At 61.2% G+C, this 230,686-nt stretch carries 198 protein-coding genes, 2 tRNA genes, 1 pseudogene and 1 riboswitch (1 of these 202 cut by a window edge); of the genes and pseudogenes, 70 read left to right on the top strand and 131 right to left on the bottom strand.

Annotated features, from left to right (window positions below; genetic code table 11):
• From ACIOTL_RS11230 to tpx, 6 genes are all read right to left on the bottom strand, one after another.
• Positions 1–1,060 carry the 5' portion of an extracellular solute-binding protein gene (locus tag ACIOTL_RS11230; protein ID WP_105657188.1) on the bottom strand. 194 nt of this gene lie to the left of the window's left edge, so only the first 1,060 of its 1,254 coding nucleotides appear in the window; the start codon lies at positions 1,058–1,060; its stop codon lies beyond the left edge, outside the window.
• A 207-nt stretch (positions 1,061–1,267) separates the two neighbouring features.
• On the bottom strand, positions 1,268–2,110 hold the full coding sequence (locus ACIOTL_RS11225) for a ketose-bisphosphate aldolase (RefSeq protein WP_400342691.1): 843 nt from the start codon (positions 2,108–2,110) through the stop codon (positions 1,268–1,270).
• 11 nt (positions 2,111–2,121) lie between these two features.
• Positions 2,122–3,024 carry a 1-phosphofructokinase family hexose kinase gene (locus ACIOTL_RS11220; RefSeq protein ID WP_400342689.1) on the bottom strand — a complete coding sequence of 301 codons (903 nt, stop codon included), beginning with the start codon at positions 3,022–3,024 and terminating at the stop codon, positions 2,122–2,124.
• Positions 3,025–3,050: 26 nt separating this feature from the next.
• Positions 3,051–3,989, bottom strand: coding sequence for an ROK family protein (locus ACIOTL_RS11215; protein WP_400342688.1), 939 nt, complete (start codon positions 3,987–3,989; stop codon positions 3,051–3,053).
• A 10-nt stretch (positions 3,990–3,999) separates the two neighbouring features.
• On the bottom strand, positions 4,000–4,902 hold the full coding sequence (locus ACIOTL_RS11210) for an SIS domain-containing protein (protein WP_105657184.1): 903 nt from the start codon (positions 4,900–4,902) through the stop codon (positions 4,000–4,002).
• 427 nt (positions 4,903–5,329) lie between these two features.
• Positions 5,330–5,827, bottom strand: coding sequence for a thiol peroxidase (gene tpx / locus ACIOTL_RS11205; RefSeq protein ID WP_105661770.1), 498 nt, complete (start codon positions 5,825–5,827; stop codon positions 5,330–5,332).
• A 98-nt stretch (positions 5,828–5,925) separates the two neighbouring features.
• On the opposite strand from tpx, the gene ACIOTL_RS11200 reads away from it, so the two are divergent.
• Positions 5,926–6,552, top strand: coding sequence for a class I SAM-dependent methyltransferase (locus ACIOTL_RS11200; protein WP_400342687.1), 627 nt, complete (start codon positions 5,926–5,928; stop codon positions 6,550–6,552).
• A 572-nt stretch (positions 6,553–7,124) separates the two neighbouring features.
• Here ACIOTL_RS11200 and hutI read toward each other — a convergent pair.
• From hutI to tdh, 7 genes are all read right to left on the bottom strand, one after another.
• Positions 7,125–8,312: an imidazolonepropionase gene (gene hutI / locus ACIOTL_RS11195; protein ID WP_400342685.1), complete on the bottom strand. Its 1,188-nt coding sequence runs from the start codon at positions 8,310–8,312 to the stop codon at positions 7,125–7,127.
• A gap of 136 nt (positions 8,313–8,448) precedes the next feature.
• Positions 8,449–9,396 carry a carbohydrate ABC transporter permease gene (locus ACIOTL_RS11190; RefSeq protein ID WP_400342683.1) on the bottom strand — a complete coding sequence of 316 codons (948 nt, stop codon included), beginning with the start codon at positions 9,394–9,396 and terminating at the stop codon, positions 8,449–8,451.
• Positions 9,393–10,532 (bottom strand): carbohydrate ABC transporter permease, encoded by a 1,140-nt coding sequence (locus ACIOTL_RS11185; RefSeq protein WP_400342681.1) that lies wholly within the window; start codon positions 10,530–10,532, stop codon positions 9,393–9,395. The genes ACIOTL_RS11190 and ACIOTL_RS11185 overlap by 4 nt, the downstream gene beginning before the upstream one ends.
• A gap of 68 nt (positions 10,533–10,600) precedes the next feature.
• Entirely contained in the window at positions 10,601–11,959 is a 1,359-nt protein-coding gene (locus ACIOTL_RS11180; RefSeq protein WP_400342679.1) for an ABC transporter substrate-binding protein, read from the bottom strand.
• Positions 11,960–12,093: 134 nt separating this feature from the next.
• Entirely contained in the window at positions 12,094–13,110 is a 1,017-nt protein-coding gene (locus tag ACIOTL_RS11175) for a LacI family DNA-binding transcriptional regulator (protein ID WP_400342677.1), read from the bottom strand.
• 71 nt (positions 13,111–13,181) lie between these two features.
• Positions 13,182–14,381 carry a glycine C-acetyltransferase gene (locus tag ACIOTL_RS11170; protein ID WP_332727803.1) on the bottom strand — a complete coding sequence of 400 codons (1,200 nt, stop codon included), beginning with the start codon at positions 14,379–14,381 and terminating at the stop codon, positions 13,182–13,184.
• A 31-nt stretch (positions 14,382–14,412) separates the two neighbouring features.
• A complete protein-coding gene (gene tdh, locus ACIOTL_RS11165; protein ID WP_400342675.1) occupies positions 14,413–15,465 on the bottom strand; it encodes an L-threonine 3-dehydrogenase in 1,053 nt (350 codons plus the stop codon).
• A 135-nt stretch (positions 15,466–15,600) separates the two neighbouring features.
• On the opposite strand from tdh, the gene ACIOTL_RS11160 reads away from it, so the two are divergent.
• Together ACIOTL_RS11160 and ACIOTL_RS11155 are read left to right on the top strand one after the other, a co-directional pair.
• Complete coding sequence (locus tag ACIOTL_RS11160) at positions 15,601–16,506, top strand: LysR family transcriptional regulator (protein WP_388024056.1); 906 nt, start codon at positions 15,601–15,603, stop codon at positions 16,504–16,506.
• 796 nt (positions 16,507–17,302) lie between these two features.
• Positions 17,303–17,767 (top strand): NUDIX domain-containing protein, encoded by a 465-nt coding sequence (locus ACIOTL_RS11155; RefSeq protein WP_400342673.1) that lies wholly within the window; start codon positions 17,303–17,305, stop codon positions 17,765–17,767.
• 383 nt (positions 17,768–18,150) lie between these two features.
• On the opposite strand, the gene ACIOTL_RS11150 is transcribed toward ACIOTL_RS11155, so the two are convergent.
• The 3 genes from ACIOTL_RS11150 to ACIOTL_RS11140 form a co-directional block, all read right to left on the bottom strand.
• A complete protein-coding gene (locus ACIOTL_RS11150) occupies positions 18,151–18,738 on the bottom strand; it encodes a hypothetical protein (RefSeq protein ID WP_400342672.1) in 588 nt (195 codons plus the stop codon).
• A gap of 364 nt (positions 18,739–19,102) precedes the next feature.
• Complete coding sequence (locus tag ACIOTL_RS11145; RefSeq protein WP_400342670.1) at positions 19,103–19,948, bottom strand: hypothetical protein; 846 nt, start codon at positions 19,946–19,948, stop codon at positions 19,103–19,105.
• Between the two features lie 5 nt (positions 19,949–19,953).
• Positions 19,954–20,505, bottom strand: a complete 552-nt coding sequence (locus ACIOTL_RS11140; protein ID WP_400342668.1) for an RNA polymerase sigma factor — start codon at positions 20,503–20,505, stop codon at positions 19,954–19,956.
• 434 nt (positions 20,506–20,939) lie between these two features.
• Here ACIOTL_RS11140 and ACIOTL_RS11135 point away from each other — a divergent pair, with 434 nt between their 5' ends.
• The 3 genes from ACIOTL_RS11135 (at position 20,940) to ACIOTL_RS11125 (ending at position 23,423) form a co-directional block, all read left to right on the top strand.
• Positions 20,940–22,148 (top strand): MFS transporter, encoded by a 1,209-nt coding sequence (locus ACIOTL_RS11135; protein WP_400342666.1) that lies wholly within the window; start codon positions 20,940–20,942, stop codon positions 22,146–22,148.
• Between the two features lie 107 nt (positions 22,149–22,255).
• Positions 22,256–23,002, top strand: a complete 747-nt coding sequence (locus tag ACIOTL_RS11130) for a formylglycine-generating enzyme family protein (protein WP_400342665.1) — start codon at positions 22,256–22,258, stop codon at positions 23,000–23,002.
• A gap of 118 nt (positions 23,003–23,120) precedes the next feature.
• Positions 23,121–23,423, top strand: coding sequence for a hypothetical protein (locus ACIOTL_RS11125; RefSeq protein ID WP_400342663.1), 303 nt, complete (start codon positions 23,121–23,123; stop codon positions 23,421–23,423).
• A 389-nt stretch (positions 23,424–23,812) separates the two neighbouring features.
• On the opposite strand, the gene ACIOTL_RS11120 is transcribed toward ACIOTL_RS11125, so the two are convergent.
• Both ACIOTL_RS11120 and ACIOTL_RS11115 read right to left on the bottom strand, forming a co-directional pair.
• Complete coding sequence (locus ACIOTL_RS11120) at positions 23,813–24,643, bottom strand: aldo/keto reductase (protein WP_400342661.1); 831 nt, start codon at positions 24,641–24,643, stop codon at positions 23,813–23,815.
• Between the two features lie 44 nt (positions 24,644–24,687).
• On the bottom strand, positions 24,688–25,869 hold the full coding sequence (locus ACIOTL_RS11115; protein WP_400342659.1) for an MFS transporter: 1,182 nt from the start codon (positions 25,867–25,869) through the stop codon (positions 24,688–24,690).
• 114 nt (positions 25,870–25,983) lie between these two features.
• On the opposite strand from ACIOTL_RS11115, the gene ACIOTL_RS11110 reads away from it, so the two are divergent.
• Both ACIOTL_RS11110 and ACIOTL_RS11105 read left to right on the top strand, forming a co-directional pair.
• Positions 25,984–26,430, top strand: a complete 447-nt coding sequence (locus ACIOTL_RS11110) for a MarR family winged helix-turn-helix transcriptional regulator (RefSeq protein WP_400342657.1) — start codon at positions 25,984–25,986, stop codon at positions 26,428–26,430.
• A 55-nt stretch (positions 26,431–26,485) separates the two neighbouring features.
• On the top strand, positions 26,486–27,139 hold the full coding sequence (locus ACIOTL_RS11105; protein ID WP_332487757.1) for an HAD family phosphatase: 654 nt from the start codon (positions 26,486–26,488) through the stop codon (positions 27,137–27,139).
• A gap of 26 nt (positions 27,140–27,165) precedes the next feature.
• Here ACIOTL_RS11105 and ACIOTL_RS11100 read toward each other — a convergent pair whose 3' ends face one another.
• The 10 genes from ACIOTL_RS11100 to ACIOTL_RS11055 form a co-directional block, all read right to left on the bottom strand.
• Positions 27,166–28,440 carry a low temperature requirement protein A gene (locus ACIOTL_RS11100; RefSeq protein WP_400342655.1) on the bottom strand — a complete coding sequence of 425 codons (1,275 nt, stop codon included), beginning with the start codon at positions 28,438–28,440 and terminating at the stop codon, positions 27,166–27,168.
• A 97-nt stretch (positions 28,441–28,537) separates the two neighbouring features.
• Complete coding sequence (locus ACIOTL_RS11095) at positions 28,538–29,182, bottom strand: isochorismatase family protein (RefSeq protein ID WP_332727898.1); 645 nt, start codon at positions 29,180–29,182, stop codon at positions 28,538–28,540.
• Between the two features lie 314 nt (positions 29,183–29,496).
• A complete protein-coding gene (locus ACIOTL_RS11090; RefSeq protein WP_400342653.1) occupies positions 29,497–30,678 on the bottom strand; it encodes a Gfo/Idh/MocA family protein in 1,182 nt (393 codons plus the stop codon).
• Positions 30,679–30,751: 73 nt separating this feature from the next.
• Positions 30,752–31,789 carry an ABC transporter ATP-binding protein gene (locus ACIOTL_RS11085; protein WP_400342651.1) on the bottom strand — a complete coding sequence of 346 codons (1,038 nt, stop codon included), beginning with the start codon at positions 31,787–31,789 and terminating at the stop codon, positions 30,752–30,754.
• A complete protein-coding gene (locus ACIOTL_RS11080; RefSeq protein WP_400342650.1) occupies positions 31,770–32,786 on the bottom strand; it encodes an ABC transporter ATP-binding protein in 1,017 nt (338 codons plus the stop codon). Before ACIOTL_RS11080 ends, ACIOTL_RS11085 begins: the two co-directional genes overlap by 20 nt.
• Positions 32,786–33,694 (bottom strand): ABC transporter permease, encoded by a 909-nt coding sequence (locus ACIOTL_RS11075; protein WP_400342648.1) that lies wholly within the window; start codon positions 33,692–33,694, stop codon positions 32,786–32,788. The genes ACIOTL_RS11080 and ACIOTL_RS11075 overlap by 1 nt, the downstream gene beginning before the upstream one ends.
• Positions 33,691–34,614, bottom strand: a complete 924-nt coding sequence (locus ACIOTL_RS11070; RefSeq protein WP_400342646.1) for an ABC transporter permease — start codon at positions 34,612–34,614, stop codon at positions 33,691–33,693. The genes ACIOTL_RS11075 and ACIOTL_RS11070 overlap by 4 nt, the downstream gene beginning before the upstream one ends.
• A 79-nt stretch (positions 34,615–34,693) precedes the next feature.
• A complete protein-coding gene (locus ACIOTL_RS11065) occupies positions 34,694–36,085 on the bottom strand; it encodes an ABC transporter substrate-binding protein (RefSeq protein ID WP_400342645.1) in 1,392 nt (463 codons plus the stop codon).
• A 330-nt stretch (positions 36,086–36,415) separates the two neighbouring features.
• Positions 36,416–37,603, bottom strand: a complete 1,188-nt coding sequence (locus tag ACIOTL_RS11060) for an ROK family protein (RefSeq protein WP_400342644.1) — start codon at positions 37,601–37,603, stop codon at positions 36,416–36,418.
• Between the two features lie 101 nt (positions 37,604–37,704).
• On the bottom strand, positions 37,705–38,613 hold the full coding sequence (locus tag ACIOTL_RS11055) for an aminoglycoside phosphotransferase family protein (protein WP_400342642.1): 909 nt from the start codon (positions 38,611–38,613) through the stop codon (positions 37,705–37,707).
• 630 nt (positions 38,614–39,243) lie between these two features.
• Here ACIOTL_RS11055 and ACIOTL_RS11050 point away from each other — a divergent pair.
• Positions 39,244–39,717: a DUF664 domain-containing protein gene (locus tag ACIOTL_RS11050; protein WP_400342640.1), complete on the top strand. Its 474-nt coding sequence runs from the start codon at positions 39,244–39,246 to the stop codon at positions 39,715–39,717.
• Positions 39,718–40,301: 584 nt separating this feature from the next.
• On the opposite strand, the gene gatB is transcribed toward ACIOTL_RS11050, so the two are convergent.
• From gatB to ACIOTL_RS11030, 4 genes are all read right to left on the bottom strand, one after another.
• Complete coding sequence (gene gatB / locus ACIOTL_RS11045) at positions 40,302–41,810, bottom strand: Asp-tRNA(Asn)/Glu-tRNA(Gln) amidotransferase subunit GatB (protein ID WP_400342639.1); 1,509 nt, start codon at positions 41,808–41,810, stop codon at positions 40,302–40,304.
• Between the two features lie 5 nt (positions 41,811–41,815).
• Positions 41,816–43,354: an Asp-tRNA(Asn)/Glu-tRNA(Gln) amidotransferase subunit GatA gene (gene gatA / locus ACIOTL_RS11040; RefSeq protein ID WP_400342637.1), complete on the bottom strand. Its 1,539-nt coding sequence runs from the start codon at positions 43,352–43,354 to the stop codon at positions 41,816–41,818.
• A 5-nt stretch (positions 43,355–43,359) separates the two neighbouring features.
• Complete coding sequence (gatC, locus tag ACIOTL_RS11035) at positions 43,360–43,656, bottom strand: Asp-tRNA(Asn)/Glu-tRNA(Gln) amidotransferase subunit GatC (protein WP_038989805.1); 297 nt, start codon at positions 43,654–43,656, stop codon at positions 43,360–43,362.
• Positions 43,657–43,740: 84 nt separating this feature from the next.
• Positions 43,741–44,292 (bottom strand): hypothetical protein, encoded by a 552-nt coding sequence (locus tag ACIOTL_RS11030; protein ID WP_400342635.1) that lies wholly within the window; start codon positions 44,290–44,292, stop codon positions 43,741–43,743.
• 85 nt (positions 44,293–44,377) lie between these two features.
• On the opposite strand from ACIOTL_RS11030, the gene ACIOTL_RS11025 reads away from it, so the two are divergent.
• Positions 44,378–44,977 carry a GNAT family N-acetyltransferase gene (locus tag ACIOTL_RS11025; RefSeq protein ID WP_166650655.1) on the top strand — a complete coding sequence of 200 codons (600 nt, stop codon included), beginning with the start codon at positions 44,378–44,380 and terminating at the stop codon, positions 44,975–44,977.
• A 16-nt stretch (positions 44,978–44,993) separates the two neighbouring features.
• Here the strand turns inward: ACIOTL_RS11025 and ACIOTL_RS11020 are convergent, their stop codons facing one another.
• A complete protein-coding gene (locus ACIOTL_RS11020; protein ID WP_400342633.1) occupies positions 44,994–46,907 on the bottom strand; it encodes a penicillin-binding transpeptidase domain-containing protein in 1,914 nt (637 codons plus the stop codon).
• Positions 46,908–46,970: 63 nt separating this feature from the next.
• A complete protein-coding gene (locus tag ACIOTL_RS11015) occupies positions 46,971–47,453 on the bottom strand; it encodes a GNAT family N-acetyltransferase (protein ID WP_400342632.1) in 483 nt (160 codons plus the stop codon).
• A 271-nt stretch (positions 47,454–47,724) separates the two neighbouring features.
• Here ACIOTL_RS11015 and ACIOTL_RS11010 point away from each other — a divergent pair, with 271 nt between their 5' ends.
• The 3 genes from ACIOTL_RS11010 to ACIOTL_RS11000 all read left to right on the top strand — a co-directional run bounded on the left by ACIOTL_RS11010 (position 47,725) and on the right by ACIOTL_RS11000 (position 50,209).
• A complete protein-coding gene (locus ACIOTL_RS11010; protein WP_400342631.1) occupies positions 47,725–48,855 on the top strand; it encodes an ROK family transcriptional regulator in 1,131 nt (376 codons plus the stop codon).
• Between the two features lie 69 nt (positions 48,856–48,924).
• Positions 48,925–49,731 (top strand): glucosamine-6-phosphate deaminase, encoded by an 807-nt coding sequence (locus tag ACIOTL_RS11005; protein ID WP_332487858.1) that lies wholly within the window; start codon positions 48,925–48,927, stop codon positions 49,729–49,731.
• A gap of 28 nt (positions 49,732–49,759) precedes the next feature.
• The gene (locus ACIOTL_RS11000; protein ID WP_332503376.1) at positions 49,760–50,209 is read left to right on the top strand and encodes an SRPBCC family protein; all 450 of its coding nucleotides are present in this window, start codon (positions 49,760–49,762) and stop codon (positions 50,207–50,209) included.
• Positions 50,210–50,218: 9 nt separating this feature from the next.
• Here ACIOTL_RS11000 and ACIOTL_RS10995 read toward each other — a convergent pair whose 3' ends face one another.
• The gene (locus ACIOTL_RS10995; RefSeq protein WP_332594781.1) at positions 50,219–50,491 is read right to left on the bottom strand and encodes a hypothetical protein; all 273 of its coding nucleotides are present in this window, start codon (positions 50,489–50,491) and stop codon (positions 50,219–50,221) included.
• A 157-nt stretch (positions 50,492–50,648) separates the two neighbouring features.
• Between ACIOTL_RS10995 and ACIOTL_RS10990 the strand changes: the two genes are divergently transcribed.
• Positions 50,649–51,206: a hypothetical protein gene (locus ACIOTL_RS10990; RefSeq protein WP_332487793.1), complete on the top strand. Its 558-nt coding sequence runs from the start codon at positions 50,649–50,651 to the stop codon at positions 51,204–51,206.
• Here ACIOTL_RS10990 and ACIOTL_RS10985 read toward each other — a convergent pair.
• The 7 genes from ACIOTL_RS10985 to ACIOTL_RS10955 form a co-directional block, all read right to left on the bottom strand.
• Positions 51,203–51,991: an inositol monophosphatase family protein gene (locus ACIOTL_RS10985; protein ID WP_400342629.1), complete on the bottom strand. Its 789-nt coding sequence runs from the start codon at positions 51,989–51,991 to the stop codon at positions 51,203–51,205. The two genes, ACIOTL_RS10990 and ACIOTL_RS10985, sit on opposite strands and share 4 nt — an antisense overlap.
• Positions 51,992–52,005: 14 nt before the next feature.
• Entirely contained in the window at positions 52,006–54,282 is a 2,277-nt protein-coding gene (gene ligA, locus ACIOTL_RS10980) for an NAD-dependent DNA ligase LigA (RefSeq protein WP_400342627.1), read from the bottom strand.
• A gap of 47 nt (positions 54,283–54,329) precedes the next feature.
• Entirely contained in the window at positions 54,330–55,286 is a 957-nt protein-coding gene (locus ACIOTL_RS10975; RefSeq protein WP_400342625.1) for a PP2C family protein-serine/threonine phosphatase, read from the bottom strand.
• Positions 55,286–56,497 carry an adenylate/guanylate cyclase domain-containing protein gene (locus ACIOTL_RS10970; protein ID WP_105657141.1) on the bottom strand — a complete coding sequence of 404 codons (1,212 nt, stop codon included), beginning with the start codon at positions 56,495–56,497 and terminating at the stop codon, positions 55,286–55,288. Before ACIOTL_RS10970 ends, ACIOTL_RS10975 begins: the two co-directional genes overlap by 1 nt.
• The gene (locus tag ACIOTL_RS10965) at positions 56,494–57,042 is read right to left on the bottom strand and encodes a hypothetical protein (RefSeq protein WP_133833027.1); all 549 of its coding nucleotides are present in this window, start codon (positions 57,040–57,042) and stop codon (positions 56,494–56,496) included. The genes ACIOTL_RS10970 and ACIOTL_RS10965 overlap by 4 nt, the downstream gene beginning before the upstream one ends.
• Before the next feature lie 86 nt (positions 57,043–57,128).
• Positions 57,129–57,995, bottom strand: a complete 867-nt coding sequence (locus ACIOTL_RS10960; protein WP_332498394.1) for a biotin--[acetyl-CoA-carboxylase] ligase — start codon at positions 57,993–57,995, stop codon at positions 57,129–57,131.
• A 57-nt stretch (positions 57,996–58,052) separates the two neighbouring features.
• Positions 58,053–58,910 carry an SDR family oxidoreductase gene (locus ACIOTL_RS10955; protein ID WP_400342622.1) on the bottom strand — a complete coding sequence of 286 codons (858 nt, stop codon included), beginning with the start codon at positions 58,908–58,910 and terminating at the stop codon, positions 58,053–58,055.
• 195 nt (positions 58,911–59,105) lie between these two features.
• Between ACIOTL_RS10955 and ACIOTL_RS10950 the strand changes: the two genes are divergently transcribed.
• Positions 59,106–60,716 (top strand): acyl-CoA carboxylase subunit beta, encoded by a 1,611-nt coding sequence (locus ACIOTL_RS10950; protein WP_105657137.1) that lies wholly within the window; start codon positions 59,106–59,108, stop codon positions 60,714–60,716.
• Positions 60,717–60,768: 52 nt separating this feature from the next.
• Positions 60,769–60,987, top strand: a complete 219-nt coding sequence (locus ACIOTL_RS10945; protein WP_105657136.1) for an acyl-CoA carboxylase subunit epsilon — start codon at positions 60,769–60,771, stop codon at positions 60,985–60,987.
• 79 nt (positions 60,988–61,066) lie between these two features.
• Here the strand turns inward: ACIOTL_RS10945 and ACIOTL_RS10940 are convergent, their stop codons facing one another.
• From ACIOTL_RS10940 to ACIOTL_RS10900, 9 genes are read right to left on the bottom strand one after another with little or no spacing between them, the layout of a single operon-like run.
• Entirely contained in the window at positions 61,067–61,768 is a 702-nt protein-coding gene (locus ACIOTL_RS10940; RefSeq protein ID WP_400342620.1) for a hypothetical protein, read from the bottom strand.
• A gap of 9 nt (positions 61,769–61,777) precedes the next feature.
• Positions 61,778–63,337 (bottom strand): serine/threonine-protein kinase, encoded by a 1,560-nt coding sequence (locus ACIOTL_RS10935; protein ID WP_400342619.1) that lies wholly within the window; start codon positions 63,335–63,337, stop codon positions 61,778–61,780.
• A complete protein-coding gene (locus ACIOTL_RS10930; RefSeq protein ID WP_400342617.1) occupies positions 63,334–65,232 on the bottom strand; it encodes an FHA domain-containing protein in 1,899 nt (632 codons plus the stop codon). Before ACIOTL_RS10930 ends, ACIOTL_RS10935 begins: the two co-directional genes overlap by 4 nt.
• Positions 65,229–66,053, bottom strand: coding sequence for a protein phosphatase 2C domain-containing protein (locus ACIOTL_RS10925; RefSeq protein ID WP_332487810.1), 825 nt, complete (start codon positions 66,051–66,053; stop codon positions 65,229–65,231). Before ACIOTL_RS10925 ends, ACIOTL_RS10930 begins: the two co-directional genes overlap by 4 nt.
• On the bottom strand, positions 66,050–67,147 hold the full coding sequence (locus ACIOTL_RS10920; protein WP_400342615.1) for an RDD family protein: 1,098 nt from the start codon (positions 67,145–67,147) through the stop codon (positions 66,050–66,052). The genes ACIOTL_RS10925 and ACIOTL_RS10920 overlap by 4 nt, the downstream gene beginning before the upstream one ends.
• Entirely contained in the window at positions 67,138–69,492 is a 2,355-nt protein-coding gene (locus ACIOTL_RS10915; RefSeq protein ID WP_400342613.1) for a DUF4129 domain-containing transglutaminase family protein, read from the bottom strand. The genes ACIOTL_RS10920 and ACIOTL_RS10915 overlap by 10 nt, the downstream gene beginning before the upstream one ends.
• Positions 69,489–70,808 carry a DUF58 domain-containing protein gene (locus ACIOTL_RS10910; RefSeq protein WP_105661753.1) on the bottom strand — a complete coding sequence of 440 codons (1,320 nt, stop codon included), beginning with the start codon at positions 70,806–70,808 and terminating at the stop codon, positions 69,489–69,491. The genes ACIOTL_RS10915 and ACIOTL_RS10910 overlap by 4 nt, the downstream gene beginning before the upstream one ends.
• Complete coding sequence (locus ACIOTL_RS10905; protein WP_400342611.1) at positions 70,808–71,818, bottom strand: AAA family ATPase; 1,011 nt, start codon at positions 71,816–71,818, stop codon at positions 70,808–70,810. Before ACIOTL_RS10905 ends, ACIOTL_RS10910 begins: the two co-directional genes overlap by 1 nt.
• 49 nt (positions 71,819–71,867) lie before the next feature.
• Entirely contained in the window at positions 71,868–78,062 is a 6,195-nt protein-coding gene (locus ACIOTL_RS10900) for an Ig-like domain-containing protein (protein ID WP_400342610.1), read from the bottom strand.
• Positions 78,063–78,413: 351 nt separating this feature from the next.
• On the opposite strand from ACIOTL_RS10900, the gene ACIOTL_RS10895 reads away from it, so the two are divergent.
• On the top strand, positions 78,414–80,081 hold the full coding sequence (locus ACIOTL_RS10895) for a DUF885 domain-containing protein (RefSeq protein ID WP_400342608.1): 1,668 nt from the start codon (positions 78,414–78,416) through the stop codon (positions 80,079–80,081).
• A 53-nt stretch (positions 80,082–80,134) separates the two neighbouring features.
• On the opposite strand, the gene ACIOTL_RS10890 is transcribed toward ACIOTL_RS10895, so the two are convergent.
• A complete protein-coding gene (locus tag ACIOTL_RS10890) occupies positions 80,135–80,524 on the bottom strand; it encodes a VOC family protein (RefSeq protein WP_400342606.1) in 390 nt (129 codons plus the stop codon).
• 190 nt (positions 80,525–80,714) lie between these two features.
• Here ACIOTL_RS10890 and ACIOTL_RS10885 point away from each other — a divergent pair, with 190 nt between their 5' ends.
• From ACIOTL_RS10885 to ACIOTL_RS10865, 5 genes are all read left to right on the top strand, one after another.
• Positions 80,715–81,179 (top strand): DUF2975 domain-containing protein, encoded by a 465-nt coding sequence (locus tag ACIOTL_RS10885; protein WP_400342604.1) that lies wholly within the window; start codon positions 80,715–80,717, stop codon positions 81,177–81,179.
• Positions 81,180–81,414: 235 nt separating this feature from the next.
• Positions 81,415–82,791, top strand: coding sequence for a dicarboxylate/amino acid:cation symporter (locus ACIOTL_RS10880; protein ID WP_400342602.1), 1,377 nt, complete (start codon positions 81,415–81,417; stop codon positions 82,789–82,791).
• Between the two features lie 114 nt (positions 82,792–82,905).
• A complete protein-coding gene (locus ACIOTL_RS10875) occupies positions 82,906–83,577 on the top strand; it encodes a TetR/AcrR family transcriptional regulator (protein WP_400342600.1) in 672 nt (223 codons plus the stop codon).
• 4 nt (positions 83,578–83,581) lie between these two features.
• The gene (locus ACIOTL_RS10870; RefSeq protein ID WP_400342598.1) at positions 83,582–87,085 is read left to right on the top strand and encodes an MMPL family transporter; all 3,504 of its coding nucleotides are present in this window, start codon (positions 83,582–83,584) and stop codon (positions 87,083–87,085) included.
• Positions 87,082–87,723 (top strand): Maf family protein, encoded by a 642-nt coding sequence (locus ACIOTL_RS10865; protein WP_400342596.1) that lies wholly within the window; start codon positions 87,082–87,084, stop codon positions 87,721–87,723. The genes ACIOTL_RS10870 and ACIOTL_RS10865 overlap by 4 nt, the downstream gene beginning before the upstream one ends.
• A 54-nt stretch (positions 87,724–87,777) precedes the next feature.
• Here the strand turns inward: ACIOTL_RS10865 and ACIOTL_RS10860 are convergent, their stop codons facing one another.
• Positions 87,778–87,981, bottom strand: a complete 204-nt coding sequence (locus tag ACIOTL_RS10860) for a hypothetical protein (RefSeq protein ID WP_332594794.1) — start codon at positions 87,979–87,981, stop codon at positions 87,778–87,780.
• A gap of 25 nt (positions 87,982–88,006) precedes the next feature.
• On the opposite strand from ACIOTL_RS10860, the gene ACIOTL_RS10855 reads away from it, so the two are divergent.
• Complete coding sequence (locus tag ACIOTL_RS10855; RefSeq protein ID WP_105661743.1) at positions 88,007–88,525, top strand: CGNR zinc finger domain-containing protein; 519 nt, start codon at positions 88,007–88,009, stop codon at positions 88,523–88,525.
• A gap of 191 nt (positions 88,526–88,716) precedes the next feature.
• Here the strand turns inward: ACIOTL_RS10855 and ACIOTL_RS10850 are convergent, their stop codons facing one another.
• On the bottom strand, positions 88,717–89,139 hold the full coding sequence (locus ACIOTL_RS10850; RefSeq protein ID WP_400342594.1) for a hypothetical protein: 423 nt from the start codon (positions 89,137–89,139) through the stop codon (positions 88,717–88,719).
• 302 nt (positions 89,140–89,441) lie between these two features.
• On the opposite strand from ACIOTL_RS10850, the gene ACIOTL_RS10845 reads away from it, so the two are divergent.
• Entirely contained in the window at positions 89,442–91,223 is a 1,782-nt protein-coding gene (locus ACIOTL_RS10845) for a biotin carboxylase N-terminal domain-containing protein (RefSeq protein ID WP_041649369.1), read from the top strand.
• A gap of 71 nt (positions 91,224–91,294) precedes the next feature.
• Here ACIOTL_RS10845 and ACIOTL_RS10840 read toward each other — a convergent pair whose 3' ends face one another.
• The 4 genes from ACIOTL_RS10840 to ACIOTL_RS10825 all read right to left on the bottom strand — a co-directional run bounded on the left by ACIOTL_RS10840 (position 91,295) and on the right by ACIOTL_RS10825 (position 95,910).
• Positions 91,295–91,750, bottom strand: a complete 456-nt coding sequence (locus ACIOTL_RS10840) for a DUF6176 family protein (RefSeq protein WP_332594796.1) — start codon at positions 91,748–91,750, stop codon at positions 91,295–91,297.
• Positions 91,751–91,852: 102 nt separating this feature from the next.
• Complete coding sequence (locus ACIOTL_RS10835) at positions 91,853–92,593, bottom strand: SDR family oxidoreductase (RefSeq protein WP_400342592.1); 741 nt, start codon at positions 92,591–92,593, stop codon at positions 91,853–91,855.
• A 183-nt stretch (positions 92,594–92,776) separates the two neighbouring features.
• Complete coding sequence (locus ACIOTL_RS10830) at positions 92,777–94,165, bottom strand: MFS transporter (protein WP_102598219.1); 1,389 nt, start codon at positions 94,163–94,165, stop codon at positions 92,777–92,779.
• A 335-nt stretch (positions 94,166–94,500) separates the two neighbouring features.
• Positions 94,501–95,910 (bottom strand): NAD(P)H-quinone dehydrogenase, encoded by a 1,410-nt coding sequence (locus ACIOTL_RS10825; protein ID WP_181148819.1) that lies wholly within the window; start codon positions 95,908–95,910, stop codon positions 94,501–94,503.
• 126 nt (positions 95,911–96,036) lie between these two features.
• On the opposite strand from ACIOTL_RS10825, the gene ACIOTL_RS10820 reads away from it, so the two are divergent.
• The 5 genes from ACIOTL_RS10820 (at position 96,037) to ACIOTL_RS10800 (ending at position 100,238) form a co-directional block, all read left to right on the top strand.
• The gene (locus ACIOTL_RS10820; protein WP_400342895.1) at positions 96,037–96,837 is read left to right on the top strand and encodes a purine-nucleoside phosphorylase; all 801 of its coding nucleotides are present in this window, start codon (positions 96,037–96,039) and stop codon (positions 96,835–96,837) included.
• A 52-nt stretch (positions 96,838–96,889) separates the two neighbouring features.
• Positions 96,890–98,620, top strand: a complete 1,731-nt coding sequence (locus ACIOTL_RS10815; protein ID WP_400342589.1) for a phospho-sugar mutase — start codon at positions 96,890–96,892, stop codon at positions 98,618–98,620.
• A gap of 59 nt (positions 98,621–98,679) precedes the next feature.
• Positions 98,680–99,366: a deoxyribose-phosphate aldolase gene (deoC, locus tag ACIOTL_RS10810; RefSeq protein WP_400342588.1), complete on the top strand. Its 687-nt coding sequence runs from the start codon at positions 98,680–98,682 to the stop codon at positions 99,364–99,366.
• 35 nt (positions 99,367–99,401) lie between these two features.
• On the top strand, positions 99,402–99,659 hold the full coding sequence (locus tag ACIOTL_RS10805) for a hypothetical protein (protein WP_105657110.1): 258 nt from the start codon (positions 99,402–99,404) through the stop codon (positions 99,657–99,659).
• 84 nt (positions 99,660–99,743) lie between these two features.
• The gene (locus ACIOTL_RS10800; RefSeq protein ID WP_133833050.1) at positions 99,744–100,238 is read left to right on the top strand and encodes a tetratricopeptide repeat protein; all 495 of its coding nucleotides are present in this window, start codon (positions 99,744–99,746) and stop codon (positions 100,236–100,238) included.
• 60 nt (positions 100,239–100,298) lie between these two features.
• Here ACIOTL_RS10800 and mfd read toward each other — a convergent pair whose 3' ends face one another.
• The gene (gene mfd, locus ACIOTL_RS10795) at positions 100,299–103,913 is read right to left on the bottom strand and encodes a transcription-repair coupling factor (protein ID WP_105661736.1); all 3,615 of its coding nucleotides are present in this window, start codon (positions 103,911–103,913) and stop codon (positions 100,299–100,301) included.
• Between the two features lie 240 nt (positions 103,914–104,153).
• On the opposite strand from mfd, the gene ACIOTL_RS10790 reads away from it, so the two are divergent.
• The gene (locus ACIOTL_RS10790) at positions 104,154–104,648 is read left to right on the top strand and encodes a DUF2505 domain-containing protein (protein ID WP_105657107.1); all 495 of its coding nucleotides are present in this window, start codon (positions 104,154–104,156) and stop codon (positions 104,646–104,648) included.
• Positions 104,649–104,818: 170 nt separating this feature from the next.
• Positions 104,819–106,168: a Na+/H+ antiporter NhaA gene (gene nhaA / locus ACIOTL_RS10785; RefSeq protein ID WP_400342587.1), complete on the top strand. Its 1,350-nt coding sequence runs from the start codon at positions 104,819–104,821 to the stop codon at positions 106,166–106,168.
• A gap of 80 nt (positions 106,169–106,248) precedes the next feature.
• On the opposite strand, the gene sufU is transcribed toward nhaA, so the two are convergent.
• From sufU to ACIOTL_RS10760, 5 genes and pseudogenes are all read right to left on the bottom strand, one after another.
• On the bottom strand, positions 106,249–106,701 hold the full coding sequence (sufU, locus tag ACIOTL_RS10780; RefSeq protein ID WP_105657105.1) for a Fe-S cluster assembly sulfur transfer protein SufU: 453 nt from the start codon (positions 106,699–106,701) through the stop codon (positions 106,249–106,251).
• A complete protein-coding gene (locus ACIOTL_RS10775) occupies positions 106,702–107,994 on the bottom strand; it encodes a SufS family cysteine desulfurase (RefSeq protein ID WP_133833245.1) in 1,293 nt (430 codons plus the stop codon).
• Positions 107,995–108,251: 257 nt separating this feature from the next.
• On the bottom strand, positions 108,252–108,833 hold the full coding sequence (gene pth, locus ACIOTL_RS10770) for an aminoacyl-tRNA hydrolase (protein WP_105657104.1): 582 nt from the start codon (positions 108,831–108,833) through the stop codon (positions 108,252–108,254).
• Positions 108,834–108,875: 42 nt separating this feature from the next.
• Positions 108,876–109,148: pseudogene (locus tag ACIOTL_RS10765) on the bottom strand (50S ribosomal protein L25); the annotation flags it as partial.
• Positions 109,149–109,362: 214 nt separating this feature from the next.
• A complete protein-coding gene (locus ACIOTL_RS10760; protein ID WP_133833054.1) occupies positions 109,363–109,659 on the bottom strand; it encodes a hypothetical protein in 297 nt (98 codons plus the stop codon).
• Between the two features lie 823 nt (positions 109,660–110,482).
• Between ACIOTL_RS10760 and ACIOTL_RS10755 the strand changes: the two genes are divergently transcribed.
• Positions 110,483–110,965: a hypothetical protein gene (locus ACIOTL_RS10755; RefSeq protein ID WP_133833055.1), complete on the top strand. Its 483-nt coding sequence runs from the start codon at positions 110,483–110,485 to the stop codon at positions 110,963–110,965.
• 164 nt (positions 110,966–111,129) lie between these two features.
• Here the strand turns inward: ACIOTL_RS10755 and ACIOTL_RS10750 are convergent, their stop codons facing one another.
• From ACIOTL_RS10750 to ACIOTL_RS10740, 3 genes are all read right to left on the bottom strand, one after another.
• On the bottom strand, positions 111,130–112,110 hold the full coding sequence (locus ACIOTL_RS10750) for a ribose-phosphate diphosphokinase (protein ID WP_105657098.1): 981 nt from the start codon (positions 112,108–112,110) through the stop codon (positions 111,130–111,132).
• A 72-nt stretch (positions 112,111–112,182) separates the two neighbouring features.
• The gene (gene glmU / locus ACIOTL_RS10745) at positions 112,183–113,634 is read right to left on the bottom strand and encodes a bifunctional N-acetylglucosamine-1-phosphate uridyltransferase/glucosamine-1-phosphate acetyltransferase (RefSeq protein WP_400342585.1); all 1,452 of its coding nucleotides are present in this window, start codon (positions 113,632–113,634) and stop codon (positions 112,183–112,185) included.
• A 133-nt stretch (positions 113,635–113,767) separates the two neighbouring features.
• Positions 113,768–113,842 (bottom strand) — tRNA-Gln (locus ACIOTL_RS10740).
• A 197-nt stretch (positions 113,843–114,039) separates the two neighbouring features.
• Between ACIOTL_RS10740 and ACIOTL_RS10735 the strand changes: the two genes are divergently transcribed.
• Positions 114,040–115,830, top strand: a complete 1,791-nt coding sequence (locus tag ACIOTL_RS10735) for an ABC-F family ATP-binding cassette domain-containing protein (protein WP_105661906.1) — start codon at positions 114,040–114,042, stop codon at positions 115,828–115,830.
• A gap of 110 nt (positions 115,831–115,940) precedes the next feature.
• Positions 115,941–116,219: an antibiotic biosynthesis monooxygenase gene (locus ACIOTL_RS10730; protein WP_332503802.1), complete on the top strand. Its 279-nt coding sequence runs from the start codon at positions 115,941–115,943 to the stop codon at positions 116,217–116,219.
• Here the strand turns inward: ACIOTL_RS10730 and ACIOTL_RS10725 are convergent.
• The 7 genes from ACIOTL_RS10725 to ACIOTL_RS10695 all read right to left on the bottom strand — a co-directional run bounded on the left by ACIOTL_RS10725 (position 116,206) and on the right by ACIOTL_RS10695 (position 122,760).
• A complete protein-coding gene (locus tag ACIOTL_RS10725; RefSeq protein WP_400342583.1) occupies positions 116,206–116,706 on the bottom strand; it encodes a GNAT family N-acetyltransferase in 501 nt (166 codons plus the stop codon). The two genes, ACIOTL_RS10730 and ACIOTL_RS10725, sit on opposite strands and share 14 nt — an antisense overlap.
• 16 nt (positions 116,707–116,722) lie before the next feature.
• Positions 116,723–116,902, bottom strand: a complete 180-nt coding sequence (locus ACIOTL_RS10720) for a hypothetical protein (RefSeq protein ID WP_332727321.1) — start codon at positions 116,900–116,902, stop codon at positions 116,723–116,725.
• 31 nt (positions 116,903–116,933) lie between these two features.
• Complete coding sequence (locus tag ACIOTL_RS10715; protein WP_400342581.1) at positions 116,934–118,304, bottom strand: NAD(P)/FAD-dependent oxidoreductase; 1,371 nt, start codon at positions 118,302–118,304, stop codon at positions 116,934–116,936.
• Positions 118,305–118,458: 154 nt separating this feature from the next.
• Positions 118,459–119,391, bottom strand: coding sequence for a 4-(cytidine 5'-diphospho)-2-C-methyl-D-erythritol kinase (locus ACIOTL_RS10710; RefSeq protein WP_400342580.1), 933 nt, complete (start codon positions 119,389–119,391; stop codon positions 118,459–118,461).
• A gap of 2 nt (positions 119,392–119,393) precedes the next feature.
• A complete protein-coding gene (gene rsmA, locus ACIOTL_RS10705) occupies positions 119,394–120,278 on the bottom strand; it encodes a 16S rRNA (adenine(1518)-N(6)/adenine(1519)-N(6))-dimethyltransferase RsmA (RefSeq protein ID WP_105657482.1) in 885 nt (294 codons plus the stop codon).
• A gap of 100 nt (positions 120,279–120,378) precedes the next feature.
• Positions 120,379–121,545 (bottom strand): transglycosylase family protein, encoded by a 1,167-nt coding sequence (locus tag ACIOTL_RS10700; protein WP_400342578.1) that lies wholly within the window; start codon positions 121,543–121,545, stop codon positions 120,379–120,381.
• A 258-nt stretch (positions 121,546–121,803) separates the two neighbouring features.
• Entirely contained in the window at positions 121,804–122,760 is a 957-nt protein-coding gene (locus tag ACIOTL_RS10695) for a TatD family hydrolase (RefSeq protein ID WP_400342576.1), read from the bottom strand.
• 209 nt (positions 122,761–122,969) lie between these two features.
• Between ACIOTL_RS10695 and ACIOTL_RS10690 the strand changes: the two genes are divergently transcribed.
• The 3 genes from ACIOTL_RS10690 to ACIOTL_RS10680 all read left to right on the top strand — a co-directional run bounded on the left by ACIOTL_RS10690 (position 122,970) and on the right by ACIOTL_RS10680 (position 127,684).
• Positions 122,970–123,932 (top strand): MoxR family ATPase, encoded by a 963-nt coding sequence (locus ACIOTL_RS10690; RefSeq protein ID WP_105657479.1) that lies wholly within the window; start codon positions 122,970–122,972, stop codon positions 123,930–123,932.
• Positions 123,933–123,941: 9 nt separating this feature from the next.
• Positions 123,942–125,258, top strand: coding sequence for a DUF58 domain-containing protein (locus tag ACIOTL_RS10685; RefSeq protein WP_400342574.1), 1,317 nt, complete (start codon positions 123,942–123,944; stop codon positions 125,256–125,258).
• Between the two features lie 80 nt (positions 125,259–125,338).
• Positions 125,339–127,684, top strand: coding sequence for a transglutaminaseTgpA domain-containing protein (locus ACIOTL_RS10680; RefSeq protein WP_400342572.1), 2,346 nt, complete (start codon positions 125,339–125,341; stop codon positions 127,682–127,684).
• Between the two features lie 67 nt (positions 127,685–127,751).
• Here ACIOTL_RS10680 and ACIOTL_RS10675 read toward each other — a convergent pair whose 3' ends face one another.
• The gene (locus ACIOTL_RS10675; RefSeq protein WP_105657476.1) at positions 127,752–129,239 is read right to left on the bottom strand and encodes an NAD-dependent succinate-semialdehyde dehydrogenase; all 1,488 of its coding nucleotides are present in this window, start codon (positions 129,237–129,239) and stop codon (positions 127,752–127,754) included.
• Between the two features lie 138 nt (positions 129,240–129,377).
• Positions 129,378–130,238 carry a 16S rRNA (cytidine(1402)-2'-O)-methyltransferase gene (gene rsmI, locus ACIOTL_RS10670; protein ID WP_400290151.1) on the bottom strand — a complete coding sequence of 287 codons (861 nt, stop codon included), beginning with the start codon at positions 130,236–130,238 and terminating at the stop codon, positions 129,378–129,380.
• 68 nt (positions 130,239–130,306) lie between these two features.
• Here rsmI and ACIOTL_RS10665 point away from each other — a divergent pair, with 68 nt between their 5' ends.
• Both ACIOTL_RS10665 and ACIOTL_RS10660 read left to right on the top strand, forming a co-directional pair.
• Positions 130,307–131,917, top strand: coding sequence for a phospholipid carrier-dependent glycosyltransferase (locus ACIOTL_RS10665; protein ID WP_332488484.1), 1,611 nt, complete (start codon positions 130,307–130,309; stop codon positions 131,915–131,917).
• 78 nt (positions 131,918–131,995) lie between these two features.
• Positions 131,996–133,837 carry an AMP-dependent synthetase/ligase gene (locus tag ACIOTL_RS10660; protein ID WP_400342570.1) on the top strand — a complete coding sequence of 614 codons (1,842 nt, stop codon included), beginning with the start codon at positions 131,996–131,998 and terminating at the stop codon, positions 133,835–133,837.
• Positions 133,838–133,909: 72 nt separating this feature from the next.
• On the opposite strand, the gene ACIOTL_RS10655 is transcribed toward ACIOTL_RS10660, so the two are convergent.
• Both ACIOTL_RS10655 and ACIOTL_RS10650 read right to left on the bottom strand, forming a co-directional pair.
• Positions 133,910–135,376, bottom strand: coding sequence for a TIGR01906 family membrane protein (locus ACIOTL_RS10655; protein WP_400342568.1), 1,467 nt, complete (start codon positions 135,374–135,376; stop codon positions 133,910–133,912).
• Positions 135,377–135,660: 284 nt separating this feature from the next.
• On the bottom strand, positions 135,661–136,062 hold the full coding sequence (locus tag ACIOTL_RS10650; protein ID WP_208294212.1) for a DUF3499 domain-containing protein: 402 nt from the start codon (positions 136,060–136,062) through the stop codon (positions 135,661–135,663).
• 91 nt (positions 136,063–136,153) lie between these two features.
• On the opposite strand from ACIOTL_RS10650, the gene ACIOTL_RS10645 reads away from it, so the two are divergent.
• Positions 136,154–136,612, top strand: a complete 459-nt coding sequence (locus tag ACIOTL_RS10645; RefSeq protein WP_105657471.1) for a metallopeptidase family protein — start codon at positions 136,154–136,156, stop codon at positions 136,610–136,612.
• An 11-nt stretch (positions 136,613–136,623) separates the two neighbouring features.
• Here the strand turns inward: ACIOTL_RS10645 and ACIOTL_RS10640 are convergent, their stop codons facing one another.
• The 4 genes from ACIOTL_RS10640 to ACIOTL_RS10625 are packed head-to-tail and all read right to left on the bottom strand — an operon-like array spanning position 136,624 to position 144,195.
• Positions 136,624–137,553, bottom strand: coding sequence for a heme A synthase (locus tag ACIOTL_RS10640; RefSeq protein ID WP_400342567.1), 930 nt, complete (start codon positions 137,551–137,553; stop codon positions 136,624–136,626).
• 26 nt (positions 137,554–137,579) lie between these two features.
• Positions 137,580–140,201, bottom strand: a complete 2,622-nt coding sequence (locus ACIOTL_RS10635) for a DUF5719 family protein (protein ID WP_400342565.1) — start codon at positions 140,199–140,201, stop codon at positions 137,580–137,582.
• Positions 140,201–143,659: a glycosyltransferase family 2 protein gene (locus ACIOTL_RS10630; protein WP_400342893.1), complete on the bottom strand. Its 3,459-nt coding sequence runs from the start codon at positions 143,657–143,659 to the stop codon at positions 140,201–140,203. Before ACIOTL_RS10630 ends, ACIOTL_RS10635 begins: the two co-directional genes overlap by 1 nt.
• Positions 143,660–143,670: 11 nt before the next feature.
• Positions 143,671–144,195: a WhiB family transcriptional regulator gene (locus ACIOTL_RS10625; RefSeq protein ID WP_400342891.1), complete on the bottom strand. Its 525-nt coding sequence runs from the start codon at positions 144,193–144,195 to the stop codon at positions 143,671–143,673.
• Positions 144,196–144,483: 288 nt separating this feature from the next.
• On the opposite strand from ACIOTL_RS10625, the gene ACIOTL_RS10620 reads away from it, so the two are divergent.
• Complete coding sequence (locus ACIOTL_RS10620) at positions 144,484–145,212, top strand: TIGR03089 family protein (protein ID WP_400342564.1); 729 nt, start codon at positions 144,484–144,486, stop codon at positions 145,210–145,212.
• On the opposite strand, the gene ACIOTL_RS10615 is transcribed toward ACIOTL_RS10620, so the two are convergent.
• Positions 145,209–145,778 (bottom strand): GtrA family protein, encoded by a 570-nt coding sequence (locus ACIOTL_RS10615; RefSeq protein WP_105657466.1) that lies wholly within the window; start codon positions 145,776–145,778, stop codon positions 145,209–145,211. The two genes, ACIOTL_RS10620 and ACIOTL_RS10615, sit on opposite strands and share 4 nt — an antisense overlap.
• A 176-nt stretch (positions 145,779–145,954) precedes the next feature.
• Here ACIOTL_RS10615 and ACIOTL_RS10610 point away from each other — a divergent pair, with 176 nt between their 5' ends.
• From ACIOTL_RS10610 to manA, 4 genes are all read left to right on the top strand, one after another.
• On the top strand, positions 145,955–147,115 hold the full coding sequence (locus ACIOTL_RS10610) for a 5-(carboxyamino)imidazole ribonucleotide synthase (RefSeq protein ID WP_105661717.1): 1,161 nt from the start codon (positions 145,955–145,957) through the stop codon (positions 147,113–147,115).
• Between the two features lie 74 nt (positions 147,116–147,189).
• The gene (gene purE / locus ACIOTL_RS10605) at positions 147,190–147,720 is read left to right on the top strand and encodes a 5-(carboxyamino)imidazole ribonucleotide mutase (RefSeq protein ID WP_105657464.1); all 531 of its coding nucleotides are present in this window, start codon (positions 147,190–147,192) and stop codon (positions 147,718–147,720) included.
• A gap of 17 nt (positions 147,721–147,737) precedes the next feature.
• The gene (locus ACIOTL_RS10600) at positions 147,738–149,363 is read left to right on the top strand and encodes an LCP family protein (protein ID WP_105661716.1); all 1,626 of its coding nucleotides are present in this window, start codon (positions 147,738–147,740) and stop codon (positions 149,361–149,363) included.
• Between the two features lie 66 nt (positions 149,364–149,429).
• Positions 149,430–150,638 carry a mannose-6-phosphate isomerase, class I gene (gene manA, locus ACIOTL_RS10595; protein ID WP_400342562.1) on the top strand — a complete coding sequence of 403 codons (1,209 nt, stop codon included), beginning with the start codon at positions 149,430–149,432 and terminating at the stop codon, positions 150,636–150,638.
• Between the two features lie 107 nt (positions 150,639–150,745).
• On the opposite strand, the gene glpX is transcribed toward manA, so the two are convergent.
• Complete coding sequence (glpX, locus tag ACIOTL_RS10590) at positions 150,746–151,780, bottom strand: class II fructose-bisphosphatase (protein WP_105657461.1); 1,035 nt, start codon at positions 151,778–151,780, stop codon at positions 150,746–150,748.
• A 156-nt stretch (positions 151,781–151,936) separates the two neighbouring features.
• Between glpX and ACIOTL_RS10585 the strand changes: the two genes are divergently transcribed.
• The 4 genes from ACIOTL_RS10585 to ACIOTL_RS10570 all read left to right on the top strand — a co-directional run bounded on the left by ACIOTL_RS10585 (position 151,937) and on the right by ACIOTL_RS10570 (position 156,161).
• Complete coding sequence (locus ACIOTL_RS10585; RefSeq protein ID WP_400342560.1) at positions 151,937–152,611, top strand: DUF4245 domain-containing protein; 675 nt, start codon at positions 151,937–151,939, stop codon at positions 152,609–152,611.
• A gap of 66 nt (positions 152,612–152,677) precedes the next feature.
• Positions 152,678–153,307, top strand: coding sequence for a carbonic anhydrase (locus ACIOTL_RS10580; protein ID WP_400342558.1), 630 nt, complete (start codon positions 152,678–152,680; stop codon positions 153,305–153,307).
• 129 nt (positions 153,308–153,436) lie between these two features.
• Complete coding sequence (locus ACIOTL_RS10575; RefSeq protein WP_400342557.1) at positions 153,437–154,849, top strand: class II fumarate hydratase; 1,413 nt, start codon at positions 153,437–153,439, stop codon at positions 154,847–154,849.
• 121 nt (positions 154,850–154,970) lie between these two features.
• On the top strand, positions 154,971–156,161 hold the full coding sequence (locus tag ACIOTL_RS10570; RefSeq protein ID WP_400342556.1) for a dipeptidase: 1,191 nt from the start codon (positions 154,971–154,973) through the stop codon (positions 156,159–156,161).
• Here the strand turns inward: ACIOTL_RS10570 and ACIOTL_RS10565 are convergent.
• From ACIOTL_RS10565 to ACIOTL_RS10555, 3 genes are all read right to left on the bottom strand, one after another.
• Complete coding sequence (locus tag ACIOTL_RS10565; RefSeq protein WP_400342554.1) at positions 156,158–156,688, bottom strand: GNAT family N-acetyltransferase; 531 nt, start codon at positions 156,686–156,688, stop codon at positions 156,158–156,160. The genes ACIOTL_RS10570 and ACIOTL_RS10565 overlap by 4 nt on opposite strands.
• A 106-nt stretch (positions 156,689–156,794) precedes the next feature.
• Positions 156,795–157,262 carry an NUDIX hydrolase gene (locus ACIOTL_RS10560; protein WP_400342552.1) on the bottom strand — a complete coding sequence of 156 codons (468 nt, stop codon included), beginning with the start codon at positions 157,260–157,262 and terminating at the stop codon, positions 156,795–156,797.
• Between the two features lie 4 nt (positions 157,263–157,266).
• A complete protein-coding gene (locus ACIOTL_RS10555; protein WP_400342550.1) occupies positions 157,267–157,770 on the bottom strand; it encodes a prepilin peptidase in 504 nt (167 codons plus the stop codon).
• Between the two features lie 83 nt (positions 157,771–157,853).
• Here ACIOTL_RS10555 and ACIOTL_RS10550 point away from each other — a divergent pair, with 83 nt between their 5' ends.
• Positions 157,854–158,672: a hypothetical protein gene (locus ACIOTL_RS10550; protein ID WP_400342548.1), complete on the top strand. Its 819-nt coding sequence runs from the start codon at positions 157,854–157,856 to the stop codon at positions 158,670–158,672.
• On the opposite strand, the gene ACIOTL_RS10545 is transcribed toward ACIOTL_RS10550, so the two are convergent.
• The 5 genes from ACIOTL_RS10545 to mca form a co-directional block, all read right to left on the bottom strand.
• Positions 158,669–159,985: a PhoH family protein gene (locus tag ACIOTL_RS10545; protein ID WP_105657452.1), complete on the bottom strand. Its 1,317-nt coding sequence runs from the start codon at positions 159,983–159,985 to the stop codon at positions 158,669–158,671. The two genes, ACIOTL_RS10550 and ACIOTL_RS10545, sit on opposite strands and share 4 nt — an antisense overlap.
• Before the next feature lie 256 nt (positions 159,986–160,241).
• Complete coding sequence (locus ACIOTL_RS10540) at positions 160,242–161,003, bottom strand: isoprenyl transferase (RefSeq protein WP_105661709.1); 762 nt, start codon at positions 161,001–161,003, stop codon at positions 160,242–160,244.
• A gap of 119 nt (positions 161,004–161,122) precedes the next feature.
• Positions 161,123–163,237: a thioredoxin domain-containing protein gene (locus tag ACIOTL_RS10535; protein WP_400342546.1), complete on the bottom strand. Its 2,115-nt coding sequence runs from the start codon at positions 163,235–163,237 to the stop codon at positions 161,123–161,125.
• Between the two features lie 32 nt (positions 163,238–163,269).
• Entirely contained in the window at positions 163,270–163,551 is a 282-nt protein-coding gene (locus ACIOTL_RS10530) for a hypothetical protein (RefSeq protein WP_105657449.1), read from the bottom strand.
• 43 nt (positions 163,552–163,594) lie between these two features.
• The gene (gene mca, locus ACIOTL_RS10525) at positions 163,595–164,461 is read right to left on the bottom strand and encodes a mycothiol conjugate amidase Mca (RefSeq protein WP_105657493.1); all 867 of its coding nucleotides are present in this window, start codon (positions 164,459–164,461) and stop codon (positions 163,595–163,597) included.
• A gap of 239 nt (positions 164,462–164,700) precedes the next feature.
• Here mca and ACIOTL_RS10520 point away from each other — a divergent pair, with 239 nt between their 5' ends.
• Together ACIOTL_RS10520 and greA are read left to right on the top strand one after the other, a co-directional pair.
• A complete protein-coding gene (locus ACIOTL_RS10520) occupies positions 164,701–165,120 on the top strand; it encodes a DUF4307 domain-containing protein (RefSeq protein WP_133833085.1) in 420 nt (139 codons plus the stop codon).
• Between the two features lie 289 nt (positions 165,121–165,409).
• Positions 165,410–165,904 (top strand): transcription elongation factor GreA, encoded by a 495-nt coding sequence (gene greA / locus ACIOTL_RS10515; protein ID WP_105657447.1) that lies wholly within the window; start codon positions 165,410–165,412, stop codon positions 165,902–165,904.
• 77 nt (positions 165,905–165,981) lie between these two features.
• Here the strand turns inward: greA and ilvA are convergent, their stop codons facing one another.
• The 12 genes from ilvA to ACIOTL_RS10455 form a co-directional block, all read right to left on the bottom strand.
• On the bottom strand, positions 165,982–167,253 hold the full coding sequence (gene ilvA / locus ACIOTL_RS10510) for a threonine ammonia-lyase (protein WP_105657446.1): 1,272 nt from the start codon (positions 167,251–167,253) through the stop codon (positions 165,982–165,984).
• 3 nt (positions 167,254–167,256) lie between these two features.
• The gene (locus tag ACIOTL_RS10505; protein ID WP_286134180.1) at positions 167,257–168,447 is read right to left on the bottom strand and encodes an AI-2E family transporter; all 1,191 of its coding nucleotides are present in this window, start codon (positions 168,445–168,447) and stop codon (positions 167,257–167,259) included.
• Positions 168,448–168,785: 338 nt separating this feature from the next.
• Positions 168,786–170,225, bottom strand: coding sequence for an APC family permease (locus tag ACIOTL_RS10500; protein ID WP_400342544.1), 1,440 nt, complete (start codon positions 170,223–170,225; stop codon positions 168,786–168,788).
• A 213-nt stretch (positions 170,226–170,438) separates the two neighbouring features.
• Positions 170,439–171,155: a Bax inhibitor-1/YccA family protein gene (locus tag ACIOTL_RS10495; RefSeq protein ID WP_332489193.1), complete on the bottom strand. Its 717-nt coding sequence runs from the start codon at positions 171,153–171,155 to the stop codon at positions 170,439–170,441.
• Positions 171,156–171,544: 389 nt separating this feature from the next.
• A tRNA-Leu gene (locus ACIOTL_RS10490) sits at positions 171,545–171,626 on the bottom strand.
• A gap of 117 nt (positions 171,627–171,743) precedes the next feature.
• Positions 171,744–173,111: an NAD(P)/FAD-dependent oxidoreductase gene (locus tag ACIOTL_RS10485; protein WP_105657442.1), complete on the bottom strand. Its 1,368-nt coding sequence runs from the start codon at positions 173,109–173,111 to the stop codon at positions 171,744–171,746.
• 190 nt (positions 173,112–173,301) lie between these two features.
• The gene (locus ACIOTL_RS10480; RefSeq protein ID WP_105657441.1) at positions 173,302–174,807 is read right to left on the bottom strand and encodes a S8 family serine peptidase; all 1,506 of its coding nucleotides are present in this window, start codon (positions 174,805–174,807) and stop codon (positions 173,302–173,304) included.
• A 34-nt stretch (positions 174,808–174,841) separates the two neighbouring features.
• The gene (locus tag ACIOTL_RS10475) at positions 174,842–175,768 is read right to left on the bottom strand and encodes an exopolyphosphatase (protein ID WP_400290112.1); all 927 of its coding nucleotides are present in this window, start codon (positions 175,766–175,768) and stop codon (positions 174,842–174,844) included.
• Entirely contained in the window at positions 175,768–176,469 is a 702-nt protein-coding gene (locus ACIOTL_RS10470; RefSeq protein WP_400342542.1) for a DUF501 domain-containing protein, read from the bottom strand. The genes ACIOTL_RS10475 and ACIOTL_RS10470 overlap by 1 nt, the downstream gene beginning before the upstream one ends.
• 29 nt (positions 176,470–176,498) lie before the next feature.
• Positions 176,499–177,338 carry a septum formation initiator family protein gene (locus tag ACIOTL_RS10465; protein WP_400342541.1) on the bottom strand — a complete coding sequence of 280 codons (840 nt, stop codon included), beginning with the start codon at positions 177,336–177,338 and terminating at the stop codon, positions 176,499–176,501.
• 124 nt (positions 177,339–177,462) lie between these two features.
• Positions 177,463–178,743 (bottom strand): phosphopyruvate hydratase, encoded by a 1,281-nt coding sequence (eno, locus tag ACIOTL_RS10460; protein WP_105661703.1) that lies wholly within the window; start codon positions 178,741–178,743, stop codon positions 177,463–177,465.
• A gap of 92 nt (positions 178,744–178,835) precedes the next feature.
• Entirely contained in the window at positions 178,836–179,534 is a 699-nt protein-coding gene (locus ACIOTL_RS10455) for a MazG nucleotide pyrophosphohydrolase domain-containing protein (protein ID WP_105661702.1), read from the bottom strand.
• A 110-nt stretch (positions 179,535–179,644) separates the two neighbouring features.
• On the opposite strand from ACIOTL_RS10455, the gene ACIOTL_RS10450 reads away from it, so the two are divergent.
• Positions 179,645–181,135, top strand: coding sequence for an aldehyde dehydrogenase family protein (locus ACIOTL_RS10450; RefSeq protein WP_400342539.1), 1,491 nt, complete (start codon positions 179,645–179,647; stop codon positions 181,133–181,135).
• Between the two features lie 87 nt (positions 181,136–181,222).
• Here the strand turns inward: ACIOTL_RS10450 and ACIOTL_RS10445 are convergent, their stop codons facing one another.
• From ACIOTL_RS10445 to ACIOTL_RS10400, 10 genes are all read right to left on the bottom strand, one after another.
• Positions 181,223–182,404, bottom strand: coding sequence for an adenosine deaminase (locus ACIOTL_RS10445; protein ID WP_400342889.1), 1,182 nt, complete (start codon positions 182,402–182,404; stop codon positions 181,223–181,225).
• Between the two features lie 103 nt (positions 182,405–182,507).
• Positions 182,508–183,182, bottom strand: coding sequence for a DedA family protein (locus ACIOTL_RS10440; protein WP_105657434.1), 675 nt, complete (start codon positions 183,180–183,182; stop codon positions 182,508–182,510).
• A gap of 456 nt (positions 183,183–183,638) precedes the next feature.
• A complete protein-coding gene (locus tag ACIOTL_RS10435) occupies positions 183,639–184,952 on the bottom strand; it encodes a thymidine phosphorylase (RefSeq protein ID WP_400342537.1) in 1,314 nt (437 codons plus the stop codon).
• 43 nt (positions 184,953–184,995) lie between these two features.
• Positions 184,996–185,406, bottom strand: coding sequence for a cytidine deaminase (locus ACIOTL_RS10430; RefSeq protein WP_400342535.1), 411 nt, complete (start codon positions 185,404–185,406; stop codon positions 184,996–184,998).
• Positions 185,407–185,415: 9 nt separating this feature from the next.
• On the bottom strand, positions 185,416–186,687 hold the full coding sequence (locus tag ACIOTL_RS10425) for an ABC transporter permease (RefSeq protein ID WP_332489199.1): 1,272 nt from the start codon (positions 186,685–186,687) through the stop codon (positions 185,416–185,418).
• Positions 186,684–187,889 (bottom strand): ABC transporter permease, encoded by a 1,206-nt coding sequence (locus ACIOTL_RS10420; RefSeq protein WP_105661697.1) that lies wholly within the window; start codon positions 187,887–187,889, stop codon positions 186,684–186,686. The genes ACIOTL_RS10425 and ACIOTL_RS10420 overlap by 4 nt, the downstream gene beginning before the upstream one ends.
• The gene (locus ACIOTL_RS10415) at positions 187,886–189,484 is read right to left on the bottom strand and encodes an ABC transporter ATP-binding protein (RefSeq protein ID WP_105657429.1); all 1,599 of its coding nucleotides are present in this window, start codon (positions 189,482–189,484) and stop codon (positions 187,886–187,888) included. Before ACIOTL_RS10415 ends, ACIOTL_RS10420 begins: the two co-directional genes overlap by 4 nt.
• Positions 189,485–189,625: 141 nt before the next feature.
• Positions 189,626–190,714 carry a BMP family protein gene (locus ACIOTL_RS10410; RefSeq protein ID WP_105657428.1) on the bottom strand — a complete coding sequence of 363 codons (1,089 nt, stop codon included), beginning with the start codon at positions 190,712–190,714 and terminating at the stop codon, positions 189,626–189,628.
• Between the two features lie 287 nt (positions 190,715–191,001).
• On the bottom strand, positions 191,002–192,198 hold the full coding sequence (locus ACIOTL_RS10405) for an amidohydrolase (RefSeq protein ID WP_400342533.1): 1,197 nt from the start codon (positions 192,196–192,198) through the stop codon (positions 191,002–191,004).
• Between the two features lie 146 nt (positions 192,199–192,344).
• Positions 192,345–193,460: a mannose-1-phosphate guanylyltransferase gene (locus ACIOTL_RS10400; protein WP_105661696.1), complete on the bottom strand. Its 1,116-nt coding sequence runs from the start codon at positions 193,458–193,460 to the stop codon at positions 192,345–192,347.
• 246 nt (positions 193,461–193,706) lie between these two features.
• Between ACIOTL_RS10400 and sdhC the strand changes: the two genes are divergently transcribed.
• The 5 genes from sdhC to ACIOTL_RS10375 all read left to right on the top strand — a co-directional run bounded on the left by sdhC (position 193,707) and on the right by ACIOTL_RS10375 (position 198,783).
• Positions 193,707–194,120 (top strand): succinate dehydrogenase, cytochrome b556 subunit, encoded by a 414-nt coding sequence (sdhC, locus tag ACIOTL_RS10395; protein WP_388025151.1) that lies wholly within the window; start codon positions 193,707–193,709, stop codon positions 194,118–194,120.
• A gap of 3 nt (positions 194,121–194,123) precedes the next feature.
• A complete protein-coding gene (locus ACIOTL_RS10390; RefSeq protein WP_105661695.1) occupies positions 194,124–194,567 on the top strand; it encodes a succinate dehydrogenase hydrophobic membrane anchor subunit in 444 nt (147 codons plus the stop codon).
• 61 nt (positions 194,568–194,628) lie between these two features.
• A complete protein-coding gene (sdhA, locus tag ACIOTL_RS10385; RefSeq protein ID WP_105661694.1) occupies positions 194,629–196,416 on the top strand; it encodes a succinate dehydrogenase flavoprotein subunit in 1,788 nt (595 codons plus the stop codon).
• Positions 196,416–197,198 carry a succinate dehydrogenase iron-sulfur subunit gene (locus tag ACIOTL_RS10380; RefSeq protein WP_105661693.1) on the top strand — a complete coding sequence of 261 codons (783 nt, stop codon included), beginning with the start codon at positions 196,416–196,418 and terminating at the stop codon, positions 197,196–197,198. Before sdhA ends, ACIOTL_RS10380 begins: the two co-directional genes overlap by 1 nt.
• A gap of 130 nt (positions 197,199–197,328) precedes the next feature.
• Positions 197,329–198,783: a catalase gene (locus tag ACIOTL_RS10375; protein ID WP_400342531.1), complete on the top strand. Its 1,455-nt coding sequence runs from the start codon at positions 197,329–197,331 to the stop codon at positions 198,781–198,783.
• A gap of 57 nt (positions 198,784–198,840) precedes the next feature.
• Here ACIOTL_RS10375 and ACIOTL_RS10370 read toward each other — a convergent pair whose 3' ends face one another.
• From ACIOTL_RS10370 to ACIOTL_RS10350, 5 genes are all read right to left on the bottom strand, one after another.
• The gene (locus ACIOTL_RS10370) at positions 198,841–199,362 is read right to left on the bottom strand and encodes a 2'-5' RNA ligase family protein (protein WP_400342530.1); all 522 of its coding nucleotides are present in this window, start codon (positions 199,360–199,362) and stop codon (positions 198,841–198,843) included.
• 6 nt (positions 199,363–199,368) lie between these two features.
• Positions 199,369–200,385 carry a tryptophan--tRNA ligase gene (gene trpS / locus ACIOTL_RS10365; protein ID WP_400342528.1) on the bottom strand — a complete coding sequence of 339 codons (1,017 nt, stop codon included), beginning with the start codon at positions 200,383–200,385 and terminating at the stop codon, positions 199,369–199,371.
• Between the two features lie 8 nt (positions 200,386–200,393).
• Positions 200,394–201,230, bottom strand: a complete 837-nt coding sequence (locus tag ACIOTL_RS10360) for an exodeoxyribonuclease III (protein ID WP_400342526.1) — start codon at positions 201,228–201,230, stop codon at positions 200,394–200,396.
• Positions 201,231–201,332: 102 nt separating this feature from the next.
• Positions 201,333–201,830, bottom strand: a complete 498-nt coding sequence (locus tag ACIOTL_RS10355; RefSeq protein ID WP_105661688.1) for a hypothetical protein — start codon at positions 201,828–201,830, stop codon at positions 201,333–201,335.
• 69 nt (positions 201,831–201,899) lie between these two features.
• Positions 201,900–202,676: a GAP family protein gene (locus ACIOTL_RS10350; protein WP_400342525.1), complete on the bottom strand. Its 777-nt coding sequence runs from the start codon at positions 202,674–202,676 to the stop codon at positions 201,900–201,902.
• Positions 202,677–202,785: 109 nt separating this feature from the next.
• Here ACIOTL_RS10350 and ACIOTL_RS10345 point away from each other — a divergent pair, with 109 nt between their 5' ends.
• Together ACIOTL_RS10345 and ACIOTL_RS10340 are read left to right on the top strand one after the other, a co-directional pair.
• A complete protein-coding gene (locus ACIOTL_RS10345) occupies positions 202,786–203,949 on the top strand; it encodes a sensor histidine kinase (protein WP_400342524.1) in 1,164 nt (387 codons plus the stop codon).
• The gene (locus tag ACIOTL_RS10340) at positions 203,946–204,608 is read left to right on the top strand and encodes a response regulator (protein ID WP_388025132.1); all 663 of its coding nucleotides are present in this window, start codon (positions 203,946–203,948) and stop codon (positions 204,606–204,608) included. The genes ACIOTL_RS10345 and ACIOTL_RS10340 overlap by 4 nt, the downstream gene beginning before the upstream one ends.
• Here the strand turns inward: ACIOTL_RS10340 and ACIOTL_RS10335 are convergent.
• Positions 204,556–204,912, bottom strand: a complete 357-nt coding sequence (locus tag ACIOTL_RS10335) for a VOC family protein (RefSeq protein WP_105657413.1) — start codon at positions 204,910–204,912, stop codon at positions 204,556–204,558. The two genes, ACIOTL_RS10340 and ACIOTL_RS10335, sit on opposite strands and share 53 nt — an antisense overlap.
• Before the next feature lie 32 nt (positions 204,913–204,944).
• Complete coding sequence (locus ACIOTL_RS10330; RefSeq protein WP_105657412.1) at positions 204,945–205,844, bottom strand: LysR family transcriptional regulator; 900 nt, start codon at positions 205,842–205,844, stop codon at positions 204,945–204,947.
• A gap of 127 nt (positions 205,845–205,971) precedes the next feature.
• On the opposite strand from ACIOTL_RS10330, the gene ACIOTL_RS10325 reads away from it, so the two are divergent.
• Positions 205,972–207,357: an MFS transporter gene (locus ACIOTL_RS10325; protein ID WP_400342522.1), complete on the top strand. Its 1,386-nt coding sequence runs from the start codon at positions 205,972–205,974 to the stop codon at positions 207,355–207,357.
• A gap of 446 nt (positions 207,358–207,803) precedes the next feature.
• Here the strand turns inward: ACIOTL_RS10325 and ACIOTL_RS10320 are convergent, their stop codons facing one another.
• Positions 207,804–208,715, bottom strand: coding sequence for a LysR substrate-binding domain-containing protein (locus ACIOTL_RS10320; protein WP_181148837.1), 912 nt, complete (start codon positions 208,713–208,715; stop codon positions 207,804–207,806).
• A gap of 105 nt (positions 208,716–208,820) precedes the next feature.
• Here ACIOTL_RS10320 and ACIOTL_RS10315 point away from each other — a divergent pair, with 105 nt between their 5' ends.
• The 4 genes from ACIOTL_RS10315 to ACIOTL_RS10300 are packed head-to-tail and all read left to right on the top strand — an operon-like array spanning position 208,821 to position 213,071.
• A complete protein-coding gene (locus ACIOTL_RS10315) occupies positions 208,821–210,086 on the top strand; it encodes a cytochrome P450 (RefSeq protein ID WP_105657409.1) in 1,266 nt (421 codons plus the stop codon).
• 15 nt (positions 210,087–210,101) lie between these two features.
• Complete coding sequence (locus tag ACIOTL_RS10310) at positions 210,102–210,425, top strand: 2Fe-2S iron-sulfur cluster-binding protein (RefSeq protein ID WP_105657408.1); 324 nt, start codon at positions 210,102–210,104, stop codon at positions 210,423–210,425.
• A gap of 1 nt (position 210,426) precedes the next feature.
• On the top strand, positions 210,427–211,647 hold the full coding sequence (locus ACIOTL_RS10305; protein WP_105657407.1) for an NAD(P)/FAD-dependent oxidoreductase: 1,221 nt from the start codon (positions 210,427–210,429) through the stop codon (positions 211,645–211,647).
• Positions 211,648–211,679: 32 nt separating this feature from the next.
• Positions 211,680–213,071, top strand: coding sequence for an MFS transporter (locus tag ACIOTL_RS10300; protein WP_105657406.1), 1,392 nt, complete (start codon positions 211,680–211,682; stop codon positions 213,069–213,071).
• Between the two features lie 204 nt (positions 213,072–213,275).
• Here the strand turns inward: ACIOTL_RS10300 and ACIOTL_RS10295 are convergent, their stop codons facing one another.
• A complete protein-coding gene (locus tag ACIOTL_RS10295) occupies positions 213,276–214,898 on the bottom strand; it encodes an AAA family ATPase (protein ID WP_400342519.1) in 1,623 nt (540 codons plus the stop codon).
• Positions 214,899–215,164: 266 nt separating this feature from the next.
• Entirely contained in the window at positions 215,165–216,031 is an 867-nt protein-coding gene (locus tag ACIOTL_RS10290) for a bifunctional methylenetetrahydrofolate dehydrogenase/methenyltetrahydrofolate cyclohydrolase (protein WP_400342517.1), read from the bottom strand.
• A gap of 170 nt (positions 216,032–216,201) precedes the next feature.
• Here ACIOTL_RS10290 and ACIOTL_RS10285 point away from each other — a divergent pair, with 170 nt between their 5' ends.
• On the top strand, positions 216,202–217,236 hold the full coding sequence (locus ACIOTL_RS10285) for a flavin-containing monooxygenase (RefSeq protein WP_400342516.1): 1,035 nt from the start codon (positions 216,202–216,204) through the stop codon (positions 217,234–217,236).
• Between the two features lie 9 nt (positions 217,237–217,245).
• Here ACIOTL_RS10285 and ACIOTL_RS10280 read toward each other — a convergent pair whose 3' ends face one another.
• Positions 217,246–218,991 (bottom strand): hypothetical protein, encoded by a 1,746-nt coding sequence (locus ACIOTL_RS10280; protein WP_400342514.1) that lies wholly within the window; start codon positions 218,989–218,991, stop codon positions 217,246–217,248.
• Positions 218,992–219,317: 326 nt separating this feature from the next.
• On the opposite strand from ACIOTL_RS10280, the gene purU reads away from it, so the two are divergent.
• Both purU and ACIOTL_RS10270 read left to right on the top strand, forming a co-directional pair.
• Positions 219,318–220,160, top strand: coding sequence for a formyltetrahydrofolate deformylase (gene purU / locus ACIOTL_RS10275; RefSeq protein WP_400342512.1), 843 nt, complete (start codon positions 219,318–219,320; stop codon positions 220,158–220,160).
• A gap of 37 nt (positions 220,161–220,197) precedes the next feature.
• Positions 220,198–220,716 carry a gamma carbonic anhydrase family protein gene (locus ACIOTL_RS10270; protein ID WP_400342510.1) on the top strand — a complete coding sequence of 173 codons (519 nt, stop codon included), beginning with the start codon at positions 220,198–220,200 and terminating at the stop codon, positions 220,714–220,716.
• Between the two features lie 65 nt (positions 220,717–220,781).
• Here ACIOTL_RS10270 and ACIOTL_RS10265 read toward each other — a convergent pair whose 3' ends face one another.
• The 5 genes from ACIOTL_RS10265 to ACIOTL_RS10245 form a co-directional block, all read right to left on the bottom strand.
• Positions 220,782–222,491, bottom strand: coding sequence for a DUF222 domain-containing protein (locus ACIOTL_RS10265; RefSeq protein ID WP_400342508.1), 1,710 nt, complete (start codon positions 222,489–222,491; stop codon positions 220,782–220,784).
• A gap of 62 nt (positions 222,492–222,553) precedes the next feature.
• On the bottom strand, positions 222,554–223,423 hold the full coding sequence (locus ACIOTL_RS10260) for a GyrI-like domain-containing protein (RefSeq protein ID WP_400342506.1): 870 nt from the start codon (positions 223,421–223,423) through the stop codon (positions 222,554–222,556).
• Positions 223,424–223,494: 71 nt separating this feature from the next.
• Positions 223,495–224,715 carry a cystathionine gamma-synthase gene (locus ACIOTL_RS10255; RefSeq protein WP_400342504.1) on the bottom strand — a complete coding sequence of 407 codons (1,221 nt, stop codon included), beginning with the start codon at positions 224,713–224,715 and terminating at the stop codon, positions 223,495–223,497.
• Entirely contained in the window at positions 224,712–226,025 is a 1,314-nt protein-coding gene (locus ACIOTL_RS10250) for an O-acetylhomoserine aminocarboxypropyltransferase/cysteine synthase family protein (protein WP_400342502.1), read from the bottom strand. Before ACIOTL_RS10250 ends, ACIOTL_RS10255 begins: the two co-directional genes overlap by 4 nt.
• Before the next feature lie 84 nt (positions 226,026–226,109).
• Positions 226,110–226,200, bottom strand: a riboswitch (SAM riboswitch).
• 229 nt (positions 226,201–226,429) lie between these two features.
• Positions 226,430–227,371 carry a LysR family transcriptional regulator gene (locus ACIOTL_RS10245; protein ID WP_400342500.1) on the bottom strand — a complete coding sequence of 314 codons (942 nt, stop codon included), beginning with the start codon at positions 227,369–227,371 and terminating at the stop codon, positions 226,430–226,432.
• Positions 227,372–227,494: 123 nt separating this feature from the next.
• Here ACIOTL_RS10245 and ACIOTL_RS10240 point away from each other — a divergent pair, with 123 nt between their 5' ends.
• Both ACIOTL_RS10240 and ACIOTL_RS10235 read left to right on the top strand, forming a co-directional pair.
• A complete protein-coding gene (locus tag ACIOTL_RS10240) occupies positions 227,495–228,487 on the top strand; it encodes a DUF1852 domain-containing protein (RefSeq protein WP_400342498.1) in 993 nt (330 codons plus the stop codon).
• 31 nt (positions 228,488–228,518) lie between these two features.
• The gene (locus ACIOTL_RS10235) at positions 228,519–229,559 is read left to right on the top strand and encodes a methionine synthase (protein WP_400342496.1); all 1,041 of its coding nucleotides are present in this window, start codon (positions 228,519–228,521) and stop codon (positions 229,557–229,559) included.
• A 767-nt stretch (positions 229,560–230,326) separates the two neighbouring features.
• Here the strand turns inward: ACIOTL_RS10235 and ACIOTL_RS10230 are convergent.
• On the bottom strand, positions 230,327–230,686 hold a 360-nt coding region (locus ACIOTL_RS10230), incomplete at its 5' end, for a hypothetical protein (RefSeq protein ID WP_400342494.1).

The raw sequence follows: 230,686 nt of genomic DNA, 5'->3' as shown, positions 1-230,686 counted from the left end.
CGGAGCCGGACTTCGTCGTTGGCAAGAATCCTTCGGTGCTCACCCAATCGGTGTAGACGTCAGCGGAGAAGAAGTAGTCCATGAATTCTTTGACGGCAGCAGACTTGCTGCCGTCATTCCTGAAGGACATCAAGCGATCGGCAACACCCAGCGTTGCAGGCTCACCGGATTTCGTCGGCACGGCAGCCACACCGTAGTCCAGCTTCGGGTTCTCGTCCTCAATCTGCCCGATTGTCTGCGGCAGCGCGTAGGCGAAGCCGAGCTTGCCTTGGACGAACGTGTTGAGCATCGGGGTACGCTGTGTGGCACCGGGATCATTCTGGGTGACACCGTCGTCTACCATCTTCTTCATGAACTCGGCCGCTTCGAGGTTTTGCGGCGTATTCACCGAGATCTTCTGCGAGTCTCCGAAACTGCCACCGTTTCCGGCGAACCAGATCAGCGATTCGCCCTGGGCTTCCTCGCTGCCCAGGGGCATCCCGTAACCATCGGCCTTGGTTTTCTCGCTGATCAGCTTCGATGCATCATGGAGTTCTTCCCAGGTGGTAGGAACGGCATCAACGCCGGCTTCTTCCATCAGGGCCTTGTTGTAGAACAAAGCCCGGGCCGAAGCGATCAATGGCAAACCGAATTGGGTGCCTTCGAACTTCTCCGCGTCCGCAAAAGTCGTTTGGAAATCATCGATGGTTTCCTGCGAGGCAATGTCACTTGCCGGTGCAAGCAGGCCCTCGGCAGCGAACTCCGCGAAGGCTCCGCCGTTGTAGATGTCAGGAGCTTGTCCACCCTGCAACTTGGTTTTCAGCACACCCTCGATGTTTTCCCAAGACTGGACTTCGAGGTTGACGTCAATGTTCTCGTGCTCGGCTTCGAAGTCAGCGATTACGCCTTCCCAGAGGCCCTTGGTCCCATCCGAGTAAGTCGGTACGAGCATGTTCAAGGTCGTAGTGCCACCTGAAGCATCCGCGGATCCGCCACCATTATCAGAAAAACCGCAACTGGTCAGTAGCAATGCCGCGGCTGTTGAAAGGGCGAGAACCCCGGTTCGCGTCGTACGTTTCATGGTTGCTCCTCATCGCTGTGATGCTTTTGCATCGATGCAAGTGTGAATAATTCGTGACTTTTCTTGCCGATATAAATCAAGAAAAGTCAGATTCACTAAAAAGTATGAAGTGTTACGGATCACAGGTCAAGAGAATTTTGATATTTAGAGATTTAAATTGTTCGAAAAAGCTCATAAGTAATCATTAATGCATGCTTCTTTGCCAGTTTAGTGCTCAAGCAAGGCAAAGAGGCGGAGCAGGCGGGCCGCTTCTGAGGCCAAGGCTGCGCGGCCAGCGCCGACATATTTGCGTGAGTCAACGGCACCAGGATTAGCTTCGAGCCAATCACGCACGGCACGGGTAAAGAATCCATTCAGGTGCGTGGAAACATTAATCTTGCGCATGCCGGAGTTAATCGCCTCGACCAGCGTAGTGTCGGGGACCCCGGATGACCCGTGGAGCACCACTGGTATGGCCAGCGTTGACGAAAGCTGCTCAATCAGTGGCAAGTCCAGGCTGGCAGATCGCTCAAGCATGGCGTGCGAGGAACCGACGGCCACGGCGAGGGCATCAACCTCTGTCAGAGAATGAAAATGCCGTGCTTCGACAGGGTCGGTGCGTACCCCAGGAGCGTGGGCACCGTCCTTTCCGCCAATTTCTCCAAGTTCTGCCTCGACGTAGACCCCTTGGCGATGGGCGGCTTCCACTACTCGTATGGTGGCTGCAACGTTCTGCTCAAAGGGCAGTTTGGCGCCGTCGAACATGACCGATCCAAATCCCAGATCCATTGCCTGGTATACCAGCGATTCATCCTCGGCATGATCCAAATGCACAGCCACCGGGACTTCGGCAGATTTGGCCAATGCCAGTGTTGCAGCGGCAATCGCGTGGAGTCCACCGTGGTATTTCACGCAATTCTCGCTAATCTGCAAGATCACCGGCAACCCGACCTGCTCAGCACCACCGATTATGGCTTGGGCGGTCTCGAGGTGAATAACATTAAAAGCTCCTTGGCCTCGGCGTTGCTTTACTGCCTGATCCATAATTTGGCTGGTGGGAACCAATGGCATGGTCGTGCTCCTTAGATTTGTTCGTTCGCAGGGATAATGCGGTAGTTGGTGTCTCTAGCCAGCTCGATGTGCTGGGGTGACAGGCTCCCTGCAGTTGGCATGAGTACCGTAGCCGCGGACCAGGCGACAGCCCGTCGCAAGATCGCTTCCCGGTTCAGCAGCTGCACAAACCCCGAGGCGATAGCGGCCACGGCCGAATCCCCTGCCCCAGTTGGGTTCCCGGACAGCGTTCGGTTGAGTTTGGCATGGGCGACCAGCGGTGTTTCCCTGGTGAAGTGGTACAGCCCTTGGGCCCCGGCACTGACATAGACTTCCGGGGCGCCAAGACGCAGCAATTCCCGCGCTCCCCCACCTATGCTGGCGCAACCGGTGGCCTCGCGCAGCTCATGATCGTTGGGCTTGAGAACTGCCCCGCATTTGGCAGCGAGCAGCAGGTTTGGCCCGCTGGTATCCACCACAGTCCACAGTCCTTGGCCGGTGGCGTGGCCAATGATCCTGCTGATTGTTTCCTTGGGAGTTCCCGGTGGCCAGGATCCGCAGATGGCCACCGCGCTCGCTGTCGATAGCAAGGCCTGGAACTCGTCTTCTATACGCGACCATTCGGCAGTTGCCAGCGCGGTACCTGTTTCGTTGAAGATGCTCGTCATGTCGGACTCCGCGTCATGGAAAGCCATGGAGCGGCGGGTGGGGACAGAAGTGCGAACCGGATTGATCGCAATGCCCTGCTGTCCTAATTCGACAGCGAATTGCTCTCCAAGGCTGCCACCCAGCGGACATATGACTTCGACGTCAATGCCCTGGGAGTGCAGTACATTGGCTACGTTGATCCCCTTGCCACCTGCTTGGCGATGCTGCAGCGTGACCCTGTGGCTGGAGTCCAGCTTCAAATTCGGGGTCAAGTAGGTTTCGTCCATGGCCGGATTCGGCGTGAAGCTAAGAATCATGGGTGGCGCCCTGCCCCGGGACGTGTTGACTGGCGGGCGAGCAGCAAGGCACCTTGCAACCCTGCCTCCGCGCCAAGCCGCGCCGGAACAATCCGTGGTCTGCGTTGGAAAGATAATCGCCGTTCTAGCGATTGTTCTATCTCAGCAAAGAACGATGGCCCGGCTTGAGCCAAACCTCCGCCAATGATGATTCCTTCTGGCGCGGTTGATGAGCATAGTTGAGCCAGCGTGAAGCTCAGAGCCTCAATGGCCTCCGCGATGATCGTTGCCGCTTTGGCGTCTCCAGCGGCCCGGGCGGCGAAGATTTCTTTGGCACCGGCCGATGTTCCCGTGGCTTGTTCGTATCTTCGTGCGATGGCACCGGCCGAGGCGAGGGTTTCCAGGCAGCCTGTGGCACCGCAAGCACAGAGCAGGCCTCCGGGGACCGGCGCATGCCCCAGTTCCCCTGCGTACCCGCCAGCTTCCAAGAGACGGCCGTCGACCACCAAGGCCGACGCAATCCCGGTTCCTATGATCAAAATGGCGCTGTTGCGCCGCAGTGCGTCGTCGTGTGCGCCGCTTCCTAACTCCAGTTCTGCACGGGCAGCCGAAGCCACATCATGCCCGAAGCCCACAGGCAGTCCGAGCGCGTCAGAGACCAGCCGCTTCATCGGAACATCGCGCCAGCCGAGGTTCGCTGAGAACACTGCCATTTCGGCAACCAGGTCTACCAATCCGCAGACCACCAGGCCCGCTGCCGCCGGCTGCTGGTCATTCGCTTCACGGAGCTTGGCTGCGAGCCCGAGCAACTGGTCAACGAGTACCTGGGCGGCAAGCTGCGGGGATGCCTTGCGCGTAGGTTCTCGCAGTACCCGGAGAATTTCACCTTCTTCTGTGGCCAGCCCGGCTTTAACGTCGGTGCCGCCGACATCGAAGAGCAGATATCGTTTTAACATGGCTGAGTACTCAGCCTTCCAGAATCACCGAGCGCGTGAGGTTGCGCGGGTGGTCCGGGTCCATCCCCCGGGCACGCGCCCGGTCCAGGGTGACCCTGTGAATGTAGGCAAGCTCGGCCAACGGGTGACGGTCTTCATTGATGTAGATGGCGCCAGTGCTGCGCACCTGGATATCCAGGTCCTCGGGCTGTTCGCCGAGCATCCACGTCACTCGGTTGGGCGCGGCAATGGCGATCGGCCCGTGACGGTAGTCCATTGCAGGGTAGGCTTCGGTCCACCCTTGGACAGCCTCTCTCATTTTCAAGGCGGCTTCATGGGCCAGGCCCACGGAGAATCCCCGTCCAAGGAAGGTGAATTGTTCTGCGTCCACTAGTTCTTGTGGTGTTGGCGAGTTCACCAGCGCTTCGGCTTGGGTCATTGCGTGATCCAGCTTTTCCCCCACGCTGGAGAGCAAATAAGCCAGGGCAGTGGTAGCAAAACGCGTCTGGACGACGGACTGCTCATCGGCATAAGGCAGCTGAATCACGGCATCGACCCTGTCCACTATGGGCGAGGCCACGTCCCCGATGATGCCTACGGTGTGGATGCTGTCATCGAGTTCGGCCAGCAGTTGGAGCACTTCAGAGGTGGTGCCCGAACGAGTAATCGCAACCACGGCATCGTAGTCACGCGTAGCGATACGCGCTTCAGATGCGGCGAAGGCATCAGTCACACCGTGGCCTGCTGCTTCTCTCGCCGCGGCATAGGCTTCAGCCATGAACCATGATGTCCCGCATCCCACTACGGCAACCTTCGCGCCCTTGGCCGGCAACAGGTTTTCGCGCTGTTGCTGCGCTACTGCACGACGCCACATCTCTGGTTGCGAGACCAGCTCTTCTTCCATATGTGCGCCTAGCACGGTTCGCTCGCTCATGCGTTTGCTCCTTTTGGCATGCAGTGCCCGACAGATCAGGATTGATGTTTTATGATTATTTTTAGATGATAACAGTCAGAAACAATCTATTTCGAGTATAGGGTGAGAAACCCGTCTTGAGAATGCCTGCCCAGAAATTCTCCAATTACCGCCAGTGGCAGACCGCTCCCAAAAGTGCGGCAGCAATCGACTATTGATGGGAATTAACTAGTCAGCGAGGAAATTACCGCGTTGTTCCAGGCATGCAGATTCTGCTCGTCCGATAGCCGGTCCACTGATGATCAACCTCGGCGAAATGTGTTCCCACCACAAGCCACGTGAGATTTGGCTTGATCGACCGATGGGATTACCGGCTTGGGCATAAAGAAAGCCCGCCTGAAAAATTTTCAAGCGGGCTTTCATGCACCGTTTCCGGTGCAAACAATATCTAGTTCAGTGCTGAGATGGCTGCATCGTAGTCCGGCTCGGTGGTGATCTCCGGGACGATTTGGCTGTAAACAACCTTGCCGTCTTCATCCAGGACAACAACCGAACGGGCCAGCAAGCCACCCAGTGGACCGTCAACCTGGGTCACACCGTAGTCCGAACCGAAGTCGGAACGGAAGACCGAAGCAGCGGTAACGTTCTCGATGTCTTCGGCACCGCAGAAGCGTCCCAGTGCGAATGGCAAGTCAGCAGAAACGCACACCACGGTCGTGTTCTCCAGGCCGGCAGCCAATTCGTTGAAGCGACGCACGCTGGCAGCGCAAACGCCGGTATCAACCGACGGGAAGATGTTCAGGACAACGCGACGGCCAGCCAGCGATTCGCTGGTGACATCTGCAAGGCCGGTGTCGGTGAGAGTGAAAGCTGGAGCCTGCGAGCCAACGGCCGGCAGATCACCAATAGTCTGTACAGGGGTTCCCTTGAAAGCAGTATTAGCCATAGGTCCTGTTTATCATGAATGCCTAATCCGGAGCTATATTTTCTGCCTACTAGCGCAAACAAGTCGCTCACCTCTCGTTCCCATGCAAAACTGTGGACATGGGCCCCGACTACGATTCATACGCAGCGAAGATGCGTGCTCAGACCCTTGACGGCACTGATTTGGAAGTAGTTGCCCGTTTCACCGACATGCTCTGCCGCCGCAATTCACGAATTCTCGATATCGGTTGCGGGGTAGGCAACACCGTCAACGCCTTGCGCCACTTGGGACACCGTGGCTACGGCATAGATCCCACTCCCCAAGTGCTGGATGTAGCTGCAGAGCTATTCGACGGCAGCTGGTTCCGGCAGCTATCGGCGAACCAGCTGGCCGTGGGCTCATTGGACGAGCATGACCTGCCAAGGACGTACGACGCCATATTGTTGACCGGTAATGTGCCTGCTTTCATTTCTCGCGATGAACTGCGAGGCGTTTTCAACTTAGCCGATCAGGTGCTCAGCGTCTCTGGCGTACTCGTTGTCGGAACCACCCGCCATGCCAACGGCGGACCGGAAGACCAGGACGAACTTCGCGAAGGGACCTCGCTGCAGCTCGTGCAGCGATTCGCCGACTGGCATTTAGCTCCCTACCGTTCTGGCTCCCAATGGTCGGTGAGCGTGTACGCGCGCACCGGTCAGCGTTCAGGATTCGAGAGCCCAGATGGAATATTCATTCTGCCCTCCTAGCCTCGTGGCTATTTGCGAAACGCCGCCAGGTATTCAACAGGCGGCAAGCTTTTCAAGGCCTGGAATCGCTGCCTAAATGCGACCGCTGTTTCGTAGCCAACTGACCTCGCAAGAGAAGCTGCGGTTTCATCGGTTACCACGAGCCGCCGGCAAGCTCTTTTATTCTCAGTGACATTGGGACCGTGGGCATCCCCATGCAGAACTGTGCTGAGCCAAGCGGGGAGAATTGCCCATGGTCCGGGCACGAGACGCTCATTTCCCAGCGCTAGGAAGCTACCGGTCTGGGAAGGCACGGAGGCGTGCCTCGATCTCACCAGAAGCCGCCACCAGTCGTCGGGAATTGGGAGTAGCGGACCTGCGTGGCCAGCAGGGGCAGGCATTGAAGGCTTCTCATCGCTTCGATCTACCGGGCGGACAGAATGCAGAGTCCTAGTTTTGCTTACGGCTTGGACTGCTTCAATCCGCAGCACGGCCCGGGGCCGAAGAATCCTTGCGGCCGGATCCCTGCCGCCCCTATCCCCCTTCCCTGGGCGCGCGATCCAGACAAATTTTGGATGGGCTCCTGCAAAGATCTAGATCGCTTTGCCGGCCCGATACACGCTGTGGGTCAGGTTCATCCCGGGACGGTACGCCAGATGCGCAGCAACTGGAGCGTCAAGAACATGCAGATCCGCGCGCTTGCCGATCTCAATGGATCCCACTTGGTCGGCAACCCCCAGCGCGAGCGCCCCGCCGTAGGTTGCCGCCTCGATGGCTTCAGCCAGGGTCAGGTCCATTTGGAGCACAGCAGTAGCCACGCAGAAGTTCATGTTGCTCGTGTAGCTGGTACCCGGATTGCAGTTGCTTGCCAGTGCGATTCGCACGCCTGCATCGAGCAGTGCACGGCCCGGTGCCAACGGTTGCCGTGTCGACAGGTCGCAGGCGGGCAAGCAGGTGGCGACGGTGCCCGCAGTCCCTGTTCTTGTTGCCGTGTCCCAGCCAGCCCAGCTTCCGGCGAGCGCCTGGAGGTCCTGTTCGTCCAGGTAATTCACGTGGTCTACCGAGTGGCTGCCGAACTCTACGGCCAGCTTCACGCCCGGCCCTGGACCCAGCTGGTTTCCGTGGACCTTGGTTGCCAGTCCCTTGTTCCTTGCGGCGTCCAGGACCCGGCGCGACTGTTCTTCGGTGAATGCGCCGCGTTCGCAGAAGACATCCACGAAGTCGACGTAGGCCGCCACGGCATCCAGCATCGGTCCGGTGACCAAATCGGTGTAGTCATCGGCATCCCATCCTGCCGGGACCAGGTGTGCGCCCAGGAAAGTCAGGGAATCGACCAGCGGCTTGCCCAGCACCGAATGCCGGGTCTCTTCTTCCAGTGCCAGTCCGTAGCCGGTCTTGGTTTCCATCCAGGTGGTGCCCATCGCAAGAGCTTCACGGCGGCGATCAGCCACGAGGTCGGCCAGCGCCTTGTCCGAGAGCTGCCCGGTGGCCGATGTGGTGACCGCGATGCCTCCAGCGGCATAGGACTGGCCTGCCATGCGGGCTACGAACTCCTCGGCGCGGTCGCCGCCGAAAATCAAGTGGCTGTGGGAATCAACCCAACCGGGCAGCACCGCACGGCCGCCCAAATCGATCTCGTGTCCTGCAGCAGGTGCATGCGCCATGTTGCCGATCCATGCAACCAGTCCGTCCTCGATCAGCACCGCCGCGTCTTCCAGCACGCGGCCCTTCGCGTCAACCGTAGTCAGCTGTCCAATGTTGGTAAGCAACAAGGTTGCCATGAGCGCTCCGCCTTCGTGGTATTTCCAATCCTTTAGCCAAGAGCCTACCCATGGCTTGTTGCCTGTGGGGCAGAACAACAGGGTGCCCGTCTGGGATTTCAGACTGGCACCCTTTTGTTCCCACTTCAGGCCAGGGTTACCCCTTGGTGGCACCTGCCAGCAATCCCCGCACGAAGAACCGTTGCAGGGCGAAGAAGACCGCCAGCGGAATGATCATCGAGATGAAAGCGCCTGCGGTGAGCAGCTCCCAGGATTGCCCGTAGGTACCCGAGAGGTCTTGGAGCGCTTTCGTGATCGGCAAGCCTCCACCCGAGGTGAAGACCGTCGCCACCAAGAGGTCATTCCACACCCAGAGGAACTGGAAGATTCCGAAGGACGCAATAGCCGGCATCGACAGGGGCAGGACGATCTTCGAGAAGATCTTCCCGTGCCCGGCTCCGTCAACACGAGCAGCCTCGATGACCTCATCGGGGATCTCCGAAATGAAGTTGTGCAGCATGAAGATCGCCAACGGCAAGGCGAAGATCGTGTGGGCAATCCAGACCTTGGCGTAGGCGCCATCCAACCCGTTGACTCCCAAGCCCGGCAGGATATACAGCCCACCGATCTTCACTCCGTCCGAGAACAGCTGGAGCAGCGGAACCAGCGCCATCTGGATCGGAACGATCTGCAGGGCGAAAATGAGAACGAAGAGCGTATTGCGCCCCTTGAAGTTGATCCACGCGAAAGCGTAGGCAGCCAAGCTGGCGACAAGGATCGGCACGATCGCCGCCGGAATGGTGATGACCAGCGAATTCAGGAACGCCTTGGAGAGCGGAAGGCTGTCGCCGGAGGCAAAGGCCTGCGCATAGTTATCGAGCGTGAATGAAGGGTTGGACAGGGCCGTCCACCAGCCCGAGGTCTTGATGTCATCAGCCTGCCTGAAGGAGGAGACAAACAGGCCGAAGGTGGGGATGCTCCACACCGCGGCAATGATGAACGCCGCAATGGTGGCTGCGCGGGAGGTGGTGGCTTTGCGCAGTTTCCCACTGGTTTTCTCGGTAGCCGCCAAGAGGCGTCGAGAGGATTCGCTGACGGTGCTCATCGGATTCCCCTTTGCTTCTTATGCTGGCGGACGTTGTAGATGATGATCGGCAGTACCAGGATGAACAGGATGACGGCCAGGGCCGAGCTGTAGCCGGTGCGTGCCCCGAGCTGGAACTGGCGCACCATTTCGAATGCCAGCACCGTTGTATCCGAGCGTCCGCCGGTCATCGAAGAGACGATGTCGAAGACCTTGAGCGAGGCGATGGAAATGGTGGTCAATACGACGATGACTGTGGAACGGATCCCCGGCAGCGTGACATTGGCGAAGCGCTGCCATGGGCTGGCCCCGTCCAGGGAGGCTGCTTCGATTTGCTCTGCGGGCACGCCCTTGATGGCCGCGGACAGGATGACCATGGCGAATCCCGCCTGTGTCCAGATCAGGATGACCACCAGGAACAACGTGTTCCACGGTTCGAGCCCGAGCCAGTCGACCGGCGTGGCCCCGAATGCCGTGATGATCGCGTTGAGCACGCCTATTTGCTCGCCCTGGCGGATGTCGTAGAAGAACTTGAAGATGATCGATGCGCCAACGAAGGAAATCGCCATGGGCATGAACACCAGCAGCTTGAAGAACTTCTCGCCACGGCTCTTGTCGATGAATACCGCGTAGGCCAATCCGATGATAGTGGAGACCACGGGCGCCACCAGAACCCACACCAGGGTATTGAGCAGGGCGGTTAGGCCATCGGGGCTGGTGAAGACCCAGCGGAAATTCCCCAGGCCGACGAAGCCGGATCCGTCGTTGGCCATGAAGGCGCTGAGCGCGGTGCGGACCGTGGGGTAGATCAAGCCGATTGCGAGCAGCAGCATGGCCGGAGCCAGGAAACCGGACAGCTGCAGCAGCGCGCCGGCGCCGGATCGCGAGCGCCGGTCCAGGATAAACAGCACCGCGCCGAGCACCGCGGCCAGCGCGGCCACCCACATCACGGAGTTGTACAGGCCCAGGACCAGCAGGATCGCCACCGGGACCAAGACCGCGGCGGCAAAGCGCACGACGGCGAAAACCCGTCCGCCCTTGGTCGCTATCTCGACAAAGGCGAGGATCGCTGCGATCAAGACCGCGAAGGCAACCAGGACGATCGGCACTTGGACTAGCGGCGGAACGCCAGCCAGCCACTGGAAGAATTCAGACATGCGCTCAGGCTCCTACAATCCCGCCAACGGCCGGGACTCCCGGCCGTTGGCGATGGACCAGATGGCGACTAGGAGTCATAGCCGGACTGGATATTTTCAAGCACTTCCTTGGTCGGCTTGCCATCGACCCAGTCCACCAGGCCCTTCCAGAAGGAGTCGGAGCCGACGCTCTTGGGCATCAGATCAGACCCGTCGAAGCGGAAGGTGGTGTTCGGATCCTGCAGCAATTCAACAGCGGAGCGCAGCAGATCGCTGCTGGCGTTCTTCGGATCAAGCCCGGAGTTCGCCGAGATCACGCCGCCGAGTCCAACGCGGCTATTGGCCCAATCCGCGCTGGCCAGGTATTCCTGGACCTTGGCGGTATCCTCATCATTGGAGAAGGCGGCAACGAATTCACCGCCGCCTACAACAGATACGGGGTCATCGGCTTTGGCTGGCGGGGCAACGAAAGCCCAGACATCCCCGTCAGGCGCCACGGTAGCCTTCTCGCCATCGGCGTTCTTGGAATCCAGGACGTATCCTTCCAGGAAGGATGCCTGGTGGGTCAGCGGGCAGGTTCCCTTGGCCACGGCCGTGCCAACATCGCCGAAGGCGGTGGCGTTGATCGACTTCACGTCGCCATATCCGGCGTTGACTTGCTCTGGGTCCAGCAGGATCTTTCCAACGGAATCGAAGGCGCTGGTGATTTCTGGCGAAGTGAATTCCAGATCTCCCGAAACCCACTTGTCGTAGGCTTCGGTTCCGGACTGGCGCAGGACCGCGTCTTCAATCCAGTCGGTGCCCGGCCATCCCGATGCCTCGCCCGAAGCGAATCCGGCACACCAGGCCGGTTCATTGGTCTGCTTCGAGATTTCGGTGCCCAGGGTGGTCATTTCATCCCAGGTTTCCGGGACGCTCAAGCCCCACTGCTCGAACTGCTTGGGCGAGTACCAGATGTAGCCTTTCACGCTGGCCATCAGCGGCACCCCGTACTGCACCCCATCGACCTTGCCGTAGTTCTGCCAGTCTTCGGACCAGTTGCTCTGCAGCTGGGACTGCACTGCCTCGGGAAGTTGCTGCACCTTGCCCTGGGCCACGGTGGCCTGCAGCAAGCCCGGTTGCGGGAAGACGGCCAGGTCCGGGGTGTCGCCGCCTTGGACCTTGATTCCGATTTGGGATTCGAAGTTCTTGTCGCCGGTGTAGCGGATCTTGATGCCGTTCTCCTCGGACCACTTGGCCCAGGATTCTTCCAGCAGTTCCGCTTCAATGCCGGTGACCGGGCCGTAGATGTCGACGACTCCGTCGGCTTGGCCCACTTGCGCTTCGCCGCCGCCGGAGGCGTTGGGGTCATTGGGGTCTGCTCCGCCCGAGCAACCGGCCAGGAGCAGGCCGATTGCTGCCACCGAGATAACCGGCGCGAACTTCAGCCCGCGTTTTGCTTTAGTCATGATGCCCTCCACGTTGGGTAATGCCCTGCCGGATGAGGCGGCCTGGCACGAGTGATCCCCTCAATAGTGACGCAGGTCATCGACGCGCGTCAACAGTTATGGGAGAACACCGTGGAGAAATTGGCGCGGGCAGGTCATTGCGGTGCCGGGCCCGAGCTGTCCCGGACCACCATCAGCGGCGCGACCTGTTGCTGCACCGGCGCTTGGGAGCGCCCCTCGATCTGCTGCACCAGGGCGTCCACCGCGGCATGGGAAATGGCCTCCCCCGGCGGGGCCACCGTGGTCAGCGCCGGGGCAACCATCTCGGCCGAACGGTCCCCGACCCCCAGTGCGATCACCGAGAGGTCATCGGGGATCCGCAACGCAGCCATGCCAGCGGCGTTGACAAATCCCGCGGTGGCGAACTCCTTGAGCGCCAGCACCGCAGTGGGTCGCGGGTGCAGTTCCAGGTAGGCATTCAGCGCCGCGCGGCCGCCGCGGGCGTTGTTTTCCACCGGCACTTCCTGCATCACCATGCCCCGATCGCGCACGGCATCGCAGATGGCCCGGGCCGTGCGGATGGCCGGGCCGTTGCCGGCTTCCTGGTCTTCCACCGATACGTTGATGTACATGATGGATTGGTGGCCGAGGCTCGCCAAATAGTCCACCGCGATGCGCCCGGCCTGGGCAAAGTCATTATCGACATAGGACAGGTCCGCGCTGTCATCGGGACGGCCAATGGAGGCAAAGGCAATGCCCGCGCGCCGCAGGACATCAAAGCGCGGGTCATTGATCGACACTTCCATCAAGAGCACCCCGGCCACCAGCTTCTGTCCGACCAGGCTTTCCAATCCCATGGCATCGGTCATCGGGTTGGACCACAACAGCATGTGGTAGCCCAGCGCGCGGGCACGCTCCATGGCGGCGGTGACGTACTCGAACTCGGTGGAAGAATAGCCGTCCAGGCTGGTGGGAAAGTGCAGGGCAAGGATGCCCCGGCGCGATCCGGCCAGGCCCTGGGCAAAGGCATCCGGGGTGTAGTTCAACTCCCGCATGGCCGCCAGGACCCTGGCCTTGGTCGCCTCGGAAATGGTGCGCCGGCCGCTGATCACGTAGGACACGGTACTAGGAGATACGCCGGCCAAGCGCGCCACGTCGTTCCTGGTAGCCATGAGCCCACCGCCTTTGGTTATTCCAACTCGTCATCCCTATTGAAACACGGCGGCGGGCAATCCCCCCTGGGTCAGCGGCTGGCGACGAATGCCTGCACGCAGGCCTCGATATCCTCAGCCGAATGCGCGGCAGAAAGCTGGACGCGGATGCGCGCGGCCCCCTTGGGCACTACCGGGAAGCTGAAGGCCGTCACGAAGACGCCCTGCTCCAGCATCTTGCCTGCGACCTCTGCGGCCTTGACCGCGTCTCCGAACATCACCGGAATGATGGCGTGCTCGCCGTCGAGTAATTCGAAGCCCTCTTCGGTCATGCGGCGGCGGAAGTGCGCAGCGTTCTCGAAGAGCTTCTCGCGCAGGTCCCCGGAGTCCACCACCAGGTCCAGCGCCTTCAACGTGGCAGCGACAATCGATGGAGCCAGCGAGTTGGAGAACAGGTACGGGCGGGCCTTCTGGCGCAGCATCGCGACAATCTCGCCGCGGCCGGACACGTAGCCGCCCGAGGCGCCGCCCAATGCCTTGCCGAAGGTGCCGGTGTAGATGTCCACGCGGTCTGAGACTCCTGCATGCTCCGGGGTGCCGGCCCCGGTGGCGCCCATGAAGCCCACGGCGTGGGAGTCATCGACCATGACCAGCGCGTTGTACTTGTCAGCCAGATCGCAGATGGCCTCCAAGGGAGCCAGGTATCCGTCCATGGAAAAGACGCCATCGGTGACGATGATGGTGCGGCGGGCGCCCGCCCCGCCGTTGAGCTGCGCGGCAGCCTGCAGCTGGGTTTCCAGGTCGGCCATGTCCTGGTTGGCGTAGCGGAAGCGCGCGGCCTTGGACAAGCGGATGCCATCGATGATCGAGGCGTGGTTCAGCGCATCGGAGATGATGGCGTCTTCCTTGCCGAACAGCGATTCGAACACGCCGCCGTTGGCATCGAAGCAGCTGGAGAACAAGATGGTGTCCTCGGTGCCCAGGAATTTAGAGAGCTTGGCTTCCAGTTCCAGGTGCAGGTCCTGGGTGCCGCAGATGAAGCGGACCGAGGCCATGCCGAAGCCGCGCTCATCCATGGCGGTCTTGGCCGCGTCGATGATCTGCTGGTTATCGGCCAGGCCCAGGTAGTTGTTGGCGCAGAAATTCAGCACCTTCCGCGCATCGTCGCCCAGCGAGCCGGCCATGATGGAGGCGGACTGGGCCGAGTCGATGTGGCGTTCTGCCTTGAACAGGCCGGAGGACTTCAGCTCGTCCAATTCGGCGGCAAGCTGGTCTTTGAGATCCGTGTACATTGCAAATGCTCCTTGTTGATGCGGGAAATTCTTAGCCTGAGAAAACGGTCCAGTCGAGCACGACCTTGCCGCCGTGCCCGCTGCGAGCAGCTTCGAAGCCCTGCTGCCATTCGGTGGCCGGCAGGAAGTCGGTAACCACCGAAGCGATGCGCTCGCGCATCACCTCCGAGGAGGTGAGCATGGCGCTCATGGCGTACCAGGTCTCGAACATTTCGCGGCCGTAGATGCCGCGCAGGGTCAGCATGTGGGTGACAACCTTGCCCCAGTTGATGTCGATCGAGGTGCTGGGCAGGCCGAGCATGGCGATCTTGCCGCCATGGTTCATGTTCTCGATCATTTCCGGCAGGGCGGTCTTGTGCCCGGACATTTCCATGCCGTAGTCGAAGCCTTCGACCATGCCCAGCTTCTGCTGCGCTTCCTGGATGCGGGTGGTCGCGACATTCACGGCCAGGTCGATGCCCATGGACTGGGCCAATTCCAGGCGCTGCTCGGAGACATCGGTGATGGCGATGTTGCGGGCACCTACATGGCGGGCCACTGCCGCGGCCATCAGGCCGATGGGTCCGGCGCCGGTGATCAGCACGTCCTCGCCCACCATCGGGAACTGCAGTGCGGTGTGCACGGCATTGCCGAATGGGTCGAAGATGGCGCCGAGCAGCGGGGTGATGCGCTCATCGCGGTGGATGTAGACGTTGCTTTCGGGGATCACCACGTATTCGGCGAATGCGCCGTCGCGCTGCACGCCTACCGAATCGACGTTGATGCACATCTGCTTGCGGCCCGCGCGGCAGTTGCGGCACAGGCCGCACACTACGTGGCCTTCACCCGAGACGCGGTCGCCGACCTTAACCCCGTGCACGAAGTCGCCGATTTCCACGACCTCGCCGTAGAACTCGTGGCCCGGAACCAGCGGGGTGTTGATCATGGCCTTGGCTGCATCGTCGTAGGCTTCGATGTGCAGGTCGGTGCCGCAGATTCCGGCGGTCATGACACGGATCTTGACCTCGTGGGCACCGGTCTCTGGTTCTGGGCGATCAACGAGTTCCAGCCCTGCGTGCGGGCCGGACTTGTACAGTGCTTTCATGCGGGTTCCTTTGGATTGGGCACCTCGGTGCGCGCAACACATACATGGGGTCGATTCAAGTGTCGCACCCGACAGCACGGGACAACACCTTAGAAGATCACTTATTTACTGATCCAACGATTTAGTATTTACTTCATGGAATTACATCAGTTGAGGATTCTGCGTGAACTCGCGGATTTGGGCAGCGTCAACGCCGTGGCGAGGGCCCTTTTTGTCTCACCCTCAGCGGTCTCGCAGCATTTGGCGCAGCTGCAGCGCAACTTCCCTGCGCCCCTGACCCAGAAGGACGGACGCAGGCTGGTCCTAACAACCGAGGGAAAACTGCTGGCCTCCGCCGCAGCGTCAGTCGCTTCGACCCTGGCCGAGGTGTCAGCGAGGATCCGCACCCAGGAGCAAGAGCGGGACACCCCCATTCGCATCGCGGGATTCCATTCCATTGGGCAGACCATTTTCGCCCCGTTGCTAACCTACCCGGAAGGCCAACTGCCCCCGCTACGCTTTTCCGACGAAGATGTCTCGCAGCAGGATTTTCCGGCGCTGACCTCGACGTACGATTTGGTGTTGGCACACCGGATGCCGCACACGGCCCCTTGGCCCGAAGACCGGATCAGCGTTATACCTCTGGCTTTCGAACCGCTGGACGTGGCGATCCACCGAGATCATCCCCTGGCCAAATTCGAGGAGCTCTCCCCCGAGCAGGTGATCGACGAGCCCTGGGTCGTTTCCCGCTCAGGGTACTCACCGGCCGACGTCCTGGAAACCATCGCCGCGCTGGCCGGTAAAGCCCCGCGGATCGAGCACCGGGTCAACGACTACGCCACCGCCGGCGCCTTGGTTGAAGCCAGTGGTTGCCTGGGAATCCTCCCACGTTTCACAGCACGAAAGACTCTGGATGAAACGGTGACTTTACGACCAATCAAGGGATTGAATTCAGGGAGACAAATCGACCTCTTATTGAGAGCCGAACATTTGCATCGAATTACCATCAATGATGTCATCGAGGCGATCAGGAGCACCGTGAAACGGCTGGTCATCAACTGATTCTGCAACTCGGGCAACACGGTTTCAACCATTCCGAATTCGCGGCTACCAAGCTCTCTTGATCTCACAAGACGCGCTCTCTCAAGCTGCTGCACCCTGAACAGCCAAGTCCTCGCTCAGCATGCCTTGCATCAATTTCCGGTCGCCGGCTCCGTGCCGACGGCCAACCGTAGAGGATGGGTTCTGCAAGCCGGATAGTTCGCTGCGTCGCTTCACATTCTGAGCCCTGCGAAGACAAGTGACTGGCTCCTCTGGAAGTGAATTGCCGAACAAGCGGAACCCTCTTCAATCTATTTCGTTCACAGCCCAGACTGTTGACATGTATCGGTTAGTCGACCGTCAGCAATGCAACTTCCAAAGAGTGGAAACAGGCAACAGCCTGCCTCGCGTTTTCATCGGGTCGGGAGCTTCAGGCCAAACGAACAGAGGGCTAGTCTCCGTTAAAGAGGGTTCCACAAGAATCAACATTTCCCACGAATAGCGCTCGAGCACCAGCGCACGATCGAGCAACAACAGATGTTTTCTTCCCCAGAAACGCTGTGGCGCCTTTCGCTCATTTTCCATGTCCCGCATAAGGTCCCTTCACCGGGCATTTTCTCAGGCGGGGTATATGGGAATCTGAAATGTTTGAAAACTCGGAGTTTCAAAAATTAGCCGAGTCAAGAAAACGTATGTCCCGTATGATGACCGGCTTACGGGACAACCATGGCCAGCTCTCAAATTTATTTCGCTCATCCCTGACAGAGCGGCCGCATCCTCGTAATTCAATTCGTAGCGACATTAGTAAACTCATCTCATGGAAGAGCCTATGAAACACTATGTGTCCTGCGGATTGCTCGTACGCTCGGGGAGAGTTTTTCTTGTGCATCGCTCCCCTTCTAAGGCCAAATATCCCAATGTCTGGGATCTTCCAGGAGGCCACATTGAAGAGTTCGAGAACAGCCGACAAGCAATTGTGCGTGAGCTTCGCGAAGAGTTAAACGTAGAAATAGTCGAGCCAAACACGGAAGATCTACTTGCCACTCGTCAGGAAGAAAATCTCTTCCTAGAAATTTGGCGGGTCTCTGAATGGGATGGCGAGATTATCAACGCTGCACCCGATGAACATGACGATTTCGGGTGGTTCACTTTGGATGAGGCAAGCAGTTTGGATCTGGCCAGTGACGATTATCAGGCTCTTTTCAAACAGGTACTCGACTTCCTGCCCCGAAGAAGGTTCCCCATAGGGTGCGATGACGAAGGTAAACGTTGCTGTGTTTGAATGAAGTATGAAAGCTTCGAGTAAGGCCGTTTGCCTGACAATAGGACTCCTGCTGACTCTCGCAGGAGCAGCAGGTAGTTTCGTGATGTTCTTGCAGCCATGGCGGAGCTGTCCTGAGATTGATGACAGTTCTGCGGGCTGCCCTGCGACATCAAGCGACACAGCTTTACTTGGGCTTGCCATAGCTATATTTCTCTTTGGCATAGCGTTCTTGATCATGTCCAGGAAGCCAGAGCGGATTCAGCTCGACGCTGCCGGCCGCTTTGGGAAACTCGACTAAAGCCCGAGACCGAGTCGCATCAGCAATTGAGCGGCGCTCTGCATCTACCTTGCACCGTCCCAGTTGACGTTCCGCATACGGAATCTTAGAACGGGGGAATTCGTCAGTCGAGCCAGGGGAATCCCTCAGGATTTTCGGTGGCACGCATGGAAACGGCTTCGAAGTTGTGAAGCTGTGGGGTGATCGGCAAATTTTCGGGCTCCACTGCAATCTCAGCCAAGACAGGAACCATTTCCGTGCTGACCAACTGGCACTCGGTAATCAACCCCAGGACAGGGTCGGTGTAGCTGGGCATTCTGGTAAAGCCACTGCGCGGAAGAACGTAGACCACGCCGGCATCGGTAGGCATCTGGCCGTCCTCGGTAGAAGCAAACGAAAGGAAGATGCGCCGCTCAGACCATGTCCCGGCTGTTGTTCCCGGATAGAAGCAGGCGTTCAAAAAACGCCTACATGCCGAAGAGCGGATGGCATAGGCAATGGCCCACGTGGGATCCTCGGTAGCATAGACGGCAGTCGTTTTTGAGAATTCATCAAGGCTGTAATCAAGGGGAGCACGAGGCTCAATCCACGACAGGCCAGATGTTCGTGAACCGTGCAGAACGATGTCGTTCGTTGCGACAAGTTCGGCTAACCGGGTCCAGGTCGCGTCTCCCCTCGTTGGGGCAGGGACGTGCCAGGTAGATGCGACCATGCTTCAAAGGCTAGCAGCGCATTTATCTGTCCATCAAGAAGGCATCAGTGCCGGGTTGATCGGACCTGTCGGCGAGTGATTCATTCGTTTGAACACTTAGCTACCACGCTAGTGAGCGCATTGACGATTCATCGTGTGCCGCTGAGCAAAGCTCTCTGCCGTGCGTCCCGGTGAAGGTTCCCCTTACAGGACGTTCTCAAATGCCATTCCGGACAAACTCCTAACGGGACAAAATGACTGTCCCCGCGGCGGTGAGACGCTCTTTCTGATGCCCAAAGCAAAGCACTGCTAGAGGTAACGGGCGCGACGAGGCTTCCATTATGGCGCCTGGTTGCTCGTCGCGCCCACACTGTCACCAGTGACTCTAGGACGGCATCCTTGGGGTTGCGTCCTTGACCACCGTCTGGTCCTTAAGAGTGAGTGTGTAGGAAATCGCCGGAGCGGGTCCACCGTTGCCCTCCAATTCGTCGCCGAGGGCCTTTCCCGGCCACCACGCGGCGTATCTGCCGTCCTGAACGGTGGCTTCGACCAATTGGCCGTCCGGGGTCGTGATCGTTACAGCTGTTACATCCTCACCTACGTTTCCGTGGGTGAGGGCAATTTCGGGGCGATCACCGAACCCGAATATATTGCCACCACGAAATTCGGCAATGTTTCCCTGAGTGAATTCCCCCGCAACCGGGAGGAACCCTTGATCGCCTCCTCCCCTGCTGAAATCAATGTTGTCAGCCTTTTGTGCTCCGGCAGGCAAGTGGGCTAGACACATACCTGCCATGTGTTCGGAAGCGGTGTAAAGCAAGACCACCCATTCACCCCGTCGTTCGGCCAGATCCAATTGCGGGGAGGATAGGTCCAGGTGGCCGCGGCAGGCCGCATCGGCTACAGCCTTATCGGTGCTGCTGATGGAAGTTGGCACAGCATTCCATGACGCATACGCCGTACCATTGCTTCCCGTCCCCGGTAGGAGCACCACCGTTGCGGTGATGGCAGCCACCGCGGCCAGAGCAATGGGAGCCCCTATCCGGCGTACAGGTCTGAGTCGACGTTTACCGATAGCACCACTCATGGTATTTCCGTTGTCCGGATCGCTGGCGAGAATTTGTTGCAGCCTCGCGTTCGCCCTGATCTGTCCGGCCTCGTCCAGATCTACTTGGGGAGCGGAATCGAGGGGTCGAAATGCGTCTAGTTCCAGGTATTTGTTCTTATCCATGTCAGTCACTCCGTCATGAGGGATCCGGCGAGGGGTGCCGGGAAGGGGGAGGCATCGAGTTCGTGTCGCAACGATTTGCGCGCACGATGAAGCCGGATGCGGTAGGCCGCCGATGAAATCCCTAGTACTTGGCCCGCCTGTGACGAAGAAAGATCTTCCCAAATCGTCGTGGCCAGGACTTCTTGGTATTCAGGGCGCAGCCGTTGCCAGGCGGAGGTCAGGTCAATGCGTTGATGGGTCAGCTCGGCTTCGGCGTCAGTGTAGGTAGGTGTCCGGGCTGCGATCCGGACCGCCAGCGCTCCTTGGCGTGCCTGCCCACGTTGATTGTTAAGCAGGCAGTTCCGCGCGGTTGCGAACAGCCAGGCTCTGGCATCGTCGTGCTCAATAGGGAGTTCGTCCAAACGCCGCCAGGCGGCAAGAAAGGCCTCGTGGACGATGTCCTCCGCGTGGTCTGGACCTGCCCGTCGTTGGATGAATCGCAGGACATCGGTGTAGGCCAATTCATACAATCTGGAGAACCGCGCCTCCCGATTCTGCTTTATTTCTGAAGTGCTCATACCTATACATGTCCAGTCGGTGCGAGTTGTTACCCGAGACGGGATCCAATTTATGATTGCCTAGACCATGTCTGATCTTGGGGTGATGAACTCTTGAAGGGACTCGCTCATTCCCGACATTGGCGAACGCAGCCATTCCCCGGACCTTCTGGGCCAGAATAGCTTGGTTGTCCCGTGGCCCTAGAATCGATCTAGTCAACAGCCCGCCTCATTTCCCGCCTGTTCAGTCTGGTGCCGTGTTGCTGTCCCGTAGAACGTTCGGCTTACGGGCGCTCCTGTAGAGGACCCCCTAACGGAACGCTGTTCAAAGCAGACCCCTTGCGAGACGAACAACCCAAAGATCGGAGTCCTCGGCCTTCCCGACGAGGCACTTAATCCGAACGGCACTTGTCAGATTGCAACAGGCCGTGGAATTGCCGGTAGGCTCTGAAAGCATGTCGCTGGGACGAGAGTATAGGAAGCTGTGGGCCGGGAACGCGGCCTCCAACTTCGGCGACGGCATGAGTTTCGTAGCCATTCCACTTCTGGCTACGGCCCTAACATCCAACCCCTTGCTGATCGCGGGCCTGTCGATGGTCTATTCCGCCGCCAAGTTCCTGGTCGTTCTGCCGATCGGAGCTTTCGTTGACCGGCTGGACCGCAAAACCATTCTGTGGGTCGCCAATCTGAGCAGAAGCATCCTGTTGATCGCACTGGCAGTGTTGGTCGCCACCGGCACCGGGTCAATCGTCGCCCTCTATGTGGTCTTTACTTTGATAGGGCTCCTGGAAACGGCGGCAGACAACTCGGCACTATCCATCCTGCCGTCCCTCGTGCACACCAAGAACCTGGACAAGGCCAACAGCCAGATCACAGCGACCCAACTTGTCGCGGATGAATTCATCGGTCCACCGCTCGGCGGACTGCTGTTTGCCGCCGTCATCTCCTTGCCTATCGCCATCACGGGCGGGGCCTACGCGGCAGCAGCCCTGTTCTTCCTGGGGATGGTCGGCAATTTCCGTCCCAAGCGGCTCAACGCCAAACCTCCTTCTTTGCGCCGCGAGGTGGTCGAGGGTGCCGCCTGGTTGGTACGTCACCGGCTGTTGCGCTCACTGGCGATCATCAGCGGGCTGGCCAGTGTCGCGTACATGATGCCGTTTTCGATCCTCGTCATTTTTGCCGAGGACGTCTTGGGCTTGGGGGCGCCCGGCTATGGGATTTTGCTTTCGGTCTCGGCCCTCGGCGGACTCATCGGGTCAGCCGTGGCCGCGCCGCTGCGGCGCAAGATTGGCTACGCCGCGACCACCGCGGGCAGCTTGGTCCTTGGATCGCTCAGCTTGTTTGCTATCTACGTGACCGATGTTCCCTGGGTGGTGGCATTGTTCTTGGCCGCATATATCTTGCATGCCGTGCTTTTCAGCATTTGTCTCAGTTCCCTGCGCCAGCGACTGGTCCCGGACGAGCTGCGTGGACGGGTCAATGCCGTCTCCAAATTGTTCGGCCTCGCCGGCCTCACCATCGGAGCTGCGCTTGGGGGCCTGTTTGCGACGGCCAGTGGTCTTGCAACCCCGTTCCTGGCGGGGGCACTCGTGTTCGCCCTCTGCGCTCTCATCGCATGGCCGAGCCTGCGGACATGGGAGAACGCCAACCCCGCAGTCTCATGACCCAAAGCCGTGTCCCTCCACCCCGTTGCAAAGGGATGTCTCGGCCTTCCCACGGTTCCTGTCCCGGTGAAGATTCGGCTTATGGGACAGTATGGGAACATTATGGAATGCCTACCTTTGACCTCCGTCCGTTAACGGCCGGACAAGTAGAATTGCACGACGCTCGACGGAAACGCCGCTGGACCGTCGATCTAGAACCTTTCGAAATTGGGGCTATCTCCGTCACCACGGCGCAGTACGGGCAACTGATGGGTACTAGCGAAACAGGTTCCCAAGCACCTCTGGTAGATATCAATTGGTTGGAAGCCATCAAGTTTTGCAATGCAGCGTCAATGAATGAGGGGCTTGCCCCTGCATACATCTTCGAGGCAGGCGAGGTAAGTTGGCAGACCGACGCCTCCGGGTACCGCCTGCCTACCGAAGCCGAATGGGAATACGCGTGCCGCGCTGGCACCGTGGGGCCACATTATGGCTCCCTCGATGCCATTGGGTGGACAGCGGATGACAAGCTAGAGAACCCGAAGGAAGTTGGTCAAAAACTACCCAATGCCTTCGGACTCCACGACACCCTTGGAAACGTATGGGAATGGTGCTGGGATCTACTCGATCCGGCCCGCTACGACGATTACCGAGTCTTCCGCGGGGGCGGTTTTGCTGATAAGTCGTGGAGCGTGCGGGCTTCGACGCGCCGCGGTGGTGCGCCTGGGATGAGCCACCCAGACGTTGGTCTGCGCATTGCACGGGGCGCTTTCGATGAGGAACAGGCAGCGCAAGGCTGGTCAGCCGAGGTTGATTCTGAACGGGGAAAGATCACTGGCATGCTGCCATCGGGGTGGACGCTCCGGCGATATTGAGACTGACCAATGCAGGACAGCCCATATACATTGTGGCGAGTGTCCCGCAGGAGATTCCCTTTTTGGGACGGCTCTAGAACGCCCGCTTGATTACGCTCGAGCGCGATAGATTGTGAGCATGAGTGCAGAAAAGATCAGGGCAACTCTCGTTGATCCTCGATACGTCAGTCAGGAAAACCCGAATCCCGTGTATCGGGTGGACTTCTGGGACGAGGACCGTGTCTGCTACGAGAACCGAATTGAAGACGCAGAAAGCATTGTTGACGTCCTCGCGTGGACAGAAGCGAATCGCCACGGCCGCTACGCCGTGATCTGGGTCGAATACACCTATGAAGGCAGGATCGGCATGACTCGACTCCACGGCTGGATACCAACAGAGGCAGGATCGTCTTCTGCCAATGACCCCTACTTCAGGCAGTAGTCACGCAGCGGCTGACTGACATGTAGGACATGACACGTTCAGAGTCCCATAGGAGGACCGCTACAGTTGTTGCCTAGTCCGGGCAAATTGGTCTAGGCAACAACTTTGTTACTCAGGCCCTGTCGATGGTCTCCTTATTTGGTGATCGCCCTCGCCAATGAGGTAGTCGCCGCTAATGCGTTCGATGGTGGCCATCGGCTGGGGCGACTTGGCGAACCAGGTTCTGGCATACCCGGCCGATCATGCCGATGCCGACTAGACGGTCATTCCGATCCACATGGGGATGATGCCTAGAACGCGGCGTTCGCAACGCCCCGGACCATCCGAGCCAGAGTTGCTGCCCGTGGCCGGTTGAGGGCACGGGCAGCATCTAGGTTGTTGTCATCAAATCAGCCGTTGAAGGTGTCCGGGTTTGGGCCGGTGCGTCCATCGCGATCAAGGCCATCAATGCTTGCCAGTTCGTCGCTGGTCAATTCGAAGCCGAACAGGTCCAAGTTGGCGATGATGCGTGATTCAGTGACAGACTTCGGGATGATCACCCGGCCCTGCTGCAGATGCCAGCGCAGGATGACCTGAGCCGCGGACACCTCATGCGCCTGAGCGATGCCCACGATGGTTTCATCGGTGAGCATTGCGCCCTGAGCCAGCGGGCTCCATGCTTCGGTGACGATGCCGTGCTGCGCGTTAGCTGCAACGACTTCGTGGTTCTGCAAGGCAGGGTGGAGTTCCACCTGGTTCACGGCCGGAACGATGGTTCCTTCGGCGACCAGCTGCTCCAGGTGCTCAGGCTGAAAGTTGGAAACCCCGATGGCGCGGATCTTCTTCTCTGCATACAGCCTCTCCAGCGCCTTCCACGTCTCAATGTAGAGATTCTTTTCCGGGGCTGGCCAGTGAATCAAGTACAGGTCCAGGTAGTCCAGGCCCAAGCGCTCAAGACTGGCATCAAAGGCTTCCAGCGTCTGCTCGTAACCCATGTCCGCAATCCAGATCTTGGAGGTGATGAACAGGTCTTCGCGGGCAAGGCCGGACTGGGCCAGTGCTGCGCCCACGCCTTCCTCATTGCCGTAGATCGCGGCGGTATCGATACTGCGGTAGCCGGCCTTGAGCGCTGAACCCACTGCAGCAGTGGTCTCTTCATTGGGAACCTGGAAGACTCCAAAACCTACCTGGGGCATTTCAACGCCATTGTTCAGCGTGATGGTTGGAATGGGGATAGTCATATCTAACTCCTAGAAATTGGTTGGGGACTGAACAAAACTGTGGATTAGCCAGCTGTAACCAGCTGGGGTGATGCTGCCGAAGACTTCTTGGCCAAGCCCATGGACAGAAGAATGACGATCAGTGCGACGAGGGTGATCAGTGCGCCGATCCAGATCGGCGAGGTGTAGCCCAAACCTGCCGCAATGCCCAGACCGCCGACCCATGCGCCCAGCGCGTTGCCGACATTGAACGCACCGATATTGGCACCAGATGCCAGGGTCGGTGCATTGCCGGCGTACTGCATGATGCGGCTTTGCAGACCGGGAACGGTTCCGAAGCCGAAGCCGCCCATCAGCAGCAAAGCGATAACGGTGGCGATCTGGTTGCTCGCGAAGAATCCGAAGAGGACAAGGACCACCAGCAGTGCCGAGATGAAGATGAGCAGAGTGCGGTCGATGCTCTTATCAGCCATGCGGCCACCGATCCAGTTGCCTGCGAACAGGCCGGCGCCGAAGAGCATCAGCAACCACGGAACGCTGGTCTCGTTGAATCCGGTGACCTCGGTCAGGGTGTAGGCGATGTAGGTGAAGGCGCCGAACATGCCACCGTAGCCAAGGACCGTGACACCTAGGGACAGCCAGACCTGCAGCGAGGTGAAGGCCCCGAGTTCTTTGCGCAGGGAGATGCCTTCGGCTGCGTGCTTGATGACTGGCACCAGCACGAGGATGCCGATCAGGGCGATAACGCCAATGCCGGAGATGGCCCAGAAAGTCGAGCGCCAGCCGGAATGCTGCCCCAGCAGGGTACCGAAGGGAACACCCAGTACGTTGGCCGCGGTCAGCCCGGTGAACATGATGGCAATGGCGCCAGCCTTCTTGTTGGCCGGGACCAGGTCGGCTGCCACGACCGCGCCGATGCCGAAGAAGGCACCGTGGCACAGGGCAGCAATGACGCGGCCGATCATGGCCACTTCGTACGTTGCTGCCATCGCGGTAAGCGAGTTGCCGATGATGAAAAGCACCAGCAAACCGACGAGCACCGGCTTGCGCGGCCAGCGGACGGTGGCTGCGGTCAGGCCGAGGGCGCCGACCACCACGCTCAATGCGTATCCGGAAATGAGCCAGCCAGCTGCGGCCTCGCTGACGCCGAAGTCGGCCGCCACATCCGGCAACAAGCCCATGATGACAAATTCGGTAAGCCCGATGCCGAAGGCACCGATGGCCAACGCAATAAGACCGAGCAGCATAGCGTTACTCCTGATAGACTAGATAAATTAGTTGCACACGCTTGTTATTGCGCGATGAACACTATCGTTGCACACGCAACTAACCAGCGCAAGCAAGTACTTTTGGAGGAACCGATGGGAATCGCAGATAATGCTGTCGAAATTCGGGCAAGAGGGTGGCGCACTTTGGCGTCGTTGCACGGATTAATCGATACTGCACTTGAAAAGGACCTGACGGCGCAAGTGGGGCTCTCTGTGGTCGAGTACACACTTCTGGATGCCCTGAATCGTCAGGATGGCTGGCATATGCGCATGGCGCAGCTGGCCCGCGCCACGGCCCTGAGCCCCAGCGCAACGACGCGACTGGTTACCAGGCTCGAAGACCGCAATCTGCTCTCGCGGGTGCTGTGCGCCGATGACCGCCGCGGCATTTACACCGAGCTCACTGCCACTGGCCACGAGCTGTACCAGAAGGCCAAGCCCATTCACGATGCCACGCTGGAACGCGTGTTGAAGCAGGCAAAAGAGCAGCCTGAGCTGGCGCCGCTGGCCCGCATTCTCCACGAGTTCTCTGCCGCGTAGCCAATTGCTGAATCCTTGGAAGGGACCGTCCTTGCTGCATCCGAAATTTTCCGCCGTGCTTTTCGATTGCGATGGCGTCCTGGTGGATTCCGAGTCCATCACCAATTCCGTGCTCCGCCAGATGCTCATAGAGCTGGGCTGGGAGATCAGCCCCGAGCAATGCATCGAGATCTTCATCGGCAAGGCGTTGAAAGACCAGTGGCAACCCATTCTCGACCAGACCGGATTCCGCATCGACGACCAGTGGATTAGCCAGTTCCGCGCACGCCGCGACGAAGCGCTGCGCTCGGAGCTGCAGCCGATCCCCGGAGCGCTGGAAGCAGTCAAGCAGATTTCCTCGGTCTACGGCCAGAACATTGCCTGCGCCACCGGCGCAGACCGGGCCAAGGTCGAAATGCAGCTGGCCCTGGCCGGGTTCACCGAGTACTTCGGAGACCGGGTCTTCAGCGGCATGGAATGCCCACGCAGCAAACCGGCACCGGATGTCTACCTGGCCGCAGCCGCGTCACTGGGCATTGACCCAGCTGGCGCACTGGTTATCGAGGACACTGCCACCGGGGTGGCTGCCGGGATCGCGGCCGGCGCGACGGTGTACGGCTATTCCAACGGCGGCCCCACGAGCACTTCGCCCGAGCTGCTGCGCGCGGCCGGAGCAACCCATGTGTTCAGCAGCATGGACGCACTGCCCGGCATGGCTTCCGGAGCATAATTGACGGCTGGGCTGATCGAGTACCGCTACCCCGCCGGCCGGACCAGGACCCTGTCCAGGGATACTGCCAGCTTGCGCCAATACCCCAGCTCGTAGACGATGATCACGGTCAGCGGGGAGCACAGCAGCACCAGCAAGCAGGCCCACACCGGAACGCCTAGTTGGCTGAGCCCGGCCGCGGCCAGCGGCATCAGGAATGTGGGCAAATGCGCCCAGGTGAACATCGGGGCACCGAGCAACCAGGTCAGCAGCAGGGTAATGATGACCATGAAGGCGAAAACCGGAATCGCCAGAGCCACGATGACCACCACGGGGTCAGTAGCGGCTTCGGGATCATAGGCGTAGCCGATGGTATGCAGCCCGGCGCCGATCGCGGCAATGGACGTGAAAAGCGCAATATGCCCGAAGATCCACGCCGCGGCCTTGTCCCGCCGCAAATGGAGCACCGGTCCGGAGGGCAGCTGGAAGTACGCCCACCACAGCGAGAAAGAAATCAGCACGCCCGCGGCGACCACCACGATGCTCTCGAAATTCCAGTTCGCCCCTTGGGAGATCGTCCGGGCAGCTGCCAAGGTTCCCACGATGCATTCGCCCAGGGCAATGATCGACATGAGCGAATAGCGTTCCGCCAGATGGTGGGCGTGCCAGGGAATACCCGATTCGCCATGGGAACGGGCCACCCGCTCCGCAATCAGCGGTGCGCTGAAATCGATGATCCAGAAGACCGCCAGGCAGCACAACGCCGGAACCAGCGAGAGCGGAAGGAAGAGGAATGAGGTCCAGCCCAGCTGGGCAATGCCCACCCCGATAGCATTGCCGCGCGCTGCCATCCGGTGCTGCGGATCGTGCCGGGCCACCCGCAGCCACTGCCCGATCAGCGCCACGCGCATGACGATGTAGCCGGCGACCATCACATTGGCATCAAGCACCGCACCCTGATCGATGGAGGCGAACATCATCGGGATGCCGACCGCCAGCACGATGACGCCCGCCATCTGCACCAAGGTCAGGCTGCGGAACAGCCAGTCGTCGTTGTCGAAGGCCGAGGCCAGCCACGCGTAATTGGCCCAGGCCCAGATGATCGACAAGCACGCGATGGCAAAGGAGATGAGGGCCGGCGCATAGCGCCCCACCTCGATGCCGTGGGCCAGCTCGCTGCCGGCAACTCCGAAGGCGGTGACAAATGTCAGGTCGAAGAACAGTTCCAGGGTGGTGGCGGTCCGGTTCTGCTCCTGCGGATCGCGTCCGCGCATGCGGCGCAGGCCGTGCTGATAGAAATCAAGACCCGTGCTGGCGGACATCGTGCGGCTTTCTCGAAAACTCAACGGAGGACATTCACAAGAATAGGCAACCGCCAGCTGGAATTATCGCATTGACGCCTCGGCAAATCCGCGGGGCCTACTTCCCCGCCGAATCCAGTTCATGCTTCAGCGGGAAGTACCAGCGCATGATCTTGCGCAATTTGTCCGAATCATCGCGGGCCCAGTTGCGCATGAGCTCGCCTCCGAAGGAAATGGCCGTGACCGGCTGGGCGCCGGCGGCGATCATCCGCTCGAAAGCGAAGTCGTGCGCCGCCTGGGATATGCCGCCCACCGCGTCGGCTACAGGATAGACCTCGTAGCCTTCGGAAAGCATATCCAGGGTGGGAAAGGCGAGGCAGACCTCGGTCCACAACCCTGCCATGACCACCTTGCGCCGGCCGCTGCTTTCGATGGCCTCCCTGAACTCGGCATCCTCCCAGGCGTTGACTCCGCTGCGGTCGATTTCCTTGACCCCGGGCAGCTCGTCCTTGATCACCTGCGCGGTGCCTTGGTTGACTCCCATGTCCACGCCCACGGTCGAGAGCACCACCGGAATCCCGTACTCAGTAGCCAGCCGGCACAGCGCCACGACATTCAGATCGATCCGCTCGCGAGTGGTGGAAGTGACCGTGCCATACTGCTCGGGCTGGAAGTCGATCAACGCCAGCACGCAATTCTCCGGCGTGAGCAAGTGATCTGCGCGCTGATCGCGAACCGGTTCCGGCGAGGTTTTCTTGGGCATGTGTTTCTCCTTCAAGACCTTTGCACCAACGAAAAGTGGTTCGTGGAAAACAAGTTACCTTACGCAGCGCGGAGGAACCAGAGTACAGAGCGAGGCATATTCGAATACATTGGCCAATTGCATCCACCTAAGGCACGCGTATTTGAGACGAGGTGCGGCTGTACCGCAGCTGCGGGAGTCTTCACCAGATCCAGCTTCACCTTTCAGCCAGGTGGCAAACACTTGGGCGCCTGAGCCGGACGAAGCACCATTCGAAACCCACCGGCCGCCGTTCTGGCGACCGATAGGAAGCAATCTGGCCAACTGATGGTGTTCTACTTGACGTGCTGCGCCTGCTGGTCGGCTTCGAAGTAGCTGATCAGCTGTTCCTCCAGACCTGGAATCTGCAGCGCCTGCCCCGATGAGCGCAACGAACGGGCACCCAGATCACCGACCGCGACGGCTGCCCTGGCAGCCAGAGGCGAAGTTTCAGTTGCTCCTCCCTCACGGGCGAAACGCAGGAATTCGGCGATCAGGTTCGGATCGGCGCCGCCGTGGCCCGCATCGTCGCCCTCGATCTCCACCTTCAGATCGGGTTCGGCATAACCATGCGTGGTGCGGGTGTTCCACACATGGATGAAGTCCCCGGGGCCATCGCCGAAGTTCTCTAATCTTCCGGCGCTGCCGATGACCGTGTAGTTGCGCCAGTAGTCGGGGGTGAAATGGCACTGTTGATAGGAGGCCAGCACACCGTTATCCAGCTTCATCTGGACCATCGACAGATCCTCCACGTCGAGCTTCGGATTCAGGCCGCGTTGCGCGGACGGTGGCCAGTTCTCCAAGGAGAACCAATCCCGCATGCGCAAGTCCGCATTATTCCTCCGATCTTCCACCTGACCGTAGACCGCCAGCGATCCGACACCAGAAACCTGGGTGCTGTAGCCGTCGGCCAGCCAGTGGATGACATCGATGTCGTGTGCCCCCTTCTGCAATAGCAAGGTGTTGCTGTATTGGCGTTCGGCATGCCAGTCCTTGAAATAGTAATCTCCGCCGTTGCCCACGAAGTGCCGGCACCACACAGCCTTCACCTCGCCGATGGCGCCTTGTTCGATTAGCTGCTTCATCTGCCAGATCACCGGCATATGGCGCATATTGTGCCCGACGTATAATCTGGTGCCGGTGCGCTGGGCGGCGGCAAGAATCTCGTCGGCGCGCTGAAGGGTGATGTCCAGGGGCTTTTCGACAAACGTGGGGATGCCCGCCTCCAGCGTGCGGAGCACAACGTCGCGATGCGTGAAATCCGGAGTAAGGACCAGAACTGCGTCGAGGCCGGTATCCAGCAATACCTGCAGATCCTCGGTGACCTCCGCCTCGGGCAAGGCTGCCCGGGCATCCTCGCGGCCGCGCTCGCTGGTATCGCAGACGATCCGGATCACGCTGCCTTCCCCTGGCCTTTGCAGGTAGCGGTGCAGCGAAGCCCGCAGTCCGAAGCCGACGATTCCGACCTTGAGGTCCATATAGTTCTCCTTTAGGTTGGCGCCCTTGCGGCGCGCACAGCAAATATTTGATGACCGGATGATGCCCGCGCGGTTAGCGTGGACCGAGGTTCAGCGGGCCGGGGAAAAAGCAGCGTGCCGCATGATCGCTCCGAAGCTGGTCAAGCCCCGGCTCGGAAGCGGCGCAGCCGGGTTGCGCGATGGGACAGCGAGAATGGAACCGGCACCCCGTCGGCGGGTCGATGGGCGAAGGCGGATCCCCCTGCAGCATGATCAATTCGCGCGGTGTGCTCGAACCCTGCCGGAGTTCGGGTGCCGCGGAGAGCAGGGCCTGGGTGTAGGGGTGGGCACTGTGCTCATAGACCCTGTCGTAGCTTCCGGATTCGACCACCTTGCCTAGATACATCGTCGCGACACTATCCGAGATATGCCGGACGATCTGCAGGTCATGGGCGATGAATACGAAAGTCAGCCCGAGCTCCTGCTGCAGATCCTGAAGCAGGTTGACCACCTGGGCGCGCACCGACACATCCAGTGCCGAGACCGCCTCATCGCAGATGAGCACCCGGGGATTCAGCGCAATGCCGCGGGCAATGCCGATGCGTTGCTGCTGGCCGCCGGAGAAGTTATGCGGATAGCGGCTCAAATGGTCCGGGTTCAGCCCCACCAATTCCATCAGCTCCGCGATTTTAGCCCGCCGCCGGGAGCGTGGCACCAGATCGGGATGGATTTCGAAGGGTTCGAGCAGGATCTGCTCGATGGTCATCCGCGGATCGAGCGATGCATAGGGATCTTGGAAGATGAGCTGGATGTTCCGGCGCATCATGGCACGCTCGGCACGCTGCAGCTCGTTGATGTCCACCCCGTCGAAGAGCACCCGGCCTTCGCTGGGCTTTTCGAGCCCGGAGAGGATGCGGGCAAGCGTGGACTTTCCACATCCGCTCTCGCCGATAATCCCTAGAGTTTGCCCGGCGGCCACCTGTAGGTCCACCCCGTCCAGCGCCTTGACGACTTTCTTCGCTCCGAAGGGCAGCGGGCGGGCTACTGGGTAGTGCATCTTGATATCGCGCAGTTCCATAATCGGTCCGGACGCGGACTCTAGAGTCTGCGGCTCAGTGGCTGTATGCGACATGGCTCGGTACCTCCTGGGAATGGAAACAGGCCGATTGGCGTCCGGCCGAGATGGCCTCCAGTGCGGGCACGGCGGCGGTGCAGGCTTCGTCGCTCAGGAAACACCGGTTGGCGAATGAGCAACCCACGGGAATGTTCAGCAGATCCGGCGGGGTGCCAGGAATGGCCGGGAGCCGGTGTCCCTTGAGCGCTTCGCTGGCCACGGATTCTGCGAGCCCCCGGGTATAGGGGTGTCGCGGCGCGGAAAGCACTTGGGCTGTCGGACCCTGCTCGATGACCCGTCCGGCATACATGACGGCTACCTGATCAGTGACCTCGCGCACCACCGAAATGTCGTGGGTGATCAGTATCAGGCCCATATTGTTCTCTGCCTGCTGCTCCTTGAGCAGCTCCAGAATCTGGGCCTGCACGGTCACGTCCAAGGCAGTGGTCGGTTCGTCAGCGATCAGCAGCTCGGGTCCCAAGGCCAGCGCCATGGCAATGACAATGCGCTGGCGCATGCCGCCGGAAAATTGGTGCGGGTAGTCGCTCACCCGGCTGGCCGCGGCCGGAATGCGCACCCGGTCCATCATCTCGATGGCCGCGGCCTTCGCGGCTTTGCGGCTGTAGCCGCGGTGCACCCGGAACAGCTCTCCGATCTGCCGGCCCACCGGATGCACCGGGTTCAGGGCGCTGAGTGCATCCTGGAACACCATGGATATGCAAGGGCCGGTCAGCTGCCGGCGGCGTTTGGCACTGATGGACAGCAGGTCTTCGCCGTTGAGCAGGATTTCGCCGCCGGCGACCCTGGCCGGCGGGGTGTCGAGTAACCCCATGATGGTCCGGGCGGTCACCGACTTGCCGGATCCCGACTCACCCAGGATGCCCAGGCACTGGCCGGCGGCAAGCTGCAGGTCGACACCATTGATGGCGGTCGCGGTGCCCTGGGGCGTGGCGAACTGGACGCGCAGGTCGCGGATTTCCAGCAGCGGCCGAGGGGCGTTGGGCGGTTGCGTCATTACTTGCCTTTCGGGTCGAATTCGTCGCGCAGCGCTTCGCCGAATAGCACGAAGCCGAGCACCGTTATGGTCAGGAAGATCGCAGGGAAGAGCAGCAGGTGCGGTGCGGCGTCGATGTAGTCGCGGGCGGCCGCCAGCTGCAATCCCCAGGAGACCGCCGGCGGAGTCAGCCCGATGCCGATGAAGGTCAACCCGGCTTCTGCGGAGATCATGCCGCCGACACCGAGGGTCTGCAGTACCAGCAGCGGGGTCACAGCGTTGGGCACGATGTGCTTAGTGATAATGCGCCGGTTGCCGGCGCCAAGCAGCCGGGCGGCCTGCACATATTCGCGGTGCCGGATCTCTAGCACCGAGGAGCGCATGAAGCGCACCCCGCCGGGCCAGCTGAATAGCGCTAGCGCGAAGATCACGGTCCAGATGTTGCGCTGGCCGAACAGCTGCAGCACCACGATCGCCGCCAGGATGAACGGCAATCCGAAAGCCATATCGCAGATGCGGGAAATGACCGCGTCCACCCAGCCCCCGAAGTAGCCGGCGATCGCGCCCACCAGAGCGGCGATGGCGAAGGCGATGGCCGAGACCACGATGCCCACCAGGATGAAGGCCCTGGCCCCGTGGATCACGTTCGTGTAGTAGTCGCAGCCTTGGATGTCGATGCCAAAGAGATGCGCTGCGCTCGGGGCCTGGTTGGAGAGCATGATGTCGCAGTTCTCGGTCGGGCCGGAACCGAATCCAGTGAAAAGCTGCGGAAAGGCCGCCATAATGATCATCAGAAGCACGATCGTACCGGAGATGGCCAGACGGGGGCGCAGCCACCAGCGCCGGTGGGCACCACTGCTCGGAGCCGGGGCACGGTCCACCGCTTGGGCACCGTCGCCGATACCGATTGTTGTACTTGTCGCGCTCATATTCTCACCCGTGGATCGATTAGACCGTAGGTCAGGTCAACCAGGAGGTTGAAGACCAGATAGATCAGCACCAGCAGGGTGGCGATGCCTACCACTACGGTGCCTTCCTTGTTGTTGATGGAGGTGACCATCAGCCCGCCGATACCCGGCAGATTGAAAATAGCCTCGATGATAACGGCACCGCCGAGCATCCCGGCCAGGCTCAGCCCGAGGTAGGTGACCACCGGGATCATGGCGTTGCGCAGCGCGTGGCCCCAGATGATGCGCCGCGGGGTGAGGCCCTTGGCCTTTGCGGTTCTCAGGTACTCGGCGCGCAGGACGTCCACCAGCGAGGTGCGGGTCAGCCTGGCCAGGCCCGCAGCGGCCTCCAGCGCCATCACCAGGGCGGGCAAGATGAAGGCCATCGGCCATCCGGCGCGGATGCCGGCCGGATCGACCCAGCCCAGGTGCACGCCGAAGTAGGTTTGGGCACCCAGCGCGATGACGAACCCCGGCACCCCCATGAACAGGACCGTGAAGACCAGTGCGAAGTGGTCCCCGGTTTTCCCTGCACGTAACCCGCCGTAGACTCCGATGAGAAGACCGATGAAAATCTTGAGCACCCATGCGGTCAGGGCGAGGGCCAGGGTTGTTGGCAGACGTTCCAGAATCAGTCCCAGCACCGGACGGCCGAAGAAGTCGATGCCGAAATCGCCGCGGAAGACGCCGAGGATATAGTTTCCATACTGGACGAAAAATGGATCATCCAGATGGTACGCCTGGCGGATCTGCGCCACGGTGGCTTCCGGCAAGGGACGCTCCCCTGTCAATGCCGAAATCGGGTCACCGGGCATCAGGAAGGTCAACGCGTAGATGATGAATGTGGCGCCGAGCAGCACCGGGATCATCTGTCCGATACGCCGAACGGTATAGCTCAGCATGGGTACTCCCTCATCACAATAGGTGGCTGGCGTGACCGCAAGATCTTTGTGCGGCCGCGCCAGCCAGACGGAACCGTTGCTAGCAGCCGTAGCCGGCGCGGTAGTACTGCAAATCTCCCTGGACGTCGTTCAGCTGCGCGCACTGCGACTGGAGTCCGTAGTCGGTAGGAATGAACAGCGGGATCGCTGGCAGATCCTCGACGATGATCGTCTCGGCTTCGGTGTAGAGTTTGGCGGCCTTGGCTTCGTCCATTTCCGCACGAGCCGCACGCAGCAGCGTATCGACCTTTTCGTTCGAGTAGCCGGTGACGGCATTGCCGTCTCCCCCGGTCTCGTACTGGCTCAGGTACTGGTCCGGGGACATGTAGGACCAGCCCCACAGACCGAATACTGCGCCATCGAGCTTCTGGCTGTTGCGGCGTTCGGAAAGCTCTGTGCCCAGGGTGGGCTTGAGCTGCACCTTGATGCCAAGGTTGTCCTGGATCTGCTTGGCCAGCGCTTGGACCAGCTGCTGGTCCGAGGCGGAGTTGCTCTCGATGATCAGCGTGCCGTCAAACCCGCCGTCCTCGGCCAGGATCTTCTTGGCCCGCTCCGGGTCGAAGACGCAGTCGGCGCAGGAGCCGGACACATAGGAGCCCAGCGACGGAGGCACCAGAGAATCCGAGGGATCCGCGTGGCCATTGAGCAGCGAGGCGGCAATGGCTTCGCGATCGATGGACAGCGAGATGGCCCGGCGCAGAGCCGGAGATTTCAGTTCATCCACGTATTCGGGGATCTGCAGCGTCTGCTGCTTGGACGCGGTTTTCACCTCGTAGAGGGCCTGTTCGCCCAACTGGCTCTTTGCTTTGTCGACCATGGTCGCCGGAACATTGCGGATCATATCCAGGTTTCCGGCGGTCATATCGGTATAGGCGGCATCCACCGCGGTGTAGATCTTGCCGACCAGCTTATCCGCGCCGCCGGAGAATCCTTCGGCGCCTTTGAAGCCGTCCCACTTCTCCAGGACGACCTGCTGGTTATGGTCCCAGGAAATGAACTTGTAGGGGCCATTGGAGACCGGAGACTGCTCATAGGCTTCCAGATCTTCGAAGGCGGATTCCGGCATGGGGCAGGTCGGATTCGTGCTCAGCAGCTTCGGGAAGTCGGCGTTCGGCGCCTTCAGGGTGACCGTCAGGTGAGTTTCGTCGACAACCTTCACCCCCGAGAGCTTATCGGTCGCAGCCTTGCTGCCATCGGTCGGATTCAGTTCTTCGTATCCCTCGAAAGATACGAAGGTACCGTTGCCTTGCCAGGCGTTGGAGCCGGTGGCTGTCGCGTTCCAAGCCTCGGCAAAGGAATTCGCCGTGACTGGCGTGCCATCGTGGAAGGTCCATCCGTCCTGCAACTCTATGTCCCAGACCTTTGCATCCTGGCTAGCGACGGACTTCGCTGCCAGTGGCTGCAGTTTCTGACTCTGGGAGTTGACCTCCATTAGGTTCGCACAGAGCGCCATGCCTATCTGGCTACCGGGTTCCTTCTGAGGAGTGATGCTTTTTGGTTCCGTCGACATGAATGTCAAAGTCGCATCGGGTCCTTCGGCACCGGTGGCCGCAGTGTTCGACGATGAGCATCCCGTCGCGAAGAGCGCCAAAGAGGCCACCCCCGCAACGAAAGCGATTTTCTTGGACTGCTTCATCCTTTTCCTCCCTGATTTACGGCCTTCCAGGCACGAGCGCCAAGGTAGTGGTAACCGTCACTTTTATTTATTTTATGAAATAAAGTAAACACGGTAGAAGCGTCATGTCAACAGTTGCTCGTGAAATTACTTACGGATTGCCTCGGTTTGCATCCGTTCGATGAAACTCAATGGATTGCTCAGCACTTCATTAACCATGATGCTGGCGGCAAAAATGGACAGGGATAGCTCATGATCGCTGGAATAGACTACCCTCCGGGCGGCCAGTGGGCCTTGCAATGACCGGCTGGCCACGACCGACTGCACCTCAGGCAGGGTTTCGGGACGCTCAGCTGGCGTGCCCGCAATCACCAGCAGCCCGGGGTCGAGCAGGTCGAATACCGTAGCGGCGGCGTGCGCCACAAAACCGTTTCGTTCGGCGACCAGAGAGCGAATCTGCTCATCCCCGGCATCATAAAGTCGGTCGATATCCCCGTAGTCCTTGACGTCCATCCTCCCCGCCGCGTGGGCGCGACGCACCGTCGCTTCATCCGTGGCCATCACCTGCAGGCACCCCCGGCGTCCACATTCGCAGGGGTATCCCGCGTCACTGACTTGCAGATGAGCAATGTTCCCGGCATGCTGCGACCATCCAGCACGGATCTGTCCACTGCTGACTAGCACTGCCCCGAGATCAGAGGTAATCACCATGAGCAGGAAATCTGGTTCCTTTGCTCCATGTCCATAGAAGAGCTCGGATTGCGCTGCAGCTCTGGCGTTGTTATCCAAGATCAGTGGCTGAGGCAGATCTGCCAACATGCTGACCGCCGGAACCTCACTCCATCCAGCGCCCTGGTTCTCGACGATCCGGCCGTTGATCCGGTCGACAATTCCACCGGTTGCAACTCCCGTCCCGAGGATTTGACGTCCCTTGGCATGTTCGGCGATGAGCAGATTCGCTTGTTCGATGATCCGCGCGAATGAGGCTTCAGCATCTAGTCCCGAGTGCGGAACTAGGACCGATGCCTTGGAGATTCCGTCCAATCCAGTCAACACCACGCCGGTAACCCGCGGGCCTAGGTGGATGCCCATGACCAGGTTCGATTCGTTGTCTACACGTAGCGGAACGCGGGGCCGCCCCTGCCCCGCGGCAACGGCTTCGGCCTCTGCTATCAACTGGTGATCCAGCAAACTGGCAGCAATGCTCGTGACCGAGGCGGCGCTAATGCCGATTGCGTCGGCAATTTCCTTGCGTGAACGGCCGGGAGAAGCGAAGGTTTCGCGCAGTACCGACGCGAAATTCCGAGCACGGGCCGGATCAGTCCTGCGGCTCATGGCAAGGACACCTTTCTTCCGGAATATTCCTTTTGTCCAGGAATGGTTTCATCATTCTTTCATTTGTACCGCAGTCTTGCGGATCTGCCGACTTGGAAGGTTCATTCTTCTAGCAGCAACTTCAAAGTATCTCGACCGATTTGGCCTAAGGGATCTACCGCGCCCAGTGGTGCGGTGAGCATGGCATAGCGCAGCGCCCAACCCCGAGCACGCATCCAGCATGGTGTCCCGAGACCTACGGGATACCTTTGGAAGGCTTGCTCCCGCTGTTTCTCGGTAAAGTGCATCCACAGCATCCCCAAATCCGAAGCAGGATCCCCGGCACAGAGGTCCCCGAAATCCACCAAGGCAGATAGTTTCGCTTTGCCCGCATCACTGGTCACAATCGTATTGTGTGGATGTGGGTCGCCGTGGAGCCAACGTGGAGGCCCTCCATAGGAATCGGCTTCCAGGGCCTTTTCCCAGATCCGTTGCGCAACGCGCCGGTACGTCACAGGAAGCTGAGATATCTGCTCTCTGGTACGTTGATTCACCACTTGCAATTCGCAGCCTCTGAATTCACTGCGTGGCGCATCGTCTGGAGCCGGCCCGTGCACCGCTAATAGGTAATCAACAAAGGCCGGCGCGTACGCATCACGTTGCATCCGTCCCAGCGTCGCCGCACTGATGCCAGGCACGTAACGGCAAATCGAAAACGTAAATGGGTAGTCCGCTGTCGGCTCGCCGATGAATACCGGTGCCCCCGTGTCCAGCCCGCTGTCGGATGACAGGCGCGGCAACCATTTGCGTTCCTTACGTCCGATCTTCTCGGCCAGCGCACGTCGGGGCAATCGCACCAGCAGATCCTCGCCCAAGCGATAAACTTCATTGTCCCAACCAGTGGCAAGATAAGTCAGGGATTTACCAGCCCACTGTCTTGTCTGCGTGGAGATCAATTCATGCACCAACCCCCAGTCGATAAACACTTCAGCAGCAGGCATCGCCGAATTTGGCCCTTGTTGGAAGCTCATTGCTCCATGTTAAAACAATTCAGCCAAAATGACTGTTCGGGTTCTGATACCGGGGATCATCCAGGACTGGCTTTGGGAGGGTTGCCAGCGATTTCGTACTGCAAGTCCATCTGCACATTTTCTTCATTGCCGATGCGTGGTGGGATAACACTAGGCGCCATCGTACTTTACGCTATCTTGCTATTTCCGGTCTGAGACGGCTTTCAGGAAAGGTTCGAAGGCCTAGATTTCAGGCTCAGTCGACGATCCATGATTGAGGCGTCTGGGCAGAATCTGACGCACGTGGCCAATAGAAAGCTCGGCGCAGCGTTGCTTTGCTTTGGGCAACCGCTTTTGCTCCGGTTGCTGACTGCACGGTCGTTCTAGGCTTTCCAGGCTACGATCCCGCCAGCCAAAGGAACCAGAAGCAATGCGGGAACCACTGCCAAACGAGCAACAATACTGTCGCCAAGAGAATCATCGCCAGTGCGGCCAGCCGCAGCCAAGCACTCATGATTCATCTACTGCCTAGAACACGCCCGGTGATGTTGAATGTCTTGTTCGAGGGAGTCTATGCTCAATGCATCTCAGTCAGTAGCTACCGGCGCTAGCGCATCAAATTGATGGCCTGGGGCAGGCTAGAATCATTCCATGCGCAGCCACTCGCCAAGCGAACAGGTCCTCGTCCAGTTGCTCCTGGAGAAGTTCGATCAGATCATCGAAATTATCGCCACGCTACCTGAAGAACTGTCTAACGTCCGCCCGGGGATTCCCGGCGGCAACTCACCCACCCAGCTCTTGATGCACTGCTGCGGGATGATGCGTCGATGGTCTTCAACAGTGAATCTAGGGGTAGCGATCCCCCGCGATCGAGCAGCGGAATTCACCGCAAATCTCCCAACTGTGCAAGCTCTAGCCCATGCGTCCGTAGTACGTGCAGAGTTCACCGCCGACCTTGCGCAAACCCAGATGCAAGCCAGTCCAGCTTCCCTGCCAGTTGGCCGTGAGGACGAATTCTTCGCACAAACATGTCAAGGGGTTCTGCTACATGTGCTGGAGGAACTCTGCCAGCATCTAGGACACCTCGAGATAACCAGGGATATGCTGGCCGCCGGTTGGCGCTGACCCTTGGGCTGTTCGTCTCCATGTCCTGGCCCCGCACACTAGGACTTTGAGCTTCAAATTCACCAATTGAATGATTCCACTGAATATAGTCCTTCGCCGCACCACCAGGGGGTTCATATCACGCAAATCAGCGATAGCGATGACAGCGAAAACAACATGTTGCGAAGATGGTAGATCTAATTAGAAAGCAGCCAGTTCTTACTTGATTTGGATTCTTGACATCCACAGGAGGGCTTCTTAAATCGCATGTTGCGTTTGGCGTGGGCGGAAAGGCCAAGATGAATCAGTACCACCAGATGAAGGCGTGAGCAAATAACCAAATGGGGATTCGGTTCCTCTATCTCGCGTTGGTATTTCTCGGTTTGCGCCGTGACGCCCGCTATGTGGCGGGGCTTCCGGCACGCAATTGAACGCAGCTACCCCCGCAGATGCGACGATGGGCTGGCTGCTCCTGGTATTACTACAGGACCCTGTTCATGCCCGTGAGCGGTTATCCGTGCTGAGTTGTTTGCGGAAAGAACATCGAACCCCGAATTCAATTGCAAAGAATTGGGGTTCGATGTTCAAGTACTGGAGTCCGTGGACTAGAGTCCCAGCTTCTCCATCACGATTTCGCGCACGCGGCCGGCGTCAGCCTGTCCGCGGGTGGCCTTCATGACAGGGCCCATCAGCGCGCCGATGGCCTGCATCTTGCCGCCCTTGATCTTCTCGACCACATCAGGCATGGCAGCCATGGCATCATCCACGGCCTTGCCCAATGCATCATCGTCATTCACCACAGCCAAGCTGCGCTTCTCGACGATTTCGCTTGGGGTGCCTTCGCCGGCGATGGCGAATTCCAGCACCTGGCGGGCGATCTTGTCGTTGATCTTCTTCGCCTCGATCAGCGAGTTCAGCTCAACGATGGTCGCAGCGCTCACGCCCAGATCGGCGATGTCCTTGTCCGCGGCCTTGGCCAGTCGGGCGATCTCTCCCATCCACCACTTGCGTGCGACAGCGGCGCTGGCGCCAGCGGCAATGGTCTGCTCGATCTCGTCGAGCACACCGGCGTTGACCACGTCGCGGAATTCCTTGTCCGCGTAGCCCCACTCGGCCTTCAGGCGCTTGCGGCGCTCGGCTGGCGGTTCCGGCAGGCGGCCGCGCAGCTCTTCTACCCATTCGGCGGTGGTGACGATAGGCACCAGATCCGGCTCCGGGAAGTAGCGGTAGTCATCGGCATCCGACTTCGGGCGGCCCGAGGTGGTCGAACGGGTGTCCTCATGCCAGTGGCGGGTTTCCTGGACGATCTTCGCCCCGGAATCCAGCACCGCTGCGTGGCGCTCGATCTCGAAGTGCACGGCATGCTCCACCGCGCGCAGGGAGTTCACGTTCTTGGTTTCGGTACGGGTGCCGAACTTCTCCGCGCCCTTGGGCATCAGCGAGACGTTGGCATCGCAACGCACGTTGCCGCGTTCCATCTTGGCATCCGAAACGCCCAGGTTCTTCACGATTTCGCGCACGGCGGCCACGTAGGCCTTGGCCAGCTCGGGAGCGCGCTTGCCGGCGCCTACGATTGGCTTGGTCACGATCTCCACCAGCGGAACGCCAGCACGGTTGTAGTCAACCAGCGAGTAGTCCGCACCCTGGATGCGTCCGGCAGCGCCACCCATGTGGGTCAGCTTGCCGGCATCTTCTTCCATGTGGGCGCGTTCGATCTCGACGCGGAAGACTTCGCCGTCTTCCAGCTCGATGTCCAGGTAGCCGTCGAAGGCAATTGGATCATCGTACTGGGAGGTCTGGAAGTTCTTCGGGGTATCCGGGTAGAAGTAGTTCTTGCGGGCGAAGCCGCACTTCTGCGCGATCTGGCAGTTCAGTGCCAGGCCGATCAGGATGGAGTACTCCACGGCGGTCTTGTTGACCACCGGCAGCACGCCGGGCAGGCCCAGGTCTACCGGGGTGACGTTGGTGTTCGGGGCATCGCCAAAAGCGTTCGGCGCGTCGGAGAACATCTTGGTCTTGGTGTTCAGCTCAACGTGGACCTCGAAGCCCAGGACCGGGTCGTAGCGATCCAGTGCCTCGTCGAAGTCGACCAGTTCATCGGTGTAGTTGCTCATGGTGCCTAGGCCTCCTGCGCGATCGAAGCGGTGTCAATGGCTGGTGCCTGCGAGATCAGCGAGTGGCCCCACTGCTTCTCGAGCAGGGTTTCCAGTGCTGCGCCGGCACGGTACAAGCGGGCATCCTCGTAGGCCGGGGCCAGGAACTGGATGCCTACCGGCAGGTTCTCGGACAGGCCGCCCGGGACGGTGATGCCCGGAACGCCAGCGAGGTTGGCCGGGATGGTGGCCACGTCGTTGAGGTACATGGCCAGCGGGTCGTTGTCGTTCGCGCCCAGCTCGAAAGCGACGGTCGGCGCGGTGGGGGAAACCAGCACGTCGGCCTGCTCGAAAGCGGCCTCGAAGTCGCGCTGGATCAGCGTGCGGACCTTCTGCGCCGAGCCGTAGTAGGCGTCGTAGTAGCCGGCGGACAGGGCGTAGGTGCCCAGGATGATGCGGCGCTTGACCTCGTCGCCGAAGCCGGCGGCACGGGTGGAGCCCATGACGCGCTCGATGGTCATCGGGCCCTCTTCCGGAAGCACGCGGTGGCCGTAGCGCACACCATCGAACTTGGCCAGGTTGGAGGAAACTTCCGACGGCATGATCAGGTAGTAGGCGCCCAGCGCGTACTTGAAGTTCGGGCAGGAAACCTCGACGATTTCTGCACCGGCGGCCTTGAGCAGTTCCAGCGACTCGTTGAAGCGTGCCTGGACACCTTCCTGGTAGCCTTCGCCGGTCAGTTCCTTGATGACACCAATGCGCAGGCCCTTGATATCCCCGGTGGCGCCGGATTCAGCGGCGGCAACCAGGCCTTCGAGCGGGTTGGGCAGCGAGGTGGAATCCTTGGGATCGTGCCCGCCGATCAGTTCCTGCAGGTAGGCCGAGTCCAGCACGGTACGGGAGACCGGGCCGATCTGGTCCAGCGAGGAGGCCATGGCGATCGCGCCGTAGCGCGAGACGGCACCGAAGGTCGGCTTCACGCCGACGGTACCGGTGACGGCGCCTGGCTGGCGGATGGAGCCGCCGGTGTCGGTGCCCAGTGCCAGCGGAGCTTCGAAGGAGGCCACGGCTGCGGCCGAGCCGCCGCCGGACCCGCCCGGAATGCGGTTCAGGTTCCACGGGTTGCGCGTCACGCCGTAGGCGGAGTGCTCGGTGGAGGAACCCATGGCGAATTCATCCAGGTTGGTCTTGCCCAGCATCGGCAGCTTGGCAGCGCGGATCTTCTCGATCACGGTCGCATCGTAGGGGCTCATCCAGCCTTCGAGCATTTTCGATGCCGCGGTGGTCGGCTGGCCCTTGGTGACGATCAGGTCCTTGATCGCGATGGGCACGCCGGCCAGCGGGTGCAGGGCTTCGGCCTGCGCGCCGCCGGCGGCACGGATGGCGTCAACTTCGGCTGCGACGGCGAGCGCTTCTTCGGCGTTCACGTGCAGGAAGGCATTCAGTGCGCCGTCAACCTCGGCGATGCGGTCCAGGTGGGCCTGGACTGCTTGAACGGAGGTGGCTTCGCCGGCGCGCAGCTTGGCGGCCAGCTCGGTGGCGGAAAGCTTAATCAGTTCATTCACTTGGATTATTCACCATCCAGAATAGCCGGGACCTTGAAGCGGTCCGAGTCCGAATCAGGCGCGTTGAGCAGAACTTCTTCAATGCTCAGCGTCTGCCCCACCGTATCTTCGCGCAACACGTTGGTCAGCGGGATCGGGTGGCTGGTGGCTGGGACGTCGGAGGCGGCGACTTCGCTGACGGACGCGATGGCACCGACGATAGCGTCGAGTTCACCGGTCATTTTGTCCAGCTCTGCGTCGCTCATCTCGATGTGGGCAAGGTGTGCCAGATGCACAACGTCCTCACGGCTGATGGCAGACATGTATCTCCCTAGAATGGCGGTTGGGTTTCATAGACAAGTCTATCCCTTACGCGCCTGCCCCAATGCCTATATGCGGGGCATTAGTTATGCTGTGCGCAATACCAAACCGCTCAGGTCCTGGCCGAGGGCGTTCTCCCAGATCCCGATAACACCGGCTTCGGCGGGATCGCCGGCTACCGGTTTGCGGATGATCACCGCGTCTTTGCCCCGACTCTCGCCGCGGACCAGGATCCGCGGATCCGCGGTAAAGGACTCCGACCGGTGCTGCGGCGTGGCTTTGCCGGCCAGCAGTTCACGTGCCTGGGCGATGAAAATGGGGTCGCCGGCGGCGTCATAGACAAAGCGGGTGCCCAGAATCGCGTGCTCGCTCGTTCCCAGCAGGTAGCGTTCCGCGCCGTCCACCGGGGCATCCCGATAGGTCAGCGGGACGTGGTAAATCACGTCAGAGGTATCGCTGTGGTCTGCGTAGAAGCTCAGCTCGATACCGACTTCACCCTGCGGGTCTTCCAGGCGGAATCCGCCAACACTTTCAAGTTTCGGCGCGCCCTGGCCGGTGTAGAACTCCTGCTTGGCCAGCCAGGCTGCCACCAACTCGGTCTTGGTTGGAGACATGGTGGTGTTGTAGACGATTCCCATGAGCTTAGTCTGTCAATTGCTGGTATTAGGCACAAGTGTTGGCGCAATGGTTCTTTGGCCAGCTGATAGCTCCTACGATGGTTTCATGCACACACATGAGCCGTGGGATGAAGTTCAGCAGGCGCAGCAGTACGGGCAGAACCTGCTGCGGGATGCCGCCATTGAACTGCGCGAGTCTGAGCACGAGGACTTCTCGGTCATGGCCGGGTGGTGGAACGATCCGGCCTGGGCGGTGCTCCAGCAACGAACCATCAAACCGCGTCCCGGGGCTCCGCTCGTGGAAATGTTCGCACAGTGGAGCGAGAACAAGCCCTCTTCCGGCGATGCCGGCTTCAGCATCTTCGAGCGCGGCAGCGGAACCTTCATCGGGCACATCACGCTGCATGGCGGCCAGTTGCCCCATCGCGCCGCTGAAATGGCGGTGATGATCGGCCCGGACTTCGTCGGCCAGGGTTTCGGCACCCGTGCCACCGCGTTGATGTCCGGCTATGGTTTCCGCGAGTTGGGACTGCACCGGATTAGCCTGTGCGTTGCCGCCTTCAACCAGCGGGCCATCCGGGCTTATGAGAAAGCCGGGTATACCCAGGAGGGGCGCCAACGCGAGGTGTACTTCCACAATGGCGTATTCCACGACCAGGTGCAGCTGAGCCTGCTCGCCGGCGAATACTTCGCCCAGCGGGGCTGAGCAGCACCCCGCGGTACTATTTGGCTGCTTCCTCCAGCATGGACTTCACCAGCGGTCCCGCCGTCTGGGCTCCGCCGTCTCCATCCTCGACGAACGCGGCAACCGCCAGATCGCCTTGGGCGGCGATGGCCCAGGCATGCGCGTTCTTTTCGCCGTCGTATTCGGCGGTGCCGCTCTTGCCGATGATCTTTCCGCTGCCTACCGCTTTCAGGTCCTTCAGGGTTCCGTGGTCCACGACCTCGGCCATCATGGTGGACAGCTGCCCTGCTTCCTCTTCGCTCAGCGTGGAAGCCGGCTTGGCAGGTGCCTGGGGTTCTGGCGCCAGGATCAGCTTGGGCTGCACCGTGGACTTCGCCTGGATCGATGCCATCACGGTGGCCATGCCCAGTGGCGATGCTTCCACCACGCCCTGGCCAATCATGTTCGCGGCCTGGGTGGTGCCTTCAGAATCTTCGGGCACCGAACCGAACACTGCACCGGCACCGGTTCCGTCCTCTGCCAGCAAGCCGAGAGCAGCCGCGGCTTCAGCCAGGTTCTTGCCGCCAATTTCCGTTCCCTGATTCACAAAGACCGTGTTGCAGGACTGCGCGATTGCTTCGGATAGCGGGATGGTGCCTACGGCGGCAGCAGGATAGCCGTCATAGTTCTTGAAGCTCTTGCCATCCACCACCGTGGTTGCCGGGCACTTGACCTCGGTACCCGGTGTCGCTCCGTCACGCAGCATCGCCAAGGCGCTCACGACCTTGAAGGAAGAACCCGGTGCATAGGAAGCTTGCAAGGAGGTGTTCAGCCCGGAAGAAACCGGGCCCGAGGAGGCCGCGAGGACGCTGCCGTCAGAGGGCCGAATGACCACGATGGCAGAGTTCGATTCGGCTTCGGCCAGCAGTTCATCCGCGGTTTCCTGCAGTCCGGTGTCCAAAGTGGTCTTCAGGTCCTTGCCTGCTACCGGGGCTGTGGTGATCAGTTCCGCTACCGCTTCATCTTCAGCGTTGTACTGCGATACCGAGACTCCTGCAGTTCCCGCGAGGGTGTCATTGTAGGCGGCTTGCAATCCTGATTGGCCTACCTGGTCACCGGCCTTGACCTTGCCTTCAGACTTCTCGATATTCTCGGCGGTGGCCTTGCCAACGCTGCCTAGCAGCGGGCGGGCGAAGGAGCGAGTGGGTGCCAAGGGCAGCTCGTCGTTGTGGAAGCCGGCACCCGGAATGCCCTTGATTTCCTCGTCGGTGACTTCCCGCGTTGCGTCATCGCGCAAGACAATAGCTTCCACCCAGGCTTTGTCGCCAGCGGCCATCACTCGTTGCGCATAGGCCTGTTCATCGATGTCCACGAGCTTGGCCAGTTTCTTCGCCGAGCTTTCCCAGTTTTCTTTTCCGGTGTGGGTCTTATCCATGCCAACACGAATCACCGGCCGATTGGAGACAATGCTTTCGCCTTCAGCATCGGTGATGCTGCCTCGTGCTGCAGGGTCGAAGGCCGCTTTGAGGTAGTCGCCGGTTTCGAACTCAGGGGCAAGAATTGACGGGTCAAAGCGCAGTTTCCAGGAATCGGATTCCTTGTCGAATTCCCACACAGCCTGGGTGTCGTAGCTCAGATCCTTGTCCGACTTGTCGATATCCCATACCGTGGTGATGCTCGCGGTAGCTGTCTTGACCCCATCTTGCTCTTCTTCGTCTTCGGCCACCGAACGAACGGTGCTCGTGTGCTTGATTTCGCCCATGGTGCCTAAGGCGGTTTCCTGGGCTTTCGCTGCATCTTCTGGGCTGGTCCCAGCGAATTGCACTGAGCCGAAATCGCCGCTATTCATGGCGGATACCAGTGCATCGGCCGAAGGCGCCGGGTCTGGCGCGCCAGCGCTGCAGGCACTTAGTGCGCCCATGGCCAGGGACGCAACGGACAGGGCGGCAACACTTCGGCGAATAGCACTCATGGCGCCATTCTATTCACGCGCTCGGACAGACCACAACGTGTGTCCGCCGAAGTCATGGGCGGTTCACCTGGATCCAGGCTGAATCCATCTTGGCTGCAGGCTATAGGCGTAGACAACCAATTCGATATCGGTGTTCGGCACAAACCAGTCGCGTTCGGGATAGTGGACGAATCCGAGGGATTCATACAGTCCCCGGGCAGAATCCCAGCTGCTGCCGGTAGTCAGGGAGACGGCATTGATTCCTGGAATGAGCCGGGCGCGCTCGATGGCGGCCTGCACCATGCTCCGGCCAACACCCCTGCGCTGCGCGGCCGGATCAACGCTGAGCATGCGGATTTCCAGCTCGTCCGCTCTGGCAATGTCCGCATAGTCGCTGCCCGCCCGGATCAAGGTCATGGAACCGATGATCTCTTCTTCCCGGCGCACCACGTAGATTTCGGTCTGGGCCGCACGCTCGGCCACCTTGCGCACGAAGTCCAGGTACTCGTTATCCGGGCTGTCGAAATGCCCAGCGGCAAAATAGGACTCTGCGGTCAGCTCCCCCACACGCTGGTAGTGCTAGGGAGCAGCCAGTTCAATCGACAAGTCGCCAATGCTGGTTGAAAAAGTTTGCGCGTCAGTCATGATGCTCCAAGTGTGCCACGAGCTCAGATGGTTTTCTGCACGTCACCGAACCCAAGGCAAATGATGCTCTGGCTGAAATTTTTGCGGAGCAATTCTTCTCTGATCTGCAGTGATTCGCGGTGGGAATTAGTGCCTTGCGAATAACTGGGAGAAAAACTTGCCCGCAAGTTTGTTAATGGAGTTAACTAACCCTGTGACTTCCCCACGCAAGGACTGGAATGTGCTGTCGCACGGCAGCGCTATTTTGCCCTCCCATGGGAGGGAGCACAACCTCTCTCTGGTTCTGCAAACACTTTCGGACCAAGGCGCTTCGAGCCGTGCCGATCTGGCACGCGCTACCGGCCTGACACGTGTCACCGTCTCGGAACTGGTCGCGGAATTGATCAACCGCTCGCACGTCATTGAGACCGGGCAGCAAGAGCAAAAACGCCCCGGCAAGCCCTCCACCCTCGTCGATTTGAATCGCCCGGGGCTCAGGATCATCGGCGTGGACTTATCCGGCGTTGTCCCGTTCCGGGCGGCCATCATGGATCTGGATGGCGCCATCCTCAAGAGTTTTTCTGCCCAGGCACGTGAAGCAACCGGTGAGGCCGCGACGGTCCAGCTCCTGGAGCTGCTCGACACCGCCCTAGCCGAATGCGACGCACCGGTTCTGGGCGTGGGCATTGGCTCGCCCGGTGTAGTGACCGATCGGGGAATTGTCGTCGCAGCCGAAAAGTTCGGTTGGCGCGACTACGACCTGCGATCTGCGGTCGAGCAGGCTACCGGCCTGGCCGCTCATGTCCTCAATGACGCCGACTGCGCCATCCTTTCCGAGCACACGTTCGGCCAAGGCAGCGACCACATGATCTTGCTGCGTCTGGGGCGCGGTGTGGGCTGTGGCGTCATCACCCACAACATCCTGGTGCGCGGCTCGGATTTCGCCGCCGGCGAGCTGGGCCATGTCCGCCAGCGTGCGCAGGACACTGCCTTATGCAGCTGCGGGCAAATCGGCTGCCTGGAAGCCTATGCTTCCGTTCCTGCAATCTGGAAGTCCCTGGCCGAGGGGGAACCAAAGGAACAGCTGGATCAGCGGATCGCCGCGTATCTTGCTGGCGCAATTGCCCCGCTTCTTTCGGTACTCGACATTCGCGATGTCATTTTCACCGGGACCCCGGAAGTCGTGGATCAGCCTCTCGCGCAAGCGCTACGCGAAGCACTGGCCCTGCGCTCGCATACGGCACGCGCCGAGAACTTCCGGCTTTCGCTGAGCGAAGATCCAGAGCATCTGGTGCTCCGAGGTTGCGCGGTCAACGTGCTATTCCATGAACTGGGGATCACCTAGCGGGGCCGCCCGGTTTCTCCATACCTGTATTCCACTAATCATCACTGCCAAGATCGGAGAGTGCCCACCATGCGAGTGCTCATTGGTTCATCCCCTGAAGAAGTTGCACGCATCGCTGCCGACAACGTGTTGGCCGGCCTGGCCCACCACAGCGCTGGAGCCCCCTCGAATTTGGGGCTTGCCACAGGTTCGTCTCCGTTGGGCCTGTACCGTGAACTTTCCCGTGCGGTCCAGGAAGGCCGTGCCGACTTCACCGATACCCAGGGTTTCGCCTTGGATGAGTACATCGGGATCCCGGACACCCACGAACAGTCCTACCGCCAGACGCTGATCAACGAGGTCTGCAATGTCATCGGCTTGCCTGCCCGCTGCCTGCATGTACCGCAGGGCATGGCCGCATCCGTGGAAGCCATCGAGACGGCGGCCCGGGCTTACGATGCCTCCATCGCCCAGGCCGGTGGCATCCACGTACAGATTCTGGGTATCGGATCCAATGGGCATCTGGGCTTCAACGAACCAGGCAGCGCGCTGCGAAGCCGCACCCGCATCAAGCGCCTCGCGGCCAATACCCGTGAAGACAACGCCCGGTTCTTCGACGGCATCGAGCACGTTCCCACCCACTGCGTCACCCAGGGACTAGGTACTATTCTTGACGCCGGCCGCTTGGTCCTGGTGGCTGTAGGCGCGGGCAAGGCCCAAGCCATTGCCGCTGCCGTAGAAGGGCCGCTGTCAGCTTCCTGCCCGGCATCCGTCCTGCAGCTGCACCAGGATGCAGTGGTAGTAGTTGATGAAGCGGCAGCCAAGGGGCTGAAACTGCGTGAATACTACGATGACGCGGCTGAGGAACTGACCGTCGTAGACCTCGTGGTCAGCTAAACCGCCCAGCCAATGGCATACTGAAGCCATGGCCGTCTACTTTGAATGCGTTACGCTTTGCGGTGCTTCACGTGCCGACCTCTTCGAGAAATCGCTCAGCATCGACGCGCACGCCGGTTCAATGGCCGATTCGCAGGAAAAGGCCGTGGCGGGGGTTACCAGCGGCGCTATCGGATTAGGCGAGCAGGTCACCTGGCGTGCCAAGCATTTCGGCATCCCCTTCCGGATGACCTCGAGGATTTCCGACCTGGATGCCCCGCACACGTTCACCGACCAGCAGGAGCGAGGGCCTTTCAAGTCCTTCCACCACGTCCATGAATTCTACGAGTCGGACCAGGGGACGTTGATGGTGGACAAGATCCGCTTCAGCGCTCCATTGGGTCCCTTGGGCTGGCTAGCCGAGCGGCTCGTGCTTGGCTGGTACCTGCCCAAGCTCATCCGGATCCGCAACGACTACCTGGTCAACGCGCAAGGCTAATCCTGCTCGCTAGCGGTCCTGTGGCTCGATGACCACAGCCCACTGGCGCACCGCGCAGGAGTCGGATTCCCCGCATTCTCCGGTCTGCGGCTGCGCCTGGACGATGACGGCCATCGGGCTGGGCAATTCATTGGGAACCACCGGAAGCACATGGCTGAACGAACCGTCGGTGTTAACCGGGATCTTCAGATCCGGGCCTTGATCCGATATGGCTTCGCCCCGCTCCAAGATGACGGAGTACACGGTTGCAGTGCGGATTGGAAGTTGGATCCGAGGGCTCATCGCCGTCGGCCTGCGAGGGGAATTATTGACGGCTCCACGTGTACAGTGGATTAGTCGCCACGACGGCAGTAAACCGCTACCCCTATCAAGGCCAATGACCCCGATGCAGCAGACCTCGACAGCCAGCTCACCTCTTTCGGTGCGAAAAATCGCTTTAGTGGTTTCGCACGTGCTCTCCCCCATTATCCTGGCTACCGTGTTGCTGCTGGCAACGCCATGGCGGGATTCCTCAGTGCGCTGGACCGAGTCGATTGTTGCAGCCCTGTTCACCACGATTATTCCGTGGCTGATCCTGGCCGGGGCGAAACTGCGCGGCAAGGTCACCGATATGCACGTGACCGTACGGCGTCAGCGGCATGGGATCTATGCCTATACCGCAGGATTGATCCTGTGCGGCCTGCTCGTGCTGCGGGTCATGGATGCCGGTTCCGGGATCTTCCTCGAAGTGCTCAGCATCCTGCTTGGATTGGCGCTTGTTGCCGTGATCAATTTGTGGTGGAAGGTCTCGGTGCACCTGGCTGTGGGCACCTACGTTGTTTTGCAGGTGGCGGGACAGCAGGCCGAGCTGATGCCGCTAGTGGTGTTCTTCCTTGCGGTGCTTTCCTGGGCCCGGATCCGCAGCTACCAGCACACCGCCACACAGGTGTGCGGCGGTGTAGCTGTGGGCATCGCCATCCATTACGCGCATCAGTGGATAGCAGCTTTGCTTCCCTAGGCGCTAGGCTCCGCGAGCTTGGCTGGATCCACCAATCCGGCGTACTGCCAGCCCGGGTTGCTGCTGGGCCTGCCTACCTGGCATCCGGCTTCCTCTGCAATCAGCGCGCCGGCAGCCCAGTCATACTCCTGGGTGCCATATTCGGCGTAGGCGTCCAAAGACCCCTCGGCCACCAGGCACAGGTCCAGCGCGGCCGAGCCGAGTCGGCGCACATTGACGTAGTCCTGGAGCATCTGCCCGAGCACTTGGGCTTGGAACTGGCGGCGCTGGGAATCATAGCCGAAGCCAGTTGCCAGGATCCTGGTCTCGGATTCGGCCGGCCCGGTGAGCTGTGTGAGCTTCCCGGATCGCAGATCAAGCTTCCATGCACCCAATCCCTTTCCGGCGAAGTATTCCACCTGCAATGCAGGGGCGACGATGGCCGCGGCTACCCAGGTCTCGCTGCCATCCTCATTGCGTTGGCAGACGCCCACCGAGGAGCAGTAATAGGCGATGTTGCGCACGAAGTTCGTGGTGCCGTCCAGCGGATCAATGCTCCAGCGCAAGCCGCTCGGGTTCGCAGGCTTGGCACTTGGATATTCCTCGCCGGTCAATTCGTCGTTGGGCCGGGAGGTCAGGATGGCCGCGCGAATTGCTTCCTCGGCGGCACGGTCGAAGTCGGTCACCCAGTCCCCGGCCGCCGACTTGTCGGTGAGGTTAAACTGCGATTCATCGCGGCGGCTGAGTACTTCGGCGCCGGCGGCGGCGGCCCGGCGGGCAACCATTACCAGCGGATCATGAGTCACTGCGCGGTCCATTTCTAGCCTTCCGTTGGTGCGGCGAGGGCTACCTCGCGCGCTGCGTCTGGGCCCTGTTCAAGCAGGACGCCGAATCCGGTTTCGTCCAGTACCGGAACACCCAGGGACTGGGCTTTGTCCAGCTTTGACCCTGCGGCTTCGCCGGCCACCAGGAAGTCCGTCTTCTTCGAAACGCTGCCGGTGGCCTTGCCGCCACGGACAATGATCGCTTCCTTGGCGGTATCGCGGGAATAGTCTTCCAAGGTACCGGTCACTACAATGGCCAAGCCTTCGAGGTTCTTGGTGATGTTCGCATCTTGCTCGTCTTCCATCTTCACCCCAGCGGCCTGCCAGGAGGAGACAATTTCACGGTGCCAATCCACTTTGAACCAGTCCACCAGCGCTTCGGCAATGATTGATCCGACGGAATCGATTTCGCTCAGTTCAGCCTCGGCGTTGCCCGAGTCAAGGACCTCGAGCAGGGCATCCATGGAACCGTAGCGGGTGGCAATGGCCCGCGAAGCGTTCGGGCCAACGTGGCGGATGGACAGTGCCACCAGCACGCGCCACAGCGGGTTGCCCTTGGCCTTTTCCAGCTCATCGAGCAGCTTCATGGTGCTCTTGGTTGGCTCAGACGGCTTCTTGGCGGTGGCCTTGGAGTAGAAGTACGGGACGAGCTCGAAAATGCCGGTGCCTTCCCCCTTGGAACGCTTTTCCCGCCATACCTTCACCTCGCCAAGCTCGTCGAGCATGTCCTTGAGGTTGAACAGTTCGGCTTCGTTTTTCAGCGGGCCGGGGCCAGCAGGCAGAATGATGCCGCCCTGGGTGGCAGGGTCCTCGCCCGGACCGCTGGTCAGGGCCGCTGCTGCTTCGTAGCCCAGTGCCTCGATATCAAGGGCGCTGCGTCCGCCGAGGTAGGCCACGCGTTCGGTGAGCTGGGCCGGGCAGGATTCAGCGTTGAGGCAACGAATGTCCACATCGCCTTCCTTGGCCGGCGCCAGTGGCTGCCCGCAGGATGGGCATTCGACAGGCATGACGAAATCACGCAGGTCATCGTTGCCCTCACGCAGTGGCAGCACCGGGCCAACAATTTCAGGAATGACGTCTCCCGCCTTGCGCAGGATAATGGTGTCGCCAATCTTGACGTTCTTCGCCTTGACGACTTCCTGGTTGTGCAGGGTCGCGCGGGCAACGGTGGAGCCAGCGACGAGGACCGGTTCCATCACGCCGAAAGGCGTCACGCGGCCGGTGCGCCCCACCTGGACCTGGATGTCCAGCAGCTTGGTGTGCACTTCTTCTGGCGGGTACTTGTAGGCGACAGCCCAGCGTGGAACACGCGAGGTGTAGCCCAGCTGTTCCTGGGTGGCCAGGTCATCGACCTTGATGACGATGCCATCGATGTCATGGATCAAGTCGTGGCGCTTCTCGCCGTGCTCGGCAATGTAGTCCTTGGCTTCCTGGCGGCTGCCGACAACGCGGCCGTAGGGCGAAACCGGAAGACCCCAGTTGCGCATCAGCTCGTAAGCCTGGGACTGTTCAGCAAGGTTGAAATCGCGGCTGCGGCCCAGTCCGTGCACGAACATGCGCAGCGGACGCTTGGCAGTCTGTTCCGGGTCCTTCTGGCGCAAGGACCCGGCGGCCGCGTTGCGCGGGTTGGCCAGGGGCGCCTTGCCCTGGGCAATCAACGCTTCGTTGAACTTGTTGAAGTCATCGGTGGCAATGAAAACTTCGCCGCGGACTTCGAATTCTTCGGGCCAGCCGGTGCCGGACAACTCCTGCGGGATGTCGCCGATGGTCAGCGCATTGTGGGTAACGTCTTCACCGGTGGTGCCGTCGCCGCGGGTAGCTGCACGCACCAGCTTGCCCTGGCGGTAGGTCAGGTTCAGTGCCAGGCCATCGATTTTGACTTCGCACAGCCACTTGACCGGGGTTTGCGGGTGCAGGCGTTCGGCATTGACCTGGGCACGTTCGAGCCACGCTTCGAGTTCATCAAGTGAGAAAACGTCTTCCAGCGAGTACATGCGGCTTGCGTGGGTGACCGATGCGAAGGCGGCGGAAACTTCGCCGCCGACTTCCTGCGTGGGCGAATCCTGTCCAGCCAGGATGGGATAGGTTGCCTCGAGCAGCTGGAGCTCATGGAACAACGCATCGTATTGCGCGTCGGAGACCAGAGGAGCATCGTTTTGGTAGTACGCCTCGCGGTGGGCACGGATCTGCTCGACCAGCTGTTCATAGCGGGACTTGTCAGCTTCTGGCGGAACGTTGGAGGGCTCAACTGGTGTTACGTCTTTTTCACTCACGTATTCAATTGTGCCCCACCGGCGGACAGTTTAGCTGGCTTGGAGCCCTAGTTCCCAGGTGCGTCAATTTGTGCGGACTCGGCTGCCAGCACATCAAGGACAATCACCGCGATGTTGTCCCGGCCGCCAGCTTCCAGTGCGGCCCCGGTGAGAATCCGGGCCGCTTCGGTGCGGTCCTTGTAGTTCACCAGCAAGGTCTGCAAGATGTCTTCGGTCAGTTCGCCCGAGAGCCCGTCGCTGCACAGCATGTAGCGGTCGCCGATGCGCGGCTGCAAGACGGTGAGATCCGGCTGGCTTTCGGCGCCGGCGCCAAGCGCACGGGTAATCAGATTCCGGTGCGGATGATTGCGGGCTTCCAACTCGGTGATCTGCCCGGCATCCACCATTTCCTGCACGGCCGAGTGGTCACGGGTCAGCTGCTGCAGGGCGCCATCACGCAGCCGGTATCCGCGCGAGTCCCCCACGTTGACCAGCAACAGGCTCGGGATTTCATCGGCGACCACCGCGATCGGCTCGGTAGCTGGAGCCAAACTGGCGCGGTGGTTCTCCAGCATTTGCGGAGTGATCTTGGAGATGACATCAGTGTTCTGCGTCATCGCGAAACTTGAGGTCCAGGGCGGCACCGCGGCCAGTGGAGCGGTCACATTGTCCCGGCCTTTGCCCGGGGTCTTGATCTGCACCAATGCGCACAAGGTAGTGCCGCCACGTGATTCAAGCGCTTCGCGAATGCGGTCATCAGCCAGTTGCACCTGGCGCTGGACATCCGGCACGGATGGCAGTTTCCGAACCGACGTCTTATTGGCGAAGGTGCAGATTTCCTGCATCGTTTCCACCGCAAGCTGGCTGGCCACCTCGCCAGCTTCGTGACCGCCCATGCCGTCGGCTACCGCATACACGATGTCGTGCATCAGGATGCGGTCCTGGTTTTGCGTTCGTTTCCGGCCCACGTCCGTCAGCCCTGCCGCGGCGAGGATGAACGGTACCGGTGCTGGTTCTTTAGCCACTAGTCAATCACCAGTCCTGCTCCCTCGCCTGCGGAGAGCTCATAGGGTTGAATGTCTCCAAAGCCGCGCACCGCGGTGATTTCCTGGGCGGTGAGCACAAAGCGTGCGTCATTGCGCAGGGTGTTTGCGGTAATCGCGTCGGTCAGCACGGTGCCCGGTTCCGCCAGCGAGGTCAGCCGAGCCGCCATGTTCACCGTAGGACCATAGATATCGCCCAGGCGTGAGAGCAGCCGGCCCCAGACCACCGCGCCGCGGGTTTGCGGGAAGAGCTCGTCCTTGGCCAGCTCGCGCGACAAGGACAGCGCAATCTCGGCGCCGGCCTGCGGGGTTTCGGCCACGTAGAGCACTTCATCGCCAATGGTCTTGACCAGGCGGCCACCGCCCACGGAAATGACCTCGGCGCATTTGGCTTCGAAGCGCTGCACCAGCTGGGCCAGGGTGCGCTCGTTCATGCGGCGCGACAGCGAAGTGTAGGAGACCAGGTCGGCAAAGCCCACCGCACGGGCCAGTGGCAGCGGGGTGCCGCCATCTTCGTCGCCACGGTCTTGGTTGTAGGCAGCCACTCCGGTTTCCACCCGCAATGCCATGCGGTGCACGGCAGAGTTCAGCTGGCGGCGCCATGAGTAGAGCAGCAGGTCTTCAATCGCTGGAATGATTTCGGGCAGCAGGCCGAAAAGCTGGCGGCGCGCCTGGCGATCCGACATGTTCTGGTTGGCGATCATGTCCTCAACCAGTGCTTCGATCTGCCACACCACCATGCGGTCAGTCATCTGGCCAACCGAACGCATCAGGGAAATGGCGGTTTCTTCGGTCAGCTTGCCTTCGCGGACCATCCCCACCATGGTGCCCAGGGCTTCCTTGTCGGCCTGGGTGAAGAACACTTCATCATCGCTGAGTTCAGGGAAGCCGATGGCGCGCCAGAGCTTGCGCGCGGAGTGCAGGGAAACACCGGCCTCGGAAGCGACCTCGCGGCGACGGAATTCGCGTTGGCCGCCGATGAGCCGCCTTTCCAGCGAAGCGACGGTATCGCGGACAGCGTCGGGGGTGTGGGCCGGAATGCGCAAGGGGCCTTCCATGGCCTGCGCAAGTTCGAAAATTGGATCCGACTCGGCCGGTGTGGCCACAGGGGGGTGCTGGCGGGCGCCGCGGACAGCCTCGGCGGCGGACTGCGGAGAGTCTGCTCGGGGTGTGTTGGTGTGCTCGGTGCTCATGCCCCCATGCCCTCACTGTTCGTCGTTTCGGTGTGCGCCGCATTCTGGTTGCTGCGCAGGTTCGCCATCGCCTCCATTGCCAGGGAACGGAAATACGGTACCGAGGGGACATGTGAGAGTCTCACGTATCCCTGGTTCAGCACGATATCCAAGGTTCCCGCACGCGTCATGGTGTTCTTCGCCTTGCTGTGCGCGACGAGGTCGCGAACTGTAAATAATCCTACAGATTGCAGCTTGCCATCGTTGTATGTGGGCCGGAACATGATCCGCTCGGTGGTCAAGACGATTTGGCTGCGTAGCCACCGGGCCCAGGGAATCACGCTCCAGATCAGCACCAGTGCGGCCCAGAGAACCACCGAAACGACCATCCACACATTCGCGTTGCCAGCTAGCCAGTCCGAGAGATCGTCCCGGGAGAGATAGCCCAACGAGAAGGTGCACACGGCAGTCAATACGAGGAAGGCTCCCACGGGCTGGCGCAGCACTCGCGAATGTTCACGAGTTTTGATAATCACTCGTTCCCTTTCATGCAGCGGCAACTTCATCGTGTTGTTCCTCGCCCCTCCTGTTCTCGACTCCGTGTTTCGGTCATCATCTCCAATAATAGTCCCGGGCCAAGACCCAAGTCTGGTTAGGCATACTTTCCGTCGGCGCGCCGTACGTGGTGCACGTCCCCTGCCATCACGTGCTTCCGCTGCCCGGTTCCATATTCCAGAACCAACGAGCCGTCTGCGCCCAACTCGACCGCGTTGCCAACCAGCGTGGATCCATCGGGGAATTCCACACGCACTTCATGTCCCAGTGTGGCCAGCTTGTCGCTGACGAGCTGGCGCAAAGATTTTCCATTATTTCCCGGCAACGGCATCTGCGCAAAGCCGCCGACCCGGCGGAAACCCTGATCCAGTGCTGCGAATTGCTTCAGGTACTCAGCCAGCAGTTCGGTGCGGTCTAAGTTCTGGGCGCCAGCCAAACGCAGGGACGTCGCGGTGGGCACCGGAAGCTCGTCCCGGTTCTGGTTCACGTTGATTCCGGTGCCAACCACTACCCCGTAGCCGTTGCCAGTTGGAACCATTTGCGCCAGTATGCCGCAGACTTTCTGCTCTCCGGCCAACAAATCGTTGGGCCATTTGATGCCCAAGGGAACGCCGCCGATATTCTCGGCGGCTCGGCTCCAGGCCAAGGCCGCAAGCATGGTGTACCAAGACAGGGATTCGGCAGGGAAGCTGGGACCCGGCACCGCCAAGACACTGACGGTCAGGGAGGATCCTGCCGGAGTTACCCATTCACGGCCCAAACGCCCTTTGCCTGCCTGCTGGTGCTCCGTGAAGTACACGCTGAGGTGGCCGGCATCCCCATTGCCAGCCAGTTGCGCCAACTCGGTATTGGTTGAACCGGAGGTTGGCTTGATATTAACCAGCCCCAATTCCAGCTGGGCGGTGAGCTCGGTGAAGAGCCGGGAATCGAGAACTGCGCGGTCGGTGCCATGCGGGTTTTCCATACCTCCAACCCTATGGCACCGGCCGATGATTATGCTTAGTACTGCCTCGTCATCTGTCTAGAGGAAGATGTCTTCAACCAGCGGGACTTCGGGGTTCAAGGTGTACTTCTCCAGGTCCGTCTCGCCAGCCAGCGTCAGCACCTGTCCATCCGTGAAGAAGTTTCCGCTGACTCCGGCTGGCGGGCTGGCAAGAATGGCCATGGCGGCATCTGCCACGACCGAAGCATCGCGCGCTCCCTGAACCATTTTCTGTCCGCCCGGCAGGTTCCGGATGGCTGCGGTATCGATCAGGGTTTCGGGCCAGAGCGAGTTCACGCCGACGCCATCGTCCTTCAGCTCTTCGGCCAGGCCAAGGGTGGTCAGCGACATGCCGTATTTGGCCATTGTGTAGGCCAAATGCCGTCCAGCCCACTTCGGATCCAGGTTCAATGGCGGGGAGAGGGTGAGTATATGGGCATGCTCGGAGGCGCGCAGGTACGGGAGCGCGGACTTGGAGAGCAGGAAGGTGCCGCGAACGTTGATGTCCTGCATCAGGTCGTAGCGCTTCATATCAAGCTGATCGGTCTTGGCCAGGTTGATGGCCGAGGCGTTGTTGACCACAATGTCGATGCCGCCGAACTTTGCCACGGCCTCTTCCACCGCGCGCTGCACATCGGCGTCCACGCGGACATCGCCAACTACGGCCAGGCCCTTGCCACCTGCTTCTTCGATCTGCGCAACGGCGGTATGGATGGTCCCTTCCAGTGCCGGATGCGGCGTATCGGTCTTGGACAGCAGGACCACGTTGGCCCCCTGCCTGGCTGCGGCCAGGGCGATAGCCAGGCCGATGCCGCGGCTACCGCCGCTCATCAGGATGGTGCGGTTTTCCAGGTTCCCGGGAACAGGTGCGATAAGAGTGCGCGATTCACTAGTCATGTGATATAGATTACGCGATGATCCGCCACTAAGCTACTGTTCAGTAACTTATTCTGGCGTGCCACGCACCAGATATCGGGCCATTTTGTAAGATTCCTACAAACAAATGAGCTGTTTGCCCAGCTAGACTGGCTTAGTTGGCATTTTTCTTGTGCCATTCCTACACATTGAAGACAACTCGAGGGAGTCGAAGGCATGACGCAGGGCAGAACCGAGGCAGCCGAGTCAATCGACCTGTCCACCACCGCCGGAAAGCTTGCTGAGTTCCGCCGCCGCCAGAAGCTCTCTAAAGCGCCAAGTGGCGAAGCAGCGATTGAAAAGCAGCACTCCCGCGGCAAGCACACTGCCCGCGAACGCATTGAAATGCTCATGGACGAGGATTCCTTCGTTGAGTTCGACGCCCTCGCAGTCCACCGCTCCACCGCCTTCGGCATGGAGAAGAAGAAGCCATTAGGCGATGGCCTGGTCTCCGGCTACGGCACCGTCGATGGCCGCCTGGTGGCTGTCTACTCCCAGGACTTCACCGTCTACGGCGGCTCCCTGTCCCAGGTCAATGGCGAGAAAATCGTCAAGGTCCAGGAATTTGCGCTGCGCAACGGCTGCCCAGTTGTCGGCATCCTGGATGGCGGAGGTGCCCGCATCCAAGAAGGCGTCGCTTCCCTGGCCATGTTCGCCGACATCTTCCGCAACAATGTCCATGCCTCGGGCGTTGTCCCGCAGATCTCGCTGATCATGGGCCCATCGGCCGGTGGTGCAGCGTACTCCCCTGCACTGACCGACTACGTGATCATGGTCGACAAGACCAGCCACATGTTCATCACCGGTCCGGACGTCATCAAGACGGTTACCGGCGAGGAGATCGACATGGAAACCCTGGGCGGCGCCCGCCAGCACAACGCCAATACCGGTACCGCCACCTATCTTGCGTCCGATGAAGAAGACGCCGTGGAGTTCTGCAAGGAACTGCTGGACTTCCTCCCGTCGTCCAACCTCTCGGATCCGCTGATTGCCGAATTCGATGAAGAGCTGGATATCACTGCCGAGGACCTGGAGCTCGATACGCTCATCCCGGACTCCGCCAACCAGCCTTATGACATGCGCACGGTCATCGAGTCGGTTGTCGACGACGAGCATTTCTTTGAAATGCAGTCGCTGTACGCACCGAACGTGATGATTGGCTACGCCCGCATCGAAGGGCGCACCGTGGGCATCGTCGCCAACCAGCCAATGCAGTTCGCTGGCACCTTGGATATCGCCGCCTCGGAAAAAGCTGCCCGCTTCGTGCGCAACTGCGACGCCTTCAACATCCCGATCCTCACCTTCGTGGACGTGCCAGGCTTCCTGCCGGGCAAGGACCAGGAATTCCAGGGCATCATCCGCCGCGGTGCGAAGCTGCTCTACGCCTACGCCGAGGCCACGGTGCCGAAGCTGACCGTGATCACCCGCAAGGCCTACGGCGGAGCGTACATCGTGATGGGTTCGAAGAAGCTGGGCGCGGACCTGAACCTGGCTTGGCCTACCGCGCAAATCGGCGTGATGGGTGCCCAGGGTGCAGTGAACATCCTCTACCGCCGCGATCTGGCCGCGGTGGAAGCCGAAGGCGGAGACGTCGAGGCACGCCGCAAGCAGATTATCGACGACTACGAGGCCGAACTGCTCAACCCCTACCAGGCGGCGGAGCTGGGTTACGTGGATGCGGTCATCGCCCCGAGCGAGACCCGCTTCCAGCTGGTTCGCGGCCTGCGCGCGCTGCGCGAGAAGCACGTTAGCCTGCCTCCGAAGAAGCATGGCAACATCCCGCTGTAAGCAGCAGTGCCTGCTCGCCTAGTACCAGCTAAAACCAATAAGGAGCACTCCCATGGAACAGAACGCTGCGTTGCCTGTTGCCCCGCAGATCCGCGTCACCAAGGGAAACCCCAGTGACGAGGAAGTGGCGGTAGTTACCGCGCTGCTCGCTGCCATGGGCAATACTCCGGCTCCTGCACCAGAAGCCGCCGAGCCCAAAAAGCGTGTAGCCCGGATCCGCAGGCGCCGGGCGCTGGCCCCGCGTTTGGGCTGGACTATTGGCCGGCGCTAAGGCCTCCTGAAAGCGATGGCCCGGAACGTTCCCTAGCGGAATTTTCCGGGCCATTGCTCTGTGCAGCGCCGCTGGCATCCTAGTCTTCGTCGGGAACTTCGAAGTCCAAGATGGCTAGGTCTGCACGAGTCACCAGATGCGAACTCACAGCATGTTCCACCAGTCGCGCCCTGCGGTTGGTGGCCAATTTTCCAGGTCCCCCGCGCAGCCCGGCCACGCCGGCCTTGTCCAATTTGTCGCAGACGTTATCGAGTTTGCGATTAAACTTCGTAATTCCCCACCCCAGCCGGGCGGCGGCAGCGGCACTCGTGGGAATTGAACTCAAGCCAGTGCCTTCACGGCGCAGCATCGGCTCAGCCAGGACAACGACCAAGGCCCGCTGGGCACTGGTCAGCACCACCGGGCCAATGGTGGTCTCGCCCGAAGCGTCGTAGTCCATGTAGGCCTGCCGGAATGCGGGCTGCGCAACATGAATCGATAGCTCGTAGGTGGTGGGACCGGCGGTGAAAACCACACCCACCCGGTTCAGCACCAGGGGCAGGCTCGATTCCGGCGAGAGCCAGGCCTGCAGTCCGCCGGTACGGTCAGCAATCGTCGCGGTCAGCCGGCTACCGACATTATTAAGCCACCACAGCCCGCTTTGCTTGGTAATCGTCAAGAAGTGCCGGTGCAAGTAGGGATTGTCGTCGATGGCCAGGTCGCCTTCTCGGCCGATGGTGAAGGGCTTGGCGTCGTGGACAGGATAGTACTGTCCGCAGTACTCGATAGTTACTTCACTCATCTCTCTTGCCTACTTTCCTGAACCTGCGGCGGTGCAGAACCGTGCTCCATCCGAGATACGTCCATCATCGCGCACGAGCTTGACCTCGATACAGGTTTGTCCGCCTTTCCCGATCTCGGTAGTGGCGCTTGGGGACATCGTCTGCTTGTATTCTCCCGTTTCCGTGGCGGTAATTGGAGCCCACCGGTAATGGTCTGCCTTATTCGGTTCTGGGTTGGACCAACGGAAAGTTACAGTTTCTCCGACCGTGGAGTACGCAAAATTATCCACCTTCGGCACAGTGCCGCCAACCAATGCATCCTTGGGCCCGTCCGTCGCTGTAATAGGCGGGCCAGAACGCTGTGCAGCATTTTGGTCCGGCAAGTACATGTTGGCAATGACAGCGCCGCCAACCAGGAGAAATAGCACAAGGCCCACTGCGATGAAGACCTTCGGCAGGCCCTGGCGCGTCTTCGGTTCTGCCGGCGCGTCCACCGGCGTTCCTGATTCGCCTGGAGCTGCGCTCTGCTGGCCCGGAGCCGAAATGGAATCCTTCGGCATTTCCAGCCGCGGTATTGGAACTGACGGTCCTGCCTGCCGCAGCCGTTGCCCGGGAACGGAGGAAATCATCGGTGGGGCAGGCAGCGGACGCTGCGCATCGCTAATCGAAGTAACATTGCGAACGCGAGTGCTCTCGCCGTGATCTTCGTCAACCGCTTCTGCAGGTTCTTCAAGTACTTCAAAGGGCGTGACCGAGAAGCCCAGCTCGATCTGGATTCGTTGCATCGAGCGGGCCAGTTCGGCAGCCGAGCCGAATCGCGACGCCGGGTTCTTCGCCATGGCTACCGCCAGCGCCTGGCTCAATGATTCAGGAACATCAAGCCGTTCCAACGGCACCAACGGCGTATTGCAAATCCGCTCAATGAGTACTGCCTGCGAATTATCCTGTCCAGGACGGACGAATGGCGAATGCCCGGCCAAGATCGTATAGATCGTGGCACCGAGCGAGTACACATCCATGCGCACACCCGGAGGCATGCCATCGCCGAAGGCTTCCGGTGCGGACCATGGCACCGAAAGCCCAGCGGTGTGTGAACCGATAGTTCCCGAGATGCCGAAGTCGGTCAGCGCCGGCCTGTTGTAGTCGGTGGTCAGCACGTTTCCCGGCTTGATATCGCGATGCACAATGCCAGCAAGATGCGCAGTATGCACCGCTGAACACAACTGGATCGCCAGGGACAGCGTTTCATCAATGCTCAGGACGCCACGACGGTATCGGACGTCCAAAGAAGGCCGGGAACAATACTCCATGGCCAAATAGGAACGTCCGTCTTCGGTGATCTCCGCTTGGTAGATCGTGACAATATACGGATGAGTGGACAGCTGGGCCATCAAGTTGGCTTCCGCCTCGAATCGCTGGCGGGCTTCCTCATCGCTGACATCCGCCAGCAGCACCTTCACCGCCACCTTGCGGTTGGGCCGGTGCTGCTCGTACAGGTAGACATCGGAAAATCCGCCCGTGCCCAGCGGCTTGACGTAGGTGAATCCCGGGATCTGCGGTGCCGGAGCTGGCGCGCGCCGCAGGCTCACGGCAGATCCTCGAAGCGTATGCTCACGCCATCGCCCAGATCAGCAACATCGCCGTTGATCAGCATGATCTCCTGGTGCCGGGACAGGCGCCGTGGCCGCTGCCCTTCGCGCAGGAGCACGGTGCCATTGGTCGCACCCAGGTCAACCAGCTGCACATGCCATCCTTCCACTCGCACATGCAGGTGCGAGCGGGAGATGTCACCGCTTGGGCTTTCCACCTTCAGCAGGCGGGGATCGGTGTCGGATTTGATGGCTGCTGCGCTTGGCTGGCGCCCCAGGATCACCGAGCGGTTCAGTTCATGGGCGTATTCGCGGGCGCCACCGTGATCGCTGACAATCATGCGCCCCATGGCCGGTTTGCGAACTTGCTGCGCTTGGCCGGTGAGGCGCTCGCCGCATTCCCGGCAGGTCGAGGCCGTTGGAGGGTTGGGATGCCGCTTGGAGCAAGAGCGGGCCAAGATGAATTCATTCAGCGACACCGAATTTTCGGTGCCGTCCTTGGCGTCCAAACCTGAAGCGGCGCTGGATTTCGGAACACTGGAGCCGCGGATGATCGTGTGCTCGTCGTCGGCTGGTTCAACCGGCCGCGCCGAAGAGGCAGGACTTCCCGGGCGCGGTTTGATAATCGTGTCCAGATCATCGCCCTGGCCGGTATCGTAGACGGTCTCTGCTGCACCTCTGGCGCCCAGCAGCTGTCCGCCCAGCGATAGTTCCTCCGAGTAGGCTTCCTGCTCGTATTGTGCTGGATCCTGAGTTTCTTCCGAGACTTCGGTCGGCGGCAGCGCATAACTCGTTGCCGTGCCATCTGTCTGCTCATCCCCGGCACCCTGTGCAGATACCTTGGCCGCGTCGGCTGCCTTGGCTGCTCGTGCCAACACAGCTGCGGGGCCCTTGGGATCTCCTGCTTCTTTGGACGGCGCGGCGGCGCCCGGGTCGGATGCCGGCTTGGCGGCAGTTGGCGCTGGTTCTTTCGCTGCCGCTGGGGCCTTTGCCGGCGCGGGCGCAGCAGCAGGCTTGGCCGCGGTTGCTGCGGGGGTCTTTGCCTGCGCGGGCGCCGCCGCAGGCTTAGCCGCAGCTGGCACTGGTTCTTTCGCTGCCGCTGGAGCTTTTGCCGGAGCAGCCGCCGGCTTGGCAACAGCGGGGGCCGCCGCAGGCTTAGCCGCAGCTGGCGCTGGCTCTTTCGCTGCCGCTGGAGCTTTTGCCGGAGCATCCGTCGGCTTGGCAACAGCGGGGGCCGCCGCAGGCTTAGCCGCCGTTGCTGCGGGGGCCTTTGCCTGCGCGGGCGCAGCAGCAGGCTTAGCCGCAGTTGGCGCTGGCGCCTTGGCCGCAGCGGCGGCAGGCTTGGCCGCAGCGGCGGCAGGCGCCATCACGCTTGGAGCTGCTTTGGCCGGAGCCGAAGGGGTGGCAGGTGATTTGGATGCGGCACCGGCGGGCGCACCAGCAGCGGCGTCCCCTTCGGTGCCCCACTCAAGGCTTGATACTCGAACAATGCCTTCGCTAATTGGCAGCGCGAACGCAGCTTCAGGATTCGCCGAACCGGTGCTCAAAGTCCAGGTCTTCGACTCGCCAAGTTTGCGTTCGGTCCAGGTCGCAATGCCGGCACCGCTGACCAGCTCGTCACCGGCAGCTGTCCGTGCGGTAAATTCTGGGGCTCCCCGCAAGACCAGATGCGGTGCCCTGTCCCGGGAAACCAAAGCGAAGTTCGGCAGCTCGGCAATGTTCATCTGGTAAAGCGGCAACAGCTCTGAGAGCAGTGCTTCCACCGTCGTCTTCCCAACGAGGTTGGACCACAAAACGTTGACCTGTTCGGCGCTGGCGCTGGCAGGAAGCAGGACGATGTGCTGGTTATTCACCAGGGCGTACCAGTCTCCGGGAATGTAACTCAGGCCGTTCATGATTTCTCCTCTTGGTGGCTCGTGGTCGATATGCGTGGGATTGTAATGCCAACATCATCGGGGTGCCCATACTGCACGTCGGCGACGATCACGCTGATATTATCGCGTCCTCCGGCGTCGATGGCCGCTTGGACCAGTTCCTCGGACGCCTGCTGCGGATCCGGGAAACGCGAGAGGATCTCCTGGATTGCGGCGTCGCCGACTTCGCTGCTCAGCCCATCTGAGCAGACCAGAATGCGTTCGTGCCCTGCTAGTGGCACCAGCCAGTAATCGGGTTGGCTGTTGGCGTTGATCCCCAATGCGCGGGTGATGACGTGCCGGCGCGGATGGGTGGCCGCTTGCGCGGCGTCCAGCTGGCCGATATCCATCAGCTCCTGCACTTCGGAGTGATCGATGCTGACCTGTTGCAGCAATCCTTGGGCCCACAGGTAGGTGCGCGAGTCGCCCACGTTGAAGACCAGCAGTTCGGGTTGTTCTTCCTGCCCGCTGGAGGTCCTTGCATCAATCAGCACGGCCCCGGTGAGTGTGGTTCCGGCTCGGCCGGAGCCTGCCTCCACAATGCTGCGGTCAGCTTCAAGCAGCAGCGCGTCCAGGGTTTCCGGATCGAGATTGGTGCCGGCGTCTTGGAATCCTGCACCCAGGATCTTGAGGCACAGGGCGCTAGCTATTTCACCTGCCTCATGCCCGCCCATGCCATCGGCAATGGCCAACAACCGTTCCGAGGCCAGCAAGCTGTCCTCGTTCAGGGCGCGGCGCAGTCCACGGTCAGTTGCCTGGCCGTGGCTGAATCTGAGGCTGGCTGCCGGGCTAGTATCTGTCATGGACGTTCCACCTGGAAGTAGCGGTCACCGAAGTACACCGTATGGCCAATCATTGCCTGTTCCGGCTTGCCCGGGACAAGTTCGCGCACGTTTCCATCTTCATCGACAATGGATGAGCCGTTGCCCGAATCCCGGTCCGTAACCCAGACACTGCCTACTCCCGGCTCGATCAGCAGATGCGTTTTGGAGACGGTGCGTTCCGGATCATCCACCGCGACCAGGTGAACACCTGCATCGCCGTCTGCGTAGGAAGGGTTGCGTCCGATCAAGATGCTGCCAGCAAGGCCAAGGCACCGGCTATCGTCAAAGAGCAGATGCAAGGCATCAGGCGATTGCGAACGAATCTGCGTGTGACCGAGATCTGCATCCGGGTCACCACCGGACTTGGACGAAGGGACTTCAACGATCTTCGCCTCCGGCTTAGGCTGCGAGGCAGGACGGGGACGAGCTGCTTTCTGCGCCTCAGGCGCATTGGCGCGCACGGCGCCTGGCACCGAATCGATGACTCCCGAGGACTTGCCGGGCTCTTCTTCTGGTTCGCCCACGAAGCGACGGCCCGGAGCATACTGCTGCTCAGGCGCGAAAGACCCCGGTCCCCCGGTACCACCGGTAGTCAGCGGATCCCGTCCAGCCTTGATATCCAGTACCAGCGTCCCGGCCGCCTTATCGTGCCATCCCTGCTTCTTGCCGTTCGCGTCGAATTGGTTGGAGATCACCATCAGCACCGGTCCCAGGATCGGAACGATACCCGCGACGGCTATCAGCAAACGGCGAATAATGGTTTTACCCCAGCCCGGGCGCTCGCCTGACACAGTAGCGGTGCGTAACCCGAGGAGCACATTGCCAAGACTCTTGCCTGCAGCAGCTTCCCACCACCACAAGAACACCGTGTAGGCCAGAGCCAGGACGCCGTACAGGATGTACGTTCCGGCGATCTCGCCCATGATCTGCGGCGCATCCAGCGAGTTCACCATCCTGGATCCGATCATCGGCAGGAAAATAGCCGAGAGGACCAGTACTGGCAGGAAGTCGACGAGCCACGAAAGCAGCCGCTGCGCAGTTCGGGCATCTACCAGGTCCATTTTTACCGCCATGGCTTGCTCCTGTTTTTCCGTTGCAATGTTCGTGCCGTGGTAACCGTTTTAGCCGCCAACTCGTGTATCAGAGAGCGTGGAGAGTATTTCACCCGCATCTTGCCGAAGAAGCCCAGCGGCTCCTGCATCTTCTGGGTCTGCGCAATGACATCCTCCCAGTACTTCCGCACTTGCTCTTCGGTCGGTTCTTCATGCGCGAAGTTCGCCGCATCCGCACGCTGCGCCAGCGACTGCACCGGGCTGGACAGCGCCGGGAAACCGTCGGCCAGCACGCCGGCACTTTCCCGCCGGGTCGCACCGCTGGCAGTCGCGATTCGGTGGTCAGTGGCATGGCTGAGCAATTCCTGCCAGCCACCGGTCACGCGGTCACCGGCGCTGCCGGTTTGAGAACGCTTCTGCCTGCGGCGCAGCTTCAGCAAGGCAACCAGCAGCAGCGGCGAGAGCACAAGCAGCACCGAACCCAGCGAAATGCCGGCGACAATGATGACCTGGCCCCAGCGTTCCCAGAAGGTTTTCGGTTCCTCTTCGACTTCCTGCGGCTCCGGTGCAGTTTGCGGAGGCAAATCCGCTTCTTCCTGCGCCGGTGGTGGCGGTTGCAGCACCTGCGGCTGCGGCACAGCCTTGGGTTCCTGTTCCGGAGGAGTGGGCTGCTCGTCTTCATTCGGCGTCGGGTTGAAAGCAACCCAGCCTATTTCCTCGAAAGCGATCTCCACCCAGGCATGAACATCGGACCCCTTGATTTCAACGGCCTTCCCCGGCGCGTATTCCTCCGGGTAGAAACCCATGACTACGCGCGCAGGGATCCCTTGCTCGCGGGCCATCAGCGCCATCGCGACAGCATACTGCTCGTCATCGCCGATCATCTGCTCGGCATCGAGCAGGCTGGTGATACGTCCCGCTCCGTGCCCGGAGAGCGAGGGAACCTGGCCCTCGGTGCCGTTGGAGAAGAATCCGGTTCCGGAAAGCATGGCTTCAATGCTCCGCACGCGCTGCAGGTCGCCGCGTGCCGTACCGGTGAATTCGGCGGCCTTGGCTCCCGCCGTGGCTGGCACATTGGCCAGCTCTGGCATGCGGAACTGCGCCAAATCCAGTTCATTGAGCTGGTCATCGCTCGGCTTGGCGGGGAAGAGCACCTTAGCCGTGTAGGCATCGCCCTTCTCCAGGCCAATGGAGCTCAGCGCGCTTTCAGAGGTATCGCTGTAGAACAGGGAACGGGCCAGTTCATCTTCACGACCGCCGGCCAGATCCAAGCCCATGAGCTTGCCTCCGGAAGGAACCCACACCCCTTCATAGTCCTGGATCGAGATTTCAAGTTCAGCCGCTTCGCGGCCTTCCAGCGTCTGGGCAGAACGAATATCGCTGGCATCACCCACGGGGGCAAAACTGCCACCAGCGGAAGGATCCACGTTGATGACCATGCCGTTGTAGGAATCCAATGCGGCCAAGCGGATGCGCTCGTCCTTTGGCAAACCCTTGACGGTCAGCAGGGTGTCGTCAGCCATTGTCTTCACATACTTGCGGAAACTCGTCAGCGGGCTTGGATAATCGTAGAGATCCACAGGCGGTTCCAACGCATCGCGCCACACCTGGCGCGGGGTTTCGGGGGCCAGCAGCGGAGTGGCCGCGGCGGTCGCTACGCCGGCTCCGGCCAGCACCAGGGCTCCGGCAATGATGCGGCGCAGCAACATCTGCTGGCCGCCATGGGAGTCAAGCTGCTCGTGGTTCAGCGAGCTGAATCCGCCGGAAATGCGCGTGTCCATAAAGCGCCGCCAGGCAAGCCAACCGACCAATACCGCAATCAAGGCGACGCCACGGGCGATCGGCATCGGCACGTCGCGGGTGCCGAAAACAATACCCAGCACGAACATCGCCAGCAGCGGCAGCAAAGTCCAATACGGCGAGCGCAAATGCCAGGCCGCCAAGCCGGCCAGCAGCGCGGTGAGCAGCGCGGAAAGGAAGGCCACGATCAATACGCCGCCGTAGGAGCCTACCGGTGGCGCCACGGTGAGCATGTCTTTCCAGCTGAAGACCAGGCCGGTCAACAAGGTGCGCAGGGATTGCCCGGTGGGCAAGATTCCGAAGGCAGCCTCGCGTGGAGTCGCCAACGGCGTGCCCAGCACGAGGTACAGCAGTGCGAACAGGGCCATGGTCCGCCACGTGCCCAGCTTGAAGTGCACATTGGCCCAGGCCAATGCAAGACCGGCAACAATTCCGCCGACGGCAGCCAGGATGAAGTTCAAGCTCGCACCGTAGGCGTCCAGGAGACCCAGGGCACCAAGGACCAGGGCCAATCCCAGGCAGATCGCGTCAACGCCGAAGCGCCAGAGGGGCAAAGACTGTTTCATGCCACGGCCTTTCGCAGCATCAAGCCGAGTTCTTCCAGCTTGCCCAGGCTCAGTACCGTCAGCTCGCCAATGTTCGAGCGCGTCGGCTCCATGCCGGTCTCGCACCTGATAGCGATGGCGCGCACTCCGGCAGGCACATGCATCCAGGCTTCACGCAGCGACTTTGCACTGGTCCTGGTGCCGGTGAGGAAGAAAAGCACCGACGCTCCGGGCACGATATCGGCGGTGTGGCGAACCACCTGCACCAGGTTCTCGCGCTGGCCAGCGGCTGCTTCGATGCGGGTCAGCGAGTCCATCATCATGCGGCCGCTGTCGGTGCGCACCGGACCTTGCTGGGTCACGATGGCCAGCTTGCGCTGTTCCGCCACTGCCTGCTGCCCGATGGAGGCAGCGACCGAAATAGCCAGTTCGAAATCTTCCTCTGCGTGCGCCTCGCAGTACTCGTCCAGATTGGTGCTCAGGCTCAGTGCCAGGTGCGAACGCCGGGTCTCTTCGAACTGGCGAACCATCAATTCACCGGTACGCGCCGTTGACTTCCAGTGGATATGGCGGCGGTCGTCTCCTGCCTGGTATTCGCGCAGGGCGTGGAAGGACACATCGGAGTTCGAGAGATCCGAAGTGGGCATGCCTTCGAGGTCGCGGATGAAACCAGCAGAGGAGCCATCGAGCGCGGTGGTGCGCGGATGGATGAACAGCTCGTAGCGGTCGGTCCATTTCACCTGCCGGCGCAGAATGGCGAAGGGGTCCTGGCGGACCGAGCGGACCGGCCCCACCTCCAGCACCTGGCGGCGCTGGGTCGGGATGGTGAACAGGTCTTCGTGCGTTCCTTGCGGCTCCAGGCGCGGGATCCGGAACTGGGCGGCACCATGGCCTACCGGAAGTTCCATCATCACCGGCGCTGCGCTGCGCGAGGCCTGGTTGGCCACCTGCAGGGCGCCAACGGCGCGGTCCCCCACAGCGACACGGGTGCGGTGCAGGTCCAGGTCCACGCTGAAATCATTGCGGCCCAGGATGAATCCCACGGAAGCCAGCAGCAGCAAGGTGGCCATGAAGGCGCCGAGCAGGGCCTCCTGCCAGCCGAAACTGGCGCCCAGGATCCACAGGAGAATCGCTGTACCCAGCAGCACGAAGCCCAGCGGCGAAATGACCGTGGTGACCGGTGCGAGGAAACGGGTGCTGAATTCCTTGACCCGCGCTGTTGCAGGGCGCAGGTATTCGCGCAGCACCTGCATTGCTTCGCTGGCCATGGTCAGCGACATTTCGGCCCTGCGATTCAGCCTGGTGCTCCGTGCAGAACGCTTAGCTCGTCTGCTCATTAATGCTCGTCCTGGTCCTTGCCGGCGGCCGGAGCGGAGTCTTCATTGCCACGGCGGGTTGGGGCCGGGACCTTGCGCAGCACCGAAGTGATGACCTGGGCGGAGGTGGTGCCGGTGAATTCCGCTTCCGGGTCCAGCACCAGACGATGGGTGAAGATATAGGGCGCCAATTCCTTGATGTCATCCGGCAGCACGTAGTTCCGTCCCTGGCTGGCAGCCCACACCTTGGCCGCGCGCACCATCGCCAGGGCTCCGCGGACCGAAACTCCCAAACGGGTTTCCGGAACTTCGCGGGTCGCTTCGCACAGCGCCGCGACGTACTCCAGCACTGCGGTGTCCACATGCACGGTGGTTGCCAGCTCAGCCATTTCCACCACTGCTTCGGTAGTGACGATGGCGCTCAGCGCGGTCGAGCGGTCACGCTGGGTGCTGCCCGAAAGCAGCGCCACGGTGGCTTCCCGGTCCGGATACCCGATGGAGGTCTTGATCAGGAAACGGTCCAGCTGGGCTTCGGGCAGCCGGTAGGTACCGGCCTGCTCGATCGGGTTCTGGGTGGCAATCACCATGAACGGGCGAGCCTGCGGGTAGGTGGTGCCATCGACGGTGACCCGCCCTTCTTCCATGACTTCCAGCAACGCCGACTGGGTCTTTGGAGACGCGCGGTTGATCTCATCGGCCAGCACGAGGTTGGCGAAGATCGGTCCATGGTGGAAGTCGAACTGCCCGCTGCGCTGGTCGTAGATGGTGATGCCGGTGACGTCCGAGGGCAACAGGTCCGGGGTGAATTGGATGCGCGAGTTGCTGCCCCGCACCGTGGCGGCCAGCGAGCGGGCCAGCATGGTCTTGCCGGTGCCCGGTGCGTCTTCGAGCAGCACGTGCCCTTCGGTGAGCATGGCAGTTAGCACCAGCTTGATGGCCTGGTCCTTGCCCAGGACGGACAGTCCGACATTGGACACCAATTTGGCGAAGGTATCGCAGAACCAGTTGGCCTGCTCGGTGCTCATGGTCATGGCAGTGTTTGTTCTTTCTGTACGTCTTGATGCTCGGCCGATGCCGCGCTTATCTGAAATTAACCCGGTCGGATTCCGTGCCGTCGATTTTCGCGAAGTACGGCTGGGCATATCCCGATTCGATCACGCATGGCAAGTCCTTGGAGGCCCGGCCATTGCCGTCGACGTTGAAGGTCACGTAATTATCCGAGAACATTCCCTTGGAGTGGTAGCACTGCGCCAGGTAGGTGTGGGTGCCCGGGTCGAAGTCGTAGAGCTCCACGTGGTACTTGTAGCAGTTCGGCGGGCAGGTGGAGTTCGCGTAGCCGTTGTACAACGGTCCTTCGGACAGCTTCACCGAACGGGCCGGCTTAGGATTGGTCTGATCCGTTTTGGACCAGGACTTGCTCTGGCCTTCGGTATCCGTTGCCACGATCTTAAGGGTGCGGCTGGTGGAGTAGCCCAGGTTGCTGACCTTCTCCGTACCGTCGTTAGCCGTGTTAGACCCGTCAATGGCTACCGTCTGGGTGACCTTGCGTCCGTTGGATTCGCCGGCGGCTGTATTCCAGCTGAAGGAAATCCAGTTATCGCCATGCGACGAGGAAATCTTCGCGTTATCGCGCAGCGGACCGTAGGCGCTGGTCTGGTTGCTGGCCGGGCTGGGGTCGCCCGGGCCGGCAGCATTCAAGGCACGCACGCGCCAGGTATGCGCGGTGCCGTTGGAACCGGTGTCGATCACCGAGCCGGGGCCGCCGAAGGACTGCCACCCTCCGCCATCGGCGGAGTACTGGTATCCGGTGATCTTCGAGCCGTTGGCCGCAGGAGCCTGGAAGCCCAGTTGCACCATGCGATTGGCGCCGGTGGCCTTGGCGCTCACGCTGGACACGGCCTTTGGACGCCCGTACGGGGTCACCGCCACCGAATTCGAGCTCTGTTCCGAGCTGCCCTTGCGGTTGGTTGCCGCGATGGTGAAGGTGTAGGAACCCGAGGTGCTCAGGCCGGTGACCGACTGGCTGGTCTGGTTGGCCGCAATGGAGCCAATGGTCTTCTCCGGGGTTCCGGACTTGTAGACGCGCAGGGCATAGCCGGTGATCGGTGCGCCATTGGTGCCCGGTGCGTTCCAGGCGACGTTGACCACGCCGCCATCCACCGCGGATTCCTTGCGGGCCGCGGTGGGGGCGGACGGCTTGAACGGCTTGCCAGCCGGGGTCACGGCTGCCGAGTAGGCGCTGAAGGCCGATGGCTTGGATGCCTTGTTCACCGCACGCACGCGGACCTGGTAATCGGTGCCGTTCTTCAGGCCCTTCCAGGTATAGGAAGTGCTGGTAATGCCGGTGACCTGGGTGACGCCGTTGGCCGGTGCCGGGGAGATCTCCAAGGTGTAGCTCTGGATGGCCGAACCCCGGCTGGCGGGGGCAGTCCACTTGAAGGCCGCCTGCTGGTCGCCGTCGGTGCCGGTCGGGGCGGCAGGCTGTTCGGGTTCCACGTCCGGTCGGGCATCGGCTGACGGCGCCGAGGCCGGGGACTGGCCGATCTCGTTGGCGGCGGTCACCGTGAAGTTGTATACGGTGTCGTTGGCCAGCGGGGTGATGGTGCAGGTGGTGGTGGCGCACCGCTGGGTGTGCCCGCCGCCGGTCACGGTGTAGTGGGTGATCTGCGAGCCGTTGTTGGCCGGTGGATCCCACTGCAGCACAGCCTTCTCATCCCCGGTGGACTGGACGCGTGGCAGGCCCGGGGCTTCCGGGGCGCCCTTGACGTTCAGCGTCACGGTACCGATGACGTTGCGTGCCACGTCTTCGGTGACATCGCCAATGGTGTATTCCACCCGCATGGTGCCCACGAAGTTGTCCTTCGGGGTGATGGATACCTTGTCGCCGCTCGTTTCCACTTCCCCGGTGTCTTCCAGGGCGCGGGCGTTGATCAGGCGCAGCGGGCCTTCATCCGCGTACGGGTTGTGGTCGTTGGCCAGCACATCGACCACTTCGGTCTTGCCCTGGGCCGCATCGGCCACGTTATCGGCCACAGCTACCGGCAGCTCGCGGACCGAGCCGGTCACGGTGATGTTCATGGCGGCCGGAACCGGCGGGTTCACACCGTCGCTGACCGTGACGGTGACGGTACCGGTGGTGCCCTTCGGGGTCGAAGCTCCGGCGCTGACCTTCAGGTTATGCTCTTCGACCAGTTCGGCCTGGACACCTTGGATATCCACCGAAGAGATGGCGAACTTCAACTTCGGAACGTCGTCTTCATTGGCATCGTTGGCGGCCATGCGCAGGTCCAGGAAGGCTGGCTCCTCGCCCTGGCCCACGGCCAAGGCATTGGCCTGCAGGGTCGGAGCGAAGTTCTCCTCCTGCGGCTGCTCTTCTTCCTCTTCCTCTGGCTCTTCCTCCTCCGGCTGGCCTTCTTCGTTCTGGTTCTGGCGCTCGTCGGGATCATCCTGGCGTGGAGCCGGGGTGACATTGATTGGCAGGGTCAGCTTGGACTTCAGGCCCATTTCATCGTCGGGGCCGGTGCCGTCGGTGACTTCGAAGCTGACGGTAGCCGAGCCGTCGAAATCGACCGGTGCACGGAAGGAAAGCTCGGTGGCGGACTTGACCAGCTCGCCGTCGTTCTGCGGCATCGAGGCCACCGACTCTTCGGTGGTCAAGCGCGGGGTGCGTCCCTCGCGGACGAGGACCAGGTCATCCAGGTTCAGTGGCAGGACCTGTCCCGCCTCGACCTGCAGATTCAGCCCGCTGCGCAGGATTGGCCGTGCTCCAGCGGTGCCTGGCACATGGACGAAGGCAGTAGAAGCCAGTTCGTCGGGGTCGGTCAGGGTGTAGGCAATGATCTGCGCGTCCTCGGTGGCGGTGACGACCAGGCCATCTTCGGTGACTTGGGCAGTAGACGGGTTATCCGGCAAGCTGATCTCCAATTCGCTGGAGCTGCCATCCGGGTCCTCGTCATTGCGCAAGATATCTACGGTCACTTGTTCATCGCCGATGACTTCTTCCAAGGAAACCCGGTCATCGCGGGCAATGGGCGCCAGCAGCTGGGCCTCTGGATCGGACTTGATGCTCAGCGTGCCCGCCGCGGTACCGCCGCGGCCGTCGGAAATCATGTAGCGCACCGAAACGTTGCCGTCTTCCGGGGGCGAGGTCAGGGTGACGCGGCCGTCAATGACTTCCACCTCCATACTGGCTTCGGTGGAGACTTCGCTCATCAAGGCGATCGGGTCGCCATCCGGGTCGGTGTCGTTGTCCATCACGTCCACCGCCACCGGGCGGTTGGGGCGCACGGTCAAGAAGTCGTTGACGGCAACCGGGGAATTATTCGATTCGGCAAGCGGTGCCACGCCGATCTTGATCGTGCCGGTGGCGCGGGCACCCAAACGGTCTTCCACCACGTAGCTGAATTCATCGGTGCCCGAGGCATCGGGGTTGGCCGTGTAGTCGATGGAGGCCCCGCGGATCTTCGCGGTGCCCATGCGCGGGGAATCGCCGAATTGCACGAGGGAGACCGAGTCGCCATCGGGGTCGATAGCGTCAATCGGGATCAGCACGTTGGTGCTGGAGCCGGCGAAGACCCGCCCGGTGACTGGTTCCGGGTTCGGCGGGGTGTTCTTTTCCAGGTCATTGGCTTCTGCCTCGGGCAGGACGTTGAAGGTGACGCTGGCGCTGGTTTCCTGGCCATCAGGTCCTGCCACGGTGTAGACCGCGGAAACCTGCTTGGCCTTGCCGCCAAAGTCGCCGGCGCGGAATCGAATCGTTTCGTCGGCAACCGAGATCAGGGACCCTTCTCCCAGATCATCAGCTTCTTCCAGCTCGGGACGCAAGAGCAGCTCTCCGCCGTTCGGGTGGATGTCGTTTTCCAGAACCTTGACGGTGGCCACGTCGTTCTCGCGGACGGTGACGGTGTCCGGGTTGGCCTGCGGCGGATCCATGCGTGGTGGTGCCGGAATCGGAATCACGCGGATGGAACCGGTCGCTTCACGAGAGCCATTGGACACGGTGTAGCTAATGGTGGTCGGGTCGGTGAGGCCGCGCACGTCGGTGATGCGGACAAAGGTATTGCGTTCTACGGAGGTGGAGAACGGCTTGTCGCTGGCGGTCTGCACGCCGGTTACCACCAGTACGCCACCGGCCGGGTCGGTGTCGTTGCCCAGCACGTTGACCAGTACATCCTGGCCGGCAGGCAGCAAGGCGACATCGCGTACCGCGATCGGATCCTCGGCATTTTCTTCCGGCTTCTTGATATCGATGCGGGCCAGGCCCGGGGCGCTGGCCGGGCCGTTGGTGGCCATGTATTCAACGTAGTAGGTTCCGGCGCGTTCGGCGCGCGCGGTCACGGTTCCGGTCTGTGCGTTGGTTTTGATTTCCAACCCGGGAACATCATCCACCCCGGCCAGCCGCAGTCCGTCTCCGCTGGGATCAGTGTCATTGTCCAGCGGGGAGAAACTGGCGGATTCATTGATATTGGCCACCACATGATCAGTTGCGGTCACCGGTTTGACGGTGGCGTCGGCCAAGACCTCGATCAGGACCCGGCCCTTGGTGCCCTCCTGCCCGTCGGAAACCTGGATGGCCAATTCCTTTTGCCCCAGCTTCTTTCCGTCATCCTGGAACGTCAAGGTGCCATCGGGCTGGACGCGGATCACATCATCGCCATCGGAAGTTCCACCGAGCAAGCGGAGGTCATCGCCTTCCGCGTCGGTCCAGTCAGCGAGCACGTTGTGGCTGACTGACTCGCCCTGCTGCACGCGCAGCACGGTGGTGCGCTTTTGTTCCGGAGCCTTATTGGTTTCATCGTCCACCACGTTCAGCTTGACGGTCGCGGTGTCCTGTCCCCCGCGGCCATCTTTGGTGGTGTAGGAAAAACTTGCGCCGCCCCTGGCATCTTCGGGAACCACAATCTGGAATCCGGTGCCGTCATGGACCGGCTGCACGGCACCTACCGAGGGCGCAGCGCCTTCCAGGTTCGCGGTCAGCAAATCGCCGTCCGGATCCACGTCGTTATAGAGCACCGGCAGCAAGGTGGTGCGGCCGGGGCGTACCGAATAGCTGTCGTCCTCGGCGATCGGCTTCTTGTTTTCCTCGGTGCGGTTGGGCAGCTCGATGGCGTCGGTGATTTCCTTGGTTTCTTCTTCCTTGGCTTCGCCCTTGCCAGCAGGCGGTTCCAGATCACTCCAGTTGCTGACGATTTCCATGCCTTCATTGGCCAACCAGACTTGCCCCGAATGCACGTCGTTGAGCACGACCACGTCCCGGTTGACACGGAACGCCAGTTCAGCGCCTTCTGGCATTTCCGGAATTGCGGTGCTCTGGTTATGTGCCGGGTCATCGCAGAAGCGCAGATACTCGCCGCTGGTCTGCCAGGCCGCGTAGGTGCACGTTCCCACGCGCACCGGCTGGATAGGGGTGCCAGCGGTTTCCAGCTGCTCATAGTTGGTGTCCTTGCCGGACAGGCTCACCGTTGCCAGCGACTGGTCCAGGGCCACAGCAATGTTCTCGGCTGCCGGGCCCGGAGACTGGATCCGGGCGTTGGCAGGATTCTCGAGAATTGCGGAGTTGCCCTCCGAGGTGACCAGTTCGCCGGTGGCTTCATCGAAGACCACGCCGATCTTGCCGACGGACGAAAGCTGCGGCTCCTTCATTTCGGCCAGTTCCGGAATTTCGAATTCCTGGGCGAGTTCGGCTTTCCCGTCGTCGTCCAGGGTGAAGCTGGAAAGGGTTCCTGCGCCGAGGTCTGCGGCCCAGATGGTGTCGTCGGCGCCAACCACGGCGGCGACTTCGCCCTTGGACTCGATCAGCGGTTCGGCGCCTTCGCCCTTGAAATCGGCAATCTGTTCGAGGTTGCTGGCCTGGACAGTTCCGTGTTCCGCGTCGGTGACGGCGACAACGGACGCACCGAAGGAGAAGGATGAGTTAGCTGGCAGGTTGTTATCGCCAGCAAATTGCACCATCGCGGGGTCAATAGTGGTCAGCGAGGCCTGTTCCAGGTTGCGTACCAGCACGCTTTCTTCATGCTGCACCAGGTCATAGTTGGCCAGCGGGGTGGCAACGCCACCGTCGATGGTGCGCGACTGGTAGTTGACATGCCCGATCTTGCCTTCGGACTGATTGACTACCCAGACACCACCGTCGTTGAGTTCCACGTCAGCTGTTTCGAAGCCCGGATAGATAATGGCGCCGGTGACGGCAAGGGCCGCCACGACTGGGATCGCAGTCACCTTGAACCCGGTGCTTTTGAGCAGTCCGGTCCATCCGGTCGAAGCGGCTTTGGCCATCTAGAGGTCAGTCCTTGGTTTGCTGGTACGAGTGTGCGCCAGAATCCGGCCTTATTCCCCATAGCCAGACTCAACGCCCTCCAATTCTAACGAACTGACAAAACCTCCGCCATGGAGAGTTCTCCCCATGGGCACTGACTGGGCGATTCATCAACGTAATACAATTCGCGTGCTTCATCTTCATCAGCGGGAACCGCCTATGCGACCGCAGATGCCCTTTGATTCCTTTTCGGCAGGTCCAGCGGCATAACCCGCGCCTGGAAGCACCTGCTAGACGACCGCGGAAGCAGTTCAGAACGAACCTGCGCAAAAGTCTTCAACAAATCTTTCATATCAACTACTGTTAGTTACATGACATCCTCTGCACCGCACCGCGAGCCTTCGGCAATCGACCAGATCGCCGAAGCCTTCTTCGTCAAGTCCCTTGAACTGACCCCGGAATGGGGAGTTTCCCTTGGCTTGCCAGGCTACGAGACCACCTATGGCGACTACTCCCCTGCTGGCACCACCCAGCAGATCAGCTTACTGCGGGAGACTTTGGGCGCATTGGCCAACGCCACTGCGGTCGACGCAATTGACGAAGTCTCGCTTGACGCGATGACCGAGCGATTGAGCCTCGAACTGGAAATCCTGTTCACCGGGCGCACCGAGCTGAACAATATCGCCAGCGCGGCACAGGAAATCCGCTCAATCATCGATTTGATGCCGCAGGAGTCCGCCGAGGACTACGCTTTCATCGCCCAGCGAATGTCCAACATTCCGGCTGCGATTGACGGCTACATCGCATCTTTGCGTGATTCCGCTTCAAATGATCTGGTTGCGGCGCAGCGCCAAGTGTCCATAGTGATCACGCAAACCACCGATTACGCCAAGGATGGCGGATTCTTCGACCAGTTGGCCACCTCCGGCACCGCAGTGGATACCACTTTGCAAGCACAGCTGGAAGCCGGAGCCGAAGCCGCGAAGAAGGCCTACCGCAAACTCACCGCGTACTTGCAAGATGAACTCCTGGCACAGGCACCGGCCGAAGACGCGGTGGGCCGAGAGTACTACTCGCTGATGTCCCGCCGTTTCCTGGGTGCCGCAGTGGATTTGGAAGAGACCTATGCCTGGGGCGTCGGCGAACTCGATGCCATCATCGCCGAGCAGCGGCGCGTCGCCCAGCAGATCAAGCCGGGCTCCACGATCGAGGAAGCCAAGAAGATCCTCAACGAGGATCCGGCGCGCAAGCTCTCGGGCACCGACGCCTTGCGGGAGTGGATGCAGGGCAAGGCAGACCAGGCCATGGCCGACTTGTCAGGCAAGCACTTTGACATTCCGGCGCCAATGGACCGCATCGAATGCATGATCGCTCCGACCCAGGATGGCGGCGTGTACTACACGGGCCCGTCAGAAGACTTCAGCCGCCCGGGACGGATGTGGTGGTCGGTTCCGCCTGGAGAAGATGAATTCACCACGTGGGCCGAGCTCACCACCGTCTATCATGAGGGCGTTCCAGGCCATCACCTGCAGATCGGTACAGCGCAAATGCAGGCCGCTACGCTCAACAGCTGGCGCCGATTGATGTGCTGGGTTTCCGGCCAGGGCGAAGGCTGGGCGTTGTACTCCGAGCGCCTCATGCATCAGTTGGGCTACCTCGATGACCCGGGCGATTACATGGGCATGCTCGATGCCCAGCGCATTCGAGCCGCGCGAGTGGTCTTTGATATTGGAGTTCATCTGGGCTTGGAAGTTCCTGCGCAATGGGGCACGGGCACCTGGAATGCCGAAAACGGCTATGAGTTCCTGGAGAAGAATCTGGACATGCCCAAGGGGCAGCTGGATTTCGAGTACAACCGCTATCTCGGATGGCCAGGCCAGGCTCCGTCATACAAGATCGGCCAACGCCTCTGGGAGCAGATCCGCGATGATCTCGCGGCCGCCGAGGGCGAGGACTTCTCGCTCAAGGACTTCCACACCGCGGCCTTGAAGCTCGGTTCAGTGGGCCTGGATACCTTGAAGCGCGCCCTGGTGAAGTAGTCTCCAGGAAATCGGCTTGGCGGTCCTGCTTATTGGCAGGGCCGCCATTCGATTCACCCTTTTTCGCTGGAAATCTGGATCAGATTGCCGCAGGTGTCATCAAAGGTCGCAACCACGACAGGCCCGGCATCCATCGGTTCTTGCGTGAAGTTCACGCCCAGTGAACTAAGACGTTCGAATTCCGCCTGGACATCATCCACGGCAAAGGAGGTTGCCGGGATGCCATCTGCTTTCAGCGCTGATCGGTACGGCCCAACGGCAGGGTGAGCTGAAGGCTCCAGAAGCACTTCAGGACCTTGCTCCTGATCGGCTGCGACAAGGGTCAGCCAGCTGTATTCCCCCACAGGGATATCGTGCTTGACCTTGAAGCCCAGCACTTCGGTATAGAACGCCTTGGCTTTCACCTGATCGTCCACGAAAACACTAGTGATGTAGACCCGCATCTTTTTCCTTCTTTCAGTTTCGGCACATGCAGCAACCACGGATTCCCCACGCCTTGATGGTTTCTACCTTTCCACATCGTTCCGACAGGTCAAGATCATGGAAGCAACACTGAAGAGCCAAGCTTCACCTTCCAAGGAAAAACGACAACAACCTATTGATTAACGATAGATAATAGCTGACAATCATTAGATGACGAGTCTCGCAGTTATATCCGCCCGAACCGCAATTATCGCAATTTTCCTCGGGGCACTCCTTGTCCAAGTGCTGATTTTGCCGATGTTCATCGAGGAGGCCATCTACATTCATCCCGAAGTGGCCCATCTGGCGATCCCGTACCGGTGCGCAGTGACGGCCGGGCTCATTGGCCTGCAGATGGCCCTCATTTGTTTTTGGATCCTCGCATCGAAGCTTCGGCGCCGAACCATCTACCAGGTCAGCTCACTGCACTGGTTCAGCATCGCCATTTGCGCCGCCGCTGCAGCAACCCTGCTGGTCCTGGGACTGGGAATTCACCTCTTGGCGTTTATCGGCGCTGGCGGTCCCGGAGTCGCCTTTGCCGTTGCCGGCGGGGCGGCGCTGGGAGGAGCTGCCACTTGCTTGCTGGTCGCACTGCGCGGCATGCTCGTGTCCAGGATACGAAAGCTAACTGCGTGAAGTGAGCGAGGCTTCACCAATCACAGTCACGGCGATTAGTCCAGCAACAATGGTACGGAGCTAAAAATTCCCATGTGAAGATCTGTGTCCCGCACCGAAGTCTCCGCACGACTCGTGCGTCATTTCGCCGGTCCAGTGACCCTTTTCAGTGCAATAAAGCACAAACGGCGAAATACCGTCATGTTGTGTAACATAAACTGCCGCCGGCGAAGAAAAGCGCCCTAATCTTGAACGCATGTCTAACACCGCACCTTCATCTAAGCTTCCACGCTGGATGACCAATTTCGGCCCGCAGATCATTGCGGCGCTGATTGTTGGTCTTCTCCTGGGTCTCCTAGCCAAGTACACCGGCAGCACCGCCGAGGAACCCAACGGGCTGGGTGAAGCCCTGTCGATCATTGGTTCCAGCTACGTTGCGTTGCTGCGCACTGCTGTGATCCCACTGATCTTCTTTGCGGTTGTCGCCTCAATTGCCAATTTGGCCAAGGTCACCAATGCGGCACGCCTTGCGTGGCAGACCCTGCTCTGGTTTGCCATCACTGCCTTGATCTCGGTAATCATCGGCATGGTTCTTGGCACCGTTTTCCGCCCCGGAGCGAATACAGGCCAGGGCATGCCAGATGAATACGATGGCAAGACCGGCGACTGGCTCGGCTTCCTCACTGGCCTGGTCCCAGCCAACTTCCTGGGTCTGGGTGTGAGCACCAAGCTGGTCGATGAAGCAACCGCTTCCACCTCGATCAGCTTTAACGTCCTGCAGATACTGGTCATTGCCATCGCCGTGGGTGTCGCTGCCCTCAAGGTTGGCAAGGCGGCCGAACCATTCCTCGCGTTCTCGGCCTCTATCCTGGCGATCATCCAGAAGGTCCTCTGGTGGATCATCCGCATCGCACCGATCGGCACGGTTGGCCTGATCGGCAACGCTGTCGCCACCTACGGCTGGGACACCATTGGCGCCCTGGGCAAATTCACCGTTGCGATCTATGTTGGCTTGGCACTGGTGCTATTTGCGCTCTACCCGGTACTGGTCCGCGCACATGGCCTGTCAATCAAGCAGTACTTCTCGGGCGTGTGGCCTGCAGTGCAGCTGGCCTTCGTTTCACGCTCTTCGATTGGCACCCTGCCATTGACCCAGCGCGTGACCGAACGCAACCTCGGCGTGCCTTCGGGCTACGCTTCCTTCGCAGTGCCGCTGGGCGCCACTACCAAGATGGACGGCTGCGCTGCCATCTATCCGGCGATCGCAGCAATCTTCGTTGCCCAGTTCTTCGGTATTGAACTGTCCCTCACCGATTACTTCTTGATTGCGCTGGTTTCCGTATTGGGCTCGGCAGCAACCGCAGGCACTACCGGCGCCATCGTCATGTTGACACTGACCCTCTCCACCCTGGGCCTGCCGCTGGCAGGCGTTGGCCTGCTGATGGCCGTTGACCCGATCATCGATATGGGCCGCACCGCGGTAAATGTCGCCGGCCAGGCACTGATTCCAACCATTGTCGCCAAGCGCGAGGGCATCTTGGACATTGACATGTACAACGCACCACGCAATGGCAACCCCTTCGCTGATGAAAGCATCTCAGCGGCAGATGCTGAGGCAGCTGCAGCCAAGTAGGCATTGCTGAAGGAATTCGGCGCACGAGCACTATTGCTCGTGCGCCGATTTCCGGTTAAAGGTCACACGGATTTACTTTGCACAGGGTGCAACTTTGCACGTAGTGTAAGTTATGTGACTTCCCCGAGTACCGGCACCCGCCGCGAACTAAACAAACGAGCAACGAAACAGGCCATCGTTGACGCCGTCGCGGACCTGCTTCGCAAAGGCTCTGCCACGGCGCTTACCGCTACGCAGATCGCTGAAGCGGCCGGTGTTTCGCGCCGTACACTCTTCAACTACTTTCCGTCAGTAGATGCGGTCTTCTCCTATCCCCTGCACCAGGTTCTGGGAACCATGGTGGATTCCATTAGCGACTTGACCGACTCCATGCCCCTGGTCGAAGCGATCATCGAATCGCTCAAGTCTGATGACGTATCGCAGATGCTCGGGCAAGTGGCCCAGTTTGGTGCATTCTTGCGAAGGCAAGAAGCCAACTGCGGCTTCCCCGCCACGATGAACGAATGGCGGACAGCCACCACGGAAGTCATCGAGAAAGTCGCCCGCCGTTATCCGCAGGCCGACAGTTTTTCCATCAGAGTCTTTACGCATGCTCTGCTCGGCGCCGGCCAAGCAGCATTTGATGAGTGGATCGAGCGTCTGCCAGCTACCGAAACCCACGGTCTGGATATTTCCCCCGAGCTCATCTCCGTCTTCCATTCCTTGATTACCCAGGCCATGAAAACCCTTGACCAGGGTTTTACCGCCTTGCCGCTGACCAGCACTAGCACCTTGAAGGACATCTAAGCTCATGGCTTCTCTCCTCTACCGCCTCGCGCGATGGGCACATCTGCACCGCTACCGCGTCATTTCAATGTGGCTAGCGGCCTTCATCTTCATCGGCCTGTGCGCCAGCTTGTTCATGGGCCAGCTATCGAATACCTTCACCCTGCCCGGAACTGAAACCCAGCGCACCCTCGACCGAATGAAGGAAGAGCTCCCGGATCTCGCCGGCGGCTCTGGCTCGATTGTGTTCCGTGAAAGCTCGAACCGGCCGCTGAACGAAACCCAGAAGCAGGCCGTCGCCGAGTCCCTGGAACAGCTGGCCATGCAGTCCCAGGTAGTCGAAGCCATGAGCCCCTTCGAACTGCAGGAACAGCTCGATAAGGCGCAGCCAGAGCTGGAGAAAGCGCAGCAGGAACTCGTTGACGGCCAGGAAAAGCTTGACGATGCCAAGGTGCAGATTGCCGATGGCAAGGTGCAGCTCAAGGAAGGCCGCGAGGAACTCACCGATGGCTGGGCACAGTACTTTGACGGCCAGAAGGAAATCCAGGCTGCCGAGCCGCAAATTGCCGCCGCTGAAAAGCAGCTCGCCGATAGCCGCGCGCAGCTGGAAGCCGGCCAGCGCGAGCTGACTTCGGGTCGTGCCCAGCTGGAAGCTGGCGAAGCGAAGTACAACGCCGGATTAGCCCAGTACAAGGACGGAACGGCCGAATACAACGCTGGCCGCGCAAAGTTCGACGCTGGCGAGCAGAAGCTCGATGCCGCTGACGCCAAGCTCGCCGCGGGCGAGAAGGAGTACCAGGCTGGCATGGACCAGCTGCTGGGCGACTCTTCCCGCGAAGAATTCGACGCAACCCTGTCGGCCGGCAAGGAAGAAGCCACCACGGGTCTGAAGTCAGCTGAAGATGGCCTGGCCGCCGCACAGGCAGGACTGGCCGAGGCTGAAAAGGGCATCGAGGAACTACCGGCCCAGATCGAGAGTACCAAGCAGCTCTTGGCGGAGGCAGAGGCGGCCGGAAACCAAGACGACATTGATGCGTACACTAAGCAACTAGCGGACAGCGAAGGCGCCTTGGCTGCGGCGAAAACCGCGAAACCCGAAGCCGAGAAAGCTATCGCCCAAGCGACCGCCGGCAAGCAGCAGGCCACCGAGGCACTGGAGCAGATCGCCAAGGCCGAAGCCGGCTTGCAGCAGCTTGACGCTGCCCGCAAGGAACTCGACGCTGGACAGGCCCAGGCCAAGGCCGGCCATCAGGAACTGGACGCGAACCGCAGCCAGCTTAGCGCCGCCAAAACCCAGCTGGACGACGCCAAGGCGCAGCTGGATGCAGCGAAAACTGAGATCGCCAGCAACAAGGTGAAGCTGAGCGAAGGCCAGGCCGAGCTCGATGCCGGCAGGGCCAAGCTGGAGGCCGGGCAACGTGAATTCGATGCCAAGAAGGCCCAGTTCCTTGCAGGCAAGGCCGAGCTGGAAGAAGCCAAGAACCAGCTTGAAGACGGCGAAAAAACTATCAAGGAAAAGACCGCCGAGCTTGAGCAGGGCGAGAAGGACATAGAGCAAGGCCTGAAGGATCTGGAATCCGGCCGCGCTGAACTGGAATTCGCTTCGCGCCAGGTGGGCGCAAGCTCCGATATGCGTTTCGTTTCCGAAGACGGCAGTACTGCAGTTTCGCAGGTGACCTTCAAGGTCCAGACCGACGCTTTGACTCCCGATGACCGCGAGCAGATCAAGGCTATCGCCGCAGGTCCACAGGCCAACGGCGTAGAGGTGCTGTTCTCCAAGGAGATCATGCAGGACATGTCCCAGGTCTTCGGAGCCTCGGAAATCATTGGTGTGGTCATCGCTGCCATTGTCCTGATTGCCATGCTCGGCACCTTGGTCGCCGCCGGCCTGCCACTGTTGCTGGCGATCCTCGGTGTGGGCGCTGGCGTGGGCACTACGATGGCGTTCTCCTCGCTGATTGACATGGCCTCGATTACCCCTGCCCTGGCTCTCATGCTGGGCCTTGCGGTGGGCATCGACTATGCGCTGTTCATCATCCACCGCCACCGTTCGCAGCTGTTGTCCGGCATGGAGGTCGGAGAGTCGATTGCACGCGCCGTGGGAACCAGCGGCAACGCTGTAGTCTTCGCCGGGCTGACCGTGATCATCGCACTGGCCGCACTGGCTGTTCCAGGGCTTCCGTTCCTGACCGTCTTGGGCCTGTCGGCCGCGTTCACCGTGTTCTGCTCGGTGCTGCTGAACATCACTTTGCTGCCAGCACTGCTGTCCCTGGCCGGCACCAAATTGGTTTCCAAGCGGGCCCGCAAGAAGGCAGCCGCGGATGCCGCGATTCCCCACATCAAGGAATCGTTCTCCATTCGCTGGGTTCGCATGGTCACCAAGATCGCTGTTCCGGTGACCCTGCTGGTGATACTCGTCCTGGGTGCCATCGCCCTGCCGGCCACGCAGATGCGTACCGCATTGCCTGATGGCAGTGCAGAACCTGCCGATTCGCAGGCCTTCCAGGCCTACGAGCAAACCAGCGACAAGTTCGGTTCCGGCTACAACGGCCCGCTGCTGATCTTAGCTGATCTGCCTGCAGGGCTCAGCGAGCGCGAAGCTGAGGAAACTAGCCTCGATGTGGCCGAGAAACTGCGCGAATACAACGGTGTGGTGGCCGCAATTCCAGTCACCATGACCGAAGACCGCACCTTGGCAGCCATCCAGGTGATCCCTACCGATGGCCCTTCCTCGGAAGCCACCGAAGCGCTGGTGCACCAGCTGCGTGCCGACTACTCGGAGTTCTCCGAGGCCACGGGTGCCGACATTGCCGTAACCGGCCAGGTTGCCGCGCAGATTGACGTCTCCGAAAAGGTCACCGCCGCCCTGGTCCCGTACCTGAGCATCGTGGTTGGCCTGTCGCTGATCCTGCTGCTGCTGGTCTTCCGTTCGGTCGTGGTTCCATTGCTCGCCACCGGCGGCTTCCTGCTCTCGCTGGCCGCGGCCTTCGGCGCCAGCGTCATGGTTTACCAGTTCGGCTGGTTCTCCGGCCTCTTCGATGTGAACGTTCCCGGTCCGCTGCTCAGCTTCCTGCCGATCCTGCTCACCGGCATCCTGTTCGGGCTGGCCATGGACTACCAGGTCTTCCTGGTCTCGGCGATGCGCGAACGCTACGCTCACGGCGAGCCGGCCAAGGACGCGGTCCGCTCCGGTTTCTCGATGGCAGCACCGGTCGTCACCGCCGCTGCGCTGATCATGATCTCGGTCTTCGCCGGCTTCGTGTTCTCGCACTTGGCCATGATCCGCCCGCTCGGTTTCGCGCTGGCTTTCGGTGTGCTCTTCGATGCGTTCATCATCCGCATGACCTTCATTCCGGCAGTGATGCACCTGCTGGGCGACAAGGCCTGGTACCTGCCTAAATGGCTGGACAAGATCCTGCCGGATGTTGATGTCGAAGGATCGAAACTCAACGATATGCTGGATTCCGGGGAAAGCACTTCCGCTGATAATTCCAGCCAGGACCAGGCCAAGGAGAACGCCGCCGTATGAGCGAACAGGTGAAGACAGGACCCCGGTTGCTGCTGGCTTCGGCTTCGTGGGGACGCAAGAAGGTCCTGGCCGATGCGGGCATCAAATTCACCACCCAGGTTTCCGAGGTGGATGAAGATGCGGTGCTGGAAGCTGCCGTGGCCCGCAACGGCGAGCAGAGTCCAGCGCAGACCGCATTGCTGCTGGCTCGTGCCAAGGCCGAGAACGTGGCCCAGGCAGATCATCCGGCAGGCACCGTGGTGCTGGGCTGCGATTCGGTCTTCGAACTTGATGGCGTGGCCTACGGCAAGCCGCACACCAAAGAGGTAGCCCGCGAACGATGGCTGCAGCTGAGCGGTTCTACCGGAATCCTGCACTCGGGCCATTGGCTGATTGATCCCGCCAATCCGGAACAGGCTCGCTGCCAGGTATCTTCCACCGTGGTGCATTTCTCCACCGTGGATGATGCCGAGATCGAGGCCTACGTCGCCAGCGGGGAACCGCTGCCCTGCGCCGGGGCATTCACCATTGACGGGCTGGCTGCAGCCTTCATCGAGTCCATCGAAGGCAACTTCCAGAACGTCGTCGGATTGGATGTCTTCGTGCTGCGCGGCCTGCTGGCCCAAGCCGGGATCAGCATCGTGGATCTCTGGAAATAATCCGGTTCCGGCCGGCAAATGGTGTCTTCCGCCCCACAGCGGAAGGCACCTTTTTCATGCCTGCAGTTCCCTGCTCAGCAGCATCTGTTCGTGCCCGAACCCGCGCTGGAGCATGATGTGGCGCCGGCAGCGGCGGCAATGGAAGTATTCAACAATCCCGGCGGAAGTCCGATGGCTGGATCCGATCTCCCAGCAGTGCTCATGGACATCGGTTTCCTGCCGGGAATCAACGGCTTGGCTGTGCTGTGCAATAGTCATGGCTCCAGCATGATGTAATGTTCTTATGCAACTCAACCCTTACGGAGAATATGCGGTGCTCCTCGCTGCGTCGCTGGCCAATGACTGGCCATCGGACCGCGACGGCATCGAACAACGCACCCGGCAGAGCGGCATGACCATGCCTTTTCCGCGGCTCGCCTCGGACTATGCCCAAACGCGCGCGGTAGTGGATGACTGGCTGGACATCGTTGACGCGCCGTCCGATCCCGAGCGGGCGCTGCTGCTGAATTTGCAGGCGGCTCGCGCTTCGGCCTATCCGCGCCTGGTGGACCACGATGGGGAGGGTTGGCACCTGCACTATCGCGATGACGGCCAGAGCATGCCCCAGGTGCTGCGCTCGGTCTTCTGCGTGGGCACGGCATTGCACCTGACCACCAGGGGCATGCACCGGCTGCGGCGCTGCGAGGCCGCACCGTGCGGACATGTGGTCGTGGACGTGACGCGCAATGGGCGCCAGCGTTTCTGCTCGGTGCGTTGCGCCAATCGCGCGGCCGTCAGGCGGCACCGCGAACGGCAGGCGTAGCCGCCGGGGCTGATTCCTTCCAGACCGGAGCCATGGCGTGGCGGCGCATGACGGGAGGCTGAGTTGGCTTGGCCGCGCTTGGGGTTGATGGATCCAGCGATGGACGGGGGTTTGGCGCGGCACTGATTGGCCGGTGGGCGCCAATCTTTGGCAGGACACCATTCCACAGCGCGATCCGGGCTGCCGGCCAGCTAGAACACCAGAATGTTCTCGTGGATCCTGGTCCAGCCCGCCTCTTCCAAGTCCGAGAAGTCGGCTCCGGCCCGGACCAGCATCATCCTCGTTCCAGGGGCGCTCACTTCGACGATGGCATCCGCGTCCCCGGCCCCGCCGCATCCGCCAGCTGCGGAAGCCTCTCCCTGGGCGAATTTGAACAGGCAAGCCGTTTGCTCATCTGCCGATGCGGTGGCGAAGTAGTCGGCGTTGCCGTGCATGACCAGAAAACGCACGGATTGCATGCCAAGGTTCTCCAACTGGCTCCTATCCCCCGGCCACTGGTCGGTTCCAGCCGGTTCGCGGTCAAGAGCCGGGATGCCGGTTGCGCTGGAACAACCGGCCAAGGCGAGCATTCCAGCAGCCAGCAGCGCACAGAGCGCTTTGCCTCGAATTCCCACGGCAGCCTCCTTGTTTTCCATCTTGTCGATAGCCTAGTTCGCCGGGTGCGCGAAGACTAGGGCAGAGGCCAGCGCTGCCAGCGCACCAGCGAAGAGCAGCGCCCCTTCCAGGCCTCGCCGGGAACAGGGTCCGCAAGCCTCCCTGGGCAGGTTCCACGTTGAGCCAGCACCAAGGTCCTTTGTAGGATTCCTCCAAAAAATTCACCCTAACACCCTCGTTCTAGGCGATAACTACATATAGTTCCCACAAAAACGATAGGCTCATAGCTGAGAAACCCTATTTTTAAAAGACAAGGTTCATGATGAATCCATTGACGAAGGTGCTTATCGCCAACCGCGGCGAGATTGCAGTGCGTATTATCCGTGCCGCACGCGATGAAGGAATCGAGTCCGTTGCGGTCTATGCCGACTCGGATCGCGATGCCCTGCATGTGCGTCTGGCTGATGAAGCCTACGCGCTGGGCGGTACCACCGCCGCTGAATCGTACCTTCGCATTGAGAAGATCCTGGACGCAGCTGAACGCTCCGGCGCCGACGCGATCCACCCGGGCTACGGCTTCCTCTCGGAGAACGCCGAATTCGCCCAGGCTGTTATTGACGCGGGCTTGACCTGGATTGGCCCTTCGCCAGAGTCCATCGACCAGCTCGGCGACAAGGTCAAGGCCCGTCACATTGCTGAAAAGGTGGGCGCCCCACTGGTTCCCGGCACCAAGGATCCGGTGGCCTCGGCCGACGAGGTATACGCCTTCGCCGACGAGCACGGACTTCCGCTGGCCATCAAGGCTGCCTACGGTGGCGGCGGACGCGGCATCAAGGTGGTCCGCAACCGCGAAGAAATCGGCGAAATGTACGACTCGGCAGTGCGTGAAGCTGTCGCGGCTTTCGGCCGCGGCGAATGCTTCATCGAACGCTTCCTGGATGCACCGCGCCACGTGGAGACCCAGTGCTTGGCCGATATCCACGGCAACGTGGTTGTCGTCTCCACCCGCGACTGCTCGCTGCAGCGCCGCAACCAGAAGCTGGTTGAAGAAGCGCCGGCCCCGTTCTTGAGCGAAGAGCAGACCACCCGGCTGTACGAAGCTTCCAAGGCCATCTTGCGCGAAGCGAAGTACAACGGCGCAGGCACCTGCGAATTCCTGGTAGGCCAGGATGGCGTCATTTCCTTCCTCGAGGTCAATACCCGTCTGCAGGTTGAGCACCCGGTCTCCGAGGAAGTCACCGGCCTGGACTTGGTTCGCGAGCAGTTCCGCATCGCCCGCGGCGAAGAACTGGGCTACACCGACCCGGAGATCCGCGGCCACTCCTTCGAGTTCCGCATCAACGGCGAAGATGCCGGCCGCAACTTCATGCCGACCCCAGGCACCATCTCCAAGATGAACCTGCCATCGGGGCCCGGCGTTCGCGTTGACTCGGGCATCGAGCAGGGCGAAAGCGTTTCGGGGAACTTCGACTCGATGATTTCCAAGCTGATCGTCACCGGCAGCACCCGTGAAGTGGCTGCGGCTCGTGCCCGCCGTGCGCTGGAAGAATTCCAGATCGAGGGCATGGCTACCGTGCTGCCATTCCACCGTGCAGTGATGAGCGACCCATCGTTCGTTCCGGCCCAGGGGCCGTTCAAGGTCCACACCCGCTGGATCGAAACCGAATTCGATACCGCCATCGAGCCCCACCCGATGCCAATGGACGGCGAGGACGCAGCCGAGGACGAGCGCACCAGCGTGACCGTTGAGGTGGGCGGCAAGCGCCTGGAAGTCACTCTTCCTTCGTCGCTGGGCTCGGTATCCTCCAACGGTGCCGAGAAGGCCGCAGGCAAGAAGAAGCGCAAGCCGGGCCGCAAGGCAGCCAGCTCCGCTGGCGCGAACAGCGCAGAACTGCGTTCGCCGATGCAGGGCACCATCGTGAAGGTTGCCGTTGAGAATGGCGAGGCCGTGGCCCAGGGCGATCTGATTGTCGTGCTGGAAGCGATGAAGATGGAGCAGCCGATTACTGCGCACCGTGATGGCGTGGTCAGCGGCTTGGAAGTTGCCCCGGGCGAGACCCTGTCATCGGGCGCCGTCATCGCTTCGATCGAAGAAGCCAAGTAGCACTCGTTGGTATCGACGCAGGGCCTGGACAGATATGTCCAGGCCCTGCGTCGTTCTGCAACTGGAATCTTCTACTCTGGCACCTGTCCATGTTCTGCCCAGTGCGCCATGGATGCCTTCAGATGATCGGGCATGAGCAGGAACTTCGGTTCAAGCTCTTCCCAGCCAGGCATTTTCGCTTGGCGGCTAGCTGCTTCGTGCGCCGCATCGATCTCCTGCTGCGTATCGAGCCCGCCGCCGTTCTCGCCTACCAGGCTCAGGTGGTAGATCCATGTTGAACCATCGGCTTCCACATGCCTGAATGTTGCTTCTAGCGCTGCCCGTTGTGCCGATAAGGATGCTTCGCATTCCTCGTAGCGCGCATTGAGCATGTCCATCCAGGCGCCAAAGTTCTCATCCTGCCCATCCTTGATCCTTGAACGGCTCAGCTCCAGACGCATGCCTTGCGGCACTGAAGCTGGCATCGCAAAGCCTGGAAAGTCCCGAGGCGTGGGATTGTAGGGAACATGCGGTTCTTTTTCGTCCATGACGTGATGCTTCCAGAATCCACTTGTTTTGTCACGGCTATTCGGATGCTGGAAGTTCCAGCTCGCCAGCCAGTGGATACTGAATAAGGAGGCTGGCTCGGGCTACTGCCGCGCTAGCCAGGCATCGAAGGTTTCGTGGCCCAACCGGGCGGAACCGCCTGGCAGCAGTCCCCCATCACGCATGGCCTTGCCCATGGGGCCAGGAACAGGCACTTCAACCATCTTTGGAGACCTGCCTTGGGCCTGCAGGTACTTGGCAAACAGGTCGGGAGCGTATTCTTCTTGCGGCCCAGCAAGGTCTTGCACCACGCCCTGCGCCGGCCCCTCGGCAAGATCCACTAGTGCTGCAGCCACTTCGATGCCCGCGATGGGCTGCATCCGCATTTTCGGCGCCATCTGCACCGGACCCGCGCCCAGACGCTTGATATTCTGGCCAATGAATTCGTGGAACTGGGTCGAGCGCAGCAGCGTATAGCCACCGGGAAGCATGTGCAGCATCCGCTCTTGCACGGCTTTGCCCGCGTAATAGCTGGAATCCACTTCGGCCGCTCCGATGATCGAGAGCGCCACGTGGTTCTGCACCCCGGACTCGCGCCCCACACTGACGAGGTTGGCCGTCGAGTGGGTGAAATACCGCATGGATGCAGCAGAGCTGGTGGTGGAAACTCCGGAAACATCGATGACCGATTGGCAGTCAACCAGCCACTGCTTTACCGCGTTGCGGTTCACCAGGTCGCATCCCACGGACCGTGCGAGCACCACTGGTTCGTGGCCAGCACTCTTGAGTTTTTCGACCACCAGCGTGCCGATAGCGCCGGTGCCTCCCGCAACTGCAATACGCATGAGCATTCCCCTTCGGTATTGGATATCCCGCGTCCCATGCTTCCATGCCGCGCATCAAGTTGTCAGGGGTTGATGGCCCTTTTCAGCTCGTATTCATCCAGGCAGCACGGAAACGGGAAACGGCCCGGCGAATCATCATGGCTTGATGATTCGCCGAGCCGTTCCCTCGGCAAGACTGTCGAACTACTCGACCCACTCTTCCATGTCCATGTCAGAGGTATCGCGCGTCATGAACAGCGCGACCAAGGTCAGTACCGCGCCAAGTGCCAAGTACAGGCCAACGCCGGTGGTGTTGCCCGCACCGGCCTTCCACAGGGCTACAGCCACGAAGGAAGCAGGAGCCGCGCCGATCACCGAGGACATGTTGTAGGCAACAGCCGAGCCGGTGTAGCGGACATTGGACGGGAACAGCTCAGGCAGATACGCAGCCATTGGGCCGAAAGTCAGACCCATCAGGGTGAACCCGATGATCAGCCCGGCCATGGCAGCGCCCTGGCCTGGACCGAAGAACAGGGTCCACGACAGTCCGAAGACGAAGATGCCCGCGGTAACCCAGATCAGGAACTTGCGGCGGCCGAACTTCTCAGCCAACGGGCCCGAAACCACGGTGAAGATACCGAAGAAGACGACACCGATGATCAGCATGGTCAAGAAGGTCGGGCGTTCAATGCCCAAGCCCGGAACGAAGCCTGCGGCGTCAAAGGTCTTGCCCTTGGCTTCAGCGGCAGCAGTCGCCTGCTCGATGGTAGCTGGCTGGGTGCCGTAGGTCAGGGTGAAGGAGGTCATCAGGTAGAACAGCACATAGGTTGCCAGCATGATGAAGGTACCGGCCAGGGTTGGGCGCCAGTGCTTCTTCATGGTCACCGCGAACGGCGACTTCACTACCTTCTTCTGGTCCAGGACCTTCTTGAAGGATGCGGATTCAACCAGCTTCAGGCGTACCCACAGGCCGATGATCACCATGACTGCCGAGAAGTAGAACGGAACTCGCCAGCCCCATGCCATGAACTGCTCTGCAGTGCAGAAGGTCTGCAGGGCCACGAACATCAGGTTCGCGATGATGAAGCCGATGGGTGCGCCCAGCTGGGGGAACGTGCCGTAGATGGCGCGCTTGTTCTTCGGCGCATTCTCGGTGGCCAGCAGCGCAGCGCCGGACCATTCGCCGCCCAGCGCCAGGCCCTGTGCGAAGCGCAGCAGCACCAGTGCGGTCGGAGCCAAAACGGTCCAGTTGCCCGCGGCCGGCGGCAGGAAGCCGATCAGGAAGGTGGCAATGCCCATCAGCAGCAGTGACGCCACCAGGGTGCCCTTGCGGCCGAGCTTGTCGCCGTAGTGGCCGAAGATGATCGAACCCAGTGGACGAGCCACGAAAGCCACGCCGAAGATCGCGAACGATGAAAGGATCGCGTTGATGGTGGAGGCGTTAGGGAAGAACAACGCCGGGAAAACGAGAACCGACGCGGTGGCGTAGGCGTAGAAGTCGAAGAATTCGACAGTGGTGCCAATCATGCTGGCAAACAGCACGCGACCGCGGGTGTTTTCCTTCGGCGCCACTGCTTGGTTAGCCTGCGACATGGAGGCTGCTCCTTAGAGTGAAAGTACGAGTCAGATGTTCATTTACGTTGCCATAATCGTAAACCTCGGTGACCAGTATTCGGATATTGATGTCCAGCATTTGGACACCAGATGAAATGAAACTGAACAGCAAACGGCAATTCACGGGCCTACTAGCAGGAATGTGCGCTTCCACATATTGAGACGTGACCTGAGAAAACGGTTTTTACACTTATATCAGAGTCGGTCGCCAAAGTGAATGGCGTCACAAGAGCTTGTATTACGGCATTAATGGCAAAAGGACGGCATCTCCCTGAATGCAAGGGAAATGCCGCCCTGGAAAAGTTCTTCAGAACCTACCGATGACGGTGCAGGCGACGTGCCGCTTCGGCCAGCGAACCGGACAACGACGGGTAAACGGTGAAGGTCTCAGCCACGTCATCAACATGAAGGCTGTTCTGGACCGCCAGTGCCAGCGAGAAGATCAATTCACTGGCACGCGGAGCAACCACAACACCGCCGATAACAGTGCCCGAGCCCTTGCGGGAAACGATCTTCACGAAGCCCTGGTCCACGTTCATCATCTTGGCGCGAGCGTTGGTGTTCAGGTCAACCTTGATGATGTTGGCCTGGTACTTGCCCTCGGCAACCGCACGCTGGGTCACACCCACGGTAGCGATTTCCGGGGAGGTGAAGACGTTGGATGCCACTAGATCCAGGTTCAATGGCTTTACCGAGTCGCCGAGCAGGTGGGCCACGGCGATGCGGCCCTGCATGGCTGCTACCGAAGCCAGGGCGAAGACGCCCGTGCAGTCGCCGGTAGCGTAGATGTTGGTTGCGGTAGTGCGCGAAACGCCATCGACCTTGATGTGGCCCGAGTCGGTCAGCTGCACACCGGCTTCTTCCAGACCCATGTTGGCGGTATTGGGGATGCCGCCCACTGCAACCAGGCAGTGGCTGCCTTCGAGCACGCGACCATCCGCCAAGGTGACCAGCACCCTGTCGCCCTGGCGCTCCACGCCCTCGGCGCGAGCCTGGGAAACAACGTTGACGCCGTTGTCCTTGAAAGCATCTTCCAGCACGCCCGCTGCGTCTGCATCCTCGCCGGGCAGCACGCGGTCGCGCGAGGAAACCAGCGTGACCTTGGCACCGAGCAAGTTGTACGCCGAAGCGAATTCTGCACCGGTAACGCCGGAGCCTACAACGATCAGGTGTTCAGGCACCTCGTTCATGTTGTAGATCTGGGTCCAGTTGAAGATTCGCTCGCCATCAGGCTTGGCGGTAGGCAGTTCGCGCGGGTGGGCTCCCACGGCAATCAGCATGGCGTCCGCTTCGATTTCCTGCTCGGAACCATCCGGGTGCGATACGGCAACCGTGTGGTCGTCCAGCAAGCGGCCCTCGCCGATCACGATGCGCACGCCAGCGCGTTCGAGGGTGGTGCGGATATCCGAGGACTGCTCCTTGGCAAGATCCAGCAGGCGGTGGTTCACCACCGAGAAGTCGGTGACGGCCGAGTCGAGGCCGTCAACGTGGACTCCAAAGGTCTCTGCGTGCTTCACCCGGCGCACTGCGTCCGCCGTAGCGATCAGGGTCTTGGAGGGCACGACGTCGGTCAGCACCGCTGAACCGCCCATGCCTGCACGCTCCACGACGGTGACATTGGCGCCCAGCTGGGCTGCACCCATGGCAGCTTCGTAGCCGCCAGGTCCTCCGCCGAGAATAACTAAACGGGTTGCTTCATTCCTACGATCTGCGCTCACATTCACTATTGTTCACCATGCACGGTGATTGCGCACATCGAAGCACGATCCCGGAACGTGATTTTGAATCTGAAGCACTAGTTTCACCTGACAAAGCGCCCCGCTACCGGTAGCGTATTTCCCGTGACTGATATGCAAAATGACCCACAGGTCCTGGCGGCACAAGCTGCCCAGGCAATCGCCGAACAGACCGGCGTCGAAAAACACGACATCGCGGTGGTCCTGGGCTCCGGTTGGGGCCAGGCCGCCGAACTCATCGGCGAAACCACCCACACCCTGGATGCCGCCTCCATTCCAGGCTTCCACGCCCCGGCCGTACCCGGGCACAAGGGCAGCATCTCCTCGATCCTGACGTCCACTGGAAAGCGGGTCCTGGTTCTGGGTGCCCGCACCCATTACTACGAAGGGCGCGGCGTGCGCGCGGTAGTCCACCCCATCCGCACCGCGGCAGCTGCCGGCTGCGAGCAGCTGGTGCTCACCAACGGTTGCGGCGGCCTGAATCCGGACTGGACCCCAGGCACCCCGGTAATGATCTCGGACCACATCAACTTCACTGCCGCCTCCCCTTTGGAGGGCGCGACCTTCGTTGACCTGACCGACCTGTACTCCTCGCGCCTGCGCGAGATTGCCCTCGCAGTTGATCCGACCCTGGATCAGGGAGTGTACGCGCAGTTCACCGGACCGCACTACGAAACCCCGGCCGAAGTCCAGTACGCCAAGGTGATCGGTGCTGATCTGGTCGGCATGTCCACCGCATTGGAAGCAATAGCCGCCCGCCATGCAGGCATGGAGATCTTCGGCATTTCCCTGGTGACCAACCTGGCCGCCGGCATCAGCCCGGTGCCGCTGAGCCACGAGGAAGTCATCGAGGCCGGCCAGGCCGCCGGTCCGCGCATCTCCAAATTGCTGGCACAGATCATCGCGAAGCTCTAAGCCTCGCATTATCGGCGCAAAGAAGCAGTCAGTGTCCTTCGAAGGGAAATCAGTGAATCACACGCAGAAAATCCAGTTGCTTGATGCGGCGGGCCAATGGGCAGCCCAGGATCCCGATCCGCAAACGCAGGAAGAACTGCAATTACTGATCCAGCGCGTCACCGACGGCGACGCGCTGGCCTTCGAGGACATCGCCGACCGCTTCAGCGGCGTCCTGGAATTCGGCACCGCAGGCCTGCGTGCCGAATTGGGCGCCGGCCCGATGCGCATGAACCGTGTGGTAGTCCTGCGCACCGCTGCGGGCATCGCCCGTTTCCTGGGCGAAAAGGCCAACGGCGGATATGTCCCGAAGGTCGTCATCGGATTCGATGCCCGTTTCAACTCGGATGCCTTCGCCAAGGATTCAGCAGCCGTCTTCGCCGCTGCCGGTTTTGAGGTGCTGCTGATGCCCTCGGCCTTGCCGACCCCGGTGCTGGCTTGGGCCGTTCGTGAATTCAGCGCGGAAGCCGGCGTCATGGTCACGGCCAGCCACAACCCTCCGCGGGACAACGGCTACAAGGTATACGTGGGCGGCAGGATCACAGATGCGCCGGGCCGCGGGGCTCAGATCGTCTCCCCGATCGATGCGCAGATCGCTTCCTTGATTGACCATGACCAGCCAGTGGCGCAGATCCCGCTGGCACAGTCCGGTTGGGAAGTGCTCCCGGCCCCAGGCGAAGTAGGCGATATCGAGGCAGCCTATCTCGCTTCCATCCACCCGATCATCGAAGCGAACCAGCCGCAGGGCCTGGTGCGCAAGAATCTGCGAATTGTGGTTTCGGCAATGCACGGCGTGGGTGGCCACACCATGCGCCAAGCCCTGCTGAGCGCTGGATTCGACGACGTGCACATGGTCGTTGAGCAGGAACACCCCGATCCGCTCTTCCCTACCGTGAAGTTCCCTAACCCCGAGGAGCCAGGGGCCATCGACCTGTCGCTGGAACTGGCCCGCACGGTCGGTGCTGATCTGGTCATTGCCAATGACCCCGATGCCGACCGTTGCGCGGCAGCCATCCTCGACGGCGGCAGCTGGCGGATGCTGCGCGGCGATGAGGTAGGTTGGCTGCTCGGGGACCAGGTCTCCAAGACCTTGCCAGAGGGCAAGAAATTGGCCAATTCCATCGTGTCTTCGCGCATGCTGGCAGCCATCGCCAAGGACGCCGGACGCGAGCACGAAGAAACCTTGACCGGATTCAAGTGGATCTCACGCGTTGAGGACCTGGGCTACGGCTACGAAGAAGCCCTGGGCTATTGCGTAGCCCCGGAACTGGTGCGCGACAAAGACGGGATTTCTGCCGGGATCGTCCTGGCCGATCTGGCTGCGCAGTTGAAGGCCTCGGGCGGCTCCATCCCGGACCGCCTGGATGAACTGGCCGCCAAGCATGGCGTGCACGTCACCGACCAGCTGTCCCTGCGCTTCACCGACTTGGCGCAGATCCCGGTGCTCATGGAAAAGATCCGCAAGAACGCTCCGGCCTCGCTGGGCGGCTCCGAGGTTTCCGAGGTGACCGACCTGTCCAGGGGCACCGAGAAGCTCCCTGCGACCAACGCCATGGTCTTGCATACATTTTCCGGTGCCCGCGTGATCGTTCGGCCCTCGGGAACGGAACCGAAACTCAAGTGCTACTTGGAAACTATTGAGCCGGTCGATGATCTGGCCGAGGTCCCTGAAGCCCGCAAACGCGCTACCGCGCAGGTCTTGGCAATCAAGGATGAATTGGCAGCTTACCTGAATGCCAACTAGGCTTACCCCTTCGAGACCTTCATTTGAAATGATTGAAATCTTTATTATTAGAGGAAATGATGACTGAACTAAGCGCCCGCGAGATCGCAAGCTACATCGATCACACCCTGTTGGCTCAGAATGCTTCCCGCGAACAAATTGTGCAGATCTGCGAGGAAGCCAAGAAGTACGGCTTCAAGTCGGTCTGCGTCAACCCGTTGTGGGTTTCCACCGTTTCGCGCGAGCTGGAAGGCTCGGACGTACTGACCTGTTCGGTCATCGGTTTCCCGCTGGGTGCCTCGGCCACCGATACCAAGGTATTCGAAACCAAGCACTCAGTTGCAGACGGTGCCAACGAAATCGACATGGTGATCGACGTTGCCGCCGCCCTGCGTGGCGATCGGGATGCCTTGGTCAACGAGATCTTCGCCATTGCGCAGGCCGCGCATGAAGGTGGAGCCATCTTGAAGGTCATCATCGAAACCTGCTTGCTCACCGAGGAAGCCAAGGTCCTGGCCTGCGAGGCCGCAAAGGCCGCTGGCGCTGATTTCGTCAAGACTTCCACCGGTTTCTCCACCGGCGGCGCGACCGTCGAAGACGTCGAGCTGATGCGCAAGACCGTCGGCCCGGAAATGGGTGTCAAGGCCTCGGGCGGCGTTCGCAGTGTTGAAACCGCGCGGGCCATGATTGCGGCCGGTGCGACCCGGCTAGGTTCTAGCTCAGGAGTTGCTATCCTAGAGGGAGAGCAAAGCGGTTCCAGCTACTAGGAAATCGCACCAATCCGTTTTCCCAAGGAGAAAAAGTGTACTCGAACGGCAAGAACACTGCCCATTCCGGTGAAGGCCGCCTTGTCGGCAATATCGTCAACCTCGTGATCTTCTTCGTGATGTTCTCGGCTGGCGTCTACACCTTGGGCTACTGGACCCTTGAGGTTGCTTGGTGGCCGACCCTGGTCAGCTTCGCTCTGATGTTCTTGGCTTTCGCTATCCCGATGCACCTGATGGGTCGCGCGGAAAAGGCTGAGGATCTGGTTGCGGCAGCTAACGCCCACCAGAATTAATTAGAACTTTTCAAGAGAGGGAAACCCGTGTCCGGGTTTCCCTCTCTTGCGTTTAAGCTGCCTTGCCTCGCTTAGACTGGCCCCATGGAATCATGGGATCAGCGCATCGAAGAGTTCTGGAACTCAGCCAATGGCAAACGCCCTGAACAGTTGCGCACCGAACTGGCACTCCTGGTGCAGGGCAAGGATCCGCAGGATCCGCGGGTGCTCTTCGAGGTCGCGTCCCTGCACGACTACCTAGGGGAAGAAGAACAAGCGGTCGGCCCCTACCGGGCGGCACTGGAAGCTGGGCTGGAAGCGCCAAGGCACGATGAAGCGCTGCTCCAGCTAGCCAGCACGCTGCGCAATCTCGGGCAGTACACCCAGTCCATCGAACTGTTGCAGCAGATCACTGCCGATTCACCGATCTTTACCGACGCCCAGGCCTTCCTGGTTCTGGCCCTGCACGATGCCGGGCAATCCACCGAAGCGGTCCAGCTGGCGGTCAGCGCATTAGCGCGCCATGCCTCGCTCTACGCCCGGGCGATCAAGGGCTACGCCGGAGAACTGGCCTCGCCTGCTGCCTCGGGCCAGCGGTAGCAAACGCCGGCCAGCAGCCTGCAGGAAAAGGCATCCTACTGGCCCGCGAGTTCAACCGAATCAGTCCTTTGCTGCCGGTGCGGGTGTTGGCTCGAAAATAGCGTAGAGCAGCTTCTCCGCCCACTCCAGGATCTCCCCGTCGGCCAAGTCCCGTCCGCCAATGGGCGAGGTCTTGGGCTTCGGGATGAAGATCGAATTCAGCGCCGGCTTGTTCGCAGCCCCCGGGTACAGGCGTTCCAAGCGCACCTGGCGCGAAGCTGGCAGGTCTTCAATTCTGGCCGGAGCCAGCTTGATGTGGTTGCCGACCTGCTGGATATCATGCAGCCCCGCAGCACGCGCGCGAATACGCAGGGCCGCGACGCGCATGAGGTTCTCCACCGGAGTTGGAAGCTTGCCATAGCGATCCACCAGCTCATCGCGGACTTCACCCAGCGCCTCGTCGGTCTCGGCCTGGGCAATGTTGCGATAGGCTTCCAAACGCAGTCGTTCACCAGGTACATAGTCGTGTGGCAGGTGGGCATTGACCGGCAGGTCAATCTTCATCTCGGCGGCTTCTTCCTCGCCTTCGCCCTTGTAATCGGCCACGGCCTCGCCTACCAGGCGCAGGTACAAGTCGAAGCCCACACCGGCGATATGCCCGGACTGCTCGCCACCCAGCAGATTACCGGCTCCACGCAGTTCCAGGTCCTTCATGGCCAGCTGGTAGCCGGAGCCAAGCTCGTTGTGCGCGGCAACGGCTTTCAGGCGCTCCAGGGCGACCTCCCCCAGCGGTTTCTCTACATCCCACAGGAAGTAGGCGTAGGCACGCTCACGGCCGCGCCCAACGCGCCCGCGCAGCTGGTGCAGCTGGGACAGGCCGTAGTTGTTCGCGCGGTCCACAATCAGCGTGTTCGCATTGGAAATATCCAGGCCGGTTTCGATGATGGTGGTGGAGACCAGCACGTCGAATTTCTTCTCCCAGAAGTCCTGGATGATCCGCTCCAGCCGGGATTCGCTCATCTTGCCATGGGCTACCTCCACGCGCGCTTCGGGGGCCAGCTCGCGCAATTCGGCCGCCACCCGCTCAATGGAGCTGACCCGGTTGTGCACGAAGAACACCTGGCCATCACGCATCAGCTCACGCTTGATGGCCGCGGAAATCTGCTTGTCGCTGCGTGGACCCACGTAGGTCAGCACCGGATGGCGTTCTTCGGGCGGGGTCGCCAAGGTGGAGGTTTCGCGGATGCCTGTCAGCGACATCTCCAAGGTACGCGGGATCGGGGTGGCGCTCATCGCCAGCACATCCACGTTGGTGCGCATCTTCTTGAGCTCTTCCTTGTGCTCCACTCCGAAGCGCTGTTCCTCGTCAATGATGACCAGGCCCAGGTTCTTGAACTCCACGTTCTTGGAGAGCAGGCGGTGGGTGCCGATGACAATATCCACGCTGCCGTCCTTGAGGCCGGCCAGGATTTCCTTGGATTCCTTGGCGCTCTGGAAACGCGAGAGGGTCTTCACGCGGACCGGGAAGCCCGAATAGCGTTCGGTGAAGGTCTGGTGGTGCTGGGAAGCCAGCAGGGTGGTAGGAACCAGCACGGCAACCTGCTTGGAGTCCTGGACGGCCTTGAAGGCGGCGCGAACCGCGATTTCGGTTTTGCCAAAGCCCACGTCACCGGAAATCAACCGGTCCATCGGGATTTCCTTCTCCATATCGGATTTCACCTCGTTGATGGCGGTGAGCTGATCCGGAGTCTCGATGAACGCGAAGGCTTCCTCCAGCTCGTTCTGCCACGGGGTGTCTGATGCGAAGGCGTGGCCACGGCTGGCCATGCGAGCCGAGTAGAGCTTAATCAGGTCGCCAGCAATTTCCTTGACGGCCTTGCGCGCCTTGGACTTGGTGCTGGCCCAGTCCGAACCGCCCATTTTGGACAAGGTCGGAGCTTCGCCGCCGACATACCGGGTGACCATATGCAGCTGGTCCATCGGGACGAACAGACGGTCCCCCGGGGCTCCGCGCTTGGAAGAGGCGTACTCCGCCACCAGGTACTCGCGCTTGGCATCCTTGCCCGAGCCATTGACCTTGCGGGCCATCAGCTCGACGAACTTGCCTATGCCGTGCTGTTCGTGGACGATGTAGTCCCCGGCCTGCAGGCTCAGCGGATCAACGGCATTGCGCTTGCGCTTGACCGTCAGCTTGCGGCCCTTGCGGTTCGGGTACGCGCTGGACCGGCCCAGCAAATCTGCTTCGGTGAGCAGGCCCAGCTTCAGTTCCTCGAAGACAAACCCGCGGCCGGCGGTGGCCTGGGTGATCTCGATCAGTCCAGCGGTGGGTTCCGCGGACAGGTCATCCACCCTGTGTGCCGGGATCTTGAACTCGGCGAAAAGCTCCGAAAGGCGGGCTGCCGGGCCGGGCCCCTCGGTAGCCACGACGAAACGCCATTGGTCCTTGACTCGTCCTGCGATGAATTCCATCATCGCCTCGATGTCGCCCTGGTAGCCGTGCGGTTCACGGGCCGGGACACGGATGGTGGCCGCGCCCAAATCCAGCTCGTCATCGGCACCCAGGGAGGTAATAGCCCACCAGGAAACCTTGGCGGCCTGTGCGTGTTCTACGGTTTCTGCCAGCGAGGCAAAATCACCGGTAGCCAGCTTTCGCTCGGAATCCGCGGTGGTCAGATCCAACGGAGCGCTGGCTCCATCCGAAGCCGAAGCCCACGCGGCAGCCAGGAATTCGGCATTGGTGGCGTTCAGGTCATGCGCGCGGGCGCGCACGCGCTCTGGCTCCATCACCAGCGCAATGGACGATTCCGGCAGCAAGGACAGCAGCGGAACCATCTTGTCCACCAGCAGCGGAGCCAAGGATTCCATGCCTTCAACAGCGATGCCGCCGGCAATCTTGGTGAGCATTTCCTGGGCAGCCGGGAAATGGTTCTTCAGATTCGCTGCCCGGCTCATCACCTGCGGGGTGATGAGCATTTCACGGCAGGGCGTGGCAATGATCCGGGTGGGACCGGGATCATCAGTGGACCGCTGATCTGCGATGGCGAAGAATCGCATCGAGTCGATCTGGTCCCCGAAGAAATCAATGCGGACCGGATGGTCCAATGTCGGCGGAAAAACATCGATGATGCCACCACGCACCGCAAACTCGCCGCGGTGCGTCACCATGTCCACTCGGGCATAAGCCGCAGCAGCCAAGTCCTTGATGACTTTATCGAAGCCCGGCTCGGCATCCAGTTCCAGGATGACCGGGCGCAATTCGCCAAGGCCGGCGACCAACGGCTGCAGCACGGCACGAATTGGAGCAATGATGATGTTTAGGCTCTCATCCCGGTCGTGCAGGCGGCGCAGCACTTCCAGGCGGCGTCCCACGGTATCGCTTCGCGGCGACAAGCGCTCATGGGGCAAGGTTTCCCAAGAAGGGAACTCGGCGATCTGGCCTGCCGGGAGGTAGGCACCCAGTGAGCTGGAGACTTCTTCGGCTTCACGGCCGGTCGCGGTGACGATGAGCGTCACCCCCGAATGCTTGCTTTCACGCAGCGCCTGGCTGATATGCGCCGAGAGGATCGGTCGCATGCCCTGCGGGGCCGCGATTTCCAGCTCTTCGCTGCGCGTCGGGTAGTCATGAGCTGCGCTTTGCCCAATACGCCTGAAGGAAGGTTCCTCGCGCAGGAAATCATGAAGTCCGCTTAGGCTCATGGGGGTTCGGGTCCTCTCATGCAGACGCTTGGCCGGGTGCATTCATACTGTATTACGTCGAAACGACACCACGAACGCCGACCGTAAATGTTTTTCCACGGCCGGAAACGTCAATATGCTGTTTTGGGTGCAGTCCTAGCCTACCCAATGCGGCTTTGCAGATAGTGTTAATACTGTCCGTTGCCGGGCCTGCGATTTCGTTGCCCGGCCACTTAGATTTCCAGATTGGGATTAGCTTTCATGGCATTGAACGCAAGCACTCAGATCGCCCACCCTGCAGACCAGGTCATCGCTACGCTTAGCGATCGTGGCTTTGCCGAGCACCTGACCAAGGTCGCCAACGGTTCCTTGACCGATTTCTCCGTGAACGGCGATACCGCAGGCGCCTTCACCGTGACCACCGTTCGTTCGGTCCCCACCGATCGCGTTCCGGATATCGCCCGCAAGTTCGTTGGCGCGACCATCGAGATCACCCAGGTAGACCAGTGGACAGCACCAGATGCTGCCGGCAACCGCTCGGCTACGGTAAAGATCTCCGTTGCCGGTGTTCCGGTGACCGTCAGCGGCACCGAACAGCTCAAGGCCCAGGGCGAAACTTCCGAATTCTCCATTGACGCCAAGGTTTCCTCGTCGATTCCATTCATCGGCGGCAAGTTGGCTTCGGCTGCGGAGCCTTACCTGGGCAAGGCACTGAATTTGCAGGCTGCTCAGGTCAATGCCTGGCTTTCGAAATAAGCCACTCCGAATAGTTACGTTTCACATTCAGTCCCCGGACGTGCGATTTCTCGCAAAGCGTCCGGGGATTTGTGCTCTGAAGCACTGTTCGCGCTAGGGTTGGTGACAGGTGTGCCGGGAAGTCTGGTCGGCGAGAAATATTCATTTAACGAAGTAAGCGAGTTAAAAGCATGACCCAAACTCCGTCTTCGGGTTCCAGCAAGAACCTGTTTTCGCGCCCCAGCTATAAAGAATCTATCCGTATCGGCGACATCCTGCGCAAGGAAACCGTCGGCGGCATGGTACTCATCGCCGGCGCTTTGCTGGCATTGATCTGGGCTAACACCCCGCTGCGCGAGTCCTACTTCGCACTGCGTGACTTCCACTTCGGACCTACCCTTTTCGGTGTGGATCTGAATCTGTCCATCGGCCACTGGGCTGCCGATGCTCTGCTGGCGGTGTTCTTCTTCCTGACCGGCTTGGAGCTGAAAAAAGAATTCGTCATTGGCGACCTGCGCAATGCGAAAACGGCAGCCGTACCGGTAGCGGCCGCTTTTGGCGGCGTGCTGGTGCCGGCATTGATCTTTGTCGCTATCGCTTCCATGTCCGGTGGCGGTGAGTTGTTGCGTGGCTGGGCCATTCCAACCGCAACAGACATTGCGTTCGCCGTGGCTGTGCTCGCGGTGATTGGTTCGGCGCTTCCCGCAGCGCTGCGCATCTTCCTGCTGACTCTGGCTGTAGTCGATGACCTGATCGCTATTGTCATTATCGCCGTCGTATTCACCGATGACCTGAAGCTGTCCTACCTGGGCCTGTCGCTGATCCCCATCATTCTCTTCACGGTCCTTGCCCGTTTCCTTGGCAAGTTCTTCGCCAAGCGTGCGTGGGCCGCGTGGGCAATCCTGCTGCCGCTGGGTGTCATTACCTGGATCTTCGTCTTCGGCTCCGGCATCCACGCCACCATCGCCGGTGTGGTCTTGGGCTTCTGTGTCCCGGTCAAGCGCACCGATGGCCGTGACGGCATCGGCCTGGCTGAACGATTCGAGCACCGTTTCCGCCCGCTGTCCTCCGGCATATGCATTCCCATCTTCGCCTTCTTCGCCGCCGGCGTGACCGTGATTTCCCCTGACAATGGCAGCGGCGGCCTGCTCACCGATCCGGTGTTCTGGGGCATCGTGCTGGGTCTGGTGCTCGGCAAGCCGATCGGCATTATGGGCTCGACCTGGGTGCTGACCCGGTTCACCAAGGCCTCGCTGGACAAGGATGCCCGCTGGGGCGACCTGCTGGGTGTCACGTTGCTGGCAGGTATCGGTTTCACCGTATCCCTGCTGGTCTCCGAATTGTCCTTCGGCTTGGAGTCGGCGCACTATGAGCATGCCAAGGTAGCAATCCTGGCTGGTTCATTCGTTGCCGCGATCCTCGGTGCCCTGTGGCTGATTCCCCGTAACCGCCGATACAAGGTCATCCACGAGCGCGAGACCCGCGATGCCGATAAGGATGGCATCCCTGATGTGTACCAGCAGGACTACGAAGGAAAGTAGCCTTCTGGAATCCTGAAGAAATAGCTCGGGCGCCGGCTTCCACATGTGGAAGCCGGCGCCCGAGCTGTTTGGTTTTGCTACTATTTGCGGGCCTCGTGCATCGCGACCTCAGCGGCCACCCAAGCGAGCATTGCGCACTTGACGCGTGCGGGGAACTTGGAGACGCCGACGAAGGCAGCAGCGTCTTCCAGCACCTCTTCATCCGGCTGGAAGTTTCCCTTGGAGCGCATCATCTCGCGGAAATAGTCCCGCTTTCCAAGAAATTCTTCCTTAGTCAGTTCAGGCAGCATCTCGGCCAGCACCGAGGCAGAGGCCATGGAGATGGAGCAGCCATCGCCTTCCCAGCTCATCGAAGTGAAATGCTCCTGGTCATCGAGCTCTACGCGGACACGGATCTGGTCGCCGCAGATCGGGTTGTGCTGGTGGGACTCGCCGTGCAGCAATCCTTCGGTGGTTTCGACCAGCGGCGAACCGATGCGGCGCTTCGAGTGGTCCAAGATGACCTGTTGGTATAGCTGATCCAATTCGTTCATTTAAACTCCAAAGTATTCGCGCACGGAGCTCAAGGCCTCAAGCAGGGCCTTGATGTCTTCTTCCGTGTTGTACAGATAGGTGCTGGCGCGGGTCGTGGAATTCACGCCCAGGGCGCGGTGCAGCGGCTGCGCACAGTGGTGGCCCACGCGTACCGCAATGCCGCGCGAGTCGAGGTACTGGCCGACATCATGCGGGTGCACCCCGATCACTTCAAACGGGACAGTACCGATACGCTGCGCGTCGGCCGGACCGAAAACGCGCACGCCTTCGATTTTCGAGATGCCCTCATAGAGCATTGCTCCGAGGTGCTCTTCCCAGGCCGCGATACGGCCCATGCCGATTTCATCCAGGTAGCTGACTGCGGTAGCCAAGCCGTGGGTCTGAGCGATGCGCTGGGTTCCGGCCTCGAAACGCTGCGGCGATGGCATGTATTCTGCGTGCTCCATGTCCACCACGGTGATCATCGATCCACCCGTGAGGAACGGTGGCATTGCGTTGAGCAGTTCTTCACGCCCGTAGAGTGCGCCGATTCCGGTTGGGCCGAGCATCTTGTGGCCGGAGAAGGCCATGAAGTCAACGTCCAAGGCTTTCACGTCGACCGGCAGGTGCGGCACGGACTGGCATCCGTCCAGCACGGTCAGGGCGCCGACCTTGCGGGCAGCGTCAACGAACTTCTGGGTATCGGTGATGGTGCCCAGCACATTCGAAACGTGGGTGAAGGCAACGAGCTTGGTTTTCTCGGTAACCAGCTCATCAAGCAATTCGTAGCGCAGTGCACCGTCTTCGGTGACTGGCACGTAACGCAGCGTAGCACCGGTGCGGAAAGCCAGTTCCTGCCACGGGATCAGGTTCGCGTGGTGTTCAAGTTCGGTGGTGAGGATTTCATCGCCCGGGCCCAAGCGGAATCGGGCCGCGGCCTCTCCCCCGCGCCCCAAGGAGGCATTGGACATCGAGTAGCTGATCAGGTTCAGCGCTTCGGTGGCATTAGCAGTCCACACCAGTTCGTTGGTGCGTGCACCGATGAACTTGGCGACTTTCTCGCGGGCTTCCTCAAAGATCTCGGTCGCTTCAACTGCCAAGGAATGCGCACCGCGGTGTACTGCTGCGTTGGCGTTCTCGTAGTAGTGCTGCTCGGCTTCATAGACGCAACGCGGCTTCTGGCTGGTGGCGCCGGAGTCCAGGTACACAACGTCAACGCCGTTGACTTGGTGCTCCAGAATTTCAAAGTCGGCCTTGATGCGCTCAACTTCTCCAGCTGTCAACGCCTCAAGGGCTTCTGGCTGACCGGTCATCGTGTGCACGTGGTCCTCCGAATAATTGTCATGGATGCCCGGCAGGCCGTGGCAAAGAATCGTCACAGGCCTATTAGGCAAGGGGTACATTGGGTAATTATTCCACTCCGGGCCTCGAAGCACATCTAAGTTAGGCCTTAGTAAGGAACGCCTCGGTCCATAGCTTTCCTAATTTAATGAAGTCGAGGACCGCTGCGGACCGTTCAAGTCCCCAGCGGTCCCCGCTTGGCTTCACCGCGCCCCATAGGGATCAGTGGTCAGCTGATATGGAATTTTGCCTGGGCAGCTTCCAAACCCGAGTTCATCAGCAATTCCACTGCGTCAGCGCAATTGTCGATCAGAAACGGAAGATCGGCCTTTTCGGTCTTGGAGAAGTCCTGCAAAACCCATTTGGCAGTATCCATGCGGCCCGGAGGGCGCCCAACGCCTGCGCGCACGCGCAGGTAGTCCTTGGAGCCCATGGCCTTGGAGATATCCCGCAGGCCGTTATGCCCGCCTTCACCGCCACCGCGCTTGAGCTTGATGGTATCGAAGGGAATGTCGATCTCGTCGTGCACGACAATCAGCCGGGCGGCATCGATGCCGAAGAACTTTGCCGCGTTAGCTACCGGCCCGCCCGAAAGATTCATGAAAACCATGGGCTTGGCCAGCACGATGCGTGGACCGCCAACCCCCATGCGTCCTTCGACAACCTGGGAACGCGAGGAGTGGGTCTTGAATTTCGAGCCGACTCGATGAGCCAGCTCATCGAGCACCATCTGCCCGATATTGTGTCTATTGCCAGCGTAGCCGGACCCGGGGTTTCCGAGTCCGGCTACGAGCCAAGTTCCATCACTCATGATGCTCAGCTAAAACCTAGTTCGCTGTAATTAGGCAGCGATGATCAGGTCCATGTGATCAACGGTGCGATTCAGCGCGTGGATCTGGATGTCCTTGATGGTGGTCTTCACGGTCTTGCCTTCGATGTTCAGAACCAGCTCAACACCGCGGTCGCGAACGGCCAGGGTGGTTTCGCGGCCTGGAAGCAGTACGTGCTGTGGCTCGGAGCCTGCACCGTAGACAACTGCTGGGATCTGGCCATCGCGGCGAGCCTGGCGGGCAGCGCCCTTGCCGAAATCGCTACGTACAACGGCGTCAAGGTTGACAGATGCCATGATAATTCTCCTTAGGAAATGAATGCTTCGTTAAGGCCCTTGCGTGGACTCGGGAAGCATCCAACATCTAGGAGATGAAAGAGCTTTTCCGGCCTTGTCGATAACGGTCCCACCATTGCTGGTGTTTCCCTCGCCTGGGCACAGTCAACAATTCTACCAGCTGCCATCGCCAACGGGAAAACCTGTAGCGAACGCCACTATTCCTGGATTCCGCTCAACGGCTTTGGAAAATAAAAGTATCGTCCAGCGTAAAGCCGTGGGCGTCATCGCAGCGATAACCGCGCAGCCGCGGCACTCCATCCACCATCCGCAGATAGAATCCGCGCGGGAATTCCTGATCGCCGGGTGCCGCGGAAGCGACGGCCAACGAATCAGCCGGCTTCTTCCCATCACTGAGCACTGAATTGCTGGAAGACGCTTGGTCCAGAAAATCCAGTCGCAGATACGGGCCGGTCATGGCGGGGCACAACTTCAATCCGACGCTGACTGCGCGTTCAAGGACCTGAGTCAACGTTGCTCCGACCTCCAGACCAAGCTGTCGCAGATTACGACTTACCACGGTCACCTTTTGGGGCCGACACAACCTCATCGAAAATCCGGTGGGCTAACAGCATTTTGGCGTAGTCGTTAAGCTGAACCCCTGTTTGGACCATGCGTTGCAGTAGCTCAGCGCGTTCCAGCCCTCCCACAGCGACCTGGCGTATGCCAAGTTCCATGCTGCCCCTCTTGGTCCTTGATCCACCATAAATAATAGTTTTCCGTGTCTGTATAAGGCACCTTCACCGGGCATTTTCTCGGGCGGGGTATATGGGAATCCGAAGTGTTTGAAAACTCGGTGTTTCAAAGATTAGCCGAGTCAAGAACACGTATATCCCGTATGACGACCGGCTTGCGGGACACTCTCAACGAACTCCCCAGAAAGTCACATTGCCTCAGCTGGACGTGCCTATTCTCGAAATTAGATAGTCTGGTGTAATGAAATCACTATCGATTGGTGCAACTGTCCTACTCCTGGTCGCTGCGGGTTTTGCTTTTCCGGTCAATCCGCTATGGGGTGCACTTTCGCTTGCTGCCGCGATCTGTTCAGCAGCGACTTATTTCGTATACAGAAAACAGGCAAAAAACACGCGCTAATTCTGGACATCTCGAAACTCTAGTCCCAGTGAACGTTCCCCTTAAGGGATACCCTGGCCGGTGACGACCGGATGCCCCGATACGGCACTACTCCGCGTTCTACATCAGCGCTTTGGGCCAAGTCAGCAAGCAACGATAGGGTTCTTCTTGTGAGACTGGTGGTTTCCAAACCGCCGCCAACCATCAGGAGATGAAGCGCGATGACACCCCAAGCAGAGACGGAAAGCCTCAGATTCGCAGAACGCTTGCCCGGTTGGCAGCGGTGGAGCGGTTCCCTCATCTTTGCAATCCTTGCGGTTATTTTCGCCGTGGTAGCTGTCATCGAATCGCTTTGGGGATTCTATTTAGTTGCTGTTGCCCTGATTTTTGCTGTCATGTGGTGCTGGAGGCTGGCAAGGATCACGGTGACGGTTGATGATCAAGCGGTCATTCTAACCGGTCCTGCCTGGAAGCGGGTCGTGCCACTACAGGACGTGCATGAAGTTTCGGTTTCAACGGATAACGGCATGAACCTTGGCTTGGTGAACTGGCCCGTCACGACGCATGAACACGGCTCCCTCACGAGACTGAATATGGGTGGAACCGCTGCCGTGACCTTCTCGGATTCAAAGGGCTACCGCTATCAGTTCGTATTGGCCAACCTTCAGGACGCCAGGCTAGTTGCGGAAGCGATCACTGGCTAATCCTCGCTCCACCACACGGAACGAAGCATGAAGCAGAGCGACACCGGCATTTATTTCGAGCTGTCCCAGAAGGGGTTCCTCTTACGGGCACTGTCAATGATCGCTTAACCGCCTCTGGCCGGCACCCTAAGGTGCCGGCCAGAGGCTTTGCGAAACGAGGGCTGCTAGGCGCGGCCGTCAAACAGGTTCGTGACCGAACCGTCGTGGAATACTTCCGAGATCGCGCGGGCGATCGTCGGGGCGATCGAGAGCACGGTGAGGTTCTCGAAACGCTTCTCTTCAGGGATTGGCAGGGTGTTGGTGACAACAACCTCGCGGGCACCGCAATCAGCCAAACGCTGGGCAGCCGGATCCGAGAAGACCGCGTGGGTAGCCGCGATGATGACGTCCTTGGCGCCGGCTTCCTTCAGCACGCGCACAGCGCCTGCGATGGTTCCGCCGGTGTCGATCATGTCGTCGATCAGGATCGCGATGCGGCCCTCCACCTGGCCAACCACGGTCTTGGACTCGGCCTGGTTAGGCACCGTCAGATCGCGGGACTTGTGGACGAAGGCCAGCGGGGTGCCGCCCAGTCGATCTGCCCACTGCTCGGCAACGCGCACGCGGCCGGTGTCAGGGGAAACCACGGTGACTTCATTTACATCGACCTTGGACTTGATGTAGTCAGCCAGCAACGGGAAGCCGAACAGGTGGTCCACCGGACCGTCGAAGAAGCCCTGGATCTGTGCGGTGTGCAGATCGCAGGAAATCACGCGGTCAGCACCGGCGGTCTTGAACAGGTCGGCAACCAGGCGGGCCGAGATCGGCTCGCGGCCGCGGCCCTTCTTGTCCTGGCGCGCGTAAGGGTAGAACGGCGCCACGACAGTGATGCGGCGGGCCGAAGCACGCTTCATCGAGTCAATCATGATCAGCTGTTCCATCAGCCAGTTGTTCGTTGGTGCTGGGTAGGACTGCAGCAGGAAAACGTCCTTGCCGCGAACCGACTCATCCGAACGCACGTAGATCTCGCCATTGGCGAAGTCGTAGGCGTTCAACGGCAGCAGTTCGGTGTCGAGTTCCTTGGCTACTTCTGCAGCCAGCTCAGGGTGCGCACGACCGGTGGCCAGCACCAGCTTCTTGTCGACGTTATGGCTGATTTCACTCATGGGGTTTGCTTTCTCGCTCGCTTCGCTATCACGTATGAGGTTGTTGTCGAGGAAATGAAGTCTGTAGCTGAATTACTCGGAAGCCGAAGAGTTCAGCGAGGACTTGAACGCTGCGTCAGCCGAGGAGGTGCCTGGGCGCTTTTCCAGCGTCCACCCCTCGGAGTTGCGCTGCGGTGCCACAGACAGTGCCAAGGCACCGGCCGGGACGTTCTTGCGGACGATGGCTCCGGCTCCGGTGTAGGCGCCGTCCCCGATTTCAACCGGGGCAACGAATACGGTGTTGGAGCTGGTGCGCACATGCGAACCGATCTTGGTGCGGTGCTTCTTTTCGCCATCGTAGTTTGCGGTGATGTTGCCGCAGCCGATATTGGTGAATTCACCGATTTCAGCATCTCCGGCGTAGCCGAGGTGCGAGAGCTTGGAGCCACGGCCAATCGTGACGTTCTTGGTTTCGTAGAAGGCGCCGATCTTGCCATCCGCACCGAGGTCGGTGCCGGGACGCAGGTAGGCGAACGGGCCAACCGAGGCGCCATCAGCGATGCGCGAGTCGGTGGCGTCGGTGCGCTTCACGGTAGCGCGCTGGCCAACAACCACGTTGGTCAGGGTGCTGTCCGGGCCAACAGTGGCATTGGCGCCGATGATGGTCTCGCCGTGCAGCTGGGTGCCTGGCTTGAGGGTGGCGTCCTGGCCGATCATGACGTCAGCGTCGATCCACGTGGTCGCCGGATCAACGATGGTCACGCCCTGGCGCATCCAGAATTCGGTCTTGCGCTCGTTGTAGATGCGGGCCAGATTGGAAACCTGGACGCGGTCGTTGGCGCCCTCGATCTGCCAGCGGTCAGCGATCTGCGAGGAGGCGACGCGGCCACCGCGTGCGCGGGCGATGGCGAGCACATCGGTCAGGTACATTTCGCCCTGCGCATTTTCGGTGGTGACCTCGGTCAGCGCCGAACGCAGGATCTGGGCATCGAAAGCGTAGATGCCGGAGTTGATTTCCTTGATCAGCAGTTCTTCTGCCGAAGCGTCCTTCTGCTCGCGGATTCCTGCCACCTCGCCCTGTTCATCGCGCAGGATGCGGCCGTAGCCGTTAGGGTCATCCAATTCGGTGGTCAGCACGGTCACGGAGTTGCGGTTCGACTCGTGCGTAGTAACCAGTTCCTGGAGCACCTCGCTGGTGAGCAACGGCACATCGCCATAGGTCACCACAACGGTGCCTTCAAGCGATGGGTCCACGGCTTCCAAGCCCAACTGCACGGCGCGGCCGGTACCCGGGATTTCATCCTGGTCGGCAATGGTGATGGAAGGGAACTGTCCCAGAATGTGCTCTGCGACCAGATCACGCTGGTGGCGGACCACCGCTACCAGGTTCTGCGGCTCCAACGCGGAAGCCGCGTAGAGTGCGTGGCCAATCATCGACCGACCTGCGATTTCATGCATGATCTTCGGCTTCGCCGATTTCATGCGAGTGCCAGCGCCGGCGGCTAGGACGATGACAGCTACTGGTGCGTTGACCTGATCACTCAAGTGCATTCTCCTGCAAATTGGATTCAAGGTTTTGGGCAGAGAAGTAAAACCTCAAAGCAAGTCTATCGCGAGCTCCGGGGTGCGCTGAAACTGGTTAAAAAATAAAAGCGCCACTTGCGTGACGCTTCATCATTGGTTCCGCCCCTAGGATTCGAACCTAGAATGCACAGCTCCAAAGGCTGGCGTGTTGCCATTACACCAGGGCGGAAAATGGCTTGCGCAGGTCATGCCCGACAAGCACGCTAATTATTCTGCCATGATCAGCCCGATGTGCGAAATCGCAAAACACCGTAGCTAAACTCACTTTTATTCTCTGCTTTAAACTGCCCAAGCCCCCTGGCACGGCACACGCTCAGATGGTCCTGCCAGGGCCTCGATTTGCTCCCGGAACGTAAAATGGAAATTGTGGCTCATTTACTCGGGGGCGAAGCCCTACATCTGGAATATCCCACCCATGTCGTTTTCGACTCGGTAACCATCGGCATTTCCGATGGCGACCGCATCGGCCTGGTGGGTCGCAACGGCGAAGGCAAGTCCTCGCTGCTCGGCATGCTCTCTGACAGGATCGAGCCCAACTCCGGGCGTGTTACCAAGCGCAACGGCCTGCGCGTGGGCGTGCTGGACCAGTCGGACACCCTGGATCCCGAAGCGACCGTGCACTTCTGCGTGGTGGGCGAGATGGACGACCACGAGTGGGCCGGCGAAGCGCGCATCCGCGACATCATCTCCGGGCTGGTCGCCGACCTGGACTGGGAAGCGAAGGTCAGCACCCTCTCCGGCGGCCAGCGCCGCCGCGTGGCTCTGGCCGCGCTGCTGGTGCAGGACTGGGACGTCGTCATCCTGGACGAACCGACCAACCACCTGGATGTCGAAGGCATCTCCTGGCTCGCCGAGCACATCAATAACCGCTGGTCCAAGAACGCCGGCGGCCTGATGGTCGTCACCCACGACCGCTGGTTCCTCGACGCGGTCTGCACCACCACCTGGGAAGTGCACGACCGCCTGGTCGAGCCCTTCGAGGGCGGTTACGCCGCCTACGTGCTGCAGCGCGTGGAACGCGACCGCATCGCCGCGGTCACCGAAAACAAGCGCCAGAACATGATGAAGAAGGAACTGGCCTGGCTGCGCCGCGGCGCCCCGGCCCGTACCTCCAAGCCGAAGTTCCGCATTGAGGCAGCCAACCAGCTGATCGCCGATGTCCCGCCGGCACGCAACCCGCTGGAGTTGCAGAAGATGGCCACCAGCCGGCTGGGCAAGGACGTCATCGACCTGCTGGACACGGAGGTCTCCTTCGGCGCCAAGCAAGTACTCAAGCCCTTCACCTGGCGCATCGGCCCGGGCGAACGCACCGGCCTGCTCGGTGCCAACGGTGCCGGCAAATCCACCTTGCTGGGCCTGATCGCCGGGACCGTGGAGCCAACTGGCGGCAAGATCAAGCGCGGCCAGACCGTGAAGCTGGCCGTGCTGGACCAGCAGTTCCGCGAACTGGAGCAGATCGGCCAGGACAAGGTCCGCGAAATCCTCGCCCGCTACCGCACCACGTTCAATGTGGATGGCAAGGACCTGACCCCGGCCCAGCTGCTGGAGCGCCTGGGCTTCTCCTCGGCACACCTGTCGACCAAGGTTGCTGAACTCTCCGGCGGCCAGCGCCGCCGCTTACAGCTGCTGATGATCCTGATGGATGAGCCCAACGTGATGATCCTCGATGAGCCCACCAATGATGTCGATACCGACATGCTGGCGGCCCTGGAAGACCTGCTGGATTCCTGGCCCGGCACCTTGATCGTGGTCTCCCACGACCGCTACCTGCTCGAACGCGTCACCGACCAGCAGTACGCGATCCTGAACGGCAACTTCCGCCACGTGCCCGGCGGCGTGGACGAGTACCTGTTGCTGCGAGCTGCCGAAGGTTCCACTGGCGGGTCCAATCCTTCGCAGGCTTCTTCCGAAACTGCCGCCAAGCCTGCTGGCCCTTCGGGCGCAGAGCTGCGTGCCGCGCAGAAGGAACTGAATGCCAATGAACGCAAGGTCGGCCAGCTAGAGGAAAAGATCGCTAAGGTCCACGCCAAGATGGCCGATCATGACCAGAGCGACTATGAAGGGCTGGGCAAATTCACCGCTGAGATCAACGAGTACCAATCGCAGATCGACGAGTTGGAAGAGCGCTGGCTGGAACTGTCCGAGCTGCTCGGATAGCGCTTCTGCCTTGACGCAGGCGAAGGGCTCGGAAACTTTCGGTTTCCGAGCCCTTCGCTGATCCACTAGTTTTTGCCCCATCCGCCAAAGATCGTGGCAGACTGGCGAACATGGGAATTGTGATCATGGAGGGCCGGTTGCTGTGCGCGGACGCGGCTGAGGCTGAATTGGTGGAGAAATTGCTGCCAGAGCATATACGCCTCACCAAGGCGGAAAACGGCTGCATTTCTTTCTCTGTCACGCAAACCGGCGATCCCTGGGTCTGGCTGGTGCACGAGGAATTCGAAGACAGTGCCGCTTTCCAGGCCCACCAGCAGCGGGCCGCGAAGAGCGAATGGGGCCAGGCTACCTCCGGATTGCAACGAATCTACAAGATCAAGGGCTTATAGCCAGGTGCATTTTGAAGCCCACATGCGACGCGGTAAATCCTAGCCCCTCGTAAAAGCGGTGCGCGTCCTGGCGTTGCGCGTCGCTTGTCAGCTGGACCAGCGGAATTCTCTTGCTTTCGGCTTCGGAAATGGCCCAGCGGATCATTTCCGTTCCCAGGCCCCCGCCGCGCAACGCGCTGGCCACGCGCACTGCCTCGATCTGCATCCGCTTCGCTCCCCTGCGCGCAAGACCCGGCAACATGGTCAGCTGCATCGTGCCGGCAATGGCTCCGTCATTGCCCTCCACCACGATCAGCGTATGCGCTGGGTCTGCGTGAATCTCGTTGAAAACCTCCAGATACTGTTCCCCGGCGTCCCCAGCGTCCGCATGCTCTGCAGGACGGATCTCATCATCTGCCATCAAGGCAATGATCTGGGCAAGATCCGTAGCCCGTGCTTCGCGCAGCAGGTAGTTCTGGCCGCGTGCCGACAAGCTGCAGGCGCCCATGGGCTCCTCGCGCACCTCAGGCACGGGCCCTGGGCGCACGCGCCGCACCCACCGAGAAGGCCATGACGATGATTCCGGCCGCTTGCAGTGCCCAGCCAAGAATTCCGGCCTGCATCAGCGTGATCATCAAGACGCCAGAAATAATGAGCACAAGTGCTAGTGCGCACACATAGATTCCACGTTTATCAAGTCCCATGGCCACAGCCTATGCCCCAGTGTGCCAGCGCTCAAGGCTTTCCGGTGATCCTATCGGCCAGCACGGCCAGCGGCGAGGAACTCCCCCGTCCCTTCAGTTCGCTTCGATCTGCGGCACCATAGGCTGCATAGAGCCCCTTGGTTGCCAGCCAGCGCAGTGGTTCCGGCTCCCATTTGCGCACCTGGTGATTGACCCACGGCAGATTGGCCAATTCAGTGCTTTCCCCGAGGATCAAGTCGCGCAAGGTTCGTCCGGCCAGGTTCGCTGCGCCGACCCCGGTGCCGACATAGCCGCCGGCCCACCCCAGTCCGGTCGCCGGGTCCAGCCCGACGGTAGCGGCCCAGTCCCGCGGCACTCCCAGTACCCCGGACCAGGCATGATCGATTCTCGAATTCCGGGTCTGCGGGAACATGCGGTGCAGGATTTCCTGCAGTCCCTCCACGGTGCTTTGCGGCGTCTGGCCATCGGCATCCGTGCGCGAACCATATTTATACGGCACTCCCCGGCCTCCAATGGCAATGCGGTTATCCGCGGTGCGCTGGGCATACATGTAGACGTGGGCGTAGTCCCCCAGCACCTCGCCGTTGTTCCATGCCAGTTCGTCCCAGATGGATGGAGCTAGCGGTTCGGTGGCAATCAAGGACGAATTCATCGGGAGCCACAAGCGCTTGTGTCCTGCTAGCCCGGCAGTAAACCCTTCGGTGGCACGGATGATGTACTCGGCGTCCAATGACCCACCGTCGAATTCGATGCGGCGTGCGCGCAGTGTGGTGGCGCGGGTGTTTTCATAGATCCGTACGCCGAGCCGCTCCACGGCTTCGGCGAGTCCGCGTACCAATTTTGCAGGATGGATTCTGGCCGCGTGCGGATGCCACAGCCCGGCCCGGGCATTGGCGACGTTGATCTTGCCTTGCGCTGCCTCGGCTTCCAGCAATTCGGTCTGCGTGTGTTCCCATTGCGCGTCGGCCATGGCATCGGCGCGCAAGCGCTTTTCCTGGGCAGGGGTGTAGGCAACTTCGAGTTCGCCGCCCTGCAGGATATCTGCATCGATCCCCTCGGCAGCGCACACCTCGATGACCTCGGCGACGGTCCGGTTCATGGCCAGCTGGAAGTCATTGACTGCTTGCCTGCCATGGGATTTCAGGTAGCGTTCGCGGCCAGCGGTGATGGTGTTGGTCAGCCATCCCCCGTTGCGCCCCGAGGCGCCGTAGCCCACGTGCCGGGCTTCGAGGATCGTGATGCGAAGATCCGTGTTGGCCTTGGCCAGGTAATAGGCGGTCCACAGTCCGGTGAACCCGGCACCGATGATGGCGACATCTGCGGTGCCCTGACCGCGTAATTGCTGGCGTGGCTCTGGCAGGCCGATGTCTTCCCACCAGTGCGAAACGTGTCCATTGAGCATGTTGTATTCCGCCCCAGATCCAAAATGAATGGCTCTCAATAATTGCTTTGGGATTCAGCCTAGGGCCGGGCCCAGGGCGCAACAAGAGGGGTGGCGGAAAATGATGCAAGAAATCCCTGCCCGGCCCAAGGCCAGACAGGGACTTCCGGAAAAATTATTCGGAAACGGTAATGTGCGCTCCGGCCGCTGGAGCGGTCACCGGGATGGTAGCGACGCCCACCTCATCGCCCAGCTGGGCCATGACCTCTTCAGCATGCTCGGCATCTTCGACCAGCAGAGCCAAGGTCGGCCCCGAACCGGAAACCATGGCTCGCAGGGCACCGGCGCCTTCTGCCATATCGCGCATGGTGCCTAGTTCCGGGGCAAGGGCCAAGGAAGCCTGGGTCAGGTCATTGGCCAGTGCCTGGGCCAACGCTGGCGCGTCCGAAGCCATCAGCGCTTCGATGACCGCTGGATCGATTTCCTGCGGGACTTCGATCTCCGTGCCGGAACGCAAGCGATCGAGCATGCCATAGACTCGCGGGGTCGACAGGCCAAAGCTGGCCGGGATCAGCACCCAATGGGTCTTGGCACGAGTCAGCAACGGGGCAAGCTTGTCGCCGATGCCCAGGCCGATGGCGGCCCCGCCCATCAAGGCGAAAGGCACGTCAGCACCGAGGCGTGCGCCCAAGCGGCCGAGTTCTTCCCGGTCCAGCCCGGTTCCCCACAATTCGTTGCAGGCTACCAGGGTGGCCGCCGCGTCTGCAGAGCCTCCACCCATTCCGCCGGCGATCGGGACGCGCTTGGTGATGTGCAGGTTCGCTCCGAGGCTGCAGCCCGTGTGCTCGCGAAGCAGCTGGGCTGCCTGGTGCACCAGATTGCCTGCACCCAGCGGAAAGCTTTCCGGTTCGGAGACCACAGGGGAATTCGGTTCCAGGCTCAGCTGCAATTCCCCGTCGGTGCGCAGCGTCGCTTCAATCTGCTCGGCCAGGGAAACCGCAACGTAGAGGCTCGCCACTTCGTGGTATCCGTCTTCGCGAGGAGGACCGACCTTGAAGTAGCAGTTGATTTTGCCCGGTGCGGTCGCGATGACACGCTGCTTAGACATGCTCATGCCTCGCTAGCTGGAGCTTCAGCCGGAATATCCTGTGCGGCACGGGCAATGTCGATGTACTGGTCAATATCCAGCTTCTCGCCGCGTTCCTTCGGATCAATGCCTGCTGCAACCAGGATCTGTTCTGCACGAGCACCGGAGCCTGCCCAGCCGGAGAGGGCAGCACGCAGCGTCTTGCGGCGCTGGGCGAAGGCTGCATCGATGATGGCGAAGACTTCCTTGCGATCCGGGGCATCGCTGCGGTCCTTGTCGCGGGTGAACCCCACCAGGCCGGAGTGGATCTTCGGAGCTGGCCAGAAGACGTTCATGCCGATCACGCCAGCCTTGCGCATGGTTCCGTACCAGGCGCCCTTCACCGATGGGACGCCATAGATCTTATTGCCCGGGGTGGCGGCCATCCGGTCGGCAACTTCGTCCTGCACCATGACCAAGCCATTGCGGATGGACGGGAAGTGCTCCAGCAGGTGCAGCACCACCGGGACGGCAACGTTATAGGGAAGGTTGGCGACCAGCGAGGTTGGCTCGCCGGGAAGTTCGGTGACCTTCATGGCGTCGGAAAGGATCACGGTCAGATCGTCTTCTCGGCCAGGGCGGAACTCGGCCATGGTCTGCGGCAGTCGCTTTGCCAGGGGTGGATCGATCTCCACGGCCACGACCTTGGCGGCGGCATCCATGATGCCCAGGGTCAGGGATCCTAGGCCCGGGCCTACTTCCAGCACTGTTTCGGATGGGTCGACTTTGGCGGCGGCGACAATGCGGCGGATGGTGTTCCCATCGATCACAAAGTTCTGCCCCAGCGTCTTGGTAGGGCGGATTCCCAGCTCTTCGGCCAGACGACGGATTTCGGTGGCCCCAAGCAGCGGCAAAGATTCCTTAGACATCACAAATCCAATTCTAGTTCAGCTAGATTGATCCAAACATAACAACGCGACGCATCCACCGTGATGGTGGACGCGTCGCGTTGTTATTCGGCTTTTGCTTTTAGCGCAGGCCCAGCTTGGACGAGCACGATGGCCAGTGGCCCCAGCCACCTGATCGACGCAGCACTTCAGCTGCAGCGATCTGCTCCTGCGGAGTTGCCTGGTGCGGCAGCGGTGCGTACTTGGTGCCACCCACATTGCGCCACGACGATGCAGAGAACTGCAGTCCGCCGTAGTAGCCGTTGCCGGTGTTGATCGACCAGTTGCCACCGGATTCGCACTTGGCCAGGGCAGCCCAGGTCGAGGAGATGCTGCCCGGGGTTGGAGTGTTCTTGGAAGTTGAAGTTTCCTTCTTCTCTTCCTTGGTGCCGACACGGATTTCCTCGGCAACGGGCTTCTTGGTGACCTTGGACTTGAGGACTTCTTCCTCGCCCTTCTTGCCGTTGCGGGTTTCCTGGCGCAGGGTCAGCTCACGCTCGCCCTTCTTGCCTTCGGTCTTGACCTCTGTGTCGCCCTTATCCAGCGAGCTGTCCTTGACCTTCTTGGTCTCGAAGTCGATGTCGCGCGTTTCGTCCCAGGTCTTGACCGTAACGTCGATCACCTCGACAGTGGTGCCCGCGGCCAGCTTGACGCTGTCCTTGACGTCCTTGTCGGTTTCGTCCTTGATCTTGACGTTGATTTCGTCGTTGCCGTCGACCTTGATCTTCTCGTCGGCAAGCAATTGCTTGACGGTCAAGGCAGTCGTTGCGATTTTCTTCTTCTTGTCCTTGACGACCAGGGTCATTTCCTTGGGCGTGATGACATCCAATTCATCGCTCAAGGCTGCAAGCTGCATGTCCTCATCGAGGGAAACCTCGGAACCCTTGTCCAGGTCGAGCTGTTCGACCACGTCGGCAACGGTCATGCCGGTAGTGTGCACAACGCGCTCGGTGCCATCAACAGTTACTTCGATCGACTTGTTGCGCTTGATATCAACAAGCTGCTGGTCGGCAAGCTCGGAATCCAGTGCTGCGGAGATCTCGTCGCGCTCAGCCAAGGCAACGTCCTGCTGTTCCAGCAGTGCGCCAACGGTGGCAGCACGGGTGGTGATTTCCTGACGCTGGCCGTCCACCGACATGACGACCGATTTCTGGCCAGAAATATAGAAAACAGCACCGGCAATAACCACGGCTACGGCGAGCGCCTGAGCCAGGTATTTCACCCAGGTCTTCTTGAGCAAGTGAGTCACGGTAATGAGGTCCCCATCGTTTGTAGACCCAACTGCGGAAATCCTGTCAGGATCTCCGGTTGGGCCCGGCAGTGTTCGCTGCCTGTCCTTCAGTCAAAGTTGCGCCGTGTTTCCACTTGCAGCAAGGCGTGAGGATCAGGCTGTCCTGAACACACCGTGCCGAAAATAGGCGGGGGCGGTACCGGACATCTCATCCACCGTAACCGAATTGTTATATTTGTGGCAAGTATCCTGTAACGAGACACACAACCTCCGGGTCTAGAATTCTCCGTACACTTCTCGCGTATTCGCATCGATCCGGGTGCAGAATTCGGCCAGATCGATCCCCTTGCTTTCCGCCAAGAACCTAGTCGTGTACGGAATCATGTAGCTGGCGTTCGGGCGGCCCCGGAAGGGGTGCGGCGTCAAGAACGGTGCGTCGGTTTCCACCAGAAGCAGTTCTGGATCCGCCAGCGCCAAGGCCTCGCGAAGATCATGCGAATTCTTGAATGTCACAGTTCCGGAGAACGACATGTACCAGCCGTTGTCGTTGCAGATTCGGGCTAATGCCGCGTCCCCAGAGAAGCAATGGAAGACCACCTTCCCCGGCAATGGCGCGTCCTTGAGCACGCGAACCACGTCCTCATGGGCATCCCGATCGTGGATCTGCAGGGCCTTGCCCTGCTCCACCGCAATGCGCAGATGCTCCCGGAAGGAATGCTCCTGGGCGCCCCGTCCGTCTTCACCGGTACGGAAGTAGTCCAACCCGGTTTCGCCAATTGCACGCACCCGCGGATCCGCGGCAAGTTCTTCGATCCGCGCGATCGCTCCTTCCAGCTCCCCGCGTTCAGCCAGACGCGCGGCATCGTTGGGGTGAATGGCTACCGCGGCCAGGATATTCGAGTACTCGTTAGCTACCTGGACCGCGTATTCCGATGACTCCACGTCGCAGCCGACCTGGATCAGCCCTTTCACGCCAACAGCTGCCGCCGCCGCCAGGGCATCGGCAGCCGTGACCTTCACAGTTCCGTCAAGGAAATCCAGATGCGTATGGTTATCGACCACTGGCACTGGAAGCGCTTCTGGCGCTTCCGGGTACTGCAAATTGCGCTGGCTTCCGCCCTTTTCATTGCCAGAAGCACGCGACCGCTCCCCCTGCTCTGCTGCAGCGGCTTGCTCCGTCGGGCGGTAGGCCTCGGGAACCAGGGTGGGATCAGTGTGCTTCTTCTTGGACACGGTTATCCTTTGCGCGTGAATACTGGGATCGAATCTGTGGTTAATTGTGGCACCACTAGGGGTAGCAACAACAATCAGGTGCTCAGCTCCCGGTAGTTAGGCTCTGTTGCTGGACAAAAGATCCCCATATGATGTGATGCAAGACCCAATTGAATGAATGCCGCGGCGATCGATCTTGCCAACGATTCGTTCTTCAGGAGGAACCGCGCATGAGTGCAAACCGAACAGTGCCGTCGCTTGATTCGGCATTCCAGTCCAATTGCCAGCGCATTTTCGATGCTGTCCAGAGCGTCATCACCGGAAAGCCGGAGGCGGTGACTAGCGCATTGACGGTCCTGCTGGCACAGGGCCACCTGCTGGTGGAAGACGTTCCCGGGGTCGGTAAAACCATGCTGGCCAAGTCATTGGCGCGCAGCGTCAATGGTTCGGTGCACCGCATCCAGTTCACCCCGGACCTTTTGCCCAGTGACGTCACCGGTGTCTCGGTTTACTCCCCGCAGACTCACGAATTCACTTTCCATCCCGGACCGGTCTTCGCCAATATCGTCATCGCCGATGAAATCAATCGCGCGAATGCCAAGACCCAGTCGGCATTGCTGGAATGCATGGAAGAAAAGCAAGTCACCGTCGATTCGATCACCCATCGGCTGGAGCAGCCTTTCATGGTTGTGGCCACGCAGAACCCGGTGGAATCCGAGGGCACATTCGCCCTGCCCGAGGCGCAGCGTGACCGATTCATGGCACGGCTTTCGCTGGGTTACCCACAACGCGATGCCGAAATCACCATGCTCACCGGCCGGCACCAGTTCGACCCATTGGAAGCACTGCAAGCCGTGGTGCAGCTGGCTGATCTGGGATACATGATTGAGCAGGTTAAAGCGGTGACGGTCACCGAACGGCTAGGCGCCTACGTAGTGGATCTGGGCCGAGCCACACGCGAGCACCCGCAGGTGGCGCTGGGGGCCTCGCCTCGCGCACTGATTCAGTGGGTTCGCGCGGCCAAAGCCCATGCCGCGATTCATGGACGCGACCACGTCTTGCCAGAAGACGTTCGCAGCGTGGCCCAGATGGTGCTGAACCACCGGTTGATCCTGACCCGGCGAGCGGTTGCGGACGGCTTGGATGCCAGCGCCGTGATCCAAGAGCTTGTTGCCAGCACCCCCGTGAGCTAACGGGCAGCCATGGAGAAGATTCCCCGCTACGATTCGCGCGATGCCCTCTCCTGGACGCGCACCGAAAATTCGGCGACAGTCCTGCGGCGTTGGCACCTTGACCTGTTCACCGTGCGCGGTTGGTGCACTGCCGGAGCTGGCGGCCTGCTGGTGTTCGTGGCATATCTCCTGGGCCGGCACGAAATGATGGCTTTGGGCCTGGCCCTGGTGGCGTTGGCTTTGGCGAACTGGGGTTTGGTCTTGCGCCTGCGCGGACGCACGATTATCCACCGGGAGCTGCTCTCGGCGGTTCCCAGCGTTGGCGAGGTCAGCAAGTTCCGCTTGTCGTGTGCTGAGCGTTCCATCATCCAGGAACAATTGCCGGAGGATTTCGGGCCCGGCCCACGATTCCAGGCCCCGGGTTCCATCGAATACGAATTGGTGTTCCGCACACGCGGGATCCACCTTGTGGGACCAGCCCAGCAAATAGTCGTGGACCCCCTGGGGCTGATACAGGGAATGGTGCGCACCGGAGCGAGCCTGCAGATCCCCGTGCGTTCCCAATTGCACCGGTTGGATCGTTTCGCCCCGCTCGGCGAACGAACGCTCACTGGCGATGCGAAATTCTCCAGGAGCACCACCACCGACTACTACGATGTCGCGACGCGCGACTACCAGCAAGGCGACTCCGTCCGCCAGGTGCACTGGAAAGCCAGCGCCCGGCACGGAAAGCTCATGGTCCGCCAGGAAAACCACGTGGCAACCGCGCAAGCGCTTCTGGCCCTGGACACTTCCTTCGAGCATTGGAATCACAGCGGATCGGATCTGAGGATCTCGTTGCCGCAGGCTCACGCCGAAGCACTCACCAGCAGCCGCCGCTTTGAAAATGCGTTGTCGTTGGCCAGCAGCATCGGCCTGAGATATGCCACTAGCGGCTACCAGCTCGCCTTCCGGGACCTCACCGGGGCCTCGTTGGCGCAACGAGACCCGCAAAGCGTCTCCGAGCTCGGCGCGCTGAACAGTTTTGAAGACTTCCATGCCGCAACTTCGGACCTGGCCTTGGCCAACGGAACAGTTGAAGCCAACGGTTCCGAGATTCTGGGCAATACCCTGCGCAAGGAGCTCTTGGTGTTCCGCGAAGAACCGGTCATCATGATCCTCGGAGAGCTCACTGCGCCGCAGGCAGCTTGGCTGGCTACGCTCTCGCGCACCGTGCGCAATGTCGAGGTTTTCCTGCTGGTCAGCCACCCTGAACGCTATGGGCAGATACAACTTGAATTGGCTCGCACCAGCTGGAAAGTGCATATTCTTCCCGGCGATATGGCGATAGACGAGATGTGGGGATGATGAGCGCTGGCCGTGCTGGGGCAAGCACTCTAGCCCCGACTCCTGAAAATCCGGACCCGAGCGGTGGCTCGGCTCCCGCGATGCGGCTTCTGCTCGTGCGGGTTGTTGCTGCCTGCTGCCTGGCAGTCGCTGTATTAGCGGGTGCCGCCTCGCTGTCCGGGGTCATTGAAGGCTCCAGCTGGTTCCCGGCCTTGGTCCTCCCGGTCTTCGCCGTGCACCTGTGCGCCGGTCTGCTGCGCGCAGTCCGCCGCTTGCGCTGGAGTGCTGTTCCTGCTGCGGCAATCGTCGCCGTGGCATCCATTGCGCTCAGCGATGCCCGGGAAAGCAACATCTACGGTTTGCCTCTCGCCCAATGGGTCTGGAATGTGCTTGGTGAAGCGGGAATCCAGCTAGCTACCCAGGTGCCGCCGGTAGCCAATTCCCGCTCTGTGGCTTTCAGCGTATTGTGCTTCACTTTGGCAATCAGCCTGATCGTGGAAATGCTGGCCAGCTCGCGGCGCATGGCCATGCTGATCATCATTCCCTTGTCTCTGGCACCGATCATCGCGTCGCTGTTCAAGCAGGAAGGCGCCGGAATTGGCTATCTCGCGCTGCTGTTGTCGGCAGTGCTCGGCTATATTGCGCTGATTCCGTATCTCTTTGCCCCTGCATCTTCCAAGCATTCCCAAGTGATGCTTCCTGCGCCCAGGACGCTGGGAATTCTGGGTGTCAGCGTGATGGCCTGTGTCGGTGCCCTCTTGGCGGCCAGCATCTGGATGCCTGGTTTCCGCAGCGGCATGTTCTCCGAGGGGCAACGTCCTTCGGGTGATCTGCTGGCCAGCAATGTCGATCCGCTGATCAACCTCGGAAGAGACCTCCGCTCGAACAGCGGTGTTCCCATCCTGGACTACTACACAACGGCTGAAGAAGCGCCTTACCTGCGCACTCAGGTGATCAAGGATCTTTCCTCAGACCGCTGGGAACCAAGCGAAAGCTCCATGCAGCACACGCTTGATGGCACCTCCGCGGTGTCAACGAATTTCAGCACGTTCAACAGCACCGACGAAGTCTTGCGAATGACTTGGCCTGATGGCATCAGCAGTCCGGTCCTCCCTTTGCCCAACCAATCCTATTTCGTGCAGGGCATCGTCGGGGATTGGAACTGGACCTACGAGACCTCGGTGGCTAGGCTCACTGGCGACGCCATGGCATCGACCAACGACATTTCAGTGGCCTACGCGGATTTGGCCATCAGCACGCAAATGGTCCGCAACGTCGGGCACATGGGAGTCGATGCCAGCGACCAGCTGCCCGAGGAATACCTGCGTCTTCCGCAGGATCCTGACAACGGATTGGAACCGTTGCTGCAGCAAACCCTCGATGAGGTTTTCGGCAAGAAGGGGAAGCCTGCCAACGACATTGATACCGCCGTGGCTTTGCAGCATTTCTTCCGTTCCGGGAATTTCGTGTACTCCGAACGCACCCCGCTGCGCGAAGGCTACGACGGGGCCAATCGTCGAGTTGTTGAAGCATTCCTGGCCCGGCGCCAGGGGTATTGCGTGCACTTCGCCTCGGCGATGGCCCTGCTGGCTCGTGAAGCCGGAATCCCTTCGCGCATTGCCGTGGGGTATGCACCCGGTGAAGCCAGCGGAGACACTCTCGAAATCACCGGGGACACCGCCCAGAGCATGCTGGAACGGCGCCTGGAAGAAGGTACCGAGCTCACCGGATATACCGTCAGCGGGAAACAGTCCCACGCGTGGCCAGAATTGTATTTGAACGGGCTGGGTTGGATTCCGTTCGAGCCCACACCGGGTCGGGGCTACTCGCCAAGTTACGCGCCGGAACCAACTCCTACGTCGAACCCGCAAGAAAGCACTGCACCCCAAGTGCCCACCGAGCGCGGCAACCCGAGCCTGCCGGCCAGCGCCGCGCCTTCTGCGCCGGCACCGTCCGCAGATTCTGGGACCCAGGGCGCAAAGGCAGTGTGGCTGTTGCCAGCGGTCTTGTTGCTGGCCTTCCTCGCACTGGGTCTTGCTCCGTGGCGGCGCCATCGCCTGCGTGAGGAGCGGCTAGGACGCGTGCGCCGTGGCGGCGCTGATGCCGCTCCAGCTCTGCTGGCCGAGCTGCAGGCTATTGGGGCCGATTACCGGGGGCCGGCCGGCAGCCACGAGTCGGCCGGTGACTACACTACCCGGCTGGGCGAAGACCATCCCCAAGTCGCCAAGGATTTGCAGTCCCTGAAAACTGTCATCCAAGAGAGCTTCTACGCCAACAGGCATCCCAGCGCTGATGATGCCGCTCCGCTGCTTGACGCCTTGCACGCGATCCAGGGCAATTTGCGCGGCGAGCTGTCCTTTATCCAACGAATCAGGGCATTCTTGTTCCCTGCTTCGGTGCACCCGCGTCATTCGCGCTCGGAAGAATCCACGCGAATCGACATGTAGCCATCGGTTTAACCGGCCAAGGCCCGACCGGAAGAATCCGGTCGGGCCTTGGCGCGAGCTGGAGAATCTACTTCTTGGCTGCGTAAGGATCGGCAATGCCGATGTACTGCACGGTGGTGTATTCCTCCAGGCCTTCGGCGCCGCCTTCGCGGCCCAGGCCCGACTGCTTCACGCCACCGAATGGTGCCGCGGCGTTGGAGATCACGCCAGCGTTGAATCCAACCAGGCCGAATTCGATCTGCTCCGAAACACGGAACATGCGGTTGAAGTCCTGCGAGTAGATGTAGGAAGCCAAACCGTATTCGGTGGAGTTGGCCAGCTTGATAGCCTGGGCCTCATCCTTGAACGTGGTCACTGGTGCCACTGGGCCGAAGATTTCCTGGCTCAGGATCTTGGCGTCGTTGGCGACATTGGCCAGCACGGTTGGCTGGTAGAAGTAGCCCGGGCCGTCAACTGGCGCGCCGCCGGTGATGGCAGTCGCGCCGGCGGCGACGGCGGCTTCAACCAGCGAGTGGACTTCGTCGCGGGCCTTTTCCTCGACCAGCGGGCCTACCGTGGTGTCGGCTTCGGTGCCGCGTCCTGGCTTCAGGGCCTTCATCGCTGCAGCGAACTTGGCGGTGAATTCCTCGGCAACGTCCTCATGGACCAGGAAGCGGTTAGCAGCGGTGCAGGCTTCGCCCATGTTGCGCATCTTGGCTGCCATGGCGCCCTCGACAGCAGCATCCAGATCGGCATCCTCGAAGACGATGAATGGTGCGTTGCCACCCAACTCCATCGAGGTGCGCAGGACCTTGTCTGCAGCGTCCTTCATCAGCTGCTTGCCCACCGGGGTCGAGCCGGTGAAGGAAACCTTGCGCAGGCGGTCATCTTGCATCAGCGGGCCGGAGATCTTCGAGGCCGAAGCGCCGGAGACCACGTTCAGCACGCCAGCTGGAAGGCCTGCTTCCATCATCGTGGCTGCGAAAAGCTGGGAAGTCAGCGGGGTCAGCTTGGCTGGCTTGAGCACCATGGTGCAGCCTGCCGCTACTGCCGGGCCGACCTTGCGGGTAGCCATGGCCAGCGGGAAGTTCCATGGGGTGATCAGCAGGCATGGGCCAACCGGCTTGTGCTGGACCAGGACCTTGTTCTTGCCCTCGGGGGTGGTGAGGTAGCGGCCGTAGTGGCGTACGGCTTCTTCGGAGAACCAGCGCAGGAATTCGGCGCCATAGGTTACTTCGCCATAGGCCTCAGCCAGTGGTTTGCCCATTTCCAGGCTCATCAGCAGCGCAAAGTCATCCTTGCGCTCGGTGACAAGGTCGAAAGCACGGCGCAGGATCTCCGCGCGTTCGCGTGGTGCGGTCAGTGCCCATTCGGCTTGGACTGCGTCAGCTGCATCCAGTGCAGCCATTGCGTCTTCGCTCGTAGCACTGGCCAGTGTCAGCAGCTTCTCGCCGGTAGCCGGGTCGAGCACGTCGAAGGTGCCACCGTCGGAGGCATCCCTCCATTCGCCATTAATCAATAGGCCGGTTGGCACCTTGGCAAGCAGTTCCGCTTCGCGCTGGGCAGTAATCGACATACGAGCATCTCCTGATAGAAAATAATGAAAACTAATCGTCTTTGATGTCTACGCTATTCCTGGCAGGTGGTGGCTGTAAATTGCCGTCTGCACGATAAACGCGAGCATTCATTGTGCATTTAGCCTATGCGACTTCGGCTATTTTCCCGCTTCGTGACGTGCTGCCAGAACAGCTTCATAAAGCTCGCGTTTCTTCACGCCGAATTTTTCGGCCACTTCGGCCACGGCCTGCTTCATGCGCATGCCTTCCTTCACGAGGGCTGCAACCTTGGGAAGCAAATCCTCGATGGATGCGGCCTCGGCTTCCGGGGCTCCGTGGACCACCACAACAATTTCTCCGCGTACGCCATCTTCTGCCCATGCGCGCAGATTTGCCAGTGAATCTCGACGGACCTCTTCAAACTTCTTGGTCAGCTCGCGGGCTACGGCGGCCTGGCGGTCTTGGCCAAATGCTTCGATAGCGGCATCCAGGAAGTCGCTCAGCCGGTGAGGAGCCTCGAAGAACACCATGGTGCGATCTTCGGCGAGCAAGGAATCCAGGCGCTTGCGGCGTTCCCCCGCCTTGCGCGGCAGGAAGCCTTCAAAGGTGAAACGGCCAGTGGGCAATCCGGACAGGGCCAGCGCGGTGAGCACCGCAGAAGGGCCCGGTACCGCGGTGACACGGATGCCAGCACTCAAGGCAGCGGCCACCAATGGGTAGCCGGGGTCCGAAACCGCCGGCATTCCTGCATCGGAAACCACCAGCACAGTCGCGCCCTCGGCGGCCAGGTCAATCACCTCCGAGAGCTTGTGAGCCTCGTTGTGCTCATGCAGGCTCATCACCCTCGCAGTGATTTTAATGCCCAGGGCATGGGCCAGGTGGTGGAAGTTTCTGGTGTCCTCCGCGGCGATGATATCGGCACTGGCCATAATCTCCCGCAGACGCGGGGAGGCGTCGGACAAATTGCCAATCGGGGTGGCTCCCAGGACGATTACGCCCTCATTATCTGAGTTCTGCACATTCTTAAGCCTACGCGACGCAGGAAAAGCCCACTTTCTGGACTTTCCACCGGTAGCATGAATTGGTGATGGGCACCTCGGTTTTAGACACTCCGGACTCCGGCCACGTACGCTCGGCGCGACAGGCCTTCACTTTCGAGAGCCTGAAACAGCGGCTCCTGCCTGTGGTGGCTCCCAGCGGCCCGCTGATGTGGATCATTCCGCTGGTCGTGACACTCATTGCCGGCCTCTTGCGCTTCGTCAACCTGGCGCACCCGCACCTGCTGATCTTTGATGAAACCTATTACGTCAAGGACGCTTTCGCGATGCTGCAAAGCGGATACGAGCGCGAATGGGCTGACGACAGCGATGGGAAGTTCATCGCAGGCGACCCGCAGCTGGAAGCTGAATCTTCCTTTGTCGTCCATCCGCCGCTGGGCAAGTGGATGATCGGTGTGGGCATGCTCCTCTTCGGTGATTTCAATGGCTTCGGCTGGCGTTTTTCCACAGCGCTGGTCGGCACCCTCTCGGTCCTGCTAGTCACCCTGTGCGCCCGCTTGCTCTTTGGTTCCCACGTCCTTGCCGGCATCGCCGGCTTGCTCATGGCCATCGACGGCCATTCCATAGTCATGTCGCGCACCGCGTTGCTGGACATCTTCTTGATGTTCTTTGTGCTTGCCGCGTTTTATGCCCTGCTCAAAGACCGGATACACGGCAGAACCGTGCTTGCCCGGAAGCTTTCAGTACCCGAGGGTAACCGGCCAGATGACTTCTTGCTCGTTCATGGCCCCATGCTCTGGTGGCGCCCATGGCGGCTGATCGCAGCGATCATGCTCGGTGGCGCAGTTGGCATTAAATGGTCGGCGCTGTCCTTCGTAGCTGTATTCTGCCTCATGGCGGTGCTTTGGGACTTTGGTGCGCGGCGCACCGCAGGAGTTCACAAGTGGCAGTCGGCGGCATTCATCCGCGACGGAATCTATTCCTTCTTCACCATGCTGCCGCTGGTGCTGCTGACCTATTTGTCCACGTGGACCGGATGGCTGATCACCCAGGGCGGCCGATACCGCCATTGGGCCGAGGAGAATCCCGGCGAAGGCATTAGCTGGCTGCCCTCGCCGTTGCGTTCCTTGTGGCACTATCACCAGGCTGGCTACGAATTCCATACCGGGCTCGACTCCGAGCATGGCTGGCAATCCTCGCCGTGGACGTGGCCCTTCGCCGGACGTCCAGTGCTGTTCTACTTCGAAGGCTACGACAAGGGAGCCAACGGCTGCGGGCTGGAGCGTTGCACCGAGGTCATTACCGACCTGCCTAACCCGTTGATGTGGTGGGCCTGCACCATCAGCATGTTCTTGCTGATTCTGTGGTGGATTGGCGCCCGTGATTGGCGCGCCGGAGCGGTCCTCTCATCGGTGGCGGCCGGGTTCCTGCCGTGGCTGATGTACCCAGAACGCACAATGTTCTTCTTCTACACCCTGCCACTGGTTCCGTTCATGGTGCTCGCGTTGACGTATATGATTGGCAGGTTCATTCCACGCGACCCTAATTCCAGTGCCGCGCACCGATCACGCATCATCGTACTCACCATATTCATGGCGCTATTCCTAGTCACGTCGGCCTTTTTCTGGCCGATATGGAGTGGGGAAATGATCGCGGATGACTACTGGCGCTTGCACGTGTGGCTCCCCAGCTGGGGCTAGGCTGCCCGTGGCTTGGCCACCTGTTTCCATGAAATAGGCCACTAAGACGACCATCGAATCCCAAAGGACAATTCTTCAATGCAAGAAGTAACCGTCGAGCTACTCACTGATCTAGCACCAGAAGTAAACACGACGAGCCTACTCCTTGATCGCGTAGCACGTGGGGCGCAACGACCACTGTTCAGCGTGCAGCGCGACGGCACCTGGCATGATCTCAGTGCCGGTGATTTCCTCATTGATGTCAAGCGCCTGGCAATGGCGCTGATCAATGATGGGCTGCAGCCCGGTGACAAGGTCGCCATTATTTCCCGTACCCGCTATGAATGGGCTTTGGCAGAGGAAGCGGTGTGGTTCGCCGGAGGCGTGACGGTCCCCATCTACGAAACTTCCAGCGCCTTCCAGATCGAATGGATCCTGCGCGACTCCGGTGCGCGCGTGGTTTTCGCCGAAAACCACGAGCTGCGCGCCAACGTCCGCCAGGCGGCGGCTCAGCTGGGCGAACCGGTTCGCACACACATCTTTGAAGGCTCCGACACGGCGGACAAGACGCTTATTCCCTCCGCTGGCCTGCATCAGCTGATGGTTCCTGCCAACCAAGTCGATGAGCAGCTGGTCCAATCCCGCCGTGCTTCCATGACCCTCCAGGACGTGGCCACGATGGTCTACACCTCGGGTACCACCGGGCGCCCCAAGGGCTGCAACATGACCCACTCGAACTTTGCCATGGTGGCGCATAATCTGGCCGGCCATATGCTCGAAGTGCTCGGTGAAGAGCGCCGAACGCTGATGTTCCTCCCGCTGGCCCACGTATTGGCTCGTGCCGTCCAGCAGACCTGCATCCACGGCGGATCGGTGATTGCGCATTCCAGTTCCATGGCCAATCTGGTCGAGGACATGTCCGCGGTCAAGCCCGGCTTCCTGCTGGCCGTGCCGCGCGTCTTCGAGAAAATTCGCACCACCGCTTTGGCCACGGCCGAACGTGGCGGCAAGGCCGAGCTGTTCCTCAAGGCAGAACAGGCAGCCATCGAGGTTTCCAAGATCCGTGACGCGCGTGCGCGTGGCCTCAAGACTCGCATGCCCTTGGGCCTGCGTGCCCGCCACGCCTTGTTCAGCAAGGTCCTCTACCCGAAGTTGCAGGCCGTCTTTGGCGGCCACTGCGGTTACGCGATTTCCGGAGCCAGTGCATTGAACCCGGACTTGGCGCATTTCTTCCGCGGCGCTGGCATTGAACTGCTCGAAGGCTACGGCCTGACCGAAACCACCGCCCCAGCCACCGTGAATCAAGCATCACGAATCCGCGTGGGCACCGTGGGTCGTCCGCTTCCCGGCACCTCCATCAGGATCGCCGATGACGGTGAAATCCTGGTCAAGGGCATTGGGGTTTTCGCGAGCTATCACAACAATCCTGCCGCCACGGCTGAAGTCTTCGATGAAGACGGCTATTTCAAGACTGGTGATACCGGTGTCCTGGATGATGGAGGATTCCTCCAGGTCACTGGCCGCAAGAAGGAACTGATCGTCACCGCCGGCGGCAAGAACGTCTCCCCTGGCCCGTTGGAAGAGATGGTCCGCGCCGGACGCATCGTCTCCCAGTGCGTACTGGCTGGCGAACAGCGCCCATTCATTACGGCCATGATGACCCTGGATCCCGAAGAACTGGTGCTGTGGGCCAAGGCCAAGGGGCTTGAAGCCATGACCCTGGCTGAGGCGGCGATCAACCCAGCAGTGATCGCCGAAATCCAGAGCTACGTGGATACCGCTAACTTGACCGTTTCCAAGGCTGAGTCCATTCGCAAATTCGTGGTCCTGGAAGAGGAATTCACCGAAGCTTCCGGGCACCTGACCAACTCGTTGAAACTCAAGCGCCAGAGCGTTCTCGAAGAATTCGAAGGCCGCGTGGAAGCCCTCTACCGCCAGTAATTCCCACTGGGTAAAGCAATGGGGAGCAGTTCACCATGAACTGCTCCCCCAGTGCTTTAAGCCTTGTGCCAGCTAGTTGCCAATGCCGAACGCACGGGCCTCCTGGCGCAGCCGGGCCGCCTCACGGCGGCGGCCGGTTGGCCAGCAACTGATCAACACAGCGACGATCGTGGCCAGCACCAGCACGGCGATGCCGATGGCGCTATCGAGCCAGTACTGCTCTGGGTACAGGCGGATCAGCGTATCGCTGACGTTGAAGGTCCAGGTGCCGTCGGAGAAGAAGAGGGCATGGAACTGGGTGAAGAAATTGTCCCATCCCACAATCGCGGAGACGGCCAGCGCAGCAATGCCCGCCAAGGCCAAGATCGCTCCCGAGAACAATGCACGCCGTACGCCGCCTGCATAGCGCTTGGCGAGGTACCAAACACCGATGATCAAGATGACCGCTAGAACAGCTCCGAGGATATAGGCGAACCCGATGAGGTTCTTCACGTCCACCATGTGCTGGACCTCCCCTTCGGTGAACATGCTTGAACCGGTGGAAAGCTTCAAGCCGGCCAAGTATTCGGGGCCGGCAAAGTTGTTCAGGTAATCCACACCGTAGCTGCCGTAGGTCAGGCGTTCAGAATCGGTGAAACCAAAGGAATCGCTCGGGAATCCAGGGCGGCCGTAGGACAGAGCCAGGAAAGCCGGCGTCGCGACCAAACGGATGCCAGCGATCAAGGTCAGCAGCGGGAAGACCAGAGCCACGATCACCTGGGCAGTACGGCCCAGGGCCGGCTTCGAGTTCAGCGCCCGTTCGCGCGCAACCCGGCGCTTCACGGCCGCTTCGGAAGGTTCCGGTTCTGGCGCGTAGCTGCCAAAGACGCGGTTGCGCGCCTGGGCAACGGCAGCCTTTGTTGTTGGCAGGGATCCGGTCTTCGGAGCAGCAGACACCGGTGGCACGCTTTGCACGGTGGTTGCCTTCTCGCTGGCCTGCGGCTCAGCGGACTTCCCGGCACCGGCGGCGGCTTCGCTTTGCACCTGCTTCTCCGCTTCGATTTCGTGCGGCAGCTTGATGGCGCGAATGACATCTTCTACTGGCTCTTTAGCGGCCGGCTTCGCAGCGGGCGCCTTGGCGGCAGGCTTCGCGGCCGCAGGTTTGGCCGCAACTGGCTTGGCGGCTGCCTGCTTGGACGCCGCGGGCTTGACGGCTGCCTGCTTGGACGCCGCGGGCTTGACGGGCGCTGGCTTGACCGGCTGCTTGGTTGCCGGGGCTTTGGCCGCAGCAGGCTTGGCCTCAGCTGGCTTGGCCGCAGGGGTCGCGGCAGGCTTGTCTGCCGCTGGCTTCACGGGGGCAGGCTGCGCCTTGGCTGCAGGAGCTGCAGTTGGGTTCTTGGTCTCGGCGTCGGTTTTGCCGGACATCGCGCGGCGGATGGCCTCTTTGCGGGCTTCTTCCTTTTGGGCAGCGGCGTTTGCCTGGGCCTGGTTCTTGTGCTTTTCCAGGCGCGCAGTAAGCTCTTCAGCTTTTTGGCTCAGGCTGGTCTGTGGGCTTGGCATGTTGCCAGTGGCAGCCGGTGCCGGCTGGCCCGTAGTTCCTTGCCCTCCAGTGGGGTTTTTCGCCGCCTCAGCCATGAGGAGTCCTCCTGCAATTCGCGCGATGGTGTGCTGTTTTGGGGTTGCTTTACGGGCCGAGTACGGCGCACGCGCCTTTAGCATATCCAGCGAGGCGAGTCATCTGACGGATTACCACACCAAAATTGGATTTCAGCTAGGACACAAAGAGGTGCTGCAGATGCCGCCGAAGTGCCGATGCAGGTTCAAGAATTCTTCGAGAAGAAGGTCTAGGCTTCTTCGTCGCCAGCTGGGAGCACAGCCAAGCGGACGCGAGTGTCAAAGCGCTGTGCACGGATATCGCGAGGACGGACCGAATCAATGGGCGAATCCGATGCGTGGCGAGGTTCGCGAACCTTTGGTTCTCGATCGCGGACGGCATTCACCAACGCGTTCAGCTCATCTTCTGGTTCAAGCACATCTGGGATGGCGCCACGGATCAGGCTCCACCCGCTGGGAACTGTCAGACGGTTCGCATGGCGGGCGCACAGGTCATAGCAGTGCGGTTCCGGGTACGTCGCCAAAGGCCCAAGAACAGCAGTTGAATCTGCGTATACGTAGGTAAGAGTAGCGCGGGCCGTTTCACGGCAGGCTGGGCGAGAACAAAGACGAAGACCTTCCACGTTTGCCATTCTACTCGGCTGGTCAGCACATCCTTGGGATCTTCGCCCATTTGCGGGCTGATGGGCACCGGCACAGTGTCGCAAGCGCTAGGCTGAGTTAATGAACTCCAAGTTGCCTGATCCGCCAAGCGGTTCCCGTCGCCACCGCCACGGACGCGGGCGGCGTGGCCCGCTGATGCCCATGCATCTTCCTGCTTACCGTTCACGGCCGGAACGATTTGATGATGCCGTGATGGCCAGTGCGCAAAGGCTCTCGGAACGCTGGCCCGGAGAAATTGAAAAGATCGATTTCCTGATTGATCCGGTGCCCAGTGACAAGCTGCTGGAACAGGCTGCTGCACTGGGCGAGCGGGTGCCGCTTGCATCATCAAAATCAGCTTCGGCTAGCCGCCCAGCGCGCATCATCATTTATCGCTTGCCCATTGAGCAGATTGCGGAAAACACCGGCGAACTCTTGGATCTGGTCCATCAGTGCGTGGTGCACGAGGTCGCGCAGCTTTGGATGAAACCCATCTCGGAAGTGGACCCCGCATATTTCCCTGAGGATCCGGACTACTAGGGCCATCTTCTCTAGCTGGCCTGGATCCGGCTTTCACGTCCCGGCGCATGGGAGGCCAGGCCAACGCGCACGGCACCGATCCATACCAGCGCAGCACCAACCAGGTGGGCGACCACAAGCAGCTCTGGCAGGCTGGTCATGGCCTGGATCGCTCCGAGCAGCCCCTGTCCGGCCAATACCCAGAGGTAGAGCTTGGCTTTGTGCGCCACGTCCGGTACTTGTTCTTTTCTTGCTTGACGCCACATCACCAAAGCAACAACCAGTGCGCCCACGGCTGCTGCGGCATGCACGAGAGTGATCTGCAGCCAGTCGAAGCCCATCCGCGGGACCTCGGCCGAGTCTCCGGCATGCGGACCTGAGCCGGTCACCCCGGTGCCAATGATGACGAGCAGGGCGCTGAGAACAACTAACCAGGTTCCCAGCGACTTCAGCGAATCCGTACTGGCTTTTGAGCCGGCGTTTCCCAGATTCTGCACCTTGTCCCAGGTGGCCGCAGCGGCAGTGAGCAGCAAGGTCGCAGCCAGGAAATGGGCGGCAACTACGTAGGGGTTCAGTTTCACCCAGACGGTGATCCCGCCAATGACCGCATTGAGCACAACAAGCCAGAACTGGAACCACGCCCATCGGGTGATGTCCGGAACTGGTTCGCGTTGCAGTCGGGCGGCAATGATGACCCAACCAACCGCTGCGCACAGGACAAAGGTGAGCAGCCGATTGACGAACTCGATGGTCGCGTGAATCCCCATTTCAGCGGTTGGCGCGATGGAGCCGCCGGTGCAGGTTGGCCAGTCGGGGCAGCCTAGTCCTGACCCGGTGACTCGAACGACACCGCCGCCGACAATAATCAGAATCGCTGCGATCATTGCCGATAGCGAAGCTGCCTTGAGCGAACTACGTTCCAGCGTGATTCGCTCAGCCAGCCATGCGAAAGGGGTCTTCAATTATCCAGTTCCTTAATGGCGGATTCCTAGCCGCCGATGTTCACCACAATGCCGTCGCGTCCGGCATTCGCCTGTGGCATGGCAGCCCAAGCGATGGAACGTTCGGAACCGAGCACCAGCTGGGCCAGGTAAGCGTTGGCATCTGTCGAGAAGATGACTGCTTGGGCATTTTCGGAGACAGATTTCGGATCAAAGACAACACTCTGCCCGGCCTTGATCTGGAGTTTCTTCGGTTCCTCCAGCTTGCCGTCCTTATTAACCACCACTGCTTCCACCGCTGAGTCTGCAGCTACGGCGGCGATGGCGAATTTCCCAGTGCCATTAGCCGACAGCGGCATGGCCTGCGTACCGGCTAGCGCGTTGGAGCTCACCGCCCAGGCAGTGTCCGAGGAGTCCTTCGGGTCCGCACCGCGAACCATCTTCACCGCTGCGGTGACCGGAGCATCGGACTCGACAACTACCGTGTAATAGCCACCAGCCAGCTGGGTCAGATCCACAATCTTCGTCGCGTCGGAGTCGACGGCGAGGTTATCGTCGAAGCTGGCGGCGACTTCGCCGTCTTCGCCCAGGACCTTCACCTTGAATCCAGCGCCCGAGGAGCCGGTTGCCGCAACGTGCAGCTGTGGAACCAACGACTTGTTGTCCTTGCTGAGCTTGGAAATATTCTCCTTGCTCTCGATCCACACTCCCGGAATCACCTGGCTATTGGAAGCCGTCGCGTTGGCGCTGACCAGTTCAACACCCGACGGGGTCAAACCGCGCAGGGCGGCCTGTTGGACCGATGCAGTGATTTTTCCGCCAACACTGGTGATTTCAGCCGAAACAGAATTCAGGTTCTGCGCGTAGCCGCCGAGCACGATGGCCCGGCTCTCCCCCGCTGCCAGAACAATGTTCTGCAGCGTCGAGGTGTCGATCAAGCCGTCTGGACCTCGAAGCCGCAGGGATACCTGGGCAGTGGTATGCGTTGGGTTGGCCAAATGCATCACGCTGGTGGATCCGGTACTTGTCTGCAGGCCAGTGAATCGCCAGTTGGACGCCGGGGCCTGGCACGTTGCGGCAGCAAGCCCTGCCAGGTCGCCATCCTTGGCTTGGTAGCTGCGCACGGCGCTGCCCTTCGAAGCGATTTCGCCCAGTGGCTGCAAGGTGTAGACCTGGGCGTCATCGATATCGTTGGCAGTTGAAACCTTGCTGGCGCGGCCGGTCAGGCCCTCATCATCAGCGCCACGGGCCTCGGCAGCTTCATCCTCAGCGATGCGTCCAGTCAGCTCATGCGCGCCGCTGCCATCGAGCTTGGTGAAGGAGGAGCCCGGAATGCGCTTGGCCAGATCCGAAACGGCAATGCTGCGCAGGTTGCTGGAAATGTCCTTGGCACCTGGGGCAAACTGCGCATCGGTGCCTTCCACGCCCTTGAGCAGCTGCGGGGTTGCCGAACAAACGCTGCTGGAGTCACCTGCGGGCAGGTTCGTCACGGCAGCTGGCAACGACTTTTCGGCCGGTGCCGGGGCAAAAATTGATCCGGCACCCACTGCAGCGCCGGCAGCCGCAACGGCTACCAGGCTGAGCAGAATCGCGCCGGTCTTCTTGCGCGTCGGCGCGGCTGCCGCATCCTTGGAGGCCGCGGCGCGGGCCTTGTCCAGCTTCTGGCGACGCTTCGATACGTTGCCGGCCACCGATTCCGCCTGCGGCCCGGCTGCAGGCGCAGCCAGCGCACTGGCAGCGGCAAGTTCTTCCTTCGCGGCGTTCCGCGCGCGAACCTTCTCCAGCCGATGGCGGCGCTTGGCAGCCTTCGGATCTTCCGGTTCTGATGCCTTCGCAGCTTCTTCTCCAGGCTTCGGGCCGGCCGGCTGGTTCTTCTCAGCCTCGGTGGAACCAGCGCCAGCTGCGGCACCAGTGGCTGCCACGCCGGCAACTTGCGCAGCTGCGCCTTGCTGCCCCGAGGAGTCCCCGGCATCGTTCTGCTTCCCGGAAGCCCTAGCCGCTTCTGCGGCCGGCGGCTTGACTGGTTCGGAAACAACTACCGGGTCCTGGGCTGCAGGCTTCTTCGGTCCAGCGTCCTGGGCGGCACCAGGCCCCGTCTTGCTTCCAGCCGCGGCTGGGCCGGCGTTCTTGGCAGGCTCGGCGCCCTGGGAGTGTTCCGGCTGCGCAGCTGCATCAGTGGTGCCCGCGGCGGCTGCATCAGCTGCAGGCAGTTTGGCGTGCGCAGCCTCGGGCTGCTCCGATCCGGCTTGAACGGAGTCCGGCTTGGGAGCCGGCTTCTGTTCCGCCGGTTCGCCTTGAGCCTTCGCCTGGGCAGCCTGCGCGGTGGGCACCGTTTCCTTGGCGTCCTTGTTCCCTGACTTCGCCTCGGGCTGTGGCTTTGCCTTCGGTTCTTCCCGCTGAGCGGCCTTGGCTTCAGCCTTCGCCGCTTTCGCGGCGTTCTTCGCTTCGGCCTTGGACCGGGCCTGTGCTTCCTTGGCGCGGGCCTTGTCCAATTTGGCATCGACCTTGGCCCGGGCCTTGGCAGCCTTTGTCTCAGCACGCGATAGTGTCGCCGACACTGGGGTGGTGTCCTTGGCTTCTGGTTGCGCGGAGGCCGGTTTCGGGGCCGGGGTCTGTTCAGTTGGCTTGTCAGCAGAATCCGCTGAGTTCACGTTCTTCTCGTCGCTCACTACTTCTTCTCCTGCTCGGCATCGGCGTCCGAAATCCGGTCGCTGAGCTTCGGGGTCAAGTTCTCACGCATCTCGCTGGCGCGTTCGCGTGCCTCGCGTCGGCTCAGTGGCATGGTGCCGGTAGCCGGGCTCTGGACTTCGGCGGCCGCCAAAACGGCCGAGCCGTCGGCGAGTTCTTCATTTTCGTCGCGTGGTTCACGGAAGCGGTATTCGTTGTTGCGGTAGTTGGCGAATCGCCGCGAGCTTGGCACCGGAATGGCCAAGAGGACGGTAATCAGCAGAACTATCGCGCTGAGCACCAGAACCGGTATGGCCGTGGAGTCCTTGTGCGACAACGTCAGCTTGCCGCCCTCGGCAGGAAGCTCGTAAGCCTGGGCCCATCGAGTTTCCGAATCCTCGGGATAGGACACCGAACGCAGGGATTCGCCATCAACGCTGGCCCGCAGCTTCGGATCCGACGCTGTTGCAAGGACCAGGGTCCGCTTGGCATCAGAAGCCGGAATTTCCAGATTGGCGATCTTGCCACGCTGGGTCGGCAATACGCTCACGTCTCCGTTTTCAGCGACAACGCGGGCAAATCCAGCGCCCTGATTCTCTTCATCGGCTTCATAATCCACTCGCCACAACCAGCCGCTGTCGGTCTGGCCGACCGATGCCAGCCCAGTGGCCGCATCCAGGATGCGAACGGTCGCTGGGACAGATTCACCAGTCTCGTTGAGCACGACAAAGCCCACGCCCAAGTCGCGCAACGATTCGCGCGAATCCAATGCAGACTCGGAGAGCAGCATCGCTACGGCTTTGCTCTGAACCTGCGCGGTGGCAGAAGCTTCATTGCGTTCAGGATCCAGCAGCGGTCCGGTCAGTTGCTTGACCTGCGAGTAGCGGCTGATGCTGTCCAGGGTTTCACCGGAACCCGAAACCAACTGGCTGTCGATTTCACCGGAGGAACGCGGGCTGAGCACCAAGGTGCGCTTCTGGAATTCGGAGCGGCCCGCATCGGCTGCCGTGGCAGGCAGTGTGCGAGGCTGGGAGCTGTGGACCTGCTGAGCCGAATTCAGGGACGTCAGCGTTTCGGACTCCGCGGCCGGATTCAGCTGGGCGCCAAGCAGCACGGCGCCGGAAGCGAGAACCGCGAGCACGCTGAATGCGGCCATCAGGCTCATCGCTGGACGAGAACCCTGCGTCCGCATCGAGCGCGGCTGATCTTCATGGCGCAGGGCAGCTAGCGCGTTGGCGGCAGCTGCAAGCAATGCAAACATGGCAAAGGAGACGAACGGACCGGTGTAGGCGCTCACCGCGGTGTGCGAGTCCAAGGTGAACGGGACAAAACCGACGGCCCATCCCGCTGCCAGCGACAGGACTGCGCCCCACAGCAGGCGGCGGGAGTTCCGGCGCATGCTGGAACTGTGGCTGAGCGAAGAACTCAAGGTCCCGAAAACAGCCAGCACGATGATTGGAGCCCCGACCAGCAGTGCGGCGACCAAAGCCCACGGACCGGCGGGCAGGAAGTCCCAACCCACCAGCGAGGCGTTGGCGTTGAAGGATTCCGGGAAGCCCAGCAGCATCTGCCATGGGGCAGCTGGCGAGAACGCGCGCGCCGCACCGGGCTCGGTGAACAGCAGCCGCAGATCGCCCAGGCCGGCAAACAGCAGCGGAAGATTCCACACGATTGCAGGCAGCGGGATCCACCACAGGCTGCGTGCGCGGCGCACCGAGAAGATGGCCAAAACGTAAATCAGGATGCTGGCGGTCAGGAAGAATGAAACGGAACCGGCGGAGATCACCCAGAGCAGCAAGGCGGCGCTAGCCGAAGCGGTCCATGCGGATACGGATTGCTGCTTCGGGTTCTTGGGCTTCGCGCCTTCGATGGCCACATGGGCATTCATGGCACGGATAATTGCCAGGAAGAACAGCGGCAGCAAGATGTGGATCAATACTGAGCCGACTCGTCCCGAGGCCAGCGAAGAGACCAGTGAAGGCAATAGGGCCCAGATCAATGCGGCGAAGAACCGGACAGCACGCGAACGGCTCACCGCGCCAATGCCCCACCACGCGGTCAGGGCGGCCAATGGCATCGCGGCGAAGAAGAGATAGATCGAAGCTTCGTTGGCATGGTTGAAAGTCACCAGCGAGAAAAGCCAGAACAGCACATCGGAGTTATCCGGCGGAGCGCTCAATCCGGTGGTGATGTTCTGCCACCACGATAGGGCGTTGGCGCCGATTTCCTGGTTGCTGTTGGACAGCGGGCGCAGCGCGCCGCCGGACAAAGCAGTGGATCCAAGCAGGCTGCGCCAAGCAACCAGCGAAGCGGCCCCGGAGAGCAAGAGTGCCAGAATCAGCGAGAGTACTGCGGTGGTGCGCGGCGGACGGGCGATTCGCACGAAGTCGGAGAAGTTGTCACCGCTAGGTTCAACCATCGCGTCGGCGCCACTGCCATCCCCGTAGACCTCGCCATCGGCACGCCCGGTATTCACATTGCGGCGGTATTCGCGCACCTGTGCGCCGGAGACCATCAGCTTGCGGACCTGGCGGCGTGGAATTTCGCGGATCTGGGCGACGTTGCGACGTGAAGCGGCCAGCTTGCCCGGGGAGAACAGTCCGCGCAGGACCGAAGCCAGGTGGCTGAAGCCATGGCCCGGGTCCTTGGCCAGCAATGCTACGAGGAAGTGGCCGATGCCGCCGAGCAGCAATCCAATCCACAAAAACGGCAGTTCCAAAGGCGAAGCGAACTTCAAGCGCTGGAAGACTTCCGAGCGCTTGGCTTCGCGCGGGCCTGCCAGCGAGTCGACGACCTCGACCTGGTGGTACATCTTGGCACTTGGCACCACGACCACGCGGTGACCGGCCAGGCGGTTGCGCCAGCATAGGTCCACGTCGTCGCCACGGCCCGGAATAGCCGGGTCGAATCCGCCCAGCTGCTCAAAGACCTCGCGCCGGATAAACATGCCGGCCGAGGACACGGCAAAGTAATCGCTTCGTCCGTCGTACTGGCCCTGGTCGACTTCGTCGATATCGATCATGGTCAGGCGCTGGGCCTTGCGGTCCACGCTCAGCCCCACCTCGACCAGGTGGCGCGGGTTATCGATGTCCAGCAGCTTGCAACCGGCAATGGATACCGATTCGGAGGCCTCAACGGTCCGAGTCAGCTGTTCCAGCGCGTCGGGAGCAGGCATGGAGTCATCATGGATAATCCATAGCCATTCATCACGGTCCAAACGCGCTTCGGGCAGTTGCGAAACCGCTACTTCCAGCGACAGCCCCAAGGATCCTTCATCGGCGACCAGCAAGGCGGAGTTGGAAGGCAAGTTCGCCCGCAGGACCTCTAGCGATGCGTCAGAGGACGAAGCGTCAACTCCGACGAAGCGTTCGATAGGCCGGGACTGGTTTCGCAGTGCGGCCAAAGTGCGTGGTAAAAAGTCAGCGCCATCGTGCGAAGCAACGATGGCGGTGACGTGAATTGGCGGACGAATTAGATTGCTCGTTTCCGTAGACGGCGACGTTCGCGCTCTGAGAGCCCTCCCCAGATTCCGAAGCGCTCGTCATTGCTCAAGGCATATTCTAGACATTCCGAACGGACAACACATGCGCCGCAGACACGTTTCGCGTCGCGAGTCGATCCGCCCTTTTCAGGGAAGAACGCTTCGGGGTCAGTCTGTGCGCACAGAGCACGGGCCTGCCAGCCCAGCTCGCCCTCGTCAACTTCGCCGCCAACACCAAGCCAAACTGCCTTGATGGTTTCGCGCACTTCGTCATCCTCGTCGAGCTCAGGAGCCCACGAGCCAACCGAGGAGATTTCTTCGGTGTCGGATAACGTGTCGTGCTCTTTCAGGTAGCTGTCGGCCGCGGTCTCCAGATCGGCTGCAACTGCAACCCGTGCGGACTCACCGGCTTGAGGATCGACAAACCAGTCGGATGGTGCGTCCTCCAGCCCGTATTGAGCCGACGCAACAGCCGAGGTCGAAAATTCGGAGTACCCCTGCTCCAGATTCGCCATGGTGATGTTGACCTTTCGATTGGTTTGAGGAGATCGGGCCGTCATTGCTCCCGATCCATCCGGCAGCATTTATTCCATCGAACTAGCGAAAAGTGATGAACCTGCCCGGACTCACCATCTAATTACAGCCGTGTAACTCCGCTAGAGTCAAGCGGGGAGGTCATTCTAAGAAGAGTTCTCAGGAAACTCCCGGCACAACACGCCGTCAAAAGACGCACATGAGGTGGGCGAGTCCCGTCTTGGCTGAATTCTCGGTGAATTCTCAGTAATTAAATTTAAGGACATCCAATGAGCAATAGCCTACAATCACGAACATTTGTCGAGAATCTTCTCGCGCCGCGGCGCAGTTCAGCCTCCCCATGGCTCACCTGGTACTCCGTCAGCGGGGAACGCATCGAGCTGTCCGGACGGGTATTTGACAATTGGGTCGCGAAAAGCGCCAATCTCTTGGGCGAGGTTTTCGACCTCGATGAAGACTCGATCGTGGTGCTCGATTTGCCGGCGCATTGGAAGTCCCTGGTCGTGGCCCTGGCCGCGCTGCACCATGGCGCCACGCTGGTCGATGCTGGGCATGATGATGCACAGCAGGCATCGGTGTGGGTGACAGCCCAACCGGATGATGAGCGCATCCCCAGCAGCTCTGAAATCCTTGCCGTGAACCCGGCAGCTCTCGCGCTGTCCTTCGGCTCGGATCTCGGCCCTGTCGCAGAAGACTTCAATGCCTCCGTGCGTACCTACGGGGATCAGTTCTATCCCTCGCCAGTAACTGGTGATGCCTCAGCCATCGCAACCAATGGTGACGCCCCGGTCAGCCTTGCTGCGTTATTCGATACCGAAGCTAAGGCGCAAGGAACAATTCTAGTGCGTGCTCAGCAACCCGTGCTCTCCTTGCTGCCCTTCGCCATTGGCCAGTGGGCAGCGGGTGACGGAATTGTGCTAGTAGAAGACGGGATGGAAGTGACCCAGCGCCTGCGCGACGGCGAACGCATTAACTTCGACTACCGACCAGCGGATTAGCGAGCCACCGTCGGTACCGTGCCGGTATCGGCCTGGCCAGCGGAATGCGCTGCGTCAGCGCCGGTATCGGCCTTGTGATTGCCCAGAACTTCGTGGTCGTGGGCGAATTCTTCCTCCGCATCCATCGCGCTGCCGAAGACCCAGAAACGGTAGGCGAAGAAACGGAAGATGGTGCCGAGCACCAAGCCGACTACCGAACCGGCAATGAACACCGAGGTGGGATCGGTCAAGCCCAGCCAGTATTTGGTGACCCATACGCAGGCCGCGGCAATGCCCAAGCCGATGGCATTCATGATGATGAACATCACGAGCTCGCGCACCACATTGGCCTGGCGGCGGTGGCGGAAAGTCCAGTAGCGGTTGGCCACCCAAGAGAACATCGTCGCGACGACGCCAGCAATGATTTTCGCTTTAACCTGGGAATCGCTCATGGAACCGTGCAGGAGCCAGACGTAGATCCCCGAGTCGATGATGAACGCAACGCCACCGACGACGCCGAACTTCGCCACCTCGCGCCACAGCAACGAGATGAGTCCGGCTATTTTGAGTTTGATGCGCTCGAGCAATTGTCCTCCAGGGAATATTGTTCCCGTCTGGCTAGCAGTAACAAGGCGCGCTAAGCACTACGAGAAGCGCGCGATCTTGCTATTTTATCGGCACTTTCTGGAAATTGACCGAATTGTGAGAGTAATCAGACAACGCGCATGCGATTCTCAACGTCGCTTTCGATACCCTTGTAATCGTGAGCTTTCCAAAAATTGGTGTGATTGGTGGCGGGCAGCTAGCCCGAATGATGGCCCCCGAGGCCCTGAACCTAGGTTTCGAACTGCATGTTCTTGCCGAAGGTCCTGATGTTTCGGCTGCGCGAAGCGTTCCCGACGCTCCTGTAGGCGACTACAAAGACCTCGAAACCCTGCGTGAATTCGCCAAGGGCAAGGACGTTGTCACCTTTGACCACGAGCACGTGCCCAACGAATTCTTGACCACCCTGATCAATGAGGGCGTCAACATCCAGCCCCGTCCGGCTGCGCTGATCCATGCCCAGGACAAGCTGGTCATGCGCGAGGCCATCGAACGCCTCGGACTACCGAACCCTGCGTGGGCCAAGGTTGACGATGTCGATGCCCTGATCGCTTTCGGTGAGCAGACCGGCTGGCCCATTGTGCTCAAGACCCCGCGCGGCGGCTACGACGGCAAGGGCGTGCGCATGCTGGACAATGCCCAAGACGCCAAGGATTCCGCCGACTGGTTCGCCCATGGCCCGCTGCTGGCCGAGGACAAGGTCGAGTTCTCCCGCGAACTTTCCGCGTTGGTAGCCCGCACCCCTTCAGGCGAGGCCAAGGCTTGGCCCGTGGTCCACACCATCCAGGTTGATGGAGTCTGCGATGAAGTGATCGCGCCTGCCCAGGATATTGACGAGGCCACCGCGGCCACCGCAGCCGATGCGGCCTTGCGCATCGCCGAAGAATTCGGCGTCACCGGAGTCATGGCCGCAGAGCTCTTTGAAACCCCGGGTTCAGGAGCCGGTTTCGTGATCAACGAATTGGCCATGCGCCCGCACAACACCGGCCACTGGACCATGAACGGTTCGGTCACCAGCCAATTCGAGCAGCACCTGCGTGCGGTTCTGGATCTGCCGCTGGGCGAAACCCGCGAGCTGGGCGTGACTGTGATGAAAAACTATCTCGGCGGCGCCAACCAGGACCTCTACTCGGCTTTCCAAGCCGCCTTGGCCGCCGCGCCAGAAGTCAAAGTCCATGCCTACGGCAAGTCCGTGCGCCCGGGCCGCAAGATCGGCCACGTCAACGTTGTGGCTAACGCCGGGCAAAGCGTAGATGAACTTCGTTCGCAGGCCAATAAGGTTGCCGCGCTCATCCGCGACGGCATCGAAGCCGCCGTCTAGACTTTATTTTGATCAAGAGCCGCTGCCGCGTACCGGGCAGCGGCTCTTACTAGAACACCGCAAGGAAATATCTCATGTCTGAAGCACCACTGGTCGGCCTCGTAATGGGTTCTGATTCCGATTGGCCGGTCATGCGCCTGGCCGCACAGGCACTGGCCGAATTCGGAATCCCTTTTGAAGCGGACGTCGTTTCGGCGCACCGCATGCCAGAAGAAATGATCGATTACGGCAAGAAAGCCCACGAACGCGGACTGCGCGCAATCATCGCCGGCGCAGGCGGTGCAGCGCATCTTCCGGGCATGCTTGCAGCTGTTACACCGCTGCCGGTGATCGGAGTTCCAGTTCCACTGGCTAAACTAGATGGAATGGACTCCCTGCTCTCCATCGTCCAGATGCCTGCAGGAGTCCCCGTAGCAACTGTTTCCATTGGCGGAGCACGCAATGCCGGCCTGCTGGCTGTGCGCATGCTCGCAGCGGGAACCGATGAGCTAGCCGAATCGTTACAGGTAAAGTTGCTTCAGTTTGCAGATTCACTGCGCGAGCAAGCCCATGCCAAGGGTTCGGCTTTGCGCGCTGAAGTTGCCAACGAGAATTTCGCTTCCTAGGGAAAGTCCAAAAGTACATGGGTTCTGCTAGTCACCGCGCACCAAGTCCGTTGCGCCAGCCGGAGACCATCAGCTCTCCGCAGCGCAGCAAGCGGGCTCTGATCCTGGTCCTGCTGACCATCTTCTTCCCCGGCGGCGCTCAGCTGGTCGCGGGAAATCGCAAGCTTGGACGGATCGCAGTGTCCATCACCATGGCCTGCTGGCTGGCCATTCTTGCGCTGGTTGCCCTGTACTTCATTGATCGTTCGATCATTCTCGGCTGGGTTGCCCACCCGAACTTCCAGCTGTTCTTGATCATCGTGCTCGGCACGCTGGCCCTGGGCTGGCTGATCATGTTCATCAACACCTTGGTGATTATCCGGCCTAAGCTGCTGGCCCCTGGCATGCGTGCCATCGTTACCATTTTCACCCTGGCAGCCGTGGTGGCCACCAGCGGTGTCTTCATCTACGGCGCCTCGCTGCTGAATACCGGACGCGAAACCATTGTGGCCGTATTCGATGAAGGACCCGCCTTCGAGCCAGTCGACGGGCGCTACAACATCGCAGTGTTCGGTGCCGACTCCGGTGCCAACCGCGAAGGCGTCCGCACCGACGTTGCGGCTCTGCTTTCTGTTGATGCCAAAACCGGCAAGAGCCTGCTGATCTCGGTGCCGCGCAACTTCCAGAGCGCACGCTTCGCCCCGGGCTCGCCCATGGAGAAGATCTGGCCCGAAGGCTACAACTGCGGCGACGAATGCATCTTCAACGCCATCTACCGCAATGCCGAAACCGAGCACGCGGATGCTTTCCCCGAGACCGTGAAGAACGTCGGCGCGCAAGCTGCCATGGACGCGCTGGAAGGCACCACGGGGCTCCCTGTCCAGGGCTACGTCATGATCAACATGGCCGGGTTCGAGCAGTTTGTCGACGCATTGGGCGGGGTCACCATCGACTCCGGCGGATGGGTTCCCTACAACGGGAAATACCACGAAAACAGCACCGTGCGCACGCACTGGTTCGCACCGGGCACCCACGAATTCACCGGCAAGCAGGCATTGTGGTTTGCTCGCTCACGCGACTTCACCGATGACTACCACCGCATCAAGCGCCAGCAGTGCTTGCAGCAGGGAATCATCAAGCAGTTCAAGCCGCAAACGATCCTGAGCAATTTCACTTCGATCATGTCCGCCGGTGAACAGCTCGTTGAAACCGACATTCCAGCAGGTCAGCTCGGTTCCTTCGTATCCCTGGCCGAGAAGGTCTCCAAGGAGCCAATGGCCCGCTTGACCCTCGGTGCGCCGGACTTCGAACGCAGCTTCTCCACCTACCCCGACTTCGACAAGCTGCAAGAGCGTATCCAGACGTTGATCGCAAAGCAGAACGAGCCGGAGAAGAAGAAGGAAAAGAAGAAGGACAATCCTGAAAAGAGCGAGGACACCTCCAAGTCCTCGGCTCCGGAAGAAACAACCCAGGCTTCCGAAGAAGCGCCGGAAACCACTGACGTGAACAATGCTCCGAAGCTGTCGAAAGAGGACAGCCCGGAATTCACCCAGCCAGATGGCAGCCCGATCACCGAAGAGTACCTGGTGCAATTGGAAATGGCCGGCTACCGCACGTTGATTTCAGAGATCGCGGCCAATAACGACGAATGCTCGGTTCCGTAAACGGTTAAGACCCCCCGACCGCCATGCGACCCAACTACCGCTCCTGAAAGGCTATGGTCAAAAGACGTGTTCGAGTTGAAAAACGCGATTAGGGACTACCACTGGGGATCTGCTTCGCAGATTTCCGATCTGCTCGATCTGCCCGCGGAAACCACCCCGCAGGCCGAGATGTGGCTCGGTGCCCATCCCGGGTGCCCGAGCCGGATCTCCGATAGCGGGACAGCGCTCAATGATTTCATCGCCGAGGATCCAGAGCACATACTGGGTTCAGCAGTCGCCCAGCGCTACGGACGTCTGCCCTACCTGTTCAAGGTGCTCTCGGCGACCCAGCCGCTGTCGATCCAGACTCACCCCACGCTGAAGCAGGCCCAAGAGCGTTTCGCCCAGGAAAACGCGGACGGCAAGCCGTTGGATGCTGCTGACCGCAACTACCGCGATGACAACCACAAGCCGGAGATGCTCTTTGCCCTGACCGACTTCGTGGCGCTATCGGGCTTCCGCCAACCAGCGCAGATTGTTGAAGACCTGCAGATCCTGGCCGCGCAGCTGCCGGACTCGGCGCATGCCCCGATAGGCCAGCTGCTCGACCTGCTGCAGGGCACCGATCCGCTGGCCCGGACTTTCAAGCATGTGCTGACCGCGGGGGACGAAATTTCCCAGCTGGTAGCGCAGATCAGCGAAGCAGTGGCAGGCAGCCCCGAATTGCACGGCAATGCCCATTTCGCCGAGCTAGCCTCGATCAACAAGATCTATCCTGGCGATCCGGGGGTCTTGGTCGCACTGCTGCTGAATTTGATCTTCCTGGAGCCTGGCCAGGCCATCAGCCTGGGCGCCGGCAACGTCCACGCCTACCTGCGCGGTTTGGGAATCGAGGTCATGGCCAATTCGGATAATGTGCTGCGTGGAGGCCTGACCAGCAAGCATATCGATGTTCCCGAACTGCTGGACGTCACCATTGCCGCCCCCTCCCCTGCCCCGATCCTGGAGCCGGTGGCCCTTGATACCCATGACCGCTTGTACAAGCCCGACTTCGAAGAGTTCCAGCTGCAGGTACTCGATCCCATAGAGCCGGGCCTTGCCGCTGATCTGCAGCTGCACGGTGCCGCTGTGCTGCTGTGCACCGCCGGTGAGTTCCTGGTAGCCACGCGTGAAGGCGAACGCAGCATCAGCCGCGGGCAGTCGTTGTTCCTCACCGCGGCCGAACTGCCAGCCACCGCCATCTTGCAGGGCACCGTTCCGGGCCAGCTCTTCGCAGCCAGCGCCCAGATCGACTAGCTGCACTGCACTGAGGCCCTTCGTGGCACTATAGGGGCCAAACGCAAAACTGCGAGCCATGGACTTGAATCAAGTCCATGGCTCGCAGTTTTGCAATCAGATGCGGATTAGCGGGTGTAGGCTTCCCACTTATCCTGGTGGTGCTCACCCTCGACGAAGCGGATGGTGCCGGACTTGGCACGCATGACGATCGACTGGGTGTGGATGCGGTTGTCCTTGTAGCGGACACCGCGCAGCAGGTCGCCATCGGTGATGCCGGTCGCTGCGAAGTAGCAGTTATCCGAGGTCACCAAGTCGTTCGTGGTCAGCACGCGGCCCAATTCGTGGCCGGCGTCGATGGCCTTCTGCTTCTCGTCGTCATCAGTTGGCCACAGGCGGCCCTGGATCACGCCGCCCAGCGCCTTGATAGCGCAGGCGGTCACGATGCCTTCAGGGGTGCCGCCGACACCCATCAGCGCGTCAACGCCGGTGCCTTCGCGGGTTGCGGCGATGGCGCCGGCAACGTCACCGTCCATAATCAGCTTGGTGCGGGCACCAGCCGCGCGGATCTCCTCGATCAGGCCAGCGTGGCGTGGGCGGTCCAGGATGGTCACAGTCACCTGGCTGACCTTCTTGCCCTTGGCCTTGGCGATCAGATGCAGGTTCTGCTTCACTGGCAGGCGGAGGTCAACGAGCTCGGCTGCCTCTGGCCCGGTGACCAGCTTCTCCATGTAGAACACGGCGGAGGGGTCGAACATCGAACCGCGGTCGGCTACGGCCAACACGGACAGGGCGTTGTTCAGGCCCAGCGCGGTCAGACGGGTTCCGTCAATCGGGTCGACTGCGACGTCGCATTCGGCGCCGGTGCCGCTGCCAACCTGTTCTCCGTTGAACAGCATTGGAGCTTCGTCTTTTTCACCTTCGCCAATCACGACAACGCCGTTGAAGTTCACGGTGGACAGCAAGCCGCGCATGGCGTCGACTGCGGCACCGTCTGCGGCATTCTTGTCACCGAATCCGACCCACGGCGAGGAAGCGATGGCTGCCGCTTCGGTTGCACGCACCAGCTCCAGTGCTAGGTTGCGGTCCGGCTCCGCGTCGGAAACCGACAGTCGCGGAGAAAGGTGGGCATAATTGTTCTTTTCGGTCACGAAAGATCCCATCACTGAGTCGTAGTCATTGCGCCTATGCAAACAAGGACATTCTATCCTCTAGAGTTTTCGCTTTACAGTTCGTGTCGGGAGTGCCTGCTCATAGTTCGACGTGCGTTTGGGCACTCTGGTTCGAATTCCACAGAATCTTCGGGGAGAATAGAAGGCGTGCAACCTGAGAAGAACACCGAGAACAGCGTCCCGGCTACCGGCAACACGGCCAACGGTACCCAGACGCCTGCTGCGTCCCCTCGAAGCCTCGACGATCCGAATGCCACCTTCGAGGATCTGCCGTACAAGCCGCAGCTCACCGAGAAGCAGGCCAAGCGCGCGAACCAGACCTTCAAGGGCATGGTGCTGTCCATCGGCTTCACGGTTGCCATACTCATTCCGGTGCTCATGCTCAACCCGCCGCCCAAGGACGACGCGTTTGAAAGCGACGTCAACCTGCAGGCCACCGCGGAACAGACGGAACAGATTTCTGGCTTTGAGATCTTCGCCCCGGAACTGGGCGAGAAGGAATACGCGAACTTCGCTCGCTGGCAGGCTAACACTGCACAGGGTGTTCCCTATTGGGAATGCGGCCTCGTCTTCGAAGACAAGAACTTCGTGTGGGTTCGCCAGGCTGCTGACGCCAACCCGACATGGATTGCCCTGATCACCGATGCGGCGACGCCAACCGAAACTCGCACCATCGGCGGAGCGCAGTGGGAAGTGCGCATCAAGGACCAGAGCACGTACCTGATCTCCGAGTTCAAGGACTCCACCGTCGTACTTTCCAGTGACACCTCGGCCGAACAGCTGAACAGTGTTGCCGAACAGGTCGCTAGCGAGCTGGATTAAGTCACGTTCACGGGAAAAGCCAGTCATATATTCGATATTCGAACAGCATCCCGTAGAATCTGAGTCATGCTCCCTGAATCAACACAACCGACCCTGACGCCTAAAGAGGCTTGGGAAAAGCTCAGCGCCGGCAATTTCCGTTTCGTCAACGAAGATACCCAGCACCCCAACCAGGACAGTGCTCGGCGGCAGAAGTTGATCTCCGGCCAGGAACCTTTCGCTGTCATCTTCGGCTGCTCTGATTCCCGCCTTGCGGCAGAGATCATTTTCGATGTGGGTTTGGGCGACATGTTCGTGGTGCGTACCGCAGGCCATGTCCTGGATCCAGCAAGCCTCGGTTCATTGGAATTCGCCGTTGACGCCCTGAACGTACCGTTGATCGTCATCCTCGGGCATAACTCCTGCGGTGCGATTACCAGCGCCATCCAAGCCAAGGAAACTGGCAACATGCCCAAGGGCTTCGTTCGCGACCTGGTCGAGCACATCACCCCTTCAGTCCATGCCGCCGAACGCAAGGGCATCACCGACGTGAACGGCACCGTTGTCGAGCACGTCAAGCAGACCACCGACCGTCTCGTCGACCTGTCCAGCATCATCGCGCTGGCCATCGAAGAGGGCCGCACCGCGGTCGCCGGCGTTGCCTACCACCTGCACGATGGCCGTGCCCAGCTGGTCTCCAGCCTGGGCCTCGACTAGAAGCTCCAAGCTTCAGGAAAAGCCTTGTAAAACGGCTTTTATTCCCAAATCGGTGAAGCGTCACTGTTGGTTGTGATGTTTACGTCAGAGACCTGTCATTCGATGACGGTTCGGGCGTACTCTGGGCTCATGACTAACAGTGACGATTTCCGTATCGAACATGACACCATGGGCGAAGTCCGAGTTCCGGCTCAGGCCCTGTACCGCGCGCAAACCCAGCGTGCCGTCGATAATTTCCCGATCTCGGGCAAGACCTTGGAATCCTCGCATATCAAGGCCCTGGCCCAGGTCAAGAAGGCCGCCGCACGAGCCAACCTGGCGCTCGGCGTTCTCGACGAAGAACGCGCTGAGGCCATTGTGGCCGCAGCCGATCAGGTCGCTACCGGGCAGTACGACGAGCACTTCCCCATCGACGTATTCCAGACCGGTTCCGGAACCAGCTCGAATATGAACACCAACGAAGTTCTCGCCGAATTGGCCACCCGTGCCTTGAAGGCCCGGGACAGCGGCACCGAGATCCACCCGAACGACCACGTGAACGCCTCGCAATCTTCCAACGACGTCTTCCCGACGTCCGTGCATGTTGCCGCCACCGGAGCTCTGCTCAATGACCTGGTCCCGGCCCTCGGAACCTTGGCTTCCTCGCTGGAGGCGAAGTCCGCCGAGTTCAAGGATGTGGTCAAATCCGGCCGCACCCACCTGATGGATGCCACCCCAGTCACCCTTGGCCAGGAATTTGGCGGCTACGCAGCACAGGTACGCTACGGCATTGAACGCATCGAAGCGGCCCTGCCACGCGTTGCCGAAGTTCCCCTGGGCGGCACCGCGGTAGGCACCGGCATCAACACCCCAGACGGCTTCCCGCAGCAGGTCATCGAGTTCCTGCGCGAAGACACCGGCCTGCCCATCACCGAGGCGCGCAACCATTTCGAAGCACAGGCCAACCGCGACGGACTGGTCGAGGCCTCCGCAGCTTTGCGCACCATCGCTATCTCGCTGATCAAGATCGCCAATGACCTGCGGTGGATGGGCTCCGGCCCCAACACCGGCTTGGGAGAAATTGCGATCCCTGATCTGCAGCCAGGATCCTCCATCATGCCCGGCAAGGTCAACCCGGTCATTTCGGAGGCAACCATCCAGGTAGCAGCCCAGGTCATCGGCAACGACACCGCCATCGCTTGGGCCGGAACCAACGGCGCCTTCGAGCTGAACGTGGGCATCCCGGTCATGGCCTCCAACCTGCTCGAATCCATTCGCCTGCTGTCCAGCACCTCAACGGTGATGGCCGAAAAGATGATCGACGGCATCAAGGCCAATGTGGAACGCGCGCGCTTCCTGGCCGAGGCTTCCCCATCGATTGTCACCCCGCTGAATAAGCTGATCGGCTATGAAAACGCAGCCAAGATCGCCAAGAAGGCTGTCGCCGAGGGGCTGACCGTACGCGAAGCAACCATCGCTTTGGGCTTCGTTGAACGCGGTGAAGTCACTGAGGAACAGCTCGACCAGCTTCTGGATGTTTCCACCATGGTGGGCAAGCACTAATTCCCTGCTGCTCCACCCCTGCTGCTACCGCGGCTCGATGCTCGGCATCGGGTCGCGGTAGCGTACTTTAACCCGGGAAAACAGACTCCTACTTACCGGTAACATCTGCTAGCCTCCACCTATGACCCGCACCACATCTCGCACTTTTAAACGTCTTGGCCTCTGGATTTCCGGCACGCTCGTCGTCCTCTTGGCCGCATTCTTCGCTTTTGCTCCCGGCATCGTGGAAAACACCCGCAATAAGATCGAGGCCACGGGTCTGCCAGCGGTCGGCGACGACGCCTCGGAACTGCATTCGCGCTTGCAGATTGCCGACATGCATGCCGACACCTTGATGTGGGACCGTTCGCTGCTCAAGCGCTCGGACCGCGGCCATGTCGACCTGCCGCGCATGGAAGAAGGCAATGTCGCCCTGCAGGTCTTCTCCTCGGTATCCAAGTCGCCCGTCGGCCAGAATTACGACTCCAATAGCGCCGAATCGGATAACATCACGCTGCTGGGCATTGTCCAGCTGCAACCGCCTCAGACCTGGTTCTCGCTCCTGGAGCGTTCGCGCTACCAGGCCAAGAAACTGCGCGACGACGCCGCCGACTCGCAAGGCACCCTGCGCACCATCACCACCACCGCCGAGCTCGACCAACTGTTCAAGGACCGCAAGAGCGGCCAGCAGGTCACCGGAGGCCTCTTCTCGGTAGAGGGCCTGCATAATCTTGAGGGCGACGTCAGGAACGTGGATGTCCTGTTCAACGATGGCATGCGCATGGCCGGGTTCACGCACTTCTTCGACAACTCGGTGGCCGGCTCCAAACACGGGGTCGAGAAATCAGGGCTCACCGACCTTGGCCGTGCTGCACTCAAGCGCATGGAAGAGCTGGGGGTCATCGTCGACCTGGCGCATTCCAGCGACGCGGCTTTCAATGAAGTCCTCTCCCTGGCTACTGAACCCGTGGCATTCAGCCACGGCGGTGTCCAAGCCACCTGCGATGTGAACCGGAACCTCACTGACGATCAGATCCAGGCCATAGCCGAGACCGGCGGCGTTATCGGAATTGGCTACTGGGACGCTGCGGTCTGCACCCTGGATGTGGATTCGGTGGTGGACGCGATGGAGCACGTCATCAAAGTCGCAGGAATCGAACACGTCGGTTTGGGCAGCGACTTCGACGGAGCAACTACCGTCGCATGGGATGCCAGCCAGATTGCTGTCATCACCCAGGAACTGATGAATCGCGGCTATTCGGATACGGAAATCGCGGCCATCATGGGCGGAAATACGTTGCGCGTATTCCGCGAGGTGCTTCCAGCGAACTAGCTCAGTTCAATCCAATAGCGTCGCAGGTCCTCAGTGGAGCCGAAGCGGGGCCCGATTTCGGCAACCGGAGTGACGCGTTCGAGGACTCCGCCGCAAGCTTCGATGGTTCGCGCCGAAGCAGTATTGGAGTCGTTGCAGGTAAGCAGGACCCGCGGCAGGCCAAGGCTGCGGGCTTGTTCCAGGGATCCGGCGAGCGCGGTTCTGGCCAGGCGATTGCCACGGGCGCTCGGGCGTATGCCATAGCCGATGTGCCCGCCGACTTCGCGAAGGAAATCATTGCCCAGCTCGTGACGCAAGCTGACCGCGCCCAAGTACTCATCGTCGTGCGCTAGCCACAGGGTGCTTTGCGCAACGAAGCCTTCCGGTGGCGTGAAGTGCGGCTTTTCCAGATCCTTGAGCAGCTGGACCCACTGCGCGAAGTCTTCTGCGTTGCGCAGATCCCAACCGTATTTGGCAGCGTAGAAGACCGAGGCCCCGTCCTGCTCCGCCCCCCGCCCATTCGGTTGTGCTCCGCATGAAGGAAGCATGCAGTGCGGCAGAAGGTTCAATCAGTCCATTCCCGGTCATGGAGCAAGTCTAAGCTCATGCCGGTGGCATTCACGCATGCCACAGCGGAGTTGAAGGCAGGAAGCGTCAACTGGCGAAATAGCCACCGGGCCGAGGGTCCATCGCCCATTGCAGCGCCCGTTCGTGCAGCGGCGGGAGTTCTGGCCGGTCAGCCAGTTCGAAGTAACCCACTTCCAAATTCTCGTCATCGTTGACCTTCGCGGTGCCGGAAAGGTGCCGAGCCTTGAAAACTACATCCAGGTACTGCGCGTGATCGCCATTGGGGTACATCGTGGGAGCTGTCACCCCGATCCCCAACAGGTCCGTGATTTCGCATTCGACGCCGGTTTCTTCCAGCACTTCGCGGTGTGCTGTATGCGAAGGCTCTTCGCCTGGATCGATAATTCCTGCCGGCAGGGTCCATTTGCCATTGTCGGCACGTCGCACCAACAGCACCCGGCTGTCGTGGAGGACAACGATTTTCACCCCGGAGAGCCATAGCAGTTCATGACCGATGCGTTCTCGAAGATGGGTTACGAATTCTGGAGTTGCCATGATTTCATCGTGCCATAAGCAGCACTGCTAAAGACCCAATGAGCATGAAGGGGCCGAAAGGGACCGCTGATTTCAGCGTCAATTTCCGCACGGCCACGCCCCCGATAACCCAGCCGGTGGCCAGCAGGAAGGCAAGCAAGGTCGCGAAGAACAAGCTGGACAAGGAATAGTATCCGAGATTCATGCCCAGCACGCCGGCCAGCTTCACATCGCCCATGCCCATTGCCCCAGCGGAAATCAGCGCGAGGAGCAGATAGCCTCCGCCAAGCAGCAGCAACCCCAAAAGGCTCATCAGCAGCCCATGCCCATCAGAACGGAAGATCCCCAGCAGCGCGATCACCACGATGCTGGCCGCCAACCAGTAAGCCAGTAGCCGGTTGGGCAAACGATGCGTCGCCATGTCTTCCTTGGACAGGAGGAACCCGAAACCAAGAAAGCAGGCCAGCTGGAGGAGAACCAGCGCTGCGGTGGCCGGGCTTTCCTGTGCCACGTTCCAAATTTCTGACATGCATAGAGCATAGGCACCTCATCGGATCTTCGGCAGAGGGGTCTTCCTCTTGTGAATAATTCAGCCGCTTCTACAATTGGAGTATGGACGTTCCAGCAGTTCCAGTTCTTTTCCCCGGGCACTCCGCCCCTGAGTCGGCGGCCCGTCGTCGTTTCCGTGCCTTGGCCCGGTCCGCCCCATGGCTGAGCACCTCCTTGCAGTTCCAGGTCCAGGTCCCGGAGCATTACGCCCAACCGGACGAAGGCCTGGAAGGCCAGCTGACCGCCATCCTCCGCCAGCGAGAAGCCATAGCCGTGCGCTCGGCCGAGGGACAACTGGTGTACCAAAAGGAGAAGTTCACCGCAGACCGGAGCCGAGGCTACGTCGCAGCCACCAATTCCTCATGGAAACTGCCGGCCTCACTGACCTCCCCGGTTTATACCTCAGACCACCTGATCTTGCGCCGCCCACAAATTTCCGGCTTCAATGGGTTGCTGCCCCTGGAGCATTGGGAACCTATGCTCGATCCGGTGGAACTTGCCGGCACCGAGCCTGCCGCCCATGACCTCGCTTTCGACCACCCCACCTACATTCACGAACTCGCAGAAATCACCCATGGCAACCGGCCTGCTCTAGCCGCCGTTCTCACTGCGGGGCACAACTACCAGCCCGCGCTGGCCAGCTGCCCGCTCGTTCCCGCCGGGACACGAACCCTCGTGGTACTGGATCTGGCAACAGGCGTCTGCCTGAGCCGCCGGGTGCTCTCCGCCCAGCCAGGGACGCCTGCAGCCCCGGAGCTGTCGCTTCAGGTCCTGGCCCAGAACGAGTACTACATCGATTCCTTGTTCACCGCCCCAGCTCCCACGCTTACCGACGTGCGGGCGCCGATTCCGTGGGAGCTGCGCAGCGAGCGCCAATCCTAGGACAAGGTGGGCGAATCGAGCAGGTTGGTGACTAGCGCGGCGATAGCAGAGCGCTCGGAACGGGTCAGGGTCACATGCCCGAAGAGGGCATGTCCCTTGAGCTGTTCCACGACCGCGGCGACACCGTCGTAGCGGCCTACATGCAAGTTATCGCGCTGTGCCACGTCATGGGTGAGCACCACCTTGGAATTCTGCCCGATGCGCGATAGCACCGTGAGCAGAACATTGCGTTCCAGCGACTGGGCTTCATCAACAATGACGAAGGAATCATGCAGCGAACGCCCGCGGATGTGGGTCAGCGGCAGGACTTCAAGCATCCCGCGTTCGACCACTTCATCAATGGCATTCTTCGACACGATCGAGCCGAGGGTATCGAAGACCGCTTGGGCCCAAGGTCCCATCTTTTCTCCCTCGGAGCCCGGCAGGTAGCCTAGTTCCTGGCCGCCCACGGCATAGAGCGGACGGAACACGGTGATCTTGCGGTGTTCCCTGCGTTCAAGCACTGCTTCCATTCCGGCGCACAGGGCCAACGCCGATTTACCGGTTCCGGCGTTGCCGCCTAAGGAGACGATGCCCACGGATGGATCCATCAGCAGGTCCAAGGCGATGCGCTGCTCTGCACTGCGTCCATGCAATCCGAAGGCCTGCTGGTCGCCGCGCACCAGTTTCAAGGTGTTCGCATCGACCTTGCGGCCCAGGGCGCTTCCGCGCGGGGATGTGATGACGAACCCGGTGTTGATCGGTTCATCGGCGACCGCAGGGTGGTTCAGAAGCTGTTCATGTTCGTAGAGCTTGGCCATGGTCTCTTCGCCCAGTTCCAGCTGCTGTATGCCGGTCCACCCGGTCGAGGCGATCAGCTCATTGCGGTATACCTCGGCATGGATGCCCATGGCAGAGGCCTTGATGCGCATCGGCAGGTCCTTGGTGACCAGCGCAACGTCGAGGCCAGCATCCAGCAGGTGCTTGGCGACAGCCAGGATGCGTGAATCGTTATCGCCTGAGCGCATGCCTACCGGCAGGACTTCCGGGGCGATGTTGTTCAGTTCAATGCGCAGTGTTCCACCAGTTTTGGACACGGGCACCGCTTGGGCTAATCCCCCATGGCTGGCAATCAGCTCGTCCAGCACACGCAAGGCATGGCGTGCGAAGAAGCCCAGATCAGGATCCTTGCGCTTATGTTCCAGCTCGGTGACGACAGTCAGCGGGATCACGACATGGTGCTCATCGAAGTGGAACATGGCTTTCGGGTCAGAAAGCAAGACCGAAGTATCAATGACGTAGGTTCGTACACCCTGTTCGGCTGTTCGTGTCATGGCAGCGCACCCATTCTCGAATCCGGCGTGGGGACTCTCCCCACGCGTAAGTGGGGAATCCCGACACCGGATGTCCAAGGCGATTCCGGCAATTGCTCCGGCTGGCGCTGCATTTGGTCATCTAGTGAGGAACCCTTCGATCAGCTGGGTCTTGTTGCCCCGGCCTTATGATCACCATAGACCTTGAAGCGCTACCTGGGGACTACGTTCAGGTAACGATTAGCTGAACAGCTGAGCCGGGTGCACGATTCGGGGCTCAGGTGCCGAAGCGGCGCTGGCGATCAGCGAAGTCGCGCAGCGCACGCAGGAAATCCACGCGGCGGAAATCCGGCCACAATGCCTCGCAGAAGTAGAACTCCGAGTACGCGCTTTGCCAGGTCAAGAAGCCGGAGAGACGCTGTTCCCCGCTGGTGCGGATCACCAAATCCGGGTCTGGCTGGCCCTTGGTGTACAGTGCCGATTCGATGTCTTCAGTGGACAGTCCGGCGGCAAGTTCCTCGACCGTGCGTCCATCCTCGGCGGCCTTGCAAAGCAGTGACTTGAAAGCATCAAGGATTTCACGGCGTCCGCCGTAGCCGATGGCCACATTCACATGAACGCCGGTGCGGTTGGCGGTAACGGTTTCCAGCGCGGCAAGCTTCTGCGCCAGGTCTTCAGGCAGCAGGTCCTTGGCTCCCACCTGCTGGACCTTGACCCGGTTGGTCTCTCCCAGACGGTCCAGGGTCGTGCCGATGACTTCCAAGAGGTCGCGCAACTCGCTGGCTTCTCGATTGAGGTTGTCGGTGGAGAGCATGTACAAGGTAACCATCTGGATGTTCAGGTCCTCGCACCAATCGAGGAACTCCAGGATCTTGTCCGCACCGGCCTGGTGGCCTGCCATGGTCGGGGTGCCGGCCAGCTTGGCCCACCGGCGGTTGCCATCGACCATCACGCCAATATGGTGCGGAAGCTTGTCGGCAGGGAGGGACTTCGCCAAGCGCCGTTCGTAGTAACGGTACGCAAGGTTCGGAAGCTGCACCTTGTCCCTGCCTTTCGATAGATTCCAAAAACTCTAGGTTCTAAATCTACCGCTATTTATCGCCCAGCATGCGTATCTGCCCGCTTCACCGCGTCCACGATGGACACATTCTGCCGGGCTCAGGCACCCTTTCCGGAAGCGAACAACGAGAACAATCCGTCCATCCCGGCTACAGGCATCTGGCAAAGCTCTTCGCGGCAAGGCTGGATCTGGACGGTCTGGGCCGCACCAGGTAGCGACGGATCGTGGCGCACATTCAATCCGAGGCTCAACGCCACCGAACGCACGCGCTTGGCTTCTGCCGAATCCCACTGCGACAGCGCAAGATACTGGACCGGGCTGGAAACTATGCACTGCACTTCCAAGGCGGTCGCTACCTGTGTTGGCGCGTCGCTGGCCAAGGCCAGGGCGTGGGCAGAAAGTACGCGGGCGCTTTCCAAGTCCGCCGCATCCGCCTCGGTGTAGTCTCCCGCCGCCATGGACTGCAGGGCATGCATCGCCAGCGCCTTGGCGTAGAGCGCACCCGAGGCCGGCAGCGCATCATCAAGCACCGTGACGGCAGTAATATTGCTGCGCTGGGCTGCGATGCGCGCATCGGCTTGGACCGCGTCACGCGGCACCCCGGTTTCCGGGTCTACGAAGTCGGCAGCGCGTCCCAGCAAGTCGCTGGCACGCTCGGCCCACTGCTTGTGCCCGCTGGCTTGGCCCAACGCCAAGAATCCCAGGGCCAGGGCGGCATAGTCCTGCAAGGTGCCTTCATTGCCGTGCTCAGCACGATTGGCGAAGCTCACGCGGGCCAGCCGTCCGGCTTTTTCGTCCCACTGCATCGTCCACACCGAGGTTGCTGCCTTCTCGGCGAGCGCCAAGGCTTCTGGCTGGTCCAGGAGCAGCGCGGCTTCAGACAAGGCCTCGATGGCCAGCCCGTTCCAACCGGCGATCACCTTCTCATCGCGGACAGGCATAATTCGCGAGCGGCGCAGGGTGCGCATTGCATCTCGCAGTTCATGGAGAACACCGATTTCGTTCGTTTCAGGAACCCTCAACAGCGAGAAGCAGAAGTTCTGCGGGTCCTCGGCCACAGGCGCGAAACGCAACAGCCCCTTGGGCAGCCGCTGAATCAAGGGGTCAGAGACCAGTGCGATTTCCTCGCGGCTAAAGGTGTAGTACGCGCCCTCGATCTGGTGGCCATCACGGGATGAATCGGCATCCAGGGAAGCCGCGAAAGCTGGAGCGGCCGAAGATGCGGTGAGCAGTTCCTCGCTGAGGAAGTTGATAATGCCTTGGGCACTGCGCTGGGCGAGCCCGGCGAGATTCTGCGCGCGCTGGGCTATCTCCCCTTCGGACTTGCGGGCGAATTCTGCCGCCAGGACACTGGTGCGAGCCGCCAGTGAAAGCAGACCGGCATTGTCGTAGAGCATCTTCTCGAAGTGCGGGACCGACCAGTTCTCATCAACGCAATAACGGGCGAAACCGCCATCAACATGATCCTGCAGGCCGCCAAGGAACATCGCTTCGAGATGGGTGGCCGCTGCGGCGAAGGCCTCGGCGGCGCGGTCAGGGGTGGTGACCACTGCACGCCACAGTGTCTTCAGAGCCCAGGTCGGCGGGAATTTAGGTGCCGGGGTGAAGCCGCCTTCCGGCTTGGTGGCGGCAACCCATCGATCAAGTGCTGCGCCGAAGGCCTGCTCTGCTGGTTGCTGCGACTGCAGCGACAACAGCGAGCTCTGGCGGCTTCCGAGTTCTGCCAAATGCGCGGCGAGCATCTGGGCCTGCTCTTCCAGCGAAGCGCGCTTGGTTTCCCAGGCCTCGTGGACGGCGTTGAGCACCTGGCGGAAGCTCGGGGTCTTGCCACGGGGTGTCTTCGGATAGTGCGTGCCGGCATGCACGGTACGCCCGTCAGGAAGGGCAAAAATCGTCATCGGCCAACCACCGGCACCGGTGAGCGCCTGGGTAGCCAGCATGTAGGTGTCGTCCACGAGCGGATGCTCTTCGCGGTCCACCTTGATAGCTACGAAGTTTTCGTTCAGCAGCGCCGCGATTTCAGGATCGTCGAAAGACTCGTGGCTCATCACGTGGCACCAATGGCAGGCAGCATAGCCGATGGAAAGCATGACCGGTACGTCGCGCAACCGGGCCTGTTCGAAGGCTTCGTCCCCATAGGGGAACCAGTCGACAAGTTGGTGCGAATGCTGTCTGAGGTATTGGCTGGATGAGCCAGCGAGTCGTTGAGCCACGCAATCATGCTATCGCGCAGCTCACAAAGCGCCTACTGCTGTTCGTCGGTCTTCGGGTCGTGCGGCTCTTCGGATTCCTGAAGCTTGCGCTCTTCTCCCTTGGCCACCATTTCCTGCTGCTTTGCCTCGGCTTCCGAGGTGTAGCGCACGCGGCGAACTCGACGGACCATGTCGCGAATCAGGAAGATCACGGCAACCACCAAGGCTGCGGTGAAAATGAATCCAAGGAATCCTGGACCGTATTCGCTGCTGGTCTCCGTACCGACACCAAGGGTCGAGGAAGTCAGAGCCAGGGATTCGAAGATCGTGTTCACGATGTAAAGACAACTCTTTTCTAGTACTGGAAAGCGCTTAGTACTATCTTAGTCCGGCAAACAGGTCGGTCTCGGGCAACTCGGTAGCTACCTTGGAGGAAATCAGCGTGTAGTCTTCCCACGGCCAGTGCTCCGCGTAGACGTGTTCCGGTACGGCGAAGAAGAAACCTTCCGGGTCGATCTGGGTTCTGTGGGCCAGCAACGCCTGATCGCGTTGCGAGAAGAAATCCGCGCAGTTGATCTGGGTTGTCGTGGTGTGTGGGGAAACCCACTTGAACATCTGGTTTTCCTCGTCCGCTTCCCACAGTGCAACGCGCTCGGTGTAGGGGGACTCGTAACCTGCTTCCAGCATCGCGTAGTGCAAGGTGCGGAAACGATCTGGTGCGAATGCACGGTCGTAGTACAACTTGCTCACCGACCACGGCGCACCCAGTTCCGGGTACATCTGCGGATTAGCCGCGTGCTCAAAGGCAAAGGTTGAAACCTTATGGCAGTGGATGTGGTCCGGGTGGGGGTATCCGCCGTTTTCGTCATAGGTCGTGATGACGTGGGGTCGGAATTCACGGATCAGCTTGATGATGCCGGCAGCAGCGATTTCAACTGGCTGCAAGGCGAAGGCGCCAAAGGGCAGCTCCGGCAGCGGATCCCCTTCCGGCAAGCCGGAGTCCACATAGCCCAGCCAGCGGTGCTTGACGCCCAGCACTGCGGCTGCCTCAGCCATTTCGGTGCGCCGGACGCCCGCGAGGTCGCGGTGCGCATGGGCGAGTTCGCCGGCGGCGGCGTTGAGGATATCCCCGCGCTCACCGCCGGTGCAGGAAACGACCATCACTTCTGCGCCAGCATCAACATAGGCAGCCATCGTTGCAGCACCCTTTGAAGATTCGTCGTCCGGGTGCGCGTGAATAGCCATGAGCCGCAGACCCTGCGAAGGAGCAATTTTCTTCACGTCGTGAATCTCCACTTATCTTCTTTCCTTATGCCACGTTTTTGGACGGCCCGAAGCTTCGAATCTGTCCGTCATCCATAACAACTCACAGCCGACCACCGGTTATTCCCCCATGCTGAAAGACGGTAAACTTGAGTAAGGAACCAACGTACGGCATTCCCAGTTCAAATGCCGCCAGGCAAGAGAGTGGTGCAAGGCAAATAATGTCTGATCCAAGCTTAACGGCTCGCTACAACAACCCCAAGAAACGCAGTCTTCCCAGGAAAACGCGTAACTGGCTAATTGCTGCCGCGCTCTCGGTCGGCGTTGCGGGGGCCGCCTATGTCGGCTTCAACAACTACAGCGCCATCAGCGCGCAGGACATCGAGTTCGAGGTCATTTCCGCAACCAAGGCCAAGGCCATCGTCGCAGTCGAATACAACACCAAGCACCGTGTGCAGTGCGATATTCGTGCGATGAACGAATCCAAGGCCATCGTCGGATACGACTCCATTTTGCTTGATCCTGGAGAAGCTACCGGGCACATCACCCAGCGCCTGGAGATCGACCTGCACACCGACAACCTGGCGACCACCGCTGGCGTGGAGTCCTGCTACGAGGTTCCGCAGGAATACAAGGGTTAATATTTCAGCTTCTTCATCCCCTAATAGCTGAATCTATTGGGCTTAAATCGTTTTGGCGACTACTATCGTTGAAAAGATACGTTTCGCCCCGCATCGGCGCATGGTTCTAGCTGAGTACTAGGACATGAGCCTGGCGGGGTCTTTGCTTGCATCGCCCATAACGTGCGAGCCCTCAGATCCGTACCGAATCCGACTTCGTCGACGCCACCGTTTCGGTGGCTTTCGGCTTTAGGACCACTTATCGGTCCCAAGGCCAAGCGAAGTCCTAACTGACCAAAGGAAGTACAACGTGAGCACCAACAGCAACGAACCTGTCGTTTGGCTGACTCAGGAAGCCTACGATCGGCTCCAGGACGAACTGACTTTCCTCTCAGGCCCGGGACGTGCCGAGATCGTTGCCCGTATCGAGCAGGCACGTTCGGAAGGTGACCTGAAGGAGAACGGCGGTTACCACGCCGCCCGTGAAGAGCAGGGCAAGGCCGAAGCGCGCATCCTCTACCTGAAGGATCTGCTGCGCCGCGCCGATGTAGGCGATGCTCCTGCCGATGACGGTGTTGTTGAGCCAGGCATGCTGGTTGTCGCCAATATCGCGGGCGACGAGACCACCTTCCTGTTCGGCTCCCGCGAAGTTGCCGGCGACACCGACCTCGAGGTCTACTCCGAGCAGTCCCCTATTGGCGTTGCCGTGCACGGCGCAAAGGTCGGCGACAAGCTGTCGTACTTGGCTCCAAACGGCCGCGACATCAAGGTTGAGATCATCTCTGCAAAGCCTTACCAGTCCTAGCAACTAGGCTGCAATGCAAAGTCCGAAGGCCGCCAACCCATCTGGGTTGGCGGCCTTCGGACTTTGCTGCTTATGCGCTAGGCGACTGAACCGCCGGCAGTATTGGTGATCTGCGGGTCGAAGCCTTCGGCGCGCAGGTTATTGAGCACCGTCTTGGAATGCTCATGGCCCTTGGTTTCCAGGTCGATGGTGATCGCGACATCGCCCATGGACAGCGAACCACCGATACGGGTGTGGTCCAGACGGGTGACATTCGCATCCGATTCGGCGATGATGTTGGAGATCTGCGCGAGCGAGCCGGGGCGGTCTGGAAGCATCATGCGTATGGTCAAGAAGCGGCCGGCCGCTGACAGGCCACGCTGGATCACCTTGAGCATCAGCAGCGGATCGATGTTGCCGCCAGAAAGGATTACCGCGGTGGTTGCCGGATTGATCCCGTGCGCTTCCAGCTTGTTCTCCAGCAGTGCCGCGACGCCCACCGCACCGGCTGGTTCCACCACGAGCTTGTTTCGCTCCAGGAGCACCACCAGAGCTCGTGCGAGCGTATCTTCCGATACCGTCACCACGTCATCAACTAATTCCTTGATGATCGCGAAAGGCAGCTGCCCTGGCTTGCCTACAGCGATGCCGTCGGCAATGGTGTGCACGTTATCCAGCGGGACCAACGCGTCAGCGGCCAGGGATGGCGGGTAGGCCGCGGCGTTCTCCGCCTGGACACCCACCACCTTGATCTCGCGGCCCAGTTCGCGGGCCTTGGCCTTCAGCGCAATGGCGACGCCGGCCAGCAGTCCACCGCCGCCAACACCCATCAGCACGGTGTCCACCTCAGGAAGCTGTTCGAGCAGTTCCAAGCCGATGGTGCCTTGGCCGGCAATGATGTCCGGGTGGTCGAAAGGATGCACGAAGACTGCCCCGGACTCGTCGGCAAAACGCTGCGCCTCGGCCAGCGCTTCATCCACGGTGTCACCGAAAAGCACGACTTCTGCACCATGATCACGCGTCGCGGTCAGTTTCGGCAAGGCGACGCCCCGGGGCATGTAGATGCGCGCCTTGATTCCGAGGTGGCTGGCGGCCTGGGCAACGCCCTGCGCGTGGTTGCCTGCCGACGCGGCGACCACGCCTCGGGCCTTCTCGTCGTCGCTGAGCTTGGACATGCGTACATAGGCACCGCGGACCTTGAAGGATCCAGCGCGCTGCATATTCTCGCATTTGAGGAAAACTTCGGCGCCAACATGCTGGGACAAAACACGGGAATGCTCCACCGGGGTGCGGGCAATAACCGGTTTGAGTACTTCAGCGGCGGCTTCGATATCAGCCAGCGTAACCGGCAAAGTAGGTTCGGTGCTCATGGATTATTCCTCATCTGCTGTGGACTCAGGGTGCCGGGTTTCCGGCGAAGCTGTTGGTGCGGCGGCAGGTCCTGCAGCTGCAGCCGGCGGGTCGGCCTTCGCTGGGTCGCTCGCCTTGGGGCTCTGCGCCACTACTTGGTTTCCGTAGTGCTCAATCACGAATTGGTCGGTTTCCCAGGTTCGGCCCGACAGGTATTTCACGACCGCGTTGACCACCGCCAGCAGCGGTACGGCGAATAGCGCACCCGGAATGCCTGCAAGCATGGTGCCGCCGGCTACTGACAAGACCACTGCCAGCGGGTGCAGGCTCACTGCCTTGCCCATAATCAGTGGCTGCAGGATGTTGGACTCCGCCTGCTGGACCAGCAGCACTACGGCCAGCATGATCAATGCGTTGACCCAGCCATTGGCTACCAACGCGAGCAAAACTGCCAGGGCACCGGTAAACAGTGCACCGACGATCGGGATGAAGGAGCCGATGAAGACCAGGACGCCCAATGGCATGGCAAGTGGTACGCCCAGGAAGAATGCACCGAATCCGATGCCGATGGCGTCGATCAGCGCAACGATCATCTGGACTCGCACATAGGTGACCAGCGAGGCCCAGCCCCGGGTCAAGGCTCCGTCCATCGCCGGGCGGGCGCGGCGCGGCAAGAGGTTCACCAGGAACAAACCGATCTTGCGCCCGTCAAGCAGCAGGAATATCAAGGCGAAGACGGCCAGCAATGTGCCTGTCAGGATCTGCCCGATCGCGGAGGTCCAGCTGATTGCTTCACTCAGGATGTTGGTGGCATTGCCGCGAAGCTGGACGAGGGTATCGTCCAGCACCTTCTGCAGGTCGTCGTTGGTCAGCTTGAGCGGGCCATTGAACAGCCAGTCCTGGACCTGCTCGATGCCCGAAAGCGCTTGGGTCCACAAGGCGGTAAAACCGGCCGAAAGTTTTTGCCCTGCTACCGATAGCCCTGCGGTGACCAGCGCAAGGAAGCCGATGAGAGTAATGCCGACGGCCAACCCGCGAGGTACAGCAAGCTTGGAGTTCATCGTATTCACAACCGGTGAGAGCAGCCCTGCTAGCAGCGCTGCGATGAAAACCGGGATGACCAGCAAGGAGACTTTTGACAGCGCCCAGACCAGCACGCCCAAGGCTGCGACGATGATCAGGAAACGCCAAGCCCACGCTGCTGCCATGCGCATGGCATACGGCATATCCTCGGCGCTTTTGAAATCCGTCAGATCTGGCCCTGGTGTGGCAGGAGTTTCCGCCGGCTGACTCGGAAGTGAAACACGAAAACGGCGTAGACGTTCCAACCGGCTCTTCTTCATGGAACCACGCTATCGCGTTTGCCAGACAGCTTCTTGATCCATGTCTCAATTGTGACAAAAACCAAGGACCAGTGCCCGATATGGGCACTGGTCCTAGAAATCTAATTCAATATGTTTATTTGCCCTTGCCGGGGTAACCAGATTGCACAGGCTGCCTCTTATTGCTCACGCCAACTTGAAAACACGGCTCATCAGGCGCTTCGCACATGCTATCTCCGGCGGCGCATGACCGCTTCAAGGACCCTCTCCTCAGCTTCTTCACCGGGCTTGATGCCCGCGGGTACCTTGAAGAAGAAAATTGCCCCCAGTGCCCACCAAATGGCGAAGATGGCCCACGGTTCCCAGCTCAGCGAGGCCGGCATGCCGGGCATGTAGAGGCTGAAGAGCGCAGCGGTGAGCAGGACTGAAGTCCAGCCGATGATAGTCCCAGCAATTCCGTTGCCGCCAACGCGCAGCGGACGATCCATCATGGGTTCGCGCTTGCGCAGCACAAGGAAGGTTACCGAGACCAGGAAGTAGGCCACGATGATGCTTGGCGCCCCCGAATCCACGAGCCACCCCAGCATTTCAGCGCCGAAGAATGGGGCTAGCATGGAGATTCCGCCGATGAAGACCAGGGCGTTGGCTGGAGTGCGGTATTCGGGATGCAATGTGCCAAACCAGGAAGGAAGCATGCCGCTTCGGGCCAGCGAGTAGACCAGTCTGGAGGCTCCCAGCAGTAGAGAGTTCCATGAGGTCAAGATGCCGGCGATGCCACCGGCAATCAGCACCTTGGCCATCAGCTCCGAACCGAACATGGCCCCGAAGGCATCCGCCGTTGCAATGTCAGCTCCGGCCAGTTGAGCAGCTGGCATCGCTGACGCTGTGGTCAGGACAACCATGACGTACCAGATGGTGGCCAAGACTACGGAGACGACTACGAGCTTGCCAATTTGCTTGGCCGGAATATTCACTTCTTCCGCGGACTGCGGAATCACGTCGAAACCGATGAACAGGAATGGCACCGCCACCAGCACGGCGAAGAAGCCGCTGGTTCCTGGGGTGAAGAACGGTTCCATGTTCTTGGCTTCGCCGCCGGCAAAGGCTCCCACGATCATCAAGACGCCGATAACCATCAGGAAGAGCACCACGAAGGTCTGCAATACGCCAGCTTGCTTCACGCCGCGGATGTTGATCCAGGTGATCACCACCGCTGAAAGCACGCCTACCAACGCCCAGGTCAGGTTTACTTCAAAACCGGCAACAGTCCACAGGGGGATCTGGCTCATGCCCGGGAAGATGTATTCCACGGTTCGTGGCAAAGCAACCGCCTCGAAAGCCACAATCGTGACATAGCCGCCGGTAATTGCCCACGATCCGATAAAGGAAGGCCGGGCGCCCAGGGCGCGCAGGATGAAGTTATGCTCGCCACCGGCTTTGGGCATGGCCGCGGTCAGTTCGGCATAGGTCAGGCCAACGACGGCCATGATGCCACCGCCAACGAGCATGGCCAGTACCGCCCCCATGGTGCCGGCGTTATCCAGCCACCCACCGGTCAGCACTACCCAGCCGAAGCCGATCATGGCACCGAACCCTAGGGCCAGGGCATCCAAGTTGCCCAGGGATTTCACCAAGCCCGGCGGCTTTCCTGATGTTTGATCGACTCTCATTGCGTTCTTTCTGCCAAATCTGCTGTGAGTTGAGTAACTGAATAGCTACAGGAGAATCTAACCAAAGTTTCGCATGAGCGCCCAATCAGCTGTCATTTTCCATGGCATAGGCGGTTGCAGTCGATCATAAAAATTCATATTTGAACAGGCGATTAACGCACAAGGACCAGTGCCCGAAATGGGCACTGGTCCTTGCGAGCTATGCTATTGCGGCTAGTCGTCGCCACGCAGGATCGCGAGAATACGCAGGATCTCGGTGTACAGCCAGATCAGGGTCATGGTCAGGCCGAAGGCGCCGCGCCATGCCATGATGGCTGGAGCACCCTGGTCGGACAATTCCTCGATCATGGTGAAGTCGGCAACCAGTGCGTAGGTTGCCAGCAGAACGGCAACTACACCGATAACCAAGCCGAGCACTCCGCCGCGCATGCCGAACATGCCATCGATGACGCCGGTGAGCATCAGAACCATGTTGAGCAGCGAGAAGACGATCAGGCCGACCATGCCGATCATGAACATCTTGTTCAGCTTGGGAGTCATGCGGTACTTGCCCGAGCGGTACAGCGCCAAGGTTACGCCGGCAACACACAGGGTAGCCAGCACAGCCTGGATAGCGATTCCCTCAAGGCCCGGCCGGCTTTCAAGGAAGCCGGAGAGACCACCAAGGAACAGGCCCTGGGCCGCGGCATACAGCAGGATGAGCACAGGCGATGGGCGCTTCTTGAAAGCGTTAACCAGACCGAGGACAAAGCCAACCAAGGCACCTGGCAACATGAGGGCCGGCATGCCCCAGCCAATCGCGGCGCCAACAACAACCAAGGCCAGGCAGAGCACGGTCTTGTTGATCGTGGTTCCGATGGTCATGCGGCCGGTGTCGGCGCTGGTTGCAGCAGGCTGCTGGTACATCTGCTGCAGCTGGTCTGCGCTCATATTTGCGGTGTCACGGAATCCAACAGCACTTCCAGGCTTGGTTCCCCAAGCATCAGAGCGGCTGCTGGAACCAAAAATTGGATTGCCCAATGTCATTCCCCCATAGATTGCGATTGCGCCGGCACGTGGCTAGCTGAAGATCTTTTGCTTAATCCTATTGAGCATTGCTGTGAAATCACTCAGTCGGAAGGATGATATAGGGCATTTTTCCGAAGAAAAACTACTCTGTCAGCGATATTCTTGAAAGTTCTACCATCAAGGTTGCCTTGGCAGCCGATTTTGGTGGAATGCACGATGCCTGAGGTTGAACGATGGATGCGCTCCCACTTTTGGCAAAAGAAAAGCCCACTGCTGACCGGAAAATCCGGAACAGCAACGGCTTTATTCTGTACCCCCAGTGGGACTCGAACCCACAAGCCTTTCGGCAGCTGATTTTAAGTCAGCCGTGTATGCCAATTCCACCATAGGGGCAGGACTCTCAAATTTTACGTGATCGGCAAAGCAAATAGAAAATCCTTCTTTGCTGACGTACGCGAGGGGCCAATTGCTTGGCCCCTCGCATCATCGTCGACCAACTACGGCTCAAGCCTACTTCTTCGGCTTGGCCGACTCTTCGAAAGCAGTGCGTGGTGCTTCGAGGTTGTTCAGCTGCAGGGCATCGCGCTTGAAGACCAGTGCAACCAGCCAGTCGCCAACGACGCGGAACTTGCGCTCGAAGGTCGGCATGGCCATGCCGTGGTAGCCGCGGTGTGCCATCCATGCTGGCCAGCCCTTGAGCTTGATGCCAACAACCTTGGCAACGCCCTTGTTGCGGCCGAAGCCGGCAACTGCGCCCAGGTTGGAGTGCTTGTATTCCTTGATGGTGCCAACACCGTAGCGCGCAGCGTACAGGTTCTTGGCCAACAGCTTGGCCTGGCGCACTGCGTGCTGTGCGTTGGGAACGCAGGTGCCGTCCGGCAGGCCGCCGGTGACGTCCTTGACTGCCGAGATATCGCCGGCCGCCCAGGCGCCTTCCAGAGGTTCGCCGTTGGCATCCTTGATACGAAGGTCCGTGCGGGTCTCGATGCGGCCGCGCTGCTCGATTGGGAAATCGGTGGAGCGAACCATCGGGTTGGCCATGACGCCAGCAGTCCAGATCAAGGTGTCGGAACCGAACTCGCCCGCTGGGGACTTGTCGGCCATGTTGATCAGTTCCAGGTTGCCTTCTTCGGCATTGTTCAGCGAAGTGTTCAGCAAGACCTCGATGCCGCGGCTGCGCAGGTGATCGACAACCCACTCCGCCTGCTCGGCGGTGACTTCTGGCATGATGCGGCCCATGGCCTCGATCAGGACGAAGCGTGCTTCCTTCGCATCGATGCGGTCGTTGAGACCGATCAAGTGACGGGCCATGTCTTCCAGCTCGGCGATGGTCTCGATGCCGGCGAAGCCGCCGCCGACGACCACGAAGGTCAGGGCGCGCTTGCGTGCAACTGGATCAGTCATGTTCGAAGCGGACTCGATGCGCTCGGCAACCTTGTTGCGCAGGGCGACAGCCTCTTCGATGGTCTTCAGGCCAATGCCGGTTTCAGCCAGGCCAGCGATGGGGAAGGTACGGGTGACCGCACCAGCGGACATCACGACATCGGTGTATTCCAGCTCGAACTGCTCGCCGTTGACCGGAGCAATGACAGCCTTCTTGTTGGCATGGTCGATGCTCAGCACGCGGCCGTTGACCAGCTCGGAGTGCTTCAGGTGCTGACGGTGCGAGACCACAACGTGGCGTGGTTCAATCTGGCCACCGGCAACTTCTGGCAGGAATGGCTGGTAAGTCATGTACGGGTTCGGGTCGACAACGGTGACGATGCCGCCGTGTGCCTTGACCTTCTTCTGCAACTTCATCGCGACGTACAGGCCTACGTAGCCACCGCCGACGATAAGAATGCGCGGACGCTTCTGGGAGGTTTCGATGATCGACATACTGTTGATTCTACGCGGATTTTTCGAGTTAGTGAAAACATTCACTAACTATTTCCGTTCGGTGTGTCACGTCGTCGCCAGGCATGGGCGTTTCCGACTGCCGAGGTTCGCACCAACCTGTCGAATTAAGCATCGGAAGGCGCGAAAAAGCGGGGTGGATCTTCAGTTTCCACCCCGCTTTGTCCGCTATTTACTTCTCTTCTTCGGGAATCTCGTCGAACAGATCCCGGCCGCCAGCTTGATCCGGGACTTTCAATGAACTCAAGGAAGCCGAACCAAGCCGCGCCGCAGCCTTCTCGCGTCGACGACGCACCAGGGTCTGGGCGATGCCTGCAATGATCACCAGCAGCAAGAGCACTCCCCCGCCGACGATCAGCAACGGCTGAAGCGCCGGTGCCGAGTCATCGGGAAGAACCGGATCTGGCGCCGCGACCTGCTTGAGGTCCGATTTCTCCATCGAGACGCCCGGAGCTGGGGTATCAGCAGTCTTCTGGGTGTCGCGGCGGTGCACGCGAATCCACTCGCTGATCGTGCCCAGCGGGTTCTCGGATACCGAGGGGACGCTCGCCGTCACTGCCGCCTGCGCATCGATGATTCCGTAGCCGTAGAGGTTGTCCACGCCGGCTGTGCCGGTGTCCTTGGCGGTCTTCAGGATGCGGTTGATGACCTCAGGAGCTTTCATGTTCGGGTATTCCGAACGAATCAATGCGGCCACGCCCGCCACCAAAGGAGCCGCGCCGGAGGTACCGGACCAGCGCGCGTAGCCGTCATCTGGCAAGCCGCCGACCAACTGCTCGGCAGGGGCCGCAACGCCGATGGAAATGCCTTCGGTCGAGGAATCCTGCGAAGCCTTGCCGCTGGCATCAACGCCGGCCACGGTCAGCACTCCCGGAATGGTGGCCGGGGCGCCCACCTGGCTCATGCCGCCCGAACGGTTGCCTGCAGCGGCAACAATAACCACGTCATGGTCTTCTGCGTACTTGAAGGCGTCATCCCAGCTTTCCGGCCATGCCGGGCTGGTTGAACCGAGAGACATGTTGATGACCTTGGCCCCGGAATCCACGGCCCATTTCACGGCACGGGGGATCTGGGTTTCCACTGGAATCTTCGCCGGGTTGCCTTCGCCCATCCACAGCGACACAGACAGCAGGTCTGCTGCCGGAGCGACGCCGAGCACGCCGTCCTTGCCGCTCTTCAGCTTTGGCACCTTTTCGTACTCAGGTTCCTGGGGAATGTCCTCGTCTTCGTCTTCGGCGGTCTTCTTGGCCTTTTCCCACGCGGCCTTCAAGCGCTCGTTCTCGGATTTAACCCGCTTGATTTCGCCCTTGTTGTTGCCGCGCCCGCCGAGCAAGGTAGCCACCAAGGTGCCGTGCTCGCTCATGACGCCTATGGGCTTGTTGCCCTTGTCTCCGCCTGAGCCGGACATATCAGCACCGCCAACCACGGCACCCTTCAAGTCTGGATGCGCGGTATCAATGCCGGTATCAATGATCGCGACTTTGACGCCTTCGCCCTTTGTCGTCTTGTGCGCTTCGGCCACGCCCAACGACTTGAGCCAGTATTCGGACTCACGCATGTTGTCAGCGCGGGCAGGTACGCCCACGCTGAGCAGGGTGAAGGCCAACAGCGCTGCGACAAGCAGAGAGCCGAGCTTGAGGAAGCCCATTCTTTTCCTGGCACGCAAAGCTGAGCTCAAGACATCTCCTTGGGTCGGTGACTGGGTGACAGGTTCAGGCGGCGGCAGCTGAAGCCGCGATTCCGTCGAGAATATCGTGTTCGGAAGCAATCAGAACCATTTCGCGGTTCCCGCTGGCCTTTTCAAGGTAATGAAGGATGCGTTGCACAATGGCTGCGCCAGCTTGGATCACATCAACTCGTCCCGGATGCATGAAGCCCAGTGCCGCGCGCTCTTCCCGGCTGTAGGAAAGCATGCTGGCGGTGGCTTGGCGCATCTGGGCGAAGCTCAGCTGCGCCCCATGGATCTTTTCCGACTCGTACTGCTTCAATCCCAGGGCCTGGGCGGTGAGCGTCGTGAAAGTGCCTGCAACCATGATCACCGCGTCGACCTGCGCAACGTCAACCGATCCGGCCAAGGATTCCAAGGTGCTGTCCATGAATTCCAAGGCCTGGTCCGAACGCAATCCCGCTTGGTGGAACCGTTCGGTAACGCGCACACACCCCATGTCCAGGCTCTTGGCTGCCAACGGGCCGGTGGCATCACCGAGAACGAATTCAGTGGATCCACCACCGAGGTCGATCACCAGGCTCTTGCCGCTTTGCCCGTCCCGAACCGAAGCCGCACCGGCAAAGGACAGGGAGGCTTCTTCTTCACCGCTGATCACTTCCGGGGCAACGCCCAGGATCTTGGTGATCCGCTCGGTGAAGACCTCGCGATTCGATGCATCGCGGGCCGCCGAGGTCGCTGCGAAACGGATGGCTTCCACCCCATGCTCATCGCACAGCTTCTTGTACTCGCGAGCAGCTTCAAAGGTGCGCTCCAAGGCCTCGGGAGCGAAAGCTCCGGTAGCGTCAACGCCCTGGCCCAAGCGCACGATGCGCATGGTGCGCAGCACGTCGATCAGCTGGCCATCGGCCCCGATGTCCGCGATCAGCAGACGGATGGAGTTGGTTCCGCAGTCAATACCGGCCACGCGCATTAGGCATCATCCTGGTCAGCGCCCTGTGCGGATTCACGCACGGCACGCTTCCGGGCGCGTTCTGCGCGCTTGGCCGCTGGGTCCTGCTGTTCCTGGGTCTTCACGTGGCGCGAGCGGTCACGGCTCGGGGCCTCGGATTCGGTATCCCAAGCACCCACGCAGTAGCACTTGTCCTTGGACCACCACTGGGCAATCCCAGCCAGCGCTTCATCACCCAGCGGATTCACGCCCTCGCCGGCAGCCAGCGAGTGCCCTACCAGCACGTGCAAGCACTTGACGCGGGTCGGCATGCCGCCAGCGGAGACACCAGCGATTTCCGGAACGGCCCCGGTCCCCGAGCGCTGGCCAATCGCATCGCGGTTGGCCAGGTACGACTCGTGGGCATCGATATATGCCTGCGCCAGCTGCGCGTCCTCGCCCAGGCGGTCATTCATCTCGTTCATCAACCCGGCAGCTTCCAACCGCGACACTGCCGCAGTGATCACCGGGTGCGCCAGGTAGTAGGTGGTGGGGAAGGGAATACCCGAGGAAAGGCGCGGTGCCGTGGTGGCTACCAGAGGGTTTCCGCAAACGCAGCGCGCACCGATCTCCACCACATCGCGCACCGGGCGGTTCAGCTGGCGGGACAGGGTGTCGAGGTCAGCTTCGCTGGGTACTCGTCCGGCGGCGTCAAGGGCTTCGCGGATTGGCTGTTCAGTCACGGTTATAAGTCTCTTCGTGTTTAAAGTGGTTAGTCAGTGGCAGAACGTCGAACGGAGTCGAGCAGAGCATCAACCCATGGAAGTTCCTGGCGCACCTCGAAGGTGCTTCCGTTGCCGTCGGCGGGCGTCTCTTCATCCTTAGGGCGTTCACCCACCACCATGTAGAGCTTTTCACCAGGCATTACCAAGTTTATCCGCTCGCGTGCTTGCTGCTTGATGTACAGCGGGTCATCCCAGCGCGCGATCTCTGCCTTGAGGTCATCGCGCTGCGTCTCCAGCGCTTCGATCGAGGCATTCAGCTCATTCAGCTCCGCCATCTGCGTGCGGTAGAAATTCACCGTGGGCACGAGCATCACTGCGAAGAAGGCCAGGACCACGATCAAGGCGGCGATACGGCCGGAAAACCGGTGCGCAGCAACGGGTTCGCCCTCGGGGACGTGGTTCTGGCCAGACGGCTTCTGCCCCGGCTTGCGGCGTACGGCAGCAGAGAACTTCACCCGGTCATCGCGTCGGCGTTCGTTCTGCTTTTCCTTGGCACGTTCGCGCAGCGGCACCTTCGGCTTCGGCGCGTAATTTCCTGCAAATTTTTCCGGCTCACGTGACGCATCTGACGCTGGGCGTGCCGTCGATTTCGGCTGTGCTGCAACGCTTCTGGGCTTCTGCGCAGCGGGAGCGGCCTTCGGTGGGCGCGGCGTTGCAGGAGTTTGCCTGGCCTGCGCTTGTGGCCTGACGATGCGCAGAGCGTCGGTAGGCGGTTCAGCTTCGGAACCTGCGCCGTCATGTTTCGTCTGGTCAACCGGGGTTATTACGGCTTCTTCGGCCGGATCCGGAGTATTACGGCGAGGCATTCGCGGTGGTCGCTGAGCCATACTCCCCCAATTCCCGTGGTGCTTTTCTTGCGGTGTTGCCGTGGACTTGGCAAGATAATTCCATTAAATAACGAAAAGCCCGCCGGTATCCACTACCGACGAGCTTATTCGCTATTACTGAAAATTAGCTGTTGAAACGCGGGAACGCGCTACGGCCAGCGTAGACCGCCGAGGCGCCCAGGTCTTCTTCGATACGCAGCAGCTGGTTGTACTTGGCTACGCGCTCGGAGCGAGCTGGTGCACCGGTCTTGATCTGCCCGGCGTTGGTTGCCACGCAGATGTCAGCGATGGTGACATCTTCGGTTTCACCCGAACGGTGCGAGGTGATGGTGGTGTACCCGGCACGCTGCGCCATGGTCACTGCATCGATGGTTTCGGTCAGGGTGCCGATCTGGTTGACCTTCACCAGCAGCGAGTTGGCGGTGCCCTTGGCGATGCCGTCGGCCAGGCGCTGCGGGTTGGTGACGAACAGGTCGTCGCCTACCAGCTGCACCTTGTCGCCAATGGCGTCGGTCAGGGTCTTCCAGCCATCCCAGTCGTCTTCATCCAGTGGATCCTCGATCGAAACCAATGGGAAGTCGGCAACCAGGCCAGCGTAGTAGTCGCTCATTTCCTGGGCAGAGAGCGCCTTGCCCTCGAACTGGTAAGCGCCGTTCTCGTAGAACTCGGAGGAAGCGACATCCAGCGCCAGGGCGATGTCTTCGCCCGGGGTGTAGCCAGCGCGCTTGATCGCTTCGGTGATCAGTTCCAGAGCCGCGCGGTTGCTTGGCAGGTTCGGAGCGAAGCCGCCCTCGTCGCCCAGGCCGGTGGAGAGGTTCTTCTCCTTCAGCACGGACTTGAGGTTGTGGTAGACCTCGACGCCCCAGCGCAGGCCCTCGGAGAAGGTCGGCGCGCCGAGCGGGGCGATCATGAATTCCTGGATGTCCACGTCGGAGTCGGCGTGGGAGCCGCCGTTGAGGATGTTCATCAGTGGCACTGGCAGTACGTGCGCGTTAGGGCCGCCCAGGTACTTGAACAGTGGCAGGTTGGCGCTCACTGCAGCGGCGTTGGCCACTGCCAGGGAGACGCCGAGGATGGCGTTTGCACCCAGCTTGGACTTGTTGGCAGTGCCGTCCAGTTCAATCATGGTGGCATCGATGGCGCGCTGGTCGGTGGCGTCAAGGCCCTCCAGCTCGTCGGCGATTTCGTCGATGACGGACTCTACAGCACCCAGTACGCCCTTGCCGAGGTACCGGTCTTTGTCGCCGTCGCGACGCTCAGCTGCTTCGAAAGCGCCGGTGGATGCACCGGAAGGAACAGCAGCACGGCCATGCGAGCCGTCGGATAGCAGGACCTCGACCTCGACGGTCGGATTGCCGCGGGAATCAAGGATTTCGCGCGCGTGAATGGCGTCAATCAATGCCATGAGTATGGACTCCTTGTAGAAAAGGGGTGGTCTTGGGGCAGGTCAACCAGCGGTCGCTGATAAGACCGTCGGCGCCATTGCCTGTCTCTAGCCTAGCGCTTCGAAGGTGATTTGGGCGATGTTGTTGCGCCAGTTTCCGCGCCGTATTGCTGGCCCAGGGCCGCGCGCAGCACCGATTCGGCATCCAGGCCCAGCTCCTCGGCCCTCGCTGACAGGGCCATTAATTCCTTGGCCAGGGAGAACTCGTCGACGATTCGCTCACGAACCTGCTCGGTGACAAGCCCGGCCGCGGGCTGTGCCGATCCTGCTCTGGCATGGCGATCAAGCAATTTCTGCGCGAGCGCCAGGGACGGCAGCCCAGCGGGCAGTCCCGCGTTCTTCCGCTTCTTCGGCTGGCCGGCGCGTTCGGCCTGCTTCGCCGCATCCCACACGCGGATAATCTCATCCACATCCGTGATGACGTCCTGGCGGACCTGGCCCTGCTCGTCGAAAATATGCCGGTTGCGGCGCAATAGCTTCGCATTCAGCGTTTCGGCGACATCTTCCAGGCCGAAATGGTCTTGCTCCTCGGCGATCAGCGAATGCAGCAGGATCTGGAAGAACAAGTCCCCCAGCTCCTCCTTCAACAGATCCGGGTTCCGTTCAGCGATGGCGTCCAGCACCTCATAGCTTTCCTCAATGAGGTAGGTGCGCAGCGACTCGTGAGTCAGCGCGCCAGTCCAGGCGCATCTGCTGCGAAGGGTCCGTACGGTGGCGTTGAGCTGGTCTAGCTGCGTTCTGTTCTCCGGCATAGGAACATGCTATCGAAGCGGGCTTTCAGCCTGCGGCCAAGGAGCTGCCCATTGCTGCCCATTCGGGCTAGCATGGCCGTAGTTCATCCCGACGACGCGAAGGATTGCCAATGACCGTCCAAGACACCGCCCAGCTGGAATTCCTGGATCAGCTTCCAGCCAAACTCTTCATCGGCGGCCAGTGGGTTGAGGGGCGCTCCGAGCGCATCATGCGCACTGCCAACCCTTTTGATGACTCGCTCCTGGCCGAGATCCGCCAGGCCTCGACCCAAGACGTCGACGACGCCTATGGCGCTGCCGCCGCTGCGCAGCCAGGCTGGGCGGCGCTCTCCCCCGGCAAGCGCTCGAAGGTCCTGAACCAGGCCGCCGACTACCTGCAGTCGAACTTCGAGGGCATCCTGGCGCTGTTGACCGCCGAGTCCGGTTCCACGCAGTTGAAGGCGAACATCGAACTGGGCGGCACCATCGCTGCCATCCGCGAAGCAGCCACCTTCCCCACCCGCGTGCACGGCAAGATCCTGCCCTCCAATGCCGAGGGCAAGGAGAACCGGGTCTACCGCGAACCGGTCGGCGTGGTGGGCGTCATCAGCCCGTGGAACTTCCCGCTGCTGCTGTCGGCCCGGTCCGTAGCGCCCGCCCTGGCCCTGGGCAATGCGGTGGTGCTCAAACCCGCCTCGGATACCCCGCTGGTGGGAGCCTTGGTCCTGGCCAAGGCTTTCGCCGAGGCTGGCCTGCCAGATGGCGTGCTGAACGCAGTGGTTGGGTCCGGTTCGGAAATCGGCGATTACTTCGTGGCGCATCGGACCCCGTCGCTGGTTTCGTTCACCGGTTCGACTCCGGTGGGCAAGAACGTCGGGAAAATCGCGGTCAGCGGCGAGCACATGAAACGCGTGGCGCTGGAGCTTGGCGGCAACGCGCCATTCGTCGTGCTCGAAGACGCTGACCTTGACGAAGCAGCCAAGGCCGCGACCCTGGGCAAGTTCTTGCACCAGGGGCAGATCTGCATGGCCATCAACCGCATCATCGTCCAGGCTCCGGTCTACGAGGCCTTCATCGAGAAGTTCATCGAGCAGGTCGGCAAGCTCGGCTATGGCGATGCCGCCGATCCAGCCAACCTCGTGGGACCGATCATCAATGATGCGCAGTTGGCGTCGGTGAGCGGCAAGATCAAGACCGCACGTGGCCAGGGCGCCCGCGAAGTCCTGGCAGGTTCGATCACAGGCCGTGTGGTCTCTCCCCACGTCTTCGCAGATGTCACCAGCGGCATGGAACTGTTCCGCGAGGAGATCTTCGGCCCGGTCGTGGGCATCGCCAAGGCCGACTCCGAAGAGCATGCGCTGGAACTGGCCAACGACACCGAATTCGGCTTGTCCTCGGCCGTTTTCACGCAAAACCTGGAGAAGGGCGTCGCCTTTGCCCGCGGCATCAAGGCCGGGATGACTCACGTCAATGACATCACCGTCAATGATGAACCGCATGTGATGTTCGGCGGCGAGAAGAATTCGGGTCTGGGCCGTTTCAACGGCGAGTGGGCTATCGAGGAATTCACCACCGATCACTGGGTCGGCGTGCAGTCCACCAAGAAGCAGTACCCGTTCTAGGAACCACCTGCCCTTGGAACCAGCGAAGCCGCCCCTTGCTTGGGCAAGGGGCGGCTTCGGTGGTTGCCTGGCGGCTGGGTCCTGGAACTAGTCGGCGACGTTTTCGTATTCGTCTTCTTCGTAGTCCTCGTCATCCAGCAGGTTGTCGTAGTAGTCGTTGATGTACTCAACGAGCAGCTCGCGCATTTCCAGCGGGACGAAAGCAGCTTCGGCGGCGTTCAGCGTCAGATCCAGCAGATCTTCCAAGTCGTAGTCGAAGGCTTCTACCAGCAATTCGAACTCATCGGACAAGGAGGTGCCGGACATCAGGCGGTTATCCGGCGAGATGGTGACATTGAAACCGGTCTGGACCAGCAGGTCGATCGGGTGGTTCCCGATGCCTTCGCCGAATTTGGAGGTAGCACCGGTCTGCAGGTTCGAGGACGGGCAGACTTCCAGCGGGATGCCGCGTTCGCGGACCCAGTTCGCTACCGGGCCCAGCGATACCAGGCCGGTATCGTCGCTGAGTTCTTCGCCGTTCTCGTCGATAGCTCCGAACTCGATCTCGATGTCCTCGGCTACGCGGACTCCGTGGCCCAGGCGCTGGGCGCGGCCGATCAGGATGGCTTCCTTGATGGAATCCAGGCCGGCTGCTTCGCCAGCGTGCACGGTGGTTGGGAAGAGATTCTCGGCCAGCAGGTCGAAAGCTTCCTTCATCACCGAGGGCGGGAAGCCATCTTCAGCACCGGCGATATCGAAACCGACGACGCCACGACCACGGTGGCGCAGGGCCAGCTTGGCGATTTCCACGCCTTGGTCGCTGTGGCGCATGGCGGTAACGATCTGGCCGATCTGCATCGGGTGGCCCTCGGCGTTGAGCTGCTCGCAGGCCTGGTCCAGGCCTTCCTGGATGGCGTCGACGACGTCGTCCAGGCTCAAGCCTTCGCGGCGGTGCTGCTCTGGTGCATAGCGGACTTCGCCGTAGATGACACCGTCTTCAGCGAGGTCCTCTACGAATTCGCGGGCAACGCGGATCAGCGCATCTCGGGTCTGCATGACCGCGACGGTGTGCTCGAAGGTTTCCAGGTAGCGTGGCAGCGAGCCGGAGTCGGCTGATTCACGGAACCATTCGCCCAAAGCTTCTGCTTCGGTCTCTGGCAGCTCGTGTCCAATCTCGGCGGCCAGCTCGATGATCGTCTGAGGGCGCAAACCACCGTCGAGGTGGTCATGGAGCGAAACTTTAGGCAGATCCCGGAAATCGAATTCGGGATCGTAGTCAGTATGAATCATTTCTTCAGTCACACCACTGAGCCTAGTCGCATTTTCGTGGAACTGACAGCTCCAACGGGTAAAGATCTGCGAGCCACTATGTGACCCTGATCAATACGGGAGGTTAACCCTCGTCAGGGGTTGGCGGGACGGTCTGCCTGGCTGGTTGCACCGGGTGCCCTTCGCGCTTCGCCGCGCGCCGATGCAGGCGATCCAGCACCCAGCTGACGATCCGGTCGATGACGAATCCGAGCACTACGGCGATGACAATGGAAACTGCAATGCCCAGCAGCTTGTTGTCGTGCATCCAGTTGCCGGCCAGCGCACCGATGCTGACGGAGTAGGCGGCCCAGGTCAGCACGCCGATGGTGTCGAAGAGGGTGAAGCGCTTGTGGCTGAATCCGGTGGCGCCCGCGGTCAGGTTCACGGCCACTCGGCCAATCGGGATGTATCGGGCCGTGAAAATCAGCAGAGCGCCCGAGGTTTCAAGTTTCTTCTCGGCATAGTTCAGCACCCGCTGCGCGCGTTGCCCGCGCATCCACTTGAAGCCCCTGGATCCGATCTTGCGTCCGATGGCGTACGTGATCTGGTCGCCGAGCAAGGCACCGCCGGCACCGAGCAAGCCGATCAGGACAAGGTTGGGAACACCGGTGTGGACGCCGACCGCGGCCAGTGAAACCAAAAATGATTCACTCGGGACGAGGGGGAAAATCGCATCGATCATGCAGAACAGAAACAATAACGGCAGGATCCACCATGCGCTGGCGGCCTGCGTGATTGCCTCATTGACTAATTCCATGCGTGCCTACATCTACTTTCCCAAGGCGCTCCATGCGCTGAATGTCTCTCCATTTTCGCTCGAGAACTCACCTGCGCGCATCCTGCTTACGTTGCGTTGTGGACAATTCCCATCTGCTACCCAGGTAGGAGTTAACTGACTAACGTTTGACTACGCCGTTATTGTTCCCGGGAACTTTCTGGGAACTTCTACTGCGGCAGCTGGCCTGGGAACCACCAGGATGCCAGGCCATTGCTACCGCAACTTCGAAGACGAACGGACCTGCACGGCCCTCCGGAAAGAAAAGCCCAGCTGCTGCAGGCAGCGAGGCCGGGGAAGAGCACTCGCAGGGCGACCAGGCTCCCGATATTTCTGGAGCGGGGCGCAGATTCCCAGCGGATCGGTCGCCGGCAAGCGAAAGAGCCGGGAAACACGGCAACGTGTTTCCCGGCTCCTTGAGCGCCCATCCGGATTCGGCTACTTGGCGGCGATGCGGTCCAGGATCAGGCGGGTGTCCGGACGGTCATCGGCCGAACCGATCATGATGGCGCGCTGGACCAGCTCGATGGCACGCTCCATCTTGGCCGGGGTGTCGGTCAGCAAGGTGGCAATCGGCTCGCCACGGCGAACCAAGGCACCTGGCTTCACGTGCATGCGCACGCCGGCGCCGGCCTGGACGCTGTCTTCCTTGCGGGCACGTCCTGCGCCCAGGGTCCACGCGGCCAGGCCGATGTCCATGGCGTCGAGCTTGATCAGCACGCCCTCGGCGGGCGCCACCACGGTGTGCGATTCCTTGGCTACCGGCAGCTTGGCATCCGGATCGCCGCCCTGGGCCGCGATCATCTTGCGCCAGATGTCCATGGCCTTGCCGTTCTTCAGCGCACCGGGGACATCCGCATCCTTGATGCCTGCCCCGGCAAGCATCTCGGTGGCCAGGGCCACGGTCAGCTCCACGACGTCCTCTGGTCCGCCGCCGGCCAGGACCTCAACGGATTCCTCGACCTCGATGGCGTTGCCGGCGGTCAGGCCCAGCGGGGTTTCCATGTTGGTCAGCAGCGCCACGGTGTTCACCGACGCATCGGTGCCCAGGTTCACCATCGTCTCGGCCAGTTCGCGGGCCATGGCCTCGTCCTTCATGAACGCGCCGGAGCCGACCTTCACATCCAGCACCAGGGTGCCGGTGCCTTCGGCGATCTTCTTGCTCATGATCGAGGACGCGATCAGCGGGATGGCTTCCACGGTGGCGGTGACATCGCGCAGGGCGTAGAGCTTCTTGTCCGCCGGAGCCAGTCCGGTGCCGGCGGCGCAGATGACCGCGCCGACGTTGGACAGCTGGGAGAACAGCGCTTCGTTGGACAGGGCCGCCTTCCAGCCGGGAATGGCTTCGAGCTTGTCCAGGGTGCCGCCGGTGTGGCCCAGCCCGCGGCCCGAGAGCTGCGGGACGGCCACGCCGAAGCTGGCGACCAGCGGAGCCAGCGGCAAGGTGATCTTGTCCCCCACGCCGCCGGTGGAGTGCTTGTCGGTGGTGGCCAGCTTCTTGCCCGACGGGTCGGTGAGGGCAGAGAAGTCCATGCGTTCCCCGGAGTTGATCATCGCGGTGGTCCAGCGCGAGATCTCGTTGCGGTTCATGCCCTGGAAGTAGATGGCCATATTCAGCGCGGACATTTGCTCTTCGGCGATGGCCCCGCGGGTGTAGGCATCGATGGTCCAGTCGATCATCTCGTTGCTCAGTTCGCCGCCATCGCGCTTGGCGCGGATGACTTCGACGGCACTGAATTGCTCGGTAGCCATATCAGGCACCTTCCATTCTGCTGTTGGCCGGTGTGCTCCGGCGCTAGAAGTTGAGATTCTGCGGCCCGAACGCGTCAGGCAAGAGGTCGTCGATTCCCACGATGCCGCGGGCTGTCTTGATCAGCAGCTGCGCCCCGCGGTGCTCGAAAAGCAGCTGGCGGCACCGGCCGCACGGGGTGATCAGTTCGAGCTCGCCCTCGCGCAGCTGGCCGAAGCACAGGAAGTATTCCATGGTGCCCCCGCCGGTGGCGAAGAGCTGGCCCACCATGGCGCATTCAGCGCACAGGGTGACCCCGTAGGCGGCGTTCTCGATGTTGCACCCGGAAATCAGGCGGCCGTCGCTGGTCAGTGCCGCGGCACCCACCCGGAACTCGGAGTAGGGCGCGTAGGCCTGGGACAGCGCGGCCGCAGCCGCAGCTTCGATCTGCGGCCACGGCGCGTTGTTGCTATTCATGGGAAATCGCTATTCCTTCACGTAGGGTTCGCCCGCAGCTGCCGGTCCGCGCGAACGCCCCACCAATCCGGCCACCGCGAAGATGGTCACCAGGTAAGGCATCATGGCCATGAACTGGCTTGGTACCGGGGTGCCGATGATCGTCAGGATCACCTGCAAGTTATCGGCGAAGCCGAAGAGCAGGGCGGCCAGGAAAGCGCCGATCGGGTTCCACCGGCCGAAGATGACTGCGGCCAGCGCGATGAAGCCGCGGCCGCCGGAGATTTCCTTGGTGAAGGAGTCGATGGCCACCAGGGTGAAGAAGGAACCGCCGATGCCGGCCACGATGCCGCCGAGGGTGACATTCCAGAAGCGGATCGCGTTGACCTTGATGCCCAGGGTATCGGCTGCCTTCGGATGCTCGCCCACGGCGCGCACGCGCAGGCCCCACTTGGTCTTGAACAGGCCGAACCAGACCAGGAAGACGGCCAGGTACATCAGGTAGCCGATCACCGACTGCTTGAACAGGATCGGGCCGATGACCGGGATCGAGGAGAGCAGCGGGATTTCAAGGACCGGCAGGTGCGCTGGCGAGTTGAAGCGCTCCGGGTCCTCCTGCATCACGGTGGTGAACAGGAAGCCGGTGATGCCCGAAACCAGCACGTTCAGGACCACGCCGACGATGATCTGGTTGACCACGTACTTGATGGAGAAGACCGCCAGGACCAGCGAGACCATGGCGCCGGCCAGGCCGGCGGCAACCAGGCCCGCGAAGGCGCTCTGGGTCAGCGAGGCGACCAGTGCCGCGGTGAAAGCACCGCCCAGCAGCTGGCCCTCGATGGCGATGTTGACGACGCCGGCACGCTCGCACAGCACGCCCGAAAGCGAACCGAAGACCAGCGGCACGGCCAGCACCACGCCACCGGCCAGCAGGCTGGCCAGCGAAATGCTGTTGATGTTGGCGCCGGAAACCACCCAGATCAGGAAGCCCAGCACGAACAGGACCGCCGCGATGGCGACCATCCAGGTGGCCAGGATCCTGCCCTGCTTGCGCTGCATCCACGCGTAGGCGGCAATGGCCAGCAGCAGCACGCCGAACACGATGTTGGTGATGCGGCCCGGGAAGACCAGTTCGGGCAGCTCGAAGGCGTCGCCGGCGCTGTTCAGCGTGAAGTGGGCGGCTTGGTCGTTGCCCAGCAGGCCGAAGCTGAAGAAGACGATCACTGCGATCACCGAGAGGATGATCGGGGTCTTCTTGCTCGGCAGGACGTTGATTGCCGGCTGCAAGGTGGAAGAGGTCACTTGGCACCTGCCTTAGTAGGTTCGAGCTTGGAGCTGCGCTTCTTCTTGCGGTTCATGCCGAAGATGGCCTTGACCAGCGGCGGGGCGGCGATGAACAGCACGATCAGCGACTGCACCACCGACACGATGTCGATCGGGGTGCCGGTGGTGATCTGCATGTTCACCGCACCGGCCTGGAACGCTCCGAAGAGCAGGCCGGCGAAGAACGTGCCCCACGGGGTGGAGCGGCCCAGCAACGCCACGGTGATCGCGTCGAAGCCCAGCGAGCCGGCGATGCCGCCGGTGAGCACCTTTTCGGTGCCTGCCACCTGTGCCACGCCTGCGGCACCGGCCAAGGCGCCAGCCAGCGCCATCGCAATGATGGTGGTGCGGGCCACGTTGATGCCGGCGGTCTGCGCGGCTTCCGGGTTGTGGCCCACGGCGCGGAATTCGAAGCCCACGGTGGAGCGCTTGAACATCCAGGACACGGCCAGCACCAGCAGCACCGCCATCACGAAGCCCAGGTGCAAACGCGAACCGGGGATCGCCGGGAAGATGGCCGAGCTGTCCAGGATCGGCGAGATCGGGTTGGTCTCGCCGGGACGGCGGAACCCCTGGGTGTTCATCAGGAAGTCGATCAGGTACACGGCCACGTAGTTGAACATGATCGTGAGGATCACTTCGTGGGCGCCGGTCTTGGCCTTGAGCAGGCCGACCAGGCCGCCCCAGATCGCGCCGCCGAGCAGGCCGAAGACGATCACCAGCAGCAGGTGCAGGCCGATGGGCAGGTGCCAGGCGAAGCCGATGTAGGCGGCCAGCACCGAGCCGATGATGATCTGGCCCTGGGCACCGATGTTGAACAGGCCGGCGCGGAATGCCACGGCCACGCCCAAGCCGGCGCAGATCAGCGGGGTGGAGACGGTCAGGGTCTCCAGGAACGGCTTGAACCCCTGCGAGGAGTTGTAGATCGAGCCGTTGAACAGCGCCACATAGCTTTCGGTGGCCGCACGCCAGAATTCGCCGAAGAAGGCCGAAGGCTGGGCGAAGAGGTAGCCGGCCGTTTCGCCCACCTTCTCATCGGTGACCGCAATCAGCAGGCCGCCGATGACCAGTGCGACGATGACGCCGAGGACCGAGACCAGGCCTGGTCCCTGGGTGATTTGGCGCAAGAGGTCATTGCCCGGCTTGCCGGAGCCGGGAACCACAGGTGCTTTCTCGCTCACTGCGCTTCTCCTTCCTGGTTGTCATGCTCGCTAGCTGGCTGGGCTTCAACCGGCTCGTTCTCCGCCTTCGCGAATTCGGCCTGGGCCAGGGCTTCTTCCTGCGAAACACCGGCCATCATCAAGCCCAGCACCTCGCGGGAGGTGTCGCCCGGCACGATGCCGTTGATCCTGCCCTTGTAGAGCACGGCAATGCGGTCGGCCAATTCCATGACCTCGTCCAGCTCGGTGGAAACGATCATCACCGGGGTGCCCTTGTCGCGTTCGGCCACGATGCGGCGGTGCAGGAACTCGATGGAGCCCACATCCACGCCGCGGGTCGGCTGCGAAGCGATGAACAGCTTCAAATCGCGGCTCAACTCGCGGGCCATCACGACCTTCTGCTGGTTGCCGCCCGAGAGGCTGGAAGCAGGGTTCAGCGGGTTGTCGGTACGCACGTCGAAGCCCTGGATCTGCTGCGCGGCGTTCTTCTTGATCGCCTCCAGGTTCATCGAGATGCCCTTGCCGAAGGGCGGGCGGTCGTAGAGGTCCAGCACCAGGTTCTCCTCAATGGAGAACTGGGTGACCAGGCCGTGCACCGAACGGTCTTCGGGAACGAAGCCGAGGCCCGAGCGCAGGATCTGCTTGACCGACTTGCCAACCAGCTCCTGGCCGGCGAGCTTGACCGAGCCGCCCGTCACCGGCTGGGTGCCCAGGATCGCTTCGGTCAGTTCGGTCTGGCCGTTGCCCTGCACGCCGGCGATCGCCAGGATCTCGCCTGCATGGATATCCAAGGTGACCGAGTCCAGCGTGGTGGTGCCCGCCGGGTCGACGACCGTCAGGTCCTTGACCTGCAGTACCGCCTGCCCGGGAGTGGCTGCGGCCTTGTTCAGGTTCAGTTCCACGGCGCGGCCGACCATGAGGTTGGCCAGCTCGGTGGTGGAGGATTCCGGGGAGACCGAATCGATGACCTGGCCGCGGCGGATCACGGTGATCACATCGGACACGGCACGCACTTCGCGCAGCTTGTGCGAGATGAAGACGATGGAGGTGCCGTTGGCCTTGAGCTGGCGCATGATGTCCAGCAGCTCGTCGGTTTCCTGCGGGGTCAGCACCGCGGTCGGCTCATCGAGGATCAGGATCTTGGCCTCGCGCACCAGGGCCTTGATGATCTCGACACGCTGCTGCACGCCAACGGGCAGGTCTTCGACGACCGCGTCCGGGTCCACGTCGAAGCCGTAGCGGTCGGAGATCTCGCGGATCTTCTTGCGGGTGACCTGCAGGTCAAGCACGCCGCCAGCCTTGGTGGTTTCTGCGCCGAGGGCAATATTCTCTGCCACGGTGAAGACCGGGACCAGCATGAAGTGCTGGTGCACCATGCCGATGCCCGAGGCCATGGCGTCGCCCGGTCCGGAGAACTCGACGGGCTTCCCGTCCAGCAAAATTTGGCCCTCGGTCGGCTGGTACAGCCCGTAGAGCACGTTCATAAGCGTGGACTTTCCAGCACCGTTTTCGCCGAGCAGACAGTGAATCTGGGCGTCATCGACCGTCAGGTCGATATCTTTGTTGGCGTAGAAAGAACCGAAGGCTTTCGAGATTCCTCGTAGTTCGAGTTTCACGATTCCACCATCTTCATTGTTCGTTTGGCGAGGTTCTTGCTTGCAGGTTGTTTTGGCCCTTAGGCAGGCATAAAGCGCGTCACCTGCCCACCGCTGTATTGCGGCGAGCGGTGACGCGCTCCATGGCTGGTTTGCCTAGACCTACTTGGGGCTGGAAGCCGATTCGATCTCCAGCTCACCGGAGATGATCTGCTGCTTCAGGGCATCGATCTCCTTCTTGGTGTCTTCGCCGATTTCCTCATCGAAGTTGTGGAACGGTGCCAGTGCAACGCCCTCGTTCTCCAAGGTGCCCACGTACGGGGTCGAGTCGAACTTGCCCTCGGCGTCGGTGCGGATGACATCTTCGACTGCGGTGTCCATGGTCTTCACGACCGAGGTCAGCATGACGTCCTTGTAGTCGGGAGCGGTCAGGAAGCCGTCGGAGTCGACCCACACGAGCTTGGCTTCCTTGCCGCCGTCGTTGGCCTCGACCACTGCAGCGCCAGCGCCCTTGCCCACTGGGCCGGCGACAGGCATGACAACGTCAGCGCCGGAAGCGATGAAGTTCTTGGTGATCTGCTTGCCCTTATCCTGCTTCTCGAAGTCGCCGGAGAAGGTGCCGTCCTGCTTCTTCTTGTCCCAGCCCAGCAGCTTGACGTCCTTGCCCTTGTCTTCGTTGAACTTGGCCACGCCGTCAGCGAAGCCGTCCATGAAGATGGTGACGGTAGGGATCTTGATGCCGCCGAAGGTGGCAACGGTGCCGGTCTTCGAAGCGGCAGCTGCTGCGTAGCCTGCCAGGTAGGCAGCCTGGGCCGTGTCGTAGATGATCGGCTTGACGTTTTCGATCGGCTTCTCGTACTGGAAGTCGACGATGGCGAAGTTCTTGTCCGGGTTGGCCGCGGCAGCCTCAGCGGTTGCGTCGCCCAGCAGGAAGCCGATGGTGACGGTCAGGTCGCAGCCTGCGTTGACCATGCCGTTGAGGTTGGTCGCGAAGTCGGCGTTCGACTTGGATTCTGCATCCTTGGTCTGGATGCCCAGGTCCTTCTCGGCGTTCTTCAAGCCGCGGAAGGAAGATTCGTTGAAGGACTGGTCGTCGAATCCACCGGAGTCGGACACAATGCAGCCAACGTAGTCCGGGAACTGGCCAGCCGAGCTGGTCTCTTCCGGTGCAGCGCCGCAGGCGCTCAAAGCTAATGCCGAGATGCCGAGCATGGCTGCAGCCATACCGGTCTTGCGCGATACGAAGCGCATCTGTTCCTCCAAAGAATCTTGCGAGATAATGCGGGAGGCAAGACACCTGACCCTCGTGCAAGGCTTCATTGCCTAGGCCTTACTCGAGCACACCAAAAGTCATAGCATTCCCATCGTTTCCATAGCCTATCGGAGATATGTCACAGGTAAAGACGATAAAGATTACAAACAGATAACTTACGGGCCGCAAAACGGCAAGCGCTTAACGCCAACGCCCAAGTCACTGACCGAATTGTTAAAGCGTCAAAGAAATGTTAAAAACTTTCGGGTTTGATGTGGCCAACGCCCTATTTGGCGTTTGCCTCGCGCACAGCCTGCATGGCGGCGGCCGCCATGATGCGAACCCCCACGCCAATGCACGATTCGTCCGGGATATAGTCCCCGCGGTGCAGGTCATAGGTTTTGCCGCCCGGGGTGCGGGTTCCCAGCCGCAGCATCGCACCGGAAACCTTCTGCGTCATCCACGCGAAGTCCTCCCCGCCCATGGACTGCGGAGTCAGCTCGATGGCCTCGGCCCCGAACTCGCGGCGCGCGGCGTCCTCGATCAATGCGGTCTCCGCCGGAGCGTTGACCACAGGAGGCACTCCACGGGTGTGCTGCAGCTTGATTTCCACTCCGTAGGGAGCGGCGATCTGGCGCACGGCCTGGTCCAGCAGCTCACCGGCCTCGTACCAGACATCGCCGTCCAGGCAGCGCATGGTGCCGGCCAGGTATCCGGTGGCGGGGATCGCGTTCGGCACGCTGCCGGCATGGATCTGGCCCCAGACCACCGAGACGGCCGAGCGCACGTCGACCTTGCGTCCGAGCACGGCCGGGACCTGGGTGGCGATCTGGCTCATCGCGAAAACGATGTCTTCGGTCAGGTGCGGGCGCGAGGTGTGCCCGCCCCGGCCGTTGACCTCGATGCGGATGGTGTCGCTGGCCGAGGTGATCGCGCCGATGCGGGTGCCGATATGCCCGGCGTCGATCCGCGGGTCGCAATGCAGCGCGAGCACCCGCGGCACGCCATCGAGCAAGCCCTGCTCGATCACCGACAGCGCCCCGCCGGGAAGCTTCTCCTCGGCGGGCTGGAAGATCACCCGCACGCAGCCATCGAGCTTGCCGGCGGCATGGATCCTTCCCAGGGCCAAGGCCACGCCGATCATCACGGTGGTGTGGATGTCGTGGCCGCAGGCGTGCGCCACGCCCTGGGTCATCGAGGCGAACTCCAGGTTGGTTTCCTCCACCACCGGCAGCGCGTCGATGTCGGCACGGAAAGCGATGCGGATGGGCCCTTCGCCAATGTCCACGAAGGCGCCGGTGTCGGCCATTTTCTGCGGCGCCAGCCCGGCAGCACGCAGGGTTTCGAGAATCCGCTCGGTGGTTTGGTGCTCAGCAAAGGACAGCTCCGGGTTGCGATGCAGTTCCCTGCGGAAGCCGATCAGCTGGTCGATCAGCGGCTCGGTGAAGTCGCTGACGGAAGCCGGATTGCCATTTTCATTCACGGTGGACACCTTTTGAAGATACTCGGCACGGTGCAGAAAATGACAGTTTTCCGTAATGTTCGGGCGCATTGCGCAACATCAGGCAAGGGAAACGGGGCGCGCCGACCTATTGCCGGCCAGCTCGCCCCGTTCGCAATCCTGCTGTGCTAGAGCACCTCGGTAGCACCGTCGGCCTTCAAGGCCTCCACGGTCTGCTTGACCTTCTGCGCATGCTCCTTGGTGGTCACCAGCAACGCGTCGGCGGTATCCACCACGACCACATCCTCGATCCCGACCAGGGCCACCACGCGCGGGCGGTCCGAATAGACCACGCCGGTAGCACTGTCGGCATACACGCGCACCGACTCGCCGCCCAGGTTGATGATGCCCTCCTCGGCACTGGCCTTGTTCAAGCGGCCGATCGCGGCGAAGTCGCCCACGTCGTCCCAGTTGAAAACGCCCGGGATCACCGCGACGTCGCCGGCCGCGGCGGCCGGCTCGGCCACCGCATAGTCAATGGCGATCTTCGGCAGATCGGCCCAGACTTCGCGCATCACGGTTTCGCGCTGATCGGTTTCCCAGGCATCGGCGATCTTCATCAGGCCCGCGTACAGCGCCGGCTCGTTGGCTTCCAGGTGCTTGAGCATCAGGCTCACCGGCGCGACGAACATGCCGGCATTCCACAGGAACCCGCCCGAGGCCAGGTACTTGCGGGCGGTGTCCTCATCGGGCTTCTCCACGAACTGCACCACGCCGCGCGCCGACGGCGCATTGGGCACCTGCAGCGGTTCGCCGGTCTGGATGTAGCCGAAACCGGTGGAAGGGTGCGTCGGGTGGATGCCGATGGTCACGATCTTGCCGGTCGCCGCGGTATGGATCGCTTCGCTCAGCGCGGCCTGGAACACCTCAACCGGCTCGATGACCTGGTCCGCGGCGAAGGAGCCCATGATGATGCTCGGGTCGCGGCGGTACAGGATCGCGGCGGCCAGGCCGATGGCGGCGGCCGAGTCGCGCGGCTCCGGCTCAAGCACCAGGTCCTCGTCGCACAGCTCGGGCAACTGGGACACTACGGCTCCGCGGTGCGCACGCCCGGTGACCACCATGATCCGTTCGCCGGCCAGCGGGACCAGGCGGTCATAGGTGGCGCGGATCAGCGTGGATCCGGATCCGGTCAGATCGTGCAAAAACTTCGGAGCGGAAGCCCTGGAGAGGGGCCACAATCGGGTGCCGACGCCGCCGGCGGGGATCACGCCGTGGAATCGGGCTAATAGGTCTGCATTCACGCCTTCCAGACTAATTCATTCGGTGGATAATCCTGTCCATTGAAACCTGTGCAACAGATTAAATACGAAAACATCGCATGAGGTATTACGGGCGGGATTTCGGCCTTTTAGCGCATAATTACCCCTTTTCGGTGAACATGCTCACAGGAACGAGACACGAAATAGATTGGAGCTAGCCAAGTGGTTTAGACTCGCACAAGGAACGCTCGCACAAGTGCGTCAAATCTCATTGTGTGCAATATACACATGCGCCGTTGCGAGCCTTGGAGGTTTAGTTCAGTGTCGAAGACTTCGTCAGGCACCCTATACCGCGGCCATGAAGGCATGTGGTCCTGGGTGGGACACCGAGTCACCGGTGTCGTTATTTTTCTTTATCTGCTGGTGCACGTGCTCGATACGGCCATGGTCCGTGTCGATGCCGGCGCCTACGACGCAATCATTAGCACCTACCAGACCCCGTGGATGGCACTTGGTGAAACCGGTCTGGTTGCAGCAATCCTCTTCCACGCATTCAACGGTCTGCGCTTGATCCTGGTCGACTTCTGGAAGCAGGGTACCAAGTACCAGCGCCAGTTGCTCTGGGGCGTATTGATCCTCTGGGTCATCGTCTTTGCGGGCTTCGCCATCCGTCACCTGTCGATCGCATTTGGGAGCCACTAAGCCATGAGCGTTTCTATTCCTGCTCCTCGCAGCCAGCGCATTGATCCAAAGTACAAGCGCGGACCAAAGTCCCGCGGAAGCTTCGAAATGCTGGCATGGCTGTTCATGCGCCTCTCCGGCGTCGTGCTGATCGTCCTGATCTTCGGCCACCTGATCTCCAACCTGATGGTCGGCGAAGGCATCTCCGGCATCAGCTTCGGCTTCGTGGCCGGCAAGTGGGCCTCGCCGCTGTGGCAGTTCTGGGATCTGGCCATGCTGTGGCTGGCCATGCTGCACGGCACCAACGGCGTGCGCACCATCATCAACGACTACGCAGAGAAGCACGCTACCCGTGCATGGCTCAAGGGCATCCTGTACGTCGCCACGATCTTCATCATCGTGCTTGGTTCCCTGGTGATCTTCACCTTCGATCCATGCGTCGCCGGCAGCCAGCTGCCGCAGTGCTAATTGGAACTCCCCTAGTTCCAGCCAATAGCCACACAGATTTTTAGAAAAGAGAGCATCAAGAATGCAGGTACATAAGTACGACGTTGTTATCGTCGGTGCCGGTGGTGCAGGCATGCGTGCAGCGATCGAATCCGGTCAGCGCGCACGCACCGCAGTGCTAACCAAGCTTTACCCAACCCGCTCGCACACCGGTGCGGCCCAGGGCGGCATGTGCGCAGCACTTGCCAACGTCGAGGAAGACAACTGGGAGTGGCACACGTTCGACACCATCAAGGGTGGCGACTACCTGGTTGACCAGGACGCAGCCGAGGTCATGGCCAAGGAAGCCATCGACGCCGTGCTGGACCTGGAGAAGATGGGCCTCCCATTCAACCGAACCCCAGAGGGCAAGATCGACCAGCGCCGCTTCGGCGGCCACACCCGCGACCACGGCAAAGCCGCCGTGCGACGCGCATGCTACGCAGCTGACCGCACGGGCCACATGATCCTGCAGACCCTGTACCAAAACTGCGTCAAGCACAACGTCGAGTTCTACAACGAGTACTACGTGCTCGACCTGCTGATGGTCGAAGAGGACGCCTACCGCGAGGACGGCACCGCCTACAAGCAGAAGCGCGTTGCCGGCGTCGTCTCCTACGACCTGGCTACCGGCGAACTGCACGTCTTCCAGGCCAAGTCGGTCATCTTCGCTTCGGGCGGCGCCGGCAAGGTCTTCAAGACCACCTCCAACGCGCACACCCTGACCGGTGACGGCATGGGCATCGCCTTCCGCTCGGGCCTGCCGCTGGAGGACATGGAGTTCTTCCAGTTCCACCCAACGGGCCTTGCCGGACTGGGCATCCTGCTCACCGAGGGTGCACGTGGCGAAGGCGCGATCCTGCGCAACTCGGATGGCGAGCGCTTCATGGAACGCTATGCGCCGACCATCAAGGACCTCGCACCACGTGACATCGTGGCCCGCGCGATGGCCAACGAAGTCCGCGAAGGCCGCGGTTGCGGCCCGAACAAGGACTACGTGCTGCTGGATCTGACCCACTTGGAACCAGAGCACATCGAATCCAAGCTGCCGGACATCACCGAGTTCGCCCGCACCTACCTGGGTGTCGAGCCATTCACCGATCCGGTGCCTGTCTACCCCACTGCGCACTACGCAATGGGTGGCGTTCCAACCAACATCAACACCGAAGTGCTGCAGGACAATGACACCGTCATTCCTGGCCTGTTCGCTGCCGGCGAGGTTGCTTGCGTATCGGTCCACGGCTCGAACCGCCTGGGCACCAACTCGCTGCTGGACATCAACGTGTTCGGCAAGCGCGCCGGCGTTGCCGCTGCCGAGTACTCCAAGACCGCCGACTTCGTCGAGTTGCCGGAGAACCCGGAAGCATTCGTCACCGCGCAGATCGACGGCGTGCTGACCGGCAACGGCACCGAGCGCGTCTCGGACCTGCGCTCGATCCTGCAGGAGACCATGGACGCCAACGTCCAGGTATTCCGCGACGAGCGTTCGCTGAAGGAAGCGCGCGACGTGATCGAGGATCTGCGCCTGCGCTACAAGAACATCAGCATCCAGGACAAGGGCAAGCGCTTCAACCTGGATCTGCTCGAAGCCATCGAGCTGGGCTTCCTGCTCGACTTGGCCGAGGTCATCACCGTTGCTGCATTGCACCGCAAGGAATCCCGCGGCGGCCACTACCGCGAGGACTTCCCAGACCGCGACGATGAGAACTTCATGAAGCACTCGATGTCCTACCGTGACGCAGAAGCCGTCACCGAGGACATCAAGGGCATCCGCATGGAGACCAAGCCAGTGGTCTTTACCCGTTACCAGCCAATGGAGCGTAAGTACTAATGAGCACCGAACTGCCAGAACCACCGTCAAAGATCGACCTGAAGCCAGGCGTTGGCGGCGGCGGAGAGATCCCGAGCTTCGACATCACCCTGCGCGTTCGCCGCTACCTGCCAGAGGCTACTGCGGACGCATACTGGGAAGATTTCAAGCTGACCATGTACGGCACCGACCGCGTGCTGGACGCCCTGCACAAGGTCAAGTGGGAGCAGGACGGCTCGCTGTCGTTCCGCCGCTCCTGCGCCCACGGCGTGTGCGGTTCCGATGCCATGCGCATCAACGGCCGCAACCGCCTGGCCTGCAAGACCTTGCTCAAGGACCTGGACACCTCCAAGCCGATCACCGTTGAAGCCATCAAGGGCCTGCCCCTTGAAAAGGACCTCATCGTCGACATGGAACCGTTCTTCCAGTCCTACCGCGAGATCATGCCATTCCTGATCTCCAAGGGCCACGAGCCAACCAAGGAACGCTACCAGTCCGCCGAGGATCGCGAGATCTTCGACGACACCACCAAGTGCATCCTGTGCGCTGCTTGCACCAGCTCCTGCCCGGTGTTCTGGACCGATGGCCAGTACTTCGGCCCGGCCGCGATCGTCAACGCCCACCGCTTCATCTTCGACTCGCGCGATGATGCAGGCGACATGCGCCTGGAGATCCTGAACGACAAGGAAGGCGTGTGGCGCTGCCGCACCACCTTCAACTGCACCGAAGCATGCCCACGCGGCATCCAGGTGACCAAGGCTATCGCCGAGGTCAAGCAGGCAATTCTGGCGCGCACCGTCTAAGGACGCGCTGAGGGCCCGAACCGTTCAACGGTTCGGGCCCTTTTTGCATCCCTTCAACGCCCCCGCCTCGCGTGGCATGATGGGCAGTACTCGCCCTTTTCCCAATGCACCACATAGCTGAGGAGCAAACATGGCCAGTGAAGATCCCACCTCGACAACCCAAGCAGGAATCCCGGCAGCCAGCGATCGCAACTCGCTGACGGTGGGCGCCAACGGCCCCATCGTGCTGCACGATCATCATCTGGTCGAGACCCTGCAGCATTTCAACCGGATGAATGTTCCCGAGCGCCGCCCGCATGCCAAGGGTTCCGGAGCCTTCGGCGAATTCGAAACCACCGAGGACGTATCCCGGTACACCAAGGCGGCCCTGTTCCAGCCTGGCGTGAAAACCGAAACGCTGATGCGTTTCTCCACCGTTGCCGGCGAGCTCGGCTCTCCCGACACCTGGCGCGATGTGCGCGGCTTCTCGATGAAGTTCTACACTTCCGAAGGCAATTTCGATCTGGTCGGGAACAACACGCCGGTGTTCTTCGTGCGCGACCCGATGAAGTTCCCGCACTTCATCCGCTCCCAGAAGCGGCTGCCCGATTCGGGGCTGCGCGATGGAACCATGCAGTGGGACTTCTGGACGCAGAATCCGGAATCCGCCCACCAGGTCACCTACATCATGGGCCAGCGCGGCCTGCCCAAGACCTGGCGCGAAATGAACGGCTACGGCTCGCACACCTACATGTGGGTCAATGCTGCCGGAGAGAAATTCTGGGTCAAGTACCATTTCCTGAACAAGCAGTCCGAGAAGTTCGAGACCATGCGCGGGGCGCAGGCCGAGGCACTGGCCGGATCCGACGCCGACTTGCACCGTCGCGACCTGTTCGATGCCATCAAGGCCGGAAATTTTCCCCAGTGGGACCTGTACGTGCAGATCATGCCCTACGAGGAAGCCAAGACCTACCGGTTCAACCCCTTCGACCTGACCAAGGTCTGGTCCAAGAAGGACTATCCACGCATCAAGGTCGGCACCATGACGCTGAACCGGAACCCGGAGAACTTCTTCGCGCAAATCGAGCAGGCCGCCTTCTCCCCCGGGAACATGGTCCCGGGCATGGGGATGAGTCCTGACAAGATGCTGCTGGGACGCAATTTCGCGTACGCGGATGCGCAGCGCTACCGCATCGGCACCAACTTCCAGCAGCTGCCGGTGAACAAGCCCAAGTGCCCGGTCCACTCGTACAACTTCGAGGGGAGCATGACCTACGATCACACCAGGGATCGCAGCGTCTACGCGCCGAACTCCTTCGGGGATTCATGGAGCGATGAAACCGGACCGGCGGAGAATTCCTTCGAGTCCGACGGCGAACTGGTCCGCGAGGCCTACACGCTGCGCAAGGACGACGGAGACTTCGTACAACCCGGCATCCTGGTCCGCGAGGTGATGGATGATGCCCAGCGCGCCGAACTGGTGGACACCGTCACCGGGGCGCTGGATGGCGTCATCGAGCCGGTGCTGTCCAACGCGATCCAATACTGGAAGAACATCGACGCCGATACCGGAGCGAAGATCGAGGCCAACGTCCGCCAGAAGTGACTCGCCAGCCGACACGGAAAACGCCAGCCGCGAGGCTGGCGTTTTCTGCAGGGTGAACTAGGCAAGCGAGGAACCCAGCGGAATCTGCTCGCTGAAGTTCCAATCCCCGCCACGGGTATCGAACAAATGGATACGATCCGCCGCGAAGGACAGATGCGCCTGACCCAACGCAGCCTGCGCGGCGTCCAATTGCCGTGCAGGCACGTTCTGGGCGATGGTCAGGTGCGGATGGTAGGCGAAGGCTGATTCGTGCCTCAGTGCGTCGCCGAGCAGCGCGCGGTGCAGCTTCCAGCATTCGTCCGCTCCGGTTTCCAGCGGCAGGAAGACTACTTCGCTGGCCGGCCGGAAGGTCCGGGCCGGACCCAGATGGATGGTGAAAGGCTCCGCCGTGGCTGCTACCCGGCGCACCTGGGCAGCCGCCTTCTCCCAGGAATTCAGGTACGACCCGGACACCAAGGTGATATGCGGGGCAATCGGCGCGGTGGCCTCTCCCCCGTATTCCTGGCGCCACGCGCGCAGAGTCTCGCGGTGCGGCTGCGGCACCGGGATCACCACGCCCAGGGTGTACTCGAAAACCATTGGCTCTTAGACTCCCAGCGGCGGCAGGAAGCCGACCTTCTGGTAGACATCGGCAACGGTCTTCGACGCGACGACGCGCGCCTTGGCCGCACCGGCAAGCAGCAGGCGATCCAGCTCCGCCGGATCATCGAGCAGCTCCAGGGTACGGGTGCGGATGGGAGCCAGCTGCTCCACCACGGCTTCTGCCACAGCCACCTTCAGATGCCCGTACATCTTGCCTTCGAACTCGTTGACCAGTTCTGGCACATTCTTGCCGGTCACGGCAGCCAGGATATCGAGCAGGTTCGAAACGCCCGGCTTCTCGGCCTTGTCGTAGGCCACGACGGACCCGGCGTCGGTCACCGCGGACTTGATGCGCTTGGCGATCAGCTTCGGCTCATCCAGGACGTTGATCAAGCCGGCAGGGGATTCGGCGGACTTGGACATCTTCGAGGTCGGGTTCTGCAGGTCGTAGATGCGTGCGCCCTCCTTGGGGATGAACGCCTCTGGCACGGTGAAGGCCTGCCCGAAGCGGTGGTTGAAGCGCTTGGCCAGATCGCGGGCCAGCTCCACATGCTGGCGCTGGTCATCGCCTACCGGGACCCCTTCAGGCTGGTAGAGCAGGATGTCCGCGGCCATCAGGACCGGGTAGGTGAACAGCCCGACGCTGGCGGCATCCGCGCCGCCCTTGGAGGACTTGTCCTTGAACTGGGTCATGCGGCTGGCTTCGCCGAAACCGGTGATGCAGTTCAGCACCCAGGCCAGCTGCGCATGCTCGGGGACCTGCGACTGAACGAACAGGGTGGACTTGTCCAGGTCGATGCCGCCGGCGATGAACTGCGCAGCGGTCTTGCGGGTACGCGCGCGCAGCTCCGCCGGATCCTGCGAGACGGTGATCGCGTGCATGTCCGGGATGAAGAAGAATGCGTCGTGGTCATCCTGGGTCTTGACCCAGTTGACCAGCGCGCCCAGGTAATTGCCCAGGTGCAGCGAATCGCCCGATGGCTGCATTCCGGACAGGACGCGGGGACGGGTTGTTTCCATGGTTTTCCTTAGAACTGGTAGTCGACGACCAGCGGCGCATGGTCGGAGAAGCGCAAATCGTAGGCCGAGGCACGGTCTACGTGGGACTTGATGGCCTTGGCGGCTAGCGCCGGAGTGGCCATGTGGTAGTCGATGCGCCAACCGGCGTCGTTGTCGAAAGCCTGTCCGCGGAAGGACCACCAGGTGTACGGTCCCTGCACGTCGCCGGCCAGCTCGCGCGCCACATCCTTGTAGCCGATCTCACCGAAGAACCTGTCGAAGTAGGCGATCTCCTCGTCCATCACGCCGGCGCGCTTGTTGTGGTTCGGCTTCCAGTTCTTGATGTCCTTTTCGGTGTGCACGACGTTCAAATCGCCTACCACCAGGACGTGGTCCTTCTCGTTCTTCAATTCCACCAGGCGCACGTTCATGCGCTGCAGGAAACGGTACTTGTCTTCCTGCTTCTGGGTGCCCAGCTCGCCGGAATGGACGTAGGCCGAGACGACGGTGAAGCTCTCGCCGTTGATATCGAAGTCCGCCTCGACCCAGCGGCCGGATTCTGCGAAGTAGTCCTCGCCGATGTGCTCGCGCACGGCTGCCGGCTCGGTACGCGAGAGGACGGCAACGCCTGCGCGGCCCTTGTCCTTGGCCTCGGCATGCAGGATATGCCAACCCTCGCCAATCAGGTCGCGCAGGATCTTGTCCGGTGCGCGTACTTCCTGCAGGCACAGGATGTCCACGTCACGGGCGGCGATCCAGTCCGCCATATTGCGCTTGTAGGCCGCGCGAATGCCGTTGACGTTGACCGACGCGACGCGCAGCGCGCCGGCGTCCTTGTTGAGAATTTCCACACTGGTAGGTATCACTATTCCAGCTTACAAAATTATGCGATCGATTACGCGCTGATCTGGCCTGCGCCGGAACGCGGGCAACGAAAAAGGGCAACGATTGCGCGTTGCCCTGGACAATTAGTCGATAATTTCGCCATCCATCGGCTTGGCCGGCTTGATCATGTCCCGCGCATTCGTCGCGGTCATCTGGATCGTCTCCAGCGCCCGGTCGATCATGCCCTCGTGATCCTCGCCCCGGCTCTGGCGCTGTTCGGCGATCACGCGTGCCTGGACCTGGACGATCTTGAACGAGTGATCCAGCTTCATGTCGCGCTGGCTGGTGGCTTCGTCAACCACCACAGTGCCGGGCTGGGCGCGCGGGGTGGCCGCCGCGGTGGCTTCGCGCAGCGAGTTGTTGATCTTCTCGGCGCCCCGCTTGAGGCCGAACATCATGAATGCGGCCAGCAGCAGCCAACCGGCGGAGATGACGACTACAAACCAGCCGACGATCTGGTTGGAGTTGGCAGCGAATACCACTGCCACCAGAAGGACGATGACCATGACGGACATTGCCAAAGTTGATGCGTTCAGGGTAACTTTCCTGCCCTGCTTCGCGCTGCTGCCTAGAGGTTCCATGCCGTCAATTCTCGCATCATTACCCCGCTTCAAGCCAATTGGAACCGGGCCCTTTCGCCCACAGCGTGGCTAGCCGAACAGGCTGTGCAGGTCCTGCCCGGAAAGGCTCGCGCGAATCAGCAGGTATCCGCCGATGCCCACCACCCAGCCAAGGGTTTCCTGGGCGTATGCCGAGGCCTTGGCCCCCATTTTCTGCAACCAGGCCTCGATGCGCGGCCCGGCGAGCGCAAGCGCGCCAACCAGCACCAATGCCGGGACGATCATCACCAGGCAGTAGCCGATCAGCGCGAGCAGCTGCAGGCCGGTGCCCCAGCCGGCGCCCTGCATGACGCCAACGGCTGCGAGGTAGGGAAGCATCGTGGGAAGTTCCAGCAGGCCGGCGAACAGGGCCAGGGCAATCAACCCGGTGCGGGTATCCAGCGCAGTGCCCAAGCGGCTGCGCAGGCGCAGCGGCACCTGTTCGGTTGCATCCGCCGGTTCCGGCGCTGCCGGTGCCGCGCCGCTATGCGCGATGGCTTTCTTCCGTGCGCTGGCTTCCTTCTGCGCATCGGTGCGGTAGGTGAGCGCCCAGATGATCATCAGCGCCCCGGCGGCCATTGCCGCCAGCCGGAAGAACCGGTGCTCGAAGATGGCCGGGTCGATGAGCAGCAACCCGCTGCGCAGCAGCACGCCGATGACCCAGTAGAAGCCGGCGATCACCAGCAGGTAGGCCAGGACCTTGGCGATGGCCTCGCGGCGTCCCCGCAGCAGCAGCCACAGCGGAATGACCAGGGTGCCGATGCTGGTCGAATCGATCAGCGCCAGGATGAGAAGGGATAGTTCGGGATTGCTTGTCATGATGTCCATGGGTTCCACTGTTCCGCGGCCTGCCGGATCGCGGTATCGGCCAGTGGGCTGCGCCTTCTCCTCCTTAAGGGGGATACCGGCGGGCAGCCAGTTCGGGGATGCTGGAAGCATGGACTTCATTCGGCGGATGGGCAGCGGCGACAAGGAACCCGAGGTCGTCGGCACCTATCTGGTGCTCACCGTCGTCTTGCATCTTTCGGGACTGGCCAATCCCCCATGGTTTGCGATCCGCGGGTACGAATGGATCGTCTTGCTGCTCATCGGCTTGGCCGCTGTGCTGGTCCGTCGCCGTTTTCTCGTAGCCAGCTCCGTGGCCATGCTGCTCGCCGGCGCCGGCTTGCTGGCCGTGGGAAGCCTGGGCGGGTACTTCCTGGTCTTCGAATGCGTCTTCGGGTTGTTCCTGCTCGGTTCGGTGCGCACGCGGACGGTGGCGCTGGCGCTGCTGTGCTTGGCCGCCATCTCGCTGGCCATCGCCGCCTGGCTGGGCACCGGGAATCCGCAGGAGGTGGTGCTGGCCCTGTTCATGGCCGGCTTCATCCTCTTCACCCCGATGCTCTGGGCCGAGAATGTGCGCACCGCCAAGGAGCTGGCCAAAGCCGAAGCCCAGCGGGCAGAGGCTGTCCAGTCGGCGGCCGACGCCCGCGAGGACCAGCTGGTCGCCGAGCACGACTTTTCCCGCGTCCAGGAGCGCACTGCGTTGGCCCGCGAGATGCATGACGTGCTCTCGGCCAGGTTCTCGTCAATCGCCCTGCTCTCCGGCGCCCTGCTTCCGGCCGCACCCCAGGAGGTGCGGGCTCCGTTGCAGAGCATCCGCGATGAGTCGGTGTCCGGCTTGGAAGACATGGCCGCGATGGTGCGGATGCTGCATGCCGGGGGCCCTGCGCTGCAGGCGCGGATCGAGGATCTGCCTGAGCTGGTGGCCGGATTCGGCAGCCCGGTGCGTTGGGAGTACCGGGTCGCGCATCCGCAGCGCTTCAGCCCTGCGGTGCATACCGCCGCGCACCGCACGGTCTGCGAGCTGCTGGTCAACCACGCCAAGCATGCGCCGGGCACTACCCTGGAACTGAGCGTGGTCCAGGACCAGGGCCTGGCGATCACGGCGAGCAATGGCCTGCGGCACGATGCCAGCCGCGGCCCGGGGGCGGGCACCGGGCTGGAGAATATCCGCACCCGCGTCGCCGCGCTCGATGGCCGGTTCGGGGTACGCACCGGCCCGGATTTCGAGGTGCGCGTGGAATTCCCCGGACCAATTGAAGCAATGGAGAAGCCGTGAAAGTCCTGATCGTCGATGACCATGCGACCGTGCGCATGGGGATCCGGCTGGTGCTGCAGGCCGCGGAAGACCTGGAAGTCGTGGGCGAAGCGGCCGACGGGCGATCGGCCATTTCCATGGCCCGTGCCCTGTCCCCCGACGTCATCCTGATGGACCTGCGCATGCCGGTGCTCGATGGCATCGAGGCCACCAAGGCACTGCATGGCAGCTGCCGCGTCGTGGTGCTCACGACCTTCGATGACGACCAGTACCTTTTTGGCGCACTGCAGGCCGGGGCGCACGGGTTCCTGCTCAAGAGCGCCGAACCGCAGGCGATCATCATGGGCGTGCGTGCCGCGGCCCGCGGCGAATCCGTGCTGGATCCGCAGGTGACCTCGCGGATCCTGGCCCGGGCGCTGTCGCCGGAACCCGGCACCGCGAAGCTGCCCGATGGCTTGACCGGCAGGGAACGCGAGGTGCTCGACGGGTTGGCCGAAGGGCTGAGCAACCCGCAATTGGCGCAGCGGCTGGGCATCGGGCAGAGCACTGTGAAGACGCATGTCTCCCAGGTGCTGGCCAAGCTCGGGGTCTCGACCCGGCTGCAGGCGGCGAAGATCGCCTACGCGGCTACCAGCTCACCAGGCAGAACGGGTGGTCCTGCGGGTCCAAATAGACCCTGAAGGTCTTGGACCCTTCGCCGGTCGAGCGAGCACCGAGGTGCAGCACCTGTTCTTCGGCCAGGTCCAGGTCGGCGACTTTCACGTCGATATGCGCCTGTTGCGGGTGCACATGCCCAGGCCACTGCGGGGCCACGTACGGGCTGACCGCCTGGAAGGCGAGCGCAGGATGGTCCGGCGCATCGCCAATGGAAACCCAGTCGGGCTCGTTGTCGATGCGCACCATCCCGAGGAGCTGTTCATAGAATCCGGCCAGTGCATCGGGGTCCTCGCAGTCGATGACCATGGCCTGCCACGTGCCAATCATGTGGCCATTATGCGCGCCCCGGGGGTGCGCGTCTACCAGGACTCAGCCATTGCGCAGGTGCAGTGGTCGATCAGCGCCTGGACGCGGGCCGGGATCTGGACCCCCTTGGGCGTGATCGCCACGACCGCGTTCGGGTAGTTGGGGGCCTTGAGCTCGCGGAAGGCCAGCGGGCGGCCCTCGATGGAGACCTCGGCATTGTTCGGGCGGCGCATGAGCAGCCCGTAGCCCAGGCCGCGGCCCACCATCGCGGAGACCAGGATCATCTGCGGGACCGAGGCAGCGATCCTGGGCTGCAGGCCCTGGGAGGCGAAGAGCTGCTGCTGGTGCTCGGTGCTCGGGTCGGACTCGTAGATGATCAGCGATTCGTCGACCAGGTCGGCCAATTCCAGCGGCCGGGCGAGGTTGGCCAGCCGGTGCTCGGGATGCAGCACGACCTGCATCTCGGTCTGGTAGATCCTCTGCTTGTCCATGTCCGCGGGCAGCTGCAGGTCATAGACGAAAGCAACATCGATCTCGCCCTCTCGCAGGGCCGGCAGCAAGTCCTCGTGGGTGCCTACGCGCACATCGAGCTGCACCTCGGGGTGGTCGAACCCTTCCAGCGTGGCCGGAATCAGGTGCGGAGAGAGCGAAGCGAAGCAGCCGAAGCGCACCGGCCCGCGCAGCGCTCCTTCGGTTTGCGGGAATGTTGCACGCAATTCGCCGACATCGGAAAGGATCTTCCGGGCCATGGCGGCGAAGTGCTGACCCGAAGCGGTGAGCCGGATCCCGTGGGCCTTGCGGCGCAGGCACAACGTCTCCCCGGCATGCTTCTCGATGGCGGTAATTGCCTGCGACAAGGCCGATTCCGAGATTCTCAATTCGCTGGCCGCCGAACCGAGCGTGCTGTGGGCGGGAAGTTCAGCCATGATTTCCAGATGGCGCATCGAATACATAAGCCAGCCTTCAGAAGTTTTGCAGATATTTGAAGTTTACCTTACTTGTGCTTGGTGCCACACTGGAGTGACCCAAAACTCAGGTGCCAGTGATCGACGCCTCGGTACCACTCGCAAGGGAAGCACTATGACACAATCCAAGGCCGCCAAGGCCAACCAGCGCCGCGTAGCTTTCGCGACGGTCATCGGAACCACCGTGGAGTGGTACGACTTCTTCATCTACGCCACCGCAGCAGGCCTGGTCTTCAGCCAGCTGTTCTTCGAACCAGCAGGCCAGGAGATCGCGCTGCTGATCTCCTTCGCCTCGGTCGGCCTGTCCTTCCTCTTCCGCCCGCTGGGCGCATTCCTGGCCGGGCACTTCGGCGACAAGATCGGCCGCCGTGCGATGCTGGTCCTGACCCTGGCGCTGATGGGTGCAGCCACCACGCTGATCGGCGTGCTGCCGACCTACGAGACCGCAGGCATCTGGGCGCCGATCATGCTGCTGCTGCTGCGCATCCTGCAGGGCATCTCCGCTGGCGGCGAATGGGGCGGCGCAGTGCTGATGGCCGTCGAGCACGCCTCCGACGGCCACCGCGGCCGCGCAGGCTCCTACCCGCAGGTGGGCGTGCCGCTGGGCATGCTGCTGGCCTCGGGCACCATGGCGCTGATGACCGGGGTGATCTCCCCCGGCGATGCGTTCCTCGAATGGGGCTGGCGCGTTCCGTTCCTGGTGTCGATTATCCTGATCGCCGTCGGCTACTTCGTGCGCCGCTCGGTGGACGAGTCCCCGGTCTTCGAGGAAATCAGCGAGCACAAGGCGCAGACCGCCGTGCCGATCCTGGTGCTGTTCAAGAAGCACTGGCCACTGGTGCTCATTGCCGCGCTGGTCTTCGCCGGCAACAACGCCGCAGGCTACATGACCACCGGCGGCTTCTTCCAGGCCTACACCACCAACCCTGATGGCCCGGTCGGGCTGGAGCGCACCGACGTGCTGGTCGCTGTGGCCTTCGGCGCCGCCGTGTGGCTGGTCATGACCCTGGTCGCTGGCCTGCTGGCCGACAAGATCGGGCGCAAGCGCACCTACCAGCTGGGCTTCATCATCCTTGCCGCTTCCCTTTTCCCGGTCTTCGCACTGGTCAACTCCGGCTCGCTGGGCCTGCTCTACCTGGCCTTCGGCCTGTTCTCCATCGGACTGGGGCTGACCTACGGCCCGCAGGCGGCGCTCTACTCGGAGCTGTTCCCGGCCTCGGTACGCTTCTCCGGCGTCTCGATCTCCTACGCGATCGGCGCGATCGTCGGCGGCGCGTTCGCACCGACCATCGCCCAGGCGCTGGTGCAGGCAACCGGTGGCACCACCGCGGTGGCGATCTACCTGCTGGTTGTCGTCACGATTTCCTTCACCGCGGTCAGCATGATCCGCGACCGCTCGGGCATCGACCTGTCCTTCCGCAACCAAGCGGAGCAGGAAGTCGGCGCGCTGGTCTTCGACAAGCGCCGCGCTGATGCTGTGAAGGCTACCCAGGACGCCTAGGCGCTGCAAGCATAAGCCCGATGGCCCGTTTCCGAACGGGCCATCGGGCTTTTCTATTTCAGCTTGGTGCGCACCACATCCAGTCGTTTGCGGAACTCGGTCTATTCGATCTCGCCGCGGGCATTGCGTTCGCGCCGCACCGATTCGGCGCCGGCCGCAGCGCGGGCCACATGCCGTCGGCGGGCTGCGAAGATGATTGCACCGATCAGTCAGGATCCAGAAGGTCGGGGCTACCAGCCCGGGCCGTGCCCATGAATGCCGCGGGCAAGCACCAGCCGTTCCCCTCCTCGTCGCGCTCGTGGCGTTGGCGTTCGGCCGCTGTCTTAATGCAGTCCTCCCAGCGGCTGCGCCCCAAGCCCACCAGCGGCACCGAGGATACTCCGGGCGTTGGCCTTGCGGCATTGGCCCGCGGATGCGGGTGCCTGCTCCGCCAGACAGTAGCCCGGTCAGTGAGCGGGGTTCGTCGAATGCAGTTCTAGTGCCAGGTCATGCATGGCGGTGGCCGCCTTGGACGGGGCGACGGCGCGGGGGCGGGCCAGTGCGACGCGCACCGTTCGGGCCACCGGGTGGATAGGGCGCACCACCAGGTCCAGCCCCTCGTAGGAAACATCCACCGCCGGGCGCTGGACCAGCACCGCGTAGCCGAGCCCGCGGGCCACCATGGAGCGGGTCACCTCGAAGTCGGCGGTGCGGTAGCGGATCCACGGTTCGACCCCGGCGGATTCGAACAGGTTCTGCGTGTGCTCGCGGCTCGGCGGGACATCCAGCAGGATCATCGGCTCGCTGGCCAGCCGCACCAGCGGCACCTTCGGCTCTTCGGCCAGCGGATGCCCCGCGGGCAGCAGCACATAGGGTTCGGTGCGGAACAGTTGGGTGCGCTCGATGCCTTCGGGCAGGCCGAAGTCGTAGACGAAGGCCAGATCCAGCGTCCCGGCGGCCAGCATCTGGAAGATCTCCTGCTGCGTGCCGGCGAAGAAATCGACTTCCACCTGCGCGTAGCGCTGCCCGTATTCGGCGAGCAGCTCCGGAAGCACCGTGGGCGCCAGCGACGAGTAGCAGCCCACCCGAACCTTTCCGGCCAGCACTTCCCCGGCACCGCTGGCCATTTGCTCCAGGTCCCTGGAGGCCTGCAGGATTCCCTGTGCCTCGTCCAGCACGTAGCGCCCGGCCGGGGTCAGGCTCACGCCATGGGCCTTGCGCCGGATGGTCAGCTGCGTGTTCAGCACGCGTTCAAGCTCGTTGAGCCCGCCGGTCACCGCGGAGGCTGACAAATTCAGTGACTGCGCGGCGGCGGTGATGGAGCCCAGCTGCCCTACGGCGGCCAGGCATTCGAGCTGACGCAGCGTAAATTTCGGCACTATTCCTCGCTTATTCAGTGGATATTCCTCGAATATAACCATTTTACCCGTGGTTATGGCCTGCCTCACACTAGTGATTGAACAAGGAACCACTAAGGAGACAGCATGAGCACCGCCCCAGCGACCTGCCCGTTCACCGGCGCCCAGGCCACCCCCGGCACCGCACCAGTGCCGCACGCCAGCACCGAATCCGCAGTCCGCGAGGCCCCGGTCGCCGATTGGGTAAAAATCGAGGACCTGTACCGCGATCCGTTCCCGATCTACCAGCGCCTGCGCGCCGAGGCCCCGCTGCACTGGGTCCCGGCGGTGAACCGCTACATGGTGACCTCCTACGCCGCCTGCCACGAGATCGAGCAGGACGAAGCCCGCTTCTCCGCCAACGAGCGCAACTCGCTGATGAAGCGGTCCATGGGCCACTCGATGCTGCGCAAGGACAACCCGGAGCACCAGGTGGACCGCGACTCCTACGGAGCGACCCTGCGCCCGGGCACCATCAAGAAGCACTGGAACGGGATCTTCGCGCAGAACAACGAGAAGTACCTGGGCCAGCTGCTCGCCAAGGGGCCGGGTTCGGACTTCGTCTGGGACTACGCCGCACCGTACACCGCGGAGAACCTGCGGCTGATCTGCGGCTTCCACAATGCCACCCAGCAGGACATGCAGCGCTGGAGCCAGACCATGATCGACGGCACCGGCAACTACGCCGATGACCCAGAGGTCTGGGCCAAGGCAGAGGCTTCCTCGGCAGAGGTCGACGCGGCCATCGACGAGATGCTCCCCTATCTGGCGAAGAACCCGGACCACTCGCTGCTCTCCAACCTGGCCACCATGCCGATCCCGCTGGAAGCCATCCGCGCCAACCTGAAGATGACCATCGGCGGCGGGCTGAACGAGCCGCGCGACGTGCTGGCCACCACCGTTTGGGCGCTGCTGGAGAACCCCGAGCAATTGCAGGCGGTACGCCAGGACCCGGCTTTGCTCCCCAAGGCCTTCGAGGAATCGGTGCGCTGGGTCGCCCCGATCGGCATGTACCCGCGTGAAACCACCCAGGAGCTGGTGCTCGAAGGCATCAGCCTGCCAGCCGGTGCGCGCCTCGGAGTGGTGCTAGGCGCGGCCAACCGCGACCCGTTGGTCTTCGAGGATCCCGAAACGTTCAACATCTTCCGCGAGAAGAAGCCGCACCTGGCCTTCGGCGGCGGTGTGCACTTCTGCGCCGGCACCTGGATCGCCCGGGCCCAGGTGGCCCAGGTCGCCCTGCCGGCGGTCTTCGAGAAGCTGCCCAATCTGCGGTTGGATCCGGCCACCGCCAGCATCGATGCCGGCTGGGTCTTCCGCGGCATGACCAAAATGCGCGTCCTCTGGGACGCCTAATACAAGGAGCCTTCCATGCCTACCATCACCTTTGAACAGCCAAACGGCACCGCGACCGACGTCGAGGTCGCCGAAGGCGGCAACATCATGCGCGCTGCCGTCACCAACGGCATCGCCGGGATCGTCGGCGAATGCGGCGGCCAGGCCATGTGCGCCACCTGCCACGTCTACGTTAACCCCGAGGATGCAGCTGGTCTTCCAGAACTCTCGGAAGACGAAGACGAAATGCTCGACTGCACCACCGCAGAGCGCACCGCGAACAGCCGGCTGGGCTGCCAGGTTTCCCTGGGCGGCGCATTGCAGTCCATCCGCGTGGCCGTACCCTCCGAACAGGTCTGAAATGAACGAAAGCATCCTGATCATCGGCGCCGGCCACGCCGGCGTGCAGCTGGCCGAAACGCTGCGCGAGCACGGCCATGCCGGCGCCATCACCTTGGTCGACCAGGGCGCGCAACAGCCCTACCAGCGCCCTCCGCTGTCCAAGGACTTCGTGGCTTCCGCCCAGGAACCCGAGGTGCTGCCGCTGCGCTCGGAGGACTTCTACGCCCAGCAGCGCATCGAACTGCTGACCGGTGCGCGCGCCACCGCCGTTGACCGCGCCGCACGCACCGTGACCCTGTCCGACGGGCAGCAACGCGGCTATGACCGGCTGGTCTTCGCCACCGGCGCACGCAACCGGGTGCTGTCCTGCCCCGGCGCCGAGGACCCGCGGGTCATCGGGCTGCGCACGCTGCAGGACGCGGAAATCCTGCGCCGGCAGCTGGACGGCGCCCAGCGGGTCGTCGTGGCCGGTGCCGGCTTCATCGGTCTGGAGTTCGCGGCCTCGGCCCGGGCCCGCGGGATCGATGTCACGGTGCTGCACTCCGCTCCCCGGGTGCTGAACCGTTCGGTTTCCGCCCAGCTCTCCAACTGGTTCACCCAGGCCCATCGCGGCGACGGCATCGAGCTGCGCCTGGGCGAAGGCGTGCAGTCCATTGACGTGCAGGAGGATTTGCTAGTGCAATCCTCCGCCGGGGAAAGCTGCCGGGCGGATCTGGTGGTCTACGGCATCGGCGTGCTCCCCAACATTGAGTTGGCCGAAGCATCGGGATTGGAGTGCGAGAACGGCATCCTGGTGGATGCCGCGCTGCGCACCAGCGATGAGCGCGTCTACGCGGTGGGCGACTGCGCCAATGTCGGGCGCGACGGCACGCGGGTGCGGTTGGAGTCGGTGCAGAACGCCGCGGACCAGGCGCGCAGCCTGGCCCGCACCCTGTGCGGCGAGCCCACGGCGTACTCGGAGATTGCCTGGTTCTGGAGCATCCAGGGCCGCCACCGGCTGCAAATCGCCGGGCTGGCCGAGCCCACCGACAGCAGCGTGCTGCTGGGCGACCCGGGCAGCGAAAAATTCTCCATCGCACGGCTGCGCGACGGGCAATTGGTCGCGGTGGAATCCATTAACCGTCCCGCCGACCACGCTGCCGCACGCAAGCTGCTGGCCCGCGGCGAGCGCATCACCGAAGCGATGCTCGCTGGAGCATCCCTGAAGGACCTGGCCAACGCCGCACCGGTCGCGGCCTAGCACCCCCACTACTATCCCAATGAGGTCAGCTCATGAGCACACCCACCCAGCGGCACCCCGGCACCAGCCAGCGGCGCGTCGCCTTCGCCACCGTCATCGGCACCACCATCGAGTGGTACGACTTCTTCATCTACGCCACCGCAGCGGGGCTGATCTTCGCCCACCTGTTCTTCGAACCAGCCGGCGCGCAGATCGGCCTGCTGCTCTCCTTCGCCAGCGTCGGCATTTCCTTCCTCTTCCGCCCGCTGGGCGCGTTCTTAGCCGGGCACTACGGGGACAAAATCGGCCGGCGCGCCATGCTGGTGCTCACCCTGGCCCTCATGGGCGCCTCCACCACGCTGATCGGCGTGCTGCCTACCTATGAGACCGCGGGAGTGCTGGCCCCGATCCTGCTGCTGCTCTTGCGCATCATCCAGGGCATCTCCGCCGGTGGCGAATGGGGCGGCGCGGTGCTGATGGCCGTTGAGCACGCCCCGAAGGACCGTCGCGCCCGGGCCGGCGCCTACCCGCAGCTCGGCGTGCCGCTGGGCATGCTGCTGGCCTCGGGAATGATGGCGCTGATGACCGGCGTGATCTCCCCCGGCGAGCAGTTCATGGCCTGGGGTTGGCGCGTGCCGTTCCTGCTCAGCTTCGTGCTGATCGTGGTGGGCTACTTCATCCGCCGCTCGGTGGACGAGTCCCCGGTCTTCGAGGAGATCGCGCAGAAGAAGGCACAGACCCGCGTTCCGATCGTGGTGCTGTTCAAGAAGCACTGGCTGCTGGTGCTGGTTGCCGCGCTGATTTTCGCTGGCAACAATGCCGCCGGCTACATGACCACCGGCGGATTCCTGCAGGCCTATATGACGGACCCTGAGGGGCCTGTGGGCTTCACCCGCACGCAGGTGCTGCTGGCCGTCTCCTTCGGTGCAGTCATGTGGTTCGCCTTCACCCTGCTCTCCGGGGTCGTGGCCGACAGGATCGGGCGCAAGCGCACCTACCAGATCGGCTTCATCAGCCAGCTGCTGTGCATCTTCCCGCTATTCTGGCTGGTCAACGCCGCTAGCCTGCCGCTGCTCTACGTGGCGTTCGCGTTGTTCGCCATCGGTCTGGGCTTCTCCTACGGTCCGCAGGCCGCGTTGTACTCCGAGCTGTTCCCCGCCTCGGTGCGCTTCTCCGGGGTTTCCATTTCCTACGCTTTCGGCGCGATACTGGGCGGGGCGTTCGCCCCGATGATCGCCACCGCGCTGGTGCAGGCCACCGGCGGGACCACGGCGGTCGGCTGGTACCTGTTCGCGCTTACCGCAATATCGCTGGCGGCGGTCAGCATGGTGCGTGATCGCAGCGGCATCGACTTGGGTATCGGCAACCAGGCCGAGCAGGAAGTCGGCGCGCTGGTCTTCGACAAGCGGACCGCGGGGCAGCCCGTGCCCCAGGACGCGCTGTAGGATCTGCAGGGATCAAAAAACCGGCAGCCCACCATTGGCGGACTGCCGGTTTTTCGCGTCTACTTCGCGGCGTTGCGCTCTGCGGCTTTAATGGACACCACAATCGGGTAATCGGGTTCTCATCCCACCGCACCGCACCAAGATTTCCTTAGGACCGGACCTCGCTGGATTTCTCTGTAAGGTTTATCCAGTGGGCTCTCGACCTCACTGCTTCTCGATGGGGATGTGCAAATCGATTTGCAACGGCGGAGAATTGCGGATGCGATGAAGGGCCGCAGTTTCATAGTCCTGGATACTCTGAAAACCGAGGTGCCTAGCAATCTCAATTCTCATGCTGGTGTTACGAATCGGGAGCGCTTTGATCAGCTCGTCATACGCACAAGCAGTAACATGATCCTTCATCTGCCTGAGAATTTGTGGAAATGGCGAGTCAAAGTTGATCTCGATTGCGTTCTCATCAACCACATCTGGCATGTACTCGACTAGTTTCCTCGCGACCACAGATTTCGAAAGCTGTCCGGTCAGTCTTTCTAACGTCCCGTCCTTTCCTAGCGCCTTCATGGCCGCGCTCTTGGCCTCCTCAACTTTGACCTGAGGATCGTAGCCAAACGTCGAAGCTTGTTGCTCTGCTACTGCCTGCAGCACTTCCGAAGTGTAGTAGAGGTTCTCAATTTCGCTCACCGGCAGAACATGAATACCAAGACTAAATAAGGATTCAATTTCCTGCTCAGATCGCCAGTCCCCATCAACCAAACCGCGTGCTCTGACCCAATGGAAACTCGCACTATTCCGCAGGCCAGACACTGACCGGATGAGCGTATCGCATCCTCCGCTAGGCACCAGTAGCCAATCTGGGAAGAGCACCTTGTAAAGGCTCAGATCATGGCTCGTCGTTTCTCCTTCAATGAAGAGAATCTCCTTCCGCCCACCAAGAATGGCCTGTCGGGCGATTTCAGGCAAGGAGTCGTCCTGTGCAATCTCATGCAGATCCCACTGCATGGCTTGTTCGCCTTCCCACCGCACACCAAACACGGTTAGCACTTTCCCTCTTTGTTCAGAAAGGCTCGCGGCGAGGTCCAGGTCATGGGTCAACACGACAAAAGCACAATCATTACGTGTAGCAATAATGGTTTTTATGAGTTCATCGGAAATTGCTCGATGCAGATGTCTCTCCGGCTCATCGATAATAAACGTCACCCCGGACGGGGCAGTAATAATTTCAGCGGCGAGCAATAGCGCGCTCTTCTCACCATCGGACATCAAATGAATCGGATATGTCACGTCAGAATTGAGATGCTTCGCAAAAAAATTCTCTGTAGAATCCACGCCTATTTCAATTTCCAGGGCCGAAGTTTGAAGCACTGTATTGAACGTGTCGAGAACACGTGGACCTATCCTCCGGGTAACATCTTCAGTGCTCGACCCCGCCTCATACAGATCTACGCGTGCCCTGTTCTCCTGGTTGATCTTGGCTAGCATATCGAACAAGGCAATCCCCGAGCGCTGTGAATCACTGTGATCAAGATAGCGCGAACTAAATTCCTGATCCCAATGCGTGATTTGGGCAAATCGCGTTCTTCGGTCTGCCGGAGTAATGGAAGGTCCCGACTGAGTAAACCACAGTTTTCGTTGCGCTAACACTCTCCGGATAGCCGTTGCCTGCGAATTCCTCGGCATCCACGAAGCCAGAGCAGATTTACCCGAGCCATTCGCCCCTAGGATCGTCAACACCTCTCCCGCACTCACCTGCACGCTGCAGAAACCACCCGTAAACACTGGAATATTCCACTGAGCCAAAGGTGTGGGCACCTCGCCAATTTGAGTCATGAGACCGATATTACGATACCCAACCATCATTCGTTTATTAGCCAAACGAAAAGCCAACGACACACTTACAGAAAAGGACGTCACCTATTAAATCTGATGAACCACTAACATTAATCAGGGAAACGCAAATCTAAATGCTTTCGGAACGGCCTTAAAACCAATTTGCGTCCAGAGGAATTACGTCTCCTAGTAAATACCGCTGCTGGACGTAAAAGACCAACGGCCTGCCATCATGGCAGGCCGTTGGTGTTTGAGTTCATTCGCGTCTAGTTGGCGGCGTTGCGCTCTGCGGCCTCGACCACGTTGTTCAGCAGCATCGCGCGGGTCATCGGGCCCACGCCGCCCGGGTTCGGCGAGATCCACGACGCGACCTCGGCGGCAGCCGGGTCCACGTCGCCGGTGACCTTGCCATCCACGCGGGAGACACCCACGTCGAGCACGATCGCACCAGGCTTGATCGCATCGGCCTTGATGATGTGCGGCACGCCGGCAGCGGCGATGACGACATCGGCCTGGGCCAGCAGCTCGGGAAGATTGGTGGTGCCGGTGTGGGCTAGGGTGACGGTCGCGTTCACGTCGCGGCGGGTCAGCAGCAGGCCGACCGGGCGGCCGATGGTCACGCCGCGGCCCAGCACCAGCACGTGCTTGCCGTTCAGGTCGATATCGTGGCGGGCCAGCAGCTCCACGCAGCCCAGCGGGGTGCATGGCAGCGGGGAGGCCATCGGGCGGTTGACGTTGGCGACCAGGCGGCCCAGGTTCATCGGGTGCAGGCCATCGGCATCCTTGGCCGGATCCATGGCTTCGAGGATCACGTCCGTATCAATGTGCTTGGGCAGCGGCAGCTGTACGATGTAGCCGGTGCAGTCCGGGTTCTCGTTCAGCTCGCGCACCTTGGCCAGCAGCTCGTCCTGGGTGGTTTCCTCGGGCAGGTCCACGCGGATCGACTCGATGCCCACTTCGGCGCAGTCCTTGTGCTTGCCGCCGACGTACCAAGCCGAGCCCGGGTCGTTGCCAACCAGGATGGTGCCCAGTCCGGTGGTGTGCCCGGCAGCCTTGAGCTTGGCAACGCGTTCGGCCAGTTCCTGCTTGATGGCGGCCGCGGTGGCCTTGCCGTCGAGAATGCGTGCGCTCACGCTGTTCCTTCCGTAGGTGCCCTGTTCCCAAGGCGGGTGGTGTGCAAACCCAGGCGCGCGGCTCGCACGATTAGCTCCCTGGTGGTTACCCACCTAACGCCAGTCACGCGTTCCAGTGTAGCGAAAATGGCTTCGGGAATGACTTTGAAGTGCGCAGGGTTACCTTAAGCGTGTACTCGACAATCGTGATCGGCGCAGGGCAAGCCGGGCTTGCCGCCGCCTACCATCTGGCCAAGCGCGGCATCGACTTCCTGGTGCTCGATGCGAACCCTGCACCCGGCGGGGCCTGGCAGCACCGCTGGGATACCCTCACGCTGGGCGACGCGCATCATATCCACCCCTTGCCCGATTTCCCGCTCGAGGTGCAGGATTCCACCCGGCCGGCCTCGCAAGTGGTGTCCGAATACTATGCGGAATACGAACAGCGCTTCGCGTTGCCGGTATGCCACGGCGCACCGGTGACCTCGGTCGAAAACGACGGAGAAAACTTCGTGGTGCACGCCGATGCGGATTACCGGGCGCGCACCATCATCAACGCCACCGGGACCTGGTCCAATCCGTTCTGGCCGGTCTACCCCGGGCTCTTCGATGGTCCGCAGGTGCACACAAATGGCTTCGTCTCCCCGCAGCAATTCGCCGGGCAGCGCGTTTTGGTGGTCGGGGCCGGCGCCAGTGCCACCCAGTTCATCGTGCAGTTGCGCGATGCCGGCGTGGATACCCTGTGGTCCACGCGCAGCGCACCGGACTGGCGCAACGTTCCCACCGGTGCCGAATGGGGCCAGGAAGTGGAGCGCCAGGTCAACGAGCGCACCAGTGCAGGGCTGCCGCCGAAGTCGGTGGTGGGCACCACCGGGTTGCTGCTCACCGAGAAGATGCGTGCCGGGATCGCCTCCGGGGCGCTGGTTTCGCGGGGGAAGATCGACCGGTTGGAATCCGACGCCGTCGTCTTCTCCGACGGGTCACGCGAAAAGATCGATGCGATCCTGTGGGCAACCGGCTTCCGGCATGCCCACCGGCATTTGCGCGATCTGAAACTGCACACGGCTCAAGGCGGCATCCTGATGGAGGACGGGGTGGCCACCGTGGCGGTGCCGGGGCTGTTCTTCGTCGGCTATGGCGCGTCGGCCTCGACTTTGGGCGCTACCCGGGCAGGGAGGAAGGCGGCGCTGGCAGCCAGCAAGTTCCTGTCCGCGGTTGCGGTATAGCGTGCCCAGTTACTTCTTGCTCACCTTGGTTAGCACGGTGGTGTAGCCGGGTTTCGAGGCCGTCACCCACACGCCCAAGGTCTTCCGGGCATCGGCTTTGACGACCTTGTAGTTCGGCTTGGTGGCCTTGGGGATGATCTTTCCGGAGCGCGTCCATTGGTAGGAGATCTTCACGTTTTTAGTGTTGTAGCTGCCTGCCGTGGCTTTCAAGGTCTTGCCGGTGGATTTCTTGCCGGTGATCACCGGCTTCTTCAGGACCTTGAGCTTGGCGGCTGCGATCTTCCCGGTCGCAGTGCTGGTCACGGTCTTGGTAGTGTAGTTGGCCTTGGCATAGGTCACCGAGACTGAGATCCGTTGGTTCAGATCTGCGGGTTTGAGCGCGTAGGTCTTTGCCGTGGCACCTTTGATCTTCTGGCCGCTGCGCAGCCACTGGTACTTAGTGGACTGGGCGGAGGGAGCCGGTGTGGCGGCCTTGGCGGTGAGTTTGGAACCGACTTTTGAGGTTCCAGAGACCTTTGGCTTGGCAACCGTGATCGTACCCTTGACGACCTTGACTGCCGAGCTGGCCGGCAGCCATACCGATTCTCCGTCCGCCGCGTGCAGAGTTGCCCGCACGGCGATCTTGCGGTTGGCATAGGACTGAGGTGGGGTATAGGTTTTCGCGGTAGCCCGCGGAATCTCGAAACCGTCGACTAGCCACTGATAATGGCGTGTGAACTCCGGGAAGTATGCGGCGTCGAGGGAAGCGGTGAGCTTCTGTCCCACGATCTTGCTGCCGCTGATCGTCGGCTCGGCGATCGAGGCGACTGTCGCGGCAATCGGCGCTCCGTACTTCATCGTCCCCTGCGCCGAGGGGACCCATACTTCGCCGTTTTGACGAACTGCTTTCGTCTCATAGTTCAGCGCGATGACTTTCTTGGAGTCTTCGCGCACCAGCTGGTAGCTCTCTCCCACGGCACCGGGAATCGGTGCCCCGTTGCGGGTCCACTGCAGGGCCGTGTATGGGTAATTGGTTGTCGGTGCCAGCAGGGCATCTCCCACGACCGCCGCGTCATGGCCCGCCAGCGACGGGTTCCTGTTCAGTGAAATTCGGCCGAGCTGGGCAGTATCGCGCACGCCAATGTGCCAGCTGGCTGCGTAGCTGACAGACTTCAGATTCTCCTGTCCCGGGATCACCGCCTCGAAGTCGGTGAGTTCAGCCGCCACACCCGCGAATCCAGCTTTGTTCGCGGTGAATCCGGTGGGGCTGATCTGGCCTAGGATTCGTTCGCGGGTGTATTCCCACGGCTTGAGCACACTGCCATCCACCGTGATCACCGGTTCAATTTCCGTGCTGGCACCGATCTTCAGTTCGATGAGCGGCTTGGTGTAGCTAGCCAGATCCAGTACTTCGAGATCAGACAGATCCTTGGCCCAGCGATAATCCGTCGAACTCGTGGCGAGCACTTCAAGTTCCTTCAGGTCAGACAACTGTCCCAGCCCAGCCAGCTGCACCTGCTGCCCCTTGGGGAATGTCAATGACAGTGACTCCAGCACTGGCAGCTTGGCTAGTTCCGCGATGATTTCCTGTGGAGCCTTATTGATCCGCACCGATTGCAACTGGGGGTTGGCGGCCAGGACTTCCAGCCCACCGAGCGCCTGCTCCTTCTGGGTGTCGACGCCGATCCACTGGATATCGCGCGTCATCGGCAGTTCCTGCAACGATGCCACGTTCTTGCAGGACAAACCCACGACGACACTAGCGGTCTCATCCATGTACTCGAAGCAGTCTGCAGGGCTGATAGCACCGTGGGCTGGGGGCACGAGCCCGGCGAATACCAAGGCGGTGGCGCCTATAACCGAAGTAAAACGATGCAGCAGCCTCATGTGTTTCCCCAAGCGTGAAAATGCCAAATTTATAGACATCATGTCATAGCGCGGCCAGGTATTGATCATTAGTTCGCACGGTGTTTTTTGAAGACGCATAAAGCACCTCGGCTGAGTGCGGAAACCTGCTGATGATCCAGTAGCTTCGACGCCTAACTGTGTAACTCCACCGAGACGAATGTGCATGCAGCGCGCCAGCCGGTTAATCTCAATGCATGAACAATTTCATCGTCACCCTATCTTGCATCGACCGTCCCGGCATCGTCCATGCCATTTCCGGGGGTCTACTGGGTGCCGGTTGCAATATCACCGAGTCCCAGCAGTTCCTCTCGCCCGAAACCGGCACCTTCTTCATGCGCATCGAGGTAGCCACCGAGCAGTCCCTGGAACAGATCCGCGCAGGACTCGCGCCCATCCGCGACGATTTCCACATGTCCCTCCGTGTGGACGATGGCGCCAAGCGCACCCGCACCATGATCATGTGCTCCAAGGCCGGGCATGCGCTCAACGACCTGTTATTCGCCCAGCGTGCTGGCACCTTGCCCATCGATGTGCCGGTGATCGTCTCCAACCACCTGGATCTCAAGCCGATGGCCGACTTCTACGGGGTGGACTTCGTGCACCTGCCGGTGACCAAGGAGAACAAGTCCCAGGCCGAGGCTGAGCTGCTCAAGCTCGCCGAAGATTACAACATCGAGCTGGTGGTGCTTGCCCGCTACATGCAGATCCTTTCGGATTCGCTCTGCGAGCGCATGGAAGGCCGGGTCATCAACATCCACCACTCCTTCCTGCCCTCCTTCAAGGGCGCCAAGCCGTACCACCAGGCCTACGCCCGCGGCGTGAAGCTGATCGGTGCCACCGCGCACTACGTCACCGCGGACCTCGATGAAGGTCCGATCATCGACCAGGAAGTCACCCACGTCTCGCACACGCGCACCGCCGAGCAGCTCGTTGAGCTGGGCCGCAGCGTGGAAGGCCGGACACTGACCCGCGCGGTGCAGTGGCATGCCGAGCACCGGGTGATGCTCGACGGCCAGCGCACCATCGTGTTCTCGTAACTCGCACCGTGCCCCCGCGACAATTAGAGTGGGTGGCATGAGCCACATTATTACTATTGCAGGGTCGACCCCACAGGTCGGCGAGAACGTTTTTGTCGCACCCACCGCAGTGTTGAGCGGGGACGTGGCCTTGGCCGATCGTTCCAGCGCTTTCTACGGGGTTTCCGTGCGCGGCGATTCGGCGCCGATTCGCGTGGGTGAAGGCACCAACTTGCAGGACAACGTCGTGCTTCACGCCGATGAAGGTTTTCCTTGCACCCTGGGTGCGGGCATCTCGGTGGGCCACTCGGCTGTGGTGCACGGCGCCACCGTAGGTGACGGCTGCCTTGTGGGCATGAGCGCGACCATCATGAATGGCGCGGTGATTGGCGAGCTGTCGCTGGTTGCTGCAGGTGCATTGGTGCTGGAAGGCACCCAGGTTCCGCCGCGTTCCCTCGTTGCAGGTGTTCCGGCCAAGGTCCGCCGCGAACTGAGCGATGAAGAAGTCGCCGGGTTGAAGACCAACGCTGATCACTATCTCGTGCTGGCAGCCAAGCATCTGGAAGCCAACGCCTAGAGTTTGCGAGGTCCTGGAAGCGCACTGCTTCCAGGACCTTTCGCTTTAAGCCTTGTGCGTGCTGCTCATGGCTCGGCGATTTCGACGTCCAGCAACCCAGCACGCCACTTCACCGTGGTCTCCTCCGCCAACGCTTCGGCCTCCAACCCTTCGGCCGGAGTCATGAAATAGGTGTTGATCCGCAACTTCTGCTCCGGATCCAACTCCGGCGGCAACAGCACCATCGGCCGGCTCCCAGGGATCTTCACCGCCTGGAACAACCCGCAATGCCTGGCCGTATGGTGAATCAAGCAATTCAACACCGCAGACTTGATATCAGTGCGCCCGCCCTTCTCCCACGGATCCAGATGATCCGCCTCGCACCGCTGCGCAGGCATGCTGCACCCGGGATAGGAACAGCCTCGATAGGCTGCCCGCAGGGCTCGGACTTGGGCCTTGGTGAATAGCCGCTGCGTTCGTCCGAGATCCAAGGGCAGGCTCTTGCCGTTCAGCACCACCGGGAGAATCCCGGCATTGCACAGTGCGGTCCTGGTTTCCCCCGGGGATAACAGAATCCCCGAGGAAGTCACAGCGAAATCCTCGGTTCGCTGCTGCAATTTATCCCAATCCAAGATGACGCTCACCTGCGCACTGGCAAGTCCTGATTGCTGTTCCGGCGGGCCTCCGCTGGGTTTCCGTTCGCTCATCAGCAAGGCCATGAAACCAACGAGCCGTCTTCGCTCGGGTTTCAGGTCGTCCCATTCAGCGTTGGCCTGCTTCGCTTCGGCGGAAGCAACTTCTGGCTGGAGATCATCATTTTCGCCCTGGAGATCCTCGTCTTCCGAGTCGAGATCTCCAATGTCCTCCGTCGCTTCGTCACCCGGTCCGTCTTTTGCCCAGTCGGGTTTGCTTTCTTCATCGTCCCAGCCGCTGGTTTCCTCACCGGTGAACTGGGCATCGACGTCTTTCAAGCCCGCGCGGTTGCCGGCAACGGTGGAAGGATTATCCAGATTGGCGAAGTAGGCCTCGATGTATGCGGCATGCGATGGGAGAACACGAATGATGTATTCAACCAGCCCTTTGCGCATACCGCGCTTGAAGATTCCGATTCCGTCGAGCAGAGCCTTGAGCGGGCGCTGGCCCGCTTTGATCTGCGAGACCATGTCGTTGATGTGCTTGCGCGCTGACTTGGGCTCTGAACGCAGGAAGGCTGCGGATTCTGCCTGGAGCTGCTGCTTCTTCGCCTCTGCGGCTTTGCCTTCGCCCAGATCCTTGCGGAGCGAATGCAGCTTCATTGCCGCCGAGGCAACCAGCCGCGGATCAATGCTCGGGTCGTCGAACTGCGTAGCAAGCTCCGGCAGCCACGGATCAGTCGGTTGTCCTGCCTCGTCCGTGCCGCCAAGCAGGCAGTCGGCCTGCACCAGGCGGGCGGCGGCGGTGCTGCGCGGGATATCCAGCCAGCCGGTCATCAGTCCTTTGGCATCCTTGAAATGCGTGCGCGCTGTCGTGGTGCGCCCCTTCGCGGCTTCGATTTGCTCGACGGTGGGGTGGGCCCCGAGATCGGAGATGGCCTGGAAGGATTCCTGGTCGAGCTTGTGGGCGCCGGTACGCCGCAGGGCAGCTGCCGCGTGGACCTGGGTCCGGGCGAGAGATTGGGACGTGTCTTCAGCGAGCATCGAAAAATAGGCGGCCTGGCCGGCGGTGAGGCCGCCTTGGGCCAGGACATGGGTCGCTGAAGCGGCCAACGCGTTGGCGTCGGCCAGGTCCTTCAGCGCTTGCGCGATTTCTCTGCTCATGGGTACACCATGCCCCGCAGAAATGGATCTGCAGGGCATGCGTGTACGGGCTGTGGACAAGTCTAGTTGCCGGCTTCAACCGGCAGCCAGAGCTCGCAGGTCGCGGTGCTGAAGTCCGGGGCCCGATCGAGCACGGCGACAATGGACGGCCCCACGCGCAAACGCCACGGATTGGACGGGAACCACGCGGTAGCGGTGGCGGCGTAGAGGTCCTGCAACGCCGACGGGTAGGGGCCCGAAACGCTGAAGACCGCCCACTGGCCAGCAGGAACCTGAATCGCGTCCAGGCCCTTCGGCACCTGGATGCCACCGGGTACGGCGACACCGTGCAGGTAGGTCAGCTCGCTGCCTTCGCGGTAATCGGGGTCCACCTGTGCGCTGACCTGCAGCAAACCGGCAGGTTGCGCGGAAGACAGCTCCTTGAGCCGAGCGTGCTCGGCTATCGGGATGGAGGCGATGTGGGCTTGGATGTGCGGGTTGGCACCGTTGTGAATCAGCGGTACCTGCGTGGCGTATCCAATGAGCTGGAATTCTTCTCGATCAACTATTCGTGCATCCATGGGACGATTCCCTTCGACGGTCAGGCTGAACCTGATGATTGGTTGGCTTCGAAGGGGGCCACCATTCTCGCGGACATCGGCCACGGACGCGCCATGCACCGCTCGGAAGGCCCGGCCGAATGCTTCGGCCGAACCATAGCCGTAACGGATCGCGATGCTCAGCAGGTCCTGACCGGCAAGCAGATCCGCGGCGGCCTGGGTCATGCGGCGCCGGCGGATGTACTCGGAGACCGGCATGCCGGACAGCGAGGAGAACATCCGTCGCACATGGTATTCCGTCGTACCTTCGGCGTGCACCAAGTCAGCGAGGTTGATCTCGGCGCGTAGCTGAGCCTCGATTTGCTCGATGAGCCGATTGAGAATTCCGATCATGATTCCACCCTTCCCCAACTACTATTCTTCAGGGTAGGGGCACGCCGCCCGATAATCGCGGTTCGAAGCGATCAGGCGTTTTCCAGAGTCTTTTCACATACCCGGGCGACGACCGGTTTGGACGCCGCGCGGGCCGCGGACAGGCCGCGTTCCAGATCGGCAATCAGGTCGTCGGCTTCTTCGATGCCCACCGAGAGGCGGACCAGGTTGGCCGGGATTTCCAGCGGGGTGCCGATCAGCGAAGCATGGGTCATTTCGCGCGGATAGCAGACCAGGGACTCCACCCCGCCCAGGGACACCGAGAGCTGGAAGTACTCCATGGATTGGGCGAAGGCGCGGGCGGCGGCTTCATCGGAGAGTTGCAATGAGAGGATCCCGCCAAAGCCGCGGCCGGCCGCGGACTGGGACTTGGCCAGCTCGTGGCCCGGATGGCGTTCCAGCCCCGGGTAGTAGACGCGGGTGACTTCGGGCTGGTCATCGAGCCAGCGGGCCAGGGTGGAGGCGGTAGCCCCGTGGCGTTCCATGCGCAGGCCCAGGGTTTTCAGCCCGCGGGCGGCCAGGTAGGAATCCTGCGGACCGGAGACCGCGCCCCCGGCGAACTGCTGGTAGCCCACCGCTTCGGCCAGGCTCTGCCCGCGGTGCAGGTGGTCGGCCACGATGACGGCCCCGCCGAGCACGTCGGAGTGCCCGCCGATGTACTTGGTGGTGGAATGGACCACCGCGTGGGCGCCGAAATCCAGCGGCCGCTGCAGGTACGGGGTGGCGAAGGTGTTGTCCACCACCAGCAGGGCGCCGTGCTCGCGGGCGATGGCAGCCCAGCCGGCCAGATCGGCGATGCCCAGCAGCGGGTTGGACGGGGTTTCCACCCAGAGCAGCGCGGTGTTCGGGCGCACCGCCGCGCGCACCGCGTCCAGGTTGGTGATGTCTACCGCTGACGAGGTGATCCCCCATTTGCGGTGCAGCTTGGAGATCAGCCGGTTGGTGCCGCCGTAGCCGTCGGCGCCCAGGATGATGTGGTCGCCTGGCGCCAGCACCGCGCGCAGCAGTGCGTCTTCGGCGGCGATGCCCGAAGCGAAGGAGAAGCCGGCGGTGCCGCCTTCCAGCGCGGTGAGCTGGGATTCGAACCCGTTGCGGGTCGGGTTGGAGCCGCGCGAGTACTCGTGCCCGGCACGCAGCACGTTGATGCCGTCCTGGATGAAGGTGCTGGTCTGGTAGATCGGCGGGATCACCGCACCGGTGTGCGGATCCTTGTGCTGGCCGGCGTGCACGGCGAGGGTGTTGAAGCCGCTCATGCGAAACTCGCTTCCTTGGTGTCGGCGGTGGCCTGGGTTGCGGCCAATGCAAGATCCAGCGATTGGGTGATATCTGCTAGCAGGTCGGCGGGGTCTTCCAATCCCACCGACAGGCGCAGGGTGGAGGTGTTCAGGCCCGCGGCGGCCAGCTGCTGCTCCGAGAGCCGGCAGTGCGTCATGGTGGCTGGGTGGGAGACCATGGTGCGGGTGTCCCCCACATTCGCGGCCAGGGAAATCAGCTTGAGCCCGTCGATTACCGGGGAAACCAGCGATGGGTGGGCCAGCTCGATGGCCAGCACGCAGCCGGTGCCCTTGGGCGTGAGCGTCTGGGCCAGCTGGTGGCTGGGGTGGCCGGGCAGGGACGGGTGGTGGATGGCCGCGATGCCAGGGTGGGAAGCCAGAGTGCCGATCAGCGTGGTGACGCTGCGCTGCACGTGGGCGGCGCGCACCGGCAGGGTCTCGATGCCGGCCAGGATGCCCTGGGCGCTGGCCGGGGCCAGGGTCGGGCCCAAGTCGTGCAGGAACTTGGAACGCACCAGCATCGCGTAGGCGGCCGGCCCGTGGCGCTCAAGCAGCGAGGTGTTGTTCAGCCGCACCCGCGGGGCGGCGATCTGCGGCCAGCGGGCGGCATCGGAGAAGTCGAATTTCCCCGAGTCCACCACGACGCCACCGAGCACCGAGCCGTGTCCGGCCAGGCCCTTGGTGGCCGAGTGCACCACGATGTCGGCACCCAAATCCAGCGGACGCACATTCAGCGGGGTGGCCAGGGTGTTATCCACGACCACCGGGATGTTGTAATCGTGGGCGATGGCCGCGATGGCGGGCAGATCGGCCACGGTGCACAGCGGGTTGGAGACGGACTCCAGGAAGAACGCCCGGGTGTCCGACTCAATGGCAGCGGCCCAGGCGGACGGATCGGCCTGGTCGACAAAGCTGATGCGGATGCCGAAGTCCGCGAAGGTGTCGGTGAACAGGTCCACGGTACCGCCGTAGAGCGAGGAGGAGGCCACGATGTGCTTGGGTCCCTGGGTCAGGGCGAGCAGGGACAGGGCCACGGCGGCCTGCCCGGTGGCGGTGGCTACCGCGTGGGCTCCGCCTTCCAGGGCGGCCACGCGCTGTTCCAGGATGGACACGGTCGGGTTGCCGGTGCGCGAGTAGGTGAATCCGGCCTGGCGCAAGGCGAATTTCTCGACCGCTTCGGCATGCGATGCGAATTGGTAGGCCGCGGAATTGTGCAGTGGCGGCAGCATCGGGCGGAACTCTCCGCTCGGGCGGTACCCTGCGTGGACCGCGTCGGTTTCCTGGCTCATGGCTCCTCCTCGATTCTCTGCGAGGGAGTGCACCGATTGGCATCGTGCGGCGGCACGATGCTACGCAATAACGCGTTCGGAACTGCTCCATCGTTCCTGGCGGTAGCACCTTTCGGATTCCCGATGGTTGCTGCGGCGTCTCCGAGCCAGATCTCTCGGCCGCTCTTGATGGGTTGTTCTTCCATGGTTGGCTATCCGCCGCAAACGGTGCAAGCGGTATCCGGCGCCCGGCTTCATACAAGGCCGCTGCGCTTCATATGTCGTCGCCTTGTCATGATGACGCGGGGGCCTGAACCCTTTTGTGAAGCGAGCTTTTGAGCGGAATCGGCGTGATGTAGAGGTTTTTCTGGAAGTTTGTGACGATGCGCCGGTGCTCCATGACCGGCGGTTACGCTGCTGGCGGTTCAGCCGAGCACTTCTACCCCGAAGCTGGCGACCACGGTGCGCACTTCTTGCAGGTAGCGCTGGGCCTGGTCGGTGAGCGGGATGGCGGCGTGGTCGATCCAGCCGATTTCGATGCGCTCCTCGATGGCCAGCGGGATGGCGACGATGGAGGGATCCAGCTCGTCGCTGATGATGCCGGTGGAGATCGTGTACCCGCCCAAGCCGATCATGAGGTTGAAGATGGTGGCGCGGTCCGAGACCTGGATTTCGCGTTGGCTGGAGCGCGTGGAGAGCACCTCCTCGGCGAAGTAGAAGGAATTATTCGCGCCCTGGTCGAAGGTCAGCCGGGGCAGGTCTTCGAGGTCTTCGAGCGTGACCTGTTCACGAGTGGCCAGCGGGTTGCTGCGCGAGATGAAGATATGCGGATCGGCCAGGAACAGCGGGTGGAAGACCAGCCGGGATTCGCGCAGCAGCTTGTCGATGACCTTCCGGTTGAAGTCACTGCGGTACAGGATCCCGATGTCGCTGCGCAGCGTGCGCACGTCCTCGATGATCTGTTCGGTGCGGGTCTCGCGCAGCGAAAACTGGTACTCGTCGGCCCCGCTGGCCTGCACCATCCGCACGAAGGCATCCACCGAAAAGGAGTAGTGCTGGGTGGAGACGCCCAGCAGCCGCCGGGCCGAGGGGCGGCCGAGATATCGATGCTCAAGAAGCTCCACCTGCTCGAGCACCTGCCGGGCGTAGCCGAGGAATTCTGCGCCTTCGGCGGTGAGCGTTACTCCCCTGGCCGAACGCATCAGCAAGGTGCGCCCCACCCGTGATTCAAGCTCTTTCATCGCTGAGGACATGCTGGGCTGCGCGACGTAAATGAGGTCGGCGGCAGCCGAGATCGACCCCTCCGAGGCGACCGCCACGAAATAGCGAAGTTGCTGCAGCGTCAAGCCATTTGTTCCCTGAACCATAGCCAGAGTCTATATGAATCCATAGTTATATCGAGTTACCCGATATCAAGAATCACCCTGCATGATTGACGCATCGACTTCCCCTCGGCCCACTACGGCCCCCAAAGAAACAGATTGGCCATCATGGCAGACGCGTTGACCTTCAGCATTAGCACCACCAGATTCGACGAGAATTACACCCCTTCAGCAAATTCGCGCACCACCACGAACTTCGCCAATTTGGCACGCGGAGAACGCCGCGCAGAGAACCTGAACAATGCTTTAACAATGATCAACCGCCGCTTCAATTCCTTGGCTCACTGGGACAATCCCCAGGGTGACCGCTATGCGCTGGAATTGGAAATCATTTCTGCCAACGTGCATTTCACTGCCGATAATAACGACCAGAAATTTCCCCTTTTAGAAGTCCTTGAAACCACGATCGTGGATAACCTCCTAGGCACTCGAACCCAGGGAATAGTCGGCAATAATTTTTCGTCGTACGTCCGCGACTATGATTTCAGTGTGGTGCTTCCTGCGCAGAGTCGTGGCGCCGGCACCCCAGTTCTTCCCGAAGATTTTGGCGATCTCCACGGGCAACTTTTCCAGCACTTCCTTAAGTCGCAAGCCTATGGTCAGCGTTTTGAGCAGCTACCGGTGATCTGCATCAGCGTCTCTACCTCCAAGACCTATTTCCGCACGGGCAACAGCCATCCGGTGCTCGGTTTGGAGTACCAGCAGGATGAAAATTCATTAACCGACGCGTACTTCGGAAAAATGGGTTTGAGCGTGCGCTACTTCATGCCGCCGGGTGCCGTGGCTCCGCTGGCGTTCTACTTCCGCGGTGACCTGCTCAACGATTACACCAATCTGCAGTTGATCAGCCTGATCAGCACCATGGAGACCTTCCAGAAGATCTACCGTCCGGAAATCTACAACGCCAACTCGGCAGCGCCTGCTGTGTATCACCCGAGCCTTGGAGCCGAAGATTTCTCCCCCACCCGCGTTTTTTATGACCGCGAAGAACGAACCCAGCTAGGCAAGATCCAAGGGAAATTCACCGAAGAGCATTTCATTATTCCGAATCGCGAACTGCTCGAATCCTGGGCTGCCAACTGTGCAGTCCCCACCGCCTAATCAATTATCTTAGGAATCCGAAGGACCAATTATGACCAATTCCCTGCTTCCAACCTCTATCGTTGGCTCCCTGCCCAAGCCTTCATGGCTTTCTGAAACCGAGACCCTGTGGTCTCCGTGGAAGCTGGAAGGAACGGCGCTGGCCGAGGGCAAGCAGGACGCGATGCGTGCCGCGGTGCTGGAGCAGACCCGCCGCGGCATCGACATCATTTCCGACGGGGAGCAAACTCGCCAGCACTTCGTGACCACCTTCATTGAGCACCTGTCAGGGGTTGACTTCGAGAACAAGCAGACCGTGTTGATCCGCGACCGCTACGAGGCCAACGTGCCCAGCGTTGTCGGCGCGGTGGAACGCAAAGCCCCGGTCTTCGTAGAAGATGCAAAGTTCCTGCGCACACTGACCGACCGACAGATCAAGTGGACACTGCCCGGTCCGATGACCATGGTGGACACCCTGCACGACGGCTACTACGGCAGCCGCGAAAAGCTGGCCTGGAAGTTCGCGTCCATCCTGAACCAGGAAGCCAAGGAATTGGAAGCCGCAGGGGTGGATGTCATCCAGTTCGACGAACCTGCCTTCAACGTCTTCTTCGACGAGGTGGCCGACTGGGGCGTGGCCGCTCTGGAACGCGCCTGCGAAGGATTGAAGGCTGAGACCGTGGCACATATTTGTTTCGGCTACGGCATCAAGGCAAACAATGACTGGAAAGCAACTCTGGGCACCCAGTGGCGCCACTACGAGAAGTCCTTCCCGCTCTTGCAGGCTTCCTCCATCGACACCGTTTCGCTGGAATCCCACCACTCGAACGTGCCGCTGGAGGTCGTCGAGTTGGTGCGCGGAAAGCGGGTCATGCTCGGCGCGATTGATGTAGCCAACCCGCAGATCGAGACCCCGGAAGCTGTGGCTGAAACTCTGCGCAAGGCGCTGGCATACATGGATGCAGACAAGCTGATCCCGAGCACCAACTGCGGCATGGCGCCATTCCCCCGCCACGTCGCTCTGGCCAAGCTGAGCACGCTGAGCGCCGGTGCCGCTGTGCTGCGCGAGGAGCTTGTGGGTGCCAGCTTCTGAGACTGCGCTAGTCACGGGAGTGCCAGCACTGTCTGGCAACGCCGTCGTTCATATCTTGAAATGGAGGACCTCGATGTGACCAAGCCGGGCTCGGTCAACAGCGTCGACCGATTCCCCAGACTTTGGTCGCGATCGCAGTCAGTGCCGCATTCAACGACCGAGCTTGAGCCTGGGCGATTTTAGAAAGTATCGCATAAACCTTCCGGAAGTTTTTTACAAATGAATGGGACAATGCCTAAATCAATATACGTATAACATAGTCAAATCTCATTAACGGTCGTTTTTGACACACCACGCAACCGGGTTGGCCGGAAATCTTCGACAGTTGAAAAATCAACAGATTCTCAAGGGCAGTTCGTCGCAAAACTCCGTACCACAAACTATGTGTCGAATCATTACCTATTTCACGAGTATTGATACTTCTTCCGCCATGGGCCGCCTCCGCAGCTTTATCCGAACCGTCTTTGGCAAGCAAGACGTGCGAATTCACCTTAACTGACGCTCCTGAGAGACTTGAAAGGACTCGGGGCTATGGACCACTTCTTAACTTGGCGGCGCGACACCGGCCCTTTTCCATAACGATGCTTCCATTCTGTAGCAACTTACCTACCCATACAGCAAGAGCCTCCCACCATCCGCCGCATTTGTAACACCGGCTTAGACAGCAGAAGCAAAACGATTGCATGAGTGCAAGCCAGAGATTGTGCACTTCAAGTTCACCCACTTAATTCGGCTTTCGGGCGTTTGTCGCCTTCTGAGTTCCCGATCTAGAGACCGATCGATTCCCTGGCCTCAATAATTGGTTGAATCTGATTATCATCAAGCGTGCGCTTCAAGGCAGCAAGTAACTCGTCTAGGTCATGAGTAATACCGTAAATATCCCTCCTTGTATGGCGAATCCGATGCGCATAATGACCGACCAAATCACTCCCATATTCCGAGATAACTGCATCAGGAAAATCCCATCGACAATGCCGAGTATCAAAACCAACCTCGTGAGGCTCATACATCTCAATCGCCTCAGGGACGCCGTGAACCGTCCCTGATTTGATGCCGCTGTCTTTCGAGAGAAAGATAGCAACCATGCCCAAGAAATACCCTGCCGAAGTTCGTGAACGCGCCGTAGC

It is taken from the genome of Glutamicibacter sp. NPDC087673 (assembly GCF_044743255.1).
In the GTDB taxonomy this organism is placed as follows: domain Bacteria; phylum Actinomycetota; class Actinomycetes; order Actinomycetales; family Micrococcaceae; genus Glutamicibacter.
Note: the sequence above shows the minus strand (reverse complement) of the source record. Positions and strands in the feature narration are given on the sequence as shown.

Excerpts from the sequence above, each read along its gene's own strand:
- ACIOTL_RS11120 (WP_400342661.1), bottom strand. The coding sequence starts at position 24,643 with ATGACTATCCCCATTCCAACCATCACGCTGAACAATGGCGTTGAAATG.
- ACIOTL_RS11075 (WP_400342648.1), bottom strand. The coding sequence starts at position 33,694 with ATGAGCGCGACAAGTACAACAATCGGTATCGGCGACGGTGCCCAAGCG.
- ACIOTL_RS10750 (WP_105657098.1), bottom strand. The coding sequence starts at position 112,110 with ATGAGTGAAATCAGCCATAACGTCGACAAGAAGCTGGTGCTGGCCACC.
- ACIOTL_RS10315 (WP_105657409.1), top strand. The coding sequence starts at position 208,821 with ATGAGCACCGCCCCAGCGACCTGCCCGTTCACCGGCGCCCAGGCCACC.
- ACIOTL_RS10600 (WP_105661716.1), top strand. The coding sequence starts at position 147,738 with ATGGGTTCTGCTAGTCACCGCGCACCAAGTCCGTTGCGCCAGCCGGAG.
- ACIOTL_RS10645 (WP_105657471.1), top strand. The coding sequence starts at position 136,154 with ATGAACTCCAAGTTGCCTGATCCGCCAAGCGGTTCCCGTCGCCACCGC.
- ACIOTL_RS10625 (WP_400342891.1), bottom strand. The coding sequence starts at position 144,195 with ATGGCGAATCTGGAGCAGGGGTACTCCGAATTTTCGACCTCGGCTGTT.
- ACIOTL_RS11210 (WP_105657184.1), bottom strand. The coding sequence starts at position 4,902 with ATGAGCGAGCGAACCGTGCTAGGCGCACATATGGAAGAAGAGCTGGTC.
- ACIOTL_RS10545 (WP_105657452.1), bottom strand. The coding sequence starts at position 159,985 with ATGACACGAACAGCCGAACAGGGTGTACGAACCTACGTCATTGATACT.
- ACIOTL_RS10260 (WP_400342506.1), bottom strand. The coding sequence starts at position 223,423 with ATGATCGGAATTCTCAATCGGCTCATCGAGCAAATCGAGGCTCAGCTA.
- ACIOTL_RS11110 (WP_400342657.1), top strand. The coding sequence starts at position 25,984 with ATGGGAATCGCAGATAATGCTGTCGAAATTCGGGCAAGAGGGTGGCGC.
- ACIOTL_RS10500 (WP_400342544.1), bottom strand. The coding sequence starts at position 170,225 with ATGAGAGTCGATCAAACATCAGGAAAGCCGCCGGGCTTGGTGAAATCC.
- ACIOTL_RS10235 (WP_400342496.1), top strand. The coding sequence starts at position 228,519 with ATGACCAATTCCCTGCTTCCAACCTCTATCGTTGGCTCCCTGCCCAAG.
- ACIOTL_RS10250 (WP_400342502.1), bottom strand. The coding sequence starts at position 226,025 with ATGAGCCAGGAAACCGACGCGGTCCACGCAGGGTACCGCCCGAGCGGA.
- ACIOTL_RS10580 (WP_400342558.1), top strand. The coding sequence starts at position 152,678 with ATGCTCCCTGAATCAACACAACCGACCCTGACGCCTAAAGAGGCTTGG.
- mfd (WP_105661736.1), bottom strand. The coding sequence starts at position 103,913 with ATGAGCCTAAGCGGACTTCATGATTTCCTGCGCGAGGAACCTTCCTTC.
- ACIOTL_RS10790 (WP_105657107.1), top strand. The coding sequence starts at position 104,154 with ATGGCATTGAACGCAAGCACTCAGATCGCCCACCCTGCAGACCAGGTC.
- ACIOTL_RS10475 (WP_400290112.1), bottom strand. The coding sequence starts at position 175,768 with ATGCGCGTGGCCGGTATTGACTGCGGAACCAACTCCATCCGTCTGCTG.
- pth (WP_105657104.1), bottom strand. The coding sequence starts at position 108,833 with ATGAGTGATGGAACTTGGCTCGTAGCCGGACTCGGAAACCCCGGGTCC.
- ACIOTL_RS10300 (WP_105657406.1), top strand. The coding sequence starts at position 211,680 with ATGAGCACACCCACCCAGCGGCACCCCGGCACCAGCCAGCGGCGCGTC.
- ACIOTL_RS11155 (WP_400342673.1), top strand. The coding sequence starts at position 17,303 with ATGGAAGAGCCTATGAAACACTATGTGTCCTGCGGATTGCTCGTACGC.
- ACIOTL_RS10330 (WP_105657412.1), bottom strand. The coding sequence starts at position 205,844 with ATGTATTCGATGCGCCATCTGGAAATCATGGCTGAACTTCCCGCCCAC.
- ACIOTL_RS10720 (WP_332727321.1), bottom strand. The coding sequence starts at position 116,902 with ATGGGACTTGATAAACGTGGAATCTATGTGTGCGCACTAGCACTTGTG.
- ACIOTL_RS10710 (WP_400342580.1), bottom strand. The coding sequence starts at position 119,391 with ATGTCTAAGCAGCGTGTCATCGCGACCGCACCGGGCAAAATCAACTGC.
- deoC (WP_400342588.1), top strand. The coding sequence starts at position 98,680 with ATGACTGAACTAAGCGCCCGCGAGATCGCAAGCTACATCGATCACACC.
- ACIOTL_RS10450 (WP_400342539.1), top strand. The coding sequence starts at position 179,645 with ATGACCGTCCAAGACACCGCCCAGCTGGAATTCCTGGATCAGCTTCCA.
- ACIOTL_RS11185 (WP_400342681.1), bottom strand. The coding sequence starts at position 10,532 with ATGTCTGAATTCTTCCAGTGGCTGGCTGGCGTTCCGCCGCTAGTCCAA.
- ACIOTL_RS10445 (WP_400342889.1), bottom strand. The coding sequence starts at position 182,404 with ATGATTCATACTGACTACGATCCCGAATTCGATTTCCGGGATCTGCCT.
- ACIOTL_RS10800 (WP_133833050.1), top strand. The coding sequence starts at position 99,744 with ATGGAATCATGGGATCAGCGCATCGAAGAGTTCTGGAACTCAGCCAAT.
- ACIOTL_RS11090 (WP_400342653.1), bottom strand. The coding sequence starts at position 30,678 with ATGGACCTCAAGGTCGGAATCGTCGGCTTCGGACTGCGGGCTTCGCTG.
- ACIOTL_RS10575 (WP_400342557.1), top strand. The coding sequence starts at position 153,437 with ATGACTAACAGTGACGATTTCCGTATCGAACATGACACCATGGGCGAA.
- ACIOTL_RS10885 (WP_400342604.1), top strand. The coding sequence starts at position 80,715 with ATGACGAGTCTCGCAGTTATATCCGCCCGAACCGCAATTATCGCAATT.
- ACIOTL_RS10350 (WP_400342525.1), bottom strand. The coding sequence starts at position 202,676 with ATGGACATCATGACAAGCAATCCCGAACTATCCCTTCTCATCCTGGCG.
- hutI (WP_400342685.1), bottom strand. The coding sequence starts at position 8,312 with ATGGCAACCTTGTTGCTTACCAACATTGGACAGCTGACTACGGTTGAC.
- ACIOTL_RS10335 (WP_105657413.1), bottom strand. The coding sequence starts at position 204,912 with ATGATTGGCACGTGGCAGGCCATGGTCATCGACTGCGAGGACCCCGAT.
- ACIOTL_RS11145 (WP_400342670.1), bottom strand. The coding sequence starts at position 19,948 with ATGGATAAGAACAAATACCTGGAACTAGACGCATTTCGACCCCTCGAT.
- ACIOTL_RS10925 (WP_332487810.1), bottom strand. The coding sequence starts at position 66,053 with ATGACAGATACTAGCCCGGCAGCCAGCCTCAGATTCAGCCACGGCCAG.
- ACIOTL_RS11180 (WP_400342679.1), bottom strand. The coding sequence starts at position 11,959 with ATGACTAAAGCAAAACGCGGGCTGAAGTTCGCGCCGGTTATCTCGGTG.
- sufU (WP_105657105.1), bottom strand. The coding sequence starts at position 106,701 with ATGAACGAATTGGATCAGCTATACCAACAGGTCATCTTGGACCACTCG.
- ACIOTL_RS10375 (WP_400342531.1), top strand. The coding sequence starts at position 197,329 with ATGGCCAGTGAAGATCCCACCTCGACAACCCAAGCAGGAATCCCGGCA.
- ACIOTL_RS10920 (WP_400342615.1), bottom strand. The coding sequence starts at position 67,147 with ATGGCGGTAAAAATGGACCTGGTAGATGCCCGAACTGCGCAGCGGCTG.
- ACIOTL_RS10880 (WP_400342602.1), top strand. The coding sequence starts at position 81,415 with ATGTCTAACACCGCACCTTCATCTAAGCTTCCACGCTGGATGACCAAT.
- ACIOTL_RS10550 (WP_400342548.1), top strand. The coding sequence starts at position 157,854 with ATGGACGTTCCAGCAGTTCCAGTTCTTTTCCCCGGGCACTCCGCCCCT.
- ACIOTL_RS10855 (WP_105661743.1), top strand. The coding sequence starts at position 88,007 with ATGCAACTCAACCCTTACGGAGAATATGCGGTGCTCCTCGCTGCGTCG.
- ACIOTL_RS10370 (WP_400342530.1), bottom strand. The coding sequence starts at position 199,362 with ATGGTTTTCGAGTACACCCTGGGCGTGGTGATCCCGGTGCCGCAGCCG.
- ACIOTL_RS10680 (WP_400342572.1), top strand. The coding sequence starts at position 125,339 with ATGCGGCTTCTGCTCGTGCGGGTTGTTGCTGCCTGCTGCCTGGCAGTC.
- ACIOTL_RS11150 (WP_400342672.1), bottom strand. The coding sequence starts at position 18,738 with ATGGTCGCATCTACCTGGCACGTCCCTGCCCCAACGAGGGGAGACGCG.
- trpS (WP_400342528.1), bottom strand. The coding sequence starts at position 200,385 with ATGGAAACAACCCGTCCCCGCGTCCTGTCCGGAATGCAGCCATCGGGC.
- ACIOTL_RS10965 (WP_133833027.1), bottom strand. The coding sequence starts at position 57,042 with ATGAAGTTGCCGCTGCATGAAAGGGAACGAGTGATTATCAAAACTCGT.
- ACIOTL_RS10940 (WP_400342620.1), bottom strand. The coding sequence starts at position 61,768 with ATGAGTGAAGTAACTATCGAGTACTGCGGACAGTACTATCCTGTCCAC.
- ACIOTL_RS10955 (WP_400342622.1), bottom strand. The coding sequence starts at position 58,910 with ATGACTAGTGAATCGCGCACTCTTATCGCACCTGTTCCCGGGAACCTG.
- sdhC (WP_388025151.1), top strand. The coding sequence starts at position 193,707 with ATGCGCCGTTGCGAGCCTTGGAGGTTTAGTTCAGTGTCGAAGACTTCG.
- ACIOTL_RS10390 (WP_105661695.1), top strand. The coding sequence starts at position 194,124 with ATGAGCGTTTCTATTCCTGCTCCTCGCAGCCAGCGCATTGATCCAAAG.
- ACIOTL_RS10715 (WP_400342581.1), bottom strand. The coding sequence starts at position 118,304 with ATGCTCAATGGACACGTTTCGCACTGGTGGGAAGACATCGGCCTGCCA.
- ACIOTL_RS10355 (WP_105661688.1), bottom strand. The coding sequence starts at position 201,830 with ATGGAACCTCTAGGCAGCAGCGCGAAGCAGGGCAGGAAAGTTACCCTG.
- ACIOTL_RS10755 (WP_133833055.1), top strand. The coding sequence starts at position 110,483 with ATGACACCCCAAGCAGAGACGGAAAGCCTCAGATTCGCAGAACGCTTG.
- ACIOTL_RS10280 (WP_400342514.1), bottom strand. The coding sequence starts at position 218,991 with ATGGATGAGACCGCTAGTGTCGTCGTGGGTTTGTCCTGCAAGAACGTG.
- ACIOTL_RS11115 (WP_400342659.1), bottom strand. The coding sequence starts at position 25,869 with ATGCTGCTCGGTCTTATTGCGTTGGCCATCGGTGCCTTCGGCATCGGG.
- ACIOTL_RS10485 (WP_105657442.1), bottom strand. The coding sequence starts at position 173,111 with ATGTCGATCATCGAAACCTCCCAGAAGCGTCCGCGCATTCTTATCGTC.
- ACIOTL_RS10555 (WP_400342550.1), bottom strand. The coding sequence starts at position 157,770 with ATGTCAGAAATTTGGAACGTGGCACAGGAAAGCCCGGCCACCGCAGCG.
- purU (WP_400342512.1), top strand. The coding sequence starts at position 219,318 with ATGAACAATTTCATCGTCACCCTATCTTGCATCGACCGTCCCGGCATC.
- ACIOTL_RS10685 (WP_400342574.1), top strand. The coding sequence starts at position 123,942 with ATGGAGAAGATTCCCCGCTACGATTCGCGCGATGCCCTCTCCTGGACG.
- ACIOTL_RS10950 (WP_105657137.1), top strand. The coding sequence starts at position 59,106 with ATGACGCAGGGCAGAACCGAGGCAGCCGAGTCAATCGACCTGTCCACC.
- purE (WP_105657464.1), top strand. The coding sequence starts at position 147,190 with ATGTCTGAAGCACCACTGGTCGGCCTCGTAATGGGTTCTGATTCCGAT.
- ACIOTL_RS11095 (WP_332727898.1), bottom strand. The coding sequence starts at position 29,182 with ATGCCCAAGAAAACCTCGCCGGAACCGGTTCGCGATCAGCGCGCAGAT.
- ACIOTL_RS10895 (WP_400342608.1), top strand. The coding sequence starts at position 78,414 with ATGACATCCTCTGCACCGCACCGCGAGCCTTCGGCAATCGACCAGATC.
- sdhA (WP_105661694.1), top strand. The coding sequence starts at position 194,629 with ATGCAGGTACATAAGTACGACGTTGTTATCGTCGGTGCCGGTGGTGCA.
- ACIOTL_RS10495 (WP_332489193.1), bottom strand. The coding sequence starts at position 171,155 with ATGAGCGCAGACCAGCTGCAGCAGATGTACCAGCAGCCTGCTGCAACC.
- glpX (WP_105657461.1), bottom strand. The coding sequence starts at position 151,780 with ATGGGATCTTTCGTGACCGAAAAGAACAATTATGCCCACCTTTCTCCG.
- ACIOTL_RS10620 (WP_400342564.1), top strand. The coding sequence starts at position 144,484 with ATGAGCAATAGCCTACAATCACGAACATTTGTCGAGAATCTTCTCGCG.
- ACIOTL_RS11125 (WP_400342663.1), top strand. The coding sequence starts at position 23,121 with ATGAGTGCAGAAAAGATCAGGGCAACTCTCGTTGATCCTCGATACGTC.
- rsmA (WP_105657482.1), bottom strand. The coding sequence starts at position 120,278 with ATGTCTAAGGAATCTTTGCCGCTGCTTGGGGCCACCGAAATCCGTCGT.
- ACIOTL_RS11135 (WP_400342666.1), top strand. The coding sequence starts at position 20,940 with ATGTCGCTGGGACGAGAGTATAGGAAGCTGTGGGCCGGGAACGCGGCC.
- tdh (WP_400342675.1), bottom strand. The coding sequence starts at position 15,465 with ATGAAAGCACTGTACAAGTCCGGCCCGCACGCAGGGCTGGAACTCGTT.
- ACIOTL_RS10690 (WP_105657479.1), top strand. The coding sequence starts at position 122,970 with ATGAGTGCAAACCGAACAGTGCCGTCGCTTGATTCGGCATTCCAGTCC.
- ACIOTL_RS10945 (WP_105657136.1), top strand. The coding sequence starts at position 60,769 with ATGGAACAGAACGCTGCGTTGCCTGTTGCCCCGCAGATCCGCGTCACC.
- ACIOTL_RS10930 (WP_400342617.1), bottom strand. The coding sequence starts at position 65,232 with ATGAACGGCCTGAGTTACATTCCCGGAGACTGGTACGCCCTGGTGAAT.
- ACIOTL_RS10310 (WP_105657408.1), top strand. The coding sequence starts at position 210,102 with ATGCCTACCATCACCTTTGAACAGCCAAACGGCACCGCGACCGACGTC.
- ACIOTL_RS10900 (WP_400342610.1), bottom strand. The coding sequence starts at position 78,062 with ATGGCCAAAGCCGCTTCGACCGGATGGACCGGACTGCTCAAAAGCACC.
- ACIOTL_RS10650 (WP_208294212.1), bottom strand. The coding sequence starts at position 136,062 with ATGGCAAACGTGGAAGGTCTTCGTCTTTGTTCTCGCCCAGCCTGCCGT.
- ACIOTL_RS10325 (WP_400342522.1), top strand. The coding sequence starts at position 205,972 with ATGACACAATCCAAGGCCGCCAAGGCCAACCAGCGCCGCGTAGCTTTC.
- ACIOTL_RS10440 (WP_105657434.1), bottom strand. The coding sequence starts at position 183,182 with ATGGAATTAGTCAATGAGGCAATCACGCAGGCCGCCAGCGCATGGTGG.
- ACIOTL_RS10270 (WP_400342510.1), top strand. The coding sequence starts at position 220,198 with ATGAGCCACATTATTACTATTGCAGGGTCGACCCCACAGGTCGGCGAG.
- ACIOTL_RS11175 (WP_400342677.1), bottom strand. The coding sequence starts at position 13,110 with ATGGCTACCAGGAACGACGTGGCGCGCTTGGCCGGCGTATCTCCTAGT.
- ACIOTL_RS10265 (WP_400342508.1), bottom strand. The coding sequence starts at position 222,491 with ATGAGCAGAGAAATCGCGCAAGCGCTGAAGGACCTGGCCGACGCCAAC.
- ACIOTL_RS10890 (WP_400342606.1), bottom strand. The coding sequence starts at position 80,524 with ATGCGGGTCTACATCACTAGTGTTTTCGTGGACGATCAGGTGAAAGCC.
- ACIOTL_RS11025 (WP_166650655.1), top strand. The coding sequence starts at position 44,378 with ATGCACACACATGAGCCGTGGGATGAAGTTCAGCAGGCGCAGCAGTAC.
- ACIOTL_RS11215 (WP_400342688.1), bottom strand. The coding sequence starts at position 3,989 with ATGTTAAAACGATATCTGCTCTTCGATGTCGGCGGCACCGACGTTAAA.
- ACIOTL_RS10915 (WP_400342613.1), bottom strand. The coding sequence starts at position 69,492 with ATGAAACAGTCTTTGCCCCTCTGGCGCTTCGGCGTTGACGCGATCTGC.
- ilvA (WP_105657446.1), bottom strand. The coding sequence starts at position 167,253 with ATGAGCACCGAACCTACTTTGCCGGTTACGCTGGCTGATATCGAAGCC.
- ACIOTL_RS10820 (WP_400342895.1), top strand. The coding sequence starts at position 96,037 with ATGCAAAATGACCCACAGGTCCTGGCGGCACAAGCTGCCCAGGCAATC.
- ACIOTL_RS11170 (WP_332727803.1), bottom strand. The coding sequence starts at position 14,381 with ATGTACACGGATCTCAAAGACCAGCTTGCCGCCGAATTGGACGAGCTG.
- ACIOTL_RS10870 (WP_400342598.1), top strand. The coding sequence starts at position 83,582 with ATGGCTTCTCTCCTCTACCGCCTCGCGCGATGGGCACATCTGCACCGC.
- ACIOTL_RS10960 (WP_332498394.1), bottom strand. The coding sequence starts at position 57,995 with ATGGAAAACCCGCATGGCACCGACCGCGCAGTTCTCGATTCCCGGCTC.
- ACIOTL_RS11000 (WP_332503376.1), top strand. The coding sequence starts at position 49,760 with ATGGCCGTCTACTTTGAATGCGTTACGCTTTGCGGTGCTTCACGTGCC.
- ACIOTL_RS10905 (WP_400342611.1), bottom strand. The coding sequence starts at position 71,818 with ATGACCATGAGCACCGAGCAGGCCAACTGGTTCTGCGATACCTTCGCC.
- gatC (WP_038989805.1), bottom strand. The coding sequence starts at position 43,656 with ATGTCTGCCATCAGCCGTGAGGACGTTGTGCATCTGGCACACCTTGCC.
- ACIOTL_RS11055 (WP_400342642.1), bottom strand. The coding sequence starts at position 38,613 with ATGAGCTTCCAACAAGGGCCAAATTCGGCGATGCCTGCTGCTGAAGTG.
- ACIOTL_RS10970 (WP_105657141.1), bottom strand. The coding sequence starts at position 56,497 with ATGAGCACCGAGCACACCAACACACCCCGAGCAGACTCTCCGCAGTCC.
- ACIOTL_RS11220 (WP_400342689.1), bottom strand. The coding sequence starts at position 3,024 with ATGGACGAAACCTACTTGACCCCGAATTTGAAGCTGGACTCCAGCCAC.
- ACIOTL_RS10305 (WP_105657407.1), top strand. The coding sequence starts at position 210,427 with ATGAACGAAAGCATCCTGATCATCGGCGCCGGCCACGCCGGCGTGCAG.
- ACIOTL_RS10835 (WP_400342592.1), bottom strand. The coding sequence starts at position 92,593 with ATGCGTATTGCAGTTGCGGGAGGCACCGGCGCTATCGGCACGCTGGTG.
- ACIOTL_RS11225 (WP_400342691.1), bottom strand. The coding sequence starts at position 2,110 with ATGCCATTGGTTCCCACCAGCCAAATTATGGATCAGGCAGTAAAGCAA.
- ACIOTL_RS11140 (WP_400342668.1), bottom strand. The coding sequence starts at position 20,505 with ATGAGCACTTCAGAAATAAAGCAGAATCGGGAGGCGCGGTTCTCCAGA.
- ACIOTL_RS10830 (WP_102598219.1), bottom strand. The coding sequence starts at position 94,165 with ATGTCGCAGGCTAACCAAGCAGTGGCGCCGAAGGAAAACACCCGCGGT.
- ACIOTL_RS10665 (WP_332488484.1), top strand. The coding sequence starts at position 130,307 with ATGGGCACCTCGGTTTTAGACACTCCGGACTCCGGCCACGTACGCTCG.
- ACIOTL_RS10660 (WP_400342570.1), top strand. The coding sequence starts at position 131,996 with ATGCAAGAAGTAACCGTCGAGCTACTCACTGATCTAGCACCAGAAGTA.
- ACIOTL_RS10775 (WP_133833245.1), bottom strand. The coding sequence starts at position 107,994 with ATGACCGGTCAGCCAGAAGCCCTTGAGGCGTTGACAGCTGGAGAAGTT.
- ACIOTL_RS10255 (WP_400342504.1), bottom strand. The coding sequence starts at position 224,715 with ATGAGCGGCTTCAACACCCTCGCCGTGCACGCCGGCCAGCACAAGGAT.
- ACIOTL_RS10860 (WP_332594794.1), bottom strand. The coding sequence starts at position 87,981 with ATGACTATTGCACAGCACAGCCAAGCCGTTGATTCCCGGCAGGAAACC.
- ACIOTL_RS10295 (WP_400342519.1), bottom strand. The coding sequence starts at position 214,898 with ATGACTCAAATTGGCGAGGTGCCCACACCTTTGGCTCAGTGGAATATT.
- ACIOTL_RS11190 (WP_400342683.1), bottom strand. The coding sequence starts at position 9,396 with ATGAGCACCGTCAGCGAATCCTCTCGACGCCTCTTGGCGGCTACCGAG.
- ACIOTL_RS10410 (WP_105657428.1), bottom strand. The coding sequence starts at position 190,714 with ATGCGCTTCGTATCGCGCAAGACCGGTATGGCTGCAGCCATGCTCGGC.
- ACIOTL_RS10430 (WP_400342535.1), bottom strand. The coding sequence starts at position 185,406 with ATGAATAGCAACAACGCGCCGTGGCCGCAGATCGAAGCTGCGGCTGCG.
- ACIOTL_RS11130 (WP_400342665.1), top strand. The coding sequence starts at position 22,256 with ATGCCTACCTTTGACCTCCGTCCGTTAACGGCCGGACAAGTAGAATTG.
- gatB (WP_400342639.1), bottom strand. The coding sequence starts at position 41,810 with ATGAGCAACTACACCGATGAACTGGTCGACTTCGACGAGGCACTGGAT.
- ACIOTL_RS10840 (WP_332594796.1), bottom strand. The coding sequence starts at position 91,750 with ATGGACGAAAAAGAACCGCATGTTCCCTACAATCCCACGCCTCGGGAC.
- ACIOTL_RS11200 (WP_400342687.1), top strand. The coding sequence starts at position 5,926 with ATGGGCCCCGACTACGATTCATACGCAGCGAAGATGCGTGCTCAGACC.
- tpx (WP_105661770.1), bottom strand. The coding sequence starts at position 5,827 with ATGGCTAATACTGCTTTCAAGGGAACCCCTGTACAGACTATTGGTGAT.
- ACIOTL_RS10245 (WP_400342500.1), bottom strand. The coding sequence starts at position 227,371 with ATGGTTCAGGGAACAAATGGCTTGACGCTGCAGCAACTTCGCTATTTC.
- ACIOTL_RS10240 (WP_400342498.1), top strand. The coding sequence starts at position 227,495 with ATGGCAGACGCGTTGACCTTCAGCATTAGCACCACCAGATTCGACGAG.
- eno (WP_105661703.1), bottom strand. The coding sequence starts at position 178,743 with ATGGCATTGATTGACGCCATTCACGCGCGCGAAATCCTTGATTCCCGC.
- ACIOTL_RS10730 (WP_332503802.1), top strand. The coding sequence starts at position 115,941 with ATGGGAATTGTGATCATGGAGGGCCGGTTGCTGTGCGCGGACGCGGCT.
- ACIOTL_RS11085 (WP_400342651.1), bottom strand. The coding sequence starts at position 31,789 with ATGTCGCATACAGCCACTGAGCCGCAGACTCTAGAGTCCGCGTCCGGA.
- ACIOTL_RS10345 (WP_400342524.1), top strand. The coding sequence starts at position 202,786 with ATGGACTTCATTCGGCGGATGGGCAGCGGCGACAAGGAACCCGAGGTC.
- ACIOTL_RS11100 (WP_400342655.1), bottom strand. The coding sequence starts at position 28,440 with ATGTCCGCCAGCACGGGTCTTGATTTCTATCAGCACGGCCTGCGCCGC.
- ACIOTL_RS11005 (WP_332487858.1), top strand. The coding sequence starts at position 48,925 with ATGCGAGTGCTCATTGGTTCATCCCCTGAAGAAGTTGCACGCATCGCT.
- ACIOTL_RS11030 (WP_400342635.1), bottom strand. The coding sequence starts at position 44,292 with ATGGGAATCGTCTACAACACCACCATGTCTCCAACCAAGACCGAGTTG.
- ACIOTL_RS10995 (WP_332594781.1), bottom strand. The coding sequence starts at position 50,491 with ATGAGCCCTCGGATCCAACTTCCAATCCGCACTGCAACCGTGTACTCC.
- ACIOTL_RS11065 (WP_400342645.1), bottom strand. The coding sequence starts at position 36,085 with ATGGAGGTCAACTCCCAGAGTCAGAAACTGCAGCCACTGGCAGCGAAG.
- mca (WP_105657493.1), bottom strand. The coding sequence starts at position 164,461 with ATGGCTATTCACGCGCACCCGGACGACGAATCTTCAAAGGGTGCTGCA.
- ACIOTL_RS11160 (WP_388024056.1), top strand. The coding sequence starts at position 15,601 with ATGGAATTACATCAGTTGAGGATTCTGCGTGAACTCGCGGATTTGGGC.
- ACIOTL_RS10910 (WP_105661753.1), bottom strand. The coding sequence starts at position 70,808 with ATGAGCAGACGAGCTAAGCGTTCTGCACGGAGCACCAGGCTGAATCGC.
- ACIOTL_RS10570 (WP_400342556.1), top strand. The coding sequence starts at position 154,971 with ATGACCCGCACCACATCTCGCACTTTTAAACGTCTTGGCCTCTGGATT.
- ACIOTL_RS10505 (WP_286134180.1), bottom strand. The coding sequence starts at position 168,447 with ATGCGCATGGCAGCAGCGTGGGCTTGGCGTTTCCTGATCATCGTCGCA.
- ACIOTL_RS10865 (WP_400342596.1), top strand. The coding sequence starts at position 87,082 with ATGAGCGAACAGGTGAAGACAGGACCCCGGTTGCTGCTGGCTTCGGCT.
- ACIOTL_RS10455 (WP_105661702.1), bottom strand. The coding sequence starts at position 179,534 with ATGCCGGAGAACAGAACGCAGCTAGACCAGCTCAACGCCACCGTACGG.
- ACIOTL_RS10435 (WP_400342537.1), bottom strand. The coding sequence starts at position 184,952 with ATGGCTACCGAGCAATTCAGTGCCGTCGAAGTCATCCGCGCCAAGCGC.
- ACIOTL_RS10725 (WP_400342583.1), bottom strand. The coding sequence starts at position 116,706 with ATGGGCGCCTGCAGCTTGTCGGCACGCGGCCAGAACTACCTGCTGCGC.
- ACIOTL_RS11080 (WP_400342650.1), bottom strand. The coding sequence starts at position 32,786 with ATGACGCAACCGCCCAACGCCCCTCGGCCGCTGCTGGAAATCCGCGAC.
- ACIOTL_RS11020 (WP_400342633.1), bottom strand. The coding sequence starts at position 46,907 with ATGAGTGCTATTCGCCGAAGTGTTGCCGCCCTGTCCGTTGCGTCCCTG.
- ACIOTL_RS10520 (WP_133833085.1), top strand. The coding sequence starts at position 164,701 with ATGTCTGATCCAAGCTTAACGGCTCGCTACAACAACCCCAAGAAACGC.
- ACIOTL_RS10380 (WP_105661693.1), top strand. The coding sequence starts at position 196,416 with ATGAGCACCGAACTGCCAGAACCACCGTCAAAGATCGACCTGAAGCCA.
- ACIOTL_RS10560 (WP_400342552.1), bottom strand. The coding sequence starts at position 157,262 with ATGGCAACTCCAGAATTCGTAACCCATCTTCGAGAACGCATCGGTCAT.
- ACIOTL_RS11050 (WP_400342640.1), top strand. The coding sequence starts at position 39,244 with ATGCGCAGCCACTCGCCAAGCGAACAGGTCCTCGTCCAGTTGCTCCTG.
- ACIOTL_RS11070 (WP_400342646.1), bottom strand. The coding sequence starts at position 34,614 with ATGCTGAGCTATACCGTTCGGCGTATCGGACAGATGATCCCGGTGCTG.
- ACIOTL_RS10655 (WP_400342568.1), bottom strand. The coding sequence starts at position 135,376 with ATGCCAAGCCCACAGACCAGCCTGAGCCAAAAAGCTGAAGAGCTTACT.
- ACIOTL_RS10565 (WP_400342554.1), bottom strand. The coding sequence starts at position 156,688 with ATGCTTCCTTCATGCGGAGCACAACCGAATGGGCGGGGGGCGGAGCAG.
- ACIOTL_RS10465 (WP_400342541.1), bottom strand. The coding sequence starts at position 177,338 with ATGGCTCAGCGACCACCGCGAATGCCTCGCCGTAATACTCCGGATCCG.
- ACIOTL_RS10845 (WP_041649369.1), top strand. The coding sequence starts at position 89,442 with ATGAATCCATTGACGAAGGTGCTTATCGCCAACCGCGGCGAGATTGCA.
- ACIOTL_RS10675 (WP_105657476.1), bottom strand. The coding sequence starts at position 129,239 with ATGTCGATTACTGCCCAGCGCGAAGCGGAACTGCTTGCCAAGGTGCCA.
- ACIOTL_RS11060 (WP_400342644.1), bottom strand. The coding sequence starts at position 37,603 with ATGAGCCGCAGGACTGATCCGGCCCGTGCTCGGAATTTCGCGTCGGTA.
- nhaA (WP_400342587.1), top strand. The coding sequence starts at position 104,819 with ATGACCCAAACTCCGTCTTCGGGTTCCAGCAAGAACCTGTTTTCGCGC.